Annotated in this window: 210 protein-coding genes, 4 tRNA genes and 1 pseudogene (1 of these 215 running past the window's edge); 108 read left to right on the plus strand and 107 right to left on the minus strand. The window is 58.6% G+C overall.

The features are described 5' to 3' along the window. Positions 1-414: 414 nt before the first annotated feature. A complete protein-coding gene (locus tag AC0TNJ_RS08570; RefSeq protein WP_473770843.1) occupies positions 415-1461 on the plus strand; it encodes a polysaccharide deacetylase family protein in 1047 nt (348 codons plus the stop codon). A gap of 144 nt (positions 1462-1605) precedes the next feature. Here the strand turns inward: AC0TNJ_RS08570 and AC0TNJ_RS08575 are convergent. From AC0TNJ_RS08575 to AC0TNJ_RS08590, 4 genes and pseudogenes are all read right to left on the minus strand, one after another. Beyond that, a tRNA-Gly gene (locus tag AC0TNJ_RS08575) sits at positions 1606-1680 on the minus strand. Positions 1681-1898: 218 nt separating this feature from the next. Then, positions 1899-3124 (minus strand): annotated as a pseudogene (locus AC0TNJ_RS08580) (cyanate transporter). 3 nt (positions 3125-3127) lie between these two features. After that, complete coding sequence (locus AC0TNJ_RS08585) at positions 3128-3598, minus strand: nucleoside deaminase (RefSeq protein WP_473770844.1); 471 nt, start codon at positions 3596-3598, stop codon at positions 3128-3130. Next, on the minus strand, positions 3595-4236 hold the full coding sequence (locus AC0TNJ_RS08590; RefSeq protein ID WP_473770845.1) for an ankyrin repeat domain-containing protein: 642 nt from the start codon (positions 4234-4236) through the stop codon (positions 3595-3597). The genes AC0TNJ_RS08585 and AC0TNJ_RS08590 overlap by 4 nt, the downstream gene beginning before the upstream one ends. Before the next feature lie 141 nt (positions 4237-4377). Here AC0TNJ_RS08590 and AC0TNJ_RS08595 point away from each other — a divergent pair, with 141 nt between their 5' ends. The 10 genes from AC0TNJ_RS08595 (at position 4378) to AC0TNJ_RS08640 (ending at position 15037) form a co-directional block, all read left to right on the plus strand. After that, complete coding sequence (locus AC0TNJ_RS08595; protein ID WP_473770846.1) at positions 4378-5229, plus strand: LysR family transcriptional regulator; 852 nt, start codon at positions 4378-4380, stop codon at positions 5227-5229. A 189-nt stretch (positions 5230-5418) separates the two neighbouring features. After that, on the plus strand, positions 5419-6099 hold the full coding sequence (locus AC0TNJ_RS08600; protein WP_122001489.1) for a GntR family transcriptional regulator: 681 nt from the start codon (positions 5419-5421) through the stop codon (positions 6097-6099). Continuing rightward, the gene (locus tag AC0TNJ_RS08605) at positions 6089-7561 is read left to right on the plus strand and encodes an aldehyde dehydrogenase family protein (protein WP_473770847.1); all 1473 of its coding nucleotides are present in this window, start codon (positions 6089-6091) and stop codon (positions 7559-7561) included. The genes AC0TNJ_RS08600 and AC0TNJ_RS08605 overlap by 11 nt, the downstream gene beginning before the upstream one ends. Positions 7562-7572: 11 nt before the next feature. Further along, complete coding sequence (locus AC0TNJ_RS08610) at positions 7573-8331, plus strand: SDR family oxidoreductase (protein ID WP_473770848.1); 759 nt, start codon at positions 7573-7575, stop codon at positions 8329-8331. Between the two features lie 23 nt (positions 8332-8354). Continuing rightward, positions 8355-9833: an ABC transporter substrate-binding protein gene (locus AC0TNJ_RS08615; RefSeq protein WP_473770849.1), complete on the plus strand. Its 1479-nt coding sequence runs from the start codon at positions 8355-8357 to the stop codon at positions 9831-9833. A gap of 134 nt (positions 9834-9967) precedes the next feature. Further along, positions 9968-10921: an ABC transporter permease gene (locus AC0TNJ_RS08620; RefSeq protein WP_025090765.1), complete on the plus strand. Its 954-nt coding sequence runs from the start codon at positions 9968-9970 to the stop codon at positions 10919-10921. Then, complete coding sequence (locus AC0TNJ_RS08625) at positions 10918-11778, plus strand: ABC transporter permease (RefSeq protein WP_121987370.1); 861 nt, start codon at positions 10918-10920, stop codon at positions 11776-11778. The genes AC0TNJ_RS08620 and AC0TNJ_RS08625 overlap by 4 nt, the downstream gene beginning before the upstream one ends. Continuing rightward, complete coding sequence (locus AC0TNJ_RS08630; protein ID WP_122001485.1) at positions 11775-12788, plus strand: ABC transporter ATP-binding protein; 1014 nt, start codon at positions 11775-11777, stop codon at positions 12786-12788. The genes AC0TNJ_RS08625 and AC0TNJ_RS08630 overlap by 4 nt, the downstream gene beginning before the upstream one ends. After that, on the plus strand, positions 12785-13633 hold the full coding sequence (locus AC0TNJ_RS08635) for an ATP-binding cassette domain-containing protein (RefSeq protein ID WP_473769821.1): 849 nt from the start codon (positions 12785-12787) through the stop codon (positions 13631-13633). The genes AC0TNJ_RS08630 and AC0TNJ_RS08635 overlap by 4 nt, the downstream gene beginning before the upstream one ends. Positions 13634-13648: 15 nt before the next feature. Next, entirely contained in the window at positions 13649-15037 is a 1389-nt protein-coding gene (locus AC0TNJ_RS08640; protein WP_473770850.1) for an amidase, read from the plus strand. 86 nt (positions 15038-15123) lie between these two features. On the opposite strand, the gene AC0TNJ_RS08645 is transcribed toward AC0TNJ_RS08640, so the two are convergent. Then, the gene (locus tag AC0TNJ_RS08645; protein WP_122001482.1) at positions 15124-16119 is read right to left on the minus strand and encodes a 3'-5' exonuclease; all 996 of its coding nucleotides are present in this window, start codon (positions 16117-16119) and stop codon (positions 15124-15126) included. 155 nt (positions 16120-16274) lie between these two features. Here AC0TNJ_RS08645 and lhgO point away from each other — a divergent pair, with 155 nt between their 5' ends. The 4 genes from lhgO to gst all read left to right on the plus strand — a co-directional run bounded on the left by lhgO (position 16275) and on the right by gst (position 21041). Continuing rightward, positions 16275-17489 (plus strand): L-2-hydroxyglutarate oxidase, encoded by a 1215-nt coding sequence (lhgO, locus tag AC0TNJ_RS08650; protein WP_473770851.1) that lies wholly within the window; start codon positions 16275-16277, stop codon positions 17487-17489. A 200-nt stretch (positions 17490-17689) separates the two neighbouring features. Continuing rightward, positions 17690-18859, plus strand: coding sequence for a GGDEF domain-containing protein (locus AC0TNJ_RS08655; protein WP_473770852.1), 1170 nt, complete (start codon positions 17690-17692; stop codon positions 18857-18859). Positions 18860-19038: 179 nt separating this feature from the next. After that, positions 19039-20310 (plus strand): DUF2778 domain-containing protein, encoded by a 1272-nt coding sequence (locus tag AC0TNJ_RS08660; RefSeq protein WP_473770853.1) that lies wholly within the window; start codon positions 19039-19041, stop codon positions 20308-20310. Between the two features lie 125 nt (positions 20311-20435). Beyond that, entirely contained in the window at positions 20436-21041 is a 606-nt protein-coding gene (gst, locus tag AC0TNJ_RS08665; protein WP_473770854.1) for a glutathione transferase, read from the plus strand. A 152-nt stretch (positions 21042-21193) separates the two neighbouring features. Here the strand turns inward: gst and AC0TNJ_RS08670 are convergent, their stop codons facing one another. Together AC0TNJ_RS08670 and AC0TNJ_RS08675 are read right to left on the minus strand one after the other, a co-directional pair. Beyond that, the gene (locus tag AC0TNJ_RS08670) at positions 21194-21964 is read right to left on the minus strand and encodes an FkbM family methyltransferase (RefSeq protein WP_473770855.1); all 771 of its coding nucleotides are present in this window, start codon (positions 21962-21964) and stop codon (positions 21194-21196) included. Between the two features lie 684 nt (positions 21965-22648). After that, positions 22649-22738, minus strand: a tRNA-Ser gene (locus AC0TNJ_RS08675). Between the two features lie 373 nt (positions 22739-23111). On the opposite strand from AC0TNJ_RS08675, the gene AC0TNJ_RS08680 reads away from it, so the two are divergent. Both AC0TNJ_RS08680 and msrA read left to right on the plus strand, forming a co-directional pair. Next, positions 23112-23435, plus strand: a complete 324-nt coding sequence (locus tag AC0TNJ_RS08680) for a hypothetical protein (protein WP_473770856.1) — start codon at positions 23112-23114, stop codon at positions 23433-23435. A gap of 16 nt (positions 23436-23451) precedes the next feature. Continuing rightward, positions 23452-24108, plus strand: a complete 657-nt coding sequence (msrA, locus tag AC0TNJ_RS08685; protein WP_473770857.1) for a peptide-methionine (S)-S-oxide reductase MsrA — start codon at positions 23452-23454, stop codon at positions 24106-24108. 30 nt (positions 24109-24138) lie between these two features. On the opposite strand, the gene AC0TNJ_RS08690 is transcribed toward msrA, so the two are convergent. The 4 genes from AC0TNJ_RS08690 to upp form a co-directional block, all read right to left on the minus strand. Beyond that, a complete protein-coding gene (locus tag AC0TNJ_RS08690; protein WP_473770858.1) occupies positions 24139-24600 on the minus strand; it encodes a GNAT family N-acetyltransferase in 462 nt (153 codons plus the stop codon). A 6-nt stretch (positions 24601-24606) separates the two neighbouring features. Then, entirely contained in the window at positions 24607-24813 is a 207-nt protein-coding gene (locus AC0TNJ_RS08695; RefSeq protein WP_021587137.1) for a SlyX family protein, read from the minus strand. 80 nt (positions 24814-24893) lie between these two features. Continuing rightward, positions 24894-25412, minus strand: a complete 519-nt coding sequence (locus AC0TNJ_RS08700) for a retropepsin-like aspartic protease family protein (protein ID WP_473770859.1) — start codon at positions 25410-25412, stop codon at positions 24894-24896. Between the two features lie 111 nt (positions 25413-25523). Beyond that, positions 25524-26150: a uracil phosphoribosyltransferase gene (upp, locus tag AC0TNJ_RS08705; protein WP_473769809.1), complete on the minus strand. Its 627-nt coding sequence runs from the start codon at positions 26148-26150 to the stop codon at positions 25524-25526. 248 nt (positions 26151-26398) lie between these two features. Here upp and ubiE point away from each other — a divergent pair, with 248 nt between their 5' ends. The 5 genes from ubiE (at position 26399) to AC0TNJ_RS08730 (ending at position 31644) form a co-directional block, all read left to right on the plus strand. Beyond that, positions 26399-27190, plus strand: coding sequence for a bifunctional demethylmenaquinone methyltransferase/2-methoxy-6-polyprenyl-1,4-benzoquinol methylase UbiE (gene ubiE, locus AC0TNJ_RS08710; RefSeq protein WP_473769808.1), 792 nt, complete (start codon positions 26399-26401; stop codon positions 27188-27190). 3 nt (positions 27191-27193) lie between these two features. Continuing rightward, on the plus strand, positions 27194-28777 hold the full coding sequence (ubiB, locus tag AC0TNJ_RS08715; protein ID WP_473770860.1) for a 2-polyprenylphenol 6-hydroxylase: 1584 nt from the start codon (positions 27194-27196) through the stop codon (positions 28775-28777). 70 nt (positions 28778-28847) lie between these two features. Further along, complete coding sequence (coaBC, locus tag AC0TNJ_RS08720; RefSeq protein WP_473770861.1) at positions 28848-30218, plus strand: bifunctional phosphopantothenoylcysteine decarboxylase/phosphopantothenate--cysteine ligase CoaBC; 1371 nt, start codon at positions 28848-28850, stop codon at positions 30216-30218. A gap of 87 nt (positions 30219-30305) precedes the next feature. Beyond that, a complete protein-coding gene (locus tag AC0TNJ_RS08725) occupies positions 30306-30767 on the plus strand; it encodes a carboxymuconolactone decarboxylase family protein (protein WP_122001468.1) in 462 nt (153 codons plus the stop codon). After that, entirely contained in the window at positions 30751-31644 is an 894-nt protein-coding gene (locus AC0TNJ_RS08730; RefSeq protein ID WP_473770862.1) for a sigma-70 family RNA polymerase sigma factor, read from the plus strand. The genes AC0TNJ_RS08725 and AC0TNJ_RS08730 overlap by 17 nt, the downstream gene beginning before the upstream one ends. 37 nt (positions 31645-31681) lie before the next feature. On the opposite strand, the gene aph(3')-IId is transcribed toward AC0TNJ_RS08730, so the two are convergent. The 3 genes from aph(3')-IId to AC0TNJ_RS08745 all read right to left on the minus strand — a co-directional run bounded on the left by aph(3')-IId (position 31682) and on the right by AC0TNJ_RS08745 (position 34747). Next, positions 31682-32482: an aminoglycoside O-phosphotransferase APH(3')-IId gene (aph(3')-IId, locus tag AC0TNJ_RS08735; protein WP_473770863.1), complete on the minus strand. Its 801-nt coding sequence runs from the start codon at positions 32480-32482 to the stop codon at positions 31682-31684. A 15-nt stretch (positions 32483-32497) separates the two neighbouring features. Then, on the minus strand, positions 32498-34075 hold the full coding sequence (locus tag AC0TNJ_RS08740) for a peptide chain release factor 3 (RefSeq protein WP_122001465.1): 1578 nt from the start codon (positions 34073-34075) through the stop codon (positions 32498-32500). 108 nt (positions 34076-34183) lie between these two features. Continuing rightward, positions 34184-34747 carry an HdeD family acid-resistance protein gene (locus AC0TNJ_RS08745; RefSeq protein ID WP_122001464.1) on the minus strand — a complete coding sequence of 188 codons (564 nt, stop codon included), beginning with the start codon at positions 34745-34747 and terminating at the stop codon, positions 34184-34186. Between the two features lie 168 nt (positions 34748-34915). Here AC0TNJ_RS08745 and cls point away from each other — a divergent pair, with 168 nt between their 5' ends. Further along, positions 34916-36376: a cardiolipin synthase gene (cls, locus tag AC0TNJ_RS08750; protein WP_473770864.1), complete on the plus strand. Its 1461-nt coding sequence runs from the start codon at positions 34916-34918 to the stop codon at positions 36374-36376. Positions 36377-36379: 3 nt separating this feature from the next. On the opposite strand, the gene AC0TNJ_RS08755 is transcribed toward cls, so the two are convergent. The 15 genes from AC0TNJ_RS08755 to AC0TNJ_RS08825 all read right to left on the minus strand — a co-directional run bounded on the left by AC0TNJ_RS08755 (position 36380) and on the right by AC0TNJ_RS08825 (position 51141). After that, positions 36380-37237 (minus strand): endonuclease/exonuclease/phosphatase family protein, encoded by an 858-nt coding sequence (locus tag AC0TNJ_RS08755; protein ID WP_473770865.1) that lies wholly within the window; start codon positions 37235-37237, stop codon positions 36380-36382. 216 nt (positions 37238-37453) lie between these two features. Beyond that, entirely contained in the window at positions 37454-38851 is a 1398-nt protein-coding gene (locus AC0TNJ_RS08760) for a coniferyl aldehyde dehydrogenase (protein WP_473770866.1), read from the minus strand. Continuing rightward, positions 38841-39560 carry a lysoplasmalogenase gene (locus AC0TNJ_RS08765; RefSeq protein WP_473769800.1) on the minus strand — a complete coding sequence of 240 codons (720 nt, stop codon included), beginning with the start codon at positions 39558-39560 and terminating at the stop codon, positions 38841-38843. Before AC0TNJ_RS08765 ends, AC0TNJ_RS08760 begins: the two co-directional genes overlap by 11 nt. A gap of 113 nt (positions 39561-39673) precedes the next feature. Next, on the minus strand, positions 39674-40297 hold the full coding sequence (gene bluB / locus AC0TNJ_RS08770) for a 5,6-dimethylbenzimidazole synthase (protein WP_473770867.1): 624 nt from the start codon (positions 40295-40297) through the stop codon (positions 39674-39676). Positions 40298-40432: 135 nt separating this feature from the next. Beyond that, positions 40433-40519: transfer RNA gene (locus AC0TNJ_RS08775), tRNA-Leu, on the minus strand. Positions 40520-40665: 146 nt separating this feature from the next. Continuing rightward, positions 40666-41286 (minus strand): 2,3-bisphosphoglycerate-dependent phosphoglycerate mutase, encoded by a 621-nt coding sequence (locus AC0TNJ_RS08780; RefSeq protein ID WP_006472278.1) that lies wholly within the window; start codon positions 41284-41286, stop codon positions 40666-40668. Between the two features lie 26 nt (positions 41287-41312). After that, a complete protein-coding gene (gene dapB, locus AC0TNJ_RS08785) occupies positions 41313-42146 on the minus strand; it encodes a 4-hydroxy-tetrahydrodipicolinate reductase (RefSeq protein WP_473770868.1) in 834 nt (277 codons plus the stop codon). Then, positions 42143-43972: an ABC transporter ATP-binding protein gene (locus AC0TNJ_RS08790; RefSeq protein ID WP_473770869.1), complete on the minus strand. Its 1830-nt coding sequence runs from the start codon at positions 43970-43972 to the stop codon at positions 42143-42145. The genes dapB and AC0TNJ_RS08790 overlap by 4 nt, the downstream gene beginning before the upstream one ends. 305 nt (positions 43973-44277) lie before the next feature. Next, the gene (locus AC0TNJ_RS08795) at positions 44278-45309 is read right to left on the minus strand and encodes a glucokinase (protein ID WP_473769795.1); all 1032 of its coding nucleotides are present in this window, start codon (positions 45307-45309) and stop codon (positions 44278-44280) included. Between the two features lie 46 nt (positions 45310-45355). After that, on the minus strand, positions 45356-45733 hold the full coding sequence (locus AC0TNJ_RS08800; protein WP_122001455.1) for a methylglyoxal synthase: 378 nt from the start codon (positions 45731-45733) through the stop codon (positions 45356-45358). Positions 45734-45990: 257 nt separating this feature from the next. After that, the gene (mepA, locus tag AC0TNJ_RS08805; protein WP_473770870.1) at positions 45991-46923 is read right to left on the minus strand and encodes a penicillin-insensitive murein endopeptidase; all 933 of its coding nucleotides are present in this window, start codon (positions 46921-46923) and stop codon (positions 45991-45993) included. 129 nt (positions 46924-47052) lie between these two features. Next, positions 47053-48246, minus strand: coding sequence for a CmlA/FloR family chloramphenicol efflux MFS transporter (gene cml / locus AC0TNJ_RS08810; protein ID WP_473770871.1), 1194 nt, complete (start codon positions 48244-48246; stop codon positions 47053-47055). A 207-nt stretch (positions 48247-48453) separates the two neighbouring features. Next, entirely contained in the window at positions 48454-49323 is an 870-nt protein-coding gene (locus tag AC0TNJ_RS08815) for an SDR family oxidoreductase (protein ID WP_473770872.1), read from the minus strand. After that, positions 49323-50468 (minus strand): tRNA epoxyqueuosine(34) reductase QueG, encoded by a 1146-nt coding sequence (gene queG / locus AC0TNJ_RS08820; protein WP_473770873.1) that lies wholly within the window; start codon positions 50466-50468, stop codon positions 49323-49325. Before queG ends, AC0TNJ_RS08815 begins: the two co-directional genes overlap by 1 nt. Continuing rightward, positions 50449-51141, minus strand: coding sequence for a glutathione S-transferase family protein (locus AC0TNJ_RS08825; RefSeq protein WP_006467595.1), 693 nt, complete (start codon positions 51139-51141; stop codon positions 50449-50451). Before AC0TNJ_RS08825 ends, queG begins: the two co-directional genes overlap by 20 nt. A gap of 256 nt (positions 51142-51397) precedes the next feature. On the opposite strand from AC0TNJ_RS08825, the gene AC0TNJ_RS08830 reads away from it, so the two are divergent. Then, the gene (locus AC0TNJ_RS08830) at positions 51398-52204 is read left to right on the plus strand and encodes an undecaprenyl-diphosphate phosphatase (protein ID WP_122001450.1); all 807 of its coding nucleotides are present in this window, start codon (positions 51398-51400) and stop codon (positions 52202-52204) included. Between the two features lie 95 nt (positions 52205-52299). Here the strand turns inward: AC0TNJ_RS08830 and AC0TNJ_RS08835 are convergent, their stop codons facing one another. Further along, entirely contained in the window at positions 52300-53286 is a 987-nt protein-coding gene (locus AC0TNJ_RS08835) for a complex I NDUFA9 subunit family protein (RefSeq protein WP_473769789.1), read from the minus strand. Positions 53287-53449: 163 nt separating this feature from the next. On the opposite strand from AC0TNJ_RS08835, the gene lepA reads away from it, so the two are divergent. The 3 genes from lepA to AC0TNJ_RS08850 all read left to right on the plus strand — a co-directional run bounded on the left by lepA (position 53450) and on the right by AC0TNJ_RS08850 (position 57259). Continuing rightward, positions 53450-55258 (plus strand): translation elongation factor 4, encoded by a 1809-nt coding sequence (gene lepA, locus AC0TNJ_RS08840; RefSeq protein WP_122001448.1) that lies wholly within the window; start codon positions 53450-53452, stop codon positions 55256-55258. Positions 55259-55319: 61 nt separating this feature from the next. Then, positions 55320-56951 (plus strand): P-loop ATPase, Sll1717 family, encoded by a 1632-nt coding sequence (locus AC0TNJ_RS08845; protein ID WP_473770874.1) that lies wholly within the window; start codon positions 55320-55322, stop codon positions 56949-56951. Positions 56952-56953: 2 nt separating this feature from the next. Further along, positions 56954-57259 carry an Rdx family protein gene (locus tag AC0TNJ_RS08850; RefSeq protein ID WP_473770875.1) on the plus strand — a complete coding sequence of 102 codons (306 nt, stop codon included), beginning with the start codon at positions 56954-56956 and terminating at the stop codon, positions 57257-57259. A gap of 210 nt (positions 57260-57469) precedes the next feature. On the opposite strand, the gene AC0TNJ_RS08855 is transcribed toward AC0TNJ_RS08850, so the two are convergent. Next, positions 57470-58693, minus strand: coding sequence for a DNA recombination protein RmuC (locus tag AC0TNJ_RS08855; protein WP_473770876.1), 1224 nt, complete (start codon positions 58691-58693; stop codon positions 57470-57472). 101 nt (positions 58694-58794) lie between these two features. Between AC0TNJ_RS08855 and def the strand changes: the two genes are divergently transcribed. The 3 genes from def to truA are packed head-to-tail and all read left to right on the plus strand — an operon-like array spanning position 58795 to position 61001. Beyond that, positions 58795-59322, plus strand: coding sequence for a peptide deformylase (def, locus tag AC0TNJ_RS08860; protein WP_122001520.1), 528 nt, complete (start codon positions 58795-58797; stop codon positions 59320-59322). Further along, complete coding sequence (gene fmt / locus AC0TNJ_RS08865; RefSeq protein ID WP_473770877.1) at positions 59322-60242, plus strand: methionyl-tRNA formyltransferase; 921 nt, start codon at positions 59322-59324, stop codon at positions 60240-60242. The genes def and fmt overlap by 1 nt, the downstream gene beginning before the upstream one ends. 3 nt (positions 60243-60245) lie before the next feature. Next, positions 60246-61001, plus strand: coding sequence for a tRNA pseudouridine(38-40) synthase TruA (gene truA, locus AC0TNJ_RS08870; RefSeq protein ID WP_473770878.1), 756 nt, complete (start codon positions 60246-60248; stop codon positions 60999-61001). 13 nt (positions 61002-61014) lie between these two features. Here truA and AC0TNJ_RS08875 read toward each other — a convergent pair whose 3' ends face one another. Further along, on the minus strand, positions 61015-61989 hold the full coding sequence (locus AC0TNJ_RS08875) for a quinone oxidoreductase family protein (RefSeq protein WP_473770879.1): 975 nt from the start codon (positions 61987-61989) through the stop codon (positions 61015-61017). A gap of 95 nt (positions 61990-62084) precedes the next feature. Here AC0TNJ_RS08875 and AC0TNJ_RS08880 point away from each other — a divergent pair, with 95 nt between their 5' ends. After that, entirely contained in the window at positions 62085-62945 is an 861-nt protein-coding gene (locus tag AC0TNJ_RS08880) for a LysR family transcriptional regulator (protein ID WP_025090804.1), read from the plus strand. An 11-nt stretch (positions 62946-62956) separates the two neighbouring features. Here AC0TNJ_RS08880 and AC0TNJ_RS08885 read toward each other — a convergent pair whose 3' ends face one another. Further along, the gene (locus AC0TNJ_RS08885) at positions 62957-63562 is read right to left on the minus strand and encodes a hypothetical protein (RefSeq protein WP_473770880.1); all 606 of its coding nucleotides are present in this window, start codon (positions 63560-63562) and stop codon (positions 62957-62959) included. Between the two features lie 54 nt (positions 63563-63616). Continuing rightward, on the minus strand, positions 63617-64825 hold the full coding sequence (dapE, locus tag AC0TNJ_RS08890) for a succinyl-diaminopimelate desuccinylase (protein WP_473770881.1): 1209 nt from the start codon (positions 64823-64825) through the stop codon (positions 63617-63619). A 286-nt stretch (positions 64826-65111) separates the two neighbouring features. On the opposite strand from dapE, the gene AC0TNJ_RS08895 reads away from it, so the two are divergent. The 3 genes from AC0TNJ_RS08895 to AC0TNJ_RS08905 all read left to right on the plus strand — a co-directional run bounded on the left by AC0TNJ_RS08895 (position 65112) and on the right by AC0TNJ_RS08905 (position 66806). Next, complete coding sequence (locus AC0TNJ_RS08895; RefSeq protein WP_122001519.1) at positions 65112-65663, plus strand: transglutaminase-like cysteine peptidase; 552 nt, start codon at positions 65112-65114, stop codon at positions 65661-65663. 421 nt (positions 65664-66084) lie between these two features. Continuing rightward, positions 66085-66312, plus strand: coding sequence for a hypothetical protein (locus tag AC0TNJ_RS08900; protein WP_122001438.1), 228 nt, complete (start codon positions 66085-66087; stop codon positions 66310-66312). Between the two features lie 233 nt (positions 66313-66545). Then, on the plus strand, positions 66546-66806 hold the full coding sequence (locus AC0TNJ_RS08905) for a hypothetical protein (protein ID WP_473770882.1): 261 nt from the start codon (positions 66546-66548) through the stop codon (positions 66804-66806). 347 nt (positions 66807-67153) lie between these two features. Here the strand turns inward: AC0TNJ_RS08905 and dapD are convergent, their stop codons facing one another. Continuing rightward, complete coding sequence (gene dapD, locus AC0TNJ_RS08910) at positions 67154-68008, minus strand: 2,3,4,5-tetrahydropyridine-2,6-dicarboxylate N-succinyltransferase (protein ID WP_121981698.1); 855 nt, start codon at positions 68006-68008, stop codon at positions 67154-67156. 206 nt (positions 68009-68214) lie between these two features. On the opposite strand from dapD, the gene AC0TNJ_RS08915 reads away from it, so the two are divergent. After that, a complete protein-coding gene (locus AC0TNJ_RS08915) occupies positions 68215-69054 on the plus strand; it encodes an LOG family protein (RefSeq protein WP_122001518.1) in 840 nt (279 codons plus the stop codon). On the opposite strand, the gene AC0TNJ_RS08920 is transcribed toward AC0TNJ_RS08915, so the two are convergent. From AC0TNJ_RS08920 to rpmH, 7 genes are all read right to left on the minus strand, one after another. Further along, complete coding sequence (locus AC0TNJ_RS08920) at positions 69042-69986, minus strand: DUF817 domain-containing protein (protein WP_473770883.1); 945 nt, start codon at positions 69984-69986, stop codon at positions 69042-69044. The two genes, AC0TNJ_RS08915 and AC0TNJ_RS08920, sit on opposite strands and share 13 nt — an antisense overlap. Continuing rightward, positions 69973-70677, minus strand: a complete 705-nt coding sequence (locus AC0TNJ_RS08925; protein ID WP_473770884.1) for a pyrimidine 5'-nucleotidase — start codon at positions 70675-70677, stop codon at positions 69973-69975. Before AC0TNJ_RS08925 ends, AC0TNJ_RS08920 begins: the two co-directional genes overlap by 14 nt. Before the next feature lie 9 nt (positions 70678-70686). Then, positions 70687-71577 carry an acetylglutamate kinase gene (argB, locus tag AC0TNJ_RS08930; protein WP_122001434.1) on the minus strand — a complete coding sequence of 297 codons (891 nt, stop codon included), beginning with the start codon at positions 71575-71577 and terminating at the stop codon, positions 70687-70689. A gap of 103 nt (positions 71578-71680) precedes the next feature. Beyond that, complete coding sequence (gene yihA / locus AC0TNJ_RS08935) at positions 71681-72307, minus strand: ribosome biogenesis GTP-binding protein YihA/YsxC (RefSeq protein ID WP_473771005.1); 627 nt, start codon at positions 72305-72307, stop codon at positions 71681-71683. 370 nt (positions 72308-72677) lie between these two features. Continuing rightward, a complete protein-coding gene (gene yidC / locus AC0TNJ_RS08940; protein ID WP_473770885.1) occupies positions 72678-74498 on the minus strand; it encodes a membrane protein insertase YidC in 1821 nt (606 codons plus the stop codon). Continuing rightward, on the minus strand, positions 74488-74913 hold the full coding sequence (gene rnpA, locus AC0TNJ_RS08945; protein ID WP_122001431.1) for a ribonuclease P protein component: 426 nt from the start codon (positions 74911-74913) through the stop codon (positions 74488-74490). Before rnpA ends, yidC begins: the two co-directional genes overlap by 11 nt. 34 nt (positions 74914-74947) lie before the next feature. Further along, positions 74948-75082 carry a 50S ribosomal protein L34 gene (rpmH, locus tag AC0TNJ_RS08950; RefSeq protein WP_006467565.1) on the minus strand — a complete coding sequence of 45 codons (135 nt, stop codon included), beginning with the start codon at positions 75080-75082 and terminating at the stop codon, positions 74948-74950. A gap of 394 nt (positions 75083-75476) precedes the next feature. On the opposite strand from rpmH, the gene AC0TNJ_RS08955 reads away from it, so the two are divergent. Further along, a complete protein-coding gene (locus tag AC0TNJ_RS08955; RefSeq protein WP_112585466.1) occupies positions 75477-75821 on the plus strand; it encodes a RidA family protein in 345 nt (114 codons plus the stop codon). Between the two features lie 169 nt (positions 75822-75990). Here the strand turns inward: AC0TNJ_RS08955 and AC0TNJ_RS08960 are convergent, their stop codons facing one another. From AC0TNJ_RS08960 to msrP, 3 genes are all read right to left on the minus strand, one after another. After that, entirely contained in the window at positions 75991-76986 is a 996-nt protein-coding gene (locus AC0TNJ_RS08960) for an Lnb N-terminal periplasmic domain-containing protein (protein WP_473770886.1), read from the minus strand. 163 nt (positions 76987-77149) lie between these two features. After that, entirely contained in the window at positions 77150-77812 is a 663-nt protein-coding gene (gene msrQ, locus AC0TNJ_RS08965; protein ID WP_473770887.1) for a protein-methionine-sulfoxide reductase heme-binding subunit MsrQ, read from the minus strand. A 1-nt stretch (position 77813) separates the two neighbouring features. Then, positions 77814-78773: a protein-methionine-sulfoxide reductase catalytic subunit MsrP gene (gene msrP / locus AC0TNJ_RS08970; protein ID WP_473770888.1), complete on the minus strand. Its 960-nt coding sequence runs from the start codon at positions 78771-78773 to the stop codon at positions 77814-77816. 340 nt (positions 78774-79113) lie between these two features. On the opposite strand from msrP, the gene AC0TNJ_RS08975 reads away from it, so the two are divergent. Further along, entirely contained in the window at positions 79114-79992 is an 879-nt protein-coding gene (locus AC0TNJ_RS08975) for an alpha/beta hydrolase (RefSeq protein ID WP_122001427.1), read from the plus strand. A 176-nt stretch (positions 79993-80168) separates the two neighbouring features. Here AC0TNJ_RS08975 and AC0TNJ_RS08980 read toward each other — a convergent pair whose 3' ends face one another. The 3 genes from AC0TNJ_RS08980 to AC0TNJ_RS08990 form a co-directional block, all read right to left on the minus strand. After that, positions 80169-81143: a WD40 repeat domain-containing protein gene (locus tag AC0TNJ_RS08980; protein ID WP_473769770.1), complete on the minus strand. Its 975-nt coding sequence runs from the start codon at positions 81141-81143 to the stop codon at positions 80169-80171. Positions 81144-81192: 49 nt separating this feature from the next. Further along, the gene (locus AC0TNJ_RS08985; RefSeq protein WP_473770889.1) at positions 81193-82371 is read right to left on the minus strand and encodes a CobW family GTP-binding protein; all 1179 of its coding nucleotides are present in this window, start codon (positions 82369-82371) and stop codon (positions 81193-81195) included. 145 nt (positions 82372-82516) lie between these two features. Further along, positions 82517-83293, minus strand: coding sequence for a creatininase family protein (locus tag AC0TNJ_RS08990; RefSeq protein WP_473770890.1), 777 nt, complete (start codon positions 83291-83293; stop codon positions 82517-82519). Between the two features lie 169 nt (positions 83294-83462). On the opposite strand from AC0TNJ_RS08990, the gene AC0TNJ_RS08995 reads away from it, so the two are divergent. The 3 genes from AC0TNJ_RS08995 to AC0TNJ_RS09005 all read left to right on the plus strand — a co-directional run bounded on the left by AC0TNJ_RS08995 (position 83463) and on the right by AC0TNJ_RS09005 (position 86245). After that, positions 83463-83954, plus strand: a complete 492-nt coding sequence (locus tag AC0TNJ_RS08995; RefSeq protein ID WP_122001423.1) for a MarR family transcriptional regulator — start codon at positions 83463-83465, stop codon at positions 83952-83954. Between the two features lie 209 nt (positions 83955-84163). After that, complete coding sequence (locus AC0TNJ_RS09000; RefSeq protein WP_122001422.1) at positions 84164-85183, plus strand: LacI family DNA-binding transcriptional regulator; 1020 nt, start codon at positions 84164-84166, stop codon at positions 85181-85183. 90 nt (positions 85184-85273) lie between these two features. Continuing rightward, positions 85274-86245, plus strand: coding sequence for a 2-hydroxyacid dehydrogenase (locus tag AC0TNJ_RS09005; protein ID WP_473770891.1), 972 nt, complete (start codon positions 85274-85276; stop codon positions 86243-86245). Between the two features lie 144 nt (positions 86246-86389). On the opposite strand, the gene AC0TNJ_RS09010 is transcribed toward AC0TNJ_RS09005, so the two are convergent. Next, positions 86390-87151 carry a gamma-glutamyl-gamma-aminobutyrate hydrolase family protein gene (locus AC0TNJ_RS09010; protein WP_473770892.1) on the minus strand — a complete coding sequence of 254 codons (762 nt, stop codon included), beginning with the start codon at positions 87149-87151 and terminating at the stop codon, positions 86390-86392. 232 nt (positions 87152-87383) lie between these two features. Between AC0TNJ_RS09010 and AC0TNJ_RS09015 the strand changes: the two genes are divergently transcribed. The 7 genes from AC0TNJ_RS09015 to AC0TNJ_RS09045 all read left to right on the plus strand — a co-directional run bounded on the left by AC0TNJ_RS09015 (position 87384) and on the right by AC0TNJ_RS09045 (position 95586). Further along, on the plus strand, positions 87384-88133 hold the full coding sequence (locus AC0TNJ_RS09015; RefSeq protein WP_473769767.1) for an SDR family NAD(P)-dependent oxidoreductase: 750 nt from the start codon (positions 87384-87386) through the stop codon (positions 88131-88133). 369 nt (positions 88134-88502) lie between these two features. Then, the gene (locus AC0TNJ_RS09020) at positions 88503-90800 is read left to right on the plus strand and encodes a putative bifunctional diguanylate cyclase/phosphodiesterase (RefSeq protein ID WP_473769849.1); all 2298 of its coding nucleotides are present in this window, start codon (positions 88503-88505) and stop codon (positions 90798-90800) included. A gap of 258 nt (positions 90801-91058) precedes the next feature. Then, positions 91059-91805 carry an N-acyl amino acid synthase FeeM domain-containing protein gene (locus AC0TNJ_RS09025; protein ID WP_122001417.1) on the plus strand — a complete coding sequence of 249 codons (747 nt, stop codon included), beginning with the start codon at positions 91059-91061 and terminating at the stop codon, positions 91803-91805. A gap of 198 nt (positions 91806-92003) precedes the next feature. Next, the gene (locus AC0TNJ_RS09030; protein ID WP_112585500.1) at positions 92004-92225 is read left to right on the plus strand and encodes an aa3-type cytochrome c oxidase subunit IV; all 222 of its coding nucleotides are present in this window, start codon (positions 92004-92006) and stop codon (positions 92223-92225) included. A gap of 224 nt (positions 92226-92449) precedes the next feature. Beyond that, positions 92450-93754, plus strand: coding sequence for a Re/Si-specific NAD(P)(+) transhydrogenase subunit alpha (locus tag AC0TNJ_RS09035; RefSeq protein WP_473770893.1), 1305 nt, complete (start codon positions 92450-92452; stop codon positions 93752-93754). After that, positions 93754-94173: a proton-translocating transhydrogenase family protein gene (locus tag AC0TNJ_RS09040; protein ID WP_122001415.1), complete on the plus strand. Its 420-nt coding sequence runs from the start codon at positions 93754-93756 to the stop codon at positions 94171-94173. Before AC0TNJ_RS09035 ends, AC0TNJ_RS09040 begins: the two co-directional genes overlap by 1 nt. Positions 94174-94185: 12 nt before the next feature. Then, complete coding sequence (locus AC0TNJ_RS09045; RefSeq protein ID WP_473770894.1) at positions 94186-95586, plus strand: NAD(P)(+) transhydrogenase (Re/Si-specific) subunit beta; 1401 nt, start codon at positions 94186-94188, stop codon at positions 95584-95586. A 162-nt stretch (positions 95587-95748) separates the two neighbouring features. Here AC0TNJ_RS09045 and AC0TNJ_RS09050 read toward each other — a convergent pair whose 3' ends face one another. Next, the gene (locus AC0TNJ_RS09050; protein WP_473770895.1) at positions 95749-97065 is read right to left on the minus strand and encodes a 1-deoxy-D-ribulose 5-phosphate reductoisomerase; all 1317 of its coding nucleotides are present in this window, start codon (positions 97063-97065) and stop codon (positions 95749-95751) included. 156 nt (positions 97066-97221) lie between these two features. Here AC0TNJ_RS09050 and AC0TNJ_RS09055 point away from each other — a divergent pair, with 156 nt between their 5' ends. Then, the gene (locus AC0TNJ_RS09055) at positions 97222-97893 is read left to right on the plus strand and encodes an HAD family hydrolase (protein ID WP_122001411.1); all 672 of its coding nucleotides are present in this window, start codon (positions 97222-97224) and stop codon (positions 97891-97893) included. A 51-nt stretch (positions 97894-97944) separates the two neighbouring features. Next, a complete protein-coding gene (locus AC0TNJ_RS09060; RefSeq protein ID WP_122001410.1) occupies positions 97945-98421 on the plus strand; it encodes a MaoC family dehydratase in 477 nt (158 codons plus the stop codon). Here the strand turns inward: AC0TNJ_RS09060 and AC0TNJ_RS09065 are convergent. Continuing rightward, on the minus strand, positions 98418-99614 hold the full coding sequence (locus AC0TNJ_RS09065) for an alpha/beta hydrolase (protein ID WP_473770896.1): 1197 nt from the start codon (positions 99612-99614) through the stop codon (positions 98418-98420). The two genes, AC0TNJ_RS09060 and AC0TNJ_RS09065, sit on opposite strands and share 4 nt — an antisense overlap. 355 nt (positions 99615-99969) lie before the next feature. Here AC0TNJ_RS09065 and rpsU point away from each other — a divergent pair, with 355 nt between their 5' ends. The 3 genes from rpsU to AC0TNJ_RS09080 all read left to right on the plus strand — a co-directional run bounded on the left by rpsU (position 99970) and on the right by AC0TNJ_RS09080 (position 102231). Next, positions 99970-100197 carry a 30S ribosomal protein S21 gene (gene rpsU, locus AC0TNJ_RS09070; RefSeq protein ID WP_007008828.1) on the plus strand — a complete coding sequence of 76 codons (228 nt, stop codon included), beginning with the start codon at positions 99970-99972 and terminating at the stop codon, positions 100195-100197. Positions 100198-100637: 440 nt separating this feature from the next. After that, complete coding sequence (locus AC0TNJ_RS09075; protein ID WP_473770897.1) at positions 100638-101528, plus strand: tetratricopeptide repeat protein; 891 nt, start codon at positions 100638-100640, stop codon at positions 101526-101528. A gap of 295 nt (positions 101529-101823) precedes the next feature. Further along, entirely contained in the window at positions 101824-102231 is a 408-nt protein-coding gene (locus AC0TNJ_RS09080; RefSeq protein WP_473769761.1) for a VOC family protein, read from the plus strand. 10 nt (positions 102232-102241) lie between these two features. Here AC0TNJ_RS09080 and AC0TNJ_RS09085 read toward each other — a convergent pair whose 3' ends face one another. The 9 genes from AC0TNJ_RS09085 to AC0TNJ_RS09125 form a co-directional block, all read right to left on the minus strand. Then, positions 102242-102907: a methionine ABC transporter permease gene (locus AC0TNJ_RS09085; protein ID WP_122001407.1), complete on the minus strand. Its 666-nt coding sequence runs from the start codon at positions 102905-102907 to the stop codon at positions 102242-102244. Next, entirely contained in the window at positions 102888-103946 is a 1059-nt protein-coding gene (locus AC0TNJ_RS09090; protein WP_473770898.1) for a methionine ABC transporter ATP-binding protein, read from the minus strand. The genes AC0TNJ_RS09085 and AC0TNJ_RS09090 overlap by 20 nt, the downstream gene beginning before the upstream one ends. A gap of 195 nt (positions 103947-104141) precedes the next feature. Further along, positions 104142-104978 (minus strand): MetQ/NlpA family ABC transporter substrate-binding protein, encoded by an 837-nt coding sequence (locus tag AC0TNJ_RS09095; RefSeq protein WP_473769758.1) that lies wholly within the window; start codon positions 104976-104978, stop codon positions 104142-104144. 212 nt (positions 104979-105190) lie between these two features. Further along, positions 105191-106789 carry a GMC family oxidoreductase gene (locus tag AC0TNJ_RS09100; RefSeq protein ID WP_473770899.1) on the minus strand — a complete coding sequence of 533 codons (1599 nt, stop codon included), beginning with the start codon at positions 106787-106789 and terminating at the stop codon, positions 105191-105193. Between the two features lie 53 nt (positions 106790-106842). Beyond that, a complete protein-coding gene (locus tag AC0TNJ_RS09105) occupies positions 106843-107826 on the minus strand; it encodes a branched-chain amino acid ABC transporter permease (protein WP_473770900.1) in 984 nt (327 codons plus the stop codon). Position 107827: 1 nt separating this feature from the next. Further along, a complete protein-coding gene (locus tag AC0TNJ_RS09110; protein ID WP_006467529.1) occupies positions 107828-108715 on the minus strand; it encodes a branched-chain amino acid ABC transporter permease in 888 nt (295 codons plus the stop codon). Further along, a complete protein-coding gene (locus tag AC0TNJ_RS09115; protein WP_473770901.1) occupies positions 108716-109435 on the minus strand; it encodes an ABC transporter ATP-binding protein in 720 nt (239 codons plus the stop codon). Then, positions 109428-110246: an ABC transporter ATP-binding protein gene (locus tag AC0TNJ_RS09120; protein ID WP_473770902.1), complete on the minus strand. Its 819-nt coding sequence runs from the start codon at positions 110244-110246 to the stop codon at positions 109428-109430. The genes AC0TNJ_RS09115 and AC0TNJ_RS09120 overlap by 8 nt, the downstream gene beginning before the upstream one ends. A gap of 12 nt (positions 110247-110258) precedes the next feature. Further along, positions 110259-111464: an ABC transporter substrate-binding protein gene (locus AC0TNJ_RS09125; RefSeq protein WP_122001402.1), complete on the minus strand. Its 1206-nt coding sequence runs from the start codon at positions 111462-111464 to the stop codon at positions 110259-110261. 267 nt (positions 111465-111731) lie between these two features. On the opposite strand from AC0TNJ_RS09125, the gene AC0TNJ_RS09130 reads away from it, so the two are divergent. Beyond that, a complete protein-coding gene (locus AC0TNJ_RS09130) occupies positions 111732-112646 on the plus strand; it encodes a LysR family transcriptional regulator (protein ID WP_473770903.1) in 915 nt (304 codons plus the stop codon). A 205-nt stretch (positions 112647-112851) separates the two neighbouring features. On the opposite strand, the gene AC0TNJ_RS09135 is transcribed toward AC0TNJ_RS09130, so the two are convergent. Beyond that, a complete protein-coding gene (locus AC0TNJ_RS09135; protein WP_121981789.1) occupies positions 112852-113292 on the minus strand; it encodes an Lrp/AsnC family transcriptional regulator in 441 nt (146 codons plus the stop codon). A 151-nt stretch (positions 113293-113443) separates the two neighbouring features. Here AC0TNJ_RS09135 and AC0TNJ_RS09140 point away from each other — a divergent pair, with 151 nt between their 5' ends. Together AC0TNJ_RS09140 and AC0TNJ_RS09145 are read left to right on the plus strand one after the other, a co-directional pair. After that, positions 113444-116494 (plus strand): aminotransferase class III-fold pyridoxal phosphate-dependent enzyme, encoded by a 3051-nt coding sequence (locus AC0TNJ_RS09140; protein ID WP_473770904.1) that lies wholly within the window; start codon positions 113444-113446, stop codon positions 116492-116494. 103 nt (positions 116495-116597) lie between these two features. Next, positions 116598-117617, plus strand: coding sequence for an amino acid ABC transporter substrate-binding protein (locus AC0TNJ_RS09145; RefSeq protein ID WP_122001400.1), 1020 nt, complete (start codon positions 116598-116600; stop codon positions 117615-117617). Positions 117618-117666: 49 nt separating this feature from the next. Here the strand turns inward: AC0TNJ_RS09145 and AC0TNJ_RS09150 are convergent, their stop codons facing one another. Then, positions 117667-119352 carry a thiamine pyrophosphate-binding protein gene (locus AC0TNJ_RS09150; protein ID WP_473770905.1) on the minus strand — a complete coding sequence of 562 codons (1686 nt, stop codon included), beginning with the start codon at positions 119350-119352 and terminating at the stop codon, positions 117667-117669. 229 nt (positions 119353-119581) lie between these two features. Here AC0TNJ_RS09150 and AC0TNJ_RS09155 point away from each other — a divergent pair, with 229 nt between their 5' ends. The 3 genes from AC0TNJ_RS09155 to AC0TNJ_RS09165 are packed head-to-tail and all read left to right on the plus strand — an operon-like array spanning position 119582 to position 122415. After that, positions 119582-120388, plus strand: a complete 807-nt coding sequence (locus AC0TNJ_RS09155; protein WP_473769750.1) for a DUF72 domain-containing protein — start codon at positions 119582-119584, stop codon at positions 120386-120388. Between the two features lie 45 nt (positions 120389-120433). Continuing rightward, positions 120434-121996 carry a D-aminopeptidase gene (locus AC0TNJ_RS09160; protein WP_473770906.1) on the plus strand — a complete coding sequence of 521 codons (1563 nt, stop codon included), beginning with the start codon at positions 120434-120436 and terminating at the stop codon, positions 121994-121996. Next, positions 121993-122415 (plus strand): OsmC family protein, encoded by a 423-nt coding sequence (locus AC0TNJ_RS09165; protein WP_122001396.1) that lies wholly within the window; start codon positions 121993-121995, stop codon positions 122413-122415. The genes AC0TNJ_RS09160 and AC0TNJ_RS09165 overlap by 4 nt, the downstream gene beginning before the upstream one ends. Positions 122416-122418: 3 nt before the next feature. Here the strand turns inward: AC0TNJ_RS09165 and AC0TNJ_RS09170 are convergent, their stop codons facing one another. From AC0TNJ_RS09170 to ytfQ, 5 genes are all read right to left on the minus strand, one after another. After that, positions 122419-123144, minus strand: coding sequence for a FadR/GntR family transcriptional regulator (locus AC0TNJ_RS09170; RefSeq protein WP_122001395.1), 726 nt, complete (start codon positions 123142-123144; stop codon positions 122419-122421). Position 123145: 1 nt separating this feature from the next. After that, complete coding sequence (yjfF, locus tag AC0TNJ_RS09175; protein ID WP_122001394.1) at positions 123146-124132, minus strand: galactofuranose ABC transporter, permease protein YjfF; 987 nt, start codon at positions 124130-124132, stop codon at positions 123146-123148. Then, the gene (locus AC0TNJ_RS09180) at positions 124129-125172 is read right to left on the minus strand and encodes an ABC transporter permease (protein ID WP_473770907.1); all 1044 of its coding nucleotides are present in this window, start codon (positions 125170-125172) and stop codon (positions 124129-124131) included. The genes yjfF and AC0TNJ_RS09180 overlap by 4 nt, the downstream gene beginning before the upstream one ends. Next, positions 125169-126692, minus strand: coding sequence for a sugar ABC transporter ATP-binding protein (locus tag AC0TNJ_RS09185; RefSeq protein ID WP_473770908.1), 1524 nt, complete (start codon positions 126690-126692; stop codon positions 125169-125171). Before AC0TNJ_RS09185 ends, AC0TNJ_RS09180 begins: the two co-directional genes overlap by 4 nt. A 98-nt stretch (positions 126693-126790) precedes the next feature. After that, complete coding sequence (ytfQ, locus tag AC0TNJ_RS09190; RefSeq protein ID WP_122001391.1) at positions 126791-127750, minus strand: galactofuranose ABC transporter, galactofuranose-binding protein YtfQ; 960 nt, start codon at positions 127748-127750, stop codon at positions 126791-126793. 332 nt (positions 127751-128082) lie between these two features. Between ytfQ and araD1 the strand changes: the two genes are divergently transcribed. The 8 genes from araD1 to mmsB all read left to right on the plus strand — a co-directional run bounded on the left by araD1 (position 128083) and on the right by mmsB (position 137705). Then, positions 128083-129075: an AraD1 family protein gene (gene araD1, locus AC0TNJ_RS09195; protein WP_473770909.1), complete on the plus strand. Its 993-nt coding sequence runs from the start codon at positions 128083-128085 to the stop codon at positions 129073-129075. Position 129076: 1 nt separating this feature from the next. Further along, on the plus strand, positions 129077-130012 hold the full coding sequence (locus AC0TNJ_RS09200; protein WP_473770910.1) for a Gfo/Idh/MocA family protein: 936 nt from the start codon (positions 129077-129079) through the stop codon (positions 130010-130012). Positions 130013-130153: 141 nt separating this feature from the next. Further along, entirely contained in the window at positions 130154-131959 is a 1806-nt protein-coding gene (locus AC0TNJ_RS09205) for an IlvD/Edd family dehydratase (protein WP_121985887.1), read from the plus strand. An 11-nt stretch (positions 131960-131970) separates the two neighbouring features. Beyond that, on the plus strand, positions 131971-132900 hold the full coding sequence (locus tag AC0TNJ_RS09210) for a 2-dehydro-3-deoxygalactonokinase (RefSeq protein WP_473770911.1): 930 nt from the start codon (positions 131971-131973) through the stop codon (positions 132898-132900). After that, positions 132897-133529, plus strand: a complete 633-nt coding sequence (locus AC0TNJ_RS09215; RefSeq protein WP_473770912.1) for a 2-dehydro-3-deoxy-6-phosphogalactonate aldolase — start codon at positions 132897-132899, stop codon at positions 133527-133529. Before AC0TNJ_RS09210 ends, AC0TNJ_RS09215 begins: the two co-directional genes overlap by 4 nt. A gap of 165 nt (positions 133530-133694) precedes the next feature. Then, positions 133695-134759, plus strand: coding sequence for a multiple monosaccharide ABC transporter substrate-binding protein (gene chvE, locus AC0TNJ_RS09220; RefSeq protein ID WP_122001385.1), 1065 nt, complete (start codon positions 133695-133697; stop codon positions 134757-134759). A gap of 154 nt (positions 134760-134913) precedes the next feature. Next, a complete protein-coding gene (mmsA, locus tag AC0TNJ_RS09225) occupies positions 134914-136506 on the plus strand; it encodes a multiple monosaccharide ABC transporter ATP-binding protein (protein ID WP_473770913.1) in 1593 nt (530 codons plus the stop codon). Further along, positions 136503-137705: a multiple monosaccharide ABC transporter permease gene (gene mmsB / locus AC0TNJ_RS09230; RefSeq protein WP_473770914.1), complete on the plus strand. Its 1203-nt coding sequence runs from the start codon at positions 136503-136505 to the stop codon at positions 137703-137705. Before mmsA ends, mmsB begins: the two co-directional genes overlap by 4 nt. 130 nt (positions 137706-137835) lie before the next feature. Here mmsB and AC0TNJ_RS09235 read toward each other — a convergent pair whose 3' ends face one another. From AC0TNJ_RS09235 to hutI, 7 genes are all read right to left on the minus strand, one after another. Continuing rightward, positions 137836-138717, minus strand: a complete 882-nt coding sequence (locus AC0TNJ_RS09235; RefSeq protein ID WP_473770915.1) for a D-amino-acid transaminase — start codon at positions 138715-138717, stop codon at positions 137836-137838. 119 nt (positions 138718-138836) lie between these two features. Continuing rightward, entirely contained in the window at positions 138837-139412 is a 576-nt protein-coding gene (locus AC0TNJ_RS09240) for a HutD/Ves family protein (protein ID WP_473770916.1), read from the minus strand. After that, positions 139412-140740, minus strand: coding sequence for a YjiH family protein (locus AC0TNJ_RS09245; protein ID WP_122001381.1), 1329 nt, complete (start codon positions 140738-140740; stop codon positions 139412-139414). The genes AC0TNJ_RS09240 and AC0TNJ_RS09245 overlap by 1 nt, the downstream gene beginning before the upstream one ends. A gap of 74 nt (positions 140741-140814) precedes the next feature. Next, positions 140815-142488 carry a urocanate hydratase gene (gene hutU / locus AC0TNJ_RS09250; RefSeq protein ID WP_473769736.1) on the minus strand — a complete coding sequence of 558 codons (1674 nt, stop codon included), beginning with the start codon at positions 142486-142488 and terminating at the stop codon, positions 140815-140817. A gap of 10 nt (positions 142489-142498) precedes the next feature. Further along, positions 142499-143299 (minus strand): N-formylglutamate deformylase, encoded by an 801-nt coding sequence (gene hutG / locus AC0TNJ_RS09255; protein ID WP_473770917.1) that lies wholly within the window; start codon positions 143297-143299, stop codon positions 142499-142501. 1 nt (position 143300) lies between these two features. Beyond that, entirely contained in the window at positions 143301-144836 is a 1536-nt protein-coding gene (gene hutH / locus AC0TNJ_RS09260; RefSeq protein WP_473770918.1) for a histidine ammonia-lyase, read from the minus strand. Between the two features lie 23 nt (positions 144837-144859). After that, entirely contained in the window at positions 144860-146077 is a 1218-nt protein-coding gene (hutI, locus tag AC0TNJ_RS09265) for an imidazolonepropionase (protein WP_473770919.1), read from the minus strand. Between the two features lie 150 nt (positions 146078-146227). On the opposite strand from hutI, the gene AC0TNJ_RS09270 reads away from it, so the two are divergent. Further along, positions 146228-147595, plus strand: coding sequence for a formimidoylglutamate deiminase (locus AC0TNJ_RS09270; RefSeq protein ID WP_473770920.1), 1368 nt, complete (start codon positions 146228-146230; stop codon positions 147593-147595). An 11-nt stretch (positions 147596-147606) separates the two neighbouring features. Next, on the plus strand, positions 147607-148353 hold the full coding sequence (gene hutC / locus AC0TNJ_RS09275) for a histidine utilization repressor (RefSeq protein ID WP_122001375.1): 747 nt from the start codon (positions 147607-147609) through the stop codon (positions 148351-148353). Positions 148354-148382: 29 nt separating this feature from the next. Here hutC and AC0TNJ_RS09280 read toward each other — a convergent pair whose 3' ends face one another. The 4 genes from AC0TNJ_RS09280 to aptA all read right to left on the minus strand — a co-directional run bounded on the left by AC0TNJ_RS09280 (position 148383) and on the right by aptA (position 151613). Then, positions 148383-148694 carry a cupredoxin domain-containing protein gene (locus AC0TNJ_RS09280; protein WP_473770921.1) on the minus strand — a complete coding sequence of 104 codons (312 nt, stop codon included), beginning with the start codon at positions 148692-148694 and terminating at the stop codon, positions 148383-148385. Positions 148695-148704: 10 nt separating this feature from the next. Beyond that, entirely contained in the window at positions 148705-149232 is a 528-nt protein-coding gene (locus AC0TNJ_RS09285; protein WP_473770922.1) for a DUF4142 domain-containing protein, read from the minus strand. Positions 149233-149353: 121 nt separating this feature from the next. Beyond that, positions 149354-150049, minus strand: coding sequence for an RNA polymerase sigma factor (locus tag AC0TNJ_RS09290; RefSeq protein WP_473770923.1), 696 nt, complete (start codon positions 150047-150049; stop codon positions 149354-149356). A 235-nt stretch (positions 150050-150284) separates the two neighbouring features. After that, positions 150285-151613, minus strand: a complete 1329-nt coding sequence (aptA, locus tag AC0TNJ_RS09295) for an omega-aminotransferase AptA (RefSeq protein WP_122001371.1) — start codon at positions 151611-151613, stop codon at positions 150285-150287. Between the two features lie 145 nt (positions 151614-151758). On the opposite strand from aptA, the gene AC0TNJ_RS09300 reads away from it, so the two are divergent. Beyond that, the gene (locus AC0TNJ_RS09300; RefSeq protein WP_121985900.1) at positions 151759-152307 is read left to right on the plus strand and encodes a cupin domain-containing protein; all 549 of its coding nucleotides are present in this window, start codon (positions 151759-151761) and stop codon (positions 152305-152307) included. 18 nt (positions 152308-152325) lie between these two features. Here AC0TNJ_RS09300 and AC0TNJ_RS09305 read toward each other — a convergent pair whose 3' ends face one another. Together AC0TNJ_RS09305 and alr are read right to left on the minus strand one after the other, a co-directional pair. Then, a complete protein-coding gene (locus AC0TNJ_RS09305; RefSeq protein WP_122001370.1) occupies positions 152326-153576 on the minus strand; it encodes a D-amino acid dehydrogenase in 1251 nt (416 codons plus the stop codon). A 14-nt stretch (positions 153577-153590) separates the two neighbouring features. Beyond that, positions 153591-154742 carry an alanine racemase gene (gene alr, locus AC0TNJ_RS09310; protein ID WP_473770924.1) on the minus strand — a complete coding sequence of 384 codons (1152 nt, stop codon included), beginning with the start codon at positions 154740-154742 and terminating at the stop codon, positions 153591-153593. 241 nt (positions 154743-154983) lie between these two features. Here alr and AC0TNJ_RS09315 point away from each other — a divergent pair, with 241 nt between their 5' ends. Then, positions 154984-155451 carry an Lrp/AsnC family transcriptional regulator gene (locus AC0TNJ_RS09315; protein WP_122001368.1) on the plus strand — a complete coding sequence of 156 codons (468 nt, stop codon included), beginning with the start codon at positions 154984-154986 and terminating at the stop codon, positions 155449-155451. 51 nt (positions 155452-155502) lie between these two features. Here the strand turns inward: AC0TNJ_RS09315 and AC0TNJ_RS09320 are convergent, their stop codons facing one another. Continuing rightward, positions 155503-156360: an outer membrane protein gene (locus tag AC0TNJ_RS09320; protein WP_473770925.1), complete on the minus strand. Its 858-nt coding sequence runs from the start codon at positions 156358-156360 to the stop codon at positions 155503-155505. A gap of 195 nt (positions 156361-156555) precedes the next feature. Then, the gene (locus tag AC0TNJ_RS09325) at positions 156556-157701 is read right to left on the minus strand and encodes an alpha-hydroxy acid oxidase (protein ID WP_473769726.1); all 1146 of its coding nucleotides are present in this window, start codon (positions 157699-157701) and stop codon (positions 156556-156558) included. Positions 157702-157905: 204 nt separating this feature from the next. On the opposite strand from AC0TNJ_RS09325, the gene AC0TNJ_RS09330 reads away from it, so the two are divergent. The 10 genes from AC0TNJ_RS09330 (at position 157906) to purU (ending at position 170955) form a co-directional block, all read left to right on the plus strand. After that, on the plus strand, positions 157906-160218 hold the full coding sequence (locus AC0TNJ_RS09330; protein ID WP_473770926.1) for an FdhF/YdeP family oxidoreductase: 2313 nt from the start codon (positions 157906-157908) through the stop codon (positions 160216-160218). Continuing rightward, entirely contained in the window at positions 160215-160514 is a 300-nt protein-coding gene (locus tag AC0TNJ_RS09335; protein WP_122001364.1) for a hypothetical protein, read from the plus strand. The genes AC0TNJ_RS09330 and AC0TNJ_RS09335 overlap by 4 nt, the downstream gene beginning before the upstream one ends. Before the next feature lie 233 nt (positions 160515-160747). Then, on the plus strand, positions 160748-161905 hold the full coding sequence (locus tag AC0TNJ_RS09340) for an efflux RND transporter periplasmic adaptor subunit (RefSeq protein WP_473770927.1): 1158 nt from the start codon (positions 160748-160750) through the stop codon (positions 161903-161905). After that, complete coding sequence (locus AC0TNJ_RS09345) at positions 161902-163011, plus strand: efflux RND transporter periplasmic adaptor subunit (protein ID WP_473770928.1); 1110 nt, start codon at positions 161902-161904, stop codon at positions 163009-163011. Before AC0TNJ_RS09340 ends, AC0TNJ_RS09345 begins: the two co-directional genes overlap by 4 nt. Next, on the plus strand, positions 163008-166103 hold the full coding sequence (locus tag AC0TNJ_RS09350; protein ID WP_473770929.1) for an efflux RND transporter permease subunit: 3096 nt from the start codon (positions 163008-163010) through the stop codon (positions 166101-166103). The genes AC0TNJ_RS09345 and AC0TNJ_RS09350 overlap by 4 nt, the downstream gene beginning before the upstream one ends. Before the next feature lie 81 nt (positions 166104-166184). Continuing rightward, a complete protein-coding gene (locus AC0TNJ_RS09355; RefSeq protein ID WP_122001512.1) occupies positions 166185-166952 on the plus strand; it encodes a GntR family transcriptional regulator in 768 nt (255 codons plus the stop codon). A gap of 2 nt (positions 166953-166954) precedes the next feature. Beyond that, a complete protein-coding gene (locus AC0TNJ_RS09360) occupies positions 166955-167986 on the plus strand; it encodes an SIS domain-containing protein (RefSeq protein WP_473770930.1) in 1032 nt (343 codons plus the stop codon). Then, a complete protein-coding gene (gene nagA / locus AC0TNJ_RS09365) occupies positions 167983-169149 on the plus strand; it encodes an N-acetylglucosamine-6-phosphate deacetylase (RefSeq protein WP_473770931.1) in 1167 nt (388 codons plus the stop codon). The genes AC0TNJ_RS09360 and nagA overlap by 4 nt, the downstream gene beginning before the upstream one ends. Before the next feature lie 5 nt (positions 169150-169154). Further along, positions 169155-169883, plus strand: coding sequence for an SIS domain-containing protein (locus AC0TNJ_RS09370; RefSeq protein WP_473770932.1), 729 nt, complete (start codon positions 169155-169157; stop codon positions 169881-169883). A 187-nt stretch (positions 169884-170070) separates the two neighbouring features. Beyond that, positions 170071-170955, plus strand: a complete 885-nt coding sequence (gene purU, locus AC0TNJ_RS09375) for a formyltetrahydrofolate deformylase (RefSeq protein ID WP_473769719.1) — start codon at positions 170071-170073, stop codon at positions 170953-170955. 212 nt (positions 170956-171167) lie between these two features. Here the strand turns inward: purU and amaB are convergent, their stop codons facing one another. Then, a complete protein-coding gene (amaB, locus tag AC0TNJ_RS09380) occupies positions 171168-172700 on the minus strand; it encodes an L-piperidine-6-carboxylate dehydrogenase (protein WP_122001357.1) in 1533 nt (510 codons plus the stop codon). A 73-nt stretch (positions 172701-172773) separates the two neighbouring features. Next, the gene (gene hglS, locus AC0TNJ_RS09385) at positions 172774-174174 is read right to left on the minus strand and encodes a 2-oxoadipate dioxygenase/decarboxylase HglS (RefSeq protein WP_473770933.1); all 1401 of its coding nucleotides are present in this window, start codon (positions 174172-174174) and stop codon (positions 172774-172776) included. Positions 174175-174321: 147 nt separating this feature from the next. Between hglS and AC0TNJ_RS09390 the strand changes: the two genes are divergently transcribed. The 5 genes from AC0TNJ_RS09390 to AC0TNJ_RS09410 all read left to right on the plus strand — a co-directional run bounded on the left by AC0TNJ_RS09390 (position 174322) and on the right by AC0TNJ_RS09410 (position 180875). Beyond that, positions 174322-175254 (plus strand): LysR family transcriptional regulator, encoded by a 933-nt coding sequence (locus AC0TNJ_RS09390; RefSeq protein WP_122001356.1) that lies wholly within the window; start codon positions 174322-174324, stop codon positions 175252-175254. Positions 175255-175453: 199 nt separating this feature from the next. After that, positions 175454-176737 carry an NAD(P)/FAD-dependent oxidoreductase gene (locus tag AC0TNJ_RS09395; protein ID WP_473771006.1) on the plus strand — a complete coding sequence of 428 codons (1284 nt, stop codon included), beginning with the start codon at positions 175454-175456 and terminating at the stop codon, positions 176735-176737. Between the two features lie 344 nt (positions 176738-177081). Continuing rightward, entirely contained in the window at positions 177082-178062 is a 981-nt protein-coding gene (locus AC0TNJ_RS09400; protein WP_473770934.1) for an ABC transporter substrate-binding protein, read from the plus strand. Between the two features lie 9 nt (positions 178063-178071). Then, complete coding sequence (locus tag AC0TNJ_RS09405; protein ID WP_473770935.1) at positions 178072-179772, plus strand: ABC transporter permease; 1701 nt, start codon at positions 178072-178074, stop codon at positions 179770-179772. Next, the gene (locus tag AC0TNJ_RS09410; protein ID WP_473770936.1) at positions 179760-180875 is read left to right on the plus strand and encodes an ABC transporter ATP-binding protein; all 1116 of its coding nucleotides are present in this window, start codon (positions 179760-179762) and stop codon (positions 180873-180875) included. The genes AC0TNJ_RS09405 and AC0TNJ_RS09410 overlap by 13 nt, the downstream gene beginning before the upstream one ends. A 171-nt stretch (positions 180876-181046) precedes the next feature. On the opposite strand, the gene AC0TNJ_RS09415 is transcribed toward AC0TNJ_RS09410, so the two are convergent. Beyond that, on the minus strand, positions 181047-183350 hold the full coding sequence (locus tag AC0TNJ_RS09415) for a Tex family protein (protein WP_473770937.1): 2304 nt from the start codon (positions 183348-183350) through the stop codon (positions 181047-181049). Positions 183351-183543: 193 nt separating this feature from the next. On the opposite strand from AC0TNJ_RS09415, the gene AC0TNJ_RS09420 reads away from it, so the two are divergent. Together AC0TNJ_RS09420 and AC0TNJ_RS09425 are read left to right on the plus strand one after the other, a co-directional pair. Next, entirely contained in the window at positions 183544-183852 is a 309-nt protein-coding gene (locus tag AC0TNJ_RS09420; RefSeq protein WP_122001508.1) for an ArsR/SmtB family transcription factor, read from the plus strand. Positions 183853-183895: 43 nt separating this feature from the next. After that, entirely contained in the window at positions 183896-185011 is a 1116-nt protein-coding gene (locus AC0TNJ_RS09425; RefSeq protein ID WP_122001351.1) for an alkene reductase, read from the plus strand. Positions 185012-185053: 42 nt separating this feature from the next. Here AC0TNJ_RS09425 and AC0TNJ_RS09430 read toward each other — a convergent pair whose 3' ends face one another. Beyond that, on the minus strand, positions 185054-185491 hold the full coding sequence (locus AC0TNJ_RS09430) for an Lrp/AsnC family transcriptional regulator (RefSeq protein WP_122001350.1): 438 nt from the start codon (positions 185489-185491) through the stop codon (positions 185054-185056). Positions 185492-185621: 130 nt separating this feature from the next. On the opposite strand from AC0TNJ_RS09430, the gene rocF reads away from it, so the two are divergent. The 3 genes from rocF to AC0TNJ_RS09445 all read left to right on the plus strand — a co-directional run bounded on the left by rocF (position 185622) and on the right by AC0TNJ_RS09445 (position 189579). Continuing rightward, positions 185622-186542, plus strand: coding sequence for an arginase (gene rocF / locus AC0TNJ_RS09435; protein WP_473770938.1), 921 nt, complete (start codon positions 185622-185624; stop codon positions 186540-186542). A gap of 38 nt (positions 186543-186580) precedes the next feature. After that, entirely contained in the window at positions 186581-187657 is a 1077-nt protein-coding gene (locus AC0TNJ_RS09440; RefSeq protein WP_473769712.1) for an ornithine cyclodeaminase, read from the plus strand. A gap of 134 nt (positions 187658-187791) precedes the next feature. Beyond that, the gene (locus tag AC0TNJ_RS09445) at positions 187792-189579 is read left to right on the plus strand and encodes an alpha/beta fold hydrolase (RefSeq protein WP_473770939.1); all 1788 of its coding nucleotides are present in this window, start codon (positions 187792-187794) and stop codon (positions 189577-189579) included. A gap of 5 nt (positions 189580-189584) precedes the next feature. Here the strand turns inward: AC0TNJ_RS09445 and AC0TNJ_RS09450 are convergent, their stop codons facing one another. The 6 genes from AC0TNJ_RS09450 to AC0TNJ_RS09475 form a co-directional block, all read right to left on the minus strand. Then, entirely contained in the window at positions 189585-192035 is a 2451-nt protein-coding gene (locus AC0TNJ_RS09450) for a glycoside hydrolase family 2 protein (protein WP_473770940.1), read from the minus strand. Further along, complete coding sequence (locus AC0TNJ_RS09455; protein WP_473771007.1) at positions 192025-193005, minus strand: DUF1839 family protein; 981 nt, start codon at positions 193003-193005, stop codon at positions 192025-192027. Before AC0TNJ_RS09455 ends, AC0TNJ_RS09450 begins: the two co-directional genes overlap by 11 nt. 8 nt (positions 193006-193013) lie before the next feature. Then, the gene (locus tag AC0TNJ_RS09460) at positions 193014-193922 is read right to left on the minus strand and encodes an amino acid--[acyl-carrier-protein] ligase (protein ID WP_473770941.1); all 909 of its coding nucleotides are present in this window, start codon (positions 193920-193922) and stop codon (positions 193014-193016) included. Between the two features lie 5 nt (positions 193923-193927). Then, positions 193928-195100, minus strand: a complete 1173-nt coding sequence (locus AC0TNJ_RS09465; RefSeq protein ID WP_473769709.1) for an acyl-CoA dehydrogenase family protein — start codon at positions 195098-195100, stop codon at positions 193928-193930. Then, on the minus strand, positions 195100-195351 hold the full coding sequence (locus AC0TNJ_RS09470; RefSeq protein ID WP_122001342.1) for an acyl carrier protein: 252 nt from the start codon (positions 195349-195351) through the stop codon (positions 195100-195102). Before AC0TNJ_RS09470 ends, AC0TNJ_RS09465 begins: the two co-directional genes overlap by 1 nt. 314 nt (positions 195352-195665) lie before the next feature. Then, complete coding sequence (locus AC0TNJ_RS09475; protein WP_473770942.1) at positions 195666-196085, minus strand: group III truncated hemoglobin; 420 nt, start codon at positions 196083-196085, stop codon at positions 195666-195668. Between the two features lie 283 nt (positions 196086-196368). Here AC0TNJ_RS09475 and AC0TNJ_RS09480 point away from each other — a divergent pair, with 283 nt between their 5' ends. Beyond that, positions 196369-197394 carry a helix-turn-helix domain-containing protein gene (locus AC0TNJ_RS09480; RefSeq protein ID WP_122001340.1) on the plus strand — a complete coding sequence of 342 codons (1026 nt, stop codon included), beginning with the start codon at positions 196369-196371 and terminating at the stop codon, positions 197392-197394. Positions 197395-197489: 95 nt separating this feature from the next. Next, positions 197490-197645 carry a hypothetical protein gene (locus AC0TNJ_RS09485; RefSeq protein ID WP_473770943.1) on the plus strand — a complete coding sequence of 52 codons (156 nt, stop codon included), beginning with the start codon at positions 197490-197492 and terminating at the stop codon, positions 197643-197645. 121 nt (positions 197646-197766) lie between these two features. Here the strand turns inward: AC0TNJ_RS09485 and AC0TNJ_RS09490 are convergent. Further along, positions 197767-197843, minus strand: a tRNA-Met gene (locus AC0TNJ_RS09490). A gap of 186 nt (positions 197844-198029) precedes the next feature. Between AC0TNJ_RS09490 and AC0TNJ_RS09495 the strand changes: the two genes are divergently transcribed. Both AC0TNJ_RS09495 and AC0TNJ_RS09500 read left to right on the plus strand, forming a co-directional pair. Continuing rightward, complete coding sequence (locus tag AC0TNJ_RS09495) at positions 198030-198986, plus strand: Gfo/Idh/MocA family protein (protein ID WP_473770944.1); 957 nt, start codon at positions 198030-198032, stop codon at positions 198984-198986. Positions 198987-199143: 157 nt separating this feature from the next. Then, positions 199144-200268: a DegT/DnrJ/EryC1/StrS family aminotransferase gene (locus AC0TNJ_RS09500; RefSeq protein WP_473770945.1), complete on the plus strand. Its 1125-nt coding sequence runs from the start codon at positions 199144-199146 to the stop codon at positions 200266-200268. Between the two features lie 45 nt (positions 200269-200313). Here the strand turns inward: AC0TNJ_RS09500 and AC0TNJ_RS09505 are convergent, their stop codons facing one another. The 3 genes from AC0TNJ_RS09505 to AC0TNJ_RS09515 all read right to left on the minus strand — a co-directional run bounded on the left by AC0TNJ_RS09505 (position 200314) and on the right by AC0TNJ_RS09515 (position 202434). Then, positions 200314-200706, minus strand: coding sequence for a VOC family protein (locus tag AC0TNJ_RS09505; RefSeq protein WP_473770946.1), 393 nt, complete (start codon positions 200704-200706; stop codon positions 200314-200316). Positions 200707-200750: 44 nt separating this feature from the next. Further along, positions 200751-201872: an AbrB family transcriptional regulator gene (locus tag AC0TNJ_RS09510; RefSeq protein WP_473770947.1), complete on the minus strand. Its 1122-nt coding sequence runs from the start codon at positions 201870-201872 to the stop codon at positions 200751-200753. 169 nt (positions 201873-202041) lie between these two features. Beyond that, positions 202042-202434: a flagellar export protein FliJ gene (locus AC0TNJ_RS09515; protein ID WP_122001334.1), complete on the minus strand. Its 393-nt coding sequence runs from the start codon at positions 202432-202434 to the stop codon at positions 202042-202044. Between the two features lie 529 nt (positions 202435-202963). Between AC0TNJ_RS09515 and ctrA the strand changes: the two genes are divergently transcribed. After that, positions 202964-203662, plus strand: coding sequence for a response regulator transcription factor CtrA (gene ctrA, locus AC0TNJ_RS09520; protein WP_006467396.1), 699 nt, complete (start codon positions 202964-202966; stop codon positions 203660-203662). A gap of 73 nt (positions 203663-203735) precedes the next feature. On the opposite strand, the gene AC0TNJ_RS09525 is transcribed toward ctrA, so the two are convergent. Both AC0TNJ_RS09525 and chpT read right to left on the minus strand, forming a co-directional pair. Next, positions 203736-204119: a response regulator gene (locus AC0TNJ_RS09525; protein ID WP_473770948.1), complete on the minus strand. Its 384-nt coding sequence runs from the start codon at positions 204117-204119 to the stop codon at positions 203736-203738. 71 nt (positions 204120-204190) lie between these two features. Beyond that, positions 204191-204820, minus strand: coding sequence for a histidine phosphotransferase ChpT (gene chpT / locus AC0TNJ_RS09530; protein WP_473770949.1), 630 nt, complete (start codon positions 204818-204820; stop codon positions 204191-204193). Between the two features lie 396 nt (positions 204821-205216). Here chpT and AC0TNJ_RS09535 point away from each other — a divergent pair, with 396 nt between their 5' ends. Together AC0TNJ_RS09535 and AC0TNJ_RS09540 are read left to right on the plus strand one after the other, a co-directional pair. Beyond that, positions 205217-205813 carry an EipA family protein gene (locus AC0TNJ_RS09535; RefSeq protein ID WP_122001331.1) on the plus strand — a complete coding sequence of 199 codons (597 nt, stop codon included), beginning with the start codon at positions 205217-205219 and terminating at the stop codon, positions 205811-205813. A 139-nt stretch (positions 205814-205952) separates the two neighbouring features. Beyond that, entirely contained in the window at positions 205953-206861 is a 909-nt protein-coding gene (locus tag AC0TNJ_RS09540) for a hypothetical protein (RefSeq protein ID WP_473771008.1), read from the plus strand. A 16-nt stretch (positions 206862-206877) separates the two neighbouring features. Here AC0TNJ_RS09540 and AC0TNJ_RS09545 read toward each other — a convergent pair whose 3' ends face one another. Together AC0TNJ_RS09545 and sciP are read right to left on the minus strand one after the other, a co-directional pair. Continuing rightward, a complete protein-coding gene (locus tag AC0TNJ_RS09545; RefSeq protein WP_473770950.1) occupies positions 206878-207174 on the minus strand; it encodes a GNAT family N-acetyltransferase in 297 nt (98 codons plus the stop codon). Between the two features lie 186 nt (positions 207175-207360). After that, entirely contained in the window at positions 207361-207636 is a 276-nt protein-coding gene (sciP, locus tag AC0TNJ_RS09550) for a CtrA inhibitor SciP (RefSeq protein WP_002964694.1), read from the minus strand. 302 nt (positions 207637-207938) lie between these two features. On the opposite strand from sciP, the gene mnmA reads away from it, so the two are divergent. Together mnmA and AC0TNJ_RS09560 are read left to right on the plus strand one after the other, a co-directional pair. Continuing rightward, a complete protein-coding gene (mnmA, locus tag AC0TNJ_RS09555) occupies positions 207939-209135 on the plus strand; it encodes a tRNA 2-thiouridine(34) synthase MnmA (protein ID WP_473770951.1) in 1197 nt (398 codons plus the stop codon). A 303-nt stretch (positions 209136-209438) separates the two neighbouring features. After that, positions 209439-210362, plus strand: coding sequence for a DMT family transporter (locus AC0TNJ_RS09560; protein WP_473770952.1), 924 nt, complete (start codon positions 209439-209441; stop codon positions 210360-210362). A gap of 5 nt (positions 210363-210367) precedes the next feature. On the opposite strand, the gene AC0TNJ_RS09565 is transcribed toward AC0TNJ_RS09560, so the two are convergent. The 3 genes from AC0TNJ_RS09565 to AC0TNJ_RS09575 all read right to left on the minus strand — a co-directional run bounded on the left by AC0TNJ_RS09565 (position 210368) and on the right by AC0TNJ_RS09575 (position 212487). Then, entirely contained in the window at positions 210368-211195 is an 828-nt protein-coding gene (locus AC0TNJ_RS09565) for a TrmH family RNA methyltransferase (protein WP_473770953.1), read from the minus strand. 23 nt (positions 211196-211218) lie between these two features. After that, positions 211219-211566 (minus strand): metalloregulator ArsR/SmtB family transcription factor, encoded by a 348-nt coding sequence (locus AC0TNJ_RS09570; RefSeq protein WP_122001326.1) that lies wholly within the window; start codon positions 211564-211566, stop codon positions 211219-211221. Between the two features lie 183 nt (positions 211567-211749). Continuing rightward, the gene (locus tag AC0TNJ_RS09575) at positions 211750-212487 is read right to left on the minus strand and encodes a HugZ family pyridoxamine 5'-phosphate oxidase (protein WP_473770954.1); all 738 of its coding nucleotides are present in this window, start codon (positions 212485-212487) and stop codon (positions 211750-211752) included. Between the two features lie 396 nt (positions 212488-212883). Here AC0TNJ_RS09575 and AC0TNJ_RS09580 point away from each other — a divergent pair, with 396 nt between their 5' ends. The 5 genes from AC0TNJ_RS09580 (at position 212884) to AC0TNJ_RS09600 (ending at position 218164) form a co-directional block, all read left to right on the plus strand. Continuing rightward, positions 212884-214479, plus strand: coding sequence for an ABC transporter substrate-binding protein (locus AC0TNJ_RS09580; RefSeq protein ID WP_473769699.1), 1596 nt, complete (start codon positions 212884-212886; stop codon positions 214477-214479). Between the two features lie 61 nt (positions 214480-214540). Further along, a complete protein-coding gene (locus AC0TNJ_RS09585) occupies positions 214541-215548 on the plus strand; it encodes an ABC transporter permease subunit (protein ID WP_122001323.1) in 1008 nt (335 codons plus the stop codon). A gap of 7 nt (positions 215549-215555) precedes the next feature. Next, complete coding sequence (locus AC0TNJ_RS09590) at positions 215556-216464, plus strand: ABC transporter permease subunit (protein WP_122001322.1); 909 nt, start codon at positions 215556-215558, stop codon at positions 216462-216464. Positions 216465-216467: 3 nt separating this feature from the next. Further along, on the plus strand, positions 216468-217316 hold the full coding sequence (locus tag AC0TNJ_RS09595; protein ID WP_122001321.1) for an ABC transporter ATP-binding protein: 849 nt from the start codon (positions 216468-216470) through the stop codon (positions 217314-217316). Beyond that, complete coding sequence (locus AC0TNJ_RS09600) at positions 217316-218164, plus strand: dipeptide ABC transporter ATP-binding protein (protein WP_122001320.1); 849 nt, start codon at positions 217316-217318, stop codon at positions 218162-218164. Before AC0TNJ_RS09595 ends, AC0TNJ_RS09600 begins: the two co-directional genes overlap by 1 nt. Positions 218165-218282: 118 nt before the next feature. Here AC0TNJ_RS09600 and choV read toward each other — a convergent pair whose 3' ends face one another. The 3 genes from choV to AC0TNJ_RS09615 all read right to left on the minus strand — a co-directional run bounded on the left by choV (position 218283) and on the right by AC0TNJ_RS09615 (position 221294). Further along, the gene (gene choV, locus AC0TNJ_RS09605; protein WP_122001319.1) at positions 218283-219335 is read right to left on the minus strand and encodes a choline ABC transporter ATP-binding protein; all 1053 of its coding nucleotides are present in this window, start codon (positions 219333-219335) and stop codon (positions 218283-218285) included. Between the two features lie 69 nt (positions 219336-219404). Beyond that, positions 219405-220241, minus strand: coding sequence for a choline ABC transporter permease subunit (choW, locus tag AC0TNJ_RS09610; protein WP_122001318.1), 837 nt, complete (start codon positions 220239-220241; stop codon positions 219405-219407). An 84-nt stretch (positions 220242-220325) separates the two neighbouring features. After that, entirely contained in the window at positions 220326-221294 is a 969-nt protein-coding gene (locus tag AC0TNJ_RS09615) for a choline ABC transporter substrate-binding protein (RefSeq protein WP_473770955.1), read from the minus strand. Between the two features lie 543 nt (positions 221295-221837). Between AC0TNJ_RS09615 and AC0TNJ_RS09620 the strand changes: the two genes are divergently transcribed. The 4 genes from AC0TNJ_RS09620 (at position 221838) to AC0TNJ_RS09635 (ending at position 225910) form a co-directional block, all read left to right on the plus strand. Next, positions 221838-223010, plus strand: a complete 1173-nt coding sequence (locus AC0TNJ_RS09620; protein ID WP_473769695.1) for a DUF2333 family protein — start codon at positions 221838-221840, stop codon at positions 223008-223010. Between the two features lie 6 nt (positions 223011-223016). Next, on the plus strand, positions 223017-223988 hold the full coding sequence (locus tag AC0TNJ_RS09625) for a small ribosomal subunit Rsm22 family protein (RefSeq protein ID WP_473770956.1): 972 nt from the start codon (positions 223017-223019) through the stop codon (positions 223986-223988). A gap of 15 nt (positions 223989-224003) precedes the next feature. After that, complete coding sequence (locus AC0TNJ_RS09630) at positions 224004-224894, plus strand: LysR family transcriptional regulator (protein WP_473770957.1); 891 nt, start codon at positions 224004-224006, stop codon at positions 224892-224894. A 98-nt stretch (positions 224895-224992) separates the two neighbouring features. After that, on the plus strand, positions 224993-225910 hold the full coding sequence (locus AC0TNJ_RS09635; protein ID WP_473770958.1) for a DMT family transporter: 918 nt from the start codon (positions 224993-224995) through the stop codon (positions 225908-225910). Here the strand turns inward: AC0TNJ_RS09635 and AC0TNJ_RS09640 are convergent. Then, positions 225905-227102, minus strand: partial view of an MFS transporter gene (locus tag AC0TNJ_RS09640; RefSeq protein WP_473769691.1) — the 3' portion only. The gene runs 95 nt beyond the window's last position; only the last 1198 of its 1293 coding nucleotides appear in the window; its start codon lies off the right edge, out of view; it ends in the stop codon at positions 225905-225907. The genes AC0TNJ_RS09635 and AC0TNJ_RS09640 overlap by 6 nt on opposite strands.

Consider the following 227102-nt stretch of genomic DNA (forward strand, 5'->3'; position numbering starts at 1 on the left):
GTAGCTCGTCAGGCTCATAACCTGAAGGCCGCAGGTTCAAATCCTGCCCCCGCAACCAACGATCCAAAACCCCGTTGCCCACGCAGCGGGGTTTTTGCGTTTCCAGAGCAAACATGACACCAGCGGACAATGACGCCTTTCACTTTAGGCGTAGAAACTGAAGGGGGGTGAGATCTTCGCGATAATGGATGGTCTGATTCAACTACGAGACAGGCAATGGGCCCCCTCCGCTTCCTGAATAACGCCATCGTAGAGGTAAATTACGTGTTGTTCAGCGTGCTGCCCATCTTGCCTGAAATTTGGTACTGCGAAAGCAATTCACCTCGACGGATGAAGTTGCTATAGGCGGACGGGACTCAAGGCCTGGGTTCTATCTTTCGCAAGGCCGGGCATCGGGGAAAACTAATCAAGAAGATGTTGCTGCGATCAATAAAGGGCAGTTTGAAATATCCGCTGATCCGGGCCGGGCTGGAGGCTATCGCCCTTTCCGGCGCGGCAGCGCTTTACCCATCAGCTGGCGGGCGCGGCGTCGTTTTCACGATGCATCACGTCAAGCCTGAGGATGCGGCAGATCGGCTGGACCCCAACGCCATTCTCTCGATTACGCCGCAAACGCTCGAAATGGCGATAGAGGCAGCATTGGAGACCGGTCTCGTCCCAGTGCACCTGCATGATTTGCCGAAGCTGCTTTCCGGGCCGGATAGCAAGCGGAAATATGTCGCATTCACGCTGGATGATGGCTATCGGAACAATGCCGAATTCGCGGCTCCCGTATTTGCGCGGTACAATATCCCATATACGGTTTTTATCACGACCGGCTTCGTGGAACGCAAGCGATCAATGTGGTGGAGAACCACCGCCGCTCTGGTGATGGAGGCCGACAGCTTTGAGTTCGATTTTGGCAGCGGTGTCGTCAGTGTCCGCTCCGCAACCCCGGCTCAAAAATCAGCGGCTTTTGCCCGGCTTGTTCAATTCGTGCAATGTTTTGATGAAGACAAGGCGGTGACCCGCATCGATGCGGCCGCGCAGGCGGCAGGAATCGACGCAATCGCTCTTGTCGACGAATCGGTGATGAGCCCCATGGAGTTGCGGAGCCTTGCTCTCGACCCGCTCGTGCATTTTGGCGCACACACGGTCACGCACGTCAATCTGCGCCGTGTCGATGACAAGCGGCTGCTACGGGAAATCGCTGATTCGACCGCCTCAGTGGAACGCTATGCCGGTTACAGGCCTCGTTCCTTTGCTTATCCCTATGGATGGAAGGCGGCGGTCGGCGAGCGTGAAATCAACGCGGTTCTGGATGCGGGTTTCGATGCGGGCGTGACCACGCAGCCGGGTGTGCTACCGCAAGCTGGCGTTATGCCAGCCACGGCGATCCCGCGTATCTCGCTCAACGGCTATTTTCAGAAGAAACGCTATATCAAGGCCCTTGTTTCGGGACTTCCGTTCAAGCTTCTTTAGGGAGGCGAAATCAGTCCGGTGAACTGGTTTTCCCGCAGACGGCCTCCCTTTGGGGAGACACGCTTTGAATGGAATTCGAAAACGGGCTTCAGAAACACGAAAGGCCGCCTGTCGGCAGCCTTCGTAAAACCTGATCTGTGAAACTGGAGCGGGCGAAGGGATTCGAACCCTCGACCCCAACCTTGGCAAGGTTGTGCTCTACCCCTGAGCTACACCCGCTCGCGCCAGTCGTTTCAGAAACCGTTCGTTTCCGTCAGGCAGGCGCTATATGGACCAACGCTTCGCAGATTGCAACAGGGAAATTTGCTTCTTTGTGCAAGATATTTGCCAGTTCCTCTCAAAGCTGTGGATGAAATTAGTGTCCTTAGCACCTGGTGCCCGCACGCTGCTTGCATGGCAGCAGCGGGAGCCAACGTCAAACTGGCCGGGCGCTGCTATCATGCGCCATTTTCCGCCTGAGCCGGCAGTTTCATCACATGTGCATATTTGCGCGGATTGAAGCTCAGATAGAGCGGAAAGATGCTCGCGACCAGAACGAGGTGCAGAATCCAGCCCGATGCGAACGAGCCGGTCAGTCCATGCAGGAACGCGGTGGCGACGGGGCCGAGTGCGGCAATGAGGAAGCCGCCGCCCTGCATCATGGCGGCCAGAGCGCCTGCTTCTTCCGGTCTGGGAGGTGGTCGAGCGATGTAATCATCGCAAGGGCGAAGCTGCCGCCGAGACCTGCGCCGCAGATGATCGACCACAAGAAGGGCGAAAGCTGCGGTGCGAAAGCAAGGCCTGCGAAGCCTGATGCCTGCATGGCCAATGTCAGCAGCAACCATGGGCGTCGGTCGGTGCTGCGGCGGGCAAGAAGCGGCAAGCCGAAAGCGGCAAGCGCCTGCGCTATGGCCATTGCTGCGATCAGATTGCCGGTGGTGGAGGCCGCAAGCCCCAGCGACTGGTAATAGGGGGCGAGCCAGGCCACCATGGATGAGTAGCCTGCATTGACGAGGCCGAAAGCGGCCATCAATACCCATGTGCGCGGACGCCGCAGCAGATGCCCGGTGATTCCGGATTTTCTGCCCGACGATGATGTTTCGCGAAGAATGGGAATAGCGGTCAGCAGGGCCAGCACTGCGGGAATTGCAAGGACGGCAAGGGCGAAGCGCCAGTTGTGCTCTGCACCCGCCAGCCATGGTGTCAGCCGTGCGCCGAGCGCGCCGCCGCCCATGATCATCGCGGAATAGAGCCCGGTTACCGTGGCGATGGTGGATGGGAAATTGGCCTTGATGAGGCCGGGCATCAACGCCTGGATTACCGCAACGCCTGCGCCACACAGGATGGCGGTGAGCACCAGCGCAACGCCGTCCGGCGCAAAGCCCCGCAGAAGGGAGCCTGCTCCAAGAACGGCAAGTGCTGCGAACATGCTGCGGCGGATGCCGAACAGTGACTGGATGCGCGGCGCGGCGAAAGCGCCAAGCCCCATCAGCATCATTGGCAGAAAGGTGAGCAGCGACAGCGCGCCGAAACCCATGCCGGTATCGGCTGCGATGTCCGAAAGCACCGGCCCCGGCGCGGTCAGGAACGGACGCAGATTGAGGCCGACTAGGATGACAAGCGCGATGAGAGCAATGTTTGCGGTGTGCTTGCTGCCGGTTGCCGGATGGGTGGTTGTTTGCATGTCTCAGGCGCCTGCCTTGTTCTTGCTTTCCCAGGCTGCGTAGAGTTCAGGATCATTTTGCCGTGGGGAGTGCTCAAAGCTGATGCCGGTCTGTTCGCTGACCGGCTTGGCGAGTTCAGCAGCGATTTTCGCGGTTGAAAGGCCAAACGGTTCGGCCTGCTCGTTGGAATAGGCAAAGCGTATTTTTTCGACGCCCGCCATGCGCATCGCGGCAAAACACATGGGGCAGGGCTGGCCGCTGGCATAGACTTCGCAGCCATCGAGACGCGGCGATTGCAGCGCCTTGCCCGCCGCACGCAACGCCAGCAATTCGGCATGGGCGGTCGGGTCGCAATCGGCCTGCATGCGATTGACGCCTGTGGCGATGATCTTGCCGCCCTTGACGACCACGGCACCGAACGGACGACCGCCTGCTTCAACATTGTCGAATGCCAGTTTTATAGCCTGATCGAGAAATGCATTGTCGCTGCTCATTTTGCGCCTGCCTTTTCCAGTAGTGCCACCATGGGCGCATAGCCGCGGCTGCGGGCATGCTGAAGCGGGGTTACACCATCATTGTCTGCCAGATTGACGTCGGCTCCGGCATCGATGAGAAGCTTGACGATATCGACATGGCGCTGGCCGCCATCGCCCAGCATGATGGCTTCGAGAAGCGCCGTCCAGCCAAGATTGTTGACGTGATCGACCTTGACGCCAGCCTCGATCAGCGTGCGCACGGTTTCGACATGCCCGCGTTCGGAGGCGGGAATGAGCGCCGTTCCGCCATAGCGGTTTGTGCTCTTCAAATCCGCGCCATGCGCAAGCGTCATCTTGAGAATTTCGAGATGTCCGCGTGCGCCCGCATAAAGATAGGGGCTGTCCTTGATGGCATCCTTGGCATTGACGTCTGCCCCAGCGTTGATGAGCGCACGGGCGACATCGACGTGATTGCCATGGGTTGCGGCTAGAAGCGCCGTCTCACCGTTGTTGCCGCGCGTCTCAAGGTTCGCGCCAGCCTTGATGGCCGCGTTGACGGCGGTGAGATCACCGGCCGCTGCGGCTTGAAGAAGAGCGGTTTCGGCCTGAGTTGCGGCCTGCGCTGCCTTGGGGCCGGGCAAAGTCGGTTCGGTCATAACGGTCATCCCTGCAATCAATGCCAAGGCACTCAAGCTGAATATTGTTTGACGCATCGGCTGGTTCTCCTGTTTGTTGCGTTTTTACAGACAGGGTGTCATATTTGGAAATTAAATGTTTAACTGATATCCAGTTGATTTATGAATACTGTTTTCAATCTCGATCTTTTGCGGGCCTTCGTGGCTGTTGTCGACAGCCGCAGTTTCACGGTAGCGGCCTTGCAACTGCATTCGACACAATCGACCGTGAGTCAGAAGATTATCCGGCTGGAAGAAGCTGCCGGACAGGCGCTTCTGCAGCGTGCCCGGCATGATGTGCGCCCGACCGACGCGGGCGAAAAGCTGCTGGGCTATGCCCGCCGCATATTGCACCTGCATGACGAAGCCGCAGCCGCCATGACCGGCACGGCGCTCGCCGCCGTGTTCCGTCTCGGATTGCCGGAAGATTTTGCGTCGCGGCTCGTCACGCCCGCGCTGGCGCGTTTTATGCGCGCGCATCCCAATACGAAGCTCGAAGTGACAAGCGGCCTCAGCCGTGATTTGCAGAAAGGTTTCGAGACTGGAGAATTCGATCTGGTCATGGTGAAGCAGAAGCGCGGCGAAACGGTCGGGGTCATGCACTGGCCTGAACCGCTTTCATGGCTCGATAGCGCCGCTTTCCCTGTTTCCCATGCTGATCCGCTGCCGCTTGTCGCGTTCCCGCCCAACGGTCTTTACCGCAGCGACATGATGGAAGCTCTCGACCGGCTGGGCAGGCGTTGGCATGTGGTTTTTACCAGCTCCAGCCTTGCCAGCATTCAGAGCGCCGTTGCCGAGGGGCTGGGCGTCAGCCTGTTGCCGACACGCGTGGCGCTGCCCGGTCATCGTGTCGTGCCTGCCGCTGCGGGATTGCCATCCGTTGAGCCGATAGAAATCGTCATTCGGCATATGGACAGTGGGCCCGACCAGATCCGCCAGCTTGCCGAAATGCTGGCGCAAATCGTTGGCGAGTGAGAATTTTCGGGCGGGTTTGCCCCAGCGCTATTCCCAGAGACGTTTTGACGATTTGCATCGTTTCGCGCGCCGTTTACGAAATTTCCGGTCTTTTCTTTCCTCCTTAATTTCTGAAAAGCATATCCGTTTTCAGATTGACTGATTTTGTATCCAGGATATTCTAATTCGAAAAGTTGGGAGGCTTTTCTATTGGCGGCTTTTGAATGGCGCAGTCAGACCCGTTTGCTGGACGAAGTGGCAGAGGCGCTTCGCGAGCGAATTTATGCGGGTGATTACGCGCCGGGCGCGATACTCAGGCAGGAACATATTGCGGCTGAATTCGGCATCAGCCGCACGCCGCTGCGCGAAGCCTTGCGTGTTCTGGAGCGTGACGGGCTGGTCATTCACCTGCCGGGGCGGGGCGTTCGTGTCGCATCGGCCGATCTTACGCGCCTGATCGATGCCTATGCGGTGCGCGAGGTGCTGGATGGTGTCGCCGCGCGCTTTGCCGCCGAACGGGCGACCGACGCGGATATCGCAAAGCTGCGTGCGCATGTTGCGGGACAGGGCGCGGTTGTCGATCCGTGGGACCCGAAAGCCTATACCCAGTCCAATGTCGATTTTCATATGGCGGTGATGAACACGGCGGGCAACGCCTCACTGATTGCCTTCGTGCCACTGTTGCGTATGACATCGCAGGTTTTTGCGCCTTCCTTTTCGCTGTCGGTCGACCGGGCGCGCGATGCAATCCGCGAGCATGGAGCCATTGTCGAGGCTATTGCCGCGCGTGATGGTGAAGAGGCCGAGCGGCTGGCGCGGGCGCATATCCGCGCAACCACGGCAAGACTGGAGGCGGGAATGCCGCTTCGGGAGAATGAAGATGAAGCATGAGAACAAGACGGGAGGAGCCGGCTTGCTCCGTTATGGCAATTTCATCGCGGGCGAATGGCAGGATGCCGTTGGCGGCGAGCACATCACACTCAAAAACCCATCCGATGGCAGCGATCTGGCGCTGATTGCGCGCGGCGCCAAGGCCGATATCGACCTGGCGGTAGCTGCGGCCCGCAGCGCGCTTTCCGGCGATTGGGGCAAGCTGACGGCGACCGAGCGTGGCCGCGTGCTGCATCGCATTTCGGACGAGGTCTTGAAGAATATCGACCTCCTGACCGATCTGGAATCGAAGGATGTCGGCAAGCCGGTCACGCAGGCTCGTGCCGATGTGGTGGCGCTGGCACGTTACCTTGAGTTTTACGGCGCATCCGCCGACAAGGTGCATGGCGATACGCTGCCCTATCAGAACGGCTTTACGGTTCTGTCGATCTATGAACCGCATGGCGTTACGGGCCATATCATTCCGTGGAACTATCCGATGCAGATTCTGGGCCGCAGTCTTGGCGCGGCATTGGCCATGGGCAATGCAGCCGTGGTCAAGCCTGCCGAGGAAGCCTGCCTCACGATCCTAGAATTTGCGAAGATCGCCGAAAAGGCGGGCTTGCCGAAAGGCGCGCTGAACGTGGTGACGGGGCTTGGCGCGGAAGCCGGTGCGGCGCTCTCCGAACATCCAGATGTCAATCACATCTCATTTACCGGATCGGTGCGCACGGGCGAGGCGGTGCAGGCGGCGGCGGCGAAGAACACCGTGCCGGTAACGCTGGAACTCGGCGGAAAATCGCCGCAGATCGTCTTCGCCGATGCCGATCTCGACCGCGCCTTGCCGTTTCTGGTCAATGCAGGCATCCAGAATGCCGGTCAGACCTGCTCGGCCTCGTCACGCATTCTGGTCGAGCGCAGCATTTATGAAGACGTCGTCGCCCGCATGAGCGAACGCTACCGCGCATTGAAGGTTGGTCCGGCCAGCGCTGACCTGTCTGTCGGCCCGGTCGTGTCGCAGCGCCAGAAGACGATTGTCGAGAACTATCTGGAACTTGCAAAAGAAAGCGGCTTGGCCATTGCCGCGCAAGGCGTGCTGACCGACGATGCGCCCGAAGGCGGCGCCTATGTCCTGCCGACGCTGATCCGCGACGTGCCTGCCGATCATCGGCTGGCGCAGGAGGAAATTTTTGGCCCCGTACAGGTCATCCTGCCTTTCGACACGGAAGAAGAAGCCATCGCGATTGCCAATGGTACATCCTATGGCCTTGTCTGCGGCATCTGGACCAAGGATGGCGGACGGCAGTTCCGCCTCGCGCATGCCATCCATTCCGGTCAGGTCTTCATTAATAATTACGGTGCTGGTGGCGGCATCGAGTTGCCGTTCGGCGGCGTGAAAAAATCCGGCCATGGCCGCGAAAAGGGTTTCGAGGCGCTCTATGGATTCGCCTCGCTGAAGACGATTTCTGTATATCATGGTTAGGGTAAAGCACGATGTCGCTTGAAGGTAAGGTCGCGCTCATCACGGGAGCAGGTTCGGGGTTTGGCGAAGGCATGGCAAAGCGCTTTGCCGATGGCGGCGCGAAGGTCATCATCGTTGACCGCGACGAGGCGGGCGCGAAACGCGTTGCGGGTGAAATTGGCGATGCGGCGCTGGCCGTTGCTGCCGATATCTCCAAGGAAAGTGATGTCGATGCGGCGGTGGAAGCTGCCCTGTCGAAATTCGGTAAAGTCGATATTCTGATCAACAATGCCGGGATCGGCCACAAGCCGCAAAATGCCGAACTGGTTGAGCCGGACGAGTTCGACCGCATTCTCGGCGTCAATGTGCGCGGCGTCTATCTGATGACGCGCAAGCTCATTCCGCATTTCAAGGAGAATGGTGCCAAGGGACAGGAATGCGTAATCCTCAACGTCGCTTCGACCGGAGCCGGGCGTCCGCGTCCGAATCTTGCCTGGTACAATGCCACCAAGGGCTGGGTCGTGTCGGTCACAAAGGCGCTGGCCATCGAGCTTGCACCCGCGAAAATTCGCGTTGTAGCACTTAATCCGGTTGCCGGCGAAACGCCGCTGCTCACCACCTTCATGGGTGAGGACACCGAGGAAATCCGCAAAAAATTCCGCGATTCCATCCCGATGGGCCGCCTGTTGAAACCCGACGATCTGGCTGAAGCTGCGGCTTTCCTTTGCTCGCCTGCTGCCTCTATGATTACAGGGGTTGCGCTCGACGTGGATGGCGGGCGCTCGATTTAAATCAAGAAGGAAACAGGGGAACCATGGGTAAGCTGCTGAAAGCCGGGCTGGTCACAGCCGCGATGCTGGCATCGATCAACGGTGCTTTTGCGAAAGATACGCTGGTGGTCGGCGAAGTGCTGGAACCGCCGGGGCTTGATCCGACGGCCAACGCCGCCGCCGGCATCCGGCAGGTTACCTATGCGAACCTCTATGAAGGTCTGGTGCGTATTGTCGAAGACGGTACGGTCAAGCCGCTTCTGGCTGAAAGCTGGACCGTCTCCGACGATAAGAAAACCTATACGTTCAAGCTGCGTTCCGGCGTGAAGTTTCATGACGGAACACCGTTCGACTGCTCGGTCGTGAAATTTTCCTATGAGCGCGCGGTGGCGCCGGATTCCACCAATGCGCAAAAGGGGCTGTTCGAGCCAATTGCAAGCACGGAATGCCCTGATCCCGCGACCGCCGTCGTCACGCTGAAGCGCCCGACATCGAACTTCCTGTTCAATATGGGCTGGGGCGATGCGGTGATGGTCGCGCCGAATTCGGCAGCGGACAACAAGACCAAGCCGGTCGGCACGGGGCCCTTCAAGTTCAAGCGCTGGGTGCAGGGCGACCGCGTCGAGCTGGAACGTAACCCGGATTACTGGGGCGAGCCTGCGAAGCTTTCCGCCGTCACGTTCCGCTTTGTGAGCGATCCGTCGGCTGCTGCCGCTGCCATCCTTGCCGGTGACATCGACGTGTTTCCGATGTTCCAGGCGCCGGAACTGATCAGCCGCTTCAAGAGTGACGACAAGTTGCAGGTCGAAGTGGGCGATACGGCGGGCAAGGTTCTGCTGTCGCTCAACAATGCCAAGGCTCCATTCGACAATGTGAAGGTACGTCAGGCGCTGGCTCATGCCATCGACAGCAAGGCGCTGATCGAAGGCGTTTATTCCGGCTTCGGCACGCCGATCGGCTCGCATTATGCGCCAGTCGATCCGGGCTATGTCGATCTCTCGCAGACCTATCCGTATGATCCGGCGAAGGCGAAGCAGTTGCTGGAAGAAGCAGGCGTTCCGGCAGGCACGTCGATCACCATCACGCTTCCGCCACCGGCCTATGCGCGACGCGGCGGCGAGATCATCGCAGCCATGCTGGCGGAAGTTGGCATTCAGGCCAATCTCGTCCCGATCGAGTTCGCCCAGTGGCTGGATCAGGTGTTCAAGCGGTCGGATTTCGACGCCACGATCATCGCACACACGGAAGCGCGCGATCTCGATATCTACGCCCGCGACAAATATTACTTCAACTATCAGAACCCGGAATACAAGGCGCTCTACAAGGCCTATGCCGAGGCTGGAAGCGATGCGGAACAGCTCGAACTCGTAAAGAAGCTGCAGGAAAAGCTTGCCGCCGACGAACCGAACGTCTTCCTCTATGCGCTGCCGAAAATCGGCGTCTGGAACAAGAACGTAAAGGGCCTGTGGAAGAACATGCCGATCCCGGCTGACGATCTGACGCAAGCCTATTGGGCCGAATAAAAACATCCGCCCCGGCGCTTTGGCAAAGGGGCGGATAACAACACGAATGGCTGTACGTCCCATAAAGACAAGGGGAGGGTGTGCGGCAGATTGGAATGTGAAAAGCGGATATCCGTCTTTTCAAGGAGGTCGTTTTGCTGGCTTATATATCCGGGCGACTGGTTTCGCTCCTGCTTACGACGCTCGCGGCTTCAGTCATCGTCTTTCTGCTGATGCAGGTGTTGCCGGGCGATCCGGCAGCGGTGATCCTGGGTATCAATGCACAGCCTGAAACACTGGCCGCGCTTCACAAGCAGCTTGGCCTCGATCAGCCGCTCTGGTGGCGCTATCTCACATGGATTGGCGGCTTTCTGAAAGGTGATTTCGGCACCAGCTACACCTATTCCGTGCCGATCAGCGAATTGCTGGGACCGCGCATCATGGTCACGCTGCCGCTGGCGCTTCTGTCGATGGTCCTGTCCGTCGCGGTCGCCATTCCGGTTGGTGTCTATGCCGCCTCCAAGCGCGGCAAGACCGGCGATGTGCTCTCCATGGGCGTGGCACAGGTCGGAGTCGCGATCCCGAATTTCTGGCTTGGCCTGCTTCTGATCCTGCTGTTTGCCTTGCAGCTTGGCTGGTTTCCGGCCTCAGGTTTTGCGGGGTGGGAAGGCGGGTTCTGGAACGGTATCCGTTCGCTGTTCCTCCCCGCCCTGGCGCTTGCCCTGCCGCTTGCCGCCATTCTAGCCCGCGTGACCCGATCAGCCGTCATCGAAACCTTGGGCGAGGATTTCGTGCGGACCGCGCGCGCCAAGGGCCTGACGCGCAAGGCCGCGCTCTGGCGTCATGCGGTGCCCAATGCGCTGATCCCGGTTGTCACCATCATCGGCCTGCAATTTTCCTTTCTGCTGGCAGGAACCATCATCATCGAAAACGTCTTCAATCTGCCCGGCCTTGGACGGCTGGTGTTTCAGGCCATTGCGCAGCGCGATCTCGTGACCGTGCAGTCGCTGGTGACGCTGCTGGCGGCTTCCGTGATCGCGGTCAATTTCATCGTCGATCTTGTCTATGGCTTCATCGACCCGCGCCTTTCGACGGGAGGCAGCCGATGAGCGAGGCGCAGGCTTTCCCTAAACCGGGCATATTCAAAACGATATTGACCAGCCGCAGTCTGGCCGTCGGCTCGCTCATCACGATCATTCTGATCGCAATGGCCGTGATCTCGTATGTCTGGACACCTTATTCGCCGACGGCGATGAACTTCCGCGACAAGTTGCAGGGGCCGAGCTTCAATCATTTGTTCGGCACGGATAATTTTGGACGCGACGTGTTTTCCATGATCATGGTCGGCGCACGCAATTCCATCGCCGTATCGATCATCGCCGTGCTGGTGGGTGCGGGCATCGGCATCCCGCTCGGGTCGCTTGCGGCGGCGCGCGGCGGGCTGATCGACGGCTTCGTCATGCGCATGACCGATCTCGCCTTTGCGTTTCCCGCCCTTCTGACCGCTGTCATCATTACCGCCATTTTCGGGCCCGGTGCGGTCAATGCCATGATTGCCATCGGCATTTTCAACATCCCGGTTTTTGCGCGCGTGACACGCGGCGCATCGCTCGGCCTGTGGAAGCGCGAATATGTGCAGGCGGCGCGTTGTGCGGGGCGCGGCGATATTTCGATCACGCTTTTGCATGTGCTGCCCAATATCAACCACGTGCTGATCGTGCAGGCGACGATCCAGTTCGCGCTCGCCATCGTTGCGGAAGCGGGCCTGTCCTATGTCGGGCTTGGCACCCAGCCGCCGATGCCGAGCTGGGGCAAGATGCTCAACGATGCACAGACTTTCATCTACGACGCGCCATGGCTCGCCATCTTCCCCGGCCTCGCCATCACGCTCGCCGTGCTTGGCCTCAACATGCTGGGCGACGGATTGCGCGATGTGCTTGACCCGCGCGTCAGGAGGCAGAGATGACAACGCCTTTGCTTGAAATGGACACTATGTCCGTCGAACTGCCGATCGGTCTCAAGGTCGCCGATATCGTGTCCGACATTACCCTGACGCTCAATCGTGGCGAGCGCCTCGGCGTGGTGGGCGAATCCGGCAGCGGCAAGTCGATCACCGCTCTTGCCGCCATGGGCCTGCTGCCCGACCGGATGCGCGTGCGCGGTCGCTTGCGCTTCGATGGCGAGGATTTGGCGAACAAGCCGGAAGCCGAACTGTGCAAGATGCGCGGGCGGCGCATGGCGATGATCTTTCAGGAGCCGATGACGGCGCTCAATCCGGTCAAGTCCATCGGCGCGCAGATCGCCGAAGGCCGCCGCCTGCATCTTGGCGAAACCCGCGCCGATGCGGAGCGTGAAGCGCGCCGCCTTTTGGATCGCGTTGGTTTGCCTGCGCCGCGCTTCAATCTCGATCTTTACCCGCATCAGCTTTCCGGCGGGCAGCGCCAGCGCGTGATGATCGCCATGGCGATTGCCTGCGAGCCGGACCTGCTGATCGCCGATGAGCCGACAACGGCGCTCGATGTGACGGTGCAGGCGCAGATTCTCGACCTGATGGACGAGTTGATCGATGAAACCGGCACGGCCCTGATGCTCATCACCCATGACCTTGGCGTGGTTTCGGAAATGACCGACCGCATCGCCGTCATGTATGCGGGCCGCATCGTCGAGACCGGACGCACGGAAGCGGTGTTCAATCGCATGGCGCATCCTTATGCGCGGGGGTTGTTCCAGGCTTCCCCACATGGTGCCGCGCTGGTGCGTAGCCACGGCAGCGGACGCCAGCGGCTCGCCGCCATTCCAGGCGTCGTGCCGGACCCGCTGGCGCGTCCGCCTTATTGCACCTTTGCCGACCGTTGCGCATTCGTGCAGGACGATTGCCGCAGGGCGATACCGGGGCTGGATCTGATCGGTGAGAACGAGGGGATTGCGCATCGCGCCGCCTGTATCCACCCGCGAGACGGCGAGGTGCTGGCATGAGCAACATGATCTTGCAGGTGCGCGATGTGGTGCGTGAATATCAGCTGCCGCGTCCGTCGTTTTTCTCCAAGCCCAGCGCATTGCGGGTGTTACACGGCGTGAATGTCGAGATCGAAGCCGGGAAAAGCCTAGGTATCGTGGGTGAAAGCGGTTCGGGCAAATCCACGCTGGCGCGCGCCGTGATGGGGCTGGAGCGTCCGCAATCGGGACAGGTCCTCATCAACGGGCAGGATATTTATGCGCTTGATCGCGCCGGTTTGCGGGAGGCGCGCAAGGGCTTTCAGGCGATCTTTCAGGACCCCTACGGTTCGCTCGATCCACGCCATACGGTGAAGCGCATCATTTCCGAACCGATCGTATCGCTGGAAAGCGGCACGAGCGCCAAAGACCGCGACGACCGCGTGGCGGAAGTGTTGGAAGCGGTTGGCTTGCCGAAGGCATCGGCGGAAAAATATCCGCACGAGTTTTCCGGCGGGCAGCGTCAGCGTATCGCCATCGCACGGGCGCTCATCACCAAGCCGGCGCTGATCGTGGCCGACGAGCCGGTTTCGGCGCTCGACGTTTCCATTCAGGCGCAGGTGTTGAACCTGATGATGGATTTGCAGGAGAAATTTGGCCTGTCCTATCTCTTCATCAGCCATGATCTTGGCGTCGTGCGTGCCATCACCGACCGCGTGGCCGTGATCTATCGCGGCAATATTGTCGAGCAGGGGCCGACGAACGAGGTCTTCGACAACCCGCAGCACGATTATACGCGGGCGCTGGTCGATGCCGTGCCGAAGCCGTTTTCCGGCCGCCGCAAGCGAGTGCGGCGCTCAAGCTCCACACTGAAATTGCCTGAGTGATTTGAGGAAATCCCAATGTCGAATCTTGCCGATTTGTCAGCCGTCGAACTCGTGTCCGCCTATAAGGCGAAGTCGCTTTCGCCGGTCGAGGTCACGGACGCTGTCATCGCCCGTATCGAAGCCTATGAGCCGAAGCTGAATGCGCTCTGGGCGTATAATCCGGATGCTGCGCGGGCGGCGGCCAAGGCCTCCGAGGCACGCTGGGCAAAGGGTGAGCCTGCCGGTCCCATCGACGGCGTGCCGCTGACGATCAAGGAAAATATTGCGACCGAAGGAACGCCTGTACCGCTTGGCTGCGCGGCGCTGCCGTTGAAGCCTGCTGCCGTCGACGCGCCGCCCGCGGCGCGCAGCCGTGAGGCTGGCGGCGTGCTGCTGGCCAAGACGACTATGCCGGATCTCGGCATGTTGTCTTCGGGCCTGTCGAGCTTTCACAAGCTGGCGCGCAATCCGTGGGACTTGAACACCAATCCGGGCGGATCCAGCGCCGGTGCGGGAAGTGCGGCTGCCGCCGGTTACGGCCCGTTGCATATCGGCACCGATATTGGCGGCTCCATCCGTCTGCCTGCGGGCTGGTGCGGTCTCGTCGGCCTTAAGCCGTCTTTCGGGCGCATTCCCATCGATCCGCCGTTTCTCGGTCGCGTGGCCGGGCCGATGACGCGAACGGTGGCCGATAATGCGCTTTACATGTCGGTGCTGTCGCGACCCGACCGTCGCGACGCCATGAGCCTGCCTTATCAGGACATCGACTGGATGGACCTCAATATCGACGTCAAGGGCCTCAAGATCGGCCTGTGGCTCGATGCCGGTTTCGGTGAGCCGGTGGGCGCGGAAACGAAGGCGGCCGTGGAAGCGGCTGCGAAGCTGCTTTCCGATGCTGGCGCGATTGTCGAGCCGGTTGCGCCGTTCCTCAACCGCACCATGATCGACGGTCTGGATCGGTTCTGGCGCGCGCGTTCCTGGTCCGACATCAAAAAGATGACGCCGGAAAACCGGGCGAAAATCCTGCCGTACATCTATCAATGGACCGAAACTGCGGAAGGGCTTTCCGGCGAGGACGTCTATCTCGGTTTTGCCCAGATGGACGCCATGCGCAACGCCGCCCTTGCCGCATCGAAGGGTTTTGATTTCATCATTTCGCCAACCGCGCCGATGCCGACCTATCCGGCGGAATGGGCCTCTCCGATCAACGATCCGCAGCGCCCCTTCGAACATATTGCCTTCACCGTTGCGATGAATATGTCGGAGCAGCCTGCGATTTCAATCAATTGCGGTTATACAGCAAAGGGCTTGCCAATCGGCTTGCAGATTTTCGGCCAGCGTTTCGACGATCTGGGCGTTTTGCGATTGGCGCGGGCTTATGAGGAAATGCGGCCTGAACAGAGGCCGTGGCCTGTTATTGCGTGATCGCCAAATCCCGCCCCTCATCCTGAGGGCCGCCGCAGGCGGCGTCTCGAAGGGCGAGAGGGCGGGGTTATGGAAACGCAGCTTTTTTACTTCTTTGCCCGTAGCGGCGCCCGTTCCTTGTAACGATCCATGGCGGTGAGCTTCTGGATCAGCGGATCGGCGTCGCGCCAGCCGTAAATCTCGGTGCGCAGATATTCGAGTTCGGCTTCGAGTTCTTCTTCGCCGATTTCCGTCCACCATGATTTCGGACGTCCATCGCTGCCATCCGACCAGCGATAGCCGCGGGCCTTGAGGTGATCCTTCATTTCGAAAGGGCTGTTCTCGGCATAGATGCGCATCCGAGCGCGCTGGCTTGCCTTCAGCAGTTCGGCAAAGGGCGTGGTCCCGCCTGATTGTTCCTTCAGCACTGCGAGCAGGGCCTGGCAATCGTCTTCGGCCCTGTGGCCGTTGTGAAAATAGCCGCTCTGGCCGATCAGGTAACCAAGCTTGGTGCCCTCAAAGCCGCGTGCGGTCCAGTCGATCTCCTTGACCGAACAGGCCCATGGCTTGTTGGCGAAGGCGATGGAAAAACGTTCAAGAAACGGGCGGTCGAAACCGGCATTATGCGCAATGATGATATCGGCCTCGGCGACAAGCGCGTCGAGTTCCTCGCGCGGGATTGTCTGGCCTTTCACCATGTCGTCGGTGATGCCGGTGATGCGGGTAATGTCAGCCGGGATCGGCTTCGATGGCTGTTGCAGCGCGCCGAAGGTGGCGCAGATATCGCCTATCGACCCGTCATCGGCGTAGCGAAAGGCCACTGCACCGATTTCGATGATTTCTTCCTGCGCCGGATTGAGGCCGGTCGTCTCCGTATCCACAACCACGCCGAGGCGCGGGAAGGCAACCCTGTCGGCATCGGGAACAGTCGGTGGCGGATCGAGCCGCTGCAAGATGCGGTAACGCCCACTGTCGTTCAGGCGTTTCACCATTTCCGCTTCATCGATGCTGCTCGTCTTGCCGGGCCTGCTGCGGGCAGGGCGCAGTTCTGCCTGTTCTTCTCCCGCCGGGGAAGGAGCAAAAAGGTCGAACTGATGGCGCATGTAACTTCTCCGCATGGGGGAACCGGATTTGGCAAAGAATGCCATTTTGCGGTGCTGCAACCAAGGCTGCAATCGTATAAGTAACAGGTAATCGTCCTGTCGGGCAGTAGCAAGGCAGGGCGCTTGCGTCGGAAAAGGCATGAGGAGGGGACTTCGTGGCAGACTATGATTACTGCGTCATCGGCGGCGGCATTGTCGGGCTCGCGACAGCAAAAGCCATGCAGGAAGCCGAGCCGGGCGCAAGGATCATCCTGCTGGAGAAGGAAAGCGATTTCGCGCGTCACCAGACGGGACACAATAGCGGGGTCATTCATGCCGGAATCTATTACCAGCCGGGTTCGTTGAAGGCGCAATTGTGCCGGGCAGGTGCGGAAGCCACGAAAGCCTTTTGCAGGCAATATTCCATCCCGTTTGAAACATGCGGCAAGCTTCTGGTCGCGACCTCTGCGCAGGAGGTTGAACGCATGGAGGCGCTCGCCAGGCGCGCAGTCCAGAACGATATCGCGTTCCAGCATGTCGACCAGCAGACGCTGCGCAAGATCGAGCCTGCGGTTTCGGGCCTCGCGGCGCTTCTCGTTCCCGCGACGGGCATTGTCGATTATGCTCGGGTCTCGCGGGCGATGGCGGCGGAGATTGTCGAGCGTGGCGGCATTGTGCGGCTCAACGCCCCGGTAACCGCAATCCGGGAGGACGACAGAGGTGTCACGGTAACGACAGATGGGGAGATCGTGCGCGCTTCAAAACTCGTTGCCTGTGCCGGGCTGCAATCCGATCGCGTGGCCCGGCTTGCCCGGCTGGACATCAGCCATCGCATCGTGCCGTTTCGCGGTGAATATTTCACCCTGCCGCAATCGAAGGCGCATATCGTCAACCATCTGATCTATCCGATCCCTGATCCTGATCTGCCGTTTCTCGGCATTCACCTCACGCGAACGATCGATGGCGGCGTGACGGTCGGGCCGAATGCTGTTCTGGGCTTCTCGCGGGAGGGTTATGCCAAGGGCAGTTTCCGTGCTGGCGATGTCGCGGACATGTCGGTGTTTCCGGGCTTCTGGAAGATGGCGATGAAGAATTGGCGCTCGGCCCTGTCCGAGTTCAGCAACTCGGCCTCCCGCGCCCGATATCTGAAGGAATGCCGCAAATATTGCCCGTCGCTGGAACTCTCCGATCTTGGCGCGCCGGGCGCGGGCATCCGTGCGCAGGCTGTCCTTGATGACGGTACGCTGGTGCATGATTTTCTGTTCAAGGAGACCGAGAAAATGCTGCATGTATGCAATGCGCCGTCACCAGCGGCGACGTCTTCCATACCGATCGGCCGCATGATCGCGGAAAAGCTTCTGGGGATAAGTTCACAGATCAAAATTGCGTGAAAATAGATTTTCGTCCGAGGATGTTGTTTCCGATTGTTTTTTAGCAATCGCTTATTCTTAGAATCTCTCTTTTATATTTTAGTTTTTATGAATATTGCGAACTAAAAACTTGACTTTGCGTCCGGTTTGTAATTGCACATTGTGTTCAATTTGAAATAGCGCTTTTGCATTCTCGCTTTCAACCGATTCAGGACCTATTCGTGAAGTTCGTACCGCCGCTGGTAGTATTGCTGTTTGCTGCGACGATGTTGGGCGTCTGGATGCTCGACACGAAGCGCAGGCATCTTTTGCTCTTCGGTCTGAGCTTCGCCTGCTTCGCGCTCGGCCTTCTGGTGCCGATATCGTTGATCTCGAACAGCCTGCCCGTGGCTTCGCCGCCGGCGGCAACCCTCCATTTTATGGGCGGCTGGCTGCTTTGCGAAGGTGTGATGCTACGCATGGGAAGGCATTATTCGCGCCTAGCGTCAGCCCTGATCGGGTTCACCTTTCTTGTTGCCATGATCTATTTCATTGCGAATGATATGGGTTATTCGCCGATCGCACTTGCCATCCAGCTGACCCTAGGCAGTCTGGTGGCGGTTCTTTGCATCGAGGCGCGCGATCTTGCACGCCGAAGCTGGATCGATCGCGTGTTGTTCGGTGCATTGCTTTTATTGGCGGTGCATTTCTACGTGCAGGCTGGATTGGCACTCGGGCTTTCTGGAGAAATTGCACGGCCGTCCGAATTGATACATTCCCGCTATTGGCAGGGCGTGATGATATTTAGCGCCTTTGCAGGCGTCTCTGCCGGCCTTGTTCTCCTGGTGGTGACGACTTCCGACGTGGTAAAGGAATTGCAGGCGGAGCGTGACGCCGATCCACTGACTGGCGTTTTCAATCGTCGCGGTCTTGAGCGCCGTGCGCATCTGCGTCTGGCGGAAGCCCAGCGTGGTGATCATGGGGTCATCATTGCCGATATCGATCACTTCAAGTCGATCAATGACGAGCTGGGACATGCCACCGGCGACCGGGTTCTGATTGAGTTCGCCCGTATCCTGCAAATGGCTGCGCCAAATACCACTATCGTTGGCCGTGTTGGCGGCGAGGAATTCGTTCTTCTGGTCAGCGGCGACGCCGAAACCTGCGAGCGTCTGGGCGAGAGGCTTTGCGGAATTGTCGCGCGGCATCGGTTTGCCATGTTGCCTGCAGGTCGCGGAATGACCTGCAGCTTCGGCATCGCCATGGTGCGCGGCGGCGAAACCTTGTGGGAAACAGCGGCACGAGCCGATCTTGCCCTAATGCGTGTGAAACATCGCGGGCGCAATCGCGTTGCCGTCGAGGGGCTGGAATTTCCAAGTGCCAAACAGGGCGCTTATCTGCTGACGGCCTGAACCGGTTTTCGAGACCGCGAAAACGGATTTCTCCCCCCTGTAAAGGATTTGGTTACCATAATTGGCGATGCTGGAGGCGACCTTCCAGTCACCGCCTTGCCATGTCTTGCTCGTCTTTCTGCCGAAATGACATGCAAGGCGGTGCCGTGAGAGGTGATCTCTCCACTCGGATTTGTATCATGGCGTGTGTAACAGAAGTGTATGGCGGCGCAGCACGGCGCGGCAATGGCACCAGACTTCGATTCGGTTTCAAAGGCTTTGCGCGCATTGCGGTCTTCGCTGCGACGGGCCTTGTGGCCGGAAGCTGGATGATGACGGCGCTCGGCACGCTGGAAACGGTGGTGCCAGCCTTTGCACCTGTTGCCCCGGTTATGCGTCGCGTCTCCCTGACCGCGCCGCAGGCACTTGCGGTCGTCGACCACAGGCTCGCACCGTCGCAGCGCATCAGGCGAGGCTTCATCGAGGCCTATACCGCTGACGCCGCTTATTCGAATCTCGATTGGCGCCGCGCCAAAAATGCCGGTGATGAACCGATCATTGCCGACATCGGACCCGATTCCGTAATTGAGGACAAGCCTGTCGATACGGCATCTCTTGTCGAATTGCGCGCCGACCGCGTGCGACGTGAAGAACCGGTTGTGGCAAATATCGAGCAGGAACCTGCCGCAACAGTCGGTACGACGGTGCTGGCCTATGCGCCAGTGCCCGCTGCACCGGCCGCGGTTGCGGCGTTCAGCAGGATCGAGCCGCTTTCGCGAGCAGAAGAGGCGGATGCTGCCACTGGACAGGCCGGTCTTCCGGTTGGCAATGCCGTTCCTGTGCCGCAGCTTGCGCCGGATCAGAAGGCGGACATGGCCGCTGATGCCGACGCCGCCCGCGACGCATTTCTGCCCGACGATGTGCCGGTGCCGGGGGCGAAGCCTTCTCTCCGCCGCTCGCGCATGCGTGAGAAGACCGAGCTTGCCTATGCGCCGGAAAGCGGTGCCACGGAAGAACCGCGTGCTGGCCTCTTCAGCCCGCTTCTCAATCAGGCTTCACGCAGCAAAGTTGCTATTTATGACATTTCCGCAGCGACCGTTTACCTGCCTGGCGGCGAGCGACTGGAGGCGCATTCCGGCCTCGGTCCGATGCGGGATAATCCGCGTTACGTGAACCAGAAGAATCGTGGCCCCACGCCGCCGCATACCTACGATCTGCGCATGCGCGAGGCATTGTTCCATGGTGTCGAGGCAATCCGCCTTACGCCGGTCGATGGCAACAACCGCTATAATCGCGATGGTCTTCTCGCGCATACTTTTATGCTGGGGCGGCGTGGCGATTCCAATGGCTGTGTGGTGTTCAGGGACTATCCACGCTTCCTGCGCGCCTTCAAGCGCGGTGAGTTCAACAAGATGGTTGTCGTAACGAGCATGCAATCCTCCAAACCTGCACGGATCGCATCGCTTTTCTGATAAATAACCTGTTGCCGGAAAATATTTCGAATATCGGAGCGGCACAAAGAAATGTGATCCCTGATTTCTTGCGGGAGCGAGTAAAATTGATACATATCTTTCATCGAAACCGATGGGAGATATCCATGAAACTTTACTACAAGGCAGGTGCCTGTTCGCTCGCGCCCCACATCATCCTGAAGGAAGCGGGCCTGCCTTATGAGCTGGAGGCCGTGGACCTCAAGGCCAAGAAGACGGCTGATGGCAGGGACTATTTCGCGATCAATCCGCGCGGCGCGGTTCCGGCGCTGGAAGTAAAGCCCGGCGCCGTCATCACGCAGAACGCCGCAATCCTGCAATATATCGGGGACCATTCCGACGTCGCGGCATTCAAGCCAGCCTATGGCACGATGGAACGTGCACGCCTGCAGGAAGCCCTGGGCTTCTGCTCGGATCTCCATTCAGCATTCAGCGGGCTGTTTGCGACCGATCCGAGCGACGAAGTGAAGGCTGGCGTCATCGCCAATATCAATCGCCGCATGGGGCAGTTCGAAGCCATGCTGTCGGACAGCAAGGCTTATTGGCTTGGCGATGATTTCACGCAGGCCGACGCTTATGCATCTGTCGTCATCGGCTGGGGTGTGGGACTCAAAGTTGATTTGAGCGCCTATCCAAAGGCGTTGAAACTACGCGAGCGCGTGCTCGCCCGCCCGAATGTGCAGAAGGCTCTCAAGGAAGAAGGCCTGAACTAAGAATCATAGCCGGAGGCGCAAACCTCCGGCTTTGTTCCGGTGCTCACATACCTTTCTCGGACGTATGGTCCCGAAAAGCCTGCAACTTTTCGGGACTATGCTTGCAAGTACGCCCTGCTCCGGTACTCGAAAATCGCTCCCGAGAAGCGCAATTATCCAAATGCCCAGACATCTTCGCAATAGATGCCAACATCATAATCGGCCGCTTTCATCTTTACGATGACGTTGCCGACATCAGTCGGGGATAGAGCGCCAACTTCGACTTTGATCAGGCCGGGGCGATAGCGCTGCAAATCAAGCTGGTCGAAGACAATCCAGTCCGCGCCCTCGCAGTCGACCAGGAATGCATCAATATATTCAACATTATTGCGATCCAACACGGCTTGCAGCGTATCTGAAGCAACCACGATTTCCTTCAGATGTGGAGCGAACTTATGGAAATTGGGATCATCCGGGCCCCATACATTCTTGCCAGACATCAGATTTGTATCTGTGACCGAAGAACAACCTATGAATTCCAGGGGCAAACTGCCTTCTTCCAGGGCTTTTGCATCGAAAGTCTTGACGGTGATCGAACCTTGTTCCCGGGTGACGGCAATCGGTTCGATCCTGAACCGCTCGGCATCCGGATAGTTTTTGCGTAGTCTGATCAAGTTATACGGTACGGGTTCGACCAGAACTGCTTTGGATCGGGGTATCCGGTGAAGCCAAGGGGTCACGTCATCAAAAAGGACACCGTCGCAGGCGCCAACATTTACCATCTGGAAAGGACGTCGCTTACCGGATTTGGCGGCACGGGCGGCATCGGCCAAAAAGCGCGTTCCGCGCAACGCGGCGCTGCGGTTCAAAATGCCATTGGGAACACTGCGCGCTGCCAGCGTGCGCGCATATTCTCTGAATTTCGAGGCTTCCGGAGCATTCATGCCCTTGCCCTTTCATATGGGGTTAAATGAGGAAAGCAGGAAAACCTGAACTCATCTGCGACGGCTGATTTGACGAGTTTCCCGCCGGAATAAAACGGAAATGGGGGCAGGCGGAACGAGTGCTTTTCGGGCGCCGAGAGCCCTGTCTGTTCGACAGCGTGGTAGACGCTCCATCCTTGCGGTACATCGACAATTTCCAGTTGCGAGCCGAACGCACTGCCCAATTCCATGCGGGTTGTGTCATTCGATACGAGACTTTCGGTCGCCAATGTGTGCTGAATCAATAACCCTCCCATTTTTTAGGGTATGGCTACGATATGGCGAATAAAAATGTCAACCTATACGTGTTTATCAGTGAGGATTTAAATATTACGCATATAATATATTAAGTAAGTCTAATATATTTTGAATTGTTCTGTTTGGAGTTCTACTGGCTCAATGAATTTTATTCAGATTCAGATAGGTCGATTTGACGCGATCGGCGGTTCATTTGAGGGGGGCGGGCTTGTGGCCTATTGCTCGGCCTCAATGTATCTTCATAAATTTCTTTTGATGGAATATCTGGAATGCACGGTGCGGCCACGATGGTGAGGCAGGTTAGTGCGACTGAAGCGTAGTACGCGGAACAGGCGGGAACATGCTCAATCGACTGATTCTACGTGACTATTCCAGGAAAGAATCAAATGGCGGAGAGAGAGGGATTCGAACCCTCGATACGGTTTCCCGTATACACGCGTTCCAGGCGTGCGCCTTCAACCACTCGGCCACCTCTCCGTCTGCCTTGCTGTCGGGAAACCGTGTCTCACGGTGAAAACTGACTGCAAACGTGACACCGCTTTTCGAAACAGGCGCTGGTTAATCGCCAACTAGCGGGTGCGGCGCGAATATAGCCAGAAAATGCATATGTTCAACAGCTATTTGCAAGTTTTTGCGTCTAAATCACCGAGCCTGTGCAAAGAACGTCTTCCATGATCTAACTCCATGAAATTTATCGGTTTATTTTGATCATATAATTGTCATCCAGCTTGCCTTTGAGCCTGATGGGTTCTGTGTGCTATGCTTTAGCAACATCAAAAAGACAAATCTTCGGCAGATCGGGCTCAAAACCGGTGCCGGAAACAGGGCAGGAAATCCGAGGCGGAGAATCGTGATCCGATTTGTATTGCGTAGTTTTGCGGTTGTTTTTCTGGCTTTCGCCGTGATTTTCGCCATCCTTGACGGAGCGCGGTCCGTCGGCGCGTCGCAGTTTATCGCCAAACCGCTTTTGTCCATGTGGTCGCGCAACGCGCCCGAAACATTGGCCGATGCAGAAAGCTTCGTGGCGCACTATATAGGGGCAGGAGCCTGGGATGCGGTCTGCATTCCGCTGCTAGAGCAGCCCGGCTGGCTGCTTTTCGGCATACTTGCCTTTTTATTCTATGCAATCGGTCATCGCCGGGAGCGTCCGCTGGGCCGTTTTACCGCCCGATAATCAGGAGGTGGAAACCATGAGTTTCTTCGACAGCTATCGCAAGAAGATCCAGATGCCCTCGGCGGCTGAGGCATTGCCGGGACGTGCTGCGCCGATCCCGACCTCCGCCACTCATTTCGTGAACGGTCGCCCGCTGAAAGGACCGTGGCCTGATGGCTATAAGCAGGTTCTGTTCGGGATGGGCTGTTTCTGGGGTGCCGAACGCCTGTTCTGGCAAGTGCCGGGCGTATATGTGACGGCCGTCGGTTATGCGGGCGGCGTTACGCCCAACCCGACCTATGAGGAAACCTGCACTGGTCTTACGGGCCATGCGGAAGTCGTGCTTGTAGTCTATGATCCGAAGGTCGTGAGCCTTGACGAGCTGCTGACCCTTTTCTGGGAGGAGCATGATCCGACCCAGGGCATGCGGCAGGGCAACGATATAGGCACGACCTATCGTTCGGTCATTTATACTTTCGACAAGGCTGATCGTGACGTGGCGGAAAAGAGCCGCGAAGCCTATGCGCAGGCGCTGGCCGCTCGCGGTATCGGACCGATCACGACCGAAATCGGGGATGCGCCGGACTTCTATTATGCCGAGGACTATCACCAGCAATATCTGGCGAAGAATCCCAACGGTTACTGCGGCTTGCGCGGTACCGGCGTGAGCTGCCCGATCCCGCTTGCGCGATAAGGGCTGTCATTACCAGAAAATCCCGCGGTTTTACCGCGCGATTTTCTTTTGCATGATCAGCATTCCGGCATAGTCGCCTTCCAGCGTCTCGAAATCGCTCCAGCCGATCTGGCGGTACAGGTCGGGCTTGTTGGTATAAAGATAGGCTTCTCCATAGCCCTGTTGCCGGGCAGCATCCTCGATGGCGCCGACAAGGCCCTTGGCAACGCCTTTGCCGCGATGGTCGGGCGCGACGAACACGCTCGCCACCCAAGGCTTCAGATGAGGATGCGTTTCCAGGTCGCTGTGGATCAGGAGCACAAGCCCGGCCGGCTCCCCGTTCCAGAGCGCAACACGCGCCGCCTGTCCATCGTCCTCGCGAGAGAGGTCGCTAAAAGCCGTGGCGGTCTGTTCCAGGGTGGAGCCGGTAAATTCACCCCATTCCCCATGGTTCCATGCGGCACAGACGGGTACGAGATCGGGACGGTCGGCAAGGGGGATGATCTGAAGCATATTGTTTTACCAGTGTGGAGGTTTGGTGACCGGCACGTCCGGCGCGGTCTGCTCTTCCAGTTCCAGAAAGCGGTCGGTCAATGCGCCGAGCTTCTTGGAAAGCTGGTCGATGGTTTTCCATTGTTCGGCCAGAACGGATGACAATTCATCGATGGTCTTTTCCTGTTCGGCTACGCGAATTTCGAGCTCGGTCAGGCGCTGGTCCGGTGTCATGGCTGGCTTCCATCGGTATTGGGGCTTTATGGTCATTGGATGTAACCGCTTTTGCCCTGTATCGGAAGTACGCTATCACATCATTGCGTCAACATGAGCGTGCCATTCGATACTTCATAGTGACGCAGACGCTTCAGAAAGCTCATGCCGAGCAGCGTATCGGAGAGCGCGTCGTCCCGCAGGATCATGGCTTCCACGTCCTCCACCCGTATCCGTCCGATTTCGATACCGGGCAGGATGGCGTGCGCCGCAAGGGTTTCGCCATTTGCAGTCGAGACGCGATACCTGAAGTCATCGGGTTTGAGCGACAGGCCGATGCGTCTTGCCGCGCTGGCGTTGATCGCAACGACACTCGCTCCTGTATCGACCATGGCGCGAAGGGTCTGACCGGCGATTTTTATATCCGTGATGAAATGGCCGCGCCCATCAGGCGCAATCTGCGTGCGGCGCCCGCCATAGGCGGCAGGTTTTTGCGAAGGAGCGGTTGAAGCTGTCGCGGATGCTCCGGCGTTCGGCCGCGGACTGAATTTCTCAAACAGAAGCGGGAAGGCGATTGCCAATCCCGCGAATACCAGAAGGATCGTAAAAACCCGCGCCATGCTGCCCCCGTTTCCAGGCATGATAGCAGGCGCGGGCTGCGCTGCCTTGTTTATTTTAGCGCGCATCTCTCCCGAAAACCGCTTCACACTTTTCGGGATGCGCGCTGGTGCTTACTTCGTGCCGTACATGCGGTCGCCGGCATCGCCGAGGCCGGGAACGATATAGCCCTTTTCATCGAGGCGTTCATCGATGGAAGCCGTGAACACGTCGACATCGGGATGAGCTTCGGTAAAGCGCTTGATGCCTTCCGGCGCCGCCAGCAGGCAGAGGAAGCGGATATTGGTCGCGCCGCGTTCCTTCAGCTTGTCGATGGCCGCGATTGCCGAATGTCCCGTGGCCAGCATCGGGTCCACCACGATGATGAGGCGATTGACGATATCTTCCGGCGCCTTGAAATAGTATTCGACGGGCTGCAACGTGTCATGATCGCGATAAAGGCCGATATGGGCAACGCGTGCGGCGGGCACCAGATCGAGCATGCCTTCCAGAAGGCCGTTGCCGGCGCGCAGGATCGAGGCGAAGACCAGCTTCTTGCCTTCAAGGATCGGTGCGTCCATCGGCATCAGCGGTGTTTCGATCGGCATGGTGGTCAATTCGAGTTCGCGCGTCACTTCATAGCAGAGCAACAGCGATATTTCCTTCAGCAGCCGCCGGAAGCTGGCTGTGGACGTTTCCTTCTTGCGCATGATAGTGAGCTTGTGCTGGACAAGCGGATGGCTGACGACTGTAACGCCCATGATCTTTCCACTTTTCTCGTTATATTTTTAACTTTAGCGGCAGTTTGCGCCGGAGAAAACGCCGGGCCAAGCGCTCACGCACAGTTTTATGTCTCTTTGGCCATTTTTAAACGCTAACGCAAGACGGTTCGCAAGGTCCCTTCACAAAAGGGGTAGTGGAGGGCGGTCTCTGCTTGTATCGTCCAGCACAAGCTTTATATGCATTACGGAAATCGTTTTCGTCTTAATAATCAGAAGCAGGATGAGCTATGAGCCAGCAGAACGGCAATGCGGACCGCGTGGGCGCACAAGGTGGCATGGAGCATTCATTCGGCTTCAAGGCGGTGGACGAAAACGAAAAGCAGGGCCTCGTCAACGACGTTTTCCATAAGGTCGCCAGCAAGTACGACGTGATGAACGATCTCATGTCGGCGGGCATGCACCGTGTCTGGAAAGATGCGATGATCGCATGGCTGGCGCCGTCGAAGCGCCCAGGCTGGACCTCGCTCGATGTTGCGGGCGGCACCGGCGATATTGCGTTTCGCATTGTCGAGGCTTCGGGCCGTCAGGCCCATGTCACCATTCTGGATATCAACGGCTCAATGCTGGGCGTCGGTCGTGAACGGGCGATCAAGAAGGGCCTTATCGACAATCTCGAATTCGTGGAGGCCAATGCCGAAGAACTGCCTTTTGAGGACAACCGTTTCGATGCCTATACGATTGCATTCGGCATTCGCAATGTGCCCCACATCGACAAGGCGCTGTCGGAGGCTTACCGCGTCCTGAAGCCGGGCGGACGTTTCCTCTGCCTTGAATTTTCCGAGGTCGAATTGCCGATCCTCGACACGGTTTATGACCAGTGGTCGTTCCACGCCATCCCGCGCATCGGCAAGATGATTACCGGCGACGCGGATTCCTACAGCTATCTGGTCGAATCGATCCGCAAATTCCCGAAGCAACAGGATTTTGCCACGATGATCGAGAAGGCCGGTTTCGAGCGCGTCAGCTATCGCAATTTCACCGGCGGTATTGCCGCGCTTCATTCCGGCTGGAAGCTCTAGCATATGGGTAATGTTTCAGCTGCTTTCCGGCTGATGCGGGCCGGCTGGATATTGACGCGTGAAGGCGTCATCAGTGCCTTGCCTGTTGAGGGACTTTCCGGTCTTCCGGCGTTCGGGCACAAGATTGCGGGCATGCTGGCGCGTCCGCGCGCACGCCACATGCAGCGTTCCGAGCGCATGTCGCGAGCCATGAACAAGCTCGGGCCATCCTACGTGAAGCTGGGCCAGTTTCTGGCAACGCGGCCTGATATTGTCGGGCGCGATGTCGCCGCCGACCTCGAGCTTTTGCAGGATCGTCTCGATTTCTTCCCGCAGGCAGACGCGGTGGCGGGTATTGAAGGTTCGCTTGGCCGCAAGATCGATGATCTTTACCTGCAATTCGATGCGCCGATAGCGGCGGCGTCAATGGCACAGGTGCATCCGGCGGAAGTCATGAAGGACGGCGTGCGCCAGAAGGTTGCCGTCAAGGTCATCCGTCCCGGCGTTCGCCAGCGTTTTGCCCGCGACCTTGAAGGTTTCTACATGGTTGCGCGCATGCAGGAACGCCATGTGCCCTTCACGCGCCGCCTGCGACCGGTTCAGGTGGTCGAGACGTTGCAGCAGACGACGCGCATCGAGATGGACCTGCGGCTTGAGGCGGCAGCGCTTTCCGAGATTGCCGAGAACATCAAGGACGATGCGGGTTTCCGTGTTCCCAAGGTGGATTGGGAGCGCACGGGCCGCGATGTGCTGACGCTGGAATGGATCGACGGCATCAAGATGTCGGATATTTCCGCGCTTGAGGCGGCGGGTTTCGATCTTAAGAAACTGGCCGAAACGCTGATCCAGTCCTTCCTGCGCCATACGCTGCGCGACGGCTTTTTCCATGCCGACATGCATCCGGGCAATCTGTTTGTGGACCATCAGGGGCTGATCGTTGCGGTCGATTTCGGCATTACGGGGCGGCTCAACAAGCAGCAGCGGCGTTTTCTTGCCGAAATCCTCTATGGTTTCATCACGCGTGACTATATGCGCGTGGCGGAAGTGCATTTCGAAGCCGGCTACGTGCCGCATACGCATGACGTGGCAAGCTTCGCACAGGCCATCCGCGCCATTGGCGAGCCGATCCACGGCCAGCCCGCCGAAACCATTTCCATGGCCAAGCTTCTGACCCTTCTCTTCGAAGTGACCGAGCTTTTCGATATGGAAACCCGGCCAGAATTGCTGATGCTTCAGAAAACCATGGTGGTTGTGGAAGGCGTGTCGCGCACGCTCGATCCGCATTTCAATATGTGGAAGGCGGCGGAACCGGTGGTTGGCGACTGGATACGCAAAAATCTCGGGCCGCAGGGCATGCTTCTCGACGCCAAGGACAGCGCTTATTCGCTGCTGCATTTCACGCGCAAGACGCCGGAACTGGTCGCGCGCGTGGAGCGTGTTTCCGTGGCGCTGGACGATATGGCCGCAAATGGATTGCGCTTTGACGAGGCGACGGCGGAAGCCATTGGCCGGGCCGAAGCGCGCCATTCACGCTGGGGCCACATCGCGCAGGTCGTGATTGCGATTTCGCTCGCTGCGATTGCAATCAAGCTCTATATTTGGCTATGAAATCACTTTTAAGGTGACAGCGAACTTTTAAAGTGATTTCAATGATTGCACTTGTAACAGGTGCAATCAAATGGCCAGCATTACCATCCGTAATCTCGATGATTCCGCCAAGGAACGGCTGCGCATCAGGGCGGCTCATAACGGGCGCTCCATGGAAGAAGAGGCGCGCATCCTGTTGGCCGGGCTGAATGAAGCCGCGCCGGTCGTGGCAGCACCGCCGGGGACAGGGGCTTCACTGGCCGGAAGACGTATTCTTCTCATCATCGGCGGTGGCATTGCCGCCTACAAGACGCCGGATCTGATCCGCCGTCTGCGTGAGCGCGGCGCGCATGTGCGTCCGTTGATGACGGAGGCAGCGCAGCAATTCGTGACGCCGCTGACCATTGGCGCGGTTTCCGCCGATCATGTCTTTACCGATCTGTTTTCCCGAGAGGATGAACAGGATGTAGGGCATATCCGGCTGGCCCGCGATGCGGATTTGATTGTTGTTGCACCTGCGACCGCCGATCTGATGGCCAAGATGGCCAATGGGCTTGCCGACGATCTGGCGAGCGCCGTGCTGCTGGCCCGCAAGGTGCCGGTTCTGATCGCCCCCGCCATGAACCCGGCCATGTGGGACAATCCCGCCACGAAACGCAATCGCGTGACGCTTGAAAAGGACGGCGTGCGTTTCATAGGTCCCGAGAAGGGCGAGATGGCGGAAAGTGGCGAGGCCGGAACGGGTCGCATGAGCGAACCGCTGGTAATTGTCGCGGCCATTGAAAACCTCCTTGCACCGCAGGCAAGACCGCTTGCGGGCAAAACCATCGTCATGACTTCCGGGCCGACGCATGAGCCGATCGATCCGGTCCGCTATATCGCCAACCGCTCCTCCGGCAAGCAGGGCCATGCCATTGCGGCAGCACTCGCGCGGCTTGGCGCGACGGTGCATCTGGTGTCGGGGCCGGTTAACATTCCCGATCCGGAAGGCGTCGATGTCACCCATGTCGAGACGGCACGCGAAATGCAGGCGGCTGTGGAGCGGCATTTACCCGCTGATGCGGCGGTGATGGTTGCAGCGGTTGCCGACTGGCGCACGGAGAACGCTTGCGATCAGAAGATCAAGAAGAAGCCCGGTGAAAGCGCACCCACACTCGCCATGGTCGAGAATCCCGACATTCTGGCTGGCGTCGGGCATAGCGACAAGCGTCCGGGCCTTGTCGTCGGCTTCGCAGCCGAAACGCAGGACGTGGCCGAAAATGCGAGAGCCAAGCTCGAAAAGAAGGGCGCGGACTGGATCGTCGCCAATGATGTTTCCGGCGACGTGATGGGCGGCGACCGCAACCGCGTGCGAATTCTAAGCCATTCCGGCATCGAGGAATGGCCTGAAATGGACAAGGGTGAGGTGGCCGAAAGGCTGGCCGGGAAGATCGCGGAGCGGCTTCTGGAAGCGGGAAATTAATTTTTTTCGCGAGGCATGTCACATTTCACGAGCCTGTTTCGTCTTGATGGTGAACGACAACAAATCGTAGAACCAAGGAGACGTACAATGGAAGCGAGACTCGTTCCGTATAAGCTGGCGCCCAAGATCATGCAGGCCATGATCGAACTGGAGAAGGCGGTGTCCGAGGGCGGACTGGAATATAGTCTTTATGAACTCGTTCGCATTCGCGCTTCGCAGATCAACGGATGCGCTTATTGCATTCACATGCACACGCGCGATGCCCGCAAGGCCGGTGAGACCGAGGAACGCCTTTATCTCGTGGCGGCCTGGCGGGAATCGCCGTTATTCACGCCGCGCGAACGGGCGGCGCTCGCCTGGACCGAGGCATTGACGCTTGTTGCCGAGACCCGCGCTCCGGACGAGGATTTCGAGGCCCTGAAGGAACACTTCACCGATGAGGAGATTGTGAAGCTCAGCATGGCGATCAATGTGATCAATACGTGGAATCGTGTGGCAGTCGGGTTCCGCACGGTGCATCCGGTGACAGCCGATGCGGCAGCAGCCTGAAACGGGCAAAACTTTTGATGCGGACGTGTTCGAGGCTCTGCGGCCTCGGCTCGTTCGCATCGCTTATCGCATGATCGGTTCCCATGCGGAGGCCGAGGATATTGTGCAGGAAGCCTGGTTGCGCTGGAACAGGGCAGCGCGGGACGCTGTCCGCGAACCGGAGGGCTGGCTGGTGCGCGTGGTGAGTCGGCTTGCATTGGATCATCTGAAATCCGCGCGTGTGCGCCGTGAGACCTATCCCGGTTTATGGCTTCCCGAACCTCTGGTCGAGGAAGAGGAAGACCGGAGCGATGATATCACGCTGACGCTCATGCTGGCGCTTGACCGGCTGTCGCCGCTGGAACGGGCGGCTTTTCTATTGCATGATGTTTTCGGCATGGACTTTGGGGAAGTCGCGCAAGTGCTCGACCGTGATGCGGCGGCCTGCCGGCAGCTTTCAAGCCGTGCGCGGGTGCATGTGCGTCAGGAAAAGCCGCGCTTCATTTTGCCGGAAGATCGCGGACGCACCATCGCGGAAGCCTTCTTTCAAGCTTCGCGCAGTGGCGACATTGCCGCGTTGCAGGCGCTTCTGGCGGAAGATGCCATAATGTATTCAGATGGCGGCGGTGTTCGCAATGCGGCGCTCAACCCCATCTATGGGCGGGCGAAGATCATGCGCTTTTACGAGGGCATTTCCCGCAAAGCGGATGGCGTGCCTCCGGCAATCCGGCAGTTCGCAGTATTCGACGGCCTGCCGGGGCATATCAGCATGGAAGCGGATGGACTGCCGCAGGTCGCGGCACTGGAGATCGTCGACGGACAGGTCCATGCGATTTATCTCGTGCGCAATCCCGAAAAACTCCGCCATGTGCGGATCGGTAAAGGGGCGCCGATCTGATCCAATCAGATCGGGCCGCTCTATCTCCCTGGTTTTTTTAAAAGAACTCGTCCAGCAGACGATAGTAGGTGATCTTTGCTTCATCGATGGCGGGCCCGCCATAGATGTCGAGGAAAGGCTGTACCCATTCCTCGCCCAGATTGTAGCGGATGCTCCAGCAGGCAAGCGCCAGATCCTGATGACGGTCGGCGAGGCCCAGTCTGCCGCAATCGATGAAACCGGAAAAAGCGTCGTTGTCAGCCATGAAATTCGGCAGGCAGGCATCGCCATGGGTGACGACAATGTCTTCACTTGCAGGTTTGAGGCGAAGCAGTTCTTCGAATACTCCCTGAGCGGTCCGTCCTTCTCGTTCCTCGTCGAAATCCTCTTCGTCCACCGCACCGGCTTCGACGCGCTTGCGCGCATCTTCGATGCGAAACTCCAGCCGATGATCGAACGGACAGGATGCCGGGTCGATGGCATGCATCGATTTCAGGGCACTCGCCAGAATATCGACAATCCGCTCCGGCGTAAGCGTGCCGACTGCCGAAGCCAGATCCTGACCCGGCAGGCGCGTCATCAGCAGAAAACTGTGTGCCGGGGCGATTTCGAAAGCGAGAACTTCCGGGCAGGCGAGATTTTGCTGCCTGATCCAGCGAAGCCGCGCCGCTTCGTCGGCAAGTTCGCCGACCGGGCTTTGCGGCTCCACCTTCAGAACCAAAGGTTCACGTTCGGGATGGTCGAGCAGATGCACATTGGCCGTTGAGCGGCCAAGCTCATCCTTTCGACTGCGATATTCCCGCAATTGCTGCCGCAGCGCCTCGGGCAGATCGAGCGCAGCCAGAACCGGATCGGTCATTTTTTCTCCAAAGGATCAGGCTTTGCCGCGGACCTGATAATCCTTGACGGTGGCAAAGCGAATGTCTTTCCAGCGCTCAGCCTCGTAGTTGAGCGAGAAGCCGTTCTGGGCGAGAAATACCGGGTCACGGTCAAGATCGTGTGCGATATCGGCGCGATGGGAAGCGATGAAGCGGTCGACTTCCGCCGGATCGTCGGCGGAAATCCACCGGCAGACCGAGAAGCGCGACATTTCAAAGCCGACCGGCAGCGAATATTCGACCTTGAGCCGTTCGGTCAGAACATCGATTTGCAGCGCGCCGACGACGCCGACAATGGCCGGAGAACCGTCATCGGGCAGGAAAAGCTGCACGACGCCTTCCTCGGCCATCTGCTGCAGCGCTTCGCGCAGCTTTTTGGCTTTCATCGCATCGTCAAGACGCACGCGACGCAGGATTTCCGGCGCGAAGTTCGGCACGCCGCGGAACAGGATGTCCTCGCCCTCGGTCAGCGTGTCGCCGATGCGCAAGGTGCCGTGGTTCGGGATGCCGACCACATCGCCCGCAAAGGCTTCGTCGGCAATCTGGCGCGAGCGCGCGAAGAAGAATTGCGGTGCCGACAGGCTCATCGGCTTGCCGGTGCGCACCAGCTTCGCCTTCATGCCGCGCGACAGCTTGCCCGAGCAAACGCGCAGGAAAGCGATGCGGTCGCGATGGTTCGGGTCCATATTGGCCTGAATCTTGAACACGAAGCCGGTCATCTTGTCTTCGGTCGCCGCCACCATGCGGGCATCCGCCTGCTGGTCGCGCGGGGAGGGGCCGAAATCGCAGAAAGCTTCGATGAGGTCGCGCACGCCGTAGTTTTTCAGCGCCGAGCCGAAATAAACTGGGGTCATGTGGCCTTCGCGGAAGGCCGCAAGGTCGAACGGGCGGCAGACGCCGCGCGCCAGTTCCACGCCTTCAAGCCATGCTTCGCGTTCGTTTTCCGGCAACAGGGCGGCGGCATCTTTCGGTCCGCTCACCTTGGTCGGCTGTTCTTCGTTGTCCTGACGGCGCAGCGTGTCGTTGTGCAGGTCGAAGGTACCTGCAAAACTCTTGCCCGAGCCGATAGGCCAGGTGATCGGGGCCGTGTCGAGCGCCAGCTTTTCCTCGATCTCGTCGAGGATTTCCAGCGGGTCGCGCGCCTCGCGGTCCATCTTGTTGACAAAGGTGACGATGGGAATGTCGCGCATCCGGCAGACTTCGAACAGTTTCAGCGTGCGCGGCTCGATACCCTTGGCGGCGTCGATGACCATGACGGCGCTATCAACGGCGGTCAGCGTGCGGTAGGTGTCGTCGGCAAAATCTTCGTGGCCCGGCGTGTCGAGCAGGTTGAAGATGCAATCCTTGTACTCGAAGGTCATCACCGAGGTGACGACGGAAATGCCGCGGTCGCGCTCGATGTTCATCCAGTCCGAACGGGTCTGGATGCGGTCTTTCTTGGCCTTCACCTCACCGGCGAGCTGGATGGCGCCGCCGAACAGCAGCAGCTTTTCGGTCAGCGTGGTCTTACCGGCGTCCGGGTGCGCGATGATCGCGAATGTGCGGCGCTTGGAAACGGGATGGTCAGCGGGCATGAAGAAACTCGTAATGGCAAAGGGACGGGCAGCATGAACCGCCGCAAAGATTGGCGGTTCATCTAGCAGTCCTTTGCCAAAAGGTCGAGTTTAAATGCTTTGCATATATTATCGGCTCTTGATGCCAAGGCCGAAGGCGATGAAGGACCAGCCCTGGAAAATCAGGTCTATCGCCAGAAACAGGCCAAGGATGAACAGGCTGTTGACCGGCCATTGCATGGCGATGATGAGGCCGAGCAGCATGGTGATGACGCCCGCCGCAACGATCCAGCCCCATCCTGCGGACGGTTTCGACTTGAAGCCGAGCCAGATGCGGAAAGCACCGGAACCCAGAAGCGCCGCCGCCAGCAGGAAGGTCAGCACACCGGCTGCAAGCACAGGATTGATGAAGGCGACAATGCCGGCTGCCGTATAGAGCAGGCCGCTCAGGAGCCAGAAAAAGAAGCTGCCCCAGGTTTTGACGCCAAAGGAGTGGATGATCTCGATGACGCCGCCGATCAGCATCATCAGGCCGACGTAATAGACCGAAACGACGGTGGCCAGCACCAGATTGCCGAAGGCGATGCCGCCGAGGATCAGAAGCGCGACCCCAAGGGCGACGAACCAGCCCCACTTGCTGGAAAGTTCCTTTGGAAAGGTCGGGCGGTCGAAATCATTATGAGCTGTTGCCATGAGACGTCCCTCAAATTGTCATGCCTCGTGAACAATATAAGGCATGTCCCGGATTTGGCCAGCTTTGCGATGAACCGGTGAGAACGCCAATGCGCACACTGTTCGTCGCGACGATCTCCCATTATATCTCTTTGCTATTGCAGTCGTGTTCCGCTTAAAGTTCATGTGATGTTCGATCTCGTTTCCCACTACTGGCCGCATATCCTGTTTGTCCTGTCGGTTGTTCTCGGAGCGATCGCCGCCATTCACGCGACCATGACGAAGGAGGAAGTCCGGACAGCCATCGGCTGGGTCGGCGTGATCGTGCTTTCGCCCATCGTGGGAGCGGTTGTCTACGCGATTGCTGGCGTAAATCGCATCCGGCGTTCGACGCTCAGCCACCAGCGCGCCAATATGGGCAAGATCGCGCTTTATCACCTGTCGCATTTCGATACGACGAACGATCTGGTGCGTGCCGCCTTCGGACGCCAGTTCGGGGCCATGAAGATTCTTGGCGATGCCGTCAGCCTTTACGATTTCACCAGCGGCAACAGCATCGAGATGCTGGAAACGGGCGACGAAGCTTATGCCGCGATGCTCGACGCCATAGGCCGCGCCGAACGCAGCATCATGCTGGAAACCTATATTTTCGACCGGGACGGAATTGGCGAAGTATTTGCCGATGCCCTGGGCGATGCGGTCAGGCGCGGCGTGGAAGTGCGGGTGCTGGTGGATGCCGTTGGTGCGCGCTATTCCTTTCCAAGCATCGTCAAGCTCTTGAAGGACAAGGGCGTCGCGGTTGATGTGTTCAACGGTAATATCATCATCGGGCTGCGCCTGCCTTACGCGAACCTGCGCACCCACCGCAAAATCCTCATCGTCGATGGCAAGATCGCCTTTACCGGCGGCATGAATATCCGCGCGGGCTTTGTGCGAAGGATAGCCGGCGACGCGGTGGCCTTCGATACGCATTTCAAGCTGGAAGGACCGGCTATCGCCGATCTCTTTCATATCGCATCGGAAGACTGGCGCTTTGCCACCGGCGAGCTTCTGACCGGGGAAGCCTGGAAGATCGCGCCGCCGGAGAACCCGCCGGGAACGGGAACGCTGGTGCGTGTCGTCGGGTCGGGGCCGGACAAGAACGTCGAAACCAACCAGCGCATGATGATGGGCGCCTTCTCGATTGCCGAGCAGCATATTCTCATCATGACGCCTTATCTTCTGCCGGACCGCGAATTGATCAGCGCGCTGGTGACGGCGGCGCGGCGCGGCGTGTCGGTGGATATCGTCGTGCCGGGCGTCAACAACCTGAAGCTGGTGGACCGCGCCATGCGCGCGCAGTTCGATCAGCTCTTGAAGGATGGTTGCCGTATCTGGCGGGCTGGCGGTGCCTTCAACCACTCCAAGCTGATGACCATCGACGGCGCATGGTCCTATGTCGGGTCGTCCAATATCGATCCGCGCTCGTTGCGGCTGAATTTCGAGGTCGATCTGGAAATCCTCGACCGCGACGTGGCGCGTCAGGTGGAAGAGCGCATCGGCAAGGTGATAGAGGGGAGCCGCGAGGTCAATCTTGCGCGGCTGAAGAACCGGCCATTTCTGGAGCGTCTTCTCGACCGGATTATCTGGCTGGGCTCACCTTACCTCTGAATATCATCCCGTTCGGCTGTTAAATATTTCCGGGCTGAGTTCTTCGAGCAGGCTCGTTGCCGATTTGAGGTCGAGATGCGCCTTGATCGGCAGGTGATCGGACGCCAGGCGCGCCAGCGGCGTGTTGTGCACTTCAACCGATGTGACCAGATTATGCGGCGCGCCCAGCACGCGATCCAGCGCGAAAACCGGGAACCGCGAAGGGAAGCTCGGCACTGCCGTTGCGACATGGTTGAATGTCGGCATGAGGGCGGCCAGCGACGAGCGCTTGCCGACGCGCCATTCGTTGAGGTCGCCGATCAGCAGGGTCGGCAGTGTGTCAGCCTCCTGCAAGACGGTAAGGATGCTTTCGGCCTGTTGCTCGCGGGAGCGTTTCAGAAGGCCGAGATGCGCGGCGATGACGCGGAGAGGGCCTGCCGGAAATTGCAGGTCCGCAACCAGCGCGCCGCGCGGCTCGACACCGGGCAGCTTGAGCTGCTGCACATTGCGCACCACCCCTTCGCGGAACAGGAGCACATTGCCGTGCCAGCCGTGGCCTTTGGGCATTGTCGCGGTAATGGGAACGGGGATGAGGCCATGACGGCGCTCGAGCAGGCCCAGATCGAGCAGGCCGGAACGCTCGCCGAAACGCCTGTCGGCTTCCTGCAACGCGATCACGTCCGCATCGATCTCGCTGATGACTTCGGCTGTTCGCTGCGGATTGAACTGCTTGTCGATGCCAATGCATTTGTGGACATTGTAGGATGCAATGACGACGTCACCGCCAGCAATATTGGCGTTGAGTGGCCTGTAACCCGGCCTGTTCCGGATCGCAGTCAGGATGGTCCTCGATATCCGGTTTGGTTCTTTCTTTTTCAGCACCCGTTTTTCACCAGTCAGCTATTCGGTTCCGAAAGACGATGACTTCTACAGTGAGATAAACTCGCATCCGTCTCTATATAGTCAGATTGTACAGCTGTTTGAATAGCAATTGCCTACACAATTCGGCGAGAGCCGGACGCGAGTGCACTGTTAAAGCGTTTTGTGCCTGATAAAACGGTTCCCGCTTTTTGGAGACATGCTTCAAGGTTCCAGGCCTCATCTTGCGATGAATCGGATCAGCCGGTCGATGAGGCCGGTGTAGGGTGGCCTGATGAGATCGCTCGGCGCCGGGGCATATTTGGTCAGGACGGGCATTGCCTTGGAGAAGGTCAGAAAGCCGTCATGGCCATGATACTGGCCCATGCCGCTTGCGCCCACGCCGCCGAATGGCAGGTCGCTACAGGCAAATTGATAGAGCGTATCGTTGACGCAGACCCCGCCCGCGACAATGCGGCTGAGCATCATTTCGATCTCTGCGGTGTTGTCGCTGAAACAGTAAAGCGCCAGTGGACGGTCGAGCTTCAAAACGAAACTGATGGCATCGTCGAGGAGGCGATAGCTGACGATTGGCAGAAGCGGGCCGAAAATCTCCTCCTGCATGATTTCGCTGTCGGCGGCGGGCTCCAGCACGAGGGCAGGTGTCATCAATCGCGGCTGATCGGAACCGGCGAGAAGTTCAATGACAGCTTCGCTCTTGTTCGCGGCATCGGTCAGCAGGTTCGTGAGCCGTGCTTCCTGCGCTTCATTGATGATGGTGGTTTGGTCTTTGGCTGCTGACGAGCCGCCATAGCGCGCCTGCATTTCAGCGCGCAGCAGGTTTACGAATTCGTCGCGCTGGCTCTGATGGACCAGAACATAATCCGGCGCGATGCAGGTCTGACCGGCATTGAAGAATTTTCCCGTCGCGATTGCCCGGGCGGCGCGTTTGAGATTGGCATTCTCGCTGACGATGGCGGGCGATTTACCGCCGAGTTCCAGCGTCACCGGCGTCAGGTTCGGTGCCGCCGCCGCCATGATCTTGCGCCCGACAGATGTTGAGCCGGTGAAAAAGAGATGGTCGAATGGCAGCGATGCGAACTGCGCGGAAAGCGATGCATCGCCAAGCGCCACGGTAACGCGGTCTTCCGGGAAAACTTCGGCAAGCAGGCTTTTCAGGAACTCCGCCGTGCGCGGCGTATGTTCGGACGGCTTCAGGAAAACATGGTTTCCGGCTGCGATTGCCGCGACAAGCGGTGCCAGCGCCAGATTGACGGGATAGTTCCACGGCGCGATGACCCCAACCACACCGAGCGGGACATAGCGAATTTCCGCTTTGGCCGGCCACATTTTCCATCCGGCCTTGCGGCGTTTCGGTTTCATCCAGCGCTTGAGGTTGTGCAGCGCATCATCGATTTCGGCAAAGACGACGCTGGCCTCGCCAAGCAGGGTTTCGTGCAGCGAGCGATTGCCGAAATCCGCGCTGATGGCCATCGCCATTTCATCAAGCCGCTTTTCGAGCGCCTGGCGCAGCCGCTTCAGATCATCCAGACGCTGCTCATAGGCCGGACGGTTCTCAAGCCAGGCGTGACGCAGGCGCTCAAACGACAGTTGCAGCGTCTGTTCTTCAACTGCCATAGGCAAAGTCCTCCGTGGAGCGGGCAAAGAGGAATTGGGCGGCATAATAGGTTGCCAGCACCCAAAGGCCATTCAGCGGAATGTCGAGGCTGAACCGTCCGAAGGCCAGCAGGGTGTCGCTTGCCATGAAGAACAGACCGCCCGCTGCGGCAAGCCATGCGGCGTAGCGTTGCGGCGTTTCCGGTTCGGTGCCGAGCGCGCGACTCATCGCCTGTGCTGCCATGATGCCGAGTGCAGCGGCATAGATGATGACCGGGATTTTCATGGGCGTCGGCAGTGACGACCAGAGGCCAGCTATGATGGCAAGGGCGGCGATGGCGAAAAGGACGAAAACGCCCTTATGCGCGGCAAAGCGCGTATCGCGGCAAAGCGCATAGATATAGGCGCAATGGGTGATGAGAAAGCAGATCAGTCCCGCCATGAAATAGTCGCCGGGCAGCATCAGGAAAAAATCCCCGAGTGCGGCGAAAGCCAGCCCAAAGGCGATGGCGAATCCGTAGGATTTCGATTTGGGGCGTCCCGCGCAAAGGACGGCGGCGAGCAGCAACAGGGTTGCGGTTGGCTTGGTCAGATAATGCAGCCAGCGCCAGCCTGAATCCTCGCCATTGTAGCTCATCACACTGCCCGCAATGGCGCAGATCGCGCAGAGCAGGAACAGGCCATAGAGCGTTCTGTTCCTGCCGAATTCCAGCAAGCCCTTTCGGCGCATGTTCGCTCCCCGTTATTATATTTGAGCACAGCGGGCGGATTGTGCCGCCAATTGCGAGAATAGCGCAATAGGCACAATTCATCGGGCTGTTGACAACACACTGTTGAAGAAGCTCAGGCGCGCCGCCAGACGGTCGGCTTGTTTTCCTGCCAGCCATTCTTGTGGAGCAGCGGGGTGTCATCATCCGCCAGCGGCCAGCCGATGCACAGATAGAGGCTGAAGTGCCAGCTGGACTGGACCTCGAAAAGCTTTTCCATTGCGTGCGGATCGAGAATGGAAACCATGCCGACGCCGAGCCCGAACGATCTTGCCGCCAGATTGAGGTTCTGGACTGCCATGGCCGTGCTGTGTTCAAGGGTAACGGCCATGGACTGCCTGCCGAGGCCATGCCCTTCGACGGGCGCGGTTTCGGTGAAAATGGCAAGCTGCACCGGAGCAATGCTGATGCCTTCCAGTTTCAGGTTCCGGTATTGCTGGGCGCGCTCGCCATCATAGAGCTCAGCGGCTGACCGGTTGGCTTCCAGAAAAATGTCGCGGACGGCTGCACGTGTTGCGGCACTTTCGACAGAAATAACGCGCCAGGGGCGCGCATTGCCGACGGAAGGCGCATAATCCATCGCTTTCTGCAAAGCCTCGATGATCTCATCATCTACGGCTTTGTCGCTGAAGTGACGGACGTCGCGCCGCCATTTCAGCAATTCAAAGAAAGCGGCGCGTTCGGAAGGAGAAAACTGCATCGTCTGTCAGAATACTGGGTGAATCGGGGGCGTAAAGCCTGCGGCCAGTGAACATCAACCCCAAACAAAAAAGCCCGCTTGCGCGGGCTTTTTGGGGTGCTTCAGAACCTTGGTAGTGGTCCGAAGACTTGGAAATGGTGCCCAGAAGAGGACTCGAACCTCCACGCCCTTGCGAGCGCCAGCACCTGAAGCTGGTGCGTCTACCAATTCCGCCATCTGGGCGACGAGGACCCATCTAAGGGGTCGGCCTGCCTCTGTCAATCGCGTTTTCGACATTCAGCCAGCTTTTTTTCAGCCGATGCTTTTTTGACGTTGAAAAAGGCGTCGGGCGCGCGGGCGCGCCCGATAAATTCACAGCCAAATAGCGATTACGCTTCAAGAATTTCCTTCGAGGCAACGGTCGAATCAGCATTGAGCCGGTAGATGACCGGAACGCCGGTGTTGAGTTCCTGCTTAAGAATCTGCTCCGGCGTCAGGCCGTCGAGCGCCATGATGAGCGCGCGCAGCGAATTGCCGTGTGCGGCAACCAGAACCGTCTCGCCGCGCAGCACATGCGGCTGCACGGTGTGCAGATAATAGGGCCATACGCGGGCGCCCGTATCTTTCAGGCTTTCGCCGCCCGGAGGCGGGACGTCATAGGAACGGCGCCAGATATGCACCTGTTCCTCGCCCCACTTGGCGCGGGCATCGTCCTTGTTGAGGCCGGACAGATCGCCATAGTCGCGCTCGTTCAAGGCCTGATCGCGAATCGTTTCGAGGTTCGACTGGCCGAGCTCATCGAGAATGTGCTGGCAGGTCACTTGCGCGCGCGACAGCGCGGACGTGTATGCGATGTCGAACTTGAGACCGGCGGCCTTCAGGCGCTGGCCAGCGGCTTTGGCTTCGGCATGGCCCTGTTCGGTCAGGCCCGGATCACGCCATCCGGTGAAAAGGTTCTTGAGGTTCCATTCGCTTTGACCGTGGCGGACCAGGACGAGAGTACGAGACATATGCAACGCTCCATTGGTAAAGAAAATCAGTCATTCAGCCCGAGAACGTCGAGCATGGAATAGAGACCGGGCTTTTTGCCATAGGCCCAGAGTGCGGCCTTGATCGCGCCGCGCGCGAAGACCGACCGGTCCTCGGCATGATGCGAGAGAACAACGCGTTCGCCGGGACCGGCCAGAATCACCGAATGGTCGCCGATGACCGAACCGCCGCGCAGCGTGGCGAAGCCGATGGAGCCGGTTTCGCGGGGGCCCGTATAGCCGTCGCGCACACGCACGCTGTTTTCCGCCAAAGCAATGTCGCGTCCCTTCGCCGCCGCTTCGCCGAGAAGCAGGGCGGTGCCGGATGGAGCGTCGACCTTGTGCTTGTGGTGCATCTCAAGGATTTCGATGTCGAAATCGGCCGGATCGAGCGCCTGCGCGGCCTTCTGTACCAGAACGGACAGAAGATTGACGCCGAGGCTCATATTGCCGGATTTGACGATGGTTGCGTGACGGGCGGCGGCGCGGATTTTCTCTTCGTCTTCCGCTGAGCAGCCGGTTGTGCCGATGACGTGCACGATGCGGGCTTGCGCGGCGAGGCCTGCAAATTCGACGCTTGCCGCAGGGCTTGTGAAATCAAGGACGCCGTGCGCCTTGGCGAATACCGGCAGCGGATCGTCGGTGATCGTCACGCCGAGCGGGCCGATGCCGGTGACTTCGCCGGCATCCCGCCCCAGAAGCGGTGAGCTGGACCGTTCGATGGCGCCGACCAGTTTCGCACCTTCGATGGCCTGGATGGTGCGGATCAGGGTCTGGCCCATGCGCCCGCCAGCGCCGACGACGACAAGGCCCATTTCGCTGCTCTCGGTTTCTCCGCTCATCGTGGTTCTCCTGTCCGCAATTCTTCTGCCGTCTTTTCGGTGATGATATCGCCATTGCCGCTCTGCAACTGATAAAAGCGCGCATAGACGCCATTCGGGATGGCGATGAGATCGTCGTGACGGCCTTCTTCCACCACGCGACCGGCTTCCATCACCACGATGCGATCCGCATTGACCACGGTGGAAAGGCGATGCGCAATCACGATCGTCGTGCGGTTCTGCATGATGCCTTCCAGCGCCTGCTGAACCCGCTTTTCCGATTCATTATCGAGGGCGGAAGTCGCCTCATCGAGCAGGAGAACCGGCGCATTGCGCACGATGGCGCGGGCAATCGAAACGCGCTGGCGCTGGCCGCCGGAAAGCGTCACACCGTTTTCGCCGACCGGCGTATCGTAGCCCTGCGGTTGTTGCAGGATGAAGTCATGCGCATGGGCAAGCTTCGCTGCCTCGATGATTTCATCATCCGTCGCGTCCGGGCGGCCATAGCGGATATTGTCGGCGATGGTGCCTTCGAACAGATAGGGCTGCTGCGAGACATAAGCGACGGCGTGGCGGAGCGACTGCTTCTTGACGTGCTCAATGTCCTGCCCGTCGAACAGGATCTTGCCGCGGTCGAGATCGTAGAAGCGCTGGACAAGGTTGATGAGGGTGGATTTGCCCGCGCCTGAAGCGCCGACCACGGCAGTGGTTTCGCCCGCCTTGGCGACGAAGCTCACGCCATGCAGCACCGGCGCGGTCTCGTTATAGGAGAAGTAAATGTTCTCGAAGCGGATTTCGCCGGGGCCTGCTTTCAGTTCCACCGCGTCCGGAACATCGCGCTGGCGCGGCTCTATATCCAGCACTTCATAGATCATGCGGGCATTGACGAGCGCCTTTTCCAGCCCGACCTGAAGGCGGGCGAGGCGGCGCGCCGGATCGTAGGCAAGCAGCATTGCCGTGATGAAGGCAAAGGTCGCGCCGGGGGGCTGTTGTTCGAGAATGGCGCGATAGCCGCTATAGGCCAGCACGCCAGCCACTGCAAAACCGGCCAGCATTTCAGAAATGGGCGTCGTGCGCTCGGACACCTTGGCGATCTTGTTGCTGCGGCCTTCCGACTGATCGATGAGCTTGCCGATCTTGGCGCGCAGCTGATCCTCCATCGTAAAGGCCTTGACGATGGCAATGCCCTGGATCGATTCCTGCATCGCGCCCAGCAGATGGGAATTAAGATGCACGAGATCACGGGTGACGGAGCGGATGCGGCGCGAAATATAGGCGACAGCCAGAATGAGCGGCGGTCCGATCAGGAAAATCGCGATGGACAGGACAGGGTCCATATAGAACATGGTGCCGACGAGACCGATCAGCGAAATGAGGTCGCGCGCGATCGACGAAATCGTCATGTTGAGAAGATCGCGGATGCCGGAAACATTCTGGTTGATCTGCGCCGCCAGATGGCCCGAACGGGTATCGTTGTAGAAATCGAGGCCGAGCCTCATCAGATGGTCGAAGATGCGCTTCTGATAGCGCGCGACCAGATTGTTGCCGATCTTGGCGAGTTCCACGGCCTGTATGTAGCCGGAAATGCCGCGCAATATGAAAATGACCAGCAATGTGCCGCAAATGACCCAGACCAGACCGAGATTCTGCTCGTAGAAAATCTTGTCGATCATCGGCTTCATCAGATAGGCCAGCGCGCCATTCGATGCGCCGACGATGAGCGATGCGAGAATGGCGATGAAATAGTTCTTCTTATATTCGCGGATGTTTTCCGACATCATGCGCCGGATTACGCGGGTGGCTTCGCCCGTATCGATCTTCTTGTTCTTCTTCTTGAATAGGCTCACGTGCAAAAGCGCTTTTTGTCTCTTTGCCCTCCGGCTGGACCGGCGGCTATCGTTGAAAATACGACTTCCCATACGGAAACGCTGCACTGATAAAGCCAGCGGCAATTTCAGCGCAGCGTTTCTATAACGTTATCCGTGCAGCTTGACCATCCTCAAGCTTTACTGCTCAGAGCGGGAGGATGGTTCAGCTTAAAAACATCCCGCTCTAAATTTTTGCTTGAGCATGATTTTACCCGGTCGAAGCAGGATCAGAAATCAGTCCAGTGGACTGATTTCCCTGCGTAGGCGGTTCCCACTTTTCGGAATCATGCTCCGATGCGCCAGCGGCGTCCTTCGGTCGCGACTTCAAAACGGGCAGGGGCCTGCGCAAAGGCGGAAAGCCCGGCAAGGGCAGCGAGCTGGTGCGTGATCACGCGGACAGGAATGTCGCGCATGATGGCCTTGTGCGGGGCCTTGTCCTCAAAAGCCTCGCGAAAGGCACCGGCTTGCAGCGCGGAAAGAATGCGCTGCGGAATACCGCCGGAAAGATAGACGCCGCCATGCGCCATGAAGATCAGCGCCAGATCGCCCGCCACCCGTCCAAGATAGGTGACGAACAGGTGCAGGGTTTCCTCGGCTTGCGCATTGCTGCCGTCAAGCCCGGCTGATGTGATGTCGGCGGGGGTTTCCAGCGTCGGCGTCACCTTGTCGGCGGCGCATATGGCCAGATAGAGGTTGCGCAGTCCGCGCCCGCAAAGAATCTGCTCGCCAGCAACGCGGCCCTCTATGCGCTCGATATGCGGGAAGACCTCATAGTCACGTGTCGTGCGCGGGCCGATGTCGATATGGCCGCCTTCGCCCGGCACAGGCACCCAGGCATGGCGGGTGCGGACAAGCCCGGCAACGCCAAGCCCCGTTCCGGGGCCAAGCACGACGCGGGTGGCGATCACTTCTTCGGGCTTGCCGCCGATCTGTTCCAGATGATCGCTGCCGAGAGACACGACGGCAAGCGCCTGCGCCTCGAAATCGTTCAGTACGGTCACGTCCTCGAAACCGAGATCGGCGATCATCTTTTTCGGGCGCACCACCCAGTCGCAATTGGTGAGGTCGATCTCATCCCCGTCGACAGGACCGGCCACAGCCAGAATGGCGGAACGCGGGCGGATCGAGGTGTGGTCGAGAATGGCGCTCTGTATCGCCTCATCGATTGTGGCGTAATTCGCCGTCTGGAGAACGGGAAATTCCTTCGGCTCTGCATTGGAATCCACGAGGATGGCAAAGCGGGCATTGGTGCCGCCGATATCGCCGACGAGCACCGGAAACGGGAAACCCTGTTCGGCGTGGCTAGTCACTTGCATGTCCTCTCCCTGGTCCTGTCTTCGCCTGCTGGTTGGTCGTGTCCGATCAGTCAAGCGCCTTGATCAGCCTTTCGGCAGTCGCACGATTGAGCGCCATCGGAATATCATAGACGCTGCCGAGGCGCGTCAGCGCCTTCACGTCGACATCGTGCGGAAGCGGCGACAGCGGGTCGATGAAGAAAATGAGCACTTCCACCGTGCCTTCCGCGATCATCGCGCCAATCTGCTGGTCGCCGCCGAGCGGCCCGCTTTTCACGCGCTGAATGCTGAGCGAGGGGCAGGCATCCAGAATGAGGCCGCCGGTCGTTCCCGTCGCCACGATGTCATAGCGGGCCAGTGCCTGTTCATGCGCTTTTGCGAAGGCGACCATGTCGTCCTTCTTCTGGTCGTGGGCAATCAGTGCGATGCGCAGGCGTTCCGTCATGAATAAGCAACCTTACGAGTTGATAACCTTGTCATTAGAGCATTTCCAGCAAAAGTGTGAAACGGTTTTGCGTGGGAAAATGCGATGGAACTTAGAGCATTTCCAGCAAAAGCGTGAAACGGTTTTGCGTCGGACAATGCGATTGAATAAAGAGCCGGAGCGGTTCCAGCGGTTCTGTTCGAACGGCACCGCTCCGGCTTTCTAAATCGTTTTAAGCCTATAGCGAAGCGCCAAAGGCCTGAAAAGTGCCAAAAGCCTCACTGCACGCCGTAGGTGACATCGGCGACCGAATTCGGCGCAGGACCATTGAGAACGGCGGCGCAAGACTTCGGCAGATCGGAGACCATCACCGGACGCGGCTTTTTCGGCGGTTCCTTCGATGGCTTTGCCGGCTTCCATGGTTCATCCGTAAACCACCAGGCGAGCGACTTGTCACAACCGTCACCGGCGGCGACCTTCGGCTGTCCCTTGCACTGGGGCGAACCGGGCTGGCAGGTCAGGCGCACATGGAAATGGTAGAAATGACCCCAATAGGGGCGAACCTTTCCAAGCCAGCTTCTGTCGCCGGTCACCGTGTCGCAAAGCTGCTTCTTGATGCCGGGATGCACGAAGATGCGCTCCACTTCCGGATAGCTTGCGGCGTGTTTCAGCAGGGCCGTGCGGGCAGGGGTCCATTTCTTCGGATCGACATAGAGCGAATCTTTTTGCAGCATCGATACGGCTGACACGCTCTCGCGCTCGGCGTCGGTAAAGCGCTTTTTCGGCATCGGCGTCAGCCAGATATCAGCGTCGAGGCCAACCTGATGCGAGGCATGGCCCGTCAGCATCGGGCCGCCGCGCGGCTGCGAAATGTCGCCGACCAAGAGGCCGGGCCAGCCGTCCTGTGCGGCATCGCGGGACAATTTTTCCAGAAGGCCGATCATGCGCGGATGGCCCCAGCGGCGATTGCGCGAAAGGCGCATCACCTGCCAGTTTGGCCCGTCCGTCGGCAGTGCCACGGCGCCGGCGAGGCATCCCTTGGCATAAAAGCCGATGGATTGCGGGTCTTGCGTAAGCACCGGCAGCACTTGTGCGCCAAAGGCCTGTTTGGCAGGCATGTCTTCCGCCATGGCCATGGGCACGAAGTCGGGAGCGATCATTGCGGCCAGCGAAGCTGCGAGAACGAACTTCTTCAATCTGTTTGCGATCATGGGGCAATTCCAGTTTTGCCAAAGGGCGCTGCGGCTGCGAATCAAGACAGCCGGATTGCGGGCATTATGCTGTGTCAACGGCGGGGCTTCAATGGCGGTCGGCAGTTTGTGCTGCCGACCGCCATTTCGTCAGCGCTGCCGCAGCCTTGCCAGCAAGGTCAGAACCAGCAATGGCATCGCTGTGCAGAAGGCGATCAGGGGCCATGCGGTATCACCGGCCAGGAAGATGACAAGCGCTGTTCCTGCAAGGCTGACGATCAGGCTCTGGATGCAGAAATAGACCGCGACCGCCATGCCCGCGCTGTCATCAAAGGCGGCAAGCGCACCGTTTGCCGTCATTGACGCGGTGAGAACGATCCCGAAAGCGGCAAGCCACATCGGGACGATAAGGCTCAGGAACGAGGGCTTGAGGAATGTTTCGCCGAGGCCCAGAAGCAGGGCGCTGGCGAGAAGTGTCGCCATGCCCAGCGCCACGCTGGTGCGCGCGCCCCATTTCTGCGTATGGCGGGGCAGGATACGCGTGGCGGCGATCATGACCACGGCAACGCTGGCGAAGGCGAAGCTGAAGCCGGTCTCGCCGAAGCCGCCGCGTTCGATCAGAATGCGCGGTGCGGTGGAAAAGAACACGAAGAACGTGCCCATGGCTGTCGCGAAACCAAGCGTATAGGTCCAGAAGCGGAAGTCCTTCACGATCCGGCTGAGACTTCCGGCTGCTGGCGCAGTGCTGCTCGGTCGCGTCTCGTGCCAGTGGCGCAAGGCGCGCCACGTTGCGGCGAGGCCGAACAGTCCGAGCGTGGCGAAGATCGCCCGCCATCCGAAACCCTTTGCAATCAGTGCGCCGGCAATCGGCCCAAGCGCCGGGACGAAGGAAAGCATGGCGCTGAACAGGCCATAGATCGTCGCCCCTTCGGGACGCTTTGCATAGACGTCGCGGACCGTTGCGAAAGTGGCCACAAGTGCCGCCGACGCGCCCGTCGCCTGTACGAAGCGAAGTGCCACAAATAGCGTGGCATTGTCGGTGATCGCCAGGGCGAAAGACGCAAGGGCGAAAACCAGCCCGCCGCCAACGAGGACCGGCCTGCGTCCGAAACGGTCCGACAAAGGGCCGAACAGCAACTGCCCGACGCCCAGCATCACCATGTAGAGACTGAGGGTCAGCTGCACCATGGCGGGTGTCGTTTGCAGGATGGCGGGCATGGACGGCACAACCGGCAGGTAGATGTCCATGGCCAGCGAGGCGAGAATGTCGAAAGGAGCCATCAGCGCCAGCGCGAACGGCAGGGAATAGCTCCACTGTGGAGTTTGTTTGTTATCAAAAGGCATGACTAAGCATCCGCTCGAGGAAAATCGGGCGGCGATCTGCCTTTTATAAACGCGCATCTTCGGGATGCGTTTTAGGGAAGTTGGTCCGGGGCAGACGCCGCAACAGGTCGGAAAGGCTGTTGCGGCTTATCTGGTTGCGAGTTCGGTACTGCTCATTCTGTGTTGTCCCGGTTCGATTGCAGGCTTGCTTTTAGCAGCAACACGGCTTCAGCGCCAGCTATCCTCGCGCCACATGGCCGAAAAGGCTGTCCGGTAGTCGGGATAGGCAAATTCGTAACCGAGATCCTTGATGCGGCGGTTGGAGACGCGTTTGTTCTCGCCATAGAAGGAACGCGCCATCGGCGTCAGTTCGGCCTCCTCGAAGGGGACTTCCGGCGGTGGCGTCGCGCCCATCAAATCTGCCGCATAGGTGACGACATCCTGCGGCGGGCTTGGTTCATTGTCGGTGATGTTGAAGATGCCGCCTGTGTCGGTGCCTGCCAGAAAGCGCAAGGAACCCGCAATGTCATCGACATGGATGCGGTTGAAGACCTGATCCTCTTTCACGATGCGCCGTGCGTTGCCGCGTTCCAGATTGATGAAGGCGTTGCGGCCCGGCCCGTAAATGCCGGAGAGGCGCAACACGGCCAGGGGCGTTCCATGCCGTTCGCTCAATTGCCCCCAAGCCTTTTCGGCTTCGACGCGCTCAAGGCTGCGGCGGGAGGCAGGCTTGCAGGCCGTGGTTTCGTCCACCCATTCGCCCTGATGGTCGCCATAGACGCCGACCGTCGACAGATAGCCGATCCAGCGGATGGTGTTGTCGGGACGGCGAAGCGCTTCCTCAACCACGGCGACGGCGGGATCGCCGCTTTCGCCGGGAGAGATCGAAACGACCACATGGGTCGATTGGGCAAGCCGGTCGAGAAGTTCGGGCGAGGGCGTTTGGCCGTCGAAAAGCAGGGGCTTTATGCCTGCCTGTTCAAGAAAAGGGAATTTCTGCTCGTGCCGTGTGGTTCCGTCGATGCGCTCCGCTTCGCCGCTCATCCTGCGCGCAAAGCCTTGAGCGGAATAACCGGCGCCGAACAGAAAAATACGCATCAAACTTCCTCCATATTCCACTCGGCCTGTACCGTAGCATCCTCTTCCGACGAGGCCAGGCGTTTCTGCATGCTGGCCACGTGATCGGGGCTTGCCAGTTGCTTCAAGGCCCATATTGCCGCGCCGCGCACGACCGGCGCTGCATCTTCCAGCAGGTGTTCGACATCCGGCAGAAGCGCGGCATCACCGGAATTGCCAGCGGCGATCAGCACATTGCGGATGAAGCGGTCGCGCCCGATGCGCTTTACCGGCGAGCCGGAAAAAAGCGTACGGAAAGCCGGATCGTCCAGCGCCAGCAGGTCACCGAGACGCGGCTCCTTCAAGTCGTCACGGGCTTGCAGCTTCATTTCGCTGGTCGCCTGCGCGAACTTGTTCCACGGGCAGACGGAAAGGCAGTCATCGCAGCCATAGATGCGATTGCCCATGGCTTTGCGGAATTCTTGCGGGATCGGGCCCTTGTTCTCGATTGTGAGATAGGAAATGCAGCGCCGCGCATCGATGCGATAGGGCGAGGGAAAAGCCTTGGTCGGACAGGCGTCGAGGCAGGCGCGGCACGAGCCGCAATGGTCGCGATCGGGTTGGTCGGGCGGGATTTCCGCCGTGGTGAAAATCGAGCCGAGGAACAGCCATGAGCCAAGCTCGCGGCTTACCAGATTGGTGTGCTTGCCCTGCCAGCCGAGACCGGCGGCTTGCGCCAGCGGCTTTTCCATGACGGGAGCGGTGTCGACGAAAACCTTGACATCCTTCCCGGCGCGCGCGGCGAAGCGGCTCGCGATGTGCTTCAGCTTGCCCTTGATAATGTCATGATAGTCGCGGTTCTGCGCATAGACCGAGATGGCTGCGCGATCTCGTTTGTCCAGAACGGCGAGCGGATTGGCGTCCGGCCCGTAATTCATGGCCAGCATCATGATGGAGCGGACTTCCGGCCACAGCACGCTCGGATCGGCGCGGCGGGCTTCGGTTTCCTCCATCCATTCCATGTCGGCGTGATGGCCGTCGGCAATATATTGCCGCAGCCGTTCGGGCGCTTGCGGAATTGCATCGGGCGTGGTGAAGGCAACGGCGTCGAAACCCACCGCCTTCGCCTCTTCGATGAGGAAGCGCTTGAGTTTTTGTTCGCGGCTATCAGAAATCGAGGTCGCCATAATGGGCCACCGGGGCAAGCCCGCGCACGCGGTCGGAGAGCAACGGGCGGAAAGCCGGGCGCGACTTCATGCGGGCATACCAGTCACGCGCCGCTTTGGTTTCGCCCCATTCGATTTCGCCCAGATAGTCGAGCACGGAAATGGAGGCCGCCGCCGCCATGTCGGCATAGCTTGGATGCGCGCCGCCAAGCCAGTCACGGGTCGCGGCCAGCCAGTCGATATATTTCATGTGCTGGCGGATATTGGTGCGGGCGGCGCGGATGGCGGTCGAATCCGGCGCGCTGCCGCCCATTTCTGCCGCCATTTGCAGCTTGAACACACGCTCGCGGGCGATGTGGCGCGTCACTTCGTTTTCGAATTTCAGCAGGAACCAGTCAACGAGGCGGCGCACCTCGGCGCGCTCCATCGGGCTTTCGGGCAGGAGGCGGCGGCTGCGCTTCAATGCGCCGCGCGTCTCGTCCAGATATTCGGCAATGACCGTCGCGCCGACCACCGGCAGGTCGTTTTCCGCCAGAAGGACGGGCAGGGTCGCAGCCGGGTTCAGCGCCAGAAACTCCTTGCGGCGCGACCACGGGCGTTCCTCGATAAGTTCCGCTTCAACGCCATATTCGCCGAGGATGAGCCGCACATAGCGCGAACCCGAAGACATGGGATGATGAAAAAGCGTAAGCATGATCGACGCGAGACTCTCGACTGAAGCTTGAATTGAACGTCCGGAGTTTGCACGGCGGCTGGCGTTTGCGCATGCAGCAGGCTATTTCCTGCTATCAAGCGATTCGACGCCGCCTCAACGGAATATAAAGTCTATAAGGGCTATGTTTGCGTGAGACAAGCAATCGCTGGAAATGCGTGTTTTCAGCCGATGGCCCGCTATCCCGCTCCGTCTTTTTAACCCGTCGCCGTGCCCACTATCCCAAGGTACTGACTTCATGGATATTTTCAATCTTCTGGAAGCTGCATTTCTCGGCCTTATCGAAGGCCTGACCGAATTTATTCCGGTTTCCTCCACCGGGCATTTGCTGCTGGTCGGGCATTTTCTTGGCTTTGAATCCACAGGAAAGACCTTCGAGGTGCTGATCCAGCTGGGCGCCATTCTGGCCATTCTGACGGTCTATTCGGCGAAACTTCTGAAAATCCTGACCGATTTCCCGCGCGATGCCCGCACGCGGCGCTTTGTCCTTGGCGTTCTGGTTGCCTTCCTTCCCGCTGCCTTCATTGGCGCGCTGGCGCATGGCTTCATCAAGAGCGTGCTGTTTGAAACGCCGATGCTGGTCTGCATCATGCTGATTATCGGCGGGTTCATCCTGCTCTGGGTGGACCAGCTCAATCTGCGCCCGCGCTATCACGATGTGATGGATTATCCGCTGCCTATGTGCCTCGCCATCGGCTTCATCCAGTGCCTGGCGATGATACCGGGCGTGTCGCGCTCCGGCTCCACCATCGTCGGCTCGCTGCTGCTGGGTGCGGACAAGCGTTCGGCAGCCGAGTTCTCGTTCTTCCTCGCCATGCCCACCATGGCGGGCGCATTTGCCTATGATCTCTACAAGAGCCGCAATATCCTGTCGTTCAACGATGGCGCGCTGATCGGGGTCGGCTTCGTGATGGCCTTCATCTCCGGCGTTTTCGTCGTGCGCTATCTGCTCGATTACGTGTCTCGCCACGGCTTCAAGCTGTTTGCCTGGTGGCGTCTGATTGTCGGATCTGCCGGTCTCGCGGCTTTGTTGATCTGGAACTAAAGCGTGTCGCCTTTTGTCGACACTTTTGCTGGAAATGCTCGAACCAAAGAAAAGGGGCCGCGAGGCCCCTTGTTCATTTCCGCCTTGACTATGGATCAGGCAAAGCCGGTCTTGGTGTACTGTCCGGCGACGCGGTAGCGCCACAGATAGGACGGCAGCACGGCGTCGACGCTTTCCGGCGTGATGCCAATGCCTTGCAAAGTGCGGCCTTCCTTGATGGCCTTTTCCGAAACCACATTGTCGAACTTCAACAGCGTCACCTGATCGTTGGTGAGCATCGGGTTCGGCAGCAGGCCGAGGATCGATGCCTGCAAACGGGCAACCCACCATGGCGTGGAAAGGATCACGCGCTTGCGCCCGATCACGCCGAGCATGTCCTTCATCCAGTTCCTGAACGGCTGCACGTCCGGACCGCCCAGCTCATAAATGCCGCCTGCCGTCAGCTTGCCGTCGACGGCACGCGCCACGGCTTCCGCCACGTCGCCGACATAGACCGGCTGGAGTTTTGTCTCGCCGCCGCCGATGGCCGGCAGGAAAGGCGAGAAGCGCGCCATATTGGCGAAGCGATTGAAGAAGCGGTCTTCTGGACCGAAAATGATCGACGGGCGCAGGATGACGCTATCGGGCAAGACGGACAGAATGGCCTTTTCGCCTTCCGCCTTGGTCCGTGCATAAGCCGACGGCGAATTGGCGTCGGCAGCAAGCGAGGACACGTGCGTCATGCGGATGCCTGCGGCCTTTGCGGCTTCGGCAATGTTTTTCGCGCCCAGCACCTGAACCGTGTTGAAACGCTGGCGGCCGCTTTCGGCCAGAATGCCGACAAGGTTCACCACATGGTCGGAGCCCTTGATCACGTGCTCCACCGAGCCGCGATGACGGACATTAGCCTGCACCATCTGGATCTGGCCGACATTGCCGAGCGGCGCCATGTAATAAGCCACTTCCGGCTTGCGCACGGCGACACGCACGCGATAGCCGCGCTTGGTCAGCGCCGCCACGACCGCACGCCCCACAAAGCCGGAGCCGCCGAAAACGGTGACCAGTTTCGGCCTGTTGTGGACTTCGTTCGGTTCGGTCTTCATCCTAAACTCCTGCATGAAAGCACGCTATTCGAGCGGTGATTTATCGCCTTTTTGCCACAAGGCAAAGGGGACTTGTTGTCACGATTGCGAAAGCTGCCGGTTTTCCCGCCTTTTGGCGCGAATACTCCTTTGAAATTTGGCGTCTTGCTGTTAAATCGCGCGCATGAGCACACCACTTGACCATATTCGCAATTTTTCGATCGTCGCCCATATCGACCACGGCAAATCGACGCTGGCCGACCGCCTCATTCAGCTGACCGGCGGGCTGGATACGCGTGAGATGAAGGATCAGGTTCTCGACTCGATGGATATCGAGCGCGAGCGCGGCATCACCATCAAGGCGCAGACCGTCCGTCTTTCCTACAAGGCGAAGAACGGCGAAGATTATGTGCTGAACTTGATCGACACGCCCGGACACGTCGACTTCGCCTATGAAGTCTCGCGCTCGCTGGCCGCGTGCGAAGGTTCACTGCTGGTGGTGGATGCTTCGCAGGGCGTGGAAGCGCAGACGCTGGCGAACGTTTATCAGGCCATCGACAACAACCATGAAATCGTGGTCGTGCTGAACAAGATCGACCTGCCCGCCGCCGAGCCTGAGCGCGTGAAGCAGCAGATCGAGGAAGTCATCGGCATCGATGCGGCGCAGGCCGTGCATATTTCCGCCAAGACCGGCCTCGGCATCGAAGATGTGCTGGAAGCCATCGTCACGCAGTTGCCCGCGCCAAAGGAAGGCGACCGCAACGCGCCGCTGAAAGCCATGCTGGTCGACAGCTGGTATGATAGCTATCTTGGCGTCATCGTTCTGGTGCGCATCATCGATGGCGTGCTCAAGAAGGGCCAGACCATCCGCATGATGGGCACTGGCGCGAAATATCCGGTGGAACGCACCGGCGTATTCACGCCGAAAATGGTTCAGGTGGACGAACTCGGCCCCGGCGAGCTTGGCTTCATCACCGCGTCCATCAAGGAAGTGGCCGATACGCGCGTTGGCGATACGATCACCGAAGATCGCCGCCCGACCGAAAAGATGCTGTCCGGCTTCAAGCCCGCGCAGCCGGTTGTGTTCTGCGGCCTGTTCCCGGTCGATGCGGCTGACTTCGAGGACTTGCGCGCTGCCATGGGCAAGCTGCGCCTCAACGATGCGTCGTTCTCGTTCGAAATGGAAACCTCTGCGGCGCTTGGCTTCGGCTTCCGTTGCGGTTTCCTTGGTCTCCTGCATCTGGAAATCATTCAGGAGCGTCTGGAGCGCGAGTTCAATCTCGACCTCATCACGACCGCGCCTTCGGTCGTCTATCGCCTGAAAATGACGGACGGTACCGAGAAGGAACTGCACAATCCGGCCGATATGCCGGATATTGTGAAGATCAGCGCGATCGAGGAACCCTGGATCAAGGCAACCATCATGACGCCGGACGATTATCTGGGCGCGATCATGAAGCTTTGCCAGGAGCGCCGCGGCATCCAGATCGACCTGACCTATGTCGGCCCGCGCGCCATGATCACCTATGATCTGCCGCTCAATGAAGTGGTGTTCGATTTCTACGACCGCCTCAAGTCGATCTCGAAGGGCTATGCCTCGTTCGACTACAATCTTTCGGATTACCGCGAGGGTGATCTGGTCAAGATGTCGATCCTCGTCAACGAAGAGCCGGTGGACGCGCTTTCGATGCTGGTGCACCGTTCGGCGGCTGAAAAGCGTGGCCGTGCGCTGTGCGAAAAGCTGAAGGAACTGATCCCGCAGCATATGTTCAAGATTCCGATCCAGGCGGCGATTGGCGGTCGCATCGTGGCGCGCGAAACGATCTCGGCGCTGCGCAAGGACGTGACGGCCAAGTGCTACGGCGGCGACGTGACGCGCAAGCGCAAGCTTCTGGAAAAGCAGAAGGAAGGCAAGAAGCGCATGCGCCAGTTCGGCAAGGTCGAAATCCCGCAGGAGGCCTTTATTCAGGCGCTCAAGATGGGCGATGATTGATTCAATTGCTTGACTGATTAATACCATCGTGTTCCCTTAAGGTGGGTTTGGGGGGGCTTAAATGTCGCTTATGAATAGAATTATACTGCGCCAAGGTATTCATATTGGAGAGCCAGCTGCAGAGGATGATCATCAGTTTTTATCGGAATGCTTTGTTGATTTGCCTATTGTTGAGCAATTAAAAGATTTCGATTCTCCAAAGTGTATTCTATTGGGTCGTACTGGCACTGGAAAAACTGCTATTTTAAATAATATAGAGGCAAATAATCGTAATTGCATCAGGCTTGATCCTAAGGATATTGCGTTTGATTATATAGCGAACTCCAATATCATATCTTTTCTTTTTGATAACGGATGTAATCTATCGTTATTATTTCAATATTTGTGGAAGCATGTATTCTGCACGAAAGTAATTCAGAAATATTTTGAAAGCAGGAGTATTTTTGATTTTGCTTTAGATAGTATTTCCCAGGCAAAGGTGGGGATGAGGTCATACCTAGAGAATTATTCTGATAAGTTTTGGATAGAGCATGACGTAGCTATCAGAGAAATTTCTGATTCTTTCTCTGGTCGTTTGGAGAGTGAACTGCGTAGCATGCTTGGTGTTGACTATGCAAAAATAGAGGCAGGAACGATATCTGAACTTAATCTTTCCTCGGCGCAGAGGAAAGAGATTATCTCTCGTACACAGAAGGCTGTCTCCGATATGCAAATGAGAGAGTTGGCCCGCGCTATAGATAGTCTAAATGAAATAATGAATAATCGTCAGAAGCAATACTATGTAATAATAGACGAGCTTGACCTAGACTGGGTCGATAGTTCTATTAAATATAGTTTGATAAGGTCTCTTATAGAGTCTGCTAAATCTTTACGTAAGTTAAGAAACGTTAAGGTGATTATTGCACTTAGGACGGACTTGTATGAAAGGTCTATAAATGACGATAGCGTTGAGGGGATTCAGCCGGAAAAATATGAGGGCATGATTTGCGATATTCGGTGGAATGAAAAAAGTCTCAGAAATGTCGTGGACAAAAGAATTGAATTTATGTTTAAGAGAGTATATACAAAGCAAGGTGTAAAATTTTCTGATATTTTTCCTTCTGACATCAGAAGAGTAGAGTCTTTTGAATATATAGTTGAGAGAACTTTATATAGGCCGAGAGATATTATTGCTTTTCTAAACTCAATATTGGACATATCAGCCGGATCTCCGATGATTTCCGCCAAAAACGTTACTGAGGCTGAAGCAAATTACTCTCGGAAGAGGTTTGATGCTCTTTGCCGAGAATGGGAAACACTCCATCCGCATCTTAAGATTTACCTCGGCTTTTTACGAGGCCGAACTGGCAAACAAGATGTTAGCACCATAGCTGTGCGGGAGATAATTATGGATGTTTGTTTGGCGGTAGATGATGCAGGTAGAGAGGGGCAGTTGAAGGATAGTGTTGAGCGACAGTGCGAGATTTATTCTAAGCGGGAGAACCCGTCGAAATTGAGGGATGTTGCTTCTAGCTTGCTCGCGGTCTTTTATAAAGTTGGAGCTGTGGAATTGAAGCTTTCAAAGGGTGATGTTTTTCGGGCCTGCTATAAAAATGAATCGCATATAGCTGAAAACCAAATTGGACTAGATGCCGCCTTTAAAGTAACTCCTATGCTTTGGAGAAGTCTTGGTATTACTCCTAATCTAGGGTAGATATGACTGATCTTCTCCACATCTCCATCACCTACTGCACTCAATGCAACTGGCTGCTGCGGGCGGCGTGGATGGCGCAGGAACTGCTGCAGACTTTCGGGCAGGATTTGGCGGAAGTGGCCCTACGTCCGGGCACGGGCGGGGTGTTTGAAATCCGCGTTCATATGCCGGACGGCAGCGAGGAACTCATCTGGGAGCGCAAGCGCGACGGCGGTTTCCCGGAAGCCAAGGTGTTGAAGCAGCGCGTGCGTGATCTCGTCTGGCCGGAACGCGATCTCGGTCATTCGGACCGGCCAGTCAGTTCTTGAGCGGCTTCCTATCACTGATCCTTGGAGGCTACGCTTCGCTCCGCACCTCAGGATGAGGGGCGGCAAGCCCGATGATATGAGGCCAACGATGTTAAACATCGACGCAGACGATTTAACAAAAGCACAGATTTTGTGAAGGTGAGTGGATACGCAATTCCCTCATCCTGAGGAGGTGCGTAGCACCGTCTCGAAGGACGAGGGAAAACAGGATCAATCCTCATCCACCACGCGCAGGCGTAGCTGACCCGGTTCGGTCGGTCTGGCCTGTGGCCGCGAAGGTTCCTCCGTGGGGGCAGGACCGAATTCCAGCGCCTCGATCTTCGCGCCGCGTTTCGTCACCTTGCTGGAAGAGACCAGAATATCGTCAATATCCTTGTTGGCCTGCGCGAAATGCGTTTGCAGCTTGCGCACGCGCTCGTCCAGGCGGCCGACATCTTCCATCAGGCGGATCACTTCGCCCTGAATGACATGCGCCTGCTCGCGCATGCGGGCATCCTTCAAGATTGCCTGAATGACCTGAATGGACAGCATCAGCAGCGACGGCGAGACGATAACGACCCGCGCCCGGTGCGCGCGCTGGATGAGCGCCTCGAAATGCTCGTGAATATCCGCAAAGATCGATTCCGACGGCACGAACAGGAAGGCGGTGTCCTGTGTTTCGCCGGGGATCAGATATTTGTCGGACACGTCCTTGATATGAATTTCCATGTCGCGGCGGAATTGCGCGACCGCTGTCTTGCGCGCCTCCGGTTGTTCCGTTTCACGCATCGAGTTCCAGGCTTCGAGCGGGAATTTCGCGTCGATCACCAGTGAGGGCGCGTTGTTGGGCATACGCACAAGGCAATCGGGCCGGGTGCTGTTGGAAAGCGTTGCCTGAAATTCGTAGGCGCCCTGTGGCAGGCCGTCGGCGATGATCGCCTCCATCCGCGACTGGCCGAAAGCGCCGCGCGTCTGCTTGTTGGCGAGGATCGCCTGCAATTGCACCACCTGACCGGCGAGCGACTGGATATTGTTCTGCGCCGTGTCGATGACCGCGAGGCGCTCCTGCAATTTGGCAAGGTTCTCATGCGTCGAGCGGGTCTGCTCGGTCATGGTCTGGCCGATGCGATGCGTCATGCCGTCGAGCCGCTCGCGGATCGACTGGTTCAATTCCGCCTGCCGTGAGCCGAATACTTCCGCCATGGTCTGCATGCGGCCCTGCATTTCGGCTTGTGCTTTCAGGATTTCGGCCATGCGATATTCCGCGTCGCGGGCGCGGTCCTCGGCCTGCGCTTCCGCCACTGCGCGAAGCCGGGCGGAACGCGCCGCAGCGATCAGAAAAAGGCAGAGGCTCAGCACCAGCACGACAATGCCCGCCAGCAGGATATTGCCGAGCGTGACGGATGTGGCGCCGAGCTGCAGAAGCGGCTCATTCAAGAGATTTTGGTTTTCCATGGGAAGAGCTTAGCTGATTCGTATCGCCTTGATGAGATCAAAACGGGAACATTTTGCAAAGTGTAATTGACGATTCCCATACGAGCGATTACGTGAAGCGCATGTCTGTAAAACCGCTTGTCATCCTTCCCGATCCCGTCCTGCGTCAGGTTTCCGCGCCTGTGGAACGCTTTGACGACCAGCTGCGCAAATTTGCCGGCGACATGTTCGACACCATGTATGATGCGCCGGGCATTGGCCTTGCCGCCATTCAGGTGGGCGAACCGATCCGCATGCTTGTCATCGATCTCGCCAAGGAAGGCGAGCCGAAGGAGCCGCATGTCTTCGTCAATCCGACGATCGTGCAGTCTTCCGACGAGCGCGGCACCTATGAAGAGGGCTGTCTTTCAATCCCGGATTATTATGCCGAGGTCGAGCGCCCCGCGACGGTCAAGGTCGAATATTTCGATGCCGACGGCAAGCCGCAATCCATGGAAGCCGACGGGCTGATGGCCACTTGCCTGCAGCATGAGATCGACCATCTGAACGGCGTGCTCTTCATCGACCATATTTCCAAGCTGAAGCGCGATATGGTCATCAAGAAGTTCAAGAAGCTCGCCAGCCAGCGCGTATCCGGGAAAGTGCTTTAATGCGTGTCGTTTTCATGGGGACGCCGGAATTTTCCGTGCCGATCCTCACCGCCATTATCGGTCACGGTTACGAGGTTGCCGCGGTCTATACGCAGCCGCCGCGTCCGGCGGGCCGCAGAGGCCTGGAGCTGACCAAGTCGCCGGTGCATGAGAAGGCGGAGCAGTTCGGCATTCCGGTGTTCACGCCCAAGAGCCTCAGAAACGCGGAAGAGCAGGAGATTTTCGCAAGCCTCGAAGCCGATGTCGCGATTGTCGTGGCTTATGGCCTGCTGCTGCCGCAGGCCATTCTCGATGCGCCGCGTCTTGGTTGCTATAATGGCCATGCCTCGCTTTTGCCGCGCTGGCGTGGTGCCGCTCCCATCCAGCGCGCCATCATGGCGGGCGATGTGGAAACCGGCATGATGATCATGAAGATGGATGCGGGGCTCGATACCGGGCCGGTTGCCATGGCGGAAAAGGTTGCCATCACGCCGGACATGACGGCAGGCGAGCTGCATGATCGCCTGAGCATGATCGGGGCGGACCTGATGATTCGCGCGCTGGGCGCGCTGGAACGCGAAAGCCTTGCCTTGCAGCCGCAGGCGGAGGAAGGCGTCACCTATGCCGCCAAGATCGACAAGGCCGAGGCGCGCATCGACTGGTCGAAGCCTGCGAAGGACGTGCACAACACCATTCGCGGCCTGTCGCCTTTTCCGGGCGCATGGTGCGAGATGGAAATCAATGGCACTGTCGAGCGCGTGAAATTGCAGCGCTCCACGCTGGGCGAGGGCAGGGGCGAACCGGGCGCGGTGCTGGATGATCGGCTGACGGTAGCCTGCGGCGAGGGTGCCGTTCGGCTTGTGACGCTACAGCGTTCCGGCGGCAAGCCATTGCCTGCGCAGGAATTTCTGCGTGGCGCGCAGGTCACGAAGGTTCTCTAAGCGGTGCCGCGCTACAAGCTCACTGTCGAATATGACGGCACGCCCTATGTCGGCTGGCAGCGGCAGGAAAACGGCCATGCGGTGCAGAATGCCATCGAGCTGGCGTTCAAGAAGTTCTGCGGCGAGGACCTGACATTGAGCGCTGCGGGCCGTACCGATGCGGGCGTTCATGCCACCGCGCAGGTTGCCCATGTCGATCTTGCCAAGGATTGGGACGCGGGCAAGGTGCGTGATGCGGTGAATGCGCATCTGGTCATGGCGGACGAGCGCGTCAGCATATTGAATGTCGAGAAGACGACCGACACATTCGACGCCCGTTTTTCGGCACGTAGCAGACATTATCTCTACCGCATCCACAATCGCCGTGCGCCTCTGGCTATCGATTATCAGCGCGCATGGTGGGTGCAGAAGCGCCTTGACGCCGATGCAATGCATGAAGCGGCGAAGCGGCTATTGGGCGAACACGATTTCACGACGTTTCGCGCTACGCAATGCCAGGCGAAAAGCCCGGTCAAGACGCTCGACCGGCTGGATGTAACGCGCAATGGCGACATGATAGAAATGCGCGTTTCAGCGCGGTCCTTTCTGCACAATCAGGTCAGGTCATTTGCAGGCAGCCTGATGGAAGTGGGCGTGGGTCGCTGGACGGCGGATGATCTGCAAGCTGCTTTGGAAGCGCGCGACCGCAAGGCCTGCGGGCAGGTTGCCCCGCCCTATGGGCTTTATTTGGTCGGCGTCGATTACGCCTTTCCGTACTGAGACCCGAAGCGCTCTAGGGGATCAAAAGCAAACTTCCGGATGATTTTCCCGTCTCCAGCGCGCGATGGGCCTGTGCTGCCTCGCTTAGCGGATAGGTTGCCCCAATCGTTCCAGTCAGTCCCTTTTCCATGATGTCGAAAAGCTTGGAAGCGGAGTTTCGGTAGTTATCCAGATCGTTGATGTAAGCGATCACGCTTGGCCGGACGAAAGAAAGATCTGCTTGATTGCCAAGTGCATCAATGACTGCCTCGGAGATTCTTCCACCGGCTTGACCGATGCTCGCCAGAGTTCCGAGATGGCGCACGCATTGCGCGGTTTTGGGCAGAGTTTCTCCACCGATGCCATCATAGGCGACGTGAACCCCCTGTCCGTTCGTAAGGCGTCTGGTAGCGGTGATAAAATCACAATCGCGCCCAACGAGCACATGATCCACGCCGTTCTCGCGCGCCGTTTCGGCCTTTTCTTCCGAACTGACTGTGCCGATTACCGTTGCTCCGAGAGCCTTGCCCCAGCGGATCAACAGAGTACCCAGTCCGCCTGCGGCTGCATGCACCAGCATGACCGTGTCCGAGCCCACGGGAAATGTATCGGTCAGAAGCATATGGGTGGTAAGACCGCGCAGCATTGTGGCTGCCGCCGTCTGCGCGGAAATTGTATTGGGCAGCATCAGGGCCCGTTGGGCGGGTAGAAGCCGGGTCGAGGCATAGGCACCCACCGGGAGGCCTGCATAGGCCACCCGGTCACCCGGCTTGAGAGCAGTTACGCTCGATCCGACGGCCTCCACCACGCCTGCGCCTTCGACGCCGAGCACAGCCGGAAAGGACGGCAGCGGATAAAGGCCGGTACGGTGGTAGATGTCGACGAAATTCACGCCGATTGCCTCGTGGCGGATGCGTATCTCGCCCGCACCGGGGCTTCGGGGTGTCTGCGGGACTGTCTGAAGCAGCCCTGCTTCACCGGTCTCGTTCAGAATGATCTCGTGGTCCATCAGTTTAGCCTCCGTTGCAATCCGGAGCAGTATCGTGGATAGAGAAACGGGAAAAAATTGCTGTTTTGATCGCAACGTATGGGAAAAATTTCACAATGGTGAATTGGGAGAGCGTACGTTATTTTGTAGCTTTGGCCGATACCGGCACTCTGTCGGGCGCGGCGCGGATGCTGAATGTAGAGCATGCGACGATAGCGCGACGTGTGGCTGCCCTGGAAAGCGAAACCAGTTTGAAGTTGGTTGACCGTCGGGGACGGCGTTTTCTGCTGACGGAAGACGGTGAACGGATCGCTGCAATTGCCCGCAAGATGCAAGACGAGGCGCAGGCTATCAGTCGGCTGGGCGCAGTCCGCGATACTGGTATAAGCGCTACCGTTACACTCACGGCGCCGCCTTCCTACGCGGTTGCGAGACTGGCCAGGCCGCTTGCTGCAATATCGGCGCAGTATCCGGGTATCCATATGCGTGTGATGGGGGAGGCGCGCTTCAGTTCCCTGAACCGTCGGGAAGCGGACATAGCTATACGCCTGACACGTCCGACGACCGGCGACCTCACCATCCGCAGGCTTGGCGAGGAAGCCTTTCGCCCTTACGCAAGTCGACACTATCTGGCGCGAACCCGCCCAGAAGAATGGCAGTTCATTGCCTATGATGAAAGTTTGGAGGACGCGCCGCAGCAGGCATACTTGCTTGCCTTGGCTGGCACCCGGCCAATTGCCTTGCGCGCCAACACGCTGGAGATGCAGCTCGCGCTCGTAAGCGAGAACGCTGGCATCGCCATGCTGCCGGATTTCATGGCTGAAACACAGGAGCATCTCGTGCCCGCGCTGCCGGATCATGCTCCGCTTCTGCGTGAGGTTTGGATGGTTGTTCACTCCGACATGAAGGCCGTTCCGGCTCTGCGCGCCGTCATGGCCGAGATTGCTGGTGCCCTCAATCATCCCATGCCGATATAACGGCTATCGTATTAGTAAGCCTGCGGATCGAAGCCGATCCCGAGTAAATTCTGCAGCAGGACGGTCAGGAACAGCGAGCCGAAGAAGATGCAGGCGAAGAACGGTGCGGCATAGGCATGCGGGCGCTGCAATGCGACGAATGTCAGCCGGTAGCTCAAAACGATGGATATGCCGAATATGATGAAGGCGAACAATGTCGACACATCGATCCGTCCCGGAAAGAACAGTTGCAGCAACGTGATGGGCGCGAAGATCCACGAAATCAGGGCGCTGCCCCAATTGGTGGCAATCACGAAAGCCGCATAGCGCTTGGCGATGCCGATGCGGCTTGCGAGCGCGCCGATGATGACGAGCGGGATAACCCAGGCGGCGATGTCCACGAAGGCGGCGCGGGTGACGATGGCAAAGCGCAGGCCCGCTTCCTCGCGGCCCGCCGTCAGGTTCGCCGCATAGGCCACCCAGCTTGCGAACATCGGCGGCAGCGCAATGGCGATCGCATAGAAAGACGACCAGAAGCCCTCGGCGGATATGTCGAGATAATTCAGGCCTTCCTTGCGCCCGAGCATCATTTTCCAGACGCCCCAGAAATATCTGAAAATATCGTCCAGGCTTGGCATGAGATTCCCAAACTTTCGCATAATCCGGCGGACAGGTCGTACGACTGTCCGGGGCTATGCACTACCCAAAGAAATCGGCCCAAAGAAATCGGCAATGAAGCGCTCATAAATCTGTGTCAGGCCTTCGAGGTCGGCAAGGGCCACGCGCTCGTCAACCATATGCATGGTCTGCCCGACAAGGCCGAACTCGACCACCGGGCAGTAATCCTTGATGAAGCGGGCGTCCGAGGTGCCGCCTGAAGTCGACAATTCCGGGCGCTTGCCGGTCACGGCCTCCACCGATGCGCTCAGCGTGCCGATCAGCTTTTCGTCGCGGGTCAGGAACACATGGCTCGGATGCTCGCGCCAGGTCAGTTCATAATTGATCGGCGTTTCGCGCCCCGGACGCAGGCGGTTGTCGCGAGCGGCCTTTTCGAGGCGCGCCGCGATTTCGGCCTGCAAGGTTTCTGCCGTCCATGTGTCGTTGAAGCGGATGTTGAACGAGGCGGTTGCCCTGTTCGCGATGACATTGGTGGCCTTGTTGCCCACATCGATGGTGGTGACTTCCAGATTGCTGGCCTGAAAATCTGCCGTGCCTTCATCGAAAGCCGGGTAAAGCAGGCTGTCGACCAGCGTTGTGATGCCGCGCACCGGATTTTCGGCCAGATGCGGATAGGCGGCATGGCCCTGCACGCCATGGACGGTGATCGTGCCGGAAAGTGAGCCGCGCCGTCCGATCTTGATCATGTCGCCGAGCGCGTTCGGATTGGTCGGCTCGCCGACGATGGATGCGTCCCAGCTTTCGCCGCGCTGCTTTGCCCAGTCGAGAAGCTTGACCGTGCCATTGATGGCCGGGCCTTCCTCGTCACCGGTGATCAGGAAGGAAACGCTGCCCTTGATGCTGCCATGCTTTTCAATGTGGCGGGCAACGGCTGCGACGAAACAGGCGACGCCGCCTTTCATGTCCACCGCGCCGCGACCGTACATCACGCCGTCTTCGATGGCGGCGGAGAAGGGCGGATGCTTCCAGTCGCCTTCATTGCCGGGCGGCACGACATCGGTATGGCCCGCGAACATAAGATGCGGGCCATTGCCTGACTTGCGGGCATAGAGATTTTCGATATCGGGCGTGCCTTCCTCGCGGAAGACGGGCCGCTCCACTGAAAATCCCATCGGCTTCAGCATGGCTTCCAGCGCCGTCAGCGCGCCGCCCTCGGCGGGCGTGACAGATGGGCAGCGGATCAGGGCGGCAAGATTATCGGCGGGATTGACGGCTAAACTCATAATGTCGGCTTCTGTTGACCAAGAATCGTCTGGACTGTGAGACTAGATCGGGATGCGTTCGGATGGAACCACAATCAATCAGACAAAGTCATGTCGCAATTTCGTTCACCGCGCGCTTTTCCATATAGGTCGCAATTTGAGAACGAAATTTCCTTGACCGATGGGGGCCTGTCATCGTTAGTTAAAAAAGAGTTGATAACGAGACCCGCAAAGGGCCGGTCAACGGGGACTCTTTTAAAATGGGAAATTGCGCATGCGTTTTGTCACTTCTGCGATAGCAGGCATGATGGTGCTCTTCGGGGCGACGACAATACCGGCCAAGGCCGCGCAATGGAGTGAAGCAGGCGCGCTTACAAGCATTCCTTACGGACACAAGGAATACTGCGATCGCAACAAGCGCGATTGCGGCGGGCATCGCGTGCTGCCGCCGATGAAGCTGACCCCGCAGCGCATGAAGCTGCTGCAATCGGTCAGCAGCTCCGTCAACCACCGTATCAAGCCGGTTTCCGATCAGGATAATTACGGCAAGCGCGACTACTGGACGCTTCCGGTCAACGGCAAGGGCGATTGCGAAGACTATGTGCTGATGAAGCGGGCGCAATTGATGGCGCGGGGCATCAGCCCGTCATTGCTGCTTGTCACCATGGTACAGGGCAGCGAGCCGCATGTGGTCCTCACCGCCCGCACCGATCACGGCGATTATATTCTCGACAATCTGCGCGACGAGGTGCTGCCGGTCGAGAAAACATCCTATCGCTATATCAAGATGCAGTCGCCAGCCAATTCCGGCCAGTGGGTTTCCATCGTCGGGCGCTCGGTCGCTGTCGCGAATAACTGAACGTACCAGCCGGTTTCCCGTATTCCATCGGTGAACCGTGAGCAAAAGAAGAGCCGCATTCGATGCGGCTTTTCTTTTGGCTCGTCGTTAGGCCGTCCTGCCGGGAGAGGGCCGGGCAGCCTCCTGTTTTCGGGAAAATGGGCCATTGTTCACTCTCATTGGACAATATATTCGGACAGACTGTTCGCGCTTCTTGAACAAAAATCACTGTGTAACAGTCGCGTGAAGATTAGTATATCAGCTATCTCTATGTTTTCATTTACAAAATTAGACTATTCTTGATTGGGTCCAAGATTTTGGATGCACAAATGTGTGATCTATTTAACATTTTCGTGACTGGAAATCCTAGGCACTGTCGCCCATCTGAGGTGCATCGGAACGACGAACAAAACGCCGCTCCACTTTCCAAGGAGATAGGAAAATGAAGAAGATTGTTCTTGCTGCCGCTGCTCTTGCTCTTACCGCCGGTGCCGCCTTTGCAGAAAACCCGCATGTGGGCGAGCCTGCCAATCTTTATGCAAACGACCGCACCCCGGTCGCTTCCCAGAAGCTTGACTACACCGCTCCTGCCTCGATCAAGGCTCCGGTTTATCAGAATGGTTCCGCTCACCGCTTCGGTGATGCGTCGCCTTCCTCTTATGAGAACTAAGAGCCCGTCAGGGCTTCCCGGTCCAGAAGGCCGGGGATGAATGAAATACCCCTGTATGTAATCCCGAAAGTGTCGGGGCATGTCCTCCCAGATGCGCCTGACACTCAGGGCGGGCCACGAAGGCCCAGTTGATAGCCAGTGAATAGAATGTCCCTTGCAGGCTTGAGACACGGTCTCAAAAAGCTGATCGGCGAATGCCGAAATCGGGGACACAATGAAAAAGGATTAAAGAAATGAAGAAGTTCGCTTTTGCCGCTCTTGCTGTCGCCCTTAGCGCCGGTGCCGCCTATGCAGAAAACCCGTTCGTCGGCCAGCCGGCAGACATGGCAGCCCAGGACAAGGCTTTCACTCAGCTTGGCCAGGCTCCGGTTGCTGCGCCCCGCGGCAACATTGATTACACGGCTCCGGCTTCCATTCGCCAGTCTTCGCCGGTTGAGCAGAACGGTTCGGCTCATCGCTTTGGCGACGCTTCCCCGTCCAGCTATCAGAACTAATTCTTTCTGACAGCTGGAAATCCCCAGGCCATCCCTTGCGTTTCTCCCCCTCACGCACGGGATGGCCGATGGAATGCCGGAAGGCGGTCAAGGCCGCAATCGAGAATCTCCCCGGAGGATGGCGTCTGTGTCTCCCCGGACTGCCCGGATCAGAGGCATTGCGCCATCCAAAGGGGCGCTCATGAAATGCAAAAGGCGAAGCTTGCGGGCTTCGCCTTTTTCTTTTCGGATGGCGTATTGTTAGAGCGGTTCCTGTTTTGACGGAATCGTTGGAACCGCTCTATCCATTTGTTTTTCCGCATTTCCGAACGCAAAACCGTTTCACACTTTTGCTGGAAATGCTCTAGTCAATCGCGCAGCAATTCGTTGATCGACGTCTTGGAGCGGGTTTTTTCATCGACGCGCTTGACGATGACGGCGCAATAGAGGCTTGGACCCCAGTTTTCGCCCGGAACGTTCTTGCCCGGCATGGTGCCTGCAACGACGACCGAATAGGGCGGCACTTCGCCGTAGAAGACCTCGCCCGTGGCGCGGTCCACGATCTTGGTGGACTTGCCGATGAAGACGCCCATGCCGAGGACCGAGCCTTCGCGCACGATGCAGCCTTCGACGACTTCCGAACGCGCGCCGATGAAGCAATTGTCCTCGATGATGGTCGGGCCGGCCTGCATCGGCTCCAGCACGCCGCCAATGCCGACACCGCCGGAAAGATGAACGTTCTTGCCGATCTGCGCGCAGGAGCCGACCGTCGCCCAGGTGTCGACCATCGTACCTTCACCGACATAGGCGCCGAGATTGACGAAGGAAGGCATGAGGATCGCGTTCGGCGCGATATAGGCCGAGTGACGCACGACGCAGTTCGGCACGGCGCGGAAGCCCGCCTTTTCAAACTCGTTGGCCGTCCATCCGTCGAACTTTGAAGGAACCTTGTCCCACCAGGACGACTGGCCGGGGCCGCCCTTGATGACTTCCATCGGGTTGAGGCGGAAGGAGAGCAGAACCGCTTTCTTCAGCCATTGGTTGACATGCCAGTTGCCGTCCGCCTGTTTTTCTGCGACACGGGCTTCACCGCGGTCGAGCAGAATGAGCGATTGTTCGACGGCATCGCGCACTTCACCGCGCGTTGCCGTATTGATGCCGTCGCGCTCGTCGAAAGCCTTGTCGATTGTCTTCTCAAGGGAGGCGAGGTCTGGCTTGGTCATAAGGTGCGGTCTCCATGATGGGGCGGCGGAAGGCAGGCGGGAAAGGTCCAGCCCGTTTGCTGGGAAATTGATTAAGCGATGGCGCCATATGGGTCAATCGCGTTCGTGATCCGATTGCGGCGCCACGTTTGAGACAGATTAAGCAATTAGCGCCAGAATGAATGTTCATTTCTTTGCATGGCGGAATGAAAGAGCAGGTGAGAAGCATGAACCCGATGGAGAAGTCCGGCTGGACGCCGTTCCCCAATTCCGAGGAAGCTGTCAAGCAGGCGCGCACCGTACCGCAGACGCCGCAGACCGAGGCTCCGGCCTATCGCCTTGCTTTCACTGACGATGACTTCATGACCCGGCGCGATTTGCGCCCGGTGCGGTTGCAGCTTGAGCTTCTGAAGCCGGAAATGATCCTCGCCGATCGCGGCATCAAGTCCACCGTCGTCATGTTCGGCGGCGCGCGCATTCCAGAGCCGGGCGGCGAGGCCTGGGCGGCCAAGAACGAGGTGCAGAAAAAGAACCTCGAAGCCAATGCGCATTATTACGAGGAAGCGCGCAAATTCGCGCGGCTTTGCTCGGAATATTCCGCCACCACCTATTATCGCGAATTCATCGTGGTGACGGGCGGCGGCCCCGGCGTCATGGAAGCGGGCAATCGCGGCGCCGCCGATGTCGGCGCGCCGACCATCGGCCTCAATATCGTGCTGCCGCACGAGCAGGCGCCCAACGCCTATGTCACGCCCGATCTCTGCTTCAACTTCCATTATTTCGCGATCCGCAAGATGCATTTCCTGATGCGGGCCAAGGCGATCTGCGTTTTCCCCGGCGGTTTTGGAACGATGGACGAGCTTTTCGAGGCGATGACGCTGATCCAGACCAACCGCATGGAGCGCGTGCCGCTGATCCTGTTCGGCAAGGAGTTCTGGACCAAGGCGATCAATATCGAGTTTCTGGCCGAGCAGGGCACGATTTCGCCTGCCGATATCGAGCTTCTGAATTTTGTCGAAACCGCTGACGAAGCCTGGGAGCAGATCAAGGATTTCTACAAGCTCTGATCCCCCTTGACAGGCTGTTGGAAGCGCCCGGCCAAAAGGTCGGGCGTTTTATTTTGCGCTTCTTCTTCGGCCCGGTAGGGCCGGGGGCGGTGAACGAGCGTCACCAGCACGACCGAGATAATCATCAGCAGATACCACGAGCCGAGCTTGCTCATCGATACCAGTTCAAAGCCGTTGCGCTGGTTTGGATAGAGCCAGGCCTTCGACCATGTGCCGATGTTTTCGGCAATCCAGATGAAAAGCGAGGTCAGCAGGAAGGCGATCAGCAGCGGCATTTTGTGCCGGAAGCGGAAGACGCGGTAATGCATGCTGGTGCGCCAGAAAAGGACAAAGGTCGCGGCGAACAGCAGCCAGCGCATGTCCCAGATGAAGTGGTGCGCGAAGAAATTGATATAGATCGCGGCCGCCAGAACCACGGTCATCCAAAGCGGCGGATAGTGGTTCAACCTTATATCGAAGATGCGATTGATGCGCGCCATATAGGAGCCGACAGCCGCATACATGAAGCCGGAGAAAAGCGGCACGCCGCCAATGCGGAAGAAGTTTTCTTCCGGATAGACCCAGGAACCGGCATGGGTCTTGAACACTTCCATCGCTGTCCCGACGACATGGAAGATGAGGATGACCTTGGCCTCCTCCCACGCTTCCAGCTTGAAAACCAGCATGGCAAGCTGGATCGCGAGCGCGGAGAGGAACAGGAAATCATAGCGCGTGATGAACCCGGCACCGCCATCCGGCCAGAACCAGCGGGTGACGATGATGAGCGCCAGCATCGCACCGCCGAAAAGGCAGGCCCAGGCCTGTTTCAGCCCGAAAACCAGAAATTCGATCAGCGCATCGCTGATCCGGTGCCGGGGCAGATTATCGAGAAGGCGGTGGGCTGCCTCGTCGATATGTTTTTCCAGTCCGGTGAAATGCCTATCTTCGCGCAATAATTTCTTCCAGAAACAGGGTCAGGTTGTCGGTCACATAGTCCACCTGATCGGTGAACTCGGGGTCGCTTTCCCATATTTCGGAAAATGTAGGCTCAAAATTGTTCGGCACGACCAGAACCGTTTTCATGCCGAGGGCCTTGGGGACAACCAAGTTGCGTGCCAGATCCTCGAACATCACGGCCTTGCCCGCATCGACACCGAAAGCGCCGAGGAAGCGGTCATAGGTGATCCGTTCCGGCTTCGGGGTCAGGCCAGCCGCGACAATATCGAAAATATCGTCGAAATCATCGAGGATTCCGAGCTGGCGGGCGGCGCGTTCGGCATGGCCGCGATCACCATTGGTGAAGATGAAGCGACGGCCCGGCAGCGCCTTGATGGCTTGTCCGAGCGCCGGATCAGGTTTCAGCCAGGAATAGTCAATGTCATGGACCTTTTGCAGAAAATCGTCCGGGTCGATCTGATGGCACTCCATCAAGCCTTTCAGCGTGGTGCCATATTCCAGATAGAACTGCTTTTGAATCTTGCGCGCTTCGTCGCGCGGCAGGTTCAACAGGGCCTCGACATAGCTCGTCATCTTGACATCGATCTGCGCAAACAGATTGGCGGCGTGCGGGTAGAGCGTATTGTCGAGGTCGAACACCCAGTCGGTGACGTGGGCGAAAGCAGCTCTGTCCGGAATATCGGTCATGATCTTTCCTTACGGCACGATCAACGTGCCGGCGCCATGCTCGGTGAAAAGCTCCAGCAGCACCGAATGCGGGGTCTTGCCGTTGAGAATGACAACGCCTTCCACGCCGCGGCGGATCGCGTCGATGCAGGTTTCCACCTTGGGGATCATGCCGCCGGAAATCGTGCCGTCCTTGATGAGCGCCTGCGCATCGGCAACCGACAATTCCTTGATGAGGTTCTTGTCCTTGTCGAGAACGCCCGGAACATCGGTCAGGAACAGGAGGCGCGTTGCGGCGAGCGCACCGGCAATCGCGCCTGCAAAAGTGTCGGCATTGATGTTGTAGGTGTGGCCGTCGCGGCCCGGCGCGACCGGCGCAATGACCGGAATCATTTCGGAGCGGGCCAGCAAATCGAGCAGGGTGCGGTCCACTTCCGCCGGTTCGCCGACGAAGCCGAGGTCCAGCACCTTCTCGATATTGGAATCCGGGTCGAGGACGGTCTTGTGCGCCTTCTGCGCGAAGACCATGTTGCCGTCCTTGCCGCAAAGCCCGATGGCCCATTCGCCTTCGGCATTGATGAGGGCGACGATTTCCTTGTTGATGGAACCGGCCAGAACCATTTCCACCACTTCGACGGTCTTTTCGTCGGTGACGCGCAAGCCGCCTTCAAAGCGGGATTCGATGCCGAGCTTGGTCAGCATGGCCTGAATCTGCGGGCCGCCGCCATGCACGACGATCGGGTTTACGCCGGACTGCTTCAGAAGCGCGATGTCGCGTGCGAAAGCCTTGCCCAGCTCCGGATTGCCCATGGCGTGGCCGCCATATTTCACGACGACATGCTTGTTCTCGTAGCGCTGCATATAGGGCAGGGCTGCGGACAGAAGTTGCGCTTGCATTTCGGGGTTTTCAAGTGTCGTCATCGCGGGCTCCATGGCAGGCGACAGGGCAAAAGAGGCAGTCATGTCTAGACCGGTTTGGCTGCAAATGGAATCCGTGAAAACAGAAATGCAGCCAGGCCGGTTATCAGTATTGCTTCAGAAGCAGGGCGATTGCCGCACGCAAATTATCAAGGCCTTCGCCTTTTTCAGACGATGTGGCGATGATGCCGGGAAAGCAGGCCGCGCGCTTGTAGGTAAGCTTGTGCGTTTCTTCCAGAAGGCGCGGCACACCCGCAGGCTTGATCTTGTCGATCTTGGTCAGCACGATCTGGTAGGAGACAGCCGCCTTGTCGAGAAGGTCGAGCACTTCCGCATCGTTTTTCTTGATGCCGTGGCGCGCATCGATCAGCACATAGACGCGCTTCAGCGTGGTGCGTCCGCGCAGGTAATCGAACACAAGGCGCGTCCAGGCATCAACCTGCGCTTTCGGTGCTTCGGCAAAACCATAGCCCGGCATGTCGACCAGTGCCAGCGGCGGCAGGTCGCCATTCTCGCCCGAATAGCCGTCCGGCACGAAATAGTTCAGTTCCTGCGTGCGGCCCGGCGTATTGGACGTGCGCGCAAGGCCCTTCTTGTTGACCAGAGCATTGATCAGCGACGACTTGCCGACATTGGAGCGGCCCGCAAAGGCGATTTCCACCGGGCCTTCCGGCGGCAGGAATTTCATTGACGGCACGCCGCGGATGAAAATCCAAGATTTCTTGAAAAGCAGGCGTCCTTCCTCGACAAGTGCCGCCTGGGCTTCCCGGACTGCATCCGCCGCTGCCTGAGCGGCCTTGATCGCCGCCTGCTTCTTATCCTGCTCGCTCAATGGTTCTGTCCCGATGGTGTATTCTATTGAATACACGCATCAATGTTATGAGCCGCATTGTCAACACGACGGCACAAAAAACCCCCAGGCCAGCGCCCAATTCTGAAATTCGCTATGGGCTCTTATAGAGTTGGTGCGAATTTCAGAATTGAAAGGCGCTGGCCGTAGTTTGTTTTCCAGTGTCGTTTTGATCCCAAAGTTCGCTGTTGAGCCCGATATAGAGCTTTGGCGAACTTTGGGACCACGACACTGAAGCGGGGTTCTTTCAAGTCTATTTCTTTGCTTCTTTCGGCTTCCGCTTGAAGAGGCTCTTGAGATTGTCGAAGAGCTCGATCTTCACGCCCTGGCGCTTCATGATGATGCCCTGCTGGGTGATGGAGAGCAGGTTGTTCCATGCCCAGTAGATCACCAGACCAGCCGGGAACGAAGCCAGCATGAAGGTGAAGATCACCGGCATCCAGGTGAAGATGGCGGCCTGCGTCGGATCCGGAGGCGTCGGGTTCATGCGCATTTGCAGGAACATGGTGATGCCCATCAGCAGCGGCCAGACGCCGATCATCAGGAAGGCCGGTACGCCGAATGGCAGGAGGCCGAACAGGTTGAACAGCGAGGTCGGATCGGGCGCTGCAAGGTCCTGAATCCAGCCGAAGAACGGCGCGTGGCGCATTTCAATGGTGACGTAGAGCACCTTGTAAAGCGCGAAGAACACTGGAATCTGCACCAGCACCGGCCAGCAACCGGCGAGAGGATTGATCTTCTCTTCCTTGTAGAGCCGCATCATTTCCTGCTGCTGCTTCATCTTGTCATCCGCATATTTCTCGCGGATTTCCGTCAGCTTCGGCTGAACCAGCTTCATGCGTGCCATCGACTTGTACGACTTGTTGGCAAGCGGGAAGAACAGGCCCTTGAGCAGAACGGTGACGACGAGAATGGCGACGCCGAAATTGCCCGAGAACTTGTAGATCCAGTCGATGAGATAGAACATCGGCTTGGTGATGAAGTAGAACCAGCCCCAGTCGATCAGCAGTTCGAACTGCTTGATGCCGAGCTTTTCTTCGTAGTTCTTGATGTCGGAAACCACTTTCGCACCGGCGAAGACGTGGTTCTTCAGCGTCTGTGCCTGGCCGGGCGCAATGGTCATCGGCGCGCCGAGGAAGTCGGTCTGGTAGCGCGGGCGATCATTGGTGAAGTGCGAGAAACGGCCGGTGAACTTTTCGTCCTGCGGCGGGACGAGCGTTGCCGCCCAGTACTTGTCGGTGATGCCGAGCCAGCCGCCGTTGACGTCCTTGAACGAGATGTCCTTGTCGTCTTCGACCTTGGAATACTTGATTTCCTGCAAGCCGTCCTGACCCATGACGCCGATCAGGCCTTCATGCAGCACATAGGTCGCGCTGGCATGTTCCGGCTGGTTGAAGCGGGTCACGCGGCCATAGGAGGCCAGCGAAATCGGCGCACCGGTATTGTTGGTGATCGTATCGTCAACGGAGAACATATAGGCATCGTCAACCGAGATGACGCGCTTGAAGGTGATGTTCTTCTCGTTGGTATAGGCCAGCGTGACCGGGGTGGACGGCGTCAGCTTGTTGTTGCCTTCGACGGTCCAGACCGTGTTCGGACCCGGAACCGGGCCGGTCGTGTCGTTGCCGGTAAAGCCGAGCTCAACGAAATAGCCCTGCTTCAGCGCCGATGGCGCAAGCAGTTCGATATTCGGAGAATTGTCGTCGACGGTCTCGTGATATTTCTTCAGGAAGAGATCGTCGAGACGCGCGCCCGTCAGGTTGATCGAACCGCGCAGCGAAGGCGTATCGATTTCGACGCGCCCCGTCTGGGCAATGGCTGCCTCGCGGGTCAGCGTACCGCCGGCGGCTGCGACATCGCCCTGGCCGGGAATGTTCCCGGATGCGGCTGGCATCTGCGGCGTGTCGCCACCCTGAGCCTGCTGTTGCGTCACCTGTTGTTTCTGCTGCTGCTCCTCAATGCGTGCCTGCTCGCGCTGGGCTTCCGTTTTCGGACCCAGATAAAACACTTGCCACAGCGTCAGCACGAGGATGGACAGGGCAATGGTGATGAAGAAATTGCGGTTATTTTCCATTGACGGGTCCTGATTCCGGTCTTTCCGTTCGGCGTTTCCCATCGCCCCGCCGTTCACCCTTCGCCTTGATGCGGCGGGAGAGTTCTTCGGTCAGTCGCGAAAAGGGCGCAGTGAGGGCTTGCTCGCGCGCTACGATCACATAGTCGGTCGAAGGAGCCATGTCACGCCCTGCGTGACAACGAACCGCTTCCCTGAGCCTGCGGCGGATGCGGTTTCGTATCACGGCGTTGCCGTTTTTCTTGGTTACGGTGAAACCTGCACGGGGTTTGTCGCCGATTTTGGCGGCTTGCGATTCCTCTTCGGTCCGTTCCCGGACTTCAAGAAGAAACAGTGGACCACGTCGCTTTTCACCATTCCTCAAAGCCAAAAACTCCGCTCTCTTGCGAAGGCGGAGTATTTGCTTTGGGGTCTTCATTCTTTTCGTCACCGCGCGACAGCGCGGGAAAAGATTAAGCGGAAAGCCGCTTGCGGCCGCGCGAACGGCGAGCGGCGAGAACCTTGCGGCCGCCGGTGGTTGCCATGCGTGCACGGAAACCGTGACGACGCTTGCGGACGATCTTGGATGGCTGGTAAGTGCGCTTCATTTATTTAATACCGCGGTGTGCGGCCCTTCTTGATTCTGTTTTTCCGTTGAACACGATCTGGTCCGAAAACTGTTTTCCACTTTCCGGGATCATGCTCTATTGAACAGGAGCTGGTTCTTTCCCTTGCGGCGGACAGCACAAAACCATCCGTAAACCGCGCGGGCGAACGTGACGCGGCTTATAGGGGCAGGGGAACAAGGAGTCAATGCGCGAAGTGGCTGCAAGTGGGCCACAAAGGCGGCGGCAAAATGATTGTCGTTTTCTTTTTGCTGAAATTGCGCCATTCGCACCGGCATTGGCATTGCCAAAGCAGGTCAGCTCTTTAATAAGGATGCGCAACATTTTCACATGCGGGACCATTCCCGCACAAGAGCAGTATCGAGAGGAGTCCACCATGAGCATCCGTCGCATCGGAGTAGGCCCGCGCATGAGCCAGGCCGTCATTCACGGCAACACTGTTTATCTCGCCGGTCAGGTGGGCAATCCGGGCGCCAGCGTCACCGAACAGACCAAGGCCGTTCTGGCCGAGGTGGACCGTCTTCTCAAGGAAGCGGGTTCCGACAAGACCAAGATCCTGCAGGCTATCATCTGGCTCGCCGACATGAAGGACTTTGCCGAAATGAACGCCGTCTGGGATGCATGGGTTGATCCGGCTCACACGCCTGCACGCGCCACCGGCGAGGCCGCGCTGGCGACGCCAGACTACAAGGTCGAGATCATCATCACCGCTGCGGTGTAATTTCCTCGCATCGATTCCAACCCCGTCGAAGCTTCGGTTTCGGCGGGGTTTTTCCAGAGCGGTTCCATAGAACCGCTCTATCCTTATGTTTTTACGCATTATCCTGCGCATCGAAGCGGGATCGGAAATCAGTCGCGTAGGCGCTTCGCACTTTTGGCTCGAAAATGCTCTAATCGCGGATGCGTTCCGAAAAGCCGTCGCGTCCGCCCGCGAGCGCCTTTGCATCGATCGATGCGCGGTGCCGCGCCTCCTCCAGCGTGCCGCCATTCTCAAGCCAGCCATGGTCGTAGAGATAGCCGGGCAGGTAGCCCGACAGGAGAATGCGGTAGTCGAACGGGAAGGTGGGGTCCAGCACCCGCGCCATCTGGTAGATGATGGTGGTGCAGTTGGCGGTCAGCGTATTGTAGAATTTCGGCTCTTCGGCCAGCTCGTTGCCAAGCTTCACATAGGACAGGAAGAGTTCGCGCGCGCCTGCGGGTGGCAGGTTCACGCGGTAACGAAAGACGTTTTCGTTGCGGATATTGGTGCGCAGGTAAACGATGTCGCGTTCTTCGGCGGCAATCATCGCCAGCTCATATTTGCGGAAGAAACCGGCAATGGGTGAATAGACCTCGTGATGCTCGCGGCGGATTTCGCCGGAAAACACCACATGACGGCCATCCTCGAAGCCGAATGAGAGAAGCGTATGGGCGATGGCCGGGCTCGACCAGTAGGACAGATAGACGTCCACCGTCGCGATCCTGCCGAGATCGTAGGTTTCCTCTTTCCAGTTGGGCGTAAAATCCTCCGTCGTGCGCCAGATGAAATCGCGGACATTGGAAAGGGTGACGATGTCGCCATTGATCTTTCCCGTCACCGTGCGGGCGACATCGGGCGCCCAGATACGGTTGAGGGAAGGGCGCACGGTGGTCCATGCGAGCAGCGTCAGAACAGCCAGAACGCTGAAGAAAAGCCGCTTGCGCCAGCAGCTATATTGTCTTTCCCCGAAGAGGACACCAAGCGTGATCAGAAGCCAGGCGGCGATGATCGATCCGCGCACGGCATCGCCAAAGGGCAGCTGGAACCACATGGCGAGGCTGGCCCATGCCGCAAAGACGAGAGCGAATAAAATGAAGACGAATTTGCCTGCGATGCGGACGGGAGCCGATTTCAGGAGAGAAGACATATGCATTCCATATTCGTCAGTTGCCGCCGCCTGGAACTATTCCATGTGCGGAAATCGCGGCGATACTGACATGATTTGCATCGTCATGTCATGGGGGTAAGCGTTGGGACGGGAAATTTAGGTTCTATATTAGAAGTTTTTAAAAATGGCTCCCGATGGAAGCTTATTTCTTTGCCGCGATTGCTTGGCCGCGCGGAGCGGCAACAGGCTTGCGATTGCGGGCGTGCGGGCGCACCAGACGCCACAGCAGAAGCGCGCCGACGATCCCGGCATAGATGACCGGCTCTGCGGGCCAGCTTTTCACCGACATGATGAAATGGATCGCGCCGCCCGCGATGGCCACATAGACCAGCTTGTGCAGGCTGTTCCAGCGCCGCCCGAGCTTGCGGATCGACCAGTTGTTGGAGGTGAGCGCCAGCGGCACCAGCAGCAGGAGGCTCACCATGCCGATGGTGATGAAGGGCCGCCGCACAATATCGGTGACGATGGCGGAAATGTTCAGGCCCTGATCCAGCAGCATATAGGTGGCGAAATGCATCAGCGCATAATAGAAGGCGAGCAGGCCGAGCGCCCGCCGGTAGCGCAAAAAGGCGATGCCGGTCAGGTCGCGGATCGGCGTCACCATGAGGGTGAGGATCAAAAAACGCAACGCCCACAGGCCGAGCGTATGTTCGAAGGTCTTGACCGGATCGGCGCCAAGATTGCCGCTTGCGCCCAGATAGAACGTCCAGACCGCCGGAACGAAACCGACCGCATAAAGCAGCCAGATTTTCCATTCGCCGGGCCGGGTAGTTTTCTTCCGCTCTGTCCGGGTCGCTGCCGCCATGTCAGTAATTCACCTTGAGGTCCATGCCCGCATAAAGCGATGCGACTTCCTCGCCATAACCGTTGAAGGGCAGTGTCGGGCGACGGCCCGAACCCAGAAAACCGCCTTCGCCGATGCGCCGCTCCGTCGCCTGGCTCCAGCGCGGGTGATCGACCTCCGGGTTCACATTGGCGTAAAAGCCGTATTCATTGGCGGCCTGCTGTTGCCACGAGGTGGGCGGCTGCTTTTCGACAAAGCTGATCCTGGTGATCGCCTTGATCCCCTTGAAACCGTATTTCCACGGCACCACGAGCCGGATCGGCGCGCCGTTGGCATTGGGCAATGTCTCGCCGTAAAGGCCGACCGAAAGGATGGTCAGCGGATGATTGGCCTCGTCGAGGCGCAGGCCCTCGATATATGGCCAGTCGAGAACCTGAAAGAGACCGGTCTGGCCCGGCATTTCTTCCGGCCGCACGACGCCGGTAAAGGCGATATATTTGGCCGAGCCAAGCGGCTCCACCTGCTCCAGAAGGCTTGAAAGCGGAAACCCGATCCACGGAATGACCATCGACCACGCCTCGACGCAGCGCATGCGATAAATGCGCTCTTCAAGCGGCATTTTCGCGATCAGCTCCTGAATGTCGAATTCCTTCGGCTGTTTGACGAGACCGTCGACCGTCAGCTTCCACGGCAGCGGCTTGTAATTGCCGGAATTGGCGGAAGGGTCGCTCTTGTCCGTGCCGAATTCATAGAAATTGTTGTAGGTGGTGACAGCTTCCTGCGGCGTCAGCTTCTCGTCCACCTTATAGGCGGAAGCTTTTGCCTTGAGCGGTTCGGCAAAGGCGGAAGATGCGATACCGGCAGCGGCAAGCGCACCGGCGCCGACCATGAAAGAGCGGCGGTTGAGATAGAGGCTTTTGGGGGTTACCGCATCATAAGTGAGACGGGCGGATGAAAATCGCCCCGGTTTGAAGCTGCTCATGGTCACTCCCATTAAAACAATTGGCCCGCTTCCAAACGGTTGCCTCTCAAGTTGCGTTATGATTCCACGTAAAGGCGTCAAAAGCATGGATAATTTGCGGACAGAGAGTTGTTCACGCATTGTTGAGGTCGCGTGATGGCGTAACAGAATTGTAACACGATGTAACTTTTCGTGCATTCTGCCATATTCTCGCTAAAACTCTGCTGTTAACCGCATTACATTAGCGCGACCGAAGGAGTGACTTCGGACTAAAATTCGCTATCGCCGGCAGGGGTGGGGACGCACCCGGGAAGAGCTGCCTTCAAACCTTCGTTAACGTCTCATTGGCTATGTTGAGATCATGGTAAAGAAGATGTTTATGGCCGCTCTGGCGGCAGCTGCATTCACGGTGACGGCGGGCTCGGCTCTGGCCGAAGGACAGCCTGTTTCGACGAACGGTCAGGGCAAGGCCCTGAACGCAATTGCCGCGTCGATGAAGGAAGAGCAGGGCGCTCCCAAGCTGGGTGAAGGCGTGACAATGCGCGAGAAGAAGATGGATACGGACACGACGCCTGAACAGAATTTTTCGCGCAGCAAGCAGTTCATCCACCGCTTCTACAAGCCGGAAAACGCCTCGAACGAGCTGGTGATCCTGCTGCATGGTTCGGGCGGGAATGAAACCAGCCTTGTGCCGCTGGCGACCAAGATCTGGCCGCGAGCCACGCTGCTTGGCATTCGCGGCCGCGTGATGCAGGATGGCGGCACGCGCTGGTACAAGCGCATCACGCCGGTCAAGTTCGACCAGAAGGACATCAAGCTCGAAGCCAATGCCTTCGTGACTTTCCTGACGCGCCTTGCCGACGACAAGGAGCTTGATCTCACCCATGCGACCTTCGTGGGCTACTCGAACGGCGCCAATCTTCTGGCGGCGACAATGATGCTGCATCCCGATCTGGTGAAGCGCGCTGTCCTGATGCGCTCGATGCCGGTTCTGGACAATGCGCCCGCTGCCAATCTGAGCAAGGCGCGGGTCCTGACCATCACGGGCGAAGAGGACAAGCTTTATTCGCCGTTCGCGCCAGCGCTTTCCGCACTTCTGCGCTCCGGCGGCGCGAAGGTCGATGCCCGCACCATCGATGCGGACCATATGCTCGGTGAAAAGGACATTGCCGCCATCAGCCAGTGGGTCGCGTCGCTCGGGCCGGATGGCGCGCCCGCGGTTGCGAGAAGGGGGCAGTAGGGTAAAAAGGCAATAAGGCAGTAGGGCAGTAAGGCAGTATGTTAAGGGAATAGGGGAGTAAGGGAGTATGTTTGGGTTGCGGATGACCGCGCCAACCATATTCTTCACTGCCCTACTGCCCTACTGCCCTACTGCCCTACTGCCCTACTGCCCTACTGCCCTACTGCCCTACTGCCCTAATCTCTTATCGAAACCACTCCACAATCCCCGGCCTCCGAGCCAAACACGAGGCGGTGGCCTTCATTGTCCCAGCCCATGCTGGTGATTGCGCCCTTGCCGGGGCGGCGCAGCAGCACTTCCTTGCCGTCGGCAAAACGCGCGATCAGGATCATGCCGTCATTATAGCCAATGGCCACGATGTCCTCGGCCGGGTGGCAGGCAACCGATGTCACCATGCTGTCGCCGCGAAGCCCAAGTTCCAGCGGGGCCTTGCCCATCGGGCCGTCCTTGCCAGCAAAAGGCCAGACGATGGCCGCAGGCGCGCCGGAGGTGGCGAGCCACTTGGCCTTGGCGCTCCACGACCAGTCCTTGACCTTCGCCGGATAGCCGGTCATGCGCATGTGCTTGGCATCTTCGAGACGCCAGCCATGCAGTGCGTTTTCCTGCATCGAGGTGATGAGAAAGCGGCCATCGGGCGAGAAGATCACGCCGATATGGGCGCCCTTCCATTCCAGTTCGACAGGCTTTGCCGCCGTGCCGGTCCAGATCAGCGTCGCGCCATTATAGCGCGCAATGGCAAGGCGCTGGCCCTTCGGCGCAAAGGCGATGCCTTCGACGCTGCGTTCCTGGGCAAATTCCTGCACCTTGCCATCCGAGGTGCGCACCCAGGCAGTGCGGCCCGATGCGAAGCCGACCGTGCCGCCCGGACCCGCCGCCACAGCCGTCATCCATTTGCGCGGAATCCTTGCCAGTTCCGTCACCGTTCCATCGGCATCCGTGCGGCAGACGCGACCGTCTTCGCCGCCTGTGACGAGCGACTTGCCATCAACCGAAACAGCCGCGCTCAACAGCCCGTCATGGGCTGTCGCGGTGCTGTTTGCGTTGTTGAGCTGATGGATCGAGCCATCGGCCATGGCGAAGGTGGGAATGCCGCCGACAAAGCGCGCATAAAGACAATGACCGTCAAGGTCGAGCGGAGCTACTGTAGGCATCGGCTTCCGGTATTTCTTGTTTTATTTTGCTTTTATTGCTGGGCTTTTATTACTGGGCTTGGCAGTTTTCGAAACCGGCCTTCAGGGCGGCTGGATCGAGTTCGCGCCCGATGAAGACAAGGCGGCTTTCCCGCTTTTCATCTTCCTTCCAGGCGCGCTGGTGGTCGCCCTCGATGATCATGTGCACGCCCTGCACCACATAGCGGTCCGGGTCGTCCTTCAAGGCGATGATGCCCTTGAGGCGCAGAATGTTCGGTCCCTGCGTCTGCGTGATGTTCTGAACCCACGGGAAGAATTTCGCCGGGTCGATTTCACCAGCCCGGAGCGATACCGACTTCACCGTCACATCGTGGATCGGCGAGGCATGATCGTGGTGATGGTGGTCATGGTCGCAATCAGGACCGCATACATGGTCATGGTCGTGATGGTGGTCATGATGATCGTGATCATGCGCATGGTGATGATGATCATGTCCATGATGGTCATGATCGTGATCGCAGTCGGGGCCGCAGACGTGGTCGGGATGATCATGGTCGAGGAAGTGCGGATCGTTGTCCAGAACGCGCTTCAGGTCGAAGGCGCCGCGGTCCAGCACGCGGTCGAGCGGGATGGAGGCGCGCTCGGTGCGATGGATGATGGCATGGGGATTGATGGCGCGCACCGTCGCCTCGATAGCGGCCAGTTCCTGCGGCGTCACGAGGTCGGTCTTGTTGATCAGCACCACGTCGGCGAAGGCGATCTGGTCTTCCGCCTCGCGGCTGTCCTTCAGGCGCAGCGGCAGGTGCTTGGCATCGACAAGCGCGACAACGGCGTCGAGGCCGGTCTTGGCGCGCACGTCGTCATCCATGAAGAAGGTCTGCGCCACCGGAACAGGATCGGCAAGGCCGGTGGTTTCCACGATAATGGCGTCGAAACGGCCCGGACGGCGCATCAGGCCTTCCACCACGCGGATCAGGTCGCCGCGCACGGTGCAGCAGATGCAGCCATTGTTCATTTCGTAGATTTCTTCGTCCGACTCGACGATCAGGTCGTTGTCGATGCCGATCTCGCCGAATTCATTGACGATGACGGCATAACGCTTGCCGTGATTTTCGGTCAGGATACGGTTGAGAAGGGTGGTCTTTCCCGACCCCAGATAACCCGTCAGAACGGTCACGGGAATGCGGCCAGCTTCAGTGGTCGTCTTCGTTTCAGACGGAGCTTCGGATTGGGCTTCAGCCTGGCTCATGGTCATGCCTCTTGAAGTTGTGGCCTTTTGGAAATCGAGGTGCGGGGCAGCCAGCACAAAGCGGCACGGCACCGAAACCTCGGACAGGACAATTCATATAAGGGAAGGGCGGCGTGAATGCCATATGCAATGCTATAATATTACATCACGTTCGCGCCATGACGGCGGGGCCGAGCCGGGCAAGGTCGAATCTGTCGACATCGCACAGCAATTCGATGAAACCGGCAACCGCGTTGGCGATCAGCTTTTCGCCTGCTTCCGCCGTTGCGGCGGCCGCGTTGCCTGCGACGCCTTCCGGGTTGAGGTCGTGCATCTTCCAGCCAAAGGCGTGCGGACCATAGGCGCGCAGGAACTTGAATTCCTCGGCATAGCGTGACTGGGCGTTGGAGAAGTTGCGCGCCTTCGACATATCCACCAGATCGGGGCGCAGCGCCAGCATCACCGATGTCTCGATAAAGCCGCCATGAATGTCGAGCGCCTTCTCCTCCGGCGCGATCAGCCCTTCCGGCAGGCCGAAGCGGGTCCAGCTCGTGGCGACGGCCAGCATGTCGAGCCTTGTGCGCAGTTCCGTCGCGACAATCGTCATCAATGGCGAATTTCCGCCATGCGCGTTCAGCATGACCAGCTTGCGGATGCCGCCCGCGTGAAGGTTCTCGCCGATGCCGATCCACTGGTTCACGGCCTCGGCAAAGGCGAGGCTCTGCGTGCCTTCCGTGTCCATATGCTCGATGGAATAGCCGACCGGCTGTGCAGGCAGAAAGTTGACATTCAGCTCGGGCGGCAGCGCATCGCTGACGCGCGCGACAATGCCTTCGGCGATGATCGTATCGGTTTCGAACGGCAGATGAGGCCCATGCTGTTCGTGAGCGCCAAGAGGCAGAACGACAATCATGTTGCTGTTCTGGTCGCGCAGATCGGTCATGTTTTCCTCACTTCATTCATTTCATCGGAGCCCGGAAGCGTAACGTCCATTAGCCATGACAGCAACAGGCGCTTGTTGTTTCATAAGTCGGACAATATTTTACGATATGAGAACAGGCGGGACTATCGATCGGGCGACAGCGTAACGTCGTAAAAAGGGCGAGGTGGCGATGAGCAAGGACAATAAGGCGGTTGTACTTTACCGGCTGCAATCCGTGGCGAGACTGTCGCGGACGGTGCTGGCCACCAGGCTTCTCGAACAGGGGCTTTATGCGGGGCAGGATGCCGTCATGCTGCAACTGGCTGCGGAAGACGGGCTTACGCCGGGCGTTCTTGCGCAGCGGCTGGGCGTGCGTCCGCCGACCATCACCAAAACCATTGCCCGCCTGCAAAGCCAGGGGTTTGTCGCCAAGCGCGCCTCGGAAACCGATCAGCGCCAGTCGCATATCTATCTCACGCAGGCTGGCCTCGAAACCATCAAGGCGATCGAGAAATCCATTCGCAAAACCGAAAAGGACATGCTGAAAGGCCTCGACAAGAAGGACCGCAAGACCTTCCTCAAGATGTTGAGCCGGATGGAGAGCAATCTCGCGCTGCGTGGCGTCGTGCGCCTGCCCGAAGAGCCGGAAGCGGAAGTGCTGGAAGAGGACGAGGTGGAATAAGCCCGCCGATCCTCAAGCTCTAACTATTTGTTTTGACGCGCATCTTGGCGGGAAAGCGTGAAACACTTTTCAGGTTGCGTGCTATCGAAAATGCTTCCAATTCAAGGATGGCAATGGCATAACCGTTCGCAGGACGAACGGTCGCGTCCCGCCTTGTCAGGTTGCGGCCGCGTCTCCAACTGCGGCACGGACCAATTTGGGGAGGCGACTTGGCCCAGAAAATAAAGCTATCGACCATCGCTGATGCGCTTGGTGTTTCGACAGCCACCGTTTCGCTCGCTTTGCGCGACAGCCCCCTCGTTGCCGACCAGACCCGCGAGAAGATCAAGGAACATGCCCGCGCCATCGGTTATATCTATAACCGGCGCGCCGCGAGCCTGCGCACCTCGCGCTCCGGCATTGTCGGCGTCGTGGTGCATGACATCATGAACCCGTTCTTCGCGGAAATTCTCAAATCCATCGAAACGGAACTGGACCGCTCGCGCCAGACCTTCATCCTGTCCAACCATTACGACCAGCTCGAAAAGCAGCGCACCTTCATGGATACGCTGCTGCAACTGGGCGCGGACGGGGTCATCATGTCGCCCGCCATCGGCACGCCGCCGGAAGATATCCAGCTTGCCGAGGACAATGGCCTGCCTGTCGTGCTGATCGCGCGTAGTGTCGAGGGCGTTCACGCGCCGGTTTTCCGGGGCGATGATGCCTATGGCATCGGCCTTGCCACCAATCACCTGATCTCGCTCGGCCATACGCGCATCGCGATGATCGGCGGTACCGACCAGACGTCGACGGGCCGCGACCGCTATCGCGGCTATGTGCAGGCCATGGAAAAGGCTGGCCTTGAGGTTCGCCCGGACTGGCGCATCGCCGGGCCGCGCACGAAGCAGGGCGGCTTTGAGGTCGCGCCGCAGTTTCTGGCATTGAAGGACAAGCCGACGGCTGCGGTCTGCTGGAACGACCTGGCGGCCATCGGCCTGATGAACGGCATCGCCCGCGCCGGGCTGGTGCCGGGCGAGGACATTTCCGTGACCGGCTATGACGATCTTGAGGAAGCGGCCATTGCGACACCTGCGCTCACGACCGTCTGGAACGGGCAGCGCGAAGTGGGACGCCGCGCGGCGCGCGCGCTGCTCGATCAGCTCAACGGCGTCGAGGTTTCCTCAATGCAGGAACTCATCAAGCCGGAACTGCATATCCGGCAATCGACCTCCAAGCCGAAACACGGCTGATTTTCCCCGCTTCGGGTCCGGTTGCGGCCTTTGGCTGGCCGGTCGCCGATCTTCAACGAACTGCCCCATGCTGCCCAGAGGAATATTGTCATGACCAAGCGCGATGCCACCATTCTTGTGCTCGGAAACTTCAACGACTATGCCGTCGAGCGCCTGTCGGGTGAGTTTTCGGTGCGCCGCATTCCGCGCGGCGACGCAACGCTGGTCGATGCTGCGTGGGCCAAGGACGTGAAGGGCATTGCCAGCATGTCGAACGTCGATGCGGGGCTGATCGATGCATTGCCCAATCTGCAAATCATCGGCAATTTCGGCGTTGGCTATGACGCGGTGGATGCAAAACATGCCGCCACCCGCAATGTGATGGTCACGAACACGCCGGACGTGCTGACCGATGAAGTGGCGGATACGACCATCGGCCTCCTGATCGACACGGTGCGCGAACTGTCGAAGTCGCAGGCATTCCTGCGCGCCGGCAATTGGGTGAAGGAAGGCCGCTACCCGCTGTCGAAGCTTTCTCTGCGCGGTCGCAAGATCGGCATTTTCGGCCTTGGCCGTATCGGCAAGGCGGTGGCCCGCCGGATCGAGGCATTCGGCCTGCCGATTGCCTATCACAATCGCCGTCAGGCAAGTGACGTGCGCTACGATTATTATCCAAGCCTCAAGGAACTTGCCAAGGCCGTCGACACGCTCATTCTGGTCGCGCCGGGCGGGGCGGAAACCGCCAGGGCGGTCAATGCGGAAGTGCTGGAGGCGCTTGGGGCCGATGGCGTGCTGATCAATGTCGGACGCGGTTCGCTGGTCGACGAGGATGCGCTGGTCGCGGCGCTGAACAATGGCACGATTGCCGCCGCCGGTCTCGACGTCTTCGCGAACGAACCGCATGTTTCGCAGGGGCTGCTCGATGCGCCCAACACCGTTCTGCTGCCCCATATCGCATCCGCATCGCAAAAAACCCGTCAGGCAATGGCGGATCTGGTGATCGACAATCTCATTGCGTGGTTCGACACTGGTTCGGCCCTGACGCCGGTGCCGGAGACGGCGCGGGTTAAGGCGGTAAGTTAAGGCAATAAGGCAGTAGGGCAGTAAGGCAGTATGTTAAGGGAATAAGGGAGTATGTTTTGGTTGCGCATGACCGCAACCACCACATTCTTCTCTGCCCTACTGCCCTACTGCCCTACTGCCCTACTGCCCTACTGCCCTACTGCCCTACTGCCCTACTGCCCTATGTTGGCGCACTGCATCGCCAAACGCCTCGAAAATCCTGCGGGAAGGGGCGTCGGAATGCACCCAATATTCCGGGTGCCACTGGACGCCGACGACAAATCCCTTCGCATTCTTCACCGAGACGGCCTCGATGGTGCCGTCTTCGGCAACGGCTTCGACTTCAAGCTGCGGAGCCAGCTTGTCGATGGCCTGGCGGTGCACGGAATTCACGCGAATGCTGTCTTCCTTCAGGATTTCTGCAAGGCATGAGTTCGGGTTGAGCTTGATCGGGTGCTGGATGGCGAAGCGTTCCGCCTGGCTTTCCGATTCCGGCGCACGGTGGTCCATCCGGCCTTCCAGTTCCTGGACTTCGGTGGCCAGCGTCCCGCCAAGCGCGACGTTCAGTTCCTGTATGCCGCGGCAGATCGCCAGCACCGGAACGCCCCTTTCAATGGCCGCGCGGATCAGCGGCAGCGACGTTGCATCGCGCGCATTGTCATAGGGCTCGAAGGCAGGACCGGCCTCTGCACCGTAGAGGGCGGGGTGAACGTTCGATTTGGAACCCGTGACGAGAATGCCGTCCACGGCATCCAGAATGGCGTCGAGGTCTAATTTGTCACCGAAGCTCGGCACCAGAAGCGGCGTTACGCCCGCAACATCGATTGCCGCTGACAGATATTGCTGGGGCGCGGCATGCCATGTGTAGTTTTCAAACGGCTTCACATCGGTCGGCACGGCGACGAGAGGGCGGGAAGTCTTGGGCATAGTGTTCGTTTCCACCAGTCGGATAATGCGCTTATCTGCGTTGACACTTACTTCTCCGCAATGGGCCGCGCAATCACGAACAGGTGTCGTCTTGCGGCTCTGCGGTTGCTCATTTGTCGCGCCTTCTGTGTATTGCGTTGATTTGAACCGATTTTTACGGTCGAAGATGGTTCAAATACTGCTCCCGATAATCTAGGAATGAATAAAGACGGATTGGCAGTTGAGGGGATGAATGACTGACGATCAGCTTTTCTCCGTCAGGGGCAAGGTCATTGCCGTGACGGGTGGTTCTTCGGGGTTGGGCCTGCGCATGGTTCATGTGCTGGCCGGGCATGGTGCACGCGTGATTTCGATCTCGCGCACCCATGCAGGCGAAAGCATTTGCCCATCGGGCGGCGAAGTTCTGGAAATCATGGCGGATGTAACCCATCCCGATGAAATCATGCGCGCTTTCGATGAGGCGGAAGCGCGTTTCGGACCGATAACGGCGCTCTTCAACAATGCCGGCGTTGCGCATATGGCGCGTGCGCTCGACACGACGCGCGACATGCTGGAACATATATTCGAGGTCAATGTCGCCGGAGCCTTTTTCGTGGCGCAGGAGGCCGCGCGCCGCATGATCGAGCGCGGCGAGGGCGGGTCCATCGTCAACACGACCAGCATTCTGGGCGAGCGCCCGCAGAAAGGTGCTGCCGCCTATTCCATGTCCAAGGCCTGCGTGACGCAGATGACTCGGGCGCTGGCGCTGGAATGGGCCGCGCATGATATTCGCGTCAACGCGATTTCGCCGGGCTGGTTTCCAACGCGAATCAATGAAGAACAGCTGCAAGGCCCGGCAGGGGGCTACTTCAAAGGGCGAAACCCGATGCGGCGTCTGGGCGAGCCGCAGGATCTCGACGGGGTTGTGCTGATGCTGGCTTCCGATGCCAGCCGCTATATGACCGGCTCGATCATCACCGTCGACGGGGGGCATCAACTCTGACAAAGTTGGAAGCTTTTTGCGGTTATTTCCCTTTTCTGGACCTTGGATGGCAGGATTTTTCTCTAAAAGTCGGGACTCTGGCGGCAGAATATCCATCCCGACTAATATGGATTAATTCTCAGCAAGGCGACAGTTAACCTGTCCTGTTCTCCAATCATGGCTGTTTCAGTAATATTAGAACAACTAAAACAATACATGCCTCTGGTTGTAATTACGGGCCGGGGGTTGTGCGTCTATGGTTTTCCTTAAAAAACATCTGAATACATCTTATGGTGGTTGGCATGACAGCTTGTGGTTTAATATCCCGAAAGATATTTTTAAGTCATTGGTGCGATATTGCTGCCCCATATAAGGGATTAAATGCATCGAATGTGGCAAAGCCGTAAACCTGAGATACCTGCAGATGTGCGGCTATCTTTTCTCAGAGCGCTGTATGGTAATCGTACGACGCTCTGGTTCGGCTTGCTCGCGCACGTTGTAGCCTGTGTCGTCATCTATGTGAAAACCGAGGACTGGCGTTATCTGGTCTTTGCCGGCGTGTTCGCGATCATTGCCGTCGGGCGCATCTTCGACATGCACAAGTTCGACCAGGCAAAACAGCAGCCGCTGTCCCATGCCGATCTCGACCGGTGGGAAACGCGCTATCTGGTCGGCGCATCCGCGGTGTGCCTGACGCTCGGCATGTTGTGCTTCTTCTCAAGCTTCGTGCTGCGGGATTCCTTTGCCGAACTTGCCAGCCTGACCGTGCTGCTTGCCTCTGTCGTCTCCATCGTGGGCCGCAATTATGCGTCGGCGAAGGCCGTCATCCTGATGTCGGCCTGCACGCTCATCCCGGTTCTGGCCGGGCTCATTCTGGCGGGGACGCCGTTTCACGTCATCATCGGCCTGCTGCTGATCCCGTATTTCCTGTCCAACATACAGATGGCCAACGGGTTGCGCGAGTTTCTCTTCGCTGCCGTCATGGGAAAGCGGCGGCTCTCCATCGTGGCCGGTCGTTTCGATGCCGCGCTCAACAACATGCCGCAAGGGCTTTTGATGTTCGACAGCCAGCAGCGCATCGCGGTCATCAACAACAAGGCCAAGGCGATGCTGCAGATCGCCGAGCATACCAAGCTGCATGGCCGCAAGCTCGATGTTCTTCTGCGCTACTGTGCCAAGAAGGGGCTGTTTCCGCAGAACGACCTGAAAAGCGTGCATGTGCGGATGCAGGACCTTCTGCTCGGCAGGCGCGCCCGCGATATTTTCCAGCTTTCAAACCAGCGTTACATTGAATGTATCGGCAACCAGACCCTCAATGAAGGGGCGGTGCTGATGTTCGAGGATGTGACGCAGCGCGTGGAAGCGGAAGCGCGCATCCAGCACATGGCGCGCTATGACGGCCTGACCGGCCTGCCGAACCGCAATTATTTCGAGACCATGGTACGGGCGTTGCGTTCCAACCAGAAAAAGGACACGCAGGCGGCGCTCGTCGTCATCGACATCAATCATTTCAAGCATGTCAACGATACGCTGGGGCATCATACCGGCGACGTGCTGCTGCGTCTGTTCGCCGAGCGCTTGAATTCGCTCGATCCGCAGCGTTTCGTCACGTCGCGTTTCGGCGGCGATGAGTTCGTGGTGTTCGTCTTCAACCTGCGCGGCGAGGCCGATGTCGCGGGCGTCATGGATCACATCACCGATGTCGTGTCCGGCGCTTACGATCTGGACGGCGATCAGGTTCATATCGACATCAGCGCAGGCGTGGCGATCGAGAATGTCGAAAAGGCCGATGTCGGCAGCATGCATATCAATGCCGATCTGGCGCTCTATGAGGCCAAGAGCAGGGAAGACAAGTCCTGGTCGATCTTCATTGACGCCATGGACACCAAATATCGCGGGCGCCAGAAACTCAAGGCCGATTTGCGGCTTGCCATCAGTCACGGCGAGATCAAGGTCGTCTACCAGCCCATCGTCAGCGCGCAGTCCTTGCGCGTTGTCGCATGTGAGGCGCTGGCGCGGTGGGAACATCCGGAGCTTGGCTTCGTGCCGCCGACCGAATTCATTCCGCTTGCCGAAGAAATGGGCATCATCACCGACATTACCCGCTTCATGCTGGAGCAGGCCTGTGTGGACTGCCAGTCATGGGGCGACCGGATCGGGGTTTCGGTCAATCTGTCGGCCATTGATCTGAAGAGCAACGATATTGCCCGCGATATCGCCAATGCCTTGCAGAAATCGGGACTTCCGGCGCATCGTCTTGAAGTGGAAGTGACCGAAAGCGCCATCATCTCCGACCGCAACAAGACGTCGATGGTGTTGCAGCGGCTCAAGAATGCCGGGATCAATATCGCGCTCGACGATTTCGGGACCGGCTATTCCAGCCTCAGCTATCTCAATACATTGCCCTTGACCAAGGTGAAGGTCGACCGTTCCTTCGTGCGCGACATCACCACCGACCGGCGCTCGCTGATGCTGCTGCGCGGCGTCACCCAGCTTTCGCATGAGCTTGGGTTGGGCGTGACGGTCGAAGGTGTTGAAACCGAGGAACAGCTCGCGCTGATCCGCGTGGCGGCTGGTGCCGATCTGGTTCAGGGCTATCTTCTCGGCATGCCGGTGCCGGTTGAGGCGATCACCGCCATGACCGCGAAGGCAGCGGCGCGGCGCGATAGCGGACGAAGCTTCGCCTGATCAGGCCCGTATCCGGGCGAGCGCCAATCTGCTTTGAAATGGCGCGTTTTCAAATTAAGGCAAAACCGTGAATTGGTCGGTAATTGGCGCATTTTGCGCTTATCGCCTGCATTCCGCGCAATAAAGTCCCGTCGAATTATGGCGAAGAAGTGTTTATCTCGGGGCTATAAGAAGGCGCCTCACAAAGTTATATCTTTACATGCTGATAAAGGCGCATATTCTGCACACTGATTTGCGGGGGTGCGGAAAATCGATTGCATGACGAATACAGCTGTTACAGGCGATAAACCGCCATTGTCCAACTTCGCGCGACAGCTGTTGCAGTTTCTCGACCGGGTGGAATATCGCCGCATCGTCCATGCAGAGGACCTCGAGGAAATCGGCCGCTTGCGCTACCGTTCCTACCGCACGCGCAATGTGATGCACGAGGCGGAAGTGCCGTCCATTGTCGATGATATCGACCGCGACAGCCATGCCTTCGTCTATGGGGTGCATGTGGACGGGCAATTGGTCAGCACGCTGCGCATCCATCACATCACGCCCGATCATCGGCGCGGCACCAGCTATGCGCTTTTCCCGGATATTCTTGATCCGCTGCTCAACAGCGGCATGCATTTTGTCGATCCGACCCGCTTCGCCGCCGATCCGGAACTGTTGAGCGAATATCCGGCCATTCCCTATATCACCTTGCGCATCGCGGCGATGGCTTCGGAATTTTTCGCGGCGGATCAATGCCTTGCTTCGGTAAAGCCGGAGCATATGGCGTTCTACAAGCGCATTTTCGGCACCTCTGTCATGGCCGATGCGCGCGAGCATGAAGGTTATGGGATCAGGGTCGGTCTCGGTGCCGCACCCATCCGCAATATCCGCGATGCGGTGGCGGTGCGCTTTCCGTTCTTCAAGTCGCAGCCGCATGAACGTCGCGCTATGTTTGCCGATATGCGGGACAGTTCCGTGCCGCTGACAATTCTGCCGACCGCGAAATATACCGGTCTCGGCGTATGAGTTTAAACAATTAAATATAGCCAGAAGGGTGGTTTCGCATTACGAAGATTGCGGAACCGCTTCTGCGGAGAGAGGGAAGCTGCGACGAAAAGCCATGCCGTCAATGCATGGGTTTCTTTCGTCGCGCATTGAAGATTGCAGTTATTTTCGCTTAGACTGACGGTATATAAGCGGAAATTCTGAATGGGTGGAACTAAAATGGCAGAACATCATACGACGGCTCCGGCTGAACTTGGCGCACCGATGGACTATTCCGAGCATGAGAAAACTTATGCCGGTTTCACGGGCCTGGTTAAATGGAGCACGGTGACGCTCGTCGCCCTTATGATTGCCATGGCTTTCGGCTTTTTTGCTGGTGGTTTCTTCTCCGCGACCGTTCTTTTCATTCTAGTCTGCGTCGCTGCCTGGTTCATTCTTTAGTCATGGCCGATGCCGGATGGAAACATCCGGCGCGGTGCCGCTGAACTGAAGCGCAAACCGGGATCAACCCGCACTATTTGATCGATTGCCTTGGCATGGGACACCGTGCCGGGGTTTTATGCATGTTTATAGTTCAGTTTATTTGAACGGGCTTCGTCCCGGAAGCTCGTAACTGTGCCTGACCGGAATCAACCCCGGAAGAACGCCACGAAAGGGAAACCAGCTTGGCCCAGACGTTATTTATCCCGAAAGAAAGCGACCCCAATGAAAGCCGTGTCGCGGCGTCGGCGGAGACGGTGAAGAAATTCATCGCGCTCGGCTTCGATGTCGTGGTGGAAAAAGGCGCCGGTGAGAAATCGCGCATTCCCGATGCTGAATTCACCACAGCCGGTGCCCGCATCGGCACGGCGGCGGATGCGAAAACGGCGGATGTCGTGCTGAAAGTGCGCCGCCCCTCGGATGCGGAACTGAAGGGGTATAAATCGGGCGCGGCACTCTTCGCCATGCTGGACCCCTATGGTCATGAGGACGCCGTTGCAGCGCTTGCCAAGGCCGGAATTTCGGCCTTCACGATGGAGTTCATGCCGCGGATCACCCGCGCGCAGGTGATGGACGTGCTGTCATCACAGGCGAACCTTGCCGGTTATCAGGCGGTTATCGATGCGGCGGAAGTCTATGACCGTGCCATGCCGATGATGATGACGGCGGCGGGCACCGTGCCTGCCGCAAAGGTATTCGTCATGGGGGCGGGCGTTGCCGGTCTTCAGGCGATTGCGACCGCGCGCCGCCTCGGTGCCGTCGTGACGGCCACCGATGTTCGCCCGGCTGCAAAGGAACAGGTCGCCTCGCTTGGCGCGAAATTCATTGCCGTCGAGGACGACGAGTTCAAGGCGGCGGAAACCGCTGGCGGCTACGCCAAGGAAATGTCGAAGGAATATCAGGCGAAGCAGGCGGCACTTGTTGCCGACCACATCGCCAAGCAGGATATCGTCATCACTACGGCGCTCATTCCGGGCCGTCCGGCCCCGCGTCTGGTTTCCAAGGAAATGGTCGCTTCCATGCGCCCCGGCTCGGTGCTGGTCGATCTGGCGGTCGAGCGCGGCGGCAATGTCGAAGGCGCGATTGCCGGTCAGATCGCCGAGGTCAATGGCGTCAAGATTGTCGGTCATCTCAATGTTCCGGGCCGTATCGCTGCAAGCGCTTCGCAGCTTTATGCGCGCAACCTGATCGCCTTTGTCGAAACGCTGGTCGACAAGGAAACGAAGCTTCTGAAAATCGATCCGGAAGACGAGTTGGTGAAGGCAACGCTTCTCACCCATCAGGGCAAAATCCTGCACCCGGCTTTCGCCAAGGCTGAAACGGCACCGGCTGCGGCCGCTGAAAAAGCTGTAAAACCGAAAGCCGCGCCGAAACCGAAAGCGGAGAAACCGGCCGCAAAGGCGGCAGCGAAGCCTGCCAAGAAAACACCAGCTAAAGCCCCGAAGACCCCGTCTTCCCCCAAAACTCCAGCTGATGGAGGAGAGGCATAATGGCCGATACAAATCTCGATAAAGCTCTTGAGAGCCTGAACCAGGCAGCGGATGCCGTGCGTCAGGCGGCGGAAAATGCTGGCGGTCTGGGCGATGCGGCGGCGGCTGCCGCGCATGCCGCATCGGGCGGCGCAATCGATCCGTTCGTGTTCCGCTTTGCGATTTTCATCCTGTCGATCTTCGTCGGCTATTACGTCGTCTGGTCGGTCACGCCTGCGCTCCATACGCCGCTGATGGCCGTCACCAACGCCATTTCATCGGTGATCGTGGTGGGCGCGCTTCTGGCGGTTGGCCTTTCGCTTTCGGGCTGGGCAACCGGTTTCGGTTTCATCGCGCTCATTCTGGCGAGCGTCAACATCTTCGGCGGCTTTCTGGTCACCCAGCGCATGCTCGCCATGTACAAGAAAAAAGAAAAGTGAGGCTGAACCAACATGAGCGTTAATCTCGCAGCCTTCCTTTATCTCGTCTCCGGTGTGCTGTTCATTCTGGCGCTGCGCGGCCTGTCGCATCCGACGACCAGCCGTCAGGGCAATATGTACGGCATGATCGGCATGGGGATTTCCATCCTCACCACATTGTTGCTGGCGCGCCCGAGCTTTGGCGGTCTTGTGCTGATCGTCATTGGCATCGCCATTGGCGGCGGCATCGGTGCTGTCATCGCGCGCCGCATCGCCATGACGGCCATGCCGCAGCTTGTCGCCGCCTTCCACTCGCTGATCGGCCTTGCCGCCGTGCTGGTGGCCGCCGCCGCGCTCTACTCGCCGCATTCCTTCGGGATTGGCGAAGTGGGGCAGATCCACGGTCAGGCGCTTGTGGAAATGTCGCTGGGCGTGGCCATTGGCGCGATCACCTTCACCGGCTCGATCATTGCCTTCCTGAAACTCGACGGGCGCATGTCGGGCAAGCCGATCATGCTGCCGGGCCGCCATGTCATCAATGCGGCTCTGGCCGCCGCTATCGTGCTGCTGATCGTCGTTCTGACCAACACCGAAAGCCATTTCGTGTTCTGGCTGATCGTGCTTCTGGCGCTTGCCTTCGGCGTTCTCATCATCATCCCGATTGGCGGTGCGGATATGCCGGTGGTCGTTTCGATGCTCAACTCCTATTCGGGCTGGGCAGCGGCGGGCATCGGTTTTACGCTTGGCAATCTGGCGCTGATCATCACCGGCGCGCTGGTTGGTTCGTCGGGTGCAATCCTGTCTTACATCATGTGCAAGGGCATGAACCGCTCGTTCATCTCGGTCATTCTCGGCGGCTTTGGCGGCGATACGTCCGGCGGTCCGGCTGGCGAGGTCGAACAGCGTCCGGTCAAGCAGGGCTCTGCCGACGATGCGGCTTTCATCATGAAGAACGCTTCCAAGGTCATCATCGTGCCGGGCTATGGCATGGCGGTGGCGCAGGCCCAGCACGCGCTGCGGGAAATGGCCGACAAGCTGAAGGCGGAAGGCGTGGAAGTGAAATACGCCATCCACCCGGTCGCGGGCCGCATGCCGGGGCATATGAATGTGCTTCTGGCCGAGGCCAACGTGCCTTACGATGAAGTGTTCGAACTGGAAGACATCAATTCGGAATTCGCGCAGGCCGATGTGGCCTTCGTGATCGGCGCGAATGACGTCACCAATCCGGCGGCGAAGACCGATCCGAAGTCACCGATCTTCGGCATGCCGATCCTCGATGTCGACAAGGCGGGCACGGTCCTGTTCATCAAGCGCGGCATGGGCTCCGGTTATGCAGGCGTGGAAAACGAGCTGTTCTTCCGCGACAACACCATGATGCTCTTCGCCGATGCGAAGAAGATGGTGGAGAGCATTGTGAAGGCGCTCGATCATTGAGGGAGGGGAGTAGGGGAATAGGGGATTAGGGGAGTATGTTTTTGTTGCGGAAGCTCAGGCCGACCGTATCATCTCCCTTACTCCCTTACTCCCTTACTCCCTTACTCCCTTACTCCCTTACTCCCTTACTCCCTTAACATATTGCCCTACTGCCTTATTGCCTTACTGCCCTAACATCTTGTCCTGCAATGCACGCAGTTCGGCTATCTTCGAGCCGGGCTTCGGGGCCGCATTGGCATAGGTGATGAGTTCGCCCTTTTTGATCGGCGCGATCACCGTGCCGTTCTGCAGCAGGCCGCAGGGGATGGCTTTGGCCGCGCGGGCTTCCGGCGTCGTCATGATCCATGAGCGGTAGCAATATTGGCCGATGGCATCGAGCTGGTCGCCGGGCTGCAAGTCCTTCTTGGCAACCGCGCAGACTTCCGCCACCGGCTTCGGCAGCGGCACCATATCGGTCTTGCCGTGCAGCACGACGCGCGCCACCGTCAGCGGCACTTCCAGCGAGGTGAGGTGGAACGGCCGGTGGAAGGTGAAATAGGGCCCCTTGCCCATTTTCAGGTCTTCCAGACGCTCGACCAGGCGCGGATGTTCCATCTTGGCAATGACGAAGACGCCCGGCGATACGCCGCGCCCGATGGAATAATCCACCACGCCTGTCTTGTTGAGGACGCCGCCGTCTTCCTTCGGGATCAGCGTGCGGTTCAATTCGTCGATTGCTGCCTTCGGGCCGTGCATGCCTGCAACATCCGGCACAAGCCCGGTGGCGTTGGCGATGGCCGCCATTTCAACCATCGTCTTGGAACCGTCGACAAATTCCACCAGCAGGCGGACATTCATGTTCCGGCGGTCGGCTTCTTCCTGATAATCGTCGGGGATCGCATCGAAATTGAGCGGATTGTTCTTGCCCTTGCCGGCGGCCACAACCTTGTGCCCCATGGCGGAAACGAACTCGATCAGTTCCATGCAGGATGAAGGCTCGTCGCCTGCGCCCAGCGAATAGATCACGCCCTGCTTGTCGGCTTCGGCCTTGAGATAGGGACCGATGGTGACATCGGCTTCCACATTCATCATGACGAGGTGCTTGCCGTTCCGGATGGCTTTGATGCCGGTCTCGGCACCCACTTCCGGAATGCCTGTCGCATCGATGATGACGTCGAGCAGCGGATTGGAAAGAATGAGGTCGTTGTCGTCGGTGACGGCGATCTTGCCCGCTTCGATGGCGCGGGTCATTGCGGATTCGGTGGCGGCCTCTTGCGCGTTGTCCTCGTCGCCATAGGCGGTGCGGACAGCCTTGAAGGTGTTCGGCAGCCTGCGGGCGGAGAGTGCGCCGACTTCGATGCCCTGCATCCGCGCAACCTGGGTTACAATGTCGGTGCCCATTTCGCCAGCGCCGATAAGACCGATGCGGATCGGCTTGCCGGTTTCGGCCCGCGCCGCGAGATCACGCGCCAGTCCAACCAGTGCCACATTTATCGTCATGAAAATCTCCGCAAAATCTCAGAACCCAGCAAGCGAGGTAATTTTGTCACGCTTGTGTTGATATAGGTGCGTAATAGATGAACAGTCTCTATATCAACACCGAGGGACGCGCACCTCCAAACTGCGCGACAAAATAGGCATGTCACTGGAGCCAAAATGAGCAGCGTATCCCCCTTCGATCTCGTGATCTTCGATTGCGACGGTGTGCTTGTCGATAGCGAGCCGCTTTCCTGTCTGGCGTTCGAGCAGGTCTATGCCGACCACGGCATGAAGCTGCCGCAGGGCACGGTTGCCAAGGGCATCGGCATGAAGCAGGCCGATATCATGAAGATGATCGAGGATATGACCGGGCATCGCCTGCCGGAGGAGGCGACGAGCCAGTTCTGGCCCGCGACGAAAATCCTGTTTGCCGAAGGCTTGCAGCCGACCGTCGGCATTGCCGACTTCCTGCGCGAGTTGCCGCAGAAGCGCTGCGTGGCGTCCTCGTCACAACCCGAGCGCATTGCGTTCAGCCTGGAAAAGACCGGCATCAGCCACTATTTCGGCGATGCGGTCTATTCGTCCAGCATGGTCAAGCGCGGCAAGCCTGCGCCAGACCTGTTCCTGTTTGCAGCCGACAAAATGGGCGTCGATCCGGCGCGTTGCGTGGTGATCGAGGATTCGCCTTTTGGCGTTGAAGGAGCCATCGCTGCGGGCATGACGGCATTCGGTTATACGGGCGGCGGACACACCTATGAGGGCCATGCGGAAAAACTGGCGGGCAAGGGTGCGCATCAGGTTTTCTCGCATTGGAACGACATTGCCCGGGAAATTCTGGTTGCCGCCTGAGCTTTATTGGTTAAACACAAGGCAAATCACATCAGCAGGAATAGCCAGCGAATGAAAGACGCAATCACGCTCGACCAGTTGCGCGAGGCAATCGGCACGGAAATCGGATGTTCCGAGTGGCGCGAAGTCACACAGGAAATGATCAACCAGTTCGCGGATGCGACCGACGATCATCAGTTCATCCATGTCGATCCGGAACGCGCCGCCAAGGAAACGCCGTTTGGCGGCACCATCGCGCATGGTTTCCTGACGCTGTCGCTGCTCTCGACGCTGGCCTATGAAGCGCTGCCAATGCTGGAAGGCGCCACGATGGGCATCAATTATGGCTTCGACAAGTTACGCTTCATGTCGCCGGTCAAGACGGGTTCGCGCGTGCGCGCCCGCTTCAAGCTGGCGGATGCGGATATCCGTCCGTCCGGTCGCGTGGTCAATCACTATGATGTGACGCTGGAAATCGAAAACTCGCTGAAGCCCGCTCTGACCGCAACCTGGCTGACGATTGCTGTGGTAGCGCCGCCCGAAGGCTAAGCCGCTTCGCGATACGAAGCCGGAAGCCGTCCTTCTTCATCGAGAGGGGCGGCTTTTCCTTTGTGCTCGGTCATCAGCTCGCGGAACAAGAACGGGCCGTGCAGGAACATGCCGAAATCATAGAAATTCTTCTTTTCCGCCCCGCGCATGTAAAGCAGATGCATCAGGAAGAAATTGCCCTTGGAGCGCTTGTAGCGGTTTTCGCTGTGCACATGCTTGAAGCGAATGCGGTGGATGAGCGGCGGATTGTCGGTCTTCAGCTTCAGCACCTTTGCCGGGTCGGAGCCGTAGAAGTGGATGATGTCGGTCAGCACCTGGAACTCCGACCAGAGGACCGGGCTTTCCTCGATCACCACGCGCACATCTTCGCGCAGGGACTTTGCCCTGGGGTGCAACGCGATCATCATCAGGCATGACCCGATGGCAAGCAGCGAAACGGGCTGTCTCGTCAGAAGGTCGGGGCGCTCGCGCTGGAGATCGGCAAGCGCCTCCACGGCCGGCACCGTGCCGAGACTATGCGCGACAATGATGACCTCATCGGCCTGGCTTTCTTCGATTTTCCGTTTCAGGGCTTCGGTAAAGGCCTTGCGCCGCTGGCTGAGCTTTTCGTTGCGGCCATGGATACGGTCATAGGCCGCGGACCAGTCGTCGAGCAGATAGGACATGAAAAACCGGTCACCGGGCTTGCGCACCAGCAAGGTGGCAATAAAGGCGGCAAGCGGAACCGACCAGAAAAGATGCAAGGCCGAAAAGCCTGCCGCCATTGGTGCGAAGACGATAAGCGCTGCGACAGCCAGAATCGCCAGCGACAGCAGGAAGGGCCACAGGAAAAACAGGACAAAGCGCCAGCTCGTCCTCAGATAGCGCCACAGCGTGCCTGTGAAGAGAATGTTCAAGAATGCGTGAAAACCGGTCAGCATGCGCTTCGGTGTCGAGCGCGCGGCGTAATCGTCGAAAATATCCGCCGTGCCGAACTGGCAGAACTCGGTTTCCGTCTGCCAGCCATTGCCGGTGGTGATGGCGGTCAACGTGCCGCAATCGTCAGGCTCCTCCACCATGGGGGGCAGCCTGGTCCTGGCGTTCCACAAGCGGTCGAAATCCTTCATTGCCTGCGCATGGCGCACGCGGACGGCCTTGGGGTGCAGGCCTTCATAGCCTGTGAACTGGATAACGAGTCGTTTGCGGAGAGGCATATGGAGAATCGGATAAAATGAGAGGGGGCATTATCGGTTTTCTGGCAAAGTGCTATAGGTCGCCATTGAGGCCGATTTATGCGAGAAACCTGTGCCGCTTAGCCTATTCTCGCAGTCGCGGCCATAGTAAATCGTGCGCAAGCCGGTATTTCGCGCAAGCCGGTGGGCAAAGTTGCATCTTGAGGTGGACAGGCCGGGCTCTTTCTGGTAATAGCCACGACCAATTTGCAGCGTATCCGTTGCGAAGCTTGGGAGCCTTTGGGCGTTGATCGGCCGGTCAGACCGGCTGTAATCGTTAAAAGACCCCCTAACGGCCTCAGGCTTAACCGAAATTCTAACCGATACGGGAATACACGTGCAGGTACTCGTCCGCGATAATAATGTTGATCAGGCTCTCCGCGCTCTCAAGAAAAAGATGCAGCGCGAAGGTATCTTCCGCGAAATGAAGATGCGCGGCCACTATGAAAAGCCGTCCGAAAAGCGCGCTCGCGAAAAGGCGGAAGCCGTTCGTCGCGCCCGCAAGCTGGCCCGCAAGCGCGCTCAGCGTGAAGGCCTCGTCGGCGGCCGTCCAGGCGCTCGCTGATCGACTTTGAAATCAGGCGCTGTTGAGCAGCGCCTTTTCTGCTTTCCGGTGTCGGCTTTTGCCTGCGCCGGATTTTGCATGTTTTGACATCAGGTTTGTGGGTTCGTTTCCGGCGCTAAACGAGGGCTGGCATCACTCATTCCAGATGTATTTTATTTATTCTGTTTCCAATTTTAATACGGCGTTACGAAAAGTTTCTGGACTTATCATGCGTCATTATGTGTAAAAACAAATAATTAGGATATCCGCCTGTCCGGCGCGCTGTCCGAAGCTGGGCCACGCTCAAGACAATGCCGCCTTTTTGCTGTTTTTATCTGCTGGTTGAGGCCAGTATAGTACCGTAACAGGCAGAATAGCCCGGCAGGAGCAAGCCCCGAATGGGGCCGGCACGGGATGGAGAAGAAGCACAAGGGTTTTGCGCCCTATGCGAGCTGAAAGGAATGCAATCGTTGCCCACACGCTTGAAGATGATGCAATCATCCGGAACGAAGGTTTCGGGAATTGAGGCATTGGGTGGAACAGGCCGAAACGGCCTTCTCATTGCCGCCGCACTTCTGGCTTTGACCGTTGCGGGCTGCCAAAGCTCCACGACGACGGCGCTGAGCACGGTGGACAAGGCGCAAGGGTCGAGCGAGAATATCAGTTCGCTGACGAGCGTGATCCAGAGCAATCCGCGTGACCCGGAAGGCTATAATGTCCGCGGTTCCGCCTATGGCAAGGCCGGGCGCTACAAGGAAGCGGTGCGCGATTTCGCTCAGGCGATCGCACTCAATCCGAATTTCTATCAGGCCTATTCCAACCGCGCGCTGGTCTATCGCTATATGGGCGACAGCGCCAAAGCCGCGCAGGATTACAGCAAGGCGATCCAGCTCAACCCGCAATATGACGCCGCCTATATCGGGCGCGGCAATGTCTATCGACAGGCAGGAAGGCTCGATCAGGCGCTCAGCGACTTCAATCAGGCTATTGCCTTGCAGACGACGGATGGCCGCGCCTATCACAATCGCGGCCTGATCTATCAGGCGAAAGGCCAGCACAAGCAGGCCATCGAGGATTTCTCCAAGGCGATCTCTCTCAACTCCACGGCTCCCGAGCCTTATAATGGTCGCGGCATTTCCTATGTGGCGCTGGACGACTACGACAACGCCTTCGATGATTTCAATACGGCCATCACGCTCGACCAGAACGTGGCGGAAAGCTGGGCTAATCAGGCACTCGTCTACGAACACAATGGCGACAAGGCCAAGGCCGCGAGTTCCTATTCGCGTGCCGTGCAGCTAGATCCGAAATATCAGCCTGCGAAGGATGGGTTGGCACGAACGCGCGGATAACCTTCTAGAGCTTGTTCCAAAAGTCGCCTGTGTGACTGCAAATGGCAATTTATCTGCGTTCCGGTGCTCATGTAGGTCTCAAAGACGCATAGTCTTATCCGAAAAGTCTGCAACTTTTCGGGACTATGGTTAGACGTACGCTCCGCTCCGGTACTCGAAAATCACCATTTTCGCACACACATCCCGCCTTTTTGATTCATGCTCTCACATTACCACTATTGAATATTGATAACGGCGCTTTCCAAATTGGGAAGCGCCGCTTTTCTTTATAATTGGCCGCGATATATTGCATCTTATGTCGCTCTTCGATCACATCGGTTTCAAAGCCCGTAACGTCAATCGCAGCCTTTCTTTCTACGAAAGCTGCATGCCCGAACTTGGCCTTGAGGTCATTGCCCGTTCAGGCACTGGTTTCTTCATCAGTGGGGGAGAGCGGGCCCCGGTTCCGTTTCTCTGGATCCATGGCGGCACCGATGGGGCAGGCGATGGGGAGGACAAGCCGGGCGACCGCCTGCACCTGATGTTTACCGCCGGAAGCCGCGAGGCGGTCGAGGCTTTTCATCAGGCAGCCCTCAAGGCAGGAGGCAGGGATAGCGGCGGCCCTGCCTATCAGGGGCCGGAAGAAATGGGCTATTACGCGGCGCTTGTCTTCGACCCCGACGGAAACACGCTGGAAGCGGGTTTCCGTGAGAGGAAGCGATAAGCGGGATTGGTCAAGCGCGCAGGTTGCGCTTGTCGAGACGGCTCACCAGCCGGTCGCCGATCCACTGGATGCCGCAAACCATGATGATGAGGATGATCACGACCGCGATCATGATCTGCGTCTCAAAGCGCTGATAGCCGTAGCGAATGGCAAGGTCGCCAAGACCGCCTGCGCCGATGGCGCCAGCCATGGCCGATGCGCCGACAAGCGTGATGATGGTCACGGTGAAACCGGCGATGATGCCGGGCAGGGCTTCGGGGACCAGCACTTCGCGCACGATGGTCCAGCGGTTCGCGCCCATGGAGCGCGCGGCTTCGATCAGGCCGTGATCCACTTCACGCAGCGACACTTCCGCAATGCGCGCATAATAAGGGATCGCGGCAATCGACAGCGGCACGATGGAGGCCCATGTGCCGATGGACGTACCGACGATGAAGCGCGTGACGGGAATGAGCGCCACCAGTAGTATGATGAACGGAACCGAGCGGAAGCCGTTGATGATCGCGCCGAGGATCGTGTTGACGGTCAGGTTCTGGGCAAGGCCGCCGCGCTCGGTCAGGATCATGATGAGCGCGAGCGGCAGGCCGACGACGAGCGAAATCAGGCTCGAAAAGCCGGTCATGATGATCGTCTCCCAGAAGGAGCGCCAGAGAAGATCAAGCATCGCCTGAGACATAGCCGAGTACCTCCGTGGCGTCTGCATGGGTGTCGAGATAGGTGATGGCGGCGTCAAGCTTCGCCTGGTCGCTCGCGGGCAGGCCGATGAAGAGCGTGCCGACCGGCTCGCCCTGGATCGTGTCCATGCCGCCATGGATCAGCTGCGGTGCTATTTGGGTGGCGGCGGCGATGTTATTGAAGAACGCGCCTTTTGCCGCCGCGCCCGACAGCTTGACTTTCAGCACGGCGAGATTGCCGGAATTTTGCAACCGGTCGCGCCAGACGACGGGCAGTTCCGGCGTCAGCACCTGCAACATGCTTTGCGTCACAGGCGACTGCGGATTGGCGAAGACCTTCCAGACCGGGCCTTCCTCGGCAATCGTGCCGTGATCGAGCACGATCACGCGGTCGGCGATGCGGCGGATAACCTCCATCTCATGCGTGATGAGCAGGATGGTAAGGCCAAGCTTGGTGTTGATGTCTTTCAGCAGCGCCAGAATGGACTGCGTGGTTTCCGGGTCGAGCGCGGATGTCGCCTCGTCGGAAAGCAGCACAGCCGGTTCGGCGGCAAGCGCACGGGCAATGCCGACGCGCTGTTTCTGGCCGCCCGAAAGCTGGGCCGGATAATGCGTCGCCTTGTCGGAAAGGCCGACAAGTTCCAGAAGTTCCGCCACGCGCCTGGCGCGTTCGGCCTTCGGCTTGCCCGCGATCTTCAGCGGCAGGGCGATATTTTCGGCGACGGTTTTGGCGGAAAGCAGGTTGAAATGCTGGAACACCATGCCGATGCGGCGGCGCACCGGGCGCAGGGCGTCTTCGCCAAGGCCGGTGATTTCGCGGCCTTCGATCAAGATCGAACCGGCATCCGGCTTTTCAAGGCCGTTGACGCAGCGGATCAGCGTGGACTTGCCAGCGCCGCTGCGGCCGATGATGCCGAGGATTTCTCCGCGTGCGACGGAAAGCGAAACGCCGTTGATGGCTGCCGTTTCGCCGAACATTCGGCGCACGTCTTTCATCTCGACGATGGGCGCTGACGTGGCGGGTGGCGAATTAAGGGTCACGGTCGTTTCTTCTATGTCTGGACAGGCCGCTGCGAGCAGCGACGAGAGATATTCGATAAGGCTTCAAGGAAGGACGATGCCTGGCTCAAGCCATCAGCTTTTGCTGTGGCGATGCTTTAGGGCAATTGTTGTCCGCGCGTCAACAAAAGCCGCGCCGGAAACGGTTCCGGCGCGGTCTTTGTGCCGCTGTGTTGATTAGTTCCAGGCCGGGATGCCGGTGCCTTTGTAGGCGCGGTCGAGTTCGGCCTTCACGGCGTCGTTCTGGAACGAAGCCACGAGGTTCTTCACCCATTCGGCGTTTTCATCTTCGGTGCGGACCGCGATGAAGTTGTTGTATGGGTTGTTTTCCTTCGATTCCCAGCCGATGGCCTCTTCCTTCTTGAGACCAGCCTTCGCCGCCCAGTCGTTGTTCACGATGGCTGCATCGAGATCATCGATGGAACGGCCGACGACACCGGCGTCCAGTTCCTTGATCTCAAGCTTCTTCGGGTTTTCGACGATATCGATCGGGGTTGCCAGAATGCCTACATCCGGCTTCAGCTTGATGAGGCCCTTTTCTTCCAGAACGCGCAGCGCGCGGCCTTCGTTCGACGGATCGTTCGGCACGCCGACGACCGCGCCTTCCTTCAGTTCGTCAAGGCTCTTGTGCTTGCGCGAATAAATGCCGATCGGCCAGACGGCGGTATAACCGGCAACGGAAATCTTGTAGCCGTGCTGCTTGATCTGTTCATCGAGATAAGGCTTGTGCTGGAAGGCGTTGGCGTCGATTTCCTTGCGTTCCAGGGCTTCGTTGGGCTGGTTGTAATCGTTGAAGGTCACGCGCTCGATGTTGAGGCCGTGCTTCTTGCCTTCTTCGGCAACGACTTTCCAGACGTCTTCGTCTTCACCGCCCATGATGCCGACCTTGATGGTCTTGTCTTCCGCGTGGCTCGGCGCCGACGCGAAGCCGACGGTCAGGGCGGCAGCGGTGAACAGAAGGGCTTTCAGACCAGCGCGGCGGGTCAGCGTATAGCGGGAAAGGACTGACGACATTTTGTTTTCCTTGTTCAAAAACTTTTGGAGAGCCGGTCCCGGAAAGCGATCTTTTGAGATGATCTTTCTCCCCCTGCCCACCTTGTTGCCGATAATTCCCTTTTACCGGGCAAGAAACAAGGAAAATTATTTCAGAATTTGCCAAAGGCGCAACGTTGAAATTGCGTTCACAGACAAGTGAGCGGATTGCCATTTCCGCCCATCCGGCTGGCTTATCGGTTGTCAGCAATAATCATCTGTGCGGCCTTCTCGGCGATCATCAGAGTGGGCGAGTTGGTGTTGCCGGACGTGATGGTCGGCATGACCGAGGCGTCGGCAACGCGCAGGCCCGCAATACCGTTGAAGCGCAGGCGCGGATCGACGATTGCCTCGGCATCCTGCCCCATGCGGCAGGTGCCGACCGGGTGGAAGATGGTCGTGCCGATATCGCCCGCCGCCTTTTCAAGCTGTTCCTGCGTTTCGTAGGCAGGGCCGGGCTTGAACTCCTCCGGGCGATATTTCTGCAAAGGCGCTTGCGCCACGATATGGCGCGTGAGGCGGATTGCGTCGGCAGCGACGCGGCGGTCGCTTTCGGTGGCCAGATAATTCGGCCTGATCGCCGGTTGCATGCGGTGATCCGGCGATTTGATGTGGATCGAGCCGCGGCTGTCAGGACGCAGATTGCACACGCTGGCCGTAAAGGCGGGGAAGGGGTGCACGGCCTCGCCAAATTTTTCGAGGCTGAGCGGCTGCACGTGATATTGCAGATTGGCGGTTTCATAGGACGGGTCAGACCGGGTGAAGACGCCGAGCTGGCTTGGCGCCATCGACATGGGGCCAGAGCGGCGCAGCAGATATTCAAGCCCGATCATCGCCTTGCCGACAAGTTTGCTTGCCTTCTCGTTGAGTGTCGGGATGCCGCTGACCTTATAGGCACAGCGCAATTGCAGATGATCCTGAAGGTTTTCGCCGAGCTGCCTGCGTTCCAGTTTGAGCGGGATGCCCGCCTGCTGCAGCACGTCGCCGCGCCCGATGCCCGACAGTTCGAGAATTTGCGGCGAGCCGACCGCACCGGCAGCAAGGATCACTTCGCGCCTTGCCTTGATGGTGCGGGTCGCGCCGTTCTGGTCGAAGGTGACGCCGGTGGCGCGCAGGTCCTCGATCTCGATGCGGCGGACATGCGCGCCGGTTTCGACGGTCAGGTTCTTGCGATCCAGTGCCGGGCGCAGAAACGCCTTGGCCGTGTTCCAGCGTATGCCGCGCTTCTGGTTGACCTTGAAATAGGAGACACCTTCATTGTCGCCGCGATTGAAATCGTCGGTGGCGGGAATGCCTGCGGCGACGGCGGCATCGCGGAAGGCATCGAGGATATCCCAATGCAGGCGGGCGCTTTCGACACGCCATTCGCCGCCCGCGCCATGCAGCTCGCTCGCACCGGCAAAATAGTCTTCCGATTTCTTGAACAGCGGCAGCACGTCGTCCCAGCCCCAGCCGTCGCAACCGGCCTGACGCCACAGGTCGTAATCGCGGGCCTGGCCGCGCATATAGATCATGCCGTTGATGGAGGAGCAGCCGCCCAGCACCTTGCCGCGCGGATAGCCGAGCGAGCGGCCATTCAGTCCCGGTTCGGCTTCCGTGGTGAAGCACCAGTCGGTGCGCGGATTGCCGATGCAATAGAGATAGCCGACGGGGATGTGAATCCAGGCATAATTGTCCTTTCCGCCTGCCTCCAGCAGCAGCACGGAGCGGTTGTGGTCTGCGGAAAGCCGGTTCGCAAGCGCGCAACCTGCCGTGCCCGCGCCAACCACGATGTAATCGTAGGTGTCGGTCATGATCTCATATCCAGTCAATTGGCGGGGTTTTCAGCCACCCCGCAGGCCATGTTTTAACCGAAGAGTTTCTTTCCAATCCGCGATGCATAGAACTCCCCGACGATCCCTTTGCGGAACAGGAGAACGCAGGCCATGAAGATGACGCCGGTTACGATCGTGACGGGGAAGTCGGATGTTGCGAGATAGTTCTGCAAGGCGACGACGAAGGCGGCGCCGACGATGGGGCCGATCAGCGTGCCAATGCCGCCGAGCAGCGTCATCAGGATCACTTCGCCCGACATCTGCCAGCCAACATCGGTGAGCGTCGCGAACTGGAAGACAAGCGCCTTCAGGCCGCCTGCAAGACCGGCCAGCGCTGCCGACATGACGAAGGCTGCGAGCTTGTAGCGATTGACGGAATAGCCGAGCGAGATGGCGCGGTTTTCATTCTCGCGCACCGATTTCAGGATCATGCCGAAGGGCGAGTTGATGATGCGCCAGATGATGAAGACGCCGAGCACGAACACCGCCAGCACGAAATAATACATGTTCATCGGCTGGTTGAGGTCGATGAAGCCGAACAGATATCCGCGCGGCACGCCCTGCAATCCGTCCTCGCCATGGGTGAAGGAGGCTTGCAGGCAGAAGAAGAAGAACATCTGCGCCAGCGCCAGCGTGATCATGGTCGAATAGATGCCCTGACGGCGGATGGCGAGATAGCCGATGACGAGGCCAAGGGCTGCGGCGGCAAGGACGCCGAGCACGAGCCCAAGCTCCGGCGTGACGCCCCAGACCTTGACCGTGTGAGCGGTGATATAGGCCGCGCCACCGAAGAAGGCGGCATGGCCGAAGGACAGAATGCCGGTATAGCCCAGCAGAAGATTGAAGGCGGAGGCGAACAGCGCGAAGCACAGCATCTTCATCAGGAAGATGGGATAGACCATGAAGGGCGCGGCCAGCAGCCCGACAAGGGCAATGCCGAGGACGACGGCGGAGAGGCTGTTGACGGCAGGGGCCTTGCCGTGGGCGGCGGTGGCCTTGAGAGCGGTATCAGCCATATCAGGCCTCCTTCCCGAACAGTCCGGCGGGGCGCACCAGAAGAACGATAGCCATGATGACGAAGATGACGATGCTGGAGGCTTCCGGATAGAAGACCTTGGTGAGACCTTCCGCCAGCCCCAGCACATAGCCGGTGATGATGGCGCCGAGGATCGATCCCATGCCGCCGACCACCACCACGGCAAAGACCACGATGATGATGTTGGAGCCCATCAGCGGGCTGACCTGATAGATCGGCGCGGCCATGATGCCCGCAAGACCGGCAAGGGCGGCACCGAGCGCATAGGTGAAGGTGAGAAGCAGCGGCACATTGATGCCGAAGGCTTTCACCAGCGTCGGGTTTTCCGTCGCGGCGCGCAGATAGGCGCCAAGCTTGGTCTTTTCGATCAAGAGCCAGGTGCCAAGGCAGACGATGAGCGAGGCGACGACCACCCAGGCGCGATAGTTCGGCAGGAACATGAAGCCCAGATTATGCCCGCCCGCAAGCGACGGCGGCACCGCATAGGGCTGTCCGGCAGCGCCGTAATAATAGCGGAACGTGCCTTCGATCACGAGCGCAAGGCCGAAGGTGAAGAGCAGGCCATAGAGCGGATCGAGATTATAAAGCCGCGACAGCGCCACGCGCTCCACGATTGCACCGCCCAGCCCGACGATGAGCGGAGCGAGGATCAACGCTGGCCAATAGCCGATGCCGAGCCAGCTCAACAGCAGATAGCCGACAAAAGCGCCAAGCATATATTGCGCGCCATGGGCGAAGTTGATGATGCGCAGCAAGCCGAAGATGATGGCAAGGCCAAGGCTCAGCATGGCATAGAACGAGCCGTTGATGAGGCCGACCAGCAACTGCCCGAGAAGCGCCTGCAAAGGTATTCCAAAAATCATTGTCATTCAGACCCCCAATGCATGCGTAAGTTCTGCCATGCGGGCGGGCAGTTCGGCGGTCGGGAAATTTTCCGTCACCACGCCATGATCCATGAGGTAGAAGCGGTCGGCGACCTTGGCGGCAAAGCGGAAATTCTGCTCGACCAGAAGCACGGTCATGCCGCGCTTTTTCAGCTCCACCAGCACATCTCCGATGCGCTGCACGATGACGGGCGCAAGCCCTTCCGTCGGCTCATCAAGGAGCAGCACCTTGACCCCGGTGCGCAGGATGCGGGCAATGGCCAGCATCTGCTGCTCGCCGCCCGAAAGCTTGGTGCCGGGGCTGTTGCGGCGCTCATGCAGGTTGGGAAAGAGTTCGTAGATCTCATCGAGCGACATCGCGCCCTGACTGCCCTTGGCGACGACCGGCGGCAAAAGCAGGTTTTCATGCACGCTGAGCGTGGCGAAGATGCCGCGTTCCTCCGGCACGAAGCCGAGACCCGCATAGGCGATGCGGTGCAGCGGCACACGCATGATGTCCTTGCCGTCGAGCGTAATAGTGCCGGTGCGCTTGCGGATGATGCCCATGATGGCGCGCAGCGTTGTCGTCTTGCCGACGCCGTTGCGGCCCAGAAGCGTGATCGTCTCGCCCGGCCAGATGTCGAGGTCGACGCCGTGCAGGGCATGGCTTTCGCCATACCATGCATTGAGCCCGCGCACGGACAGGAGCGGTTGGCCTCTATTCATGTTCGGTTCCCATATAGGCGGTGCGCACGCGCTCGTCCTTCGAGACAGTGGCATAATTGCCGGAGGCGAGAATCTCGCCGCGCTGCAGCACCGTGACGTGGTGGGCAATGTCGGCCACCACCTTGAGGTTGTGTTCGACCATCAGGACCGCGCGGTCCTTCGCGACATCGGCGATGAGGGCGGCAATGGTGTGGACGTCTTCATGGCCCATGCCGGCCATCGGCTCATCCAGCAGCAGCACCTTGGGATCGAGCGCCAGCGTGGTGGCGATCTCAAGCGCGCGCTTGCGGCCATAGGACAGATCGGCGGCCAGCGCATGGCGGGCATCGGCAAGACCGACACGCTCCAGAAGCGCGATGGCCTGCGCATCGAGCCGGTGGAGTGCCGACAGCGACCGCCAGAACTGCGTGGCAAGCCCGTTGGGGCGCTGCAAGGCGACCTTGACGTTTTCCAGCACCGTCAGATGCGGAAAGGTGGCTGAAATCTGGAACGAGCGCACCAGCCCCATCCGTGCCACTTTGGCCGGATCGGTCTTCGTGATGGTTTCGCCCAGAAGCGTGATTTCACCGCTCGATGGCTGCAAGAACTTGGTCAGGAGGTTGAACACGGTCGTCTTGCCCGCACCATTCGGCCCGATCAGCGCATGCACGCGGGCATGTTCCACATCAAGATCGACATTCTTGACCGCGTGAAAGCCGCCAAATGACTTGCCCAGTCCGCGCGCCGAAAGAACCGTCCGGCTGTCGGATGAGCCGCCATCGTGCGGCCCTGCTTCATGCAGGGCCGTCATATTGCCAGTTGCTGCGTTCATTCAACCAGCCTCTTACTGCGTTACCAGCGGGCAGCCGCTTTCTTCCGGCTTCATGTAGGCCTGATCGCCGGGAATGGTGGCAAGCACCTTATAGTAATCCCAAGGCGCCTTGCTTTCATCAGGCTTTTTCACTTCCATCAGATACATGTCGTAGATCATGCGTCCGTTGGGGCCGACCTTGCCGTGGCGGGCGAAGACGTCTTCGACCGGCATTTCATGCAGCTTCTTGGCGACAGCTTCGGTTTCGTCGGTGCCTGCCTCCTTGATCGCCTTCAGATATTGAAGGACGGCAGAGTAGGTGCCTGCCTGAACCATGTTCGGCATGCGGCCCGTGCGCTCGAAGAAACGCTTGCCGAATGCACGCGATTCGTCGTCGCGGTCCCAGTAGAAGCCTTCCGTCAGCGTCAGCCCCTGGGCGGCTTCGAGGCCGAGCCCATGCACTTCGGCGAGCGTGAAGAGCAGGGCGGCGAGGCGCTGGCCACCGGCGACAATGCCGAATTCAGCCGCCTGCTTGATGGCATTCGATGTATCCAGACCGGCATTGGCGAGGCCCACGACCTTCGCGCCTGACGATTGCGCCTGCAACAGGAAGGATGAATAGTCGGTCGTGCTGAGCGGATGGCGCACGGAACCCAGAACCTTGCCGCCCTTGGATTCGACGAATTTGGTCGTCTGCTCTTCCAGCGAATAGCCGAAGGCATAGTCGGCGGTCAGGAAATACCAGGTGTCGCCGCCCTGTTCCACCAGCGAGCCGCCAGTGCCAACCGCCAGCGCATGGGTGTCGTAGGCCCAGTGGAAGCCATAGGGCGTGCACTGCTTGCCGGTGAGTTCGGATGTGGCGGCGCCGGTGTTGATCGTGATCTTCTTCTTGTCTTTCGACAGGGCCTGCACGGCGAGGCCAACCGACGAACTCGTCAGTTCCATGATGGCATCGACCTGTTCGGTGTCATACCACTGGCGCGCGATGTTCGACGCCACGTCGGGCTTGTTCTGATGGTCCGCCGTGATGATCTCGATCGGCGCATCGAGCACCTTGCCGCCGAAATCTTCGGCAGCCATCTTGGCAGCCTCGAACGACCATTTGCCGCCGAAATCGGCGTAGACGCCGGACTGGTCGTTCAGAATGCCGATCTTGACCTTGCCGTCGGAAACTTCCGCCGCCGACGAGATAGCCGTGGCGGCGAAAAGCGCTGCCGTTGCAAGTGCGAGACATTTCATGAAGTGCTCCTCCCAATAACACTTTGAGCCATTGCGGAAAAACCGCACGGCATCCTCTTCCTCCAAGCAGTCCTTTCAGACGGGAAAACGGCCTGTCCTCTTTACCGTTCGTCCCTTTGCTTGCGCCCGGCTTGTTCCTCCATCCGGCCCTGGATTGAAACGGTAGCATTGACAAATGCGTACACGAACAACAATTTTTGAACATTGTCTGTTCAAAAATGTACAGATGCAGCGGCGGAAGCCACCGCAATTGTTTGGGAGGGGTACATGCGGCAGTTCACATGGGACGATCTGCAATATTTTCTGGCGGTTGCGCGCACCGGCCAGCTCTCCACGGCGGCGCGTCAGCTGCGCACCAGCCATGTCACTGTGCTGCGGCGGATTGATCGGCTGGAACAGGCTCTTGCGACCAAGCTTTTCGAGCGCAATCCGCGCGGCTATCTGCTGACGCCCATCGGCGAGCGGCTGGTGACATCTGCTGAGGTCATGGAACGCGAGGCGATGAAGTTCCAGACGGAAGCCACGGGCAATCTGGCCGCACTCTCTGGCGTTGTGCGCCTTTCGACGCTGGAAGGTTTCGGCAATTTCTTTCTCGCCGACCGTCTGCCGGTGCTGGCGCAATCCTATCCGAGCCTGTTTGTGGAAGTGGTGACGATCCAGCAGATCATGTCGCTGTCACGCCGCGAGGCGGAACTGTCGATCACGCTGCACATGCCGCGCACCGGCCCCTATCACAGCGAGAAGCTGACGCCCTATCGTCTCTTCATCTATGGTCATCGCGATTATCTGGAACGGCATCCGCCGATCAGGACACGCGAGGATATGGCCCGGCATCCGTTCATCGGCTATATTGACGACATGGTTTTCACGCCCGGCCTCGATTACATGCGCGAGATCCTGCCGGGGCAACGTTGTACCTATCAGAGCTCAAGCATCCATGCGCAGCTGATCGCCACACAAATCGGTTATGGCCTGTGCGTGCTGCCTTATTTCATCGCCAGCCGGCACCCGGAACTGGTTCCGGTTCTGCCGCGCGAGATGCATCTGGTGCGTGAATACTGGACGAGCTGTCACGTCGACGTGGTCGCCGCACCGCGAATCCGGGTGTTGAGCGATTTCATGATCCGCGCGGTGCGCGAGTCGTCAGCAATCTTCCTTGGGGAGCCCTTGCTGCGGGCATGATATATGACCGATTGCCGTTCAGATCGTGCCGCCGCCAATGGCGACAATGCAGGTGACGACGAGTGCGGTAAAACCGAACCCGATAATGAACAGGTTAAGTGTTTTCATGACCCCTCCCTTTCAACCCAGGGGCGTTATGTTCGACTTGCGGTGGAATGTCTACCGCAAATTGCAACTATCCAGACTAAAGTGGTAGAGCTGCTCTTCAGCCGTTTTCACGCTCGATATCCCGGCGAAGAACGATTGCCGTAGTGAGATCCTCTACCGTCTCGTGGGTGGCCATCAGATCGCGCAGGCGATTGAGGCGGTCGATGGAAGGAACTTCAACCTCCACGATCAAATCGAGCTGGCCGCTGACCGAGGAAACCCGGCGCACTTCGGCATGCCGTGCCAGTTCATCAAGCAGGCCGAGGGCCGGGGTGCGCTTGAGGCTGACCAGGATCATGGCGCGGATGATGTTGCTGTCGATCTGGCCAATATCTGCGCGATAGCCGCGAATGACGCCGCTTTTCTCCAGATTGGCGACGCGCTCGCCGGTAGCGCTGCGCGAAAGCCCGATGCGGCCCGCCAGCGTCTTCAGCGGTATGCGCGCTTCCTTGGAGAGAATGGCCAGTATCTCGCGATCCTTCGCATCCAGTTCCCGCATGGTCGGTTCTTTCGTGCTGCCGTAAATGTGCCGGTCCATTCCGGCAAAGTGCCGGTCCGACCGACCACTTGTCTGATGCCTGAAATTTGTCGACGTGCCAAGCTTTCATCTTGAGACGTCCCATTTGCATTCAACCCGTGAAGCGCTTCCCATGACCGATCTTTCGCATCCCGCCCCCGATTTTTCTGCGCACGAGGCCGAAGTTCTGGCCCGGCTTCATTTCGGGGTGACGGTCAGTGCCTCGCCGCTGGACAGCGAGCGCGACCGTAATTTCCGCCTGAAAACGGGCAACGGGTCGGCGGACTGGATATTGAAGATCGTCAATGCCAGCGAGCCGCGGGTCGAAAGCGAATTCCAGACCGCGCTGCTGCAACATCTGGCCAAGGCCGATCCGGCGCTGGCCGTGCCGCGCCTGAAATCAAGCCTGTCGGGCGAGGTGTTGGCTTCTGTCGATAAGGATGGGGGCAAGCCGCATGCGCTGCGGGTGGCAAGCTGGCTTCCCGGCACGCCGCTGGCCGAGGTAAAGCGCACCAAAGCGCTTATGAGAAATCTTGGCGCTGCGCTGGGCGAGCTTGACCGTGCCCTGCAAGGCTTCATCCATCCCGGTGCGCTGCGCGATTTCGACTGGGACCTGCGTCATGCCGGCCGTGCCCGCAACCGGCTGCATTTTATCGACAAGGCGGAAGACCGCGCCGTTGTGGAGCGTTTCCTTGCCCGTTTCGAGCGCGATGTGGCGCCGAAACTGCCGCTTCTGCGCGCGCAGGTAATCCACAATGACGCCAATGACTGGAACGTGCTGGTCGACCCTCAGGATAATGAACGCATTGCCGGGCTGATCGATTTCGGCGATTCCGTCCATACGGTGCTGATCGCCGAGGTCGCGATTGCCTGTGCCTATTCCATCCTGGATATGGACGACCCGATTGGCGCAGCCGCAGCCCTTGCCGCCGGGTTCCATGCGAAATATCCGCTCCTGCCGCAGGAAATCGACCTTCTGTTCGACCTGATCGCGATGCGTCTTGTGACAAGCGTCACGCTGTCGGCTTCGCGCCGCGAAAAGACCGATGACAACCCTTATCTGGCGATCAGCGAAGCACCGGCCTGGCGGCTTCTGCACAAGCTGGACGCCATGAACCCGCGCTTTGCCACCGCGATCCTGCGGAAAGCCTGCGGTTTCGATGCGGTTGAGGGAGGCGGTGCGGTGCGCCGCTGGATCGCAGCGAACAGCAAGGCTTTCGCGCCTGTGGTGCGCCCGCATCCCGCCACGATGACCAAGGCGCTGGTGCCTTATGGCGATCCGGCTCATGTGATGACGGTCGATTCCGCCGGGCAGCGCCCGAAGGAGGCAACCGCCTGGTGGGACGATTTCTGCGCCCGCAACCATATCGAACTCGGCATCGGCCCGTGGGGCGAAAGGCGCACCGTTTATACCGACGAAGCGTTCCGTTCGCGTTTTGTCGAAGGCGAGCGGCGTGTCCATCATCTGGGGCTTGATCTGTTCATGCCCGCAGGCACGCCCGTCTACACGCCGCTTGCAGCCATTGTGAAAAGCGTCGAGATCGAGACCGCGCCGCTCGGCTATGGCGGGTTGATCGCGCTGGAACATCGGCCGGAAGGTTGCCCACCCTTCATTACACTCTGGGGGCATATGGCGCATGAAGCGATGTCACGGCTGAAACCCGGCCAGACGCTCGCCGCTGGCGAACTGGTCGGCTATATGGGCGACATGCACGAGAATGGCGGCTGGACGCCACATCTCCATTTCCAGATTTCGACCGATACGGGACTGACGGCGGCGGAAATTCTGGGCGTCGGCGAAAATGCCTATCTCGATGTCTGGGCCGATATTTTCCCGGATGCGGCAGCCCTTGCCGATATTCCGGCGGAAGCCTTCCACCAGAGCGGGCGCACCCGCGCCGAGATCGTCAGCGCCCGCAAGGATATATTGCTGCCGAACCTCTCCATTTCCTATTCCGAGCCGATCAAGTTTGTGCGCGGCGAGGGCGCATGGCTGATCGACAATCGGGGACGCGCCTATCTCGACTGCTTCAACAATGTCTGCCATCTCGGTCACGCCCATCCGCAAGTGGTGGAGGCAATTGCCAAGCAGGCGGCGATCCTCAACACCAATACGCGCTATCTGCATGACAATATCGTTTCCTATGCCGAGCGCCTGACGGCGACCTTGCCGGAAGGCTTGACGGTGGCCTCGTTTGCATGCTCGGGCAGCGAGGCGAACAGCCTGGCGCTGCGCATGGCGCGCGCGCATTCGGGCCAGCGCGATGCGCTGGTGCTGGACTGGGCCTATCATGGCACGACGCAGGAGCTGATCGATCTCAGCCCCTACAAATACAAGCGCAAGGGCGGCAAGGGACGCCCGGACCATGTGTTCGAGGCGACCATCCCCGACAGCTATCGTGCGCCGGAAGACTGGCCGCTTGCAGAGCATGGCAAGCGCTTTGCCGAAAGCATTGCCGAACAGATCGAGGCCATCAAAAGCCTTGGACGCGGCCCTGCTTATTTCATCGCCGAGTCGATCCCGAGCGTTGCCGGTCAGGTCTTCCTGCCGGAATTCTATCTGCAGGAAGTTTACAGGATGGTGCGGGCGGCTGGCGGCGTTTGCATTGCGGATGAGGTGCAGGTCGGCTTCGGCCGGGTCGGCAGCCATTGGTGGGCGTTTGAAATGCAGGATGTGGTGCCGGATATCGTCACCATGGGCAAGCCGATCGGCAATGGCCATCCCATGTCGGCAGTTGTCACGACCCGCGAAGTGGCCGACAGCTTCAACAATGGCATGGAATATTTCAACACATTCGGCGGCAATCCGGTTTCCTGCGCGGCGGGTCTGGCGGTGCTGGATGTGATCGAGCGCAACGATCTGCGCCGCAACGCGCTGGAGATCGGCAATTATCTCCTCGACGGTTTCCGTTCGATGCAGAAGCGCTTCGATATTATCGGCGATGTGCGCGGGCAGGGGCTGTTCCTCGGTATCGAACTGGTGACGGATCGCAATACCAAGGAACCGGCGACGGCGCTGGCGAAGAAAATCAATGATGGCGCGCGCGAACGCGGCATCCTGATGGGGACCGAAGGTCCGTTCGACAATGTGCTGAAAATGCGCCCGCCGATGATCTTCAGCCGCGCCAATGCGGATCATCTCTTAAGCGTTCTGGAGGATAGCTTCGCGGCTGCGCTGAAGTAGTTCGTCGTCGGATAACTGAACAAACAACAAGCCCGGCGGCATGGCGCCGGGCAACGGATCGGCTTTGTCGAAATTCTGGGCCGAAACTCTGGGAGGAGGAACAATGAAAAAGATAGTTTTGGGTTCGTTGCTGGCGGCTGGTTTTGCCTTGTCCGCTCAAACCGGAGCGCAGGCGGATACGCTTTCGACCGTGAAGGAACGCGGCAAGATCAATTGCGGCGTCAGCCAGGGCGTCGCGGGCTTTTCGTCGCCGGACGATCAGGGCAAATGGACCGGCTTCGACATCGACTTCTGTCGGGCGGTTTCGGCTGCGGTCTTCGGCGATCCCGACAAGGTGAGCTTCATTCCGCTTTCGACCAAGGAGCGTTTTACCGCACTGCAATCCGGCACGGTCGACCTGCTTTCGCGCCAGACCACCTGGACGCTCTCACGCGATGCGGGCATGGGCATTCTTTTTGTCGGCACGGCCTATTATGACGGTCAGGGTTTCATGATCCGCAAGGATCTGGGCGTCGACAGCGCCTTGAAGCTTGACGGCGCATCGGTCTGTACCGAACAGGGCACCACCACCGAACAGAACGCCGCCGATTATTTCAGCGCCAACAACATCAAATATGAGCCGGTGGTGATCGATTCCGCCGACGGTATTCTCAAGGCGTTCGAAACGGGTCGCTGCGATGTTTACACGACTGATGCTTCCGCGCTCTACGCGCAGCGCCTCAAGCTTGCCGAGCCGGACGCCTTTACCGTCTTGCCGGAAGTGATATCCAAGGAGCCGCTTGGACCTGCCGTCCGTCAGGGCGACGACAAATGGTTCAACATCGTCCGCTGGACCCTGTTTGCAATGCTTGAGGCAGAGGAACTGGGCGTTACGCAAGCCTCGGCTGAGGCGGACCTCAATTCCAAGAAGCCCGACGTGCGCCGTTTCCTTGGCTCGGAAGGCGATAGCGGCCAGCAGCTCGGCCTTGAGCCGAAATGGGCCTATAATGTCGTTTCCAAGATCGGTAATTACGGTGAAATGTTCGAGCGTACCGTCGGCAAGGACAGCCTGCTCAAGATCGACCGAGGCCTCAATGCGCTGTGGAACAAGGGCGGGCTGATGTACGCGCCGCCTGTAAAATAAAGCCGGACCAATGATGAAAGAGCCCCGGAAAACCGGGGCTCTTTTGTTTTTACTTCTGTTTGGCGAAACCCTGTTCGCGCATCTGGCTGAGGCTCATCTTCGGTGAAAGCGCCTCGGGATCGATGCGGATTTCGATGAGGCCCGGCTTGCCGGATTTTTCGCAAGCCTCGAAGGCTGGCGCGAAGTCAGCGGTCTTTTCGACCACTTCGCCATGCAGTCCATAGGCGCGGGCAAGTGCCGCGAAGTCGGGATTGGCAAGGCCGGTGCCCGAAACGCGGCCCGGATAGGTACGTTCCTGATGCATGCGGATCGTGCCGTACATGCCATTGTTGACGACGATGAAAATGGCATTGGCGCCATATTGCGCCGCCGTTGCCAGTTCCTGTCCGTTCATGAGGAAACAGCCGTCGCCCGCAAAGGCAACGACGGTACGTTCCGGTGCGGTGAGCTTGGCCGCGACCGCTGCAGGCACGCCATAGCCCATCGAGCCGTTGGTGGGCGCAAGCTGGCTGCGATAGGTGCGGTACTGGTAGAAGCGATGCGGCCAGGCGGAATAATTGCCCGCGCCATTGGTGATGATGGCATCGGCTGGCAGATGCGCGCGCAGCCATTCCATCACTTCGCCCATCTGTACATCGCCGGGAATGACCGGCGATTTGATATTGTCGCGGTAATCGGCATTGGCGCTGTCGGTCCATGCCTTCCAGCGCGGGCTGGCCACCGGCGCAAGCTTTGCCGCTGCCGCACAGAAGGCAGGCATCGAGGCATTGACCGGAACGTCCGCATGATAGACGCGGCCAAGTTCTTCGGCGCCCGGATGGATATGCACGAGCTTCTGCTGAGGTACTGGAATGGAGACCAGTTCGTAGCCCTGCGTCGTCATTTCGCCGAGGCGGGCGCCGATGACGATCAGCAGGTCGGCATCGCGCACGCGCTGTGCCAGCTTGGGGCTGATCGAGGTTCCCATTTCGCCCGCATAGAGCGGGTGGGTGTTGTCGAACATGTCCTGGCAACGGAAGGAAGCCGCGACCGGCAGATGCATGTTCTCGGCAAATTTCCGCAGATCGCTGACAGCTTGTGCATTCCAGCCGCCACCGCCGACGATGACCAGTGGGCGCTCGGCCTTTGCAAGCAGCGCCTGCATGTCCTGCAACTGTTCCGCGCCCGGATGCATCTGCACCTGCTTGTAAGCCGGTGCGTCGCTGACGGCGGCATGGGAGGTCAGCATGTCTTCCGGGAGCGCGATCACCACCGGGCCGGGACGCCCGTTGACGGCGCGATGGAAAGCCTGGCTGACGAGTTCCGGTATGCGGGCGGCATCGTCGATCTGCACGACCCATTTGGCCATCTGGCCGAACATGCGGCGATAGTCGATTTCCTGAAACGCCTCGCGCTCGACCTGATCGCTGGCAACCTGCCCGATGAAGAGCAGCATCGGCGTGGAATCCTGAAAGGCCGTGTGCACGCCAACCGAGGCATTGGTCGCGCCGGGGCCACGTGTGACGAAGCAGATGCCGGGCTTGCCGGTCAGCTTGCCATAGGCTTCCGCCATATAGGCCGCGCCGCCCTCCTGCCGGCACACGACCAGATCGATCGCGTCGCTGGCATCATGAAAGGCGTCAAGTGCCGCAAGATAGCTCTCGCCGGGCACGCAGAAGACCCGGTCAGTGCCATGGATGCGCAGCGCATCCACCAAAATCTGGCCTCCGGTACGGGCATTGGGTTTGCTCGTCATTCTATGCATTTCCTCAATCTTGGAGCCTGTTCCAAAAGTCGCCATGCCGGCGTGCTGCCTTTTGATTCAAGCTCTCACCAAACTGGCTTGGTTGGGACGGTTCTTTTGCCGCCCCTTTTTCCTCCCAGCCAACCGTGGCTGATATGAACATAGCCAGCGGTGCGAATACAGATTAAACATCATGACCAAACAGTATGAACTCATGATGCACCGGTATGGAGGAAAGGCGATGGCCAAGGAAAAGACGGGCAAAATCCGCATCGGCATTGGCGGCTGGGCCTATGAACCGTGGGACGAGAGCTTCTACCCCGAAAAACTGCCGAAGAAGCGCCAGCTTGAATATGCGTCGAGCAAGCTCACATCCATCGAGATCAACAGCACCTATTACGGTCCGCAGAAGCCAACGACCTTCGCCAAATGGCATGACGAGACGCCGGACGGCTTCGTGTTTTCGCTGAAGGCGCCGCGTTTTTCCACCAATCGCCGCGTGCTGGCTGAAGCAGGCGAGAGCATCGAGCGGTTCATGACCGGCGGCATGATGGAGCTGAAAGACAAGCTCGGCGTGGTCAACTGGCAGTTCATGGGGACAAAGAAGTTCGACCCGGTTGATTTCGAGGCGTTCTTGAAGCTTCTGCCCAAGCGCGTCGACGGGCGCGATGTGCGCCACGCGGTGGAAGTGCGCCACGACAGTTTCAACTCGCCGGAGTTCATCGCGCTCTTGCGCGAATATGGGGTTGCGGTGGTGATCGCGGGCGACAGCGACTTTCCGCAATTTGCCGATATGACCGCGCCCTTCGCCTATTTCCGCATCATGGGGACGAAGGAAAGCCAACCGGGCGGCTACAGCAAGGACGAACTGGATCAATGGGCGGCGCGGGCTGAGGCGATTGCCGCCGGAGAGCTTGCCGAAGGGTTGAAAACCGTTACGCCGCCCGTTGCCGATTACATTGGCCGCGATGTCTATCTCTATGTCATCAGCGGCTATAAGGCGCATAATCCGCATGCGGCCATGGCCTTGATCGAACGGACAAAATGATGCCTCGTGGCGGCTCCTGATTTCATCTGAGTCGCCTGAGCCATCATGTCAAAATTCGATCTTTCCGCGCTTGAAGCCTTCGTTCGCACCATTCCGCAGCATTATAAGGGACCGGGCGGTGCGGTCGCGGTGGTGAAGGATGGCAAGGTCGTGCTGCGCCATGCCTGGGGCTTTGCCGATCTTGGCGCGCGCAAGGCGATGACGCCAGAGACGCGCATGCCGATCTGTTCGGTCAGCAAGCAATTTACCTGCGCCGTGCTTCTCGACAGCGTTGGCGAGCCGGAAGTTCTTGACGATGCGCTTGCCGCCTATCTCGACAAGTTTGCGGAAAAGCGGCCAAGCGTGCGCGACCTGTGCAACAATCAGTCAGGCCTGCGCGATTACTGGGCGCTGAGCGTTCTGTGCGGGGCCGATCCGGAAGGCGTCTTTCTGCCGGAGCAGGCGCAAAGCCTGCTGCGCCGCCTGAAGACCACGCATTTCGCGCCGGGCACGCATTATTCCTATTGCAACGGCAATTTCCGCATTCTGGCTGATCTTATCGAAAGCCATACAGGCCGATCGCTGATCGAGCTGCTGTCGGAGCGCATTTTCAAGCCTGCAGGCATGAAGACCGCAGAACTTATCCCCGATACCGCGCTGTTTGACGAATGCACCGGCTATGAAGGCGACACGGTGCGCGGGTTCCTGCCTGCCGTCAATCGTATCCACTGGATGGGCGATGCGGGTATTTGCGCTTCTCTCGACGACATGATCGCCTGGGAGCAGTTCATCGACGCGACCCGCGATGACGAAAACGGGATTTATCGCCGCCTGAGCGGTCCGCAGACATTCAGCGACGGTAACGCGGCTCCTTATGGCCTCGGCCTCAAATTCGAGGAAGCGGGCGGCAGACGGCTCACCGGCCATGGCGGTGCGCTGCGCGGCTGGCGCTGCCAGCGCTGGCATAGCGCCGACGAACGCCTTTCGACCATCGCCATGTTCAATTTTGAGGGCGGCGCATCGGATGTTGCCTTCAAGCTGATGAATATCGCGCTTGGCGTTTCCACGACCGAACCGGCTCGGGTTGAAGCCGATGCCGCATGGTTTGGCTCATGGCTAGACCATGAAACCGGCCTCGTGCTGAGTCTCGAAGATGCCGGGCGCGGGCGCATGAAAGCGCGTTTTGGCACCGGGCCGGAAATCATGGACGTGGTGAGCGAGAACGAAGCGCGGTCTTCGATGACCACGATCCGTCGCGACGGCGACACGATCCAGCTTGCGCGCGAGGATGAAAATCTGAGCCTGACGATGCAGCGCCTGAAAGGTGCAGCACAGCAGGACATTGCAGGGCGCTACCGCAGCGACGAATTGGAGGCCGATCTTCTGATCGTCAATCAGGGCGGTGCGTTCTATGGCGCTTTTGAAGGATTTCTCGGCGAGAGCGATATGTATCCGCTCTATGAGGCTGGGCCGGATGTGTGGCTTTTGCCGGTGCAGCGCTCGATGGATGCGCCGTCACCCGGCGAATGGAAACTTGTCTTCCATCGCGACGCAAAAGGCGGGATAACAGGCATGACCGTCGGCTGCTGGCTGGCGCGGCATGTGGACTACAGGAGAATTCAGGAATGAGCGAACTGAAAGTCAGAACCCGCGAGACGGGCGCCGTCGCAGAAATGCCACATGGGAAGCTGCCCGTCATCACCACGCCGACAGGCGGCGTGGTTGAGATCGTCACCAGCGTCAGCCAGGCCGGGTTCAATCCGCTCGACCTTATCTATTCGTCGGTTGCGGCCTGCATGGCGTTGAGCGCTCGTATCGCCGCCGGCAAGCTCGATCTGAAGGAAAAGCTGACGGATGTTCGGGTGGAGGTGAGGGGCGACAAGGCGCATGAAGGACCGTCGCGTATCGAGCGGTTCAACGTCACCTTTCATTTCGATGGTGATCTGACCGACGATGAAAAGCATCGTCTCGCCGAAATGGCCGAGGAAATCTGCACCGTCAGCAACACGCTGCGCGGCGATCCTCAATTTACGCTGGCTGTGTCGTAACAGTCAGATCACGTCCCGAATACGCTCGACGCCAAGCTGGATGACACTTTCCATGGTCAGCCGCGCTTTCTGTGGATCGCGCGATGCAATAGCGTGGGCGATGCGCAGGTGATTGGCCGCGCATTCGGCAATGCCTTCCCGCGATGCTGCCGGGGAGGAAAGCTGGAACGAGATTGCCAGCGCCGCCTCGATCAAGCCGCTGACCGAGCGCATGAACGGGTTGCCGGACATGCGGGCGATGGCAAGATGAAATTCCAGATCGACCTTGGCGATGGATTCCGGCGTGTGGTCGGGATTGTCGAATTTGGCCGCGAGCGCATAAAGCTCCACAATCTCGTCGCTGGAGGCACGCTCTGCCGCCGCCGCCGCTGCTGCCGGTTCCAGCGCCATGCGCATTTCCGCCAGATGGTCGACGAAGACTTCATCGAAGCCCGCCTCGAAGCGCCAGGTCAGCACATCGGGATCGAAGAAATTCCAGCTGGCATGGCCCAGAACACGGGTGCCGACCTTGGCCTTGGGTTCGATCAGGCGCTTGGCGGCAAGCGTCTTCATCGCCTCGCGCAGAACGGTGCGTGACACGCCAAAGCGCAGCGACAATTCATGATCGCCCGGCAGGATAGAACCTTCGGGAATGGTGCCCGCGACGATACCGCGGCCCAGTTCCCCCACGACAACGGCGTGGCTGTTATGGCGCTTGCGTCCGGTTATGGCCGTTTCCAGCAATCCCAATTCAGGCCTCCTTCAAGCGTTGCCGCGCGTGTTTTATATTGGAAAACCACAAGAGTCCTCGTTGCAGGGCAATGAACAGGAACAGCAATATACCGATTGCGATTTTCGTCCACCATGAAGACAGCGTTCCGTCGAAAACAATGTAGGTCTGGATCAGCCCCTGTATGAGAATGCCGACGAATGTGCCTGCCACAAGGCCCGCGCCGCCCGTCAAAAGCGTTCCGCCGATCACCACCGAAGCGATGGCGTCCAGCTCCACCCCCACCGTCGCCAGCGAATAGCCGGACGAGGTGTAAAGCGTATAGACGATCCCGGCGAGGCCGGAAAGCACGCCTGACATCGTATAGATGCCGATTGTGGTGCGGGCAATCGGAACGCCCATCAGTTCCGCCGATTGCTGGTTGCCGCCAAGCGCATAGATATTGGCGCCGAACCGCGTGCGATGGGCGATGATGCCGCCGATGATGAAGACCGCGAGCATCAGCATGGCGATGAATGTCAGCCTGCCGCCGCCCGGAAGCCGGAAATAAAGCCCCTGCAACGTATCGAGAAACGGATGGGCTATAGGCACGGATTGGGTCGAGATGAGAAAGGCCGCGCCGCGTGCCAGAAACATGCCGGCAAGCGTGGCCACGAAGGGCGGAATCTGCAAGAAATGGATCATCACGCCCATCCAAGCCCCGAACAATGCCGCTATCACCAAAATGAGCGCGAAAGCCACAAGCGGATGCACGCCGAGCTGTCCGACTAGCACGGCGACGAAGACGCTGGTGAAGGCGATGACCGAGCCGACCGACAGGTCGATGCCGCCGGAAAGGATCACGAATGTCATGCCGACGGCGGCGATGCCCAGAAAGGCATTGTCGGTCAGAAGATTGCCGATCACCCGCGTCGACAGCATGTTGGGAAACTGGATGATGCAGATCGCATAGGCGAACAGGAAGATCGCCACGGTTGTCAGGAAAGGCAGATTGCGAAGCGCTCTCATTGCTGGGCTCCCTGCTGGCTTTGGCGGACCGGCTTGGCTCCGTCGCCCTTGCGCTCGGAGCGCAGGAAGGCGATCAGCTGGACGATGGCCGGCGACTGGAAGGTGAGTACGATCACGATGATGATCGCCTTGATGATGAGGTTGAACTCCGGGGGAAAGCCCGCCATCAGAATGCCGGTATTGATCGCCTGGATGATGAGCGCGCCGAGCAGCGAGGCCATGATCGAGAACCGGCCGCCATTGAGCGAGGTGCCGCCGATGACGACCGCCAGAATGGCGTCGAGTTCGAGCCATAGCCCGGCATTGTTGGCATCCGCGCCGCGAATATCCGCCGCCGCGATCAGCCCGGCCAGAGCCGCGCCGACACCGGAAACGGCATAGACGCTGAACAGCAGAAAGCGGGCCTTGACGCCTGCCAGCATCGCTGCGCGACGGTTGATGCCGGTTGCTTCAATCAGGAAACCGAGCGCGCTTGTGCGCACTGCAAGGCCGACGGCAAGACCCGCCAGAATCCAGATCAGAACCGGAACGGGCACGCCGAGAAAGGAGCCGGAGCCAAGGGCTGCAAAGGAATCGTTGTTGAAGGTGAGGATTGCGCCTTCGGTGATAAGCTGTGCGATGCCGCGCCCTGCCACCATGAGGATAAGCGTCGCAATGATTGGCTGGATATCGAAGACGGCGACCAGAAAGCCGTTCCACAAGCCGCACAGCAGCCCGACGCCGAGCGCTGCCGGAATGACGATTGCAAGCGGATAGCCCGCCACGATGAGCGAGGCGGCAAAAGCACCGCTGATCGCCATCACCGCGCCGACCGACAGATCGATGCCGCGTGTTGCGATCACCAGTGTCATGCCGACGGCCAGAATGGCAACGGGGGCGGCGCGCACCAGAATATCGATGAGGCTGCCATAGAGCCGCCCGTTCTGGAACGAAATGTCGAGAAAGCCGGGCGCGATGATGGTGTTCGCCGCCAAAATGAGCACGAGGGCAGCGAGCTGGGGGCCAAGTCTTTTTAGTTTTCTGGTGATGCGGGCAATCATGCTGCCGCTTCCTTTTCGCTTCCGGTCTCTGCGATTGCGCGCACGATATTGTCGGCAGTGATTTCCTCGCCTTTCAGTTCCGCGACATGGCGGCGGTCCGAGAGAACGACGACACGGTTGGCGACGGCGGCAAGCTCCTCGAATTCCGACGAGATGATGACGAGTGACATGCCTTCGGCGCAAAGCTCGCCGATGAGCTTGAGGATTTCGGCATGTGCGCCGATATCGATGCCGCGCGTCGGCTCATCGAGGATCAGGAGGCGCGGATCGGTGGCGAGCCAGCGGGCCAAGATAGCCTTCTGCTGGTTGCCGCCGGACAGAAACTTGATCGGCTTGTCGGGATCGGGCGGGCGGATATCAAGCGCCTTGATATAGCGCTGGGCAAGCGCCGTCCTCTCGCGTGATGAGATCGGTCTCGACCAGCCGCGCTTTGCCTGGACGGCAAGCGCGATGTTTTCGGCAACCGAAAAATCGCCGATGATGCCATCAGTCTTGCGCTCTTCGGGGCAAAAGGCGAAGCGCTCGGCAATCGCCGCAACGGGTGAGGGCAGCCGGGTTTCCTTTCCGTCGACGGCAAGGGTTCCGCTATCAGCCTGATCGACCCCGAACAGCAGGAGCGCGGTTTCCGTGCGGCCCGAACCGAGAAGACCGGCAATGCCCACGGCTTCTCCGGGCTTGATCGAAAGGTCGAAGGGCGCAACGCTGCCCTTTTTGCCGAAACCGGAAAAGCGGATTGGCGCAACCGTGTCGTCGCTGACTTCTTCCGTCAACTGGCGGCGCACGGTTTCCTGCAACTGATGACCGAGCATCATGGAAATCAGGTCGGTTCGCGGCAGGTCCGACAGGTTGCGGCTGCCGACCAGCCGCCCGTTGCGCAGCACGGTGGCGCAATCGGCGATGGCGTAGACCTGATCGAGAAAATGGGTGATAACGACAATGCCGAGGCCATCAGCCTTCAATTGCCGCAGCACGCCAAACAGCATGTCGACCTCACGCGCGTCGAGACTGGCGGTAGGCTCATCGAGCACCAGCACCTTGCCGGAAAGATCGACGGCGCGGGCAATGGCGATGATCTGGCGGATGGCCACCGAATAGGCGGACAGGGGCGCGCCGACATCAATGGCGAGGCCGTAGCGCGAAAGGAGTTTCGCCGCATCCCTTTCCATCCGTCCGCGATCGACCAGCCCGAAGCGCTTCGGCTGGCGGCCGAGAAACAGGTTTTCCGCAACCGTCAGGTTTTCGAGAAGATTGACTTCCTGATAGACCGTGCCGATGCCGAGCGCCTGCGCTTCCGCGACGGATGCGGGCGCAATCGGCTGGCCCTCAAGCAGGATCGAGCCGTCAAAACCGTGATAGGCGCCGGTCAATATCTTGATGAGCGTGGATTTGCCCGCGCCGTTTTCGCCGAGCAGCGCATGAATTTCCCCACGGTTGAGCGTGAAATCGACATGATCGAGCGCGGTCACGCCCAGAAAGGATTTCGTGATCGAGCGGGCTTCAAGAAGCGGTGTTGCAGCCATGGCATTCTTCCGTTTGCACGTTGCAAATGGGATATTTGGGCAAATGGGATATTCGGCAAATGGGATATCCGGGCCGAGAACGGCCCGGATGACGCGGATCAGTAGCCGAGACCCTTCTTGGCTTCGTAGACGGCTTTGGGATCGTCAGCCTGCGTGTAGAGCTTCGATTCCGTCTGGATCCATTTCGGCGGAACGGTGCCCTTTTCCTTGAAGGCTTCAATGGCGTCGAAGGCCGGGCCTGCCATGTTCGGCGTCAGTTCGACCGACGCATTGGCTTCGCCATTGGCCATGGCCTGGAAGATATCCGGCACGGAGTCGATCGACACGATCTTGATCTCGGTGCCAGGCTTCAGCCCGGCTTCCTTGATGGCCTGAATGGCGCCGACGGCCATGTCGTCATTATGGGCATAGACGGCGCAGATATTCTTGCCGCCGCCTTCGGCCTTGATGAAGCTTTCCATGACTTCCTTGCCCTTGGTGCGGGTGAAGTCACCGGTCTGCGAACGGGTGATCTTGATGTTGTCGTGGCCCTTGATCGCGTCCTCGAAACCCTTCTTGCGGTTGATGGCGGGCGAGGAGCCGGTGGTGCCCTGAAGCTCGACCACGTTGCACGGCTTGTCACCCACATCCTTCACCAGCCAGTCACCGGCGACCTTGCCTTCATGCACCTGATCGGAGGTGACGGCGGTGAGGTAAAGGTCTTCCGGGGAATCGATCTGGCGGTCGAGCAGGACGACCGGAATTTCCGCTTCCTTTGCTTCCTTCAAGACGGCGTCCCAGCCGGTGGAGACGACCGGCGCGATCAGGATCGCATCAACCCCTTGGGCGATGAAGCCGCGAACGGCCTTGATCTGGTTTTCCTGCTTCTGCTGGGCGTCGGCGAATTTCAGCGTATAGCCGCGCTTTTCGGCTTCCTGCTTGGTCAGGGCCGTTTCTGCGGCGCGCCAGCCCGATTCCGAGCCGATCTGCGAAAAGCCGACCGTCAGCGATGCGGCGGATGCGCTCGAAATCAGGGCAAGCGATAGTGCGGCCGTCAGGGCCGCCAGACTGCGTTTCATGATCGTTCCTCCCAATAAAAGGCCCTCCCGGCCTTCGTATTTATGAAGCATATAATATTACTTTATGGCAAGCGCCTTTCGATATTTCGCAATAAAATGCCGGTGCGACAAACGGGCAATATCTAAATTTATGAATATGAAACAAAGGCTTGCCGCAAGGCTGGTCGAGCCGTTTTTCTGAACGTTGCATGTGGGGGCGTCTGCTTGCTTGACAAAGCAGGTCGCAGCAAAATAGTCATATTAATAACGCGAACCGTGAATAGGCGCCTTCGGGTGTTTTCAAGCGGTCGGGGTGAGTTCCGCAAAGGGTAATGCGGAAAATGGGAGGTTTAATGTTACGTCTGGTCCAGTTCCGCGATGAAAGCGGAGAAATGCGTGTGGCTGCCTGCAATGACGAGGGAGCGGCGCATGTCGTCAAGGGCGTGGCAACGACCTATGAACTGGCCTCGGCGGCAATTGCCGCGGGCATCAGCCTTGAAGAACAGGTGGCGCAGAGTGGCAAGGGCGAAGCCGTCGACATAGAAGCCGCGCTTGCTGCGGGTCGCGTTGGCCTGCCGATCACGCATGCCGATCCGGCGCATCTGATCGTGGCCGGTACGGGCTTGACGCATCTGGGTTCCGCCGATGGCCGCGACAAGATGCACAAGGCCGCGCAGGCGGCTGAAAAGCCGACCGATTCCATGCGCATGTTCCTGATGGGCGTCGAGGGCGGCAAGCCGAAGCCGGGCGAGACCGGCGTGCAGCCCGAATGGTTCTACAAGGGCGACGGGTCGGCGCTGGTGGCAACCGGCGGCGAACTGGTTTCGCCGTCCTTCGCCGAAGATGGCGGCGAGGAACCAGAACTGGCGGGTATCTACCTGATCGGCCCGGATGGTACGCCGTTCCGGCTCGGCTTCTGCCTTGCCAACGAGTTTTCCGACCATGTGACCGAAAAGCAGAACTATCTCTGGCTTGCCCATTCCAAGCTGCGGCAGGCGGCGCTCGGGCCGGAACTTTATGTGGGCGCGCTGCCGGATCATGTGGAAGGCGTGTCGCGCATTCGTCGCGGCAATGAGATCATTTTTGAAAAGCCGTTCCTGTCGGGCGAAGCGAACATGTCGCACACGATTGCCAATCTGGAACATCATCATTTCAAATATGAACTGTTCCGCCGTCCGGGCGATATTCACGTCCACTTCTTCGGCACGGCAACCCTGTCCTTCTCGGAAGGCGTGAAGACGCAAACTGGCGACCAGTTCGAGATTTCCGCCAAGCCGTTCCGTTATCCGCTGGTCAACAGGCTGGCGCAGGCAGCCGCCGAAGACGTTGTCGTGAAGGCGCTGTGAAATGGCCACACAATCCAACATCGCGCTTGCAATCGTCGGTCTCGGCAAGATCGCGCGCGACCAGCATCTGCCGTCCATCGAGGCCGTCCATGGCATCGAGCTGAAAGCCATCGCCAGCCGCAATGCCGGGCTGGACGGAATGCCGTCCTTTCACGATATCGATGCGCTTTTGGACAGCGACATCGCCATTGACGCGGTGTCGCTCTGCACGCCGCCGCAAGGCCGCTTCGCCCAAGCCTATGCAGCCTTGAAGGCGCGCAAGCATGTGATGCTGGAGAAGCCTCCCGGCGCGACCATTTCCGAAGTGCAGGCGCTGGAGCGGCTCGCTGAAGCGGAAGGCGTTACGCTCTATGCCACGTGGCATTCGCGGGAAGCGGCGGCGGTCGAACCGGCGCAGGAATTCCTGAAAGATGCGGAAATCCGCTCGGTATCGGTCATATGGAAGGAAGATGTGCGCCACTGGCACCCCGGCCAGCAATGGATATGGGAGCCGGGTGGGCTCGGTGTGTTCGATCCGGGCATCAATGCGCTTTCCATCGTGACGCATATTCTGCCGGAACGCTTTTTCCTGACCCAATCCGATCTGTACTTTCCAGAAAATCGCGCGGCGCCCATTGCCGCTGACCTCAAGTTCCAGACGGAAAGCGGCATACCGGTTTCGTTTGAGCTGGACTGGCGGCAAACCGGCCCGCAGACCTGGGATATTCGTGTCGAGACGGACAAGGGCACGGTTCTGCTCAGCCATGGCGGCAGCCGCCTGACCGTCGCCGGGGCCGAGAAGATGGCCGAGCCTGACCGTGAGTATCAACGACTTTACAAGCGTTTCGTGCAATTGATCGGCGCGGGGCGTTCGGATGTCGATCTCGCTCCGCTGACCCATGTGGCCGATGCGTTTCTGCTCGGAAAGCGGCATGTCGTCGAAGCTTTTGAAGATTAAAGCGCATCCCGAAAAGTGTGAAACGGTTTTCGGACAAGATGCGCGATGAACCAAACATTTGGAATATCGATCTGATTTTAAGGATCGGCGTCGAAGGAATCGAGACCGCTTTCTGGTCTCTTACCCATGCAGGACAATGAAATGAACAAGCCCGTCTCTCCGAAAACACCGAAGCTCCGCTCGCGCGCCTGGTTCGACAATCCCGATAATGTCGACATGACCGCGCTCTATCTGGAGCGCTACATGAATTACGGCCTGAGCCAGGAAGAGTTGCAGTCCGGTCGCCCGATTATCGGCATTGCGCAGACGGGTTCCGATCTCTCGCCTTGCAACCGCCATCACCTGGAACTGGCCAAGCGCGTGCGTGAAGGCGTCCGCGAGGCTGGCGGCATCGTCATCGAATTTCCGGTGCATCCAATTCAGGAAACCGGCAAGCGCCCGACCGCGGGGCTTGACCGCAATCTGGCCTATCTCGGCCTCGTGGAAGTGCTCTACGGCTACCCGCTGGATGGCGTCGTGCTGACAATCGGCTGTGACAAGACCACGCCTGCCTGCCTGATGGCGGCGGCAACCGTCAATATTCCGGCCATCGCCCTTTCGGTCGGTCCGATGCTCAATGGCTGGTTCCGTGGTGAGCGCACGGGGTCGGGCACCATCGTCTGGAAGGCGCGCGAACTGCTCGCCAAGGGCGAGATCGACTATCAGGGCTTCGTCAAGCTCGTTGCGTCCTCGGCTCCGTCCACCGGCTATTGCAACACGATGGGTACGGCCACGACGATGAACTCGCTCGCCGAAGCGCTCGGCATGCAGCTTCCCGGTTCCGCCGCCATTCCGGCGCCATACCGCGACCGTCAGGAAGTGGCTTATCTGACGGGACGCCGCATTGTGGAAATGGTTCATGAAGACTTGAAGCCGTCGGACATTCTGACCAAGGATGCCTTCGTCAATGCGATCCGCGTCAATTCCGCCATTGGCGGCTCGACCAATGCGCCGATCCACCTGAACGCTCTGGCGCGCCATGTCGGCGTGGAGCTGACGGTTGATGACTGGCAGAAATATGGCGAGGAAATCCCGCTTCTGGTCAATCTCCAGCCTGCCGGTGAATATCTCGGCGAGGACTATTACCATGCTGGCGGTGTACCGGCTGTCGTCAATCAGCTGATGGGGCAGGGCCTCATCAATGAGGATGCGCTGACCGTCAACGGCAAGACCATTGGCGAGAACTGCAAGAACGCGACCATCGAAGACGGCAATGTCATCAAGACCTACGACCAGCCATTGAAGAAGCATGCCGGTTTCCGCGTGCTGCGCGGCAATCTGTTCTCGTCGGCGATCATGAAGCTCAGCGTCATTTCGGACGAGTTCCGCAATCGCTATCTGTCCGACGACAAGGACCCGAACGCCTTTGAAGGCAAGGCGGTCGTGTTCGACGGACCGGAGGATTACCATCACCGTATCGACGATCCGTCGCTGGAAATCGACGAGCATACGGTGCTGTTCATGCGCGGTGCCGGTCCCATCGGCTATCCGGGTGCGGCAGAAGTCGTCAACATGCGCGCGCCGGATTATCTCTTGAAGAAGGGCGTTACGTCGCTGCCTTGCATTGGCGATGGTCGCCAGTCGGGCACTTCGGGTTCGCCGTCGATCCTCAACGCCTCGCCGGAAGCGGCGGCGGGCGGCGGTCTGGCCATTCTCAAGACCGGCGACCGCGTGCGCATCGATCTCGGTCGCGGTACGGCGGATATCCTGATTTCCGATGAGGAACTGGCCGAGCGCCGCAAGGCTTTGGAAGCGGCTGGCGGCTATAAATATCCGGAAAGCCAGACGCCGTGGCAGGAAATCCAGCGTGCGGTTGTCGGCCAGATGGAAACCGGCGCGGTTCTGGAAAATGCGGTCAAGTATCAGGACATCGCCCATACGCGCGGCCTGCCGCGAGACAACCACTAAGGCCGACCCGGATGGCTATCGATAAAAAGCCATTTGCAGCCGTAGCGGACTGGGGCACCACCCGGTTCCGCCTCTGGACGCTGGATGCCGATGGCAATGTGCTGGGCGAAAGCCGCGGCGACGATGGGCTGTTGCAGGCAAAGGAAGCCGGTTTTGAGCCGACGCTCGAACGGCACCTTGCTTCGCTCAGTGCGCCGGATGATCTGCCGGTGGTGATCTGCGGCATGGCCGGTTCGCGGACTGGCTGGATCGAGGCTCCCTATATGAGTCTTCCCGCCGGGCTGGACGGTATTGTGAAGGCTGCGGTGCGCGTGCCTGCGCGCCGCCACGTCATCATGCTGCCGGGCGTTGCCCGGCAGGACGAGGCATCGCCCGATGTGATGCGCGGCGAGGAGACAAAACTGCTCGGCCTCGTGCATCGCGGAACGCATGATGCCGTTGTCGTCATGCCCGGCACTCATGCCAAATGGGTGCGGATTGCCGCTGGCGGTCTTGCCGACTACCGGACCTTCATGACCGGTGAAATGTTCGCTCTTTTGAAGGACAAGTCTGTGCTGGCCGGTGCGCTGGAAGGTGCGGGCGGGGTGGATCCGCATGGCGCGGCTTTCGCAGCGGGGGTCAGGGCGTCGCTCGAAAATCCGGCGCTGATTTCCAACGCGCTTTTCTCCATTCGCGCAGGCTGGCTCGTGCATGATCGCAAGCCGACCGACCAGCTTGCCCGTTTGTCCGGCCTGCTGATCGGGCTGGAAGTTGCGGGCGGGCGCACGCTTTACGGCGGACCCGGAGAAGTGCTGCTCCTCTCGGACGACACGATGGGCGCGCTCTACGGGAGTGCCCTTGAAATCGGCGGCTTGACGGTCCGGCGCGTGGCGGCAGATGAACTGGTGCGTGATGGGCTGTTCATGGCTGCACGGCACGCTTTCGGAGGAACTGCGCAATGAGCGACCGCATCGCATGGCCGAAATTGCGCTATCCGCTGGTCGCGATCCTGCGCGGCATTCGCTGGCAGGAAACCGAGGCGATTGTCAGCGCCCTGATCGAGATGGGTTTCGAGGCAATTGAAATCCCGCTCAATTCGCCGGAACCGTTCGTGTCAATCGAGAAGGCCGCGAAGCTCGCGCCTGCCAATGTGCTGATTGGTGCGGGAACGGTGCTGAGCGTCGAAGATGTGGACCGTCTCAATGATGTTGGCGGCAGGTTGCTGGTCAGCCCGAACGTCGAGCCGGATGTCATTCGCCGCGCAAGCCAGCACGGCATGGTGACGATGCCGGGCGTGTTCACGCCGACGGAAGCCTTTTCAGCGATCCGGGCGGGCGCATCGGCGCTGAAGTTCTTCCCGGCAAGTGTGCTGGGTGCTGACGGCATCAAGGCGGTATGCGCCGTCTTGCCAAAGGATATTCCGGTCGGCGCCGTTGGCGGTGTTTCCGAAGCGGATTTTGCGTCCTATCGGGCAGCGGGCGTGAGCTGTTTCGGACTTGGTTCCAGTCTGTACAAAGCTGGTTTGACGGTCGCTGACGTGCGTGAACGCGCGCAGCGTGCGGTTGAGGCATGGGACAAGATCGCGGGCTAGAGCATGTCTCCCAAAAGTGAGAACCGGTTTTGGGACAAAGACATGCGTAAAAACGAAAGTTTAAAGCATCTTGTTTTTTGGAGGAATTCCGCGTGGCCGGAAGGTGGGGGCGGAAATTTTGGGAGAACGACAGGCGCAAACCTGTCCCAATTTGGGAGTGAGACAATGGCAGGCATGAAATCTCTAACACTGGCAGTCGCGATGGCCGCGCTTGCCTTTAGCGGTCTGGCGCATGCGGAAGACAAGGGTCTTGTCGCCGTCGCCATGCCGACGAAGTCTTCGGCGCGCTGGATTGCCGATGGCGACAACATGGTCAAGGTGTTGAAGGAACGCGGCTACCAGACCGATCTTCAATATGCCGAAGACGATGTGCCGAACCAGCTTGCGCAGATCGAGAACATGGTGACCAAGGGCGCCAAGGTTCTCGTCGTGGCATCCATCGACGGCACGACGCTTTCCGATGTTCTGGCCAAGGCACATGACGCAGGCATCAAGGTCATCGCCTATGATCGCCTGATCCGCGATACGCCGAATGTCGATTACTATGCGACCTTCGACAATTTCCAGGTCGGCGTGCTGCAGGCACAGTCCATCGAAAAGGCTCTGGACCTGAAGAACAAGCCGGGCCCGTTCAATATCGAGCTTTTCGGCGGCTCGCCGGACGATAACAACGCATATTTCTTCTACAACGGCGCGATGTCGGTGCTGCAGCCTTATATCGATAGCGGCAAGGTGGTGATCGCCAGCGGCCAGACCGGCATGGACAAGGTGGCGACGCTGCGCTGGGACGGCGCTACCGCCCAGGCTCGCATGGATTCGATCCTTTCCGCCTATTATGCCGACAAGAAGCTCGATGCGGTCCTCTCGCCCTATGACGGCATTTCCATCGGTATCCTGTCGTCGCTCAAGGGTGTAGGCTATGGCAGCGGCGACATGCCGATGCCGGTTGTCTCCGGTCAGGATGCGGAAGTGCCTTCGGTGAAGTCGATCCTTGCCGGTGAGCAGAATTCGACCATCTTCAAGGATACCCGTGAACTCGCCAAGGTCACGGTCGACATGGTCGATGCGCTGATGAGCGGCAAGGAGCCGGAAGTCAACGACACCAAGACCTATGACAATGGCGTCAAGGTCGTGCCGTCCTATCTGCTCAAGCCGGTGATCGTCGACAAGTCGAACTGGAAGCAGGTTCTGGTCGATAGCGGTTACTACAAGGAAGACCAGATCCAGTAATTTCTGTTCCGGGCGCATCGGAGGATATGCCCGGCGCCTTCTGCAAGCCATTGCCCCAAACTCCCCAGCCTTTCGGCTGGGGTAGGCTTGGCGGTTGACAGCGTTGTCTTTCTTGCACGGGCAATGGTTGCAGAATTTGTATTGGGAGCGAGCGATGAACCTAGCCAATCCTGTCCTGCGCGAGCAGCCTGACGGCCAGTCGGAAATCACCGGCAAGCCGCTTCTGGAAATGCGCGGCATCAGCAAATCCTTCGGGGTTGTCAAAGCGCTGAGCGATGTCAATTTCACCGTAATGCCGGGCGAGATTCACGCCTTTGTGGGTGAGAACGGAGCGGGCAAGTCGACCTTGATGAAGGTTCTGTCGGGTGTCTATCCGCATGGCAGCTACGAAGGATCGATCTTCTTTGACGGCGAGGAACGGCAGTTTCGCGACATCAACGATTCCGAAGCGCTCGGTATCGTCATCATCCATCAGGAGCTGGCGCTCATACCGCTGATGACGATTGCCGAGAACATTTTCCTCGTCAATCCGCCCGCCAGCTATGGCGTCATCGACCGCAGCACGGTGCACAAGCGCACCCGTGAGCTTTTGCAGAAGGTTGGCCTGTTGGAGCAGCCCGATACGCTCGTCACGGATATCGGCGTGGGCAAGCAGCAGCTTGTCGAAATCGCCAAGGCATTATCGAAGCGCGTGCGGCTACTGATCCTCGATGAACCGACCGCGAGCCTCAACGAGACCGACAGCGCGGCATTGCTGGCGCTTCTGCGGGAGTTTCGCGCACAGGGCATCACGTCGATCCTCATTTCGCACAAGCTCAACGAAATCCGCGAAGTCGCCGACAAGATCACGGTGCTGCGCGATGGCAAGGCGGTGGCAACGCTTGATTGCCATGCGGGAGAGGTTGAGGAAGACGACATTATTCGAAAGATGGTGGATCGCGATCTGGAGAGCCGCTACCCCAAGCGCGATCCCAAGATCGGTGACGTGATCTTTGAAGTCGATAACTGGTCGGTCTATCATCCGCTGCATCCGGAGCGGCACTCGGTCAAGAACGTCTCGTTCAAGGTGCGGGCGGGCGAGATCGTCGGCATTGCCGGATTGATGGGCGCGGGCCGCACGGAATTCGCCATGAGCCTTTTCGGGCGTTCGTGGGGCACGAATATCAGCGGCGAGGCGCGCATCAACGGCAAGCAGGCGGATATTTCCACCGTGGCGCGGGCGATCAAGGCTGGGCTTGCCTATGTGACTGAGGACCGCAAGAAGCTTGGCCTCGTTCTGGGCGAGAACATTTCGCGCAACATCTCGCTCGCGCACTTGCGCGGCGTCAGCCCGAAAGGCGTCATCGACGATATTCGCGAAATGAAGATCGCGAATTCCTATCGCGAGCAGATGAGCATTCGCTGCCACAACGTCTATCAGGAAACCGGCACGCTTTCAGGCGGCAACCAGCAGAAGGTGGTGCTGTCGAAATGGCTCTTCACCGGCCCGGACGTGCTGATCCTCGACGAGCCGACACGCGGCATCGATGTCGGCGCGAAATACGACATTTACACAATCATCAATTCACTGGCTGACAGCGGCAAGGGCGTGGTCGTCATTTCTTCGGAAATGCCGGAACTGATCGGCATCTGCGACCGCATCGTCGTCATGCATGAAGGCGCTTTCGTCGGCGAAGTCGCCGGGGAGGAAGCAACGCAGGAAAATATCATGCGCGCCATCATGCGGAACAAGGGAAAACGGCAATGAGCGAGAACATCATCGGAAGCAGCGAGTCGAAGGCTCCGGCGAGCAGCGTGGGGCGCTATCTCAAGAATAATCTGCGCGAATCCGGCATGCTGCTCTCGCTGGTCGCGATCATGATCTTTTTCCAGATCGTGACGGGCGGCGTGCTGATGAAGCCGCTGAACCTCACCAATCTGGTGCTGCAGAACAGCTATATCGTCATCATGGCATTGGGGATGCTTCTCATCATCGTCACCGGCCATATCGATCTTTCCGTCGGCTCGGTCTGCGGCTTTATCGGTGCACTTGCCGCGGTCATGATGGTGAAGCTCGGCGTACCTTTTCCCATCGCGGCAATTCTCTGCCTGCTGGTGGGCGGGCTCATCGGCGCGATACAGGGTTTCTGGGTCGCCTATTTCAATATTCCGTCCTTCATCGTCACGCTGGCGGGCATGCTGGTCTTCAAGGGCCTGATGCTGGCCGTGCTGGGCGGACAATCGGTCGGGCCGTTTCCGGTGGTGTTCCAGAAACTGTCGTCCGGCTTCATTCCCGAAATCATCGGTACGACCGGCGGTGTCTATCTGACATCGCTCATCATCGGCGTGCTGCTTGCAGGTTTCATGATCTGGCAGAATGTGAAATCCCGCCAGCGCCATATCGCCCATGAGGTGGAAACGGAACCCTTTGGACTGTTCGTCATCAAGAACATCCTGTTCTTTGCCGCGATTGCCTATCTGTCGCTGTTGATTTCCATGCATCGCGGCTTGCCGAACGTGCTCATCATCATGGCGGTTCTGATTGCGGCCTATGCGTTTCTGACCAATCGCACCGTCCTTGGACGGCAGATATATGCAGTGGGCGGAAACCGCCATGCCGCCAAGCTTTCCGGCGTGAAGACCGAGCGGCTGACCTTCCTCGCATTCGTCAATATGGGTGTGCTGGCAGCACTCGCCGGTCTGGTCTTTGCAGCGCGCCTCAACACGGCGACGCCCAAGGCCGGTATCGGCTTTGAGCTGGACGTGATCGCGGCCTGCTTCATCGGCGGTGCCTCGGCCTATGGCGGCGTGGGCCGTGTGACGGGTGCGGTGATCGGCGCGCTGATCATGGGCGTGATGAACAACGGCATGTCGATCCTCGGCATCGGCATCGATTACCAGCAGGTCATCAAGGGAATTGTTCTTCTCGGAGCGGTGTGTATCGACGTCTACAATCAAAAACGCTGAGGCACTTCGGCGCTTGTCCCTCATCCTGAGCTTGTCGAAGGAAGAGGGCAGGCCACAGTAGGTTTTCCCTCTCTCCTTCGATCCTTCGACAAGCTCAGGCTGAGGAGCGAGGGAAAAGGCGCATCTTGCTTCAGATTGCCGTACGGCGTGCGTGATCGAGATAGATTTCGCGCAGGCGTTGGGCGATCGGGCCGGGCTTTCCATCGCCGATGGTCTTTTCATCGATGACAGTGATCGGCGTGACGAATGTGCCTGCGCTGGTGAGGAAAGCTTCCTTTGCAGCATAGGCTTCATCAATGGTGAAGAGGCGCTCTTCCAGCTTCATGCCGGTCTCTGCGATCAGTTGCAGAAGCGAGCGCCGCGTGCAGCCGGGCAGGATGGAATTGCTGTTAGGGCGCGTGACGACGACATCATCCCTGGTCACGATATAGGCGGTGGACGATGCGCCTTCGGTCACGTAGCCGTCCTCGATCATCCATGCTTCATCGCAACCGGCATTCTTGGCGATTTCCTTGGCGAGCGCCTGCGGCAGCAGGCAGACAGTCTTGATGTCGCGGCGCTTCCAGCGCAGATCTTCGAGCGAAAGCACGCGCGCGCCGGTCTTCAGCACCGGCTTGTCGAGCAAGCCGGTTTCCTGTGTGAACAGAACAACCGATGGCTTCATGTCCTTTGCAGGCACAAAATCCCGGTCGCGTCCGTCGCCGCGCGTCACTTGCAGATAGACCAGACCTTCAGTCAGATTGTTGCGGCGGATCAATTCGCGCTCAACAGCGGCGATCTCATCCACGCTCATCGGCATGGGAATGCCGATCTCGCCGGTCGAGCGGCGCAGGCGTGTCATATGCGGTTCGCTGTCGATGAGCTTGCCTTCCAGAACGGCGGTGACTTCGTAAATGCCGTCGCCGAAGAGAAAGCCACGGTCGAAAATGGAAATGCGGGCATCGCGGGCGGTAACATATTCGCCGTTGACATAAACGATGCGGTTTTCAAGTTCTTCTGCTGAAACGGCCATGTGGGATGAGTCCTGACGTGAAAGGGCCGCGACACAAGTCGCGACCCTTTAATATGCTACCCAATGTTTTAAGGGAATATTTTTCGTGCGGCCCATCCGGCCGCTGCGACGGGCTCTGATCAGGCTGCAATGATCGAGATCAGAAATGCCGTTCCCTTGCCCTTGATCGTCAGGGGCATGGCATTGCAGTTTGCGAAAACCGCGCAGTCCAGTTTCTCCAGACGAATTGCCTCACCATCCGAAGTCAGGTCGAGCTGGCCTTCGGCGCAGAAAAGAAGCGCCGGGTTTCCATCGGCCACAACCAATGTGGTGTCATCGACAGGCAGGCGGCTGACCCTATGGGTAAAACGGCCGCGCCGTGTCATGACATTGAGGTCGGTAATGGCAGATCCGGTCAGACGCGCGCTGGAACGGGAGTCGGCGGCGAAAGCCAGCGGTGCACTTTCGCGGGTGAGTTTCGTTTCCTCCCCCTCGACATCAAGCACGATGCCGTCCCCCTCCAGCACCGACAATGTGCGGTCGATGCCGGGAAAGACGGAAAAGGGGCCGTCGCTGGCCACTGTTGCCGTGGAGATGCGCCAGTCGAAATCATCGACTGACGCGCCTTGTGGGTGAATGGCGATTTCGACCGTGACGCCGCCGCCGTTTTTCCACGGCATGCGGCGGTGGTTGTCTGCCTTCAGGAGAGAGAGCATCAGCCGAGCCATCCCTTGGACGCTGCCCAGAACGCAATCGGCGCCGTGAACAGGATGCTGAGCGCGGTGCGGATATACCAGATCACGATCAGGTCGCGGAACTTCAACGGGATCGATGTTGCCAGCACGCAAGGGATCGAAGCCGACAGGAACAGGACCTGGCTGACCGAAACCACAGCGGCCACGAATTTCAGGACGACATCGGCGTCTTTCAGCAGGATGGCGGGCAGGAACATTTCGGCAAGGCCGGAGGCCATGGATTTTGCGGCGAGCATCGGGTCGGCCAGTTGCGCGATCCAGGTGAACGGGTAGAGGGCGAGGCCCAGAACGTCGAAGATCGGCGTGTATTTGGAGGCAAGCAGGCCGAGAAGGCCAACGGCCATGATGCTCGGCAAGATCATCGCCGCCATGCGCAGGCCATCAAGGAAAGTAGCCCACAGAAGCGGAAGAAGCTTCGGCGCGCTCTGTGCCTGCTGGATGCCGGTTTCGATTGCCGTTTGAATGCGGCCCTTGCCAGCGGGCAGCGGGGTATCGCGGTCGCCCGGATGATCCATGCGGCTCAGCGGCCACAGGCGGGCGGTGATGGCCGACACGATGAACGTGACGAAGAAAGTGGACCAGAAATAAAGGTTCCAGGCATCCATCAGGCCGAGCGTCTTGGCGACGATGATCATGAACGTGGCGGAAACCGTGGAAAAGCCGGTGGCGATGATAGCCGCTTCCCGAGCGGTATATTTGCCTTCCTTATAAACGCGGTCGGTAATCAGGAGCGCAAGCGAATAGCTGCCGACGAAAGAAGCGACGGCGTCGATGGCCGACCAGCCCGGCGTGCGCCAGATCGGGCGCATGATCGGCTGGACGATGACGCCGGTAAATTCGAGCAGGCCGTAGCCGATGAGAAAGGCAAGCGCTAGCGCACCGATAGGGACGATGAGTCCGACCGACAGGACGAGCTTGTCGAACAGGAACGGCAGCATGTCGGGCGTGAAAAGGGCGGCAGGGCCCACACCGGCCAGATACATGCAGGCCAGCACAAAGCCAACGACGCGCAGGACCGAGAAGATCGTCTCGGTGAGGTTGGCTTTCCACTTTCCGGTGATGAAGGGCGCAAATGCGCCATAGGCGATCAGCAGGCACACAAAGGCCAGCGCGAATGGGCGAAGCTGGGTCGCTACGGCGGTGGCTGCATGGTCGAGCAGAATGGTGGATTTGCCGCCGATGGTAACGGGCACGAAAAAGAAGAAGATACCTATGAAACTGTATAGCACCAGTTTCAAGGCAGCAGGGCCGCGAGAGCTCTCGTTGCGGCCAAGTGTGGTATCTGTCATGTTATTCCCCTGTATGCATGGTTTTTCAATGAAAAAGGCGACCCCCGCGAGAGGGTCGCCTTTGGTATTCAGCGTTAGTTGCCGAGGATGCCGGGCAGGCGCAGACCTTGCTGCTTTGCCCAGTCGAGCGCTATGTCGTAGCCCGCATCGGCATGACGCATGACCCCCGTTGCAGGGTCGTTCCACAACACGCGACCGATGCGCTGGTCGGCATCTTCGGTGCCGTCGCAGCAGATGACCATGCCCGAATGCTGGCTGAAGCCCATGCCCACGCCGCCGCCGTGATGCAGCGACACCCATGTCGCGCCGGAAGCCGTGTTGAGCAACGCATTGAGCAGCGGCCAGTCGGAGACGGCATCCGAGCCGTCCTTCATAGCCTCGGTTTCGCGGTTGGGCGAGGCGACGGAGCCGCTGTCGAGATGGTCGCGACCGATCACGACCGGCGCTTTCAGTTCGCCATTCCTGACCATTTCGTTGAAGGCGAGGCCGAGGCGGTGACGGTCGCCGAGGCCGACCCAGCAGATGCGTGCGGGCAGGCCCTGGAACTCGATGCGTTCCTTCGCCATGTCGAGCCAGTTGTGCAGATGCTTGTTGTCCGGCAGAAGCTCCTTCACCTTGGCGTCGGTCTTTGCAATATCTTCCGGATCGCCTGAAAGGGCAGCCCAGCGGAAAGGCCCGATGCCGCGGCAGAAGAGCGGGCGGATATAGGCGGGAACGAAGCCCGGGAAGTCGAAGGCGTTTTCCAGACCTTCTTCCAGCGCCATCTGGCGGATATTGTTGCCGTAATCAACGGTCGGAATGCCTGCATTCCAGAAATCGAGCATGGCCTGAACCTGCACCTTCATCGAGGCGCGGGCGGCCTTGGCGACGGCCTTCGGATCGCTTTCCTGCTTGGCGCGCCATTCGGCGACTGTCCAGCCGATCGGCAGATAGCCATGCACCGGATCGTGAGCGGAAGTCTGGTCGGTGACGATGTCGGGACGCACGCCGCGCTTGACGAGTTCCGGGAATATTTCAGCCGCATTGCCGATGAGCGCAATGGACTTTGCCTCGCCTGCCTTGGTCCACTCATCGATCTTGGCCAGCGCTTCGTCGAGGCTGTGGGTCTTTTCATCGACATAACGGGTGCGGAGGCGGAAATCGGCGCGGGTTTCGTCGCATTCAACCGCAAGGCAGCAGGCACCGGCCATGACGGCTGCAAGAGGCTGCGCGCCGCCCATGCCCCCAAGACCGCCGGTCAAAATCCACTTGCCCTTGAGGTTGCCGTCATAATGCTGGCGACCGGCTTCCACGAAGGTCTCGTATGTGCCCTGGACGATGCCCTGCGCGCCGATATAGATCCACGAACCGGCGGTCATCTGGCCATACATGGCAAGACCCTTCTTATCCAGTTCGTTGAAGTGATCCCAGGTCGCCCAATGCGGCACGAGGTTGGAATTGGCGATCAGGACACGGGGCGCATCCTTGTGGGTGCGGAACACGCCGACGGGCTTACCCGACTGCACCAGCAGGGTTTCGTCTTCGTTCAGCGTCTTGAGGGTCGCGACGATGCGGTCGAAATCATCCCAGGTGCGGGCAGCGCGACCGATGCCGCCATAAACGACCAGCTCATGCGGGCGCTCGGCCACATCGGGGTCGAGGTTGTTCATCAACATGCGAAGCGGCGCTTCGGTCAGCCAGCTTTTTGCATTGAGTTCGTTGCCGCGTGGAGCGCGCACTTCGCGCTCGTTATGGCGTGGATTGGACATGATGTTCTCCTCAGGAAATTAATTTGGGTGCCAGCTGTTCGAGCTGCTGCAAAAGGGATTTGAGATGTACGCGAAGCTTGTCCGCCTTGGCCTCGTCATAGGCGAAGGGAACTGCTTCGGTGGCCAGATGCGTGGACTGGGCAAGCTCCATCTGGATGGCGTGGACGCCGCTCTCCGGCTTGCCGTAATGGCGCGTGGTCCAGCCGCCCTTGAAGCGGCCATTGAGGATCGACGTGTAGCCTTCAGCCTGTCCCGTTATCTCGACAGCGGCGGCTTCGACGGCGGGCGCGCAAGTCTTGCCCATATCCGTGCCGATGTTGAAATCCGGCAGCTTGCCTTCGAACAGGAAAGGGATGTGGGACCGGATCGAATGGCAGTCATAGAGAATGGCGACGCCATGGATCGCCTTGACGCGCTCGATTTCGGCGGCAAGCGCGTCGTGATAGGGCTTGTGGAAACGGGCGATGCGGTCGGCAATATCGGCTTCGGTCGGCGCTTCGCCGTCCTTCCAGATGGCAACGCCATCAAAGTCGGTTTCGGGGATCAGCGTCGTGGTGTTCTGGCCGGGATAGAGACTGACGCCTGCCGGATCGCGATTGGCGTCAATGCAATAGCGATGGAAGGTGGCGCGCACCGTGGTCGCATCGTCAAGCAGGCCATCGTAGAGCCGGTGAATGTGCCAGTCAGTATCGGCAAGGATTTTGCCGTTATCGTTGAGGCGCGCAAGAATGTCGTCCGGCACATCGGTTCCGGTGTGCGGGAGGCCGAGAATGACAGGCGACGTGCCCTGACGGCTTTCAAAGGCGCTCATTTCACGCCTCCAGATCGGGCAGGATGCCAGCGGAAACAACGCTTGAAAGCGTGCCATCGGCTACCAGTTCGGCAGCGGCCTTGAGATCGTCGGCCATGTAGCGATCTTCTTCCAGCGTCGGCACGCGGCCGCGCAGCGCCGCGATGACCTTGCCAAGTTCCGGGCTGGTGGTCAGCGGCTCGCGCAACTCCACGCCGAGCGCGCCGGTCAGTGCCTCGATGCCGATGATGGCGTTGAGATTGGCGGTCATTTGGAGAAGACGGCGTGCGCCATGGCAGGCCATGGACACATGGTCTTCCTGATTGGCCGAGGTGGGGGTGGAATCGACGGAAGCCGGATGCGCCATCTGCTTGTTTTCGCTCATCAGCGCGGCGGAAGTGACTTCTGCGATCATGAGGCCGGAATTGAGCCCCGGCTTGCGCGCGAGGAATGCCGGAAGGCCAAACGACAAAGCCGGGTCGACCAGAAGCGCGATGCGGCGCTGTGAGATTGCGCCGATTTCGCAGACGGCAAGCGCGATCTGATCGGCAGCGAAGGCGACAGGTTCGGCATGGAAATTGCCGCCCGATACGGCGCGACCGTCCGAAAGCACGAGCGGGTTGTCGGTGACGGCATTGGCTTCGATTTCCAACGTGCGCGCCGCTTGCCGCAGAATATCGAGGCAAGCGCCATCGACTTGCGGCTGGCAGCGGATGCAATAGGGGTCCTGCACGCGCTGGTCGCCTTCAAGATGGCTCTGGCGGATGACGGAACCTTCGAGCAGGCCGCGCAATGCGCGACCCGCATCGATCTGGCCCTTATGGCCGCGGAGTGTGTGGATTTCCTCGTGGAAAGGCGCATCCGATCCCATGGCGGCATCGGTTGAGAGCGCGCCAGTGATGAGCGCCGTCTGCGCCGCACGATGGGCACGGAAGAGGCCAGCCAGCGCCAAGGCGGTGGAGGTCTGGGTGCCGTTGATCAGCGCCAGCCCTTCCTTGGCGGCAAGCACGACCGGTTTCAGTCCGGCCTTTTCCAGCGCCTTCGCGCCCGACAGACGCTCGCCCTTATAAAAGGCTTCGCCTTCGCCGATCATGGCGGCGGTCATGTGGGCGAGCGGCGCAAGGTCGCCCGAAGCGCCGACAGAGCCCTTTTCCGGGATCATCGGGATCACGCCTTTTTCCAGCATGTCTTCGATGAGAGTGATGACTTCAAGCCGCACGCCGGATGCACCGCGACCGAGTGAGATCAGTTTCAGCGCCATGATGAGACGCACGATGTCTTCCGACAGCGGTTCGCCGACGCCGCAGCAATGCGACAGGATCAGATTGCGCTGGAGCGTGGCGACATCGCCTGCCGCAATGCGGATCGAGGCGAGTTTTCCGAAGCCGGTATTGATGCCGTAGACCGGCTCGTCGCCTGCCGCGATTTCCGCAATGCGCGCTGCCGCTTTTTCGACACCGACGTGAAAGGCCGGGTCGATGCGCACCGGAACGGCCTTACGATAGATAGTCTCCAGCGTTTCGAGCGGGACAGAACCGGGCTTGAGAATGATGGTCATGAAAATGCTCCGTTGCAGACGAATTAGATCCGGCCCTTGAAAACCCGCTTCCACAGCGGATTGAAGCCGATGCGGTAGACAAGTTCAGCGGGGCGTTCGACGTCCCATATGGCAAGGTCGGCATCCTTGCCGATTTCGAGCGTGCCAGTTTGATCGAGAAGACCGAGAGCGCGTGCCGCCTCGCGGGTGACACCTGCGATGCATTCATCCACTGTCATGCGGAAAAGCGTTGCGCCCATGTTCATGGTCAGCAGCAGCGAAGTCAGCGGCGAAGTGCCGGGATTGTTGTCGGTGGCAAGCGCCATCTTGGTGCCTGCCGCGCGGAAGGCTTCGACCGGCGGCTTTTGCGTTTCGCGAATGAAGTAATAGGCACCGGGCAGCAGCACAGCCACAGTTCCGGCCTTGGCCATGGCGGCAGCGCCATCGGCATCCGTATATTCCAGATGGTCGGCTGAAAGCGCGCCATAGGAAGCGGCAAGTGCTGCACCGTGCAGGTTGGACAACTGATCGGCGTGAAGCTTGACCGGGATATTATGCGTCTTGGCCGCATCGAACACGCGAGCGATTTCATCGGGCAGGAAGGCAATGCCTTCGCAGAAACCATCAACCGCATCGGCCAGCCCCTCAGCGGCAATGGCGGGCAGCATGTCATCGATGATGCGGTCGATATAGGCGGCCTTGTCGCCGTTCATTTCCGGCGGCAGGGCGTGCGCACCGAGGAAGGTCGTGCGGATTGCCACGTCGCGCTCTTCGCCAAGACGACGGGCAGCTTTGAGCGACTTGATTTCGCTGTCGCGGTCAAGACCGTAACCGGATTTGACCTCGACCGTGGTGACACCCTCAGCAATCAGCGCGTCGAGACGCGGCAGGGTTTGGCGCACCAGATCGTCTTCGCTGGCGGCGCGCAGGTTTTTCACCGAGGAAACAATGCCGCCACCGGCCCGGGCGACTTCCTCATAGGTTGCGCCGTTGAGACGCAGTTCAAACTCGTGTGCGCGATTGCCCGCATGAACGAGATGCGTGTGGCAATCGACCAGGCCCGGCGTGATGAGCCGGTTGCCGCAATCTATTCTGTCGAAGGAAGCATATTCACCCGGCAGCGCCTTTTCAGGCCCGACATAGACGATCGTGCCGTCTTTGACGGCAAGTGCCGCCTGTTCGATCAATCCGAGATTTACGGCATTTTCCTCCAGCGTCGCGATGCGCGCGTTGGTGAAAACGGTGCTTGAATTCTTGAGCATGAGCGTTTTCTCGCTTCCCCTGTTTTGAGATAATGTATATACATATTAACGGAACAGCAAAGAAAAAAATGCGCCGGAGCATTTTCGATCCAAATGCGGAAACTGCTTTGTATCGAAATGCATGAGAACAAAGTCGAGGAGAGCCTATCCATGTCAGATGCCCCGCTCAAAACACGTTTTGTCCATGCCGGTCAGGCACTCCTTGAGAGCGGCTGGACCGACAACGTGCGGATCGGCATTGCTGCTGGAAAGATCGTGTCGCTTGAAGCCGGTGCTTCCGCGAAGCCTGACGACGAGCGCCATGCGGTCATTGTCGCGGGCATGCCAAATCTGCACAGCCACGCTTTCCAGTACGGGATGGCTGGGCTTGCCGAGCGGCGAGGTCCGTCTGCTGACTCGTTCTGGAGTTGGCGCGAGATCATGTATAAATTCGCGCTCACCATGTCGCCGGAACAGGCGGAAGCCGTGGCGCTGCGGCTCTATGTCGACATGCTGGAGGCCGGTTTCACCCGCGTCGGCGAGTTCCATTATCTGCATCATGACCGCGACGGCACGCCCTACGCCAACCTCTCTGAAATGGCGGATCGCATTGTCTCGGCTGCCAGGGCAGCGGGCATCGGACTGACGCTGCTGCCGGTCTTTTATGCGCATTCGACCTTTGGTGGTGCCGCTCCCAATGACGGTCAGCGCCGGTTCATCAATGATCCCGAGCGCTTCGCACTGCTGCTCGAAGGCTGCAAAAAAGCGCTGGCCGGTTTTGATGGCGCGGTTCTGGGTGTTGCGCCGCACAGTTTGCGCGCCGTGACGCCGGATGAGCTTGCCGTTGTAACGCGGTTGCTGCCCGATGCGCCGGCGCATATTCATGTGGCCGAGCAGGTAAAGGAAGTGGAAGACTGCATTGCCTGGTCGGGCAAGCGTCCGGTTGAATGGCTTCTCGATAATCAGGACCTGTCTTCGCGCTGGTGCCTCATTCATGCAACCCACATGACTGACGACGAAACGAAACGTATGGCCAAGGCGGGAGCAATTGCCGGTCTCTGCCCGGTGACGGAAGCCAATCTTGGCGACGGTACTTTCAATGCGACGGTGTTTGCCGCCGCTGGCGGCAAGTTTGGCGTGGGCTCGGATTCGAATGTGCTGATCGGCATTGGCGATGAGTTGCGCCAGCTAGAATATTCGCAGCGTCTTCACCACCGCGCCCGCAATGTGCTGGCCGAAAACGAAGGATCGACCGGACGTGCACTGTTCGACGGTGCGGTTGCGGGCGGCAATATCGCCATGGGACGCGCAGACGATGGCTTGAAAGTTGGCGCATCAGCCGATTTTGTTGCGCTTGATGCGGCGCGTCTGCCTCATGCAAAAGGCGACGCGGTGCTGGACGGCTGGATTTTCGGCGGTCGCGCCCGCGTGAGTGATGTGTGGGTGCGCGGTGTTAAACAGGTGGAAGGCGGGCGTCACCGCTTGCGCGATGAAGCCGAGCGTGCTTTCCAGAAAACGATCGGCGAATTACTCGCCTGACAGGAGACGGCATGGCTGGCGAAGATTCGATCGCAAAGGACGCACCGGTGCTTTCGCTGCATCAGCGTATTCTGGACGATATAGAATCGCGCATCCTGTCGGGAGAATGGCTGCCCGGTCATCGCATTCCGTTCGAGCACGAACTGACGGAACAGTACGGCTGTTCGCGCATGACCGTGAACAAGGCGCTGACCCAGCTTGCCAAGGCGGGCCTGATCGAGCGCAAGCGCCGGTCGGGCAGCTTTGTTTCCTTTCCGCAATCGCAGGCGGCGATCCTCGAAATCCACGATATTCGCGATGAGGTGGCAGCGCTTGGCGTTGCCTATCGGTTCGAACTGACAAGTCGGCGCGAACGATTGAGCGGGCCTGCCGATGCAAGGCATATCGATATGCCGCGCCACACGCCGCTGGTCGAACTCGTCTGCCGTCACTTTGCGGGCAAGCGCGTCTTCGCCCTGGAAGAGCGCATCATCAGTCTGGATGCTGTTCCGGCGGCGGCTCAGACGGATTTTGCCGAAAACTCTCCGGGGCCGTGGCTGGTTGCCTGCGTGCCTTGGAGCAGCGCAAAACATTCGATACGCGCAATCGCCGCCACGCCGGAGAATGCGGGCATGCTCGGTATCCCGGTGGGCTCGCCCTGTCTGGTGATCGAACGCCAGACATGGAACGCCGACCAACCGGTAACGCATGTGCGCTTCACCTATCCCGGCGACAGCCATGCGCTGGTGGCGAACTTCACCCCCTCGCAGGGAGGATGAAAAGCCTGCGCGCCATCGCAGGCTTTTCGTTATGGTTTAACCGTCAGTTTTCCGACCATATCCGGATGGAAACGGCAGTAATAGTTGACGGCTTCCGGCGAATTGAGAACCTGCTTCGTCACCTTTTTGGGCGGCAGCAGGATATCCCATCCTCCCTTTACGGTTGCGGTGTGCTGCATGGGGTCCTTGTTGTTCCATTCGATCACATCGCCCACATTCGCTTCGATATTGGACGGCGAAAAAGCGAGTTTCTCGACCGTCACCTGGATCGTTTTGGCCTGTGCCGGGACACTGATAACCAGAAGCCCGGCAAGTATCGTGACCGCCTGAACATATCTCATCGGACTGCTCCTATTTCAAAGACGCGGCGATGTGTTCGGCATGTTGCTCATGGCTCTGGAACAGTTTGAGGCCGGTCTCAAGCAGGCTCTTCAACTCGGCATTGCTGGCGGCGGGGATGAGCGTGGTTTTCAGCGCCTTGTTGACTTCCTTATGATAGGCAACCTCGTTGTCGACATAGGATTTGTCGAAAGCTGCGCCATCGAGCTTGCTGAGTTTGGCCAGCTCGTCCGTAGCCGCTTTGGACAAGGCTTTGCTTGTGTCATTATCCTCGGGCGTGACCTTCAGCTTCTTGACCAGGGCGAGCGCCTGCTGATTGACGGCTTCATGATCGCGCATCATGGTCTGGGCAAATTCAAGCACAGTTTTGTTCTTGGATTTTTCAAGCGCCTGCTTGGCAGCTGCGACGTCGATGGCGCCTGCCGTGTAAGCAATATGAGCTATCGCCGGGTCGCTTAATTTTCCGTCCTGGGCGATTGCCAGAGACAGACTGCCGCAAATGCAAATTGCGGCAACGGATATAACTGAACGAACAGACATGGAACTCTCCCTCTAACTATTTGTTTCGCCACATTTTCCAACGCAAAACCGCTTCACGCTTTTGCTGGAAATGCTCTGGCTACGATCATTGGATGCGGGAGAATTCAAAAGGTTCCTGACATTATGCCTGTTTGCCCAGTCTCGCCAGAACGCCGGTTATGATCCGTTCGCAGCGCTTGCCTGCGAAGGGAAAGGCATCCAGCAAGACAGGGCCGATCTGTTCGTCCAGTTGTTTGCGCAGCAAATATCGGGCGCGGTGAAGCCGTGTCTTCACCGTCTGTGGGCGCAGGTTCAATAATTCGGCGGTTTCTTCCACGCTCAGGCCTTCGATAACCCGTGCAACGAATACGAGGCGGAAAATTTCTGGCAGATTGTCCGTCGCCTGTTCGACCAGTTGCAATATCTGGCGCTGCGCAAAACCGCGTTCGGGATCGTCCGTGCTTATGGCGGAGGGGAACGGGATGATATTGTCTGACGATGTGTCGGGTAATGTGTCGAGAAGTTTCTCGGCCTTCCGGGACTTGCGCAGGCGACCGAGTGCTTCGTGAATTGCGATGCGCGACAGCCACGTGGTCAGGCTGGACTGGCCGCGAAAGCGGTCAAGGCTTCTGAAGGCCAGGAGATAGGTCTCCTGAACCACATCTTCCGCTTCGGCATCATTGCGCAGAATGCCGCGGGCCAAACGATAGAGCCGCCGGTTGTTGGTTTGCATGATTTTGCGCAACGCTTCCAGATCGTGCATTTTTGCGCATTGCGCGAGGACGAGATCACCCTGAAATGTCGGAGAGATGGTTGGTACGGCGGTTTTTGCACGCATGGTTCAAACTCCTGTGGAGTCCATTGGATGTATGCGAGGGCAAAAGGTTCCCGGACAAAACAATATGCGATTTGAATATTATCGCGGTTTCGTATTTCCCGATAGCCGTGGGTGAATTGCATCAAAAAAAGCCGCCGCAGGGGAACAGCGGCGGCTGGGGTCAGGACCTAGTAAGGTGCCATTTCCGTCAAATTATAGGTCCTGCCTCCTAAAAGCAGCGTGACCCGGGTGCTGGTCAGGCTGCGCGTTTGATGGCGTCGCCGAGGACGGAAACGATCGTGTCGATCTGTTCCTTTTCCACGATCAGCGGCGGCGACAGTGCGATCACGTCGCCGGTCACGCGGATGAGCAGGCCCTTCTTGAAGCAATCCACGAAGACGTCATAGGCGCGGGCGCCCGGTGCATCCTTGCGCGACGACAGTTCGATGGCGCCAACCAGACCGAGGTTGCGGATGTCGATGACGTTCGAAACGCCCTTGAGCGAGTGCAACGCCTCTTGCCAATGATCGGCAAGACCCGCGCCGCGGGTCAGGAGACCTTCTTCGGCGTAGATTTCCAGCGTGGCGAGACCGGCGGCGGAGGCAACCGGATGGCCGGAATAAGTATAGCCGTGGAACAGCTCGATGGCATTTTCCGGACCGGTCATCAGGCCGTCATGCACCTTGCGGCTGGCGAAGACCGCGCCCATCGGGATGGCGCCGTTGGTCAGGCCCTTGGCGGTGGTCACAAGGTCAGGAACGACGCCGAAATAATCAACCGCGAACGGCGTACCGAGACGACCGAAACCGGTGATGACTTCGTCGAAGATCAGGAGGATGCCGTGCTTGTCTGCCGTGGCGCGGAGGCGCTCCAGATAGCCCTTCGGCGGCAGAACGACGCCAGCCGAACCGGACATGGGTTCAACGATGACGGCGGCGATCTTTTCTGCGCCATGCAGCTGGACGAGGCGTTCCAGATCGTCGGCAAGCTCAATGCCATGTGCGGGCAGGCCCTTGGAGAAGGCGTTCTTTTCAATATCGAGCGTATGACGCATATGATCGGCGGGGATCTGCGGGAAGACGCGGCGATTATTGACAAGGCCACCGACAGAAATGCCGCCGAAACCGACGCCGTGATAGCCCTTCTCGCGGCCCAGAACCATGGTGCGGGTGCCCTGGCCGATGGCGCGTTGATAGGCGATGGCGATTTTCAGTGCGGTGTCGACCGATTCCGAGCCGGAATTGGTGAAAAACACGCGGTCGAGCTTCGCGTCCGGCCCGCCGGGCGCAATGGCCGCGAGCTTTTCGGCAAAGTCGAAAGCCACATTGTGGCCCATCTGGAAGGTGGGCGCGAAATCCATGGTGGAAATCTGGCGCTCGACAGCTTCGGTAATGCGCTTGCGGCCATGACCGGCGTTGCAGCACCAAAGACCTGCCGTGCCGTCTAGAACCTGATTGCCGTCAGTGTCGGTGTAATACATGCCCGAAGCACTTGCGAGCAGACGAGGCGCCGCCTTGAACTGCCGGTTCGCGGTGAACGGCATCCAGAAATTCTCAAGGCTTGGCGCGTTGGTTTTGGTGAGCATTGTGTCCTCCTATTTGAGGGTAGCAGGACACGCTTTGCGAAGGGCAACAAGTCCTTTTCTTCAAAATATTAAGTCATTGTTTTCATGTAGGGTAATCGTCAAGTTTGTGCTATATCGAACATCATAAACAGGAAGGGAAGGTTTGATGAGCATCGATATCGGCGGGAGGCTTCGTTATGTGCGCATGCGGCAGAATCTGTCGCAGCGGGAGCTTGCCAAAAGGGCAGGCGTGACCAATTCGACCATTTCTCTTATCGAAGCCAATCAGTCCAATCCGTCCGTCGGCGCATTGAAGCGCATTCTCGACGGCATTCCCATCGGCATGGCCGAGTTTTTCGCGCTCGAACCGGATGCGCCGCACAAGGTATTCTATCAGGCGGAGGAGCTGGTGGAAATCGGCAAGGGGCCGATATCCTATCGGCAGGTGGGCGACCACCTGTTTTCGCGCGCCTTGCAGATGTTGAAGGAGCGGTACGAGCCGGGCTCAGACACGGGAAAAGTGCTGCTGATGCACGAGGGCGAAGAGGGAGGTATCGTTATTTCAGGCCGCATTGAAGTGACGGTTGGAGCCGAGCGCCGCATATTGGGGCCGGGCGATGCCTATTACTTTTCGAGCAAGCTGCCGCACCGGTTCCGTTGTGTCGGGCCGGTGCCCTGCGAAATCGTCAGCGCCTGCACGCCGCCAAGTTTTTGACGGCGCACACGCATTCTCTTATTCGTAGCGGGAAATGCCGAGATCGTCGGCACGGATATCCGGCTTGTTGCCGGAAATAAGGTCTGCGAGCAGCTTGCCGGAACCGCAGGACATGGTCCAGCCAAGCGTTCCGTGACCGGCATTGATGAACACGTTGTCGTAGCGCGTTGCACCGATGATCGGGGTGGAATCCGGTGTCATCGGACGCAGGCCCGACCAGAAGGTCGCTGCCTTGAGGTCGCCGCCGGGGAACAGATCGGTGACCGACAGGTCGAGCGTTGCGCGGCGCGCGGCAGGCAGATCCTTGGTGAAGCCCGACACTTCCGCCATGCCGCCAACGCGGATGCGGTCGCCAAGACGGGTGATGGCGATCTTGTAGCTCTCATCGAGAACGGTTGAAACCGGCGCGCGGCTTTCATCGATGATCGGCGCGGTGATGGAATAGCCTTTCACCGGATAGATCGGCGCGTTGAGGCCGAGCGATTTGACGAGCGCGGGCGTATAGCTGCCAAGCGCAACGACATAGCGGTCGGCGGTCAGAACGCCTTCCGACGTCTCGACGCCGGAAACCTTGCCGCCGGACATCAGCAGCGACTTGATGTTGACGCCGAAACGGAATTTCACGCCAAGTCCTTCGGCGATTTTCGCAAGCGCATTGGTGAACTTAAAGCAATCGCCGGTTTCGTCATGTGGCAGGCGCAGGCCACCGACGAACTTGTCCTTCGCATGGGCAAGGGCCGGCTCCACCTTCACGCAGCCGTCACGGTCAAGCACTTCGAACGGCACGCCGTCCTGACGCAGCACCTCGATGTCCTTGCCGATGCCGTCAAGCTGATACTGCTCGCGGAACAGCTGGAGCGTGCCCTGCATGCGCTGGTCGTATTCAATACCGGTTTCCTTGCGCAGGTCGACAAGGCAATCGCGCGCATATTCGGCCACGCGCACCATGCGGGTCTTGTTGACCTTGTAGCGGCTGTCGGTGCAGTTGGCGAGCATCTGCAGGAGCCAGCTATACTGAACCGGGTCGCAGGTTGGGCGCAGAACAAGCGGGGCATGCTTCTGGAACAGCCATTTTGCGGCCTTGAACGGAATGCCGGGTGCTGCCCAGGGCGATGCATAGCCCGGCGAGACCTGACCCGCATTGGCGAAGCTCGTTTCCAGCGCGGGGCCTTCTTCACGGTCGACAACGGTTACCTCATGACCGAGCTTGGCGAGGTAGTAAGCGGTCGTAACGCCGATGACGCCGCTGCCGAGGATGGTGATCTGCATGTTCGCCTCTTGTCTTATGCTTTTATGTCGCCCGCGCCGCTGTCCACGTAGACACGGGCATAACGGTTGCCGAGCGCAGTCAGGATTTCATAGGGAATGGTGTCGCAGTCGCGTGCCACGTCTTCAAGACGCTGGTGCGGACCAATCAGCTCCACAAGGCTGCCGAGCTTCAGCGTGCCCTCCGGCAATGCGCTGACGTCGAGCGTGATCGAGTCCATCGATACGCGTCCGATGATCGGCAGGCGCGTCTCACCGAAGAAGGCAGACCCCTTGTTGCTGAGGGAACGGAACCAGCCATCGGCATAACCGACAGCAATTGTTGCAACCCGCATCGGGCCTTTGGCGATATAGGTGCCGCCATAGCCGACCGCCGCACCCTTATCGATGTCACGTACCTGGATGACACGTGCCGAAAGGGTGAGAACCGGAAGTATCGGGTTTTCTCCGGTCTCTGGACCAACGCCATAGAGCGCGATGCCGGGGCGGGCCAGGTCGAAGTGATAGGTCTTGTCGAGGAAGCTGCCGCCGGAATTGGCAAAGGCAACCGGAAGTTTTGGCAGTCGCGCCAGCAGGGCCGTCATATTGGCAAGCTGGCGCGCGTTTGCCGCATTTTCCGGCTCGTCGCCGCTGGCCAGATGGCTGATGACGAATTTCACGTCAATGCCGTCAAGTAGCGCAGGATTGGCCGTCAGGCGGTCGAATTCACTGGCCGAAAGGCCAAGACGCGACATGCCGGTATCGAGCTGGAGCAGGGCAGGCAGTTTCCTGCCTTGTCTGGCGGCGAGCGCCGCCCAGTTTTCAACCTGTTCCAGCGAGTTGAGCACTGGCAAAATGCCTTTGCGAGCGCAGGCAGCTTCCGTTCCAGGCTGAAGACCGTTCAGAACGTAAAGCGTCGCATCGGGCTGCAGGAAAGGCTTGAGCGCAACGGCTTCGCCGAGATGGGCGACAAAGAAATCGCGGCAACCGGCATCGTAAAATGCAGGCGCGACGCGGCAGGCGCCAAGCCCATAGGCATCCGCCTTGACGACGGCAGCGGCACTTGTGGGAGCGATGCGGCTGGCAATGGCCGAATAATTATGACGCAAGGCTGAAAGATCGATGGTCAGGATGCCACCGGCAGCAAGGTCGCGTTCACCTTGTGAAAATTGCATCGACATATCAACCATTTATACGGTTCTTTCCAGACTGGCCGCTATCCTGCGAGAACGCTTGGAGGGTCGCTGTCCGTGTGGATTGGCTGCCGACCGAAGCATATAAAATTCGGGGAGAGAAACCTTGCTATTCCTCACCCTAAAGCTTGCTCATATATTAATTGAAGACTATTCGAATGTTTTTGCTATTTGTCGTATATTGTGCGAATTATCGCACATCTTGCGCATATTTTAGCTCTCAGATTGAAGAAAATTCATGTCAACGCTCGACAGTATAGACCGCAATATCATTCGTTGCCTGCGCCGCGATGGGCGCATGACCAACAGCCAACTTGCCGGCGAAGTGGGGCTTTCGCAGTCTGCTTGCCTGCGGCGGGTGCAGATATTGGAGGAGAGTGGCGTTATCCGCGGCTATACGGCCATTGTCGGTTCATCCGATGGCGATGAACGGCTGGTCGCCATCGTGCGCATCACGCTGGACCGGCAGACCGAGGAGTTTCTGAACCGTTTCGAGGAAGCCGTGCGGCGGCACCCGGAAGTGCAGGAATGCTATCTCATGACGGGTGATGCGGATTATATTCTCCGCGTCGAAGCCGAAAATGCGGCAGCCTATGAAATCATCCACAAGGAAATCCTGTCGCGGCTGCCCGGTGTCGCGCGCATCCACTCCAGTTTCGCAATCCGGACGGTACTGCTGTCGAAAGCGCCGACTTCACGCGGCTGAAATGAAAAAAGCCCGGCTCGGTCGGGCTTTTCTGTTCAAATAGGAACCGCTCTACCGGAATTCGTAACGAAGACCGGCGCGGATCGTATGCATGTTGAAGCCATTGTCCTTGGCCTGCGTTCCGGTCGCGCCCGGTCCCTCGGCATTGCCGTAAGGGTTCGTGCTGCGGTCGTCAGCATCATATCCGTAGGCCTTGCCGCCATTGATGCGCATATAGCGATAGCCGACATCGAGCTTGAGCTGTTCGGTCAGGTCATAGCTGACACCGGCCATGAGAGCCACGGCAAAACGCCAGCTGTCCAGTCCGCCCTTTTCGCTGGAATAGGTGCAGCCAGCGCAGACTTCGTGGCTTTTCCAGTCATCATATCTGACATAGGCAGCGCCAAGCCCTGCGCCGAGATATGGCGTCACAGGCCCCGTGCGCGGCAGGTCGACATAGGCGTTGGCCATGGCTGTCCAGATATTGGCGGTGGACGAATCCTCGTAGTTGCAGTTGTTTTCGACTGGATTGAAACCCTTCCCGGACTTCACATAGCTCGGACAGGGGGTGCGTCCGTTGATGCCCGCGCGGAAATAGTCGAGCGTGGCGTCGGCGCGGAACATGTCGGTGAAGCGGTAACCCACACCCACGCCGTAGGTCGCACCTGCCTTGAGGTCGAAATCGTTGTAACGCAGCGTGTCGTCAATGCCGCGATGAGGCGGATCGAACTGGTTCCAGAAATTCCACTCACCATCCGTGCTGGATTTGAAATTGTAACCGAGGTCGCCACGAATATACCAGCCGGAGGCATTGACCGGTTCCGGCATTGGTTCAATGACAGGGTCTGCAATTATATCAGCGGCGAATGCCGCATTTGATCCCGCCATCAGACTGACAGCCACGATGGCAATGGCGGAAATGCGCTTCATCGGTTTCTACTCCAAATCCGAACAGAAAAACGGCTCAAAAGCCGTATTGCCGGATATGGTAAAGAGATATGTTTAACAGTTAGTTATTATTAAGTAACTTTGCGGTGTGTTTTTCGTCGAAACTCACGTATAGCGCGATACTTTTTAAGTAATAGCTAAAGTAAGGAGCCGACACGGGGCCGGCTCCAAACAGCGTCAAAAGTTTATGGAATGGATGATCGACTTGTCGATATCGTTGATATCGCGCTTGCCGCAGAGCGCCATGGTGATATCCAGTTCCTTGCGGATGATTTCAAGCGCCAGCGTCACGCCGTCCTTGCCCATTGCGCCGAGACCGTAGAGGAACGGGCGCCCGATGAACACGCCCTGCGCGCCGAGCGCGCGGGCTTTCAGTACGTCCTGACCTGAACGAATGCCGCCGTCGACGTGAACTTCGATCTTGTCGCCGACAGCCTCAACGATCGGCTGCAGCATGGAAATGGAAGACGGCGCGCCGTCAAGCTGGCGACCGCCATGGTTCGACACGATGATCGCGTCGGCGCCTGACTTGGCTGCCATCTTCGCGTCCTCGACATCGAGAATGCCCTTGAGGATGAGCTTGCCGCCCCACTGTTCCTTGATCCAGGCCACGTCGTTCCAGTTGAGCTGCGGGTCGAACTGTTCCGCCGTCCAGGAAGAAAGCGACGAAAGGTCGGTGACGTTCTTTGCGTGACCGGCAATGTTGCGGAAGGTGCGGCGCTGGGTGCCCATCATGCCAAGGCACCAGCCGGGACGCGTCGCCATCTGCCAGATATGCTTCGGGGTGAATTTCGGCGGGGCGGAAAGGCCGTTGCGGATATCCTTGTGGCGCTGGCCGAGAATCTGGAGATCAAGCGTCAGCACCAACGCCGAGCAACCCGCCGCCTTGGCGCGGTCGATCAGGTTCTTCACGAAATCGCGGTCCTTCATCACGTAAAGCTGGAACCAGAACGGCTTCTTGGTGACCGAAGCAACGTCTTCGATGGAGCAGATGCTCATGGTCGAAAGGGTGAAAGGAACGCCGAAGGCTTCGGCTGCCTGTGCCGCCAGCATTTCGCCGTCAGCGTGCTGCATGCCGGTCAGGCCGGTCGGGGCGAGAGCCACCGGCATCGCCACTTTTTCGCCGATCATCGTCGTTTCCAGCGAACGGTTCGTCATGTCGACAAGAACGCGCTGGCGCAATTTGATCTTCTTGAAGTCGTCTTCGTTGGCGCGATAGGTCGACTCAGTCCAGGCGCCAGAATCCGCGTAATCAAAGAACATCTTGGGGACGCGGCGCCGGGCAAGCCGCTTCAGATCGGCGATTTCAACGATGTTGGGCATCTATCCCACCCCTTGTGGTAATTTTTCTTGACCAATCGCATGACGGATCGTGCGACTGAAATCAAGTACGAACAAGTATCGGATAACAATTGCCTCGCAGTTAATTGAAGAACCGCGCAGTTCCTCTTATGATATTGGCACCCGCCCAGGCAAGTTCGTGCCAATTGAAGAAGGCGGTCTTGCAACTGGGTCAGAGGGTAACGGATGAGCAAAGCCATCAAAACCGGTTTCATCGGCAAGCGATCTGCCGCAGCAGGCGGATGGGGTGCATTGAAAAGCTGCGGCAAGCAATTGCTCGCAAGCGGCGCTCCTCTCTCCGGCGCGCGCACGCTTCTCAAGGCCAACCAGCCCGACGGGTTTGATTGTCCCGGTTGCGCCTGGGGTGATCCGGAACATGGTTCTTCCTTCGAATTTTGCGAGAATGGTGTGAAGGCGGTCGCCTGGGAGGCGACTGACCGGCGCACGACGCCTGCTTTTTTCCGCGAGCATACGGTTTCGAAGCTGCGCAACTGGACGGATTACGATCTGGAAAACACCGGTCGCCTGACCCATCCCATGCGGTACAATGCTTCGACTGATCAGTATGAAGCCATCGAATGGGACGAGGCTTTCAGAACTATAGGCGGTATTCTGAAGAGTTTCGACAGTCCAAACCGGGTTGAATTCTATACTTCAGGTCGCGCTTCGAACGAGGCCGCATTTCTCTACCAGTTGTTTGTGCGTGCCTATGGGACCAATAACTTCCCCGATTGTTCCAATATGTGCCACGAGGCAAGCGGTGTCGCACTGAAACAATCGGTCGGTGTCGGCAAGGGGACCGTGCTGCTGGAAGATTTCGAAATGGCCGATGCCATTTTCGTGGTCGGTCAGAATCCGGGCACCAACCACCCGCGCATGCTGGGCGATTTGCGCCGTGCAGCCGAGCGCGGCGCACGGATCGTCGTTTTCAATCCGATCCGCGAGCGCGGGCTGGAAAGATTTGCCGATCCGCAGAACAAGCTTGAAATGCTGCATGGCGGCAGTGAAGCCATAGCAAGTGACTATTTCCAGCCGCGTCTTGGCGGCGATCTTGCCGCTTTCCGCGGCATGGCCAAGGCGGTTTTTGCGGCGGATGACGCGGCAATCGCCGCTGGCAAGCCATCGATCCTCGACCGGGATTTTCTCCAAACACATACGACAGAGCTGGCGGCTTATCGCGCTGCAGTCGATGCGACCTCATGGGAAGAAATCGAGGATCAGTCCGGTCTGCCCCGACAATCATTGGAGCGCGCGGCGCAGATATATATGCAATCGGAGCGGGTCATCTGCACCTGGGCGATGGGGATCACCCAGCACCGCCATTCGGTCATTACGATCCGCGAAATCACAAACTTCATGCTGCTACGCGGCAATATCGGCAGGCCGGGTGCCGGGCTTTGTCCGGTTCGCGGCCATTCCAACGTGCAGGGTGATCGCACCGTCGGCATCAATGAACGGCCTCCCGTTGCATTTCTTGATGCGCTGGAAAAGGAGTTCGGCTTCGAAGTTCCACGAGAGCCGGGGCACAATGTTCTGGGTGCCATCGGCGCCATGCTCGACGGGTCGGCTCAGGCATTCATTGGTCTCGGAGGCAATTTCGCGCGGGCTACCCCCGATAGCCCGCTTATCGCGAAAGCGCTTTCAAGCCAGCGCCTGACGGTTCATATCGCGACCAAGCTCAATCATTCGCATCTGGTTCCGGGAGAGGATTCTTTCATTCTGCCGTGCCTGGGGCGCACTGAAATTGACCTCAATTCCAAGGGCGTTGCGCAGATCGTGACGGTTGAGGATTCCATGAGCATGGTGCACGGTTCGGGCGGCATCAATGCGCCGGCGTCCCCGCATCTGCGCTCGGAAGTGGCGATCATTGCAGGCATGGCGCAGGCGACACTGGGACCGCAGCCGGTCAATTGGCTGGAACTTGCCGACGATTATGATCTCATTCGCGACCGCATTGCTCGCGTATTGCCGGACTTCTACGATTTCAACAAGCGCGTACGGGTTCCTCGCGGTTTCCATTTGCGCAATTCCGCCCGTGAACTGGAATGGAATACGACAGAGGGCAAGGCGACGTTCTGGACTGGCGCTTTGCCGGAAGCGGTCGAGCATCAGCAGGCGCGTGGCAAGCCGGGGCGTTATGTGCTGCAGACCTTCCGCAGTCATGATCAGTACAATACGACCATTTATGGCATGGATGATCGCTATCGCGGGGTCTATGGCGAACGGCAGGTCGTCTTCATGAATGCGGCTGACATGGCCGATCTTGGCGTTGAAGCGGGCGACCGGGCCGATATTGTGGGCGAGTTCGACGACGGTGTGGAGCGGATCGCCCGAGATTTTCGTTTTGTGCCTTATGACATTCCGCGCGGTTGTATCGCGGGCTATTACCCGGAAATGAATGTGCTGGTGCCGCTCGCCAGTTCCGGTGATGAAAGCTATACGCCGACCTCCAAATCGGTGATTGTTTCGTTCCGCCCCGTGAAATCGGCTGCCGCATGATGGATGAAGGTGAGGCGGAATATATGGCATTGGTCGATGCTCTCCTCACCGCGTCCAGCAGTCTTTCGGGGCTTGGCGCGGGAATTATCGCAGCACTGGCGCTGGATATCGCGTCAGACAGCCGAACCTTCGCGCGGCTGCTTGGCGTTGCTCACGCGCTGGTTCTTCGGGAGATTTCACTGCTCGGTCAGGATCAGGGTTATGTGCGGATCAGGCAGCGTGATTCACGCACGCAACGCACGCGTTATGAATTGAATGCAGCAGGTTTAAGATTTGTCGAGGAGGCCAAGGGTTAAAAGGTCGAATATAATAGTTCGTATTCTTGGAGCTTTTCGAAAAATTCAGCATTTATTACACTTCTTCTTAGCAATGCGTCGGTAAAAAGGCCAATAGCGCCAATTATTTCATAATCGTTTCCGAAAAGATTTTGACCCATGATAGCTATGATTTCACTTCTTTTACGAAGTCGTTTTTCTCTGTGTAGCTTTAATTGCATCTCAATAGAACGTAACCAGTGAGAATCGTGTAGATGCCAGTAAAATCACTCATTTACGGATTGCGAAATGGATGGAAGCGCGCTGCGAGCCAGCCCGCTGCTGTCCATGTCAGAAGGTACGGCATATTATTCATCTGTCTGGGACTATTGGCCCCTGGCGCCGGATCTCCGGCTCTGGCGGGTTCGCTTGTCCCGGTAGCGGCGGTGAAAGCGGTCGCGAGCGACTATCAGCCGAAACTGACTTTATCCGGTGCGATAGCGGCGCGATCGCTTGTCAATGTATCGTTCCGTTTGAACGGTCAGGTTGTGCAGCGTCTGGTCGAGATAGGCCAGCACGTGAAAAAAGGCCAGCCGCTGGCCAGCATCGACGATGTCGAGCAGCAAGCCAATCTGCGCGTCGCGCAGGCCTCCAAGGATGCTGCACACGCGCAGCTCGTGCAGGCGCAAGCGAATTTTGCACGACAGAAGGCATTGCTGGCGCAAGGCTTCACGACACGCAGCACCTATGATCAGGCCAACCAGAACCTGCAAACGGCGCAGAGCGCCCTTGCCAGCGCCGAAAGCCAGTTGAACGATGCTCGCGATCAGCTGTCCTATACTGAATTGCAGGCCCCTGTTTCCGGCGTGATTACAGCGCGCAATGTCGAGGCCGGTCAGGTCGTGCAGGCCGCGCAGACGGCATTCTCGATTGCCGAGGACGGCCCACGCGATGCGGTCTTCGACGTTCAGGAGACGCTGGTGAACCACGCCAAGATCGGCATGGGGGTAACGATTGCATTGCTTTCCGACGCCTCGATAAGCGCGGAAGGCAAGATTCGCGAGATTTCGCCGGTAGTCGATGCACAGACAGGAACCGTACGGGTGAAGGTCGCGATAGCGCAAACGCCGCCCCAGATGGCTCTCGGAGCCACTGTGACCGGCACGGTTCATATGGACAGCGTGAAAATTGTCGTTTTGCCATGGAGCGCGATTACCTCGGATGCGGGGCGGACCGCGGTCTGGAGGCTATCGAAGGATTCCAAGGTAGCAACGCTGGTTCCGATCAGCGTCCTCGCTTACGAGAAAGGCCGGGTCCTCGTTGAGGGCGGACTACAGGAAGGCGAGCTGATCGTTACGAAAGGCGCGCAGATGTTGCGTTCAGGCGAAGAGGCCGAGGTTATCGAGGAACAGGAAGGGCTCGTTGCACAATGAAGACGGCAATCCAGTTTTCCGCGATCCGGTCGATAGGATATGTCGCGGCGTTCGGCGCGGCAGTTCTGCTCACTGCCTGCGGCAAGGAAGAAGACAAGCAAGCGAACGCGGACGCGGTGCGCCCGGTTCTTTACATGGTGGTCGAGCCCAAGCCCGTCACGCAGACCGGCTTTGCTGGAACAATCGAGCCGCGCTACTCCACCGATCTGGCGTTCCGGGTGCTCGGACGCATCATCAACCGGCCTATCCAGGTGGGCGATCTTGTGAAAAAGGACGAGATGGTTGCAATGCTCGATCCTTCGAATCTCGACCTTGCCGTTCAGTCGGCAAGGGCGGATCTGGCAAGCGCCGAAGCACAGTTTGCCAATGCCTCGGCAAGCGAGGAGCGCCAGCGCATCCTGCTGAAAGGCAATAATGTGTCTCAAGCCGATTATGACGCGGCAAGGCAGGCGCGCGACAGCGCTCAGGCGGGGCTTGAAAAGGCCCAGGCGGGGCTGAAGAAGGCGCAGGATCAGCGCAGCTATGCTGTGCTGCGCCCGGATTACGATGGGGTCATTTCCACAACGAACGCCGAAGTGGGGCAGGTGGTGGCGGCCGGACAGACTGTAATGACGGTGGCACGCCCGGATATTCGCGAAGCAGTCGTCGATATTCCCGACCGCATGACGCAGTATTTTGAGCAGGGCACGCCCTTCAATGTGCAGCTTCAGGCCGATTCAACCGTAACAGGGCAGGGCACAGTGCGTGAAGTCGCTCCGCAGGCGGATGCGCAGACGCGGACGCGCCGCGTGCGCATCGCGCTGGACAATCCGCCTGACGGCTTTCGTCTCGGCGCGACCATCCGTGCCGCCATGGCGGCGCCTGAGCAAAACCTTGTGACGATGCCGATCCAATCCTTGCGCGAGGAAAACGGCAAGACCGGCATCTGGGTCATCGACCCGCACAAGCAGACGGTTTCCCTTCACGATGTGCAGGTTATCGAACGTCGCGGCGGCAGTTTTGTCGCCGGGGGTGTCGATATCGGCAGTTATGTTGCGATTGCCGGGGTGAATGAGTTGAAGGAGGGACAGAAAGTCCGCCTGGACGCGAAAGGAACGGGCCTGTGAAAAAAGGATTCAATCTGTCTGACTGGGCTCTGAATCATCGGTCCCTGGTCTGGTACTTCATGCTCGTCTTTCTTGTCGCGGGCTTCATTTCCTATATCGATCTTGGACGGGAGGAAGACCCGGAATTCACAATCAAGACAATGGTTGTGCAGGCCAATTGGCCGGGTGCGTCTGTTGAGGAAACGCTGAATCAGGTTACCGACCGGCTGGAAAAGAAGCTCGAGGAACTTGATACGCTCGACTATACGCGCAGCATAACCACGGCAGGTAAGTCGATCGTGTTCGTATTCCTGAAAGATACGACGCGGGCCGAACAGGTCAAAAAGTCGTGGACGGAAGTGCGCCACTTCCTGAACGATATCCAGACTACGCTGCCGCAAGGCGTTCTCGGACCGTATTTCAACGACCAGTTCGGTGACGTTTACGGTAACGTCTATGCCTTCACGTCGGATGGTCTTTCCATGCGGCAGTTGCGGGACTACGCCGAGAGTACGCGAACGAAAATCCTGACACTGCCCAATGCGGGCAAGGTTGAATTGATCGGCGCGCAGGACGAAGCCATTTATCTGGAGTTCTCCACGCGACAGGTCGCGGCGCTCGGACTGGATCAGCAGGCAATCCTGCAAGCCTTGCAGGATCAGAACGCAATCACGCCTTCCGGTGTCGTGGAAGCCGGACCGGAGCGCATCAGCGTGCGCGTCAGCGGGCAATTCACCTCGGAAGCCGATCTGCGGGCGGTAAACCTGCGCGTGAATGACCGTTTCTTCCGCCTTTCGGATGTGGCAACGATCACACGTGGCTATATAGACCCGCCGACATCCATTTTCCGCGTGAAGGGACAGGATGCAATCGGCCTCGGCATAGGCATGAAGCCAAACGGCAACCTGCTCGAGTTCGGCGCGGCACTCGACAAGATGATGAGCCAGGTGACGGCGGAACTTCCGCTCGGTATCAAGGTTTTCAAGGTTGCCGACCAGCCTGAAGTCGTCAAGGATGCGGTTTCTGGTTTCACGGAAGCGCTGTTCGAGGCCGTCATCATTGTGCTGGCCGTGAGCTTTGTCAGTCTGGGCGTGCGGGCTGGTTTTGTTGTCTCGCTGTCGATACCGCTGGTGTTGGCCATCACCTTCCTGATCATGTCGTTGATGGATATTTCCTTGCAGCGCGTGTCATTGGGCGCGCTCATCATCGCGCTTGGTCTTCTGGTCGATGATGCGATGATTGCTGTTGAAATGATGGTGGCACGGCTGGAGGCAGGCGATCCCATCCACAAGGCGGCGACTTACGTTTATACGAGCACTGCCTTTCCCATGTTGACGGGTACGCTCGTGACCATTGCTGGCTTCATCCCGATCGGATTGAACAGCAGTCAGGCCGGCGAGTACACCTACACATTGTTCGTGGTGATTGCGGTTTCCCTGATCGTGTCATGGATCGTGGCGGTTCTGTTCGCGCCGTTGCTGGGTGTTACTTTCCTGCCCAAGAAGATGAAGGCCCATGAAGAAAAGCGCAGCCGGTTCTTCACGATCTTCTCGCAGGTTCTGCTCGCATCCATGCGGCACAAATGGATCACGATCGCTACGACAATCGCGCTCTTCCTCGTATCCGTTTTTGGCATGGGCTTTATCGAACGACAGTTCTTCCCGGAATCTGATCGTCCCGAATTGGTGCTCGACTGGACGCTGCCGCAAAACAGTTCCATCACCGATACCAAAGCCCAGATGGAGAAATTCGAGGCGACAATGCTCGAAGGCAATCCGGATATCGATCATTGGAGCACCTATATCGGGCAGGGTGCCATCCGCTTCATTCTCTCCTTCGACGTGCAGCCCGCAAATCCGTATTTCGGGCAGATGGTCGTCGTTGCGAAGGATCTGCAAGCGCGAGACAGGCTCAAGCAGAAGTTCAACGAGGTGCTCCGCAAGGATTACGTCGGGACCGATGTCTATGTGAAATATCTGGAGCTTGGGCCGCCTGTCGGCCGTCCGATCCAGTACCGTATCTCGGGGCCGGACATTCAGACGCTGCGCGGTGTTGCGCAGGATTTTGCCGGTATATTGAGTGCGGACAAGCGACTTGGCGTCGTCAACTACAACTGGAACGAGCCGGGCCGTGTCATTCGCGTCGATGTGATGCAGGACAAGGCGAGAAAACTCGGTATTTCCTCCAAGGATATTGCAACCACCCTCAATGGCATTGTTGGCGGGATCACGATTACGCAGGTGCGGGATTCGATCTATCTGATCAATGTCATTGCGCGGGCGCAGAAACAGGAACGCGACTCGATCGACACGCTGCAAAGCTTGCAGATCGCAACCGGCAACGGGACGTCGGTGCCATTGGCGGCGATAGCCAATTTCCGGTATGAGCTGGAACAGCCGGTCATCTATCGCCGTTCGCGTATTCCGACGATTACCGTGGCTGTTGGCATCATCGACAAGACGATGCCGGACACGATCGTCAAGGATTTGACGCCAGCCATCAAAACCTTCGCCGATAAGCTACCGGCAGGATATTCTATCCAGACGGCAGGTACGGTGGAGGAAAGCGGCAAGAGCCAGGGTCCGATTGCTGCGGTGGTTCCGCTGATGCTGTTCGTCATGGCGACCGTCCTGATGGTTCAGCTCCAGAGCTTCCAACGCCTGTTCCTTGTGGTGGCCGTGGCGCCGCTGGGCTTGATCGGCGTTGTGGCAGCCTTGCTGCCAAGCGGCAAGCCGCTTGGGTTTGTGGCGATCCTCGGGGTGCTGGCGCTGGTTGGCATTCTCATCCGCAACTCGGTCATCCTGATCGTGCAGGTTGAGGAACATATCGCGGAGGGCATGCACCCATGGGATGCGGTGACGCAGGCCAGCCAGCACCGAATGCGCCCCATCGCGCTGACGGCGGCAGCGGCAAGCCTGGCGCTTATCCCCATCGCGCGCGAAGTGTTCTGGGGCCCGATGGCCTATGCGATGATGGGGGGTATCATTGCGGGTACGGCAATCACGCTCCTCTTCCTGCCTGCGCTTTATGTCGCCTGGTTCCGGATTAAAGAGCCGGAGCACAACGAGGATGCGCCGCCAGCCGAGGCGCATGCAGCTCCGCAATCGCACTGACGAAAAGCCCGGTTCCGACCGGGCTTTTTTCATGAGATTGTCACTTGCTATTGGTTCTATATAGGTTCTATTATGTCAGCCATGAATAGAACCACATTGATCACGGCCATTGAAGAGCGCGGTTTGCACGATCCGCAGCTGACAGGGCCGCTTTACCGGAACCTTGCGCGGATTCTCGGTGAACTGATCGAGGAAGGGCAGCTTGCGCCCGCTGTGGGGCTCCCGCCGGAGCGCGATTTGGCAGAGCAGCTTGGCGTCGGCCGTATCACCGTTCGCAATGCCTATAAGGAATTGCTGACCCAGGGTGTGGTGGAAGCGCGGCGCGGCAGCGGCACCTTCGTCGCGGAACGCCCGGCACGCATCAGCCAGCATTTGTGGCGCCTGACTTCGTTTTCAGAGGACATGCTGTCACGCGGCAAGGAGCCGGGAGCCCGTGTCGTCACCAATAAAATCGATAGGCCATCGCCAGACGAAGCCTTCCGGCTGGGGATTGGTGTCGATACGACTGTGGTGCGGCTGGATCGTCTGCGTCTTGCCGATGGTGTGCCGATGGCCTTTGAGCGCGCGGTGGTTCCGCGCCATTTTCTGGATCAGGATCGCGTCGATGAAACCTCGCTTTATGGCGCTTTGGCACGGCGCGGCCACAAGCCGGTTCGCGCCTTGCAGCGCCTGACAGCCGTTACACTCGATCCCGGTATAGCCCGCCTCCTTGGCGTGCATCGCGGAGCGCCTGCACTTTTGATCGAGCGCGTCTCGCATCTCGAAGACGACCGGATCGTCGAATATACCCGTTCGCATTATCGCGCCGATGCTTATGACTTCGTCGCGGAACTGAAAATTGGAGAATGACCATGAACAGCCCTTCCTCCCTGATGCTGCAGGAAACCAAACAGTCGCCAGCCGTTGTCGCCGGTCTGCTTGAAAAGGAGGCAGGCACACTCGCGGAAATCGCGCGCATTTTCCAGAAAAGCGAACCTGCCGTCATCACTACCGCCGCGCGCGGCTCGTCTGACCATGCGGCAACATTCTTCAAATATCTGATGGAAATCACGATGGGTATTCCGGTGGCTTCCATTGGGCCTTCGGTGGCGTCTGTCTATGGCTCCAAGCTGAAGCTCAAGAACGGACTGCATTTCACCGTTTCGCAGTCGGGTGCCAGCCCCGATATTGTCGCGGCGCAGGAAGCTGCCAAAAAGGGCGGTGCAACGACAATTGCCGTTGTGAACGTCGTCGATAGCCCGCTTGGTAACGCCGCCGATGTTGTGCTGGCGCTCCATGCCGGTGAAGAAAAAAGCGTTGCTGCGACCAAATCGTTTATTGCCGCAGTCGCCGCCCTGTCGGGCGTGGTCGCGTCGGCCAGCGGTGATACAAGCCTGCAGGCTGGGCTGCAACGCCTGCCGGAAGCGCTTGCCGCAACACGGCCCGATGGCCGCGAAGCGGTTGAAAACCTTCTGTTCAATGCGCGTTCGCTTTATACCGGCGGCCGGGGAACGGCCTTTGCGATTGCACTCGAAGCTGCTCTGAAAGCAAAGGAAACCGCGAATATCCATGCCGAAGCCTTCTCTCTGGCCGAACTTATGCACGGCCCGATGCGGCTGGTGGAAGAGGGGTTCCCGATTGTTTCCTTCCTGCCGCAAGACGAAGCCTTCGACACCAACATGCAGGCCCTGAAGCGGCTGCATTCATTCGGGGCGAGCATCGTGTCGCTGTCCGATGCGCCGACGCCAGGCTACCGCCTGCCGTCGGCAAGCACAGGCAATGCCCATCTCGATCCTCTGGTTTCCCTCATCAACTACTACCGCGTTATCGAAGCGGTTACGCGCCGCAAGGGTTTTGATCCCGACAAGCCGCGCAATCTCAACAAGGTTACGGTGACGGTATGACGAAAAAATCAGCAATAACCGGGGCGCGCATCTTCGACGGCGAGCGCTTTCACGACCAGAGCGCGCTGGTGTTCAGCGATGGCCGGATCGACGCCATTGTGCCGGAAGCCTCGCTGGGCGAGGCACATGATGTTGAGCGTCTGAATGGCGGCGTTCTTGCGCCCGGCTTCATCGATGCCCAGGTCAATGGCGGCGGCGGGCGCATGCTCAATGACGAGCCGACGCCTGACACCATGTTCACGATTGCCAAGGGGCATCGCAAATATGGAACGACGAGCCTTCTGCCGACCCTCATCACCGATACCATGCCGGTGCGCGACCGCGCCATCGAAGCGGCGATTGAAGCGGTCAAGGCCGACAAGGGCGTTGCCGGCCTGCATCTTGAGGGGCCGCATCTGGCCCCGGCGCGGAAGGGCGCGCATCTGGCGGAGCTGATGCGCCCCGTCAATGATGCCGATATTGCGCTCTATAGCCATACAGCCAAACAGGTCGGCACCTTGCTGGTTACGCTTGCAGCCGAGCAGGTCACGCCAGATCAGGTGCGCCGGTTGAGCGATGCGGGTGTGATAGTCAGCATCGGCCACAGCGACACGACCGCCGAGGAAGCGTTCAAGCGCTTCGATGCGGGTGCGCGCAGCGTCACCCATCTTTTCAATGCCATGAGCCAGATCGGCCACCGAGCGCCGGGCCTCGCGGGCGCGGCGCTTGATCATCCCGACATCTGGTGCGGTATCGTTGCCGATGGTCACCATGTCGATCCGATGGCGCTGCGGCTTGCGCTCAGGGCACAGCGCGGCGACGCGCATCTGTTTTTCGTGACGGATGCGATGGCCCTGGTCGGCTCGGACTCTGAAAGCTTCGAGATCAACGGGCGTGCCGTTCGTCGCGTGCCAGGCGGCATCTGCTCCAAGCTCGTGCTGGCGGATGGCACCATAGCCGGTTCCGATCTCGACATGGCGTCGGCTGTTCGTTTTGGCGTGGCCGAACTGGAGTTGACGCTGGCCGAGGCACTGCGCATGGCCAGCCACTATCCCGCACGCTATCTGCGTCTCGATGATCGCGGTACGTTCCGCCCCGGCATGCGAATGGATGCGGTCCATCTTGACGACGGGTTGTTTGCGAAAGCCACGTGGCTTTCGGGTGAAAAGCAGATCGCGGGGTAAAGCCGATGACGGAAATCACCGATCGTTATTTCAATGATCTGATCGCCCGGCTCTCTGGTCTGCGGGATCGTCTTGCCGATCCGATGGCCAAGGCCGCGGAACTCATTACCACTGCGGCCAAGTCGGATCACCGGGTTTATGTGTTCGGCACCGGCCATTCGCATATGATGGCGGAAGAGCTGCATTATCGTGCAGGCGGACTGGCGATCACTGTGCCTATTCTTTGCGGGGCTATCATGCTGCAGGATGGTGCAGTGGCAAGCTCGCATTTCGAGCGGATCGAAGGGGCTGTGCTGCCAATTCTCGAGCGCTATGGCATTCGCGAGGGCGACGTGCTGATCGTCGTGTCGAATTCCGGCGTCAATGCCGCTCCCATCGAGGCAGCACGCTTTGCGCGTGAGAAGGGAGCTGCCGTTATTGCGGTCACCTCCGTCACCTATTCCAACGCCATCGCCAAGGGGCGCACGCAATTGCTTTCTCTGGCCGATGTCGTTCTGGACAATAACGCGCCAGCGGGCGATGCGGTGCTGGAAGTGAAAGGCAGTAGCTTGAAAGTCGGCCCGGTTTCGACCGCGCTTGGTGTGACCATTCTCAACGCCATTTTTGCCGATGTGGCGGCAAGGCTGGTAGGGGAGGGCGATGCACCGATTTATCTCAGCGCCAACATGCCGGGCTCCGGCGATGTGAACCGTTCGCTGGTCGCCCGTTATCGTAACCGCAACCCGCATCTTTGAAGCTGGCCCGCATTCCCGAACTCGGGATGCGGCCTGGAACAAAATCGGACAATCTTTCTTCCAAAGTCGCTTGATAGCGCAATCCCGTCAGTGCATTACGCATTCTGGCATGGCCGGGGCCGCTTCGTGGATTAGGTTCGCGGTGTGGTCGCCCTGGCTTGCGCCTTCGAAAATTTGAGGAAGTCCGATGCATAATTTTGTCCTGACCGTCACCTGCAAGTCCACCCGCGGTATCGTTGCCGCGATTTCGGGTTATCTTGCCGGCAAGGGTTGCAACATCATCGATAGCGCCCAGTTCGACGATCTGGACACCGGTCGCTTCTTCATGCGCGTCAGCTTTATCTCCGAAGAAGGCGTGGCGCTTGACGTGCTGCGTGACGGCTTTGCACCGGTGGCAGCTCCGTTTGAAATGAATTTCGAATTCCACGACAATGCCCACCGCACCAAGACATTGCTGATGGTCTCGCGTTTCGGCCATTGCCTGAACGATCTTCTGTATCGCTGGAAGATCGGCGCGCTGCCGATCGATATTGTCGGCGTGGTGTCGAACCATTTCGATTATCAGAAGGTTGTCGTCAATCACGACATTCCTTTCCACCACATCGCCGTCACCAAGGCCAACAAGCCGGAGGCCGAGCAGCGCCTCATGGATATCGTGGAAGATACTGGCACGGAACTGGTGGTTCTTGCGCGTTACATGCAGGTTCTGTCCGACCAGCTTTGCCAGAAGATGTCGGGCAGGATCATCAATATCCACCACTCGTTCCTGCCGTCCTTCAAGGGGGCAAACCCGTATAAGCAGGCTTATGAGCGTGGCGTTAAGCTGATTGGCGCGACAGCGCATTATGTGACCGCAGACCTCGATGAAGGTCCGATCATCGAGCAGGACGTGGCGCGCATCACGCACGCGCAGAGCGCGGCTGATTACGTGTCGATCGGACGCGACGTGGAAGCGCAGGTTCTGGCGCGTGCAGTCCACGCGCATATCCATCACCGCTCATTCCTCAACGGCAATCGCACCGTCGTCTTCCCGGCTAGCCCAGGGTCGTTCGCCTCCGAACGCATGGGGTGATTGACCGGTCGATATTTACGCACTGACGGTCTGCAAATGGCGCTTCTCTGCGCTTCCGGTGCTCATGTACCTAAAGTACACTCCGCTCCGGTTCTCGAGAAAGCGTCATTTTCGCTGCGTCACTGCAAAAATCTCAACCGGTCAATACGTTGCGACTCATAAAAAAAACCCCGCCGAAGCGGGGTTTTCTCTATGATCTATAATGAGACCGATCAGTCGATATCGAAGGAAACGCCCTGTGCGAGCGGCAGAGCCTTCGAGTAGTTGATGGTGTTGGTTGCGCGGCGCATATAGGCCTTCCACGCATCCGAACCCGATTCACGACCACCGCCGGTTTCTTTTTCGCCGCCGAATGCGCCGCCGATTTCAGCACCAGACGTGCCGATATTGACGTTTGCAATGCCGCAATCCGAACCTTCAACCGAAAGGAAGCGTTCTGCTTCCTGCAGGTTGAGCGTGAAGATCGAGGACGACAGGCCTGCGCCAACCGCATTGTGCTGAGCCAGAACATCATCAAAGTCGGAATACTTCATGACGTAGAGGATCGGGGCGAAGGTTTCTTCGAGAACCGGGCCTTCCTGCTTCGGCATTTCGACGATAGCCGGACGCACGTAGTAAGCGTTTTCATGGCCAGCATCGACCCGTTCGCCGCCCTGTACCTTGCCGCCGTGTGCAGCTGCTTCCTTGAGCGCCTTCTGCATGTTGTCGAAGGCAACCTTGTCGATCAGCGGACCGACCAGAGCGCTGGTTTCGAGCGGCGAACCAACAGTGACGCTGGCATATGCCTTCTGGAGACGCGGGACGAGAGCGTCGTAAACGCTTTCATGGACGAAGAGACGACGCAGCGTGGTGCAACGCTGGCCAGCGGTGCCCATTGCGCCGAAAGCGATTGCGCGCAGCGCCATATCGAGATCGGCCGACGGGCAGACGATGCCAGCATTGTTGCCGCCGAGTTCAAGGATTGCGCGAGCAAAACGCTTGGCAAGGCGCGGACCGACTTCGCGGCCCATGCGGGTCGAACCGGTTGCTGAAACGACAGGAACCTTCGGGCTGTCGACGAGGACTTCACCGATTTCACGATCACCGAGCAGAAGCAGCGAGATGCCTTCCGGTGCTTCGCCGAAGCGCTTCAGCGCGCGCTTGAAGATCGCATCGCAGGCAAGAGCGGTCAGGAGGGTCTTTTCAGACGGCTTCCAGACAACGGAGTTGCCGCAGACGATTGCAAGGGCGGCGTTCCACGACCACACGGCTACGGGGAAGTTGAAGGCCGAGATAACGCCGACAACGCCGAGCGGATGCCAGGTTTCCATCATGCGATGGCCAGCGCGTTCGGTGGCGATGGTGAGACCGTAGAGCTGGCGCGACAGACCGACTGCGAAATCGCAGATGTCGATCATTTCCTGCACTTCGCCGAGGCCTTCAGAAGGAATCTTACCGGCTTCGAGCGAAACAAGGCGGCCAAGGTCTTCCTTGGAAGCGCGCAGTTCTTCGCCGAGAAGACGGATCAGTTCGCCGCGCTTCGGTGCCGGAACAGTGCGCCATGCGCGGAAAGCTTCGTCAGCCTTGTCGATGATCTTGACTGCGTCGTCCTTGCTGTGAGTCTTGACCGCAGCAATCTGTTCGCCTGAAACGGGGCTGAAACCGGCAAGGTCGCCGCCCGTATAGGCGGAAGCATCGACACCAAGCTTGGAAAGCAGTTCTGCTGCTTCCTTCTTCACGTCGATTTTTCTAACAGCGGTGTTCATGGCTTTCCTCTCTGTCTGAGTTGTTTGCGCATAATCCAGTCCGAAAAGTCTGCAACTCTTCGGGGTTATGCGTTTATTCTGCCGCTTCGAGGCCCTTCAGGCCTGCCTGTACGGCTTCGATGGATTCGCGTTCGATGCGGGCATAGTGCTCGAATTCATTGAGCACTTTCGCGCCCAGATCATCCTCGAAACGCTTCTGGTTGGGGCTTTCGACAAATTCCTGTGTTTCATCGTCACCCAGATTGGACTGGAATATACCGGCAGCGCTGACCGGCAGGAAGTCCTCATAGATGATCGGGTCGAACTGGACGGCGCCAGCTTCAATCAGAACCTCGATATCGGTACCCGGCTTGAAAGCTTCAAGCTTTGCAGCATCCTTGACCGTATAGGCGAAGTAGCCAAGGCCCTGTTCGCGAATGCCTGCCCAAGTGTCGGGGAAAGCGGCGAACGTGTCGCCCAGAGCCTTTACATACTCAGCCGCATTCGAGCCATCGGGAGCAGGGCGGGCAATTGCGCGAGTGTCGTTGAGAAGCTTGTCGTAAAGCGCACGACCCTTCGGCGTCAGCGCCACGCCGCGCTGCTCGATCTCGCCGAAACGGGCGGTATGCGAGCCGGGTGTCCATTCGCCATTGCTGCCGATGAAGGAGACTTCCTCTTCCAGCGCCTTGAACGAGGTCTGGCGCAGGAGGATCGGGCAGTTGCGGGTCGGCGGACCTTCCACGACGGCCTTCGGGTTAATGCCGCGTTCCGGCATCTGGGCCTGGACGGCGTCGATGTCGAGCGTGCGCGGCGTCAGGTGATTGATATGCGGCCCCTTGAACGACACGACATCGGCGATCAGGCGGTGTGCGTCATGCAGGCGATGATAAAGTTCGGCGCTGACATTGGCGCGGTCGTGCCAGCGGAAGGTTTCCAGCACTTCAGCGACGAAGGTTTTGGCATCGTCATCGTTAAGGCCGCCTTCGGCTTCAGCCTTCTCCACCAAAGCGACGGCTCCGGCGGTGAAGATATTGCGCTTCGACAGAACTTCTTCCGATTCTGCGCGCAGCTTTTCATCGGCAATGAGGTCGAGACGCAACAGCGAGGTGAAGACACGGAAGGGATTGTGTTTCAAGGCGGCGTCATCGACCGGGCGGAAGGCGGTGGAGTGGACCGGCACGCCAGCGGCGCTCAGATCGTAATAGCCGACCGGGAACATGCCCATCACCGCGAAGACGCGGCGCATCATGGAAAGCTCGGCGGCGGTGCCGAGGCGGATCGCCCCATGGCGTTCTTCCGAAATGCGCTCGAGCGAATCCGTTTCGGTCAGGCGTTCATGCAAGTGGCTGTCATCCGCCAGCACCTTGGCATTCACATCGGCGACGAGTTCCATCAATGTGCCATAGGCGGGCACTTCTTCCTTGTACATGGCCGACATTGCTGCCGAGAAAGCGGAGCGAATGGCATCCGGCGAAACGAATTTCTGGTCTTTCATTGCGAAAATTTCCGTCGAATGGGGCATCTTGGGGCGATGCATGTTGTGCTTGGGAGGAACATGCATGGATTATGATGAAAATGTATCATATAGACCGTTTTGCGGTTATGCTTGCGACGAAAGCAACTATGTTAATGCGAGAATGGAATGAAGCTGAGCAGGAGATTGATCCCGGACATCGCCACGTTGCAGGCCTTCGAATGCGCTGCCCGCCACGGAAGTTTCACGCAGGCCGCACATGAGCTCAATCTCACCCAGAGCGCGGTGAGCCGCCAGATCAAGGATCTTGAAAGCCAGCTTGGCGTTCTGCTGTTCGAGCGTATTCGTCAGCGAATCCTTTTGTCCGATGCCGGCCGGAAATTCCTGCCGGAAGTGCGGCGCCTTTTGAACCAGACCGAGGACACGATGCTGAGGGCCATGGCCTCGGCGCAGTCAACCTCGTCATTCAGCATTGCCACCCTGCCAACTTTTGGCACCCGATGGCTGATGCCCCGCATTCCCGACTTCGTTGAAAAACACCCCGGAATTGCGCTCAATGTCGCGTCCCGTTCCGGCGTCTTCGACTTCGAGGAACAGCCTTTTGACCTGGCGATCCATTATGGACAGCCGGTCTGGGCACATGCCACCTGCTCGTTCCTGTGCAGCGAAGTGATCGTTCCGGTCGCCAGCCCGAGCCTGTTGAAGGCCCGTCACCCGTCCGCGCCGGAAGAGCTTGAAAGCGAGCCCCTGCTGCATCTTGCGACGCGGCCCAAAATGTGGGCGCAATGGTTTGAAAGCTGCGGGGTCGAAGGCCAGTCGGCTTATCGCGGGCACAGATTCGACCAGTTCTCGATGGTAATCGGCGCGGCGTTGGCGGGTATGGGGTTTGCGCTTCTGCCGCTTTACCTGATCGAGCAGGAATTGCGGAGTGGCGAGTTGGTGCTGCTTTTCGAAAAGCCGATGCGCACGGAAAATGAATATTATCTCGTGGTGCCGGAAGGGAAACTGGAAAATCCGCTGACGCAGGTGTTCTGTCAATGGATTGCCGGGCAGGTTGGAAATACCGATTATTCACCGCTGGTTCATTCCAAACCGGAATGAATTGTTGCGCAAATAACGCTGTCCAACCGGCTTTCGCGGCGTGAAATAGAAACAGTCAGGCATTGTGCCTGTATTCCACGTGGGCGGTCGATCGCTAAAAGACCGGGAACCGCTCTAACTATTTGTTTTTACGCATTTCCGAACGCAAAACCGCTTCACACTTTTGCTGGAAATGCTCGGTTTGAAATGGTTGCTCTCGATGCTGAACGATCCGCGCTCTCATGGTCTTTGGGAAAAGACCGCTCCTGCCGCTCCCAAGACGACTGCGCTGCAAGGGGACCTGACTGCGGATGTGGTGATTGTGGGTGGCGGCTTTACCGGTCTCTCGACGGCTTTGCATCTGGCCGAAAAAGGCACGCGGGCCATCGTTCTCGAAGGGATCGAGATCGGTTATGGCGGTTCGGGTCGCAATGTCGGTCTGGTGAACGCTGGCATGTGGGTCATGCCGGATGATCTGCCCGGTGTGCTTGGCCAGAAATATGGTGATCGCCTGCTCGACGTTCTGGGCAATGCGCCGAAGCTCGTCTTCGAGATCATCGAAAAACATAAGATCGCCTGCGAAGTTGAGAAGCAGGGCACGCTCCATTGTGCCGTTGGCAAAAAGGGGCTGAAAGAACTCGAAGATCGTTATGAACAGTGGGCGCGTCGCGGCGCCAATGTGAAGCTCCTGGATGCGAAGGAAACCGAGGCCAAGGTTGGCACGAAAGCCTATGCGGGTTCGCTTCTCGATCTGCGCGCCGGTACCATCCAGCCGCTTGCCTATGTTCGCGGGCTTGCCCATGCCGCCATTGCCGCTGGCGCAACCGTATTTACGGGTAGCCCGGTGATCGGGGCCGAGGAAAAGAACGGCAAGTGGGTCGTGAAGACCGCAAAGGGGTCTGTAACGGCCAATTGGGTGGTTGTGGCAACGAATGCCTATACCAATGCGCCATGGCCGGAAGTGCGCGCCGAACTGGTGCACCTGCCTTATTTCAACATGGCTACAAAGCCGCTCTCCGACAATCTGAAGAAGAGCATCCTGCCGGAAAGGCAGGGCGTCTGGGACACGAAGGAAGTCCTCTCGTCCTTCCGTTTCGATCAGCAGGGCCGCCTTGTCTTCGGAAGCGTCGGTGCGCTGCGCAATACGGGTGCTGCGGTGCACAAGGCATGGGCGAAAAAAGCGCTCAGGCGGATATTCCCCCAGATTGGCGAAGTCGAGTTCGAAACCGAATGGTATGGCAAGATCGGCATGACCAATGACAGCCTGCCGAAATTCCATCGCCTTGCCCGTAATGTGGTTGGCTTCTCCGGCTACAATGGCCGCGGCATTGCGCCCGGAACGGTTTTCGGCAAGCATCTTGCGAAACTTGTATCGGGCGAGATAACCGAGGCCGATCTGCCGCTGCCGGTGAGCGATCCGAAGGAACAGAATTTCCGGAGCGTGCGCGAAGCCTATTACGAGGCGGGCGCGCAGATCGCCCATGTGGCCGGGATGGTTATCTGATGTGTTGATCTTTTTACCGGGAATGCGTGTGCGGCTGTCATAAAACCGCAGTGCAATTCCTCTATTGCGATGCGCATCTTCTCCATGCAGGAGGGATGCGGATTGCTGATGGCCCTGAACATTCAATGCCTTAAAAGCCTTCCGATGGACGTGATTCCGCCGGAAGGCTTTCTGCTTTCCGTGTTTCAGAGCGCAGGATGTTTGACAGGTGCACCATGAATGGAAATGATCGTGCCTCTCGCCATGACACCATCTGTGCGCTATCAGTTCGCACGCGGCAGGACTGTGCCGGCATAGCCGGTCACGCTGGCGAGCATTACACCGAAATCCGAGGAGCAAACCCCATGAACAAGATGCTGAAGCGGGCCGTCGCCGTACCTGCGCTTCTTGCTCTTTCCATCGCCGTAGCGCAGGCCGATACGCTGACGCTCTATACCTCGCAGCCGGAAGCGGATGCGACCCGGACGGTCGAAGCTTTCCGCAAGGCCAATCCGGAAACGGAAGTGCAGATTTTCCGTTCCGGCACGAGCGAACTCCTCACCAAGCTTGCCGCCGAATTCGCCGCCGGTGCGTCGCAGCCCGACGTGCTTCTGATCGCCGATGCCGTGACTATGGAAGGCCTGAAGAAGGACAAGCGCCTGCTCGCCTATCCGGAAGCCAAGATCGATGGCTTTGCTGCTGATGCCTATGACGCCGACAAGACATATTTCGGCTCCAAGCTGATTACCACCGGCATCGCCTACAATACGGGTGCCGCGCAGAAGCCTGAACATTGGGCCGATCTCGCCAAGGCCGACTACAAGGGGCAGGTGGTTATGCCGAACCCGCTTTATTCAGGTGCTGCCGCCTATCTCCTGAGCGGCTTCGCGCTCAACAAGGACCTTGGTTGGGACTATTTCAAGAACCTCAAGGCCAATGAACTGGCAAGTGTGAAGGGCAATGGCGCTGTGCTGAAGTCTGTCGCCAGCGGCGAAAAGCCATACGGCATTCTCGTTGACTTCATGGCGCTCAACGCAAAGGCCAAGGGCTCGCCGATCGAGTTTGTCTTCCCCTCGGAAGGCGTGCCTGCGGTGACTGAACCGGTTGCGATCATGGCGACCGCCAAGAATGTCGATGGCGCCAAGAAGTTCGTGGACTTCATCCTGTCGGATGACGGCCAGAAGCTGGCGCTTGAGCAGGGTTATCTGCCTGCCAAGGAAGGTGTCGGTCGCCCGGCATGGCTGCCGGAAGGCACCAAGATCAACATCATGTCTATCGACACCCAGAAGGTTCTTGATCAGACTGATGTCGACAAGAAGCAGTTCTCCGAGCTGTTTGGCGGATAAGGCATTTCGATGCGCATCATAAAAGACCTTCAGGGCCGTGATGCGGCCCTGATTGCTGGCGTAACACTGATTGTGGCGGTTCTGTCGCTTCTGCCGATGGGCAGACTGCTGGTTGAACTGGTCGCGCCACAAGGACAGCTTTCGGCTTCGGCGCTGGTGGAAACACTTGGAAGTCAGTCGACCTGGGTGGCGACATGGCATTCGCTGCAGATCGGCATTGGCGGCACATTGCTGGCGCTGGTGTTCGGCATTGTCGCGGCTTTGCTTGTTGGGCTGACGAATATGCGCGGGCGCAATGTTTTCGTGCTTTTCTATGTTACCCCGCTTTTGATCGCTCCACAGGTAACAGCGCTGGCTTGGCTCCAGCTTTTCGGTCCGTCGAGCCAGTTCCTCAAGATCATCGGCATGGCTCCGCCGCTTGGCAGCCGCAATCCGCTCTACTCCGTCTGGGGCATTATCTTTCTGCTCGGCGTGCAATATGGACCGCTGGTTTTCCTCATCGTGCGTGCTGGCCTGCGCAAACTGCCGCGCGAGTTGGTCGAAGCGGGGCTTAGCGCCGGTGCCAGCAAATGGACGGTGCTGCGCACCATCATTCTACCGCTGATGACCCCATCGATCATCGGTGCGGCAGCACTTGCCTTTGTCTCCTGCGTCGGCAATTTCGGCATTCCTGCCTTTCTGGGCATTCCGTCGAACTATCTCGTCCTGCCGACGCTGATCTATCAGCGTCTTGCGGGTGGAGGACCAGCCGTACTGTCCAGCGTTGCCGTACTGTCGGTGCTGATCGGTCTGATCGCCATGGCAGGGATTGCCGCACAGGAGTATGCGTCCCGCAGGCGTGATTTCCGTATTGTTTCGACGTCTTTGCCAGCGGCTCCCTTTGCGCTTGGTCGCTGGCGTGTGACGGTGGAAGCGGCCGCCTGGCTGCTGATCGTTGTCGTGCTCTTCTTGCCGCTGATCGGGCTCACGCTTTCCGCTCTGGTCCCGGCCTATGGCGTGCCGCTGACGTTTGCGACGGCGACGGTCGAGAATTTCCGCTTCGTCCTTTTGGAACATGCCGGTGCTGCGCGCGCATTTGGCAATAGTGTGGTCCTGTCTTTGTCGGCAGCGTTGTTTGCTGTCCTGATCGCGGTCCCGCTTGCCTATATGCTGGCATGGCGCAAGCGTCGCTGGACACCGGTGCTCAATTTCGCAGCCGAAATGCCTTATGCTCTGCCGGGCGTCGTGCTGGCCATTGCCTGCCTGTTGATGTTCCTCAAGCCGCTGCCGGTTGTCGGCGTCAGCCTCTACAATACGCTCTGGATCATCCTGTTCGCTTACCTCGCACGCTTCTTTGTACTGGCGCTGCGGCCGACGGTCGCCGGGCTGCATCAGATCGACCGTGCGATGGAGGAGGCCGCGCGTGTTGCGGGCGCGGGGCTTTTCTATCGGCTGCGTACGATTATATTTCCTCTTGTCGCACCGGCAACGCTTGCGGGCGGCGTGCTGATTTTCATGACCGCGTTCTGCGAGTTGACGGTTTCGGCGCTTCTCTGGGCGTCTGGATCGGAAACGCTGGGGGTGGTGATGTTTTCTTTCGAACAGGCGGGCGATTCCGCCTATGCTGCGGCCATATCCATTCTGGCCGTCGCGGTGACATTCTTGCTGATGCTTGCAACCAATCTGTTTGCGCGGCGTCTTCCAAATGGAGTCCTGCCATGGCGCGACTGAAAATCGACCAGGTTTCCAAAACCTTCAATGAGTTTCAGGCCTTGTCCCAAGTGTCTCTCGATGTGAAGGATGGCGAGTTTGTTGCCATTCTCGGACCATCGGGTTGCGGCAAGACCACGCTTCTTCGTATGATCGCGGGATTTGAAGACGTCGACGGCGGAGAAATCCATATTGGCGAAACGCGCGTTTCCCATGTTGACGGCAGCGTGCCACCCGAGAAACGGCAGGTCGGTATCGTCTTCCAGAATTATGCGCTCTGGCCGCATATGACGGTGGCGGAAAATGTCGGCTACAGTTTGCGGGTAGCAAAAGTTGCGAAGGTCGAACGCGAACGCCGCGTGAAGGAAGCGCTGGCGCTGGTCGATCTTGAAGGTTTCGGTGACCGCCGTCCGGCCAATCTTTCCGGCGGGCAGCGTCAGCGCGTGGCACTTGCACGCTGTCTGGTGGCAGCGCCGTCGCTGGTTCTGTTCGATGAGCCGCTCGCCAATCTCGACGTGCATCTGCGCGCCTCGATGGAAGACGAGTTCGCCGCGTTTCACAAGCGCACCGGCACAACGATCATTTATATCACCCACGATCAGGCGGAAGCCATGGCGCTGGCCGACCGTATCGCGGTGCTGGACCATGGAAAGCTTCAGCAGTTCGACACGCCGCGCAAGCTCTATGAGGAACCGGCCAGCGAAATGGTCGCGTCCTTCATCGCACATGGCATGGTGCTGCCTGCGGAAGTGGTGTCTTTTGCGCAAGCGGGACACTGCGAAGCGCTGGTGCTGGGAAGCCGCGCGCAAGTACGGTGTTCGGGTACGGAAATGCCGCGCGCCAATGCGCAGCTCTGTGTGCGATCAGAAGATTTGAAACTGGTCGAAGCGGGCGGCATCCCCGTTCGGGTCAAACGCTCCGTCTATCGGGGCGGTAATTCGCGGATAGAGGCAGCACCCCTCGCAAAGCCGGATGTTCACCTGCATTTTGAAGTGCGCGATCCCGTGCGGCTGGAAGACGGCGATGAAGTTCGCATTGCCATCCACAATGGCTGGATCATTCCGACCGATGATATGCCGGTGCGCAAGGTGTCGACGGGCTTTCCGATCGGCAACAAGATCTAACTTAACTCCAACAGGCTGATCGTGAGCTTGGCTCAGCCCAGCCCTCATCCTGAGGGGCTCCTTGAGCTTTGCGAAAGGAGCCGTCTCGAAGGAGAGGGGCGGTTTTTGCGTTTTCCCTCGCCCTTCGACCCTTCGACAAGCTCAGGGTGAGGGCGAGGGGAAGCGTCCGGCTTACTTCTTCTTCATCGCTTCCAGCAGAGCAGCGCCGAAACCGCCGGTTGATGGCTGCTCCTGTTTGCGCTGGGGCGCGAAGTTCTTGGCAGGCCTTGGATCGCGTTGTGCGTTGTTGCGCGGGGCTGGCGCTTCGCCACCATCCTTGCGCATCGTAAGGCCGATGCGCTTGCGAGGCACATCCACTTCCGTCACGCGCACCTTCACCACATCGCCTGCTTTCACCACTTCATGTGGGTCCTTCACGAAACGGTCGGCAAGCTGTGAAACATGAACAAGCCCGTCCTGATGCACGCCGATATCCACGAAAGCGCCGAAGGCCGCAACATTGGTCACGGTTCCTTCCAGCATCATGCCGGGTTTCAGGTCCTTGATGTCGTCAATGCCGTCGGCAAAGGTCGCGGTCTTGAATTCCGGGCGCGGATCGCGGCCCGGCTTGTCGAGTTCGGCAATGATGTCGCGCACGGTCGGCAGGCCGAAACGTTCGTCCACGAAAACACGCGGGTCGAGGCTTTTGAGCGCCGCGCTGTCGCCCATGAGGCTGCGCACATCGCGCCCGCAGGCGGCAACGATCTTCTTCGCCACACCATAGGCTTCCGGGTGAACGGCAGAGGCGTCCAGCGGCTCGGTGCCGTTTGCAATACGCAGGAAGCCTGCGCATTGTTCGAAAGCGCGGTTGCCGAGGCGCGCGACTTTCAAAAGCTCCTTGCGGTTCTTGAAGGCTCCGGCTTCATCGCGATGCGCAACGATTGCTTCGGCGAGAGATTTTCCAAGTCCCGAAACACGCGCCAGCAGCGAGGCGGAAGCCGTGTTGAGATCGACGCCGACAGCGTTCACCGCGTCTTCGACCACCGCATCCAGCGAACGCGCCAGGCGGGATTGATCGACGTCGTGCTGATACTGGCCGACGCCGATCGATTTTGGTTCGATCTTGACCAGTTCCGCGAGCGGGTCCTGCAGGCGGCGCGCGATGGAAACGGCGCCGCGCAGCGATACGTCGAGCTGCGGGAATTCGGCGGCTGCGGTTTCGGACGCCGAATAGACCGAAGCGCCTGCCTCCGACACGATGACTTTCAGCGGCTTTGGCGCTGGCATGTCGGAAAGCATGTCCACGACAAGCCGTTCGGTTTCGCGGCTTCCGGTGCCATTGCCGATGGCGATCAGTTCTATTTTGTGCTTGCGGACGAGGCTTGCGAGTTCGGCCTGCGTGCCGCGCACATCGTTCTTCGGCGGGAAAGGATAAACCGTCGTTGTGTCGAGCAGCTTGCCCGTGCCGTCAACCACCGCGACCTTGACGCCGGTGCGGATGCCGGGATCAAGTCCCATGGTGGCGCGCGAACCGGCAGGGGCTGCGAGCAGCAAATCCTTGAGGTTACGGGCGAAGACGTTGATGGCTTCTTCTTCGGCGCGCTCACGCAGGTCGCGCATCAGATCGAGCGACAGGGAAAGCGACAATTTCACGCGCCATGCCCAGCCTGCAACTTCCATCAGCCAGCGGTCGCCGGGAAGTGTTGCGCCGATATTATAGGCGGCAGCGATCTTGCGTTCGACCGGCTTTATAGGCGAGGTGTCGTCGGCGTCGATTTCAATGTCGAGCGACAGGAAATCCTCATTGCGCCCGCGCAGCATGGCCAGCGCACGGTGGCCGGCGACGGTGGCCCAGCGCTCGGCATGATCGAAATAATCGGAGAATTTCGCGCCCGCCTCCTGCTTGCCGTCCACGACACGCGAGCGCAGAACGGCCTTCTCCTTCAGATAATTGCGCAGGTTGCCGATCAGTTCGGCATTTTCCGCAAAACCTTCTGCGATAATGTCGCGCGCGCCATCCAGTGCAGCCTTCACATCGGCAACATCGGCGGTGATGTATTGCGTGGCGATTTCGGCTGGCACGAGGCTGCGGTCGGCAAGGATTGCCTCGGCAAGCGGCCCCAATCCACGCTCGCGGGCGATTTCCGCTTTGGTGCGGCGCTTCGGCTTGTAGGGCAGATAAAGGTCTTCCAGCTCGGCCTTGGTTTCGACGCCTGCGATCTTGAGTTCGAGTTCGGGCGTCAGTTTGCCCTGACCGCGGATCGATTCCAGGATCGATGCGCGGCGGGCCTCCAGTTCGCGCAGATAGGCGAGGCGTTCGGAAAGCTGGCGCAACTGCGTATCATCAAGGCCTCCGGTGACTTCCTTGCGGTAGCGCGCGACAAAGGGCACGGTCGCACCTTCATCCAGCAGGCTTATAGCCGCAATTGCCTGATCAGGTTTTGCGTTGATTTCTGCCGCGATGATCCCGGCAATGCGCTTGGTAATATCCGCCATATGCTTCCCAATTCTACACGATTACGGCGAACATAGTCGGATGCTTCTCGGGCGCAATCAAGGCAGGGGCGATGTTCCACAGGAAAGGCGGTTCACGCCGATGTGATTGGGCTGCATCTTTATAAATCGGATTCAAACAATACTTATATCGGGAAATGACGATATGCATCGGAAGATCAGCGAGGTGACTGCGATGTCGGATGTTCAGCCCATACCTCTGGACGAGATACTCAAGGCGCTCGCAAATCCGGTGCGCCTCGACATTTTGAGCTGGCTCAAGGAACCGGAGAACCATTTCTCCGGCCAGCACATGCCTCTGGAGATGGGCGTGTGCGCGGGCCAGTTCGAACGGTGCGGCCTCTCCCAGTCGTCCGTTTCAGCTCACTTGTCCGTGCTGACAAAGGCGGGGCTGATCAGGCCCCACCGTGTCGGCCAATGGACCTTCTACAAGCGCGATGAGGAAGCAATAGCAGCCTTCATCAAAGCTGTGTCCGATCTTTAATCCATCCTGCAACCGATCTTTCCCACTTGAAGGAAAAGTATCCATGGCCTCATTGTTCGATCCCGTTACCATAGGCGATCTCAAGCTCGCGAACCGCATTGTCATGGCGCCGCTGACGCGCAATCGCTCACCGCGCGCCGTGCCAAATGATCTTAACGTCACCTATTACGAGCAGCGTGCTAGTGCGGGTCTCATTATTACCGAGGCAACGCCGATCAGCCATCAGGGACAGGGCTATGCCGATGTTCCGGGTCTTTATTCCGCTGAACAGCTCGCTGGCTGGAAGCGCGTGACCGATGCCGTGCACAGCGCAGGCGGCAAGATCGTCGTGCAGATGTGGCATGTGGGCCGCATTTCGCACACCACCTTGCAGCCGAATGGTGGCCAGCCGGTCGCGCCTTCCGCGATCACGGCGAAGTCGAAGACTTATCTGGTCCATCCGGACGGGACGGGCGAATTCGCGCCGACCTCGGAACCGCGTGCGCTGGACAAGAGCGAATTGCCGGAAATCGTCGCCACCTACGGCAAGGCTGCCAAGGATGCGGTTGAAGTGGCGGGGTTCGACGGCGTGGAAATCCATGCTGCAAACGGCTATCTGATCGATCAGTTCCTGCGTTCGGGCAGCAATCACCGCACCGATGAATATGGCGGCTCGATTGAAAATCGCGCCCGTTTCCTGTTCGAAGTCGTGGACGCTGTTACGAAGGCCGCCGGTGCCGGAAAGGTCGGCATTCGTCTGTCTCCGGTCACGCCCGCCAATGACGCTTCCGATCCCGATCCGCAACCGCTTTTCGACTATGTGATCGAGAGACTGGCAGGTTACGGGTTGGCCTATATCCACATCATCGAAGGTGCGACAGGCGGCCCGCGTGATTTCCAGCAGGGACCGCAGCCTTTTGATTATGCGCGTCTCAAGCAAGTCTATCGCGATGCAGGCGGCAAGGCTGCATGGATGGTCAACAACGGGTATGACCGTGCACTGGCCGAAGTGGAAGTTGAAAGCGGTCGCGCTGACGTTGTTGCTTTCGGCAAGCCCTTCATCGCCAATCCCGATCTGGTACGCCGCCTGAAGGACAATGCGCCGCTGAACGAACTCGACCAGCAGCATATGTATGGCGGCGGCGCGAAGGGCTATACAGATTATCCGGTGCTTGCCTGATCATGAAATGCAAAACCCGGCACCAAATGCCGGGTTTTGTAATCAGAGCCTTGCCCGCGTCGAGCGCGGCGTTGCCAGCAGCAGATTGGTTTCGCTGGCCTTGATGCCCGGCACCAGCCGGATACGGCGCAGCACCGCATCGAAATCGGTGAGTGTGGCCGCGCCCAGTTCCACCACCAGGTCGAAACGGCCATTGGTGGTGTGGACGGCTGAAACCTCCGAGAAGCCGCCAAGTGCCTTGACGACACGGTCGGCAACATTGCCTTCAATTTCGATCATCATGATGCCGCGCACCGGCAGATCGACAGCGTCAGAACGCAGGATCACCGTATAGCCGATGATGTCTCCAGACTGTTCGAGCCGCTCCATGCGTGAGCGCACAGTCGCGCGTGAAACGCCAAGATCGATTGCGATATCAGAGATGCTGCGTCGCCCGTTATGGCGCAAAAGCGTAATCAGCTTTTCGTCCAGATCGTCCATGTTTTCTCCATTTTGAAAAGCCAATCCGACATTCTGATAAACCAAACCGTTAAAATTGCCAATCCGGTTGGTTCACATCGCCAAGCATAAATGATGAATCTCGATACAGATGTTAGAAGGAATCCAATTTATGCATTGCAAGATTCTGGGACTGCCCGTTCAGGAAGGCACTGGCCGCGTGGGCTGCAATATGGGTCCCGATTCCTATCGGGCTGCTGGTATTGCGTCGGCTATCGAGGAACTTGGCCACTCGTTTACCGATCTGGGCAATCTGGCCCCTGCGGCGCAGCATCCGCAGGAGCACCCAAATCCTGCGATCAAGGCGCTTCCGCAGGCTGTCGCCTGGATCGAGGCCATCAGCGAGGCAGCCTATCGCGAAAGCGCGGACGGATTTCCGATCTTTCTTGGTGGCGACCACCTTCTGGCGGCAGGCACGGTTCCGGGAATCGCGCGCCGAGCGGCTGAAATGGGCCGCAAGCAATTCGTCCTGTGGCTCGATGCGCACACGGATTTCCACACACTGGATACGACAACGAGCGGCAACCTGCATGGCACGCCTGTCGCTTACTATACCGGCCAGAAGGGCTTTGAAGGCTACTTCCCGAAGCTCGCCGCACCAGTCGAGCCGCAAAATGTCTGCATGCTGGGCATTCGCAGCGTCGATCCTGCCGAACGCGAGGCAATCAAGAAAACGGAAGTTGCCGTCTATGACATGCGTCTGATCGACGAGCACGGCGTTGCCGCCCTGCTGCGCCGTTTCCTTGAGCGCGTGAAGGCGGAAAACGGACTTCTGCATGTCAGTCTCGACGTCGATTTCCTCGATCCTTCCATCGCGCCCGCCGTCGGCACCACGGTACCGGGTGGCGCGACCTTCCGCGAAGCGCATCTCATCATGGAGATGCTGCATGATAGCGGGCTGGTGACGAGCCTAGATCTGGTGGAACTCAATCCTTTTCTCGATGAGCGCGGGCGCACTGCCACCGTCATGGTGGACCTGATGGCGAGCCTTCTGGGCCGCAGCGTCATGGATCGTCCGACCATCAGTTACTGATGCAGCGCGTCTGGCTGCCAAATGCTCAAGGAGCAATGATGACCCAACCGAACCTCAATATCGTCCCCTTCGTCAGCGTCGATCACATGATGAAGCTGGTGCTTTCCGTCGGCGTCGAGACCTTCCTCAAGGAGCTCGCCGATTATGTCGAAGAAGATTTCCGCCGCTGGGAAAATTTCGACAAGACGCCGCGTGTGGCGTCGCACTCGAAGGAAGGCGTGATTGAGCTGATGCCGACGAGCGACGGCACGCTTTATGGCTTCAAATATGTCAACGGCCACCCGAAAAATACGCGTGAGGGGCTTCAGACCGTTACGGCTTTCGGCGTGCTTGCCGATGTGGGCAGCGGCTATCCGATGCTTTTGACCGAAATGACCATCCTGACCGCGCTGCGCACGGCGGCGACTTCGGCAGTTGCCGCAAAACATCTGGCACCGAAGAATGCCCGCACCATGGCGATTATCGGCAATGGCGCGCAGAGCGAATTTCAGGCGCTGGCGTTCAAGGCGATCCTGGGTGTGGACAAGCTGCGCCTTTACGATCTTGACGGAGAAGCGACTGCCAAGTGCATGCGCAACCTGCAGGGCGCCGGTTTCGACATCGTCGCCTGCAAGAGCGTGGAGGAAGCCGTCGAGGGAGCGGACATCATCACCACCGTCACAGCCGACAAGGCCAATGCGACGATCCTCACCGACAATATGGTCGGCGCCGGTGTGCACATCAACGCGGTCGGCGGCGATTGCCCCGGCAAGACCGAACTGCATGGCGATATCCTGCGCCGTTCGGATATTTTCGTTGAATATCCGCCGCAGACCCGCATCGAAGGCGAAATCCAGCAACTGCCGGAAGATTATCCGGTCAATGAGCTTTGGGAAGTCATCACCGGCAAGACTGTGGGCCGCAAGGATGCCCGTCAGATAACGCTGTTCGATTCCGTTGGTTTCGCCACGGAAGATTTTTCGGCTCTGCGCTATGTGCGCGACAAGCTGAAGGATACCGGACTTTACGAACAGCTGGATCTGCTGGCCGATCCGGACGAACCGCGCGATCTCTATGGCATGCTGCTCCGCCACGAGAAGCTGCTTGAGGGTGAAAAGACCAAGCCAGCGGCCTGATCTTCAGACTGTAGCCTGCCGCGCCTGATGTGCGGCAGGGCTACGCTTTCGCAAACGTTGCGATAAATCCTTGGTGCTGTGCACGATTTCCATTATTGCAGGATGGTACTTCTGTGATTAGGGATGCATCGGGCATGGATGACAGGGTGGAACACACGACATCCTTCGGGCAATCGGCAAATATCATGCGGCCTGCCGCCAGCCCTGTCGTTTTCTGCGATACGCTCGGGCTTTATGAGCGGCCCGCGGGGCAAGCCTTCGATACGGTTGTCCTGTTTGCAAGTCCCTGGGGGCTTGAGGAACTTTGCACGACGCGAAAGTTCTGGCGGATCATCGCTGACAGGCTTTCGGCGCGGGGCATAGGGTCCTTCCGTTTTGACTGGCCCGGCACCGGCGACGGACGCGACGATATCGATTTTTCAAAAGGTATGGACCTCTGGCGCGTTACGCTGGTCGAGGCCGCCCGGAAAGCACGCGCCCTTTCAGGGGCAAGCCGCGTCGTTATCATCGGGCAAAGCCTTGGTGCGGCGGTTGCCGCCGAAACCGCAGCCCGGATCGACGGCATTGCGGCAGTGGCGCTTCTGGCTCCGGTTATTTCCGGACGGTTCTACACGCGCGAACTGGCTGTCTGGTCGAGCATGGTCGATGCCGATCTGGGACTGACGGACGAGCAAAGAATCAAGAACAGCGTTTCCATCGCGTCTTTGACAATGCAGCCAGAGGTGGCTGCCGATGTGAAGAAGATCAATCTTCTGTCATTGGAAGTGGCGCCTGCACCGCAATGTCTTCTGCTGGCGCGGACAGATCGCCCGAACGATGCCGAACTCGCGGCGCATCTGGAGAAGCTCGGCGCGGATATGACGGTTGAGGCTTTTGCCGATTACGACAAGCTGATTTCGAACCCCGTTATCTCGCGCCTGCCGCTGGAGGTCGCGGACCGGCTTGTCGATTGGGTGGCTGGACTTGCAGGCTCCAAGCTCGCACAAAACAGGCCGGACGAAAACGCCCTCGGCGGCACCTTGACCGGCGATGGCTTTGTCGAGACGCCCGTTTCTTTCGGCTCGGGCAATCGTCTTTCCGGCGTTCTCTGCGGGCCTCAGGGCCAGCGTCAGGGCCGGACGGTCATGTTCCTGTCCTCATCCTATGACCGGCGGATCGGGTGGGGCCGCACCACCGTCGATATGGCGCGCAAGCTCGCGCGGGAAGGCGTCGCTTCGCTACGCTTCGATATTGCCAATGCTGGCGATAGCCCGCCCAATCCCGGCATGCCGGAACAGGTGCTCTACACCCATGGTCCGGAGGCCGATGTTGCCGAAGCCCTTGATTATCTCGACGCTCTTGGCTGGGGGCGGCCCATCGTGGCAGGGCGGTGCAGCGGTGCGTTTATGGGATTCCACTGTGCCGTCAAGGATGAGCGGATTTCCGGCGCGATTCTGGTCAATCCGGTTACGTTTTACTGGGCACCGGGACGTTCGGTCGACGATGCCGTTCGTGAAGGCAATCGCACGCTGGAGGATTATGGCAGCCGCGCACTCCGCGTCGAAACATTCCTGCGTCTGTTCCGCGGTGAACTGGATATCCGCGCCATCCTGCGCAATCTTGCGCGCGGGGTTGTCGGGCGTGTTCGCGGGCTGGCACGCAAGCTTCTGCGCAGCCGCTCGCCGGAAGGGAGGGCGGTTTATTCAGCCTTCAGCGAATTGAAGCAGCGCGAGGTGCCGCTGGCGCTGGTCTATGCTGAAAAGGATACCGGACGCGAACATTTCAATTTCTATTTCGATCAGGCTGGCAGCGGCGTGCAAGGCTTCGACAATGTGTCGGTAGCCATTGTTCCCGATGCCGATCATAATCTGACGCCGGAGCATTCGCGCAAAATATATATCGACGCGATCCGTTCCCTGTCCCTGAAATATCCTTGGCCTTGAAATAGTCAGAACCAGACGATCCGCGACGAACCAGCGATGCGAATTTCTCCCGTTGGCTTCTCCGGTGTTTCGATGCGCGGGATAAGGGCGACGCGTTTGGTTGCGTTGGGCGCAAGGTGAAACCAGTTCTCCGCTGCGCGCCAATGGCCAGCATCGATGCTGACGGATTGAGCCAGAACCGGCGTTGTGAGATCAAGGAACCAGTTGCCGTTTTCTTCGACAAGTACGGCTTCGATAGTGGCGTCATGAAAGGCCTCTTTCCGCCCAAGCGGAAAGTGAAAGGCTTCGGCGATAGTAATATCATTACGTTTCAATCGCGCCACTGTCACGTCATGCGCCGGGGGGCCGAAGCGATAGGCGTAGGTGATATCGAAGAACGCGCCGAACAGATCAGTTGCCGGGATGGTGATCGCTGAACGACCGCCAATCGAAATTTCACGACGGCCCGAAACCACCGGCTGCACACCAGCACGCAGACACGCTAATTCAAGCGAAAAGTCAGCGGTTTCTGCCCGTTCGTTCAGAGTATGAATCGCAAGGCCGTTGACGCCTTCATCTGTGAAGGCGACCTGCTGCGGACGGAAGGCGCGCTTGAGGCCGTGCCACGAGGGCTTGGGCTCGCCGGTCGCATCGATCATGCCCCACCCGGCACCGGGCAGGAGGTCCTGAAACATCCAGACAAGTCCGCCGAAGCAGGTGCTTCCCGGACGCCTCCATTCGGCAAAGGTCGCTTCCATCACTTCCGCCGTGACGGCGCGGGAAAGGTGGAGATATTGTTCCACATCCTCGCGCCGCAGCCGAGCCGGATCGTAACCGTATAACATCTCCAGATAGGCGTCGCGCACATCCTCGAAATCCCAGGACACGCCGCGATCACGTGGCACGCGTGCTTTCCAGCGCGGATCGTGAACCGGCGGCACATCGAGATGGGTTTTCAGCGTGCGTGCTTCCGGCACGTTGGCGAAGGCGAGGCATTCGGTCGCAAATCGTACTTCGGCCCGCCGTGCATCTTCCAGCGGACGGCAATAGGCGCTGACGCCATAATAATGGCTGACACCTTCATTGCTGATGAAGGGAAGCGCGCCATCGCAGGGCGAATTCGGCACATAGGGGATATTCGGGCAAAGCGCGTTTGCGATACCGGGCAGGATTTCCTCGGAAAGCGGACCTTTCCAGGTTGCTTCCGGCAAGCCCATCATCGCGCCCTGCTGGTAAATTTCGCTGCCACCGCAAAGAACCGTCAGCGATGGCGCATGACCGATAGAGCCGAGAAGCTGACGCGCTTCGGCCTGTACATTCCCGACAAATGTCTCGTCCTTCACCGGATAATCGAAATTGGCGAACATGAAGTCCTGCCAGACCATGATGCCCAGCTCATCGCAAAGTGCGTAGAAATCCGATGTTTCATAGGCGGTGATGCCGCTCAATCGCAGCATGTTCATGCCCGCTTCCTGCGCGAGCTTCAGCCATGGTTCGTAGTCGTGGCGCGTACCGGGAAGGCGAACGTTATCGGCTGAACTCCATACTGCACCGCGACAGAAGATCTTCTCGCCATTGATCCTGAGTGCAAAACCCTTGCCGTCCGGCCCCCGATCAACCTTGATGCGGCGAAAGCCGGTGCGCCCCAGCAGGCGTAGTTCGCCGTCGAGCGAAAGTTCAACGTCATGAAGCGTCGGATTCCCGTGGGTGTGTGGCCACCATGGTTCGATATTGGAAAGCGTCAGTCTCGCAGTCCACTGATCGCCGTTCTGGTGTTCGCAGGTGGCCTGTTGCCCTGCGCAACGGAGGGTGAGTATTTCGGCCTTGCCGCTATAGCTGAAACTGGCTTCGAGTTCGCCATCGCCTGTTTCGCTCAATCTTGCCCGAATTGCGATACCGGATATGGTTTCAGCATCGGGACGGCTGATTGAAACCGGACGCCATGGCCCTACGGCATGAACTTCCGGACACCAGCCCGGCATATAGCCAAGCGCGGTCGTGCGGACGAGACGCAAACCCTGCGTGTTCATCAGCTGCGTGCGCCAGCGGGCCCGCGGGCCTTTCTGATTAAGACGGGGCGCGAGTGCACGAAAACAGAGCGCAAGTTCGTCCTTGCCGGTCAGCGTCACGGGCAGATCATGCTTGAGAAACATGCTGTCGGTTTGCAACAGCAATTCGTCGTTGAAAAAGACGTCGCAGATGGTGGCAAGCCCATCGAAATGCAGTGTGGCAGGACCGGGTGTTTCCTCGATATCGAGGAAATACCAGGCGTCCTGATTGTCGAGGGGCGCGGGATTTTTTCGGTCGAAACGTCCGGCACTTTCCAAAGCCTCCGCCACCGTTCCGGGCACGGGAGCATCATGGATGCTGTCATCGGACTTGACGTGATGCGGTACTTGCGCCGCATCCGGGCCGCTGAGAACAAGCCGCCAGCCGGTCGAGAGTGGGCGGCGCGTCGGATTGATTTCAAGCGGCATCGCGACCGAGTTCCGTGGCAAGCGCTGCCATCAGTCGATCCCAGGCATCTGCTGCGGGTTGAAGCGTGCCGGCCAATGCGTCGAACTTCTTGCGCATGACGGCACGGGCAAGCTGGAACTGAACGGCCTTTGCCGTTTCCGCGATTTGCAAGGCATCTGCGGAGGCTGTTGCAAAGCGCTTGCCTTGTCCGAGCCACTCAAGATGACTTGCCGCAAGTTCAAAATTGGCGCCGAGCTGGCGCAGCGTATTGAATGCATATTTATGGAAGAAGCCGAACGGGCGTTCCGCGATTGCTTCCACCTGAGCGGGGAACGCGCTCGCAAAGGCGCGGATCGGGTTTTCCTTCGGCCTGCGGGCAAAATGGCGCGGCAGAAGGATTTCGGCAACGCGTCGCTGATGCGCTTCATCCGGCATATGCTTCGGAAACTTGGCGAATTCCGTATAGGGCAGGAAGGGGAGGTCAGCGTCAGTCAGATGACGCTGGAAGACCCCGTCGAAATCCTCGCCCTCAAGGTGATAGAAACCGCCATTATGGAAATAATCGAGCTGGCGATGTTCGACGTCCATGCGGTTGATGGCGATGGTGGTCTTGCCATGCTCGGTACGATAGCTGACGCCATGCGTATCCGGCATGAAGTAGCTATCCATCTCAACCATGCAAAGCCGTCCGCGTGCGATCTGCTCGGCGACATGGCTTTCCACGCGATCGAAAATCGCAAGCTCTGTCGCCCGCACGCCATAAAGGGCTTCGAGGTCTTCCAGGGGCACCTTGAAGAAGGTGAACTGGTCGCCCTCGAAATCCTGTGTCAGCGTGAAGCCGAGCATGGCTTCCGGGGCAACGCCCAAGGTCGCCAGCACTTCGATCCACAGATCCACATAGCAGTTGGTTTCCGGCCAGATACGCGTCTGGGCATGCAAAGCGTGCGGCGTGTAACGGTCGGGCGCGATGTTCGGAAAGACAGCCTGCATGAGTGCGATCAGCCCCACAATTCCTTGCGTATATTTTCCGGCCAGATTTCAACATCCAGACCGTGATGATGGAAGAGCGCCAGCGCGATGCGTTCCAGTCCGAACCCGACGCAAGCGGTGTGCGCCACAGAACCGTCATCGAGCGAGAGGCCCCATTTCACGCCAAACTGATCCTGATGATAGTTGAAGCTCATGCAGGCGGTCGGCTTTTCGACGCTGGTGATCGGGATCAGCAGTTCGAACTTCAGGTTCTGGTCGCGCTGGTTGTTGACCAGCATCTTGCCAGCGCGCCCGAAGAACGGATCGTTGGCGACGTCGATTTCAACCGGCAGCCCGACCTTCTTCATCATTTCCGTGCCACGGTCGATCCAGAGCTGGCGGAACGCCATCACATCGGCTTCCGTGCCCATGCGCACATATTCGCGCATGCGGAACAGCTGCTGGCGGGCAGGGTCGACCGATGGCTCGTGACGGAAGCAATAGGATTGCAGGTCGTAAAGCCCGCCGCCCTGCGGCAGCGGCCCGCGCTTGGCGACGGTCGGATAGAGCGGATAGCAGGCGGCCGGCGTCAGAACGATGTCGGTTGCCTTCTGCTCCAGCGTCCAATCCTTGCCTTCATCCATGCATTTGATCAGGTTGATATGGTCAAGCTCGCAGCCGCAGAAGCTGTGCACGGTGCCAGCCAGCTGCGGGAAGCTTTTCATGTAGCCGCTTTTTTCAAAGAAAGCGCGGTTCATGCCGGGCGGGAAGCGGATCGCTTCGGCGCCATCGTTGCCTCCGGTGCGGTCGATCAGGCGTTCAAATGCCTGGATGACATCTTCGAACTGGCCGGAGCGTCCGTAAAGACCTTCCACGCCGGTGTCGATCAGGAGACCGGAATCGAAAAGCCGGTCGAGAAAGGATCTCTGAGCATCCATGGCAATTATCCCAAAAGGCTGGTGTTCTGTTTGTGGATGAGCAGCATGGTAGCCGTATTGCCGAGGATGCGCTCGTTTGAAATCATCAGCTGCGCGGAATGCGCGTCGCGCAGATGGCGTCCGAGGCTGAAAGGCGTACCGTTCTTGTAGCCCATGATGCCGCAGACCAGCATGGCGTGATTGATGATCTGAAGGATCGTCTGCGAAGCGGCAACCTTGAGATTGTTCATCGCAATCGCAAAGCCCATCGAGGCCAGCTTGTCGGGATCGTGCTTCGCCTCGCGATAAGTCTTGAGGCAGGCAACGATTTCGGACTTCAGCATCTGCAGCATGTTGGATGCTTCGGCAACGCGCAGAGCGCCCGGCTGTGGCGCACCCGGATTGCGCTTGGCGGCGGCACGTACGAATGCTTGCGCCCGGTTGACCGCATCAACGGCAATGCCATACCAGAGCGAGCTCCACAGCGTATGCGATTGTGCCAGCATGGACTGCGCGGCGATTTCCGCGAAAGGATGCGGCAAGATCTGTACTTTGTCGGCCTCGCCACGGAACACAAACCCTTCAGAGCAGGTGCCGCGCATGCCTAGCGTGTCCCAATCATGGGTCTTTTCGAGCGTGTACTGGTCTTTCGTAAACACCGTCATCACCTGATCCGACGATGCGGCGTCCTTGTGGGAGCGCGATGTGATCAGAATGGCATCCGCGTGGGAGCCATAAGAGATGACCGTGGCGTTCTTTTCCAGACGGCACTTGTCGCCTTCGACTTCGACAGCGCAGATCGAATTGCGCAGATCGCCGCCAATGCCGCCTTCGGTGGTTGCCGAGGCCAGCAGCAGCTGATCCTTCGCGACCTTGTGCATGAAATCCCGGTGCCATCCAACCGTCTGGCCGTGCTCCACCAGGCTAGAAAGCTTGATATGGTGCATGGCGAAAATCATGGCGCTCGACGCGCAGGACTGGCCCAGAATGCAGCACAGTTCGGCAATCTGGTCGATCTCCGCGCTCTCGCCGCCGAGCTCGCTCGGCACCTGAATGCCAAGCAAACCTTCGGCTTTCATCGCATCGATTGCTTCACGCGGGAAGCGGCCTTCCTTATCGACGCTATCGGAAAATTTACCCGCTATGGCCGCTACGCGGCCTGCGCGCTCCAAAAGACTGTTCCCCGCTCCGGCATTCATTATGCGGCCTCTTTGTCCTTGAGTATCTGGGTGACCGTCTGTTCAATGGCCTTGATGCTCGCGAAAGACTTGCGGTTGAGATACTGGTCCGGAAATTCGATATCGAACTTGTCTTCCAGCCCGAGCATGAGCTGAACCGAGGCAAAAGAGGACAGGCCTGCGCTGTAAAGATCGGCATCATCGGCGACGTCGGTTACGGGGCCAGGCAGACCACCGACCTTGGCCAAAAGTTCGCGAATGGATTCATTCATAATCTAACTCCCTGCTTATTCGCCCGAGCCGAAGGTTCGCGTGTGGGTTGATGCGGCGGTACGATCTCTCAAGCTTCTCAAAAAGCTGCGGCGACTGTTCGAAATTCTGTCTCTTTACGCAAGTGATAAGTTGTGAATGTTAGCAACATCGCAAACACATCAGGGTGCGTCCGGCTTTTTCTGCTCCCGCAAGCCTTTATTTTCTGTTGACGTAGGGACATTGCAGTCCTGCTATTCTGCAGACATGCTTATATAGTTAAATATTCGATGACAAGATATGCGATATTGCCCGCAAGAGTTGCGTGATCTTTTGGTTAAAGAGCACGTCGGGAATGCCGGGGCGCGGAGATTTGTCCCGTATTGGTGGCGATTGCCATTTCAAAACTGTCGGCAATGCGACGTGCCCTGTCGATGAAAATGACGGCAGCTTCCGGGGGAAAGATTTCGCGCGTGGTCTTTTCGAAAAGATCGAGCCAGCGGTCGAAATGTTCGTTCTTCAGGCCTAGTTTCAGATGCGGGGCCATGGGGCGGCCTTCATAATTGCCGGTCTTGAGAATAACCGACGACCAGAACGCGGTGATCTGCGCGATGTGATGATCCCAATCGTCGACCGCCTCGGCAAAAATCGGCCCGATGGCGGCATCTTCGCGCGCGCGTCCGTAGAAGGTTGTCACCAGCTTTTCAATAGAGGCTGGATCGATGGACGGGTGAGGCTGATTGATGAGAACGGTCATGATCGCTTGTCGAGTGCCTTTTGTCGGTAGGCGGATTTTGGTTGGATATAATTGCAGGCTTGACCACAATCCAGTGAAGCGTTGCCGCATGGGTAGGATAACGGCAGAGGAGGGCTCGCGAACCGTGGTACGCTTCATGCCTTTGAGGACGGCAGGGAGTCATCCGCGCATGTCACATGCTATTTTTATCTTGACGATAGCCAACCCCCTGCTGACATAGTCCGTAGGAGGGTGCTAAACAACCATCAGCTAATGAACAATGCGGCGGGAACTGAAGGCATAAATGGAGCACTCTTCCAAGGGCGTTTACCTTTCAAACAAGGCATTGCCAGAAAATGATCGTACGGATTTCTGGCGGGAAGCGGTTTCCCCCCTTTATGACGCGCTGGAAGTTCCTTCTGAGGGTGCGGCTCATATTGACGCCGACATCCGTTCGCATCTCCTTGGCGAGCGGCTGATCGTGGGATCGGAATTTGGGCGGCATCGCAACGTACGGAACCAGGAATGGTTAAGGCGCCGCTCCATTGATTATTACTATATTCAGCTTTTCGTAAGCGGTGGGTCCCGGGGTGTGTTCGGTGGACGAGAAGATGTCGTCTCCGCTGGTGATATTCACATCACTTCGGTGATGACCGAGGTCGATGCCGTGTGCAGCAACTCTACGGCAACAATCTCCCTCATGCTCGCGAAGGAAGAGTTCGAATATATTTGCGGGAAGTCCCAAGTGGAGGACCGTATCATTCGGGCTCACACCGCAATGGGAAAGTTGATCGGGAGTTTGTTCGGCAGCGCCTATCGCGAGGCAGGTGGTTTTTCTTTCAATGATGGGGTTGCCTGCGGTGATGCGTTGCTGAATTTGCTTGCAGCGACGGTCAAGCACGATCACGACAATATCCATAGTGCTCCGTCGGAACAGCTCCGCAATCAGGTGCTGGATTTTATAATCCAGAACATCAACAATCCAAAACTGGACGTTAATCATATACTTGAACGATTTGCCTTATCGCGCTCGCATCTTTATCGACTGCTGGAGCAGGATGGAGGTGCAGCCAGCCTGATCAGAAAGCAGCGGCTGCAACTGGCCCGAAACGATCTTATTCGCTACAAAGATAACCAACAGTTGCGGGTTAAGGAAATCGCCTTCAAATATGGCTTTTCAAATACGGGCCAGTTCGTAAAAAGCTTCCAGCAGGAGTTTTCCATCTCTCCGACCGAGCTACTGAAAAGGTCGTCCGAAGACGAAAGCAACGTGGGGCAACTATTCCAGCTTCAGCGCCATTTGCAGGAAACATGGAGTGCAAGCCGTTGACCGGCGTTCATGTGTGGCCGACCGCGATATATGGTCGGGCGCTGAAGCGTAGCTTGTCCTCATGAAACGGCTTTGACGGCGCCTTTGCGGCCAGCGTGGAAACGGCAATCGTCACCCAGCCGACCGCCGCGCAGAAATCGCTTTGGCTGCTCGCTTCCGAGGTCATCGGCACTCTGAAGGGCAATGGTGAAATCCATTACCAGGCAAACGGTATCGCGATCAGGCGCTCATGGAATGAGAAGAAGGCTTAAACGCTTCTTAAGCGGTCCCTAAACATCCAATTAGAATTTCTGATTTGCTGCCAAACTGTGCGTCGCGCTACAGCGAAGATCACAACGCCACCGTCATTAATGAGGATAAGGGGTTGTATGATGGTAGCGGAGGAGGGATTCGAACCCCCGACACAAGGATTATGATTCCTCTGCTCTAACCTACTGAGCTACTCCGCCATGCGTCGCTTTACAGAGACAACTTCATTATCGCCGTTTCCGGTGGGACAAATCATTGTTCCTGCAAGGAATGGCGGCGGTATATGTGCGGAATGAAAAGCTGTCAAGCACTCTTCGCATAGGTTTCGTCTTGTTTTCTATCATTTGCACCGATAAGGAACGTGGCATCAGCAAAGGCATAATTTTATGGCACCTCGTATTGCGGTTTTGGGTTGCGGCTATTGGGGCGGCAATCACATTCGTACCTTGAAGAGCCTCGGTGCCCTTCAGGCAGTCTCGGATTCAAGAGCAGAGCAGGCGGAGCGCTTCGCGGCCGAGTTCGATGTTCCCAGCGTTCCCGTCGATGAATTGTTCACACGTCCGGATATTGATGGCATCGTTCTGGCGCTGCCAGCGCAGTTTCATTCACAATACGCCATTCAGGCAGTGAAGAACGGCAAGGACGTTCTGGTCGAAAAGCCGATCGCGCTCGATGTTCCGGCTGCGGAAGCAGAAGTGGAAGCCGCTCGCGAAAATGGCCGCGTGTTCATGGTCGGCCATGTGCTGCGTTTCCATCCGGCTTTTGAGAAACTTCTCGACATGGTGAAAAGCGGCGAGCTCGGCGACATCCGCTACGTTCATTCGCATCGCGTCGGGTTCGGCAAGTTCCACAACACGTTCGACGCCTTGTGGGATCTCGCGCCGCACGATCTGTCGATGATTCTCGCCATCACCGGAGAGGAACCGAGCGCGGTGCGCGGGGAGGGCGTTGCAACGCTCGATCACCTTACGGATATCGCGCATCTTCATCTCGATTTTCCGAACGGTATCCGTGGGCACCTGTTTGCCTCGCGCCTCAATGCCTATCGCGAGCGCCGCCTGACCCTCACCGGAACAAAGGGCATGGCTGTATTCGACGACGGCGAGCCATGGGATCGCAAGCTTGCGCTCTACAGCCACGAGGTCTGGCGGGAAAATGACCAGTGGTCTTTCAAATCCGTCGAGCCTGTCTACATCCCGATTGAGGAAGGCATGCCGCTGACACGCGAATTGCAGCATTTCCTGCATTGCATCGAGACGCGCGAAAAGCCGCGGACCGACGGCAAGGAAGCAATCAGCGTGCTGCGCATCCTGACGGAAGGTACTGTCAGGCATCCGCGGTAAAGGCGGGCCTGCGGTCCGGGTAATTTACGTCAAGCGGTGTTACAGGAATCGCAAAACTTTGAACGCTCTGGCCATAGCGGGGCAGGGCGCAAGCGAATAAACAGGTTGCCGAGGATTCGCATATCCACTTGTGCGGGCCAGATATATTGGAGCCAACATGCAGTTTATTGATCTTGGAGCGCAGCGCGCGCGTATCGAAGACCGTCTCAATGCCGCCATTTCCAAGGTTGTTGCGGAAGGCCGTTATATCCTTGGACCGGAAGTGGCCGAGTTTGAAAAGAAGCTGGGCGAATATCTGGGCGTGGAACACGTCATCGCCTGCGCCAATGGCACCGACGCTTTGCAGATGCCTCTGATGGCACGCGGCATCGGTCCGGGTGATGCGGTGTTCGTTCCGTCCTTCACCTTCGCTGCCACGGCGGAAGTTGTCGCGCTGGTCGGCGCCGAGCCTGTGTTCGTTGATGTGGATGCGGAAAGCTACAATCTGAATGTAGAACAGCTCGAAGCTGCCATCGCCGCCATCCGCAAGGAAGGCCGCTTGCAGCCGAAGGCGATCATCCCAGTCGACCTGTTCGGCCTGGCTGCGGATTATAACCGCATCAGCGCCATCGCTGACCGTGAAGGCCTGTTCGTGATCGAAGACGCCGCGCAGTCCATCGGCGGCAAGCGCGACAACGTCATGTGCGGTGCTTTCGGCCATGTCGGTGCAACGAGCTTCTATCCGGCGAAGCCGCTCGGCTGCTATGGCGACGGCGGTGCAATGTTCACCAACGATGCCGAACTGGCCGACACGCTGCGTTCGGTCCTGTTCCACGGCAAGGGCGAAACCCAGTACGACAACGTTCGTATCGGGCTCAATTCGCGTCTCGACACGATCCAGGCAGCCGTTCTTCTAGAAAAGCTCGCAATCCTCGAAGACGAAATGGAAGCTCGCGACCGTATCGCCAAGCGCTATAATGAAGCGTTGAAGGATGTCGTCAAGGTTCCGGCACTTCCGGCTGGCAATCGTTCGGCTTGGGCACAGTATTCCATCGAGAGCGATAACCGTGATGCTCTGAAGGCGCATCTTCAAGCGGAAGGCGTTCCTTCAGTCGTCTATTATGTGAAGCCGCTGCATCAGCAGACCGCATATAAGCACTATCCGGTTGCGCCGGGCGGCCTCCCGGTTTCGGAAAGCCTGCCGAACCGCATTCTGAGCCTGCCGATGCACCCCTATTTGTCGGAAGCGGACCAAGACAAGATCATCGGCGCCATCCGTGGTTTCCACGGCAAGAAAGCCTGATCAAAATAGAGTCTACGAAAAGCCCGGCGAAAGCCGGGTTTTTTGTCAGGCTTGCAGGTTCAATTGCCAGGAAACGCCATATTTGTCCTTGATCCACGCGAAAAGCTTGCTGAAACCGTAGTTGTCGAGCGGCATCAGTGTCTCTCCGCCTTCTGACAGCTTTTCAAAAACGCTGGTCAGGCTTTCTTCGTCGTGAAAATCGACGAACAGCGATACGGATGGATTGAAATCGAACTGGTGCGGAATGGGGCTGTCGATCACGATCAGCCGGTGTTCGGCGAAGGTCACGCGCGCAATCTGCACCTTGCCGGGACTGCCGCTCGCTTGGTCATAGATTTTTATCGACTCGATCAGAAAGTCGGGAAAGATTGAGCGGTACGTTTCCAGCGCCGCGCCTGCACTGCCCTGAAACATGAGATGGGTGCAAACCTGTGTCATGGCGAAAGCCTAACATGGCTCCACCGGTTTCGGCAATCAGGCTGCTACAGGTTCTTTTTTTCGACCCGTTTGTTGATCCGCGCAGCGACAAAGCGGGCGATGGCCGGGCCTGCCAGAAGAACGATGAAGAAACGGCTTGTCTGCATTGCGATGATGAAAGGCAGATCGACATTGCTTGATGCTGCAATGATCGCAACCGTGTCGGCGCCGCCAGGACTGGTGGCGAGATAGGCGGTCAACGGGTCGAGACCTAGCACGTGACCAAGTGCCATGCCGAACAGCCCGCAGACGGCAATGAGGAACAGCGTGGATGTCAGCACCGCCGGAAATGCCCTTGCGGCATGGGCAATGATGGCACGCGAGAAGCCGAGGCCGATGCGCCAGCCGATAAGCAGAAAGCTCGCCGCGAGCAGCCACGGGGGCAGGTTGATGGTGATGAAGCCTGTGTCCTGGAGCAAGGCGCCCAGTATCAGCGGCACGAGCATTGCGCCGGTCGGGATACGAAGCACTTCCCCGAGGAGCGAGCCGACGGCGATCAGAAGCAGTGTCGGGCCAAGGGTGAACCAATCGATGGGTGGAAACCATATGATTTCAGCAGGCGCAACGGTTTCCACGCCCGTGGTAAGGCGCAGGACAAGCGAGGCGGCCGTCGCAACCAGCACCACGCGCAGATATTGCATAAAGGCGACGAGACGGGCATCTGCTCCATGGGATTCGGCCATCAGCGTCATTGCCGTGGCCGCCCCCGGAGAAGACCCCCATACGGCGGTTGTTCCGGGCAGAATGCGAAATCGCGCCAGCAGATAGCCGATGAAGGTGCTGACAAAAAGCACATAGCCAATGGATAGCAGGATGACCGGCAGGTGTTGCCCCATGCTAGTGAAAAACTCTGCCGTGATCGAGCGGGCGATGAGGCAGCCGACGACGCCTTGTGCTGCGAGTGACAGCCAGCGGTGGACCCGCAACGTGCTTTCGCCCGCAGCCATCAGGATTGCGCCAAGCATGGCGCCCAGAAGCATGGCGGCAGGCAATTGCAGTTTTTCACCCGCAAAGATCAGGACAGCAGAAAACAGGAATAGCAAGACCCATTGGAGTGGCTTGGATCTCGTCTGGAAGCTGAACTTGCTTGCGGTCGCTTTGGGCCGGGAAGGGGAGGTTTTCTGCATTGCCTTTTTTCACTACATCTGGTGAAGCAGCGATGCAAATCCGATTTTATTCAGGCAACGTTGATTTCTAAATATCAATATATTGATATTGAGCGAGGCTTGCAGCAAGCGGCAAGACGCCGCTTTTTTGACAAAAGCAGCGTCTTGAATTCGGTGGGCAGTTTTTCAGTCAGCCGATCATGGCGCGGCGCTGATTGACGGGCCGTTCGATCACCTCACGCGGGGCCTTGCCGTTATCCCGTTCTTCAAGCGCTTCGGCTTTCGTGAGTTCGGTTTCCGCAGCCGACAATTCGGCTTCGGCCGCTTCCTTTTGGGACATCAGGTCGCGAATCGATACGAAGAGGTTGTCGCGGCGCTGGCGTGCCGCCTTGGCGAAGGTCGGATAAGCGAAATGATTGATGTCAGTGATGCCAGCTTTTTTCTCTTCCGATAGAATCTGGGCGTCGAGTTCTCCGGCCATCCGTTCGAACTCGCCGATCATCAGGTCGAGCTGGCCCAGTTGACGGCGTTTTTCCTTCACCTGGAACAGTTTCAGCCTGACTAGGCTTTCACGTGGCTTCATACGCAATACTCCTTGAACACCAACCAGCTTCCGTGTGTTGGGGCGTTCCCCCCGACTTTATTAACAGGTGTGAACGAGCAAAACGCGCCCGGCCTGCACCCGAATCTCCTTGCGAATTCAAGCCCCTGGAGGGGAAATCATCGCAGCCGTTCTTCCGAAATGGCTCAACAAGCGAAACAAAAAGTTAAGAATTCGCTCGTTTGGTAACCATTCCTTTACCGGCGAAGTTAATCATACGCGTTAGGACTTAAGGCTCGGTAAACCTCGTGTGGTTTTTCGGCAACAGGCGAAAGCTAGAGTCAGATGAATCGCTTAGCGAAGATTCTTAATGCGATGCTTTAGAGTCGTGAGGAAGAGAATGTCTTTATGATTCAGGCGCGTAAGAGAATTTTCTAAACAGGGCAGAAATATGCTTGCCAAGCAGAATCATATTTTGTTAACCATTTGCTGGCACCTTCATGCAAAGGCAACGATAGTTCCGTGTGCTGCCGTGAGGGACATCGGGTCGGCTGCGGAAAGGGGATAAGAGATGCGCGTCCTTTTGATTGAAGACGACAGTGCTATCGCACAGAGCATCGAGTTGATGCTCAAGTCCGAGAGTTTCAATGTCTACACGACCGATCTGGGCGAAGAAGGCATCGATCTCGGCAAGCTATATGATTACGACATCATCCTGCTGGATTTGAATCTGCCGGATATGTCGGGTTACGAAGTTCTTCGCACCTTGCGTCTGTCCAAGGTGAAGACGCCGATTCTTATCCTTTCCGGCATGGCCGGCATCGAGGACAAGGTTCGCGGTCTGGGCTTCGGCGCCGACGACTACATGACCAAGCCGTTCCACAAGGACGAGCTGATCGCACGTATTCATGCGATCGTGCGCCGTTCGAAGGGACATGCACAGTCGGTCATCACGACGGGCGACCTCGTGGTCAACCTGGATGCGAAGACGGTGGAAGTCGCTGGCCAGCGCGTTCACCTGACCGGCAAGGAATACCAGATGCTGGAGCTTCTTTCGCTCCGCAAGGGCACGACGCTCACCAAGGAAATGTTCCTCAACCATCTTTATGGTGGCATGGATGAGCCGGAACTGAAGATCATCGACGTCTTCATCTGCAAGCTGCGTAAGAAGCTCGATGCCGTTTCCGGCAGCCAGAGCTACATCGAGACGGTCTGGGGTCGCGGTTATGTGCTGCGTGAGCCGGATGCGGAAATGCGCGAAAGCGCCTGATCGGTTTCGCGATCTTGAATGTAAAAAGCTCCGCTTCGGCGGAGCTTTTGCTTTTTGGACATTGCTGCCGATTTCAGGCGGACAAAACGCCCGCAAACTGTTCGGTGAGATAGGCACGGTCAAATGGCTTGAGAATATAGCCGTTGGCGCCTGCGCGCTTTGCCCGCATGATGCGGGTGACGTCGAGTTCATAAAGACACAGGATGATGCGCGGCTGATCGCCGCCCGGCATGGCGCGCAATTCGGTTACGACTTCCAGCGCCGTCATGTCCGGCAGGTCGTAGTCGAGCAGAACGACGTCGGGCATGCGTGAAAAACAGGCTTCGAGCGCTTCCCGGCCTGTTGAGGCTTCAGCAAATTCGGCGATGGTTTCGGAGAGGATGCGGCGGGCGACCTTGCGAATGACCGATGAGTCATCCACCAGCAGGCAATAAGCTGCCATTGGTTCATCCACCATCCAGTCCCCCTTGCATATATGTGATGACAGTTGCCAGTGTGAGCGCGGGCTGACCCCGCGCTCAAGCGCGCTTATTCAGCAGAAAATACGATGTCTTCCGCAGTCGCGTGGATGGAAATCTTCATGCCAGCTTCTTCGGCCAGCAGAAGCGTATAATAAGGCTGGACGGAATGGGCGTCGATCGGCTCTTCAGGGGCAGCCCCTGAGTGAAGTTCGAGGAACTTCGGCGGAACACGCAGCATGCGGCCCTTCACGGTGATGACGAAACGCGGTTCGGTATCGCCGCCTTCAAGTCGCACTGCCAGCGAGCCGCCACGCGGTATGGCCGCATTGCCGATCAGAAGCATGTTCAAAAGCAGCTTGACCTTGTTCTTCGGCAGCAGGACGCGCGTGCCTTCCCAGGTGAATTCCGGCTTTTCATTCTTGAAATATTCCGTGGCAACGTTCTGCGCGTCGCGGGTGTCGATCTGCACACCTGCCGAGCCTGCGGCGCCGAAAGCGATGCGGGCGAACTGAAGGCGGGCGGAGGCGTTGCGGGCGCTCGACTTGATGAGCGCCATTGCGTCTTCGTCGGCTCCGCCTTCTTCCAGCAGTTCCAGACCGTTGTTGATCGCGCCGACCGGCGAAATGATGTCATGACAGATCCTGCTGCACAGAAGCGCACCGAGGTCGAGTGCGGAAAGGGTAACGGGCATTGGCATGGCGTTTTCTCCGGAACGCGGATCGATCCCGTCAGCCGCGCATGTCGGATGACCGGACCGTTATCGGTTGACGAGACAGCCCGCAAAGCCAGGGTTTGCGTGCTGCATGAAGGTGGGCGAATCGCCCCGAATATCGGTTTAATTGGATACACGCGCCATCGGACCGCCGCAACAAAGCTCTCTTTTTGTTCCGCTCCGCCCGAACATTCCCTCACAACAGCGTGAGAAAAGCCTGAAATAGCATGCCTTGGTAAAGCCAATTTCGCTGCTTAAAGGTTTGGACAATAAATTCAGGTCTAAAATAGGCCCGATTCGACCAAAATGTCCGGAAGAGACGTGGTCTGGCTTTTAACAGGGCCGTCAGACAGAGGAGCGGAGAGCCAAAAGGAATTTTACATGGCCATACAATCCCTGTCGCAAATCAGGTTCCGCAATGCGGCGTGCTTCGTTGCGTTTTTTGCGGCGCTGTTTGTTTCTTTCATCGCTCTGCCAAATCAAGCGAGAGCACAGAACACATACACTGCCGAGGAAATCGTCCAATCTGGTCACAGGTTCTTCGGGTCGACTTCAGGCGGCATCGCAAGTGCCGTCGAAAAGGCGTTCCAGAGTTTTGGTCTGCCCAACGGCTATATTCTTGGTGAAGAGGGCTCCGGCGCCTTCATTGGCGGCCTGACCTATGGCGAAGGGACGCTCTATACCAAGAACGCGGGCGATCATAAGACGTTCTGGCAGGGCCCCTCGCTTGGCTGGGATTTCGGCGGGCAGGGTTCCCGTGTGATGATGCTCGTTTATAATCTCGACGACATCCAGAACCTCTATGGCCGCTATGCCGGGGTTGCAGGCTCTGCCTATGCCATTGCAGGCGTGGGCTTCAACGTCCTCAAGCGCGAGAACATCATGCTGGTTCCGATCCGTACCGGCGTGGGTGCGCGGTTGGGCGTGAATATCGGCTATCTGAAGCTTTCCCCATCGCCGACGTGGAATCCATTCTAGCCTGATGGCGGTTGGCCATCTTTTCAGCCTGTGATTGTCCCGGCTGGAAAGATGGCTGGCTGCGCGCTAAGAATAGTCGATGCTTGTCTGAAACCGCCCGGGCCCATTTGAAACCGTGATCCAGTCCGCTCTCTTTTTCATATTCGGCGTTCTTGTGACGGTTTTCGTCGTGATTCTGCTCGGCCCTTCGGTCTGGCGACGCGCCTTCTTTCTGGCGCGGCGGCAGGTTCAGGCGGAATTGCCGATCACTCTGGCAGAGATACGAGCCGATCGTGATGGACTTCGGGCGGAATATGCCGTTGCGGTTAGCCGGTTGGAACAGTTGCTGAAGCTCGAGCGCCAGAAGACAGCGGAGCAGAAAGTAACGCTCGCCCGGCAATATGAGGAGCTGAAACGCATTCCACTGCTTGAGGAAAGCCAGGCGGATATTGAGAAACGGCTGGCAGAGCACGAGCGGGTGACGAAAGAGGCCGAAACGGCCCGTAATGCAGCACTGGAAAAGGCGCAAATCCTCCAGGCGGAACTAGAACGGATGCAAAGCCACTACAGCGCGCTTGAGGGATTAGCCGATACCTTGCGTATCGAAATAAGTGGAAGCGAGACGGAATACAGCCGTCTGACAAACGAGATGACTGAAATGCGTCGAGATCGCAAGGAAGCCACAGCGCGTTACAACGAAGTTTCGACCCAGCTGACCTCGGCGCAGACCGAACTGAAAAGCGAAAAGCGGCGCAATAGCGAATTGCAGCAGAAGCTTGAAAAACTGATATCGGAACTTTCGGACGCGCAGGAAAAAATCGAGCGCCATAGCCGCAGCAATGCAGGCGCGAATGTAAGCGTTCAGCTAGCCGAGATTGAACGGGAAAACGCGGCGCTGCGCGAGGAAATGGCTGAGCTTGCCGCCCGCATGGTGGCTGCAACCGCTGCGAAAGAAGGGCCGGATTCGCCGATCCATTCCATTCTTGAGGCGGCGGAAAAATCCAGCGCGGGAAAAGGCAAGAAGGCCGGTCCCAAGAGCCTGGCGCGCCGCATCCGCGACCTGCAATAGATCGTCCGTCCGGCGATTATTCCTTGCCGAACACATCCGCCCAGTCAGGGTGACGCATGGCCTGCGCGTGCATGAAGCTGCAGCGCGGGATGATCTTCCATCCGCTTCGGCGTGCGTCCAGAACCGCGTTCTTGGTGAGCGCCTGCGCGACGCCTTTGCCGCGCATCGCGTCGGGCACGAAAGTATGGTCGATGGATATCAGCGAGGGACCAAGCTTCGTATAGGTCATTTCGGCTTCGCTACCGTCGAGAACAGCCGCATAACGGCCGCCATCGGAGCTGTCTTCCTTGCGAATCTCGATCGTCCCGCTCATGTCATCCTCCTGAACATTGTGTGTCTGGATCAACACGCCAAGTTCACAACATAGGAACGGAATGTGCAAATAAAAACCGGCCACGTGGGCCGGTTTTCGATTTGTCGATCAATGACCCGTTCGCGGAGTTCCGCAGGAGCCCGATCCCGTCCTTCCAAAACCGGTCCCGGTTTTGATGAGACGGCTTTAGTGACGATACTGTTGAATTCTGGTGGTCCTGAGGCCGGCGAGACCATGCTCATCGATTGAGGATTGCCAGGAAAGGAATTCCTCCACCGTCAATGTATAACGCTGGCATGCCTCCTCAAGGCTCAGAAGCCCGCCACGCACTGCGGCGACGACTTCAGCCTTGCGGCGAATGACCCAGCGCCTTGTATTGGCGGGGGGGAGGTCCGCGATGGTCAGCGGGCTGCCATCAGGACCGATAACATATTTTATACGCGGTCTTACCAGATCGGTCATTGTACTCTCTACACAACACTCAAGGACCTAATCGAGTGTGAGACTAGCGCGACAGCTTTAAAAATTACCTAAGCAGCTGGTAACGCTCTGGTAAGACTTGGAAAAATAATCGTTTTCGCCCTATTGCGGGCTTTTTCGAGGCATAAGGCCGGAAAAATTCACGCGGAAGTGTGCGCTGGTGGCGCTAATCATGACAATGATTGTTAGCTTACCCTTGGCAAATTGCCGCAGTTTGGCCTATATAGGGCGCAGAAACCTAAATTTTGAGAAGCAGGGCGTTTGCCCGGAAGCTGGAATCAATCATGAGCCTGAACAGCCTCGATCTGCCGGGAAAGCCGGAAGACACGCGCGTTGTCGTCGCCATGTCGGGCGGCGTCGATTCATCTGTTGTGGCCGGGATTCTCAAACGTGAAGGTTACGATGTCGTTGGCGTGACGCTACAGCTTTACGATCATGGCGCTGCCGTTCATCGCGCCGGTTCCTGCTGTGCGGGACAGGACATCGAGGATGCCCGCCGCGTTTCGGAAAGTCTCGGTATTCCGCATTATGTTCTCGATTACGAAGCGCGCTTCCGCGAAGCCGTGATCGATCCTTTTGCAAACTCCTATGTGAGCGGCGAAACGCCGATTCCATGTGTTTCGTGCAATCAGACAGTCAAGTTCGCTGATCTTCTTCAGACCGCGCGCGATCTTGGCGCCGACGCACTGGCGACGGGTCACTATATCCGCAGCCGCGCCAATGGCGCGCATCGTGCGCTCTATCGCCCGGTCGATACGGATCGCGACCAGAGCTACTTCCTCTTTGCAACCACGCAGGAGCAGATCGACTATCTGCGATTCCCGCTCGGTCATCTGCCAAAGGCGCAGGTGCGCGAAATTGCCGAGGAAATGGGCCTGACCGTCGCCAAGAAACAGGACAGCCAGGACATCTGCTTCGTGCCGCAGGGCAAATATTCGGACATTATCTCCAAATTGAAGCCGGAAGCGGCCAATCCCGGCGATATTGTTCATATTGATGGCCGCACGCTCGGCCGCCATGACGGTATTGTGCATTATACGGTCGGCCAGCGCCGTGGCATTGGCGTGGCTACGGGCGAACCGCTTTATGTGGTTCATCTTGATGCCGCCAATGCGCGGGTTATCGTCGGCCCCCGCGAAGCTTTGGAAACGCACAAAGTCTTCCTGCGCGACATCAACTGGCTCGGCGATGCGCCGATCAATGATCTGCCGGAAGCCGGAATGGAAGTATTCGCCAAGGTCCGCTCGACCCGGCCGCCGCGTCCTGCCGTGCTGCGTCATGCCGATGGCCAGACGTGGGTTGAACTGGTTGATGGCGAAAGCGGCATCGCTCCGGGACAGGCTTGCGTGCTTTATTCCGATGAAAGCAACACTGCGCGCGTCTTCGGCGGCGGCTTCATCGGTCGTTCCGAGCGTGAACCGCAGGCAGAAGAAATGCTGCGGCGTCTTGTTGCCAACACGGCCAGTGTTTCTGCAGCTTGACTGTTTTTCTGATCAATGACTGAGAGGCGGGTGCGAAGAGCATCCGCTTTTTTGTATGCACCGGCACGGCGCTATCTCGGTTAGAGCATTTCCAGTTACATCGACGCGCTGAAACCGCTCTATCTATTTGTTTTTTCCGGCATTATCCTGCGCAAAACCGTTTCCCGCCTTAGCAGGAATTACTCTGGAATTTGAAAGCAATAAACGGGAAGCCAATTGCACGCGCTGCATCTATGGATGGCCCCACACCAGCCTAAGTTGATAGTCAGCAGAACTTAAGCTTTGGCTTCAGAGGTTTTAAAGATGACGGCGCAGAAGATGATGGGATGGAAGGAATGGGTGATGCTCATTATTCTTTCCGTTCTTTGGGGTGGTTCGTTCTTCTTCAACGGTATTGCCGTTCGGGAGTTGCCACCTTTTACTATCGTCACGCTCCGGGTCGGGCTGGCTGCGCTCGCTTTGGTCATATTAATTCGAATGATGGGCCTATCATTGCCGAAAGATCGCCGCATATGGTTGGCGTTTTTCGGTATGGGCTTTCTCAACAATCTGCTGCCATTCTGTCTCATCGTCTGGGGGCAGACTCAGATCGCCAGTGGGTTGGCTTCCATCCTCAATGCCACGACACCGCTCTTCGGCGTTATTGTCGCGCATTTTCTGACGGCGGACGAAAAGATCACCCGGAACAAGATCGCCGGTGTTTTGATCGGCTTCTTCGGGGTAGCGATCATGATCGGGCCCGATGCTATCGCCGGAATCAGAGGCAGCCTGTGGCCGCAGCTTGCGATTCTCTGTGCTGCATTCTCCTATTCGCTGGCAGGTATTTTTGGGCGTCGCTTCAAAGCGTTGGGGGTTGCGCCGCTGATAACAGCCACGGGCCAGGTAACGGCCACAACGATCATGCTCATCCCGATAGCCCTGTTGGTGGATCATCCCTGGACGCTGGCTGGTCCGAGCGCTGCAGTCTGGGGAGCGCTGGCCGGTATCGCGCTGCTTTCGACGGCACTCGCTTACGTTCTCTTTTTCCGCATCCTATCGACGGCGGGTGCGGTCAATCTCATGTTGGTGACGTTTCTCATTCCGGTCAGCGCTATCCTGCTTGGAGCGCTTTTTCTTGGCGAGACTTTGCAAACCAAACACGTGATCGGTATGGCGATGATTGCAACAGGATTGGCAGCCATTGACGGCCGATTGATAGCGGCGGCGTTATCATCGCCAGGAAAATGAGACGTCTACTGAAACTTGCTGAAGCGCGACAAGGCGATGCCGGATGCGGTTGCTACATTCAGGCTGTCGAAGGCATCGGACATCGGAATCCTGGCCGTTTGCAGTTTATGAAGAAGGCGAGGCGGCAGTCCTTCACCTTCTGTGCCGAGCAGGAGCGCGTGGCGGTCATGCTTGGCCGCATCATAGATGCTGAGCGGAGATGACGGGCTGAGCGCCAGCAGATTGAACCCGGCATCGCCCAGCGCGGCGACGATTTCATCGATGTTTCCGCCGTGGAAATAGGGAACCTTCAATGTGGCGCCGACCGATACGCGAATGGCCTTGCGGTAAAGCGGGTCGCAACAGGTTTCGTCCATAAGCACGCAATCGGCTTCAAAAGCGGCGGCATTGCGAAAGATTGAGCCGACATTGTCGTGATTGGAAATGCCGCACAGGACCACAACGAGCGATTTTCCAGGCAGCGCTTCCAGCATTGCCCGCAGGCCCGGTTGCGGCTTGCGACGGCCGACGGCAAGAATGCCGCGATGGACGTGAAATCCCGCGACCGCGTCCATGATCGTCTGTGAAACAGAGTAAACAGGCACGTCTGGCGGCAACTGGCTGAGCTGCTCGCCAAGGCCACCAAGCCGGTTCTCCAGAACGAGCAGGGATTCTGTCTCGAAACGAGCAGAAGCCGAGAACAGGACGTTCAGGACCACCTTGCCTTCAGCGATAAACCGCTGCTGGCGCCCTACGAGATCTTTTTCGCGAATGCTGCGATAGGGGGAAAGGCGAATATCGTCTGGATCGTCAATCTTCCAGACGCAGCCGTGCGAATGAGAATTTTCGTTCATCGCACGGCTGAGACCTCATGATTTTATGCGTGAGCGACTGCCGCCAGATTGTGTCTGCGCGGTGTTGGACTCATATACAGACTCGAGAGTGTCGACAACATCAACTCGATATGCGGCGACGAAACCATGTAGTAGATGGTCTGCGCGTCGCGACGGGTTGAAACGAGGTCGAGAGCTCGTAGTTTTGCCAGGTGCTGAGACAAAGCGGATTGGCTAAGATCAATCGCCTTGGCAAGTGCGCCTACGGACATTTCATTATGGAGCAACTTACACAGAATTAGTAATCGCTTATTGTTGGCAAGTGCCGAAAGGAAATCGGCAGCCTGATCTACATTCTCAATCAAATCAAAAAAAGTATCTTGTCTACTCATTTGCCGTCATACCCCCGTAAGACTGGACAGAGTTAAAAATATACATGCAAACTTTCAGAAGCATGCATATTGAAAATAATGCTAGATGCCGCTTTTGAAAAGCCCTTGCTTATATTCAATCCAGTATAAAGACCTGCAATTTCGTCCCAAAAAAAATGCGCTTTTGTTTCAGCGGGCTTTATTTTACCGTTTGGCCAAGGCTGCAACGGCTTCCCTTAGGGAATCAACGCTCCTTGAAAATGCGTGACGCAGGATGATGTCACCGCTGGAAATATCGGCGCCGTCCGGGTCCAGCCCTGTCACTTTCAATGGGCCCTTATTAGAGCCTGCTTTAAAAATCTTTTGAGCTATATACGCAATTTCCGGCCCATGGTTTTCGTTTAGTTCATTCAGCGCGCTTTGCTCGCCTTCGGCAAACTCCGCGCTGGTGGAAGCCGCGCACAGCATATCGTCCCGCGTCAGATTGAACGCCTTGCCAAAGCCGCCGTTCAGGCTGGCGCTTTCCAGTTCGAGCCTGAAAAACGCGAAATCTCCAAGATCCACATAAAGCGAACCTTTAGGATTATGGTTGAGATAGCGCCGGCGAATGCGCGGATAATCAGCAGCAGACCTCTCAACTTTTCGCGCCTGACAGTGCAGCGTGACGCGCGCATGGGCGAGGGGATCTCCCTTGCCGACTTCGCCAAGCAGAAGCGAGCAGGACGGGTTGGCCAGCAGTCCCGGCGTGTGTGCCGCCAGTCCGGAGACCAGGATCAGCGGCGTGCCATCCATGTCCGTCGCAACGGCAACACGGCTCGCCAGCGGTCTGCCGGTGGCCGGGTCAAAAACAGCGACGGCACCGTAGCGAGACGTCCGCAGCAGGGTCTTGGCAAGCTGGATGGCTTCCGGCGTGGTCGGGCGAATTGGATTGGTTTCGAGCATTTTCGGCGAGACTCAAATATGACTCATATTATCCACTTATTAATTCGTCTTTGCCCAAAGCGCCAGTCAATTCGACTGCGAGTGTGATCGGCGTGAAATTGCGAGCAATTTTCTGGTGGTTGTCTCCGCGTTGCGCCCGAGTCAGTGATGCGTAAGTTGCATTATCCCATGCAAAACGCGTGCGAATAATATTATAATTCGTTGTGCTTTAGCGCAATTTTCCGAATAATGGCCACTCCATAGAATAAAAATCTAATGATCCGGGCCATAATCGGTTGAGAATATGAACTGGTTCTAAAAATTGCGCTTGCAAAGTGGCGATCCACACGTTTCGATAAGCGCAAGCTGCGGGCAATGGGGTGCGCGCGGCATATTTTTCCGTGGAGGCGGACAATAATGAAATTCTACCAAAAACTTCTGGCAGCAACCGCGCTGGTGGCTCTGATGAGCGGTGCTGCATCGGCGAAGACCTTTGTGTATTGCTCGCCGGCTTCGCCTGAAGGCTTCGACCCGGCCGCCTATACCGGCGGCGATACGTTCGATGCCTCGGCTCATCCGGTCTATAACCGTCTTGCCGAATTCGAAAACGGGACGACGAAAGTTGTGCCGGGTCTGGCAGAAAGCTGGGACGTTACCGAAGACGGTCTGGAATACACCTTCCACCTGCGCAAGGGCGTCAAGTTCCATTCGAACGACTATTTCACGCCGACCCGCGATTTCAACGCTGACGACGTGATCTTCTCGTATGACCGCATGCGCAACAAGGACAATCCTTGGCACCAGTACACCGCTGGCATCACCTATGAATATTTCGACAGCATGGAGATGGGCGCTCTGATCAAGGATATCGTCAAGGTTGACGATTACACGGTCAAGTTTGTGCTGAACCGGCCAGAAGCGCCGTTCCTCGCCAATATCTCGATGCCTTTCGCTTCGATCATCTCGAAGGAATACACGGACAAGCTTGCCGCCGATGGCAAGAAGGACGATCTGAACCAGATTCCGGTCGGCACCGGCCCGTTCCAGTTCGTCGCCTATCAGAAGGACGCCGTCGTTCGCTTCAAGGCCAACGAAAACTATTGGGGCGGCAAGCCGAAGATCGACGATCTCGTCTTCGCGATCACGACCGATCCTGCTGTTCGCGCGCAGAAGCTCAAGGCTGGCGAGTGCCACCTGATGTCCTATCCGGCACCGGCTGACATCAAGGGCCTTCAGGCCGATTCCAACCTCAAGGTTGATGAGCAGGCAGGCCTCAATGTGGCTTACTTCGCGTACAACACGCTGAAGGCGCCTTATGACAAGCCGGAAGTTCGCAAGGCGCTGAACCAGGCAATCAACAAGCAAGCCATTGTCGATGCCGTGTATCAGGGCCAGGGCCAGGTGGCCAAGAACCCGATCCCGCCGACGATGTGGGGCTATAACGACAAGATCGAGGACGACAAGTACGATCCGGAAGCTGCCAAGAAGGCTCTCGAAGCCGCTGGCGTTAAGGATCTGAAGATGAAGCTGTGGGCTATGCCTGTCAGCCGTCCTTATATGCCGAATGGCCGCCGCACGGCTGAACTCATGCAGTCCGATCTGGCCAAGGTTGGCGTCAGTGCAGAGATCGTTTCGATGGAATGGGGCGAATACCTCAAGAAGTCGGGCGACAAGGACCGTGACGGTGCCGTGATCCTCGGCTGGACCGGCGACAATGGCGATCCGGACAACTTCATGGGCACGCTTCTCGGCTGCGCTGGCGTCGGTTCGAACAACCGCGCCCAGTGGTGCTACAAGCCGTTTGAAGACCTGATCCAGAAGGCCAAGGTCACGACCAGCCAGGAAGAGCGTACCAAGCTTTACGAAGAAGCGCAGGTGATCTTCAAGGACCAGGCTCCGTGGAACACCCTCGCTCACTCGACGGTCTTCGTGCCGATGTCGGCCAAGGTTACCGGCTTCAAGCAGAGCCCGCTTGGCGACTATCGCTTCGAAGAAGTTGATATTTCCGAGTAAAATCTGACAACACAAGCGGCCGGGTGTAGGGTGATCCCCTGCACCCGGTCGGAGTTTTTGTATGTTCCGTTTCATATTCAACAAACTCGTCTATCTGGTTCCGACCTTCATAGGCATTACAATCGTGGCATTTGCCTTCGTCCGGGTTCTTCCCGGCGACCCTGTGCTGCTGATGGCCGGCGAACGCGGCGTAAGCCCTGAGCGCCATGCCGAACTGATGGCACAGCTTGGGTTTGATCGCCCGATCTGGCAGCAATATCTCGACTATGTCTGGAACTTGCTGCACGGCGATTTCGGTCAGTCTCTGGTGACCAAAAAGCCTGTTCTCGTCGAATTTTTCGCGCTGTTTCCCGCAACGGTAGAGTTGTCCATCTGCGCGATTATCGTGGCTATTCTCCTCGGCATTCCGGCTGGCGTCATCGCCGCCGTCAAGCGCGGCTCGTGGTTTGATCAGGGGCTGATGGGCGTGTCGCTGGTCGGTTATTCAATGCCGATCTTCTGGTGGGCGCTCCTGCTCATCATCTTGTTCTCTGGCGTGCTGCAGTGGACGCCGGTCTCCGGCCGCATCTCGCTGCTCTATTTCTTCCCGCCCGTCACTGGTTTCATGCTGATCGACAGCCTGATGTCGGACCAGAAGGGGGCTTTCGTATCCGCAGCCTCGCATCTCATCCTGCCGACCATCGTTCTGGCGACCATTCCGCTGGCCGTTATCGCCCGCCAGACGCGCTCTGCGATGCTGGAAGTCCTGGGTGAAGACTATGTACGCACCGCGCGCGCCAAGGGCCTGCCGGTTCGTCGCGTTGTCGGCCTGCATGCACTGCGCAATGCGATGATCCCTGTCATCACGACGATCGGCCTTCAGGTCGGCGTTCTGATGGCTGGTGCGATCCTGACCGAAACGATCTTCTCATGGCCCGGTATCGGCAAATGGATGCTCGATTCCATTTTCCGTCGCGATTATCCGGTCGTGCAAAGCGGATTGCTGCTGATCGCATTCATCATCATGCTGGTGAATCTGGTCGTCGATCTGCTGTACGGTCTCATCAATCCGCGTATCCGGCACAAGTGAGGGTATCATGACACACTCAGCTATTCAGCCGGAAGCCGCGAACGACATTGGCAAGATGCGTGCGCTGAAGGATTTCTGGTTTTATTTCAGCGTCAATCGCGGCGCTGTGATCGGTCTTTTCGTATTTGTCGCGATCATTCTGATCGCAATCTTTGCTCCGCTAATTGCGCCGCATGATCCCACGGAACAATTCCGTGAATTCGTGAAGGTCCCGCCATTCTGGGAAAACGGCGGCTCGACCCAGTTCCTTCTGGGAACGGATGCGGTCGGACGTGATATCCTGTCCCGCCTGATCTACGGCTCGCAATATTCGCTGCTCGTGGGCTTCGTCATCGTCATCATTTCGATGTGCCTTGGCATCACGATCGGTCTTATTACCGGCTATTTTGGTGGCGGTGTCGATACGGTGTTCATGCGCATCATGGATGTTATCCTGGCATTCCCGTCGCTGCTGCTGGCACTGGTTCTGGTGGCCATTCTCGGGCCTGGCCTGATCAATGCGGTACTGGCGATCACGCTGGTTCTGCTGCCGCACTTTTCGCGCCTGACCCGCGCTGCCGTCATGGCGGAAAAGGAACGCGAATATGTGACCGCAGCCAAGCTTGCCGGTGCAAGCAAGTTGCGCCTGATGTTCAAGACCATTCTGCCGAATTGCCTTGCTCCGCTCGTGGTGCAGGCAACGATGTCGTTCTCCAATGCGATCCTCGACGTGGCAGCTCTGGGCTTCCTTGGCATGGGCGCACAGCCGCCAACGCCGGAATGGGGCACGATGCTTGCAGAAGCGCGTGAGTTCATCCTCAGCGCCTGGTGGATCGTGACGTTCCCCGGCCTTGCTATCCTGATTACTGTTCTCGCCATCAATCTGATCGGCGACGGTCTGCGCGATGCGCTTGACCCGAAGCTCAAAAGGAGCTGATCGATGGCGCTGTTAGAAATCAAGAATCTTACGGTTTCGTTCGACACCTCGACCGGTCCCTTCAAAGCGGTCGACGGGATCGATATCAAGGTCGACAAGGGCGAAGTGCTGGCGATTGTCGGCGAATCCGGTTCGGGCAAGTCAGTGGGGATGCTCGCCGTCATGGGGCTTCTCCCCAAGACTGCAACCGTTACCGCAGACGCCATGACCTTTGATGGCCAGGACTTGCGAACCATGTCCGACAAGGAGCGCCGGAAGATCATCGGACGTGATATTTCGATGATTTTTCAGGAACCTGTCGCCAGCCTCAATCCCTGCTTCACGGTCGGGTATCAGCTTGAGGAAGTTCTGAAGCAGCACATGGGCATGAACGGCTCGGCGAGCCGTGCGCGCGCCATCGAGCTTCTGGAACTGGTCGGCATTCGCGATGCGGCGGAACGCCTGAAAAGCTTCCCGCACCAGATGTCGGGCGGCCAGTGCCAGCGCGTCATGATCGCGATCGCGATTGCGTGCAATCCCAAGCTCCTTATCGCCGACGAACCGACGACGGCTCTCGACGTGACGATCCAGAAGCAGATTCTCGATCTGCTGATGCGGCTTCAGGTGGAGCATGGCATGGGTCTGATCATGATTACCCATGACATGGGTGTGGTTGCCGAAACGGCGGACCGCGTGATCGTGCAGTACAAGGGCCACAAGATGGAGGATGCCGACGTGCTGTCGCTGTTCTCCGCGCCCAAGCATCCTTACACCCGTGCGCTGCTGTCGGCCCTGCCGGAGAATGCGACCGGCGACCGTCTTCCGACGGTATCCGATTTCGTCTTTGAAAATAATGGTGCGGGAGAAGCGTGATGAGCGAGATCGTTCTCGAGGCGCGCGATATCAAGCGCGATTATCATGTCGGCGGTGGTCTGTTCGGCAAGGCAAAGGTGGTCCATGCCGTCAAGGGCGTGAGCTTCAAGGTGGAAAAGGGCAAGACGCTGGCGATTGTCGGTGAATCGGGTTGTGGCAAGTCCACGCTGGCCCGCATTCTCACCATGATCGATCCACAGACTTCCGGCGAGCTGAAGATCGGCGGCAAGGATGTGGACATCGCTCGCGATGGCCTGACGGCCGAAATGCGCCAGAAGGTGCAGATCGTGTTCCAGAACCCGTATGGTTCGCTCAATCCGCGCCAGAAGATCGGCGACGTGCTGGCGGAACCCTTGCTGCTGAACACCAACATGACGGCGGAAGAACGGCGCGCCAAGGCGATGCAGATGCTTTTGAAGGTCGGTCTTGGCCGAGAGCACTTCAACCGCTATCCGCACATGTTCTCCGGCGGCCAGCGCCAGCGCATCGCCATTGCGCGTGCGTTGATGCTCAACCCGAAACTGCTCATTCTGGACGAGCCGGTTTCGGCACTCGACTTGTCGGTGCAGGCACAGGTTCTGAACCTGCTGGCCGACTTGCAGGAAGAGTTCGGCCTCACCTATGTCTTCATCAGCCATGATCTTTCGGTCGTGCGCTATATCGCCGACGAGGTGATGGTGATGTATTTCGGTGAGGTGGTGGAATACGGTTCGCGCGACGACGTGTTCAACAATCCGCAGCACGATTATACGAAGAAGCTCTTTGCTGCCACGCCGCGCGCAGATGTGGATGCCATCAAGGCACGCGTGGAAGCGCGCGCGGCTGCCAGACAGGCGGCACATAGCTGACGCGCATCTTGCGCAGCCTGAAATTCGGAAAGCCGCACATGAGAATGTGCGGCTTTTTTGTTTGAAGCGTGTCGCATTTTCCAACGCAAAACCGTTTCACACTTTTGCTGGAAATGCTCTAGGAAGAGGTGCCGCGCTGCTGATGCCAGGCGAGTGCACGCACAATGTCGTCTGCTGCGATCTTGCCGACCACGGCGCCGTTTTCGACGATGCCGACATCGCCGCTGCTGTCCGCCACGGCATTCATCAGGTCGCGCACCAGTGTTTCGCGTCGTGCGGTGGCCGCAAAAGGACGCGGTGCCGCATTGCGATCGAAAGGCACCATGATGTCTCCGGCGCGAAGCACGCCGAGCGGGTTCATATGCGCAACGAAGTCGGCGACATATGCATCGGCGGGCTGCAGGAGAATTTCCTGCGGCGTGCCGCACTGAACGATACGCCCGCCTTCCATGATTGCGATGCGATTGCCGATTTTCATGGCTTCATCGAGATCGTGGCTGACGAAGACGATGGTCTTTTTCAGACGTGACTGGAAAGCCAGCAATTCGTCCTGCAAGCGGGTGCGGATCAGCGGATCGAGGGCCGAGAACGGCTCGTCCATCAGCAGGATCGGCGCGCCGGTTGCAAAGGCGCGGGCAAGCCCGACGCGCTGCTGCATGCCGCCGGAGAGTTCGCCGACCTTGCGCTTGGCCCAGTCCTGCAAGCCGACAAGTTCAAGCTGGCCGCGGGCCTTGGCGAGGCGTTCTTCCTTGCCCATGCCGGAAATTTCCAGCCCGAAGGCGACGTTTTCCTCGACCGTGCGCCATGGCAGCAGGCCGAACTGCTGGAACACCATGGAGACGAGTTCGGTGCGCAGATGGCGGAGCGTTCCCCGGTCCGCCTTGCCAACATCGATGGCCCGGTTGCCTTCACGCACGAGAACGCGGCCCCGCGAAATCGGATTGAGCCGGTTGATCGCGCGAAGAAGGGTGGATTTTCCGGAGCCGGACAGGCCCATGAGAACGAGGATTTCGCCTTCCTCGATATTGAGCGTGCAATTATGCACGCCCAGCACGAGATTGGTTTCCGCCTGAATCTGCGAGCGGGTTGCGCCGCGATCCGCAAGCGCAAGCGCCCCATCGACATTGCTGCCGAAAATGATGCAGACGTCTTCGAGTGCGATGATGGTCATCCCGCTTCCTCCTGGTCTCTGTTTGAGCATGTTCTTATCCGAAAACCGGTTTCCACTTTTCGGATCATGCTATTTTTCCCTGCCGGCGCGGAAGATGCGGTCGAGCACGATGGCGACCACGACGATGATGAAGCCTGCTTCAAAGCCGAGCGAAATGTTGACGGAGTTCAGTCCGCGAACCACCGGCACGCCAAGCCCGTCAGCGCCAACAAGCGCGGCGATAACCACCATCGACAGCGAAAGCATGATCGTCTGGGTCAGGCCCGCGAGGATTTGCGGCATCGCATAGGGTAGCTCGACCTTCCAGAGAAGCTGCGAGCGCGACGCGCCGAAAGCCTCGCCTGCTTCGATGAGAGAGGATGGTGTGGAGGAAATGCCGAGCTGGGTCAGACGGACGGGGGCGGGGATTACGAAGATGACGGTGGCAAGCAAGCCCGGCACCATGCCGATGCCGAAGAAAACGATCGCCGGGATCAGGTAGACGAATGTCGGCAAGGTCTGCATCAGGTCGAGAACCGGACGCATCGCGGCATAAAGGGCAGGGCGATGGGCCGCCGCAATGCCAAGTGGCACGCCGATAGCCATGCAGACAAAACACGATGACAGAACCAGTGTCAGTGTCTTCAGGGTCGGTTCCCAATAGCCCTGATTGATGATGAAAAGGAAACCCAGAACGGTGAGCAGGACGACGGAGATGCGACGCTGGATCAGCCATGCAATGATTGCGAAGATGGCGATCAGGAGCAGTGGATGGGGCAGTTGCAAAAGATACAACAGGCCGTCAATCAGGCCCTGCATGATCGCCGCCAAAGTGTCGAAGAAGAGCCCCAGATGGGTCGTCAGCCAGTCCACCACAGATTTGGCGGTTGGTCCGACAGGAATCTTGTAGTCCGTCAGCCAGTTCAACGATCAAGTCTCCTGCTGCGTGCTTGGGATGATGGTGCTGGAATGAGCCGGGCCGCGTCCATTGCGGCCCGGCAGCGTAGAAAATCAAAGGCCGAGTGCTGCCTTGACGGCCGGCAGGCCTTCCTTGCCGTCAACGGTCATTACACCGGCAAGCCACTGGTCGAGAACGCCGGGATTGGCCTTGAGCCAGTCATTTGCGGCTTTAGACGGTTCCTGGCCATCGTCGAGAATCTTGCCCATGATCTCGTTTTCGATATCGAGCTTGAATTCCAGATTGGTGAGGAACTTGCCGACATTCGGGCATTCCTGCGTGTAGCCGGTGCGGACATTGGTTTCGACCTTGGCGCCGCCGAGATTGGGGCCGAAGAAGTCGTCGCCGCCAGTGAGGTAGGCGATTTCAAAGCGCTTGTTCATGGGGTGCGGCTCCCATGCCAGGAACACGACCGGGTCCTTGCTCTTGATGCTGCGTGCGACCTGCGCCAGCATTCCCTGCTCGGAGGATTCCGCCAGTTCGAACGACTTGAGGCCGAAGGCGTCCTTGCTGATCATGTCGAGGATCAGGCGGTTGCCGTCATTGCCCGGCTCGATGCCGTAGATCTTGCCGCCAAGCTTGTCCTTGAACTTTGCGATATCCTTGAAGTCCTTGAGGCCTTCATCATAGGCGTATTTCGGCACGGCGAGGGTATATTTGGCGCCGGTCAGGTTGGTGCGCAGCGTCTCCACCGTCTTGTTATCCAGATAGGGCTGAAGGTCGGCGGTCATGGACGGGTTCCAGTAGCCGAGGAAAACGTCGATGTCCTTCTTGCTGAGCGACGCATAGGTTACCGGCACGGAGAGAACCTTGATGTCGGTCTTGTAGCCGAGACCTTTGAGAATTTCCGTTGCCACCGCCGTCGTGGAGGTGATGTCGGTCCAGCCGACATCCGAAAAGCGGATGGTCGAGCAGCTTTCGGGTTCGGCGGCGAAACCGGTTGCTGGTGCGCCCAGCATTGCCGTGCCCGTGGCAAGCCCGCCCAAGGCAAGCGTCAGCATAAAGGTCGATACGGACTTCATTGTTCTCTCCATTTACCGGGCCGTTTTGACGGATTGATTTGTTTTTCCGGTTCCGACTTTAGCAAACACCAAAGATTTCGCCATTCAAGTACCACAGCGGCGAAAATGTTCTTGATTGCGACGTTGCCGCAGTTTCCGGCGGAAAACCGTTTCGCACCTGACTTGAAACTGCTGTCGCTCATCAATTTCCGGAACCGTCGGCCGAGGGGAAGCGGGCAGGATTGCCGCATGTCCGGCCGAAGCAGGTCGGCGCCATGTTACGGATCGGTCCCCGGGATTCAACCCTGTCAGCGGAAAATGACGGATAAAATCAGTTGGATGACTGTTCTATCTATTTGTTTTTACGCATTTCCACACGCAAAACCGGTTTCCACTTTGGCTCCAAATGCACTAGATTGCCGAAAAGATCGGCACACTCTATTTGTGGACGTGAAGCTTTTTCAGGCCGGGCGGCTTGCGAACGGGACTTGGGATACATAGGTCCGTTGGCGGCGCAAATCGGTGAGAAGCCCGGAATTTGGGGGCAAGGAAGGATTTATTACAGTGTGGAATGCAGTAAAGGGCGTTTTTTCCTTCCTGGGCCGTTTCATCGCGGCGCTCGCCCGTCTGATTGCCGTCCCTTTGGGCGCATTGTGGCGGCTTTTCCTGCGGCTTGGAATTTTGTGGAAAGTTGCTGTTGCGGTCGTCGTGATCGGACTTGGCGGGCTTTACCTCTATTTCATCTGGCAGACTCAGGCCTGGACGAATTTCGACCCGGATTATCCGGCCAAGTATGTCTATCAGAATGCGGCCACGCCCGGGGAAGAGGTGACGACGCAGGCTGCGCCTGAAACCAGCCAGACAGGTGATGCCGCGCCTGCGAATCAGCCGGTTCAGGCAGTGCAGGTGCCGTCTTCCGCGCGCAAATGCTCGCGCTCGGCCATAGCCGAAGTCGCTGCCGATCTTACCGACTTCAACGTCAATCAGAATGCGTGGATTTCCTCCATGCTGCTTTACAAGATTGGCCTTTTCGGTCTGGACTGGGATCGCACGCCTTTCCTCGACAACAAGGCTTCGTTCCAGCGCGGCATCAATGCAGCCGTGCGCCGTACAGCGATTGAACTCGTGGATAATATCGGGCGCTTGCGCGGCACGTCGCAGATCGATGCGGATTTGCAGAAGGCGCGTGGAAATCTGCAATTTGCCGAGGATTCCTGGTATTTTGGCCTGAGCCCGTTCGGTCCGAAGACACCGACGCCGAGCTATTATCGTTCTGCGATCAAGGATCTGCGCGCCTTCAACGGACGGCTTGAAAACTGTCAGGCAACGTTCGATGCCCGCGCCGACAATCTGATCCAGTTCGTGGACCGTATCGCGAGCGATCTCGGTTCAACCTCGGCCATCCTCAAGGATCGTGCGGAGAATTATCACGCCGGCTGGTTCGACACGCGTGCGGATGATCGTTTCTGGTTCGCCTATGGCCAGCTCTATGCCTATTACGGCCTGTTGCGTGCGGCACACTCGGATTTCAGGGGCGTTCTGGCCGAAAAGCACCTCGACGGTGTATGGGACGAAATGGAAAAGCAGATGCGCGCCGCGCTCGACATGCAGCCCTTCATCGTTTCCAACGGCAGCCCCGACGCCTGGTTCACACCATCGCATCTGACGACGATGGGCTTCTACATCCTGCGCGTTCGTTCCAATCTGGTCGATGTGAAACAGGTTCTGGAGCGCTGACCGGCAATGGAACTGCCAGCTTCCTTGCGACAGGCGGTGGATGCCGCGCTGGAGGGCGTGGCCTTGGCCGACCTGAAGCGCGCATCCGAGATGCTTTCGCGCCGTTATCGCGCCGAGACGCGGGACGGCCGCATGCATATTTCCGACGATCTTGCGGCAAAAGCCTATCTGGCGGCGCGCCTGCCTGCGACTTATGCGGCGGTTCGCGCCAGTCTGGACGGCGCTGCCGAGGTCTGTCCCGATTTCGCGCCGCAATCCATGCTTGATGTGGGGGCCGGACCGGGAACGGCTCTTTGGGCGGCAAAGCAATGCTGGCCGACGCTTCAATCGGCAACCATGATCGAGGCCAGTCCTGCGATCCGGGCGGTGGGAAGCGCGCTTTCGCAAGATAGCGGATTGTCTGATCTCGACTGGCGGGCAGGGGATGTTGTTCGGGAAAAACTTGATTTTCCTGAAGCTGATCTCGTCACGATTGCTTATGTACTCGACGAACTCGCCCCCGAAAACAGGCAGAAACTTATCGAGCGCCTGTGGGCATCAGCAAGGCAGATGCTGGTGATCGTGGAGCCGGGCACACCGGCGGGCTGGCAGCGCATTCTCGATGCGCGCCGGGCACTTATCGCCGCAGGTGCGGCTATTGCAGCGCCCTGTCCGCACCAGCTCGAGTGCCCACTGATCGCCCCGGATTGGTGCCATTTTTCGCGCCGTGTTGCCCGCTCGCGCATTCATCGCCTGACCAAGGAAGCGGAAGTGCCTTGGGAGGATGAGAAGTTCATCTATCTTGCTGCGGTGCGCGAGACGGTTGAGGATGTGGAAGCACGGGTCGTCGCGCCGACACGGGTTGGCGGCGGCAAAGTTTCGGTTAAACTGTGCAAGGATGACGGCAGGGCGGAAGAACGCCTGCTGACCAAGCGCGATGGCGATCTGTTCCGTTGGGCGCGTCGCGCCGACTGGGGCGATGCATTGATGAGAGATTGAGCCGTAACCAAAACGATGAAGATCAGTCTGGTCCAGTTACGTCTGCTTGAAGCTGTCGCGGAAACCGGCAGCGTGGGTGCTGCGGCGCGCCGCCTGCGCCTGACGCAATCGGGCGCAAGCCAGGCGATTGCGACACTGGAAAAGATACTCGGGGTCGAGGTGCTGGCGCGAAAGCGGGACGGGGCTGCACTGACGGCATTCGGACAATCGATCCTTGCCGACGCCAAGGCGGCGCTTCAGGCCATCGACCGGATAGAGCTGCAGGCACGGTGCCGTGCGTCTGGCGCCCCTGAACGGCTGCGCGTTGCGGCAATCCCGAGCCAGCTCCAATATATCTTGCCCGGCCTGCGAAAGACGTTTCAGCGGCTTTATCCCGGCATCGAGTTCAGCGCTTTCGAGGGCGGACATGATGATGTCAGCCTGTGGGTGCGGGACGGCATTGCTGATCTCGGCATTACGTCCCTGCCGACGCCCGAGCTTGAGGCTCGCGAAGTTGGCCGCGAAGAACTGGTTGTGGTGGGCAAACGCGACGATCCCTTCATGCGCAGCGATACGGTTGCCGCAGAGGAACTGCGCAACCGCCAGCTTATCGCGGCTGCGGGCTGCGAAATGATCATCGACCGGATCATTCATGGCGAGAGCGAGGGCGATGGTGAAACGCGCAGCGAGCAGGTGCGCACGCGAGACGTCGCCACGGTGCTGGAAATGGTGCGGCATGGCATCGGCACCACGCTGCTATCTGAAATCAGCCTGCCGGGCGCCGACCTGCATGGATTGCGCGCGCGCCGCCTCAATCCGCCGACGTTTCGCACCGTCTATATCGTCTTTCGGGCCGACAGCCCGGTCAGGCATCTAATCGATCGGTTTTGCGATGTGGCTCTGGAGGCCAGAAGCAAAGCGGCATAAGAAATTCTAATATCTCATATCTCGCTTATCCGTGGCGCTCGTCGCGGCCAGGAATGCAATAGTCCGGCGCTATTCCTTTTTTCCTGATGCGAGCGACAATGACGGCTATCACCGACAACCATCCGACGACTTCGACTTCCAATACCATACGCGGTCTGGCCTGGGGGCTCTCCGGGGTTCTGGTATGGTCCGGTTCGTTCGTCCTGACGCGGTTCGGGTTCAAGACCGCCTTGACGCCTTTCGACATCATTGCCCTGCGCTTCGGCGTGGCAGGACTGGTGCTGCTGCCGGTCGTTCTGATGAAAGGTTTCGGCCTTCGCCAGCTTGGTCCGCTCGGCTTCGTGCTTCTGGCTTCAGGAGCTGGTGTTCCCTATGCGCTGCTGACCACCTGCGGCCTGCAATATGCCCCGGCGTCCCATGCGGCGGCGCTCATTCCGGGGCTGATGACGGCCATGGTTGCCATTTTGGGGGTGGCACTTCTAAAGGAGCATCTTGCGCCGTCACGGTGGTCCGGGGTCGTGCTGATCGTGATCGGGGCCATGCTGATCGCCGGTCTGTCGCAACTGGGCGGGCCGGAAATGCTCGGGCACCTGTTCTTTTTCGTCGCGGCACTGGTCTGGGCGATCTATGTCATGGTGTTTCGCAGGAAGGGAATGGACGGGCTGCACGCGACTGCTATCGCCGCCGTCACTTCGGCAATCGTCTATCTGCCGATCTACATGATCTTCCTGCCCAAGGGGATGGGCGCGACACCCTGGGGCGATATTGCCTTGCAGGGTTTCTATCAGGGTGTTCTCACCTCGGCCTTTGGTGTCTTTGCCTTCAACCGAGCCGTTGTCCTGCTGGGAACGGCGGCAGGGGCAGCGCTATCGGCGCTGATCCCCGTCATTACTCTGGTTCTGGCGCTTGTCCTGCTTGGCGAAGTGCCGGGCTGGACCGACACACTCGCCGCCTTCCTGATCAGCCTCGGCGTGCTGGCGCTGAACAGGAAGGGCAAAAAAACTGCCGCCTCATGATGGCTGCAAGGCAGGCCTTGCGGCAGGGCGGTTGATGATGAACACCATGGCCGCAGCGGCAAAGCACATGGCACCGGCGAGGATCAGGGCAGGGGTGTAGCTGTCATAATCGGTGCGCACGAACCCGGCGAAGGCTGCTGCTGCTGCGGCCCCGATCTGATGGCCGGTGAACACCCAGCCGAAGACCAGACCGGCTTTTTCCGGGCCGAAGCGTTCGGCGGCAAGCTTGACGGTCGGCGGCACGGTCGCCACCCAGTCCAGCCCGTAAAAGACCGCGAACAATGCCAGTTCGTAGACGGTGAAGTCGGTGAAGGTCAGGTAGATCAGCGACAGGCCGCGCAGCGCATAGAACCAGAACAGGAGCCAGCGGTTGTCGAACCGGTCGGAAAGCCAGCCGGACATGATCGTGCCGATCAGGTCGAATGCGCCAATGACGGCAAGGATGCCCGCCGCACCGACGGGTGCGATGCCGAAATCGCCGCAAAGCGTGATCCAGTGCGTCTGGATCAGGCCATTGGTGGAAAAGCCGCAGACGAAGAAGGTCAGGAACAGGACCCAGAAGGTTGCGGTCGAGGAGGCTTCGCGCAGGGTGACGAGCGGGGAGGCCAGCATGGCGCCGAAGCTTTTGCGAGGTTCAGGCGCTGGCAGCGGAGCGGTGCGGCCATAAGGCTTGAGGCCGATATCCGCGGGGTGGTCCCGCATCAGGGCAAGGACCAGCAGGAGCGCGGCAACAAGGAAACAGATGACGATGGTGAGCGATGTGCGCCAGCCGATGGTCTGGCTGACGCTGGCGAGGATCGGCATGAACACCAGCTGGCCGGTAGCGTTACTGGCGGTCATCAGGCCGACGACGAGGCCGCGCCGCTTTTCGAACCAGCGTGCCGCGACGGTTGCGCCGAGCACAAGCGCCGTCATGCCGGTGCCAAGGCCGATCACGATGCCCCAGAGCCCCACCATCTGCCATTCCTCGGTCATGAAAATGGAACCGATCAGCCCGAGTGAAATCATGACGAGAGCTGTCGCTACAACGCGGCGCAGGCCGAACTGGTTCATGAAGGCAGCCGCGAACGGTCCCATAAGGCCGAAAAGCACGAGGCGAAGCGCCATCGCGAAGGAGATATTCGCATTCGTCCAGCCGAATTCCCGCTGGAGCGGTTCGATCAGGATGCCCGCCGATCCCATCGCGGCAGCG

The organism is Ochrobactrum sp. PL_is483 (assembly GCF_055816855.1).

Coding starts and splice junctions, on each gene's coding strand:
- AC0TNJ_RS09410 (WP_473770936.1), top strand. CDS start 179,760: ATGGCGCGACTGAAAATCGACCAGGTTTCCAAAACCTTCAATGAGTTT.
- AC0TNJ_RS09585 (WP_122001323.1), top strand. CDS start 214,541: ATGTTCCGTTTCATATTCAACAAACTCGTCTATCTGGTTCCGACCTTC.
- AC0TNJ_RS09335 (WP_122001364.1), top strand. CDS start 160,215: ATGATGGATGAAGGTGAGGCGGAATATATGGCATTGGTCGATGCTCTC.
- AC0TNJ_RS09285 (WP_473770922.1), bottom strand. CDS start 149,232: ATGTCTGTTCGTTCAGTTATATCCGTTGCCGCAATTTGCATTTGCGGC.
- AC0TNJ_RS08630 (WP_122001485.1), top strand. CDS start 11,775: ATGACAACGCCTTTGCTTGAAATGGACACTATGTCCGTCGAACTGCCG.
- AC0TNJ_RS09315 (WP_122001368.1), top strand. CDS start 154,984: ATGTCAACGCTCGACAGTATAGACCGCAATATCATTCGTTGCCTGCGC.
- chpT (WP_473770949.1), bottom strand. CDS start 204,820: ATGCCAATGCCCGTTACCCTTTCCGCACTCGACCTCGGTGCGCTTCTG.
- hutG (WP_473770917.1), bottom strand. CDS start 143,299: ATGAGCGCCTTTGAAAGCCGTCAGGGCACGTCGCCTGTCATTCTCGGC.
- AC0TNJ_RS09625 (WP_473770956.1), top strand. CDS start 223,017: ATGGAACTGCCAGCTTCCTTGCGACAGGCGGTGGATGCCGCGCTGGAG.
- ytfQ (WP_122001391.1), bottom strand. CDS start 127,750: ATGAAACGCAGTCTGGCGGCCCTGACGGCCGCACTATCGCTTGCCCTG.
- AC0TNJ_RS09010 (WP_473770892.1), bottom strand. CDS start 87,151: ATGCCCAAGACTTCCCGCCCTCTCGTCGCCGTGCCGACCGATGTGAAG.
- AC0TNJ_RS08905 (WP_473770882.1), top strand. CDS start 66,546: ATGAAGAAGTTCGCTTTTGCCGCTCTTGCTGTCGCCCTTAGCGCCGGT.
- msrA (WP_473770857.1), top strand. CDS start 23,452: ATGAGTTTCTTCGACAGCTATCGCAAGAAGATCCAGATGCCCTCGGCG.
- AC0TNJ_RS08835 (WP_473769789.1), bottom strand. CDS start 53,286: ATGAAGACCGAACCGAACGAAGTCCACAACAGGCCGAAACTGGTCACC.
- AC0TNJ_RS09455 (WP_473771007.1), bottom strand. CDS start 193,005: ATGCAGGCTGTCTTTCCGAACATCGCGCCCGACCGTTACACGCCGCAC.
- AC0TNJ_RS09615 (WP_473770955.1), bottom strand. CDS start 221,294: ATGAAGTCCGTATCGACCTTTATGCTGACGCTTGCCTTGGGCGGGCTT.
- AC0TNJ_RS08875 (WP_473770879.1), bottom strand. CDS start 61,989: ATGGACCACGAGATCATTCTGAACGAGACCGGTGAAGCAGGGCTGCTT.
- AC0TNJ_RS08660 (WP_473770853.1), top strand. CDS start 19,039: ATGGCGTGTGTAACAGAAGTGTATGGCGGCGCAGCACGGCGCGGCAAT.
- AC0TNJ_RS08830 (WP_122001450.1), top strand. CDS start 51,398: ATGGATATTTTCAATCTTCTGGAAGCTGCATTTCTCGGCCTTATCGAA.
- AC0TNJ_RS09180 (WP_473770907.1), bottom strand. CDS start 125,172: ATGATTGCCCGCATCACCAGAAAACTAAAAAGACTTGGCCCCCAGCTC.
- AC0TNJ_RS09330 (WP_473770926.1), top strand. CDS start 157,906: ATGAGCAAAGCCATCAAAACCGGTTTCATCGGCAAGCGATCTGCCGCA.
- AC0TNJ_RS08825 (WP_006467595.1), bottom strand. CDS start 51,141: ATGCTTACGCTTTTTCATCATCCCATGTCTTCGGGTTCGCGCTATGTG.
- AC0TNJ_RS09015 (WP_473769767.1), top strand. CDS start 87,384: ATGACTGACGATCAGCTTTTCTCCGTCAGGGGCAAGGTCATTGCCGTG.
- yjfF (WP_122001394.1), bottom strand. CDS start 124,132: ATGAGAGCGCTTCGCAATCTGCCTTTCCTGACAACCGTGGCGATCTTC.
- AC0TNJ_RS09440 (WP_473769712.1), top strand. CDS start 186,581: ATGACCCAACCGAACCTCAATATCGTCCCCTTCGTCAGCGTCGATCAC.
- AC0TNJ_RS09140 (WP_473770904.1), top strand. CDS start 113,444: ATGACCGATCTTTCGCATCCCGCCCCCGATTTTTCTGCGCACGAGGCC.
- AC0TNJ_RS09420 (WP_122001508.1), top strand. CDS start 183,544: ATGTCGGATGTTCAGCCCATACCTCTGGACGAGATACTCAAGGCGCTC.
- dapE (WP_473770881.1), bottom strand. CDS start 64,825: ATGAGTTTAGCCGTCAATCCCGCCGATAATCTTGCCGCCCTGATCCGC.
- AC0TNJ_RS08855 (WP_473770876.1), bottom strand. CDS start 58,693: ATGGAAAACCAAAATCTCTTGAATGAGCCGCTTCTGCAGCTCGGCGCC.
- hutU (WP_473769736.1), bottom strand. CDS start 142,488: ATGTCCAATCCACGCCATAACGAGCGCGAAGTGCGCGCTCCACGCGGC.
- AC0TNJ_RS09205 (WP_121985887.1), top strand. CDS start 130,154: ATGAACAAGCCCGTCTCTCCGAAAACACCGAAGCTCCGCTCGCGCGCC.
- AC0TNJ_RS08670 (WP_473770855.1), bottom strand. CDS start 21,964: ATGAATGCTCCGGAAGCCTCGAAATTCAGAGAATATGCGCGCACGCTG.
- dapB (WP_473770868.1), bottom strand. CDS start 42,146: ATGAGCGGAGAAACCGAGAGCAGCGAAATGGGCCTTGTCGTCGTCGGC.
- AC0TNJ_RS09395 (WP_473771006.1), top strand. CDS start 175,454: ATGCTGAACGATCCGCGCTCTCATGGTCTTTGGGAAAAGACCGCTCCT.
- AC0TNJ_RS08765 (WP_473769800.1), bottom strand. CDS start 39,560: ATGCGCCGAAAGGGCTTGCTGGAATTCGGCAGGAACAGAACGCTCTAT.
- def (WP_122001520.1), top strand. CDS start 58,795: ATGTCTGTAAAACCGCTTGTCATCCTTCCCGATCCCGTCCTGCGTCAG.
- AC0TNJ_RS09510 (WP_473770947.1), bottom strand. CDS start 201,872: ATGCAGAAAACCTCCCCTTCCCGGCCCAAAGCGACCGCAAGCAAGTTC.
- gst (WP_473770854.1), top strand. CDS start 20,436: ATGAAACTTTACTACAAGGCAGGTGCCTGTTCGCTCGCGCCCCACATC.
- AC0TNJ_RS09165 (WP_122001396.1), top strand. CDS start 121,993: ATGAGCGAACTGAAAGTCAGAACCCGCGAGACGGGCGCCGTCGCAGAA.
- AC0TNJ_RS09155 (WP_473769750.1), top strand. CDS start 119,582: ATGGCCAAGGAAAAGACGGGCAAAATCCGCATCGGCATTGGCGGCTGG.
- AC0TNJ_RS09415 (WP_473770937.1), bottom strand. CDS start 183,350: ATGGCGGATATTACCAAGCGCATTGCCGGGATCATCGCGGCAGAAATC.
- AC0TNJ_RS09115 (WP_473770901.1), bottom strand. CDS start 109,435: ATGAATAGAGGCCAACCGCTCCTGTCCGTGCGCGGGCTCAATGCATGG.
- araD1 (WP_473770909.1), top strand. CDS start 128,083: ATGTTACGTCTGGTCCAGTTCCGCGATGAAAGCGGAGAAATGCGTGTG.
- AC0TNJ_RS09560 (WP_473770952.1), top strand. CDS start 209,439: ATGACGGCGCAGAAGATGATGGGATGGAAGGAATGGGTGATGCTCATT.
- AC0TNJ_RS09340 (WP_473770927.1), top strand. CDS start 160,748: ATGCCAGTAAAATCACTCATTTACGGATTGCGAAATGGATGGAAGCGC.
- hutC (WP_122001375.1), top strand. CDS start 147,607: ATGGCTGGCGAAGATTCGATCGCAAAGGACGCACCGGTGCTTTCGCTG.
- AC0TNJ_RS09270 (WP_473770920.1), top strand. CDS start 146,228: ATGTCAGATGCCCCGCTCAAAACACGTTTTGTCCATGCCGGTCAGGCA.
- AC0TNJ_RS09160 (WP_473770906.1), top strand. CDS start 120,434: ATGTCAAAATTCGATCTTTCCGCGCTTGAAGCCTTCGTTCGCACCATT.
- AC0TNJ_RS08725 (WP_122001468.1), top strand. CDS start 30,306: ATGGAAGCGAGACTCGTTCCGTATAAGCTGGCGCCCAAGATCATGCAG.
- AC0TNJ_RS09495 (WP_473770944.1), top strand. CDS start 198,030: ATGGCACCTCGTATTGCGGTTTTGGGTTGCGGCTATTGGGGCGGCAAT.
- AC0TNJ_RS08625 (WP_121987370.1), top strand. CDS start 10,918: ATGAGCGAGGCGCAGGCTTTCCCTAAACCGGGCATATTCAAAACGATA.
- AC0TNJ_RS08610 (WP_473770848.1), top strand. CDS start 7,573: ATGTCGCTTGAAGGTAAGGTCGCGCTCATCACGGGAGCAGGTTCGGGG.
- yidC (WP_473770885.1), bottom strand. CDS start 74,498: ATGGAAAATAACCGCAATTTCTTCATCACCATTGCCCTGTCCATCCTC.
- AC0TNJ_RS09210 (WP_473770911.1), top strand. CDS start 131,971: ATGGCTATCGATAAAAAGCCATTTGCAGCCGTAGCGGACTGGGGCACC.
- AC0TNJ_RS08880 (WP_025090804.1), top strand. CDS start 62,085: ATGGTGAATTGGGAGAGCGTACGTTATTTTGTAGCTTTGGCCGATACC.
- AC0TNJ_RS09235 (WP_473770915.1), bottom strand. CDS start 138,717: ATGGCCGTTTCAGCAGAAGAACTTGAAAACCGCATCGTTTATGTCAAC.
- AC0TNJ_RS09095 (WP_473769758.1), bottom strand. CDS start 104,978: ATGTCGTCAGTCCTTTCCCGCTATACGCTGACCCGCCGCGCTGGTCTG.
- AC0TNJ_RS09360 (WP_473770930.1), top strand. CDS start 166,955: ATGAACAGCCCTTCCTCCCTGATGCTGCAGGAAACCAAACAGTCGCCA.
- AC0TNJ_RS09590 (WP_122001322.1), top strand. CDS start 215,556: ATGACACACTCAGCTATTCAGCCGGAAGCCGCGAACGACATTGGCAAG.
- AC0TNJ_RS09515 (WP_122001334.1), bottom strand. CDS start 202,434: ATGAAGCCACGTGAAAGCCTAGTCAGGCTGAAACTGTTCCAGGTGAAG.
- choV (WP_122001319.1), bottom strand. CDS start 219,335: ATGACCATCATCGCACTCGAAGACGTCTGCATCATTTTCGGCAGCAAT.
- AC0TNJ_RS09575 (WP_473770954.1), bottom strand. CDS start 212,487: ATGCTCGAAACCAATCCAATTCGCCCGACCACGCCGGAAGCCATCCAG.
- AC0TNJ_RS09305 (WP_122001370.1), bottom strand. CDS start 153,576: ATGCAGATCACCATCCTCGGCAGCGGCGTCATCGGCGTTACGACCGCT.
- rpmH (WP_006467565.1), bottom strand. CDS start 75,082: ATGAAGCGCACTTACCAGCCATCCAAGATCGTCCGCAAGCGTCGTCAC.
- AC0TNJ_RS08730 (WP_473770862.1), top strand. CDS start 30,751: ATGCGGCAGCAGCCTGAAACGGGCAAAACTTTTGATGCGGACGTGTTC.
- AC0TNJ_RS09240 (WP_473770916.1), bottom strand. CDS start 139,412: ATGCTCTCTCTCCTGAAGGCAGACAACCACCGCCGCATGCCGTGGAAA.
- AC0TNJ_RS09425 (WP_122001351.1), top strand. CDS start 183,896: ATGGCCTCATTGTTCGATCCCGTTACCATAGGCGATCTCAAGCTCGCG.
- AC0TNJ_RS09005 (WP_473770891.1), top strand. CDS start 85,274: ATGACCAAGCGCGATGCCACCATTCTTGTGCTCGGAAACTTCAACGAC.
- dapD (WP_121981698.1), bottom strand. CDS start 68,008: ATGACCAAGCCAGACCTCGCCTCCCTTGAGAAGACAATCGACAAGGCT.
- AC0TNJ_RS09075 (WP_473770897.1), top strand. CDS start 100,638: ATGCAATCGTTGCCCACACGCTTGAAGATGATGCAATCATCCGGAACG.
- rocF (WP_473770938.1), top strand. CDS start 185,622: ATGCATTGCAAGATTCTGGGACTGCCCGTTCAGGAAGGCACTGGCCGC.
- AC0TNJ_RS09150 (WP_473770905.1), bottom strand. CDS start 119,352: ATGACGAGCAAACCCAATGCCCGTACCGGAGGCCAGATTTTGGTGGAT.
- AC0TNJ_RS09045 (WP_473770894.1), top strand. CDS start 94,186: ATGAGCGTTAATCTCGCAGCCTTCCTTTATCTCGTCTCCGGTGTGCTG.
- AC0TNJ_RS08815 (WP_473770872.1), bottom strand. CDS start 49,323: ATGCGTATTTTTCTGTTCGGCGCCGGTTATTCCGCTCAAGGCTTTGCG.
- AC0TNJ_RS09065 (WP_473770896.1), bottom strand. CDS start 99,614: ATGCCTCTCCGCAAACGACTCGTTATCCAGTTCACAGGCTATGAAGGC.
- AC0TNJ_RS08990 (WP_473770890.1), bottom strand. CDS start 83,293: ATGACCGATCTGCGCGACCAGAACAGCAACATGATTGTCGTTCTGCCT.
- ctrA (WP_006467396.1), top strand. CDS start 202,964: ATGCGCGTCCTTTTGATTGAAGACGACAGTGCTATCGCACAGAGCATC.
- lepA (WP_122001448.1), top strand. CDS start 53,450: ATGAGCACACCACTTGACCATATTCGCAATTTTTCGATCGTCGCCCAT.
- AC0TNJ_RS09020 (WP_473769849.1), top strand. CDS start 88,503: ATGTGGCAAAGCCGTAAACCTGAGATACCTGCAGATGTGCGGCTATCT.
- AC0TNJ_RS09280 (WP_473770921.1), bottom strand. CDS start 148,694: ATGAGATATGTTCAGGCGGTCACGATACTTGCCGGGCTTCTGGTTATC.
- AC0TNJ_RS09405 (WP_473770935.1), top strand. CDS start 178,072: ATGCGCATCATAAAAGACCTTCAGGGCCGTGATGCGGCCCTGATTGCT.
- AC0TNJ_RS09445 (WP_473770939.1), top strand. CDS start 187,792: ATGGATGACAGGGTGGAACACACGACATCCTTCGGGCAATCGGCAAAT.
- AC0TNJ_RS09130 (WP_473770903.1), top strand. CDS start 111,732: ATGCGGCAGTTCACATGGGACGATCTGCAATATTTTCTGGCGGTTGCG.
- cml (WP_473770871.1), bottom strand. CDS start 48,246: ATGCCTTTTGATAACAAACAAACTCCACAGTGGAGCTATTCCCTGCCG.
- AC0TNJ_RS09040 (WP_122001415.1), top strand. CDS start 93,754: ATGGCCGATACAAATCTCGATAAAGCTCTTGAGAGCCTGAACCAGGCA.
- AC0TNJ_RS09145 (WP_122001400.1), top strand. CDS start 116,598: ATGAAAAAGATAGTTTTGGGTTCGTTGCTGGCGGCTGGTTTTGCCTTG.
- aptA (WP_122001371.1), bottom strand. CDS start 151,613: ATGCTCACCAAAACCAACGCGCCAAGCCTTGAGAATTTCTGGATGCCG.
- AC0TNJ_RS09080 (WP_473769761.1), top strand. CDS start 101,824: ATGTCGCTCTTCGATCACATCGGTTTCAAAGCCCGTAACGTCAATCGC.
- purU (WP_473769719.1), top strand. CDS start 170,071: ATGCATAATTTTGTCCTGACCGTCACCTGCAAGTCCACCCGCGGTATC.
- AC0TNJ_RS09480 (WP_122001340.1), top strand. CDS start 196,369: ATGGAGCACTCTTCCAAGGGCGTTTACCTTTCAAACAAGGCATTGCCA.
- AC0TNJ_RS08955 (WP_112585466.1), top strand. CDS start 75,477: ATGAGCATCCGTCGCATCGGAGTAGGCCCGCGCATGAGCCAGGCCGTC.
- AC0TNJ_RS09105 (WP_473770900.1), bottom strand. CDS start 107,826: ATGGCTGATACCGCTCTCAAGGCCACCGCCGCCCACGGCAAGGCCCCT.
- hutH (WP_473770918.1), bottom strand. CDS start 144,836: ATGACCATCATTCTCAAGCCCGGTTCTGTCCCGCTCGAAACGCTGGAG.
- AC0TNJ_RS09580 (WP_473769699.1), top strand. CDS start 212,884: ATGAAATTCTACCAAAAACTTCTGGCAGCAACCGCGCTGGTGGCTCTG.
- AC0TNJ_RS09505 (WP_473770946.1), bottom strand. CDS start 200,706: ATGACACAGGTTTGCACCCATCTCATGTTTCAGGGCAGTGCAGGCGCG.
- AC0TNJ_RS09030 (WP_112585500.1), top strand. CDS start 92,004: ATGGCAGAACATCATACGACGGCTCCGGCTGAACTTGGCGCACCGATG.
- AC0TNJ_RS09185 (WP_473770908.1), bottom strand. CDS start 126,692: ATGGCTGCAACACCGCTTCTTGAAGCCCGCTCGATCACGAAATCCTTT.
- AC0TNJ_RS08850 (WP_473770875.1), top strand. CDS start 56,954: ATGACTGATCTTCTCCACATCTCCATCACCTACTGCACTCAATGCAAC.
- AC0TNJ_RS09055 (WP_122001411.1), top strand. CDS start 97,222: ATGAGCAGCGTATCCCCCTTCGATCTCGTGATCTTCGATTGCGACGGT.
- rnpA (WP_122001431.1), bottom strand. CDS start 74,913: ATGAAGACCCCAAAGCAAATACTCCGCCTTCGCAAGAGAGCGGAGTTT.
- queG (WP_473770873.1), bottom strand. CDS start 50,468: ATGGCGACCTCGATTTCTGATAGCCGCGAACAAAAACTCAAGCGCTTC.
- mepA (WP_473770870.1), bottom strand. CDS start 46,923: ATGATCGCAAACAGATTGAAGAAGTTCGTTCTCGCAGCTTCGCTGGCC.
- AC0TNJ_RS08980 (WP_473769770.1), bottom strand. CDS start 81,143: ATGCCTACAGTAGCTCCGCTCGACCTTGACGGTCATTGTCTTTATGCG.
- ubiB (WP_473770860.1), top strand. CDS start 27,194: ATGGGTAATGTTTCAGCTGCTTTCCGGCTGATGCGGGCCGGCTGGATA.
- AC0TNJ_RS08925 (WP_473770884.1), bottom strand. CDS start 70,677: ATGACCGATATTCCGGACAGAGCTGCTTTCGCCCACGTCACCGACTGG.
- AC0TNJ_RS08915 (WP_122001518.1), top strand. CDS start 68,215: ATGAACCCGATGGAGAAGTCCGGCTGGACGCCGTTCCCCAATTCCGAG.
- AC0TNJ_RS09100 (WP_473770899.1), bottom strand. CDS start 106,789: ATGACCGACACCTACGATTACATCGTGGTTGGCGCGGGCACGGCAGGT.
- ubiE (WP_473769808.1), top strand. CDS start 26,399: ATGAGCCAGCAGAACGGCAATGCGGACCGCGTGGGCGCACAAGGTGGC.
- mmsA (WP_473770913.1), top strand. CDS start 134,914: ATGAACCTAGCCAATCCTGTCCTGCGCGAGCAGCCTGACGGCCAGTCG.
- AC0TNJ_RS09325 (WP_473769726.1), bottom strand. CDS start 157,701: ATGCCCAACATCGTTGAAATCGCCGATCTGAAGCGGCTTGCCCGGCGC.
- fmt (WP_473770877.1), top strand. CDS start 59,322: ATGCGTGTCGTTTTCATGGGGACGCCGGAATTTTCCGTGCCGATCCTC.
- AC0TNJ_RS09025 (WP_122001417.1), top strand. CDS start 91,059: ATGACGAATACAGCTGTTACAGGCGATAAACCGCCATTGTCCAACTTC.
- AC0TNJ_RS09600 (WP_122001320.1), top strand. CDS start 217,316: ATGAGCGAGATCGTTCTCGAGGCGCGCGATATCAAGCGCGATTATCAT.
- AC0TNJ_RS08960 (WP_473770886.1), bottom strand. CDS start 76,986: ATGTCTTCTCTCCTGAAATCGGCTCCCGTCCGCATCGCAGGCAAATTC.
- AC0TNJ_RS08885 (WP_473770880.1), bottom strand. CDS start 63,562: ATGCCAAGCCTGGACGATATTTTCAGATATTTCTGGGGCGTCTGGAAA.
- AC0TNJ_RS08985 (WP_473770889.1), bottom strand. CDS start 82,371: ATGAGCCAGGCTGAAGCCCAATCCGAAGCTCCGTCTGAAACGAAGACG.
- AC0TNJ_RS09595 (WP_122001321.1), top strand. CDS start 216,468: ATGGCGCTGTTAGAAATCAAGAATCTTACGGTTTCGTTCGACACCTCG.
- sciP (WP_002964694.1), bottom strand. CDS start 207,636: ATGACCGATCTGGTAAGACCGCGTATAAAATATGTTATCGGTCCTGAT.
- AC0TNJ_RS09060 (WP_122001410.1), top strand. CDS start 97,945: ATGAAAGACGCAATCACGCTCGACCAGTTGCGCGAGGCAATCGGCACG.
- msrQ (WP_473770887.1), bottom strand. CDS start 77,812: ATGGCGGCAGCGACCCGGACAGAGCGGAAGAAAACTACCCGGCCCGGC.
- AC0TNJ_RS08895 (WP_122001519.1), top strand. CDS start 65,112: ATGGTGCTCTTCGGGGCGACGACAATACCGGCCAAGGCCGCGCAATGG.
- upp (WP_473769809.1), bottom strand. CDS start 26,150: ATGGGCGTTACAGTCGTCAGCCATCCGCTTGTCCAGCACAAGCTCACT.
- AC0TNJ_RS09355 (WP_122001512.1), top strand. CDS start 166,185: ATGAATAGAACCACATTGATCACGGCCATTGAAGAGCGCGGTTTGCAC.
- AC0TNJ_RS08585 (WP_473770844.1), bottom strand. CDS start 3,598: ATGAGCAGCGACAATGCATTTCTCGATCAGGCTATAAAACTGGCATTC.
- AC0TNJ_RS09290 (WP_473770923.1), bottom strand. CDS start 150,049: ATGCGTGCAAAAACCGCCGTACCAACCATCTCTCCGACATTTCAGGGT.
- AC0TNJ_RS09430 (WP_122001350.1), bottom strand. CDS start 185,491: ATGGACGATCTGGACGAAAAGCTGATTACGCTTTTGCGCCATAACGGG.
- argB (WP_122001434.1), bottom strand. CDS start 71,577: ATGACGACACTTGAAAACCCCGAAATGCAAGCGCAACTTCTGTCCGCA.
- AC0TNJ_RS09400 (WP_473770934.1), top strand. CDS start 177,082: ATGAACAAGATGCTGAAGCGGGCCGTCGCCGTACCTGCGCTTCTTGCT.
- AC0TNJ_RS09390 (WP_122001356.1), top strand. CDS start 174,322: ATGAAGCTGAGCAGGAGATTGATCCCGGACATCGCCACGTTGCAGGCC.
- AC0TNJ_RS09215 (WP_473770912.1), top strand. CDS start 132,897: ATGAGCGACCGCATCGCATGGCCGAAATTGCGCTATCCGCTGGTCGCG.
- AC0TNJ_RS08780 (WP_006472278.1), bottom strand. CDS start 41,286: ATGTCTCGTACTCTCGTCCTGGTCCGCCACGGTCAAAGCGAATGGAAC.
- AC0TNJ_RS08695 (WP_021587137.1), bottom strand. CDS start 24,813: ATGACACCGGACCAGCGCCTGACCGAGCTCGAAATTCGCGTAGCCGAA.
- AC0TNJ_RS09370 (WP_473770932.1), top strand. CDS start 169,155: ATGACGGAAATCACCGATCGTTATTTCAATGATCTGATCGCCCGGCTC.
- AC0TNJ_RS09570 (WP_122001326.1), bottom strand. CDS start 211,566: ATGAGTAGACAAGATACTTTTTTTGATTTGATTGAGAATGTAGATCAG.
- AC0TNJ_RS09135 (WP_121981789.1), bottom strand. CDS start 113,292: ATGCGGGAACTGGATGCGAAGGATCGCGAGATACTGGCCATTCTCTCC.
- AC0TNJ_RS08740 (WP_122001465.1), bottom strand. CDS start 34,075: ATGCCCGCTGACCATCCCGTTTCCAAGCGCCGCACATTCGCGATCATC.
- AC0TNJ_RS08700 (WP_473770859.1), bottom strand. CDS start 25,412: ATGGCGCGGGTTTTTACGATCCTTCTGGTATTCGCGGGATTGGCAATC.
- AC0TNJ_RS09320 (WP_473770925.1), bottom strand. CDS start 156,360: ATGAAGCGCATTTCCGCCATTGCCATCGTGGCTGTCAGTCTGATGGCG.
- AC0TNJ_RS09050 (WP_473770895.1), bottom strand. CDS start 97,065: ATGACGATAAATGTGGCACTGGTTGGACTGGCGCGTGATCTCGCGGCG.
- AC0TNJ_RS08640 (WP_473770850.1), top strand. CDS start 13,649: ATGTCGAATCTTGCCGATTTGTCAGCCGTCGAACTCGTGTCCGCCTAT.
- AC0TNJ_RS08570 (WP_473770843.1), top strand. CDS start 415: ATGTTGCTGCGATCAATAAAGGGCAGTTTGAAATATCCGCTGATCCGG.
- AC0TNJ_RS09475 (WP_473770942.1), bottom strand. CDS start 196,085: ATGACCGTTCTCATCAATCAGCCTCACCCGTCCATCGATCCAGCCTCT.
- amaB (WP_122001357.1), bottom strand. CDS start 172,700: ATGAACACCGCTGTTAGAAAAATCGACGTGAAGAAGGAAGCAGCAGAA.
- AC0TNJ_RS08975 (WP_122001427.1), top strand. CDS start 79,114: ATGGTAAAGAAGATGTTTATGGCCGCTCTGGCGGCAGCTGCATTCACG.
- AC0TNJ_RS08795 (WP_473769795.1), bottom strand. CDS start 45,309: ATGCAAGTGACTAGCCACGCCGAACAGGGTTTCCCGTTTCCGGTGCTC.
- AC0TNJ_RS09545 (WP_473770950.1), bottom strand. CDS start 207,174: ATGAGCGGGACGATCGAGATTCGCAAGGAAGACAGCTCCGATGGCGGC.
- AC0TNJ_RS09465 (WP_473769709.1), bottom strand. CDS start 195,100: ATGAATGCCGGAGCGGGGAACAGTCTTTTGGAGCGCGCAGGCCGCGTA.
- AC0TNJ_RS09120 (WP_473770902.1), bottom strand. CDS start 110,246: ATGAACGCAGCAACTGGCAATATGACGGCCCTGCATGAAGCAGGGCCG.
- AC0TNJ_RS08635 (WP_473769821.1), top strand. CDS start 12,785: ATGAGCAACATGATCTTGCAGGTGCGCGATGTGGTGCGTGAATATCAG.
- chvE (WP_122001385.1), top strand. CDS start 133,695: ATGGCAGGCATGAAATCTCTAACACTGGCAGTCGCGATGGCCGCGCTT.
- AC0TNJ_RS09460 (WP_473770941.1), bottom strand. CDS start 193,922: ATGGATGCTCAGAGATCCTTTCTCGACCGGCTTTTCGATTCCGGTCTC.
- bluB (WP_473770867.1), bottom strand. CDS start 40,297: ATGCAGTTTTCTCCTTCCGAACGCGCCGCTTTCTTTGAATTGCTGAAA.
- msrP (WP_473770888.1), bottom strand. CDS start 78,773: ATGAGCAGCTTCAAACCGGGGCGATTTTCATCCGCCCGTCTCACTTAT.
- coaBC (WP_473770861.1), top strand. CDS start 28,848: ATGGCCAGCATTACCATCCGTAATCTCGATGATTCCGCCAAGGAACGG.
- AC0TNJ_RS08995 (WP_122001423.1), top strand. CDS start 83,463: ATGAGCAAGGACAATAAGGCGGTTGTACTTTACCGGCTGCAATCCGTG.
- AC0TNJ_RS08845 (WP_473770874.1), top strand. CDS start 55,320: ATGTCGCTTATGAATAGAATTATACTGCGCCAAGGTATTCATATTGGA.
- AC0TNJ_RS09245 (WP_122001381.1), bottom strand. CDS start 140,740: ATGACAGATACCACACTTGGCCGCAACGAGAGCTCTCGCGGCCCTGCT.
- AC0TNJ_RS09635 (WP_473770958.1), top strand. CDS start 224,993: ATGACGGCTATCACCGACAACCATCCGACGACTTCGACTTCCAATACC.
- AC0TNJ_RS08690 (WP_473770858.1), bottom strand. CDS start 24,600: ATGCTTCAGATCATCCCCCTTGCCGACCGTCCCGATCTCGTACCCGTC.
- AC0TNJ_RS09110 (WP_006467529.1), bottom strand. CDS start 108,715: ATGACAATGATTTTTGGAATACCTTTGCAGGCGCTTCTCGGGCAGTTG.
- AC0TNJ_RS08900 (WP_122001438.1), top strand. CDS start 66,085: ATGAAGAAGATTGTTCTTGCTGCCGCTGCTCTTGCTCTTACCGCCGGT.
- AC0TNJ_RS09200 (WP_473770910.1), top strand. CDS start 129,077: ATGGCCACACAATCCAACATCGCGCTTGCAATCGTCGGTCTCGGCAAG.
- AC0TNJ_RS08590 (WP_473770845.1), bottom strand. CDS start 4,236: ATGACCGAACCGACTTTGCCCGGCCCCAAGGCAGCGCAGGCCGCAACT.
- AC0TNJ_RS08760 (WP_473770866.1), bottom strand. CDS start 38,851: ATGGCAGTTGAAGAACAGACGCTGCAACTGTCGTTTGAGCGCCTGCGT.
- hutI (WP_473770919.1), bottom strand. CDS start 146,077: ATGCTCAAGAATTCAAGCACCGTTTTCACCAACGCGCGCATCGCGACG.
- hglS (WP_473770933.1), bottom strand. CDS start 174,174: ATGAAAGACCAGAAATTCGTTTCGCCGGATGCCATTCGCTCCGCTTTC.
- cls (WP_473770864.1), top strand. CDS start 34,916: ATGTTCGATCTCGTTTCCCACTACTGGCCGCATATCCTGTTTGTCCTG.
- AC0TNJ_RS09565 (WP_473770953.1), bottom strand. CDS start 211,195: ATGAACGAAAATTCTCATTCGCACGGCTGCGTCTGGAAGATTGACGAT.
- nagA (WP_473770931.1), top strand. CDS start 167,983: ATGACGAAAAAATCAGCAATAACCGGGGCGCGCATCTTCGACGGCGAG.
- AC0TNJ_RS09535 (WP_122001331.1), top strand. CDS start 205,217: ATGGCCATACAATCCCTGTCGCAAATCAGGTTCCGCAATGCGGCGTGC.
- AC0TNJ_RS09470 (WP_122001342.1), bottom strand. CDS start 195,351: ATGAATGAATCCATTCGCGAACTTTTGGCCAAGGTCGGTGGTCTGCCT.
- mmsB (WP_473770914.1), top strand. CDS start 136,503: ATGAGCGAGAACATCATCGGAAGCAGCGAGTCGAAGGCTCCGGCGAGC.
- mnmA (WP_473770951.1), top strand. CDS start 207,939: ATGAGCCTGAACAGCCTCGATCTGCCGGGAAAGCCGGAAGACACGCGC.
- AC0TNJ_RS09345 (WP_473770928.1), top strand. CDS start 161,902: ATGAAGACGGCAATCCAGTTTTCCGCGATCCGGTCGATAGGATATGTC.
- AC0TNJ_RS09125 (WP_122001402.1), bottom strand. CDS start 111,464: ATGAAATGTCTCGCACTTGCAACGGCAGCGCTTTTCGCCGCCACGGCT.
- AC0TNJ_RS08595 (WP_473770846.1), top strand. CDS start 4,378: ATGAATACTGTTTTCAATCTCGATCTTTTGCGGGCCTTCGTGGCTGTT.
- AC0TNJ_RS08615 (WP_473770849.1), top strand. CDS start 8,355: ATGGGTAAGCTGCTGAAAGCCGGGCTGGTCACAGCCGCGATGCTGGCA.
- alr (WP_473770924.1), bottom strand. CDS start 154,742: ATGGTTGATATGTCGATGCAATTTTCACAAGGTGAACGCGACCTTGCT.
- AC0TNJ_RS09085 (WP_122001407.1), bottom strand. CDS start 102,907: ATGTCTCAGGCGATGCTTGATCTTCTCTGGCGCTCCTTCTGGGAGACG.
- AC0TNJ_RS08645 (WP_122001482.1), bottom strand. CDS start 16,119: ATGCGCCATCAGTTCGACCTTTTTGCTCCTTCCCCGGCGGGAGAAGAA.
- AC0TNJ_RS08800 (WP_122001455.1), bottom strand. CDS start 45,733: ATGACGGAACGCCTGCGCATCGCACTGATTGCCCACGACCAGAAGAAG.
- AC0TNJ_RS09500 (WP_473770945.1), top strand. CDS start 199,144: ATGCAGTTTATTGATCTTGGAGCGCAGCGCGCGCGTATCGAAGACCGT.
- AC0TNJ_RS08605 (WP_473770847.1), top strand. CDS start 6,089: ATGAAGCATGAGAACAAGACGGGAGGAGCCGGCTTGCTCCGTTATGGC.
- AC0TNJ_RS09450 (WP_473770940.1), bottom strand. CDS start 192,035: ATGCCGCTTGAAATCAATCCGACGCGCCGCCCACTCTCGACCGGCTGG.
- AC0TNJ_RS09525 (WP_473770948.1), bottom strand. CDS start 204,119: ATGGTGGATGAACCAATGGCAGCTTATTGCCTGCTGGTGGATGACTCA.
- AC0TNJ_RS08745 (WP_122001464.1), bottom strand. CDS start 34,747: ATGGCAACAGCTCATAATGATTTCGACCGCCCGACCTTTCCAAAGGAA.
- AC0TNJ_RS09300 (WP_121985900.1), top strand. CDS start 151,759: ATGAGCATCGATATCGGCGGGAGGCTTCGTTATGTGCGCATGCGGCAG.
- AC0TNJ_RS09630 (WP_473770957.1), top strand. CDS start 224,004: ATGAAGATCAGTCTGGTCCAGTTACGTCTGCTTGAAGCTGTCGCGGAA.